The sequence below is a fragment of the Amycolatopsis sp. CA-211722 genome, from assembly GCF_056828465.1.
In genome coordinates this window covers 1680553-1903213 of the sequence record NZ_CP184752.1, presented here as the reverse complement: position 1 = coordinate 1903213, position 222661 = coordinate 1680553, and the positions used below count along the sequence as shown (strand labels likewise).

The 222661-nt window shown below is 69.2% G+C and carries 219 protein-coding genes, 4 tRNA genes, 1 other RNA gene and 2 pseudogenes (2 of these 226 running past the window's edge); 127 read left to right on the top strand and 99 right to left on the bottom strand.

Going from position 1 to position 222661, the window contains the following annotated elements; translation table 11 throughout:
• The 3 genes from ACOCEP_RS09390 to ygfZ all read right to left on the bottom strand — a co-directional run.
• Window positions 1–80: the start of an asparaginase gene (locus tag ACOCEP_RS09390; protein ID WP_482336897.1), read on the bottom strand. The gene continues 868 nt to the left of window position 1, outside the view; 80 of the gene's 948 nt are visible here — the first part of the coding sequence; it begins with the start codon at window positions 78–80; its stop codon lies beyond the left edge, outside the window.
• Window positions 77–640 carry an RsiG family protein gene (locus tag ACOCEP_RS09385; RefSeq protein WP_482336896.1) on the bottom strand — a complete coding sequence of 188 codons (564 nt, stop codon included), beginning with the start codon at window positions 638–640 and terminating at the stop codon, window positions 77–79. The genes ACOCEP_RS09390 and ACOCEP_RS09385 overlap by 4 nt, the downstream gene beginning before the upstream one ends.
• 570 nt (window positions 641–1210) lie before the next feature.
• Window positions 1211–2338 carry a CAF17-like 4Fe-4S cluster assembly/insertion protein YgfZ gene (ygfZ, locus tag ACOCEP_RS09380; protein ID WP_482336895.1) on the bottom strand — a complete coding sequence of 376 codons (1128 nt, stop codon included), beginning with the start codon at window positions 2336–2338 and terminating at the stop codon, window positions 1211–1213.
• A 30-nt stretch (window positions 2339–2368) separates the two neighbouring features.
• Here ygfZ and ACOCEP_RS09375 point away from each other — a divergent pair, with 30 nt between their 5' ends.
• Window positions 2369–3223 (top strand): aminodeoxychorismate lyase, encoded by an 855-nt coding sequence (locus tag ACOCEP_RS09375; RefSeq protein ID WP_482336894.1) that lies wholly within the window; start codon window positions 2369–2371, stop codon window positions 3221–3223.
• On the opposite strand, the gene ACOCEP_RS09370 is transcribed toward ACOCEP_RS09375, so the two are convergent.
• The 10 genes from ACOCEP_RS09370 to ACOCEP_RS09325 form a co-directional block, all read right to left on the bottom strand.
• On the bottom strand, window positions 3216–3647 hold the full coding sequence (locus tag ACOCEP_RS09370) for a TFIIB-type zinc ribbon-containing protein (protein WP_482336893.1): 432 nt from the start codon (window positions 3645–3647) through the stop codon (window positions 3216–3218). The genes ACOCEP_RS09375 and ACOCEP_RS09370 overlap by 8 nt on opposite strands.
• Window positions 3647–4060 carry a hypothetical protein gene (locus tag ACOCEP_RS09365; RefSeq protein ID WP_482336892.1) on the bottom strand — a complete coding sequence of 138 codons (414 nt, stop codon included), beginning with the start codon at window positions 4058–4060 and terminating at the stop codon, window positions 3647–3649. Before ACOCEP_RS09365 ends, ACOCEP_RS09370 begins: the two co-directional genes overlap by 1 nt.
• Entirely contained in the window at window positions 4048–4920 is an 873-nt protein-coding gene (locus tag ACOCEP_RS09360; protein ID WP_482336891.1) for a 5-oxoprolinase subunit C family protein, read from the bottom strand. The genes ACOCEP_RS09365 and ACOCEP_RS09360 overlap by 13 nt, the downstream gene beginning before the upstream one ends.
• Window positions 4917–5528: a 5-oxoprolinase subunit PxpB gene (gene pxpB, locus ACOCEP_RS09355; protein ID WP_482336890.1), complete on the bottom strand. Its 612-nt coding sequence runs from the start codon at window positions 5526–5528 to the stop codon at window positions 4917–4919. The genes ACOCEP_RS09360 and pxpB overlap by 4 nt, the downstream gene beginning before the upstream one ends.
• Before the next feature lie 10 nt (window positions 5529–5538).
• Window positions 5539–6171 carry a heme-binding beta-barrel domain-containing protein gene (locus tag ACOCEP_RS09350; protein WP_482336889.1) on the bottom strand — a complete coding sequence of 211 codons (633 nt, stop codon included), beginning with the start codon at window positions 6169–6171 and terminating at the stop codon, window positions 5539–5541.
• A gap of 229 nt (window positions 6172–6400) precedes the next feature.
• Entirely contained in the window at window positions 6401–6718 is a 318-nt protein-coding gene (locus ACOCEP_RS09345; RefSeq protein WP_482336888.1) for a DUF1416 domain-containing protein, read from the bottom strand.
• On the bottom strand, window positions 6718–7554 hold the full coding sequence (locus tag ACOCEP_RS09340; RefSeq protein WP_482336887.1) for a sulfurtransferase: 837 nt from the start codon (window positions 7552–7554) through the stop codon (window positions 6718–6720). Before ACOCEP_RS09340 ends, ACOCEP_RS09345 begins: the two co-directional genes overlap by 1 nt.
• Window positions 7555–7575: 21 nt before the next feature.
• A complete protein-coding gene (locus ACOCEP_RS09335) occupies window positions 7576–8010 on the bottom strand; it encodes a DUF4395 domain-containing protein (RefSeq protein WP_016338008.1) in 435 nt (144 codons plus the stop codon).
• Between the two features lie 194 nt (window positions 8011–8204).
• Window positions 8205–8645, bottom strand: a complete 441-nt coding sequence (locus tag ACOCEP_RS09330; RefSeq protein ID WP_482336886.1) for a TlpA family protein disulfide reductase — start codon at window positions 8643–8645, stop codon at window positions 8205–8207.
• A 7-nt stretch (window positions 8646–8652) separates the two neighbouring features.
• Entirely contained in the window at window positions 8653–9546 is an 894-nt protein-coding gene (locus ACOCEP_RS09325) for an LmeA family phospholipid-binding protein (RefSeq protein WP_482336885.1), read from the bottom strand.
• 144 nt (window positions 9547–9690) lie between these two features.
• Here ACOCEP_RS09325 and ACOCEP_RS09320 point away from each other — a divergent pair, with 144 nt between their 5' ends.
• From ACOCEP_RS09320 to pstB, 6 genes are all read left to right on the top strand, one after another.
• A complete protein-coding gene (locus tag ACOCEP_RS09320; RefSeq protein WP_482336884.1) occupies window positions 9691–10437 on the top strand; it encodes a winged helix-turn-helix transcriptional regulator in 747 nt (248 codons plus the stop codon).
• 63 nt (window positions 10438–10500) lie between these two features.
• Window positions 10501–11376 carry a mycothiol synthase gene (gene mshD, locus ACOCEP_RS09315; protein WP_482336883.1) on the top strand — a complete coding sequence of 292 codons (876 nt, stop codon included), beginning with the start codon at window positions 10501–10503 and terminating at the stop codon, window positions 11374–11376.
• A 229-nt stretch (window positions 11377–11605) separates the two neighbouring features.
• The gene (gene pstS / locus ACOCEP_RS09310; RefSeq protein ID WP_482336882.1) at window positions 11606–12730 is read left to right on the top strand and encodes a phosphate ABC transporter substrate-binding protein PstS; all 1125 of its coding nucleotides are present in this window, start codon (window positions 11606–11608) and stop codon (window positions 12728–12730) included.
• Window positions 12731–12931: 201 nt separating this feature from the next.
• Complete coding sequence (pstC, locus tag ACOCEP_RS09305; protein WP_063272599.1) at window positions 12932–13849, top strand: phosphate ABC transporter permease subunit PstC; 918 nt, start codon at window positions 12932–12934, stop codon at window positions 13847–13849.
• A 2-nt stretch (window positions 13850–13851) separates the two neighbouring features.
• Window positions 13852–14769, top strand: coding sequence for a phosphate ABC transporter permease PstA (gene pstA, locus ACOCEP_RS09300; protein ID WP_192742570.1), 918 nt, complete (start codon window positions 13852–13854; stop codon window positions 14767–14769).
• 10 nt (window positions 14770–14779) lie between these two features.
• A complete protein-coding gene (gene pstB, locus ACOCEP_RS09295; protein WP_005152681.1) occupies window positions 14780–15556 on the top strand; it encodes a phosphate ABC transporter ATP-binding protein PstB in 777 nt (258 codons plus the stop codon).
• Window positions 15557–15857: 301 nt separating this feature from the next.
• Here pstB and phoU read toward each other — a convergent pair whose 3' ends face one another.
• The 5 genes from phoU to ACOCEP_RS09270 form a co-directional block, all read right to left on the bottom strand.
• Window positions 15858–16520 (bottom strand): phosphate signaling complex protein PhoU, encoded by a 663-nt coding sequence (gene phoU / locus ACOCEP_RS09290; RefSeq protein ID WP_016337999.1) that lies wholly within the window; start codon window positions 16518–16520, stop codon window positions 15858–15860.
• Window positions 16521–16600: 80 nt separating this feature from the next.
• Entirely contained in the window at window positions 16601–18004 is a 1404-nt protein-coding gene (locus ACOCEP_RS09285; protein ID WP_482339660.1) for an LCP family protein, read from the bottom strand.
• Window positions 18005–18814: 810 nt separating this feature from the next.
• Complete coding sequence (locus tag ACOCEP_RS09280; protein ID WP_482336881.1) at window positions 18815–19543, bottom strand: GGDEF domain-containing protein; 729 nt, start codon at window positions 19541–19543, stop codon at window positions 18815–18817.
• 65 nt (window positions 19544–19608) lie between these two features.
• A complete protein-coding gene (gene idi / locus ACOCEP_RS09275; RefSeq protein WP_482336880.1) occupies window positions 19609–20220 on the bottom strand; it encodes an isopentenyl-diphosphate Delta-isomerase in 612 nt (203 codons plus the stop codon).
• Window positions 20221–20278: 58 nt separating this feature from the next.
• Window positions 20279–21112 carry an alpha/beta fold hydrolase gene (locus ACOCEP_RS09270; RefSeq protein ID WP_482336879.1) on the bottom strand — a complete coding sequence of 278 codons (834 nt, stop codon included), beginning with the start codon at window positions 21110–21112 and terminating at the stop codon, window positions 20279–20281.
• 122 nt (window positions 21113–21234) lie between these two features.
• Between ACOCEP_RS09270 and ACOCEP_RS09265 the strand changes: the two genes are divergently transcribed.
• A complete protein-coding gene (locus tag ACOCEP_RS09265) occupies window positions 21235–21519 on the top strand; it encodes a hypothetical protein (protein WP_482336878.1) in 285 nt (94 codons plus the stop codon).
• A gap of 45 nt (window positions 21520–21564) precedes the next feature.
• On the opposite strand, the gene dusB is transcribed toward ACOCEP_RS09265, so the two are convergent.
• Window positions 21565–22710, bottom strand: a complete 1146-nt coding sequence (gene dusB / locus ACOCEP_RS09260; protein WP_482336877.1) for a tRNA dihydrouridine synthase DusB — start codon at window positions 22708–22710, stop codon at window positions 21565–21567.
• Window positions 22711–23044: 334 nt separating this feature from the next.
• Between dusB and ACOCEP_RS09255 the strand changes: the two genes are divergently transcribed.
• The 4 genes from ACOCEP_RS09255 to ACOCEP_RS09240 all read left to right on the top strand — a co-directional run bounded on the left by ACOCEP_RS09255 (window position 23045) and on the right by ACOCEP_RS09240 (window position 27596).
• Window positions 23045–24292 carry an ATP-binding protein gene (locus ACOCEP_RS09255; protein ID WP_482336876.1) on the top strand — a complete coding sequence of 416 codons (1248 nt, stop codon included), beginning with the start codon at window positions 23045–23047 and terminating at the stop codon, window positions 24290–24292.
• Window positions 24293–24322: 30 nt separating this feature from the next.
• Window positions 24323–25081: a polyprenyl diphosphate synthase gene (gene uppS / locus ACOCEP_RS09250; RefSeq protein ID WP_482336875.1), complete on the top strand. Its 759-nt coding sequence runs from the start codon at window positions 24323–24325 to the stop codon at window positions 25079–25081.
• 72 nt (window positions 25082–25153) lie between these two features.
• Window positions 25154–27151, top strand: coding sequence for a DUF2339 domain-containing protein (locus ACOCEP_RS09245; protein ID WP_482339659.1), 1998 nt, complete (start codon window positions 25154–25156; stop codon window positions 27149–27151).
• Between the two features lie 43 nt (window positions 27152–27194).
• Entirely contained in the window at window positions 27195–27596 is a 402-nt protein-coding gene (locus ACOCEP_RS09240; RefSeq protein ID WP_482336874.1) for a TIGR03667 family PPOX class F420-dependent oxidoreductase, read from the top strand.
• Here ACOCEP_RS09240 and ACOCEP_RS09235 read toward each other — a convergent pair.
• Complete coding sequence (locus ACOCEP_RS09235; protein ID WP_482336873.1) at window positions 27593–28144, bottom strand: superoxide dismutase; 552 nt, start codon at window positions 28142–28144, stop codon at window positions 27593–27595. The genes ACOCEP_RS09240 and ACOCEP_RS09235 overlap by 4 nt on opposite strands.
• An 83-nt stretch (window positions 28145–28227) precedes the next feature.
• Here ACOCEP_RS09235 and ACOCEP_RS09230 point away from each other — a divergent pair, with 83 nt between their 5' ends.
• Both ACOCEP_RS09230 and ACOCEP_RS09225 read left to right on the top strand, forming a co-directional pair.
• Window positions 28228–29190: a DMT family transporter gene (locus tag ACOCEP_RS09230; RefSeq protein ID WP_482336872.1), complete on the top strand. Its 963-nt coding sequence runs from the start codon at window positions 28228–28230 to the stop codon at window positions 29188–29190.
• Window positions 29135–29599, top strand: a complete 465-nt coding sequence (locus tag ACOCEP_RS09225; protein WP_482336871.1) for a DUF6328 family protein — start codon at window positions 29135–29137, stop codon at window positions 29597–29599. Before ACOCEP_RS09230 ends, ACOCEP_RS09225 begins: the two co-directional genes overlap by 56 nt.
• Here the strand turns inward: ACOCEP_RS09225 and ACOCEP_RS09220 are convergent, their stop codons facing one another.
• The gene (locus tag ACOCEP_RS09220) at window positions 29600–30127 is read right to left on the bottom strand and encodes a hypothetical protein (RefSeq protein ID WP_482336870.1); all 528 of its coding nucleotides are present in this window, start codon (window positions 30125–30127) and stop codon (window positions 29600–29602) included.
• A gap of 78 nt (window positions 30128–30205) precedes the next feature.
• Between ACOCEP_RS09220 and ACOCEP_RS09215 the strand changes: the two genes are divergently transcribed.
• Complete coding sequence (locus ACOCEP_RS09215; protein ID WP_482336869.1) at window positions 30206–32020, top strand: LamG-like jellyroll fold domain-containing protein; 1815 nt, start codon at window positions 30206–30208, stop codon at window positions 32018–32020.
• Window positions 32021–32194: 174 nt separating this feature from the next.
• Entirely contained in the window at window positions 32195–34399 is a 2205-nt protein-coding gene (helR, locus tag ACOCEP_RS09210; protein WP_482336868.1) for an RNA polymerase recycling motor ATPase HelR, read from the top strand.
• Between the two features lie 79 nt (window positions 34400–34478).
• On the opposite strand, the gene ACOCEP_RS09205 is transcribed toward helR, so the two are convergent.
• The 5 genes from ACOCEP_RS09205 to ACOCEP_RS09185 all read right to left on the bottom strand — a co-directional run bounded on the left by ACOCEP_RS09205 (window position 34479) and on the right by ACOCEP_RS09185 (window position 39346).
• Window positions 34479–34973 (bottom strand): Lrp/AsnC family transcriptional regulator, encoded by a 495-nt coding sequence (locus ACOCEP_RS09205; RefSeq protein WP_005167158.1) that lies wholly within the window; start codon window positions 34971–34973, stop codon window positions 34479–34481.
• 168 nt (window positions 34974–35141) lie between these two features.
• Window positions 35142–36485 carry a diaminopimelate decarboxylase gene (gene lysA, locus ACOCEP_RS09200; RefSeq protein WP_482336867.1) on the bottom strand — a complete coding sequence of 448 codons (1344 nt, stop codon included), beginning with the start codon at window positions 36483–36485 and terminating at the stop codon, window positions 35142–35144.
• Between the two features lie 285 nt (window positions 36486–36770).
• Window positions 36771–36893 (bottom strand): DUF6307 family protein, encoded by a 123-nt coding sequence (locus tag ACOCEP_RS09195; RefSeq protein WP_482339658.1) that lies wholly within the window; start codon window positions 36891–36893, stop codon window positions 36771–36773.
• An 84-nt stretch (window positions 36894–36977) separates the two neighbouring features.
• A complete protein-coding gene (locus tag ACOCEP_RS09190) occupies window positions 36978–38003 on the bottom strand; it encodes a fatty acid desaturase family protein (RefSeq protein ID WP_482336866.1) in 1026 nt (341 codons plus the stop codon).
• A gap of 434 nt (window positions 38004–38437) precedes the next feature.
• Window positions 38438–39346 (bottom strand): dihydrodipicolinate synthase family protein, encoded by a 909-nt coding sequence (locus ACOCEP_RS09185; protein WP_482336865.1) that lies wholly within the window; start codon window positions 39344–39346, stop codon window positions 38438–38440.
• Window positions 39347–39714: 368 nt separating this feature from the next.
• Here ACOCEP_RS09185 and ACOCEP_RS09180 point away from each other — a divergent pair, with 368 nt between their 5' ends.
• Window positions 39715–40056 (top strand): hypothetical protein, encoded by a 342-nt coding sequence (locus tag ACOCEP_RS09180; protein ID WP_482336864.1) that lies wholly within the window; start codon window positions 39715–39717, stop codon window positions 40054–40056.
• A 5-nt stretch (window positions 40057–40061) separates the two neighbouring features.
• Here the strand turns inward: ACOCEP_RS09180 and ACOCEP_RS09175 are convergent, their stop codons facing one another.
• Together ACOCEP_RS09175 and ACOCEP_RS09170 are read right to left on the bottom strand one after the other, a co-directional pair.
• The gene (locus tag ACOCEP_RS09175; protein WP_482336863.1) at window positions 40062–40532 is read right to left on the bottom strand and encodes a heme-degrading domain-containing protein; all 471 of its coding nucleotides are present in this window, start codon (window positions 40530–40532) and stop codon (window positions 40062–40064) included.
• Between the two features lie 33 nt (window positions 40533–40565).
• Window positions 40566–41795 carry a M20 metallopeptidase family protein gene (locus tag ACOCEP_RS09170; protein WP_482336862.1) on the bottom strand — a complete coding sequence of 410 codons (1230 nt, stop codon included), beginning with the start codon at window positions 41793–41795 and terminating at the stop codon, window positions 40566–40568.
• 76 nt (window positions 41796–41871) lie between these two features.
• Here ACOCEP_RS09170 and ACOCEP_RS09165 point away from each other — a divergent pair, with 76 nt between their 5' ends.
• The 3 genes from ACOCEP_RS09165 to ACOCEP_RS09155 all read left to right on the top strand — a co-directional run bounded on the left by ACOCEP_RS09165 (window position 41872) and on the right by ACOCEP_RS09155 (window position 43121).
• A complete protein-coding gene (locus ACOCEP_RS09165) occupies window positions 41872–42354 on the top strand; it encodes a tRNA adenosine deaminase-associated protein (protein ID WP_482336861.1) in 483 nt (160 codons plus the stop codon).
• Window positions 42355–42377: 23 nt separating this feature from the next.
• Window positions 42378–42830: a nucleoside deaminase gene (locus tag ACOCEP_RS09160; protein ID WP_482339657.1), complete on the top strand. Its 453-nt coding sequence runs from the start codon at window positions 42378–42380 to the stop codon at window positions 42828–42830.
• A gap of 84 nt (window positions 42831–42914) precedes the next feature.
• Window positions 42915–43121, top strand: a complete 207-nt coding sequence (locus tag ACOCEP_RS09155; protein ID WP_482336860.1) for a CsbD family protein — start codon at window positions 42915–42917, stop codon at window positions 43119–43121.
• 47 nt (window positions 43122–43168) lie between these two features.
• Here ACOCEP_RS09155 and ACOCEP_RS09150 read toward each other — a convergent pair.
• From ACOCEP_RS09150 to ACOCEP_RS09135, 4 genes are all read right to left on the bottom strand, one after another.
• A tRNA-Ser gene (locus tag ACOCEP_RS09150) sits at window positions 43169–43256 on the bottom strand.
• Between the two features lie 42 nt (window positions 43257–43298).
• On the bottom strand, window positions 43299–43844 hold the full coding sequence (locus tag ACOCEP_RS09145; protein ID WP_482336859.1) for a DUF305 domain-containing protein: 546 nt from the start codon (window positions 43842–43844) through the stop codon (window positions 43299–43301).
• Window positions 43845–44050: 206 nt separating this feature from the next.
• Window positions 44051–44233, bottom strand: coding sequence for a hypothetical protein (locus ACOCEP_RS09140; protein WP_482336858.1), 183 nt, complete (start codon window positions 44231–44233; stop codon window positions 44051–44053).
• Window positions 44234–44359: 126 nt separating this feature from the next.
• Window positions 44360–45688, bottom strand: coding sequence for a BNR-4 repeat-containing protein (locus ACOCEP_RS09135; RefSeq protein ID WP_482336857.1), 1329 nt, complete (start codon window positions 45686–45688; stop codon window positions 44360–44362).
• Window positions 45689–45846: 158 nt separating this feature from the next.
• Between ACOCEP_RS09135 and ACOCEP_RS09130 the strand changes: the two genes are divergently transcribed.
• Window positions 45847–48324 carry an endonuclease/exonuclease/phosphatase family protein gene (locus tag ACOCEP_RS09130; RefSeq protein ID WP_482336856.1) on the top strand — a complete coding sequence of 826 codons (2478 nt, stop codon included), beginning with the start codon at window positions 45847–45849 and terminating at the stop codon, window positions 48322–48324.
• 585 nt (window positions 48325–48909) lie between these two features.
• Here ACOCEP_RS09130 and ACOCEP_RS09125 read toward each other — a convergent pair.
• The 6 genes from ACOCEP_RS09125 to ACOCEP_RS09100 all read right to left on the bottom strand — a co-directional run bounded on the left by ACOCEP_RS09125 (window position 48910) and on the right by ACOCEP_RS09100 (window position 53582).
• A complete protein-coding gene (locus ACOCEP_RS09125) occupies window positions 48910–49281 on the bottom strand; it encodes a hypothetical protein (protein ID WP_482336855.1) in 372 nt (123 codons plus the stop codon).
• Window positions 49274–52015, bottom strand: coding sequence for an FtsK/SpoIIIE domain-containing protein (locus tag ACOCEP_RS09120; protein ID WP_482336854.1), 2742 nt, complete (start codon window positions 52013–52015; stop codon window positions 49274–49276). Before ACOCEP_RS09120 ends, ACOCEP_RS09125 begins: the two co-directional genes overlap by 8 nt.
• 15 nt (window positions 52016–52030) lie before the next feature.
• A complete protein-coding gene (locus tag ACOCEP_RS09115; RefSeq protein WP_016337967.1) occupies window positions 52031–52276 on the bottom strand; it encodes a hypothetical protein in 246 nt (81 codons plus the stop codon).
• A gap of 1 nt (window position 52277) precedes the next feature.
• Window positions 52278–52538, bottom strand: a complete 261-nt coding sequence (locus tag ACOCEP_RS09110; RefSeq protein WP_005167132.1) for a hypothetical protein — start codon at window positions 52536–52538, stop codon at window positions 52278–52280.
• A 140-nt stretch (window positions 52539–52678) separates the two neighbouring features.
• A tRNA-Ser gene (locus ACOCEP_RS09105) sits at window positions 52679–52763 on the bottom strand.
• Window positions 52764–52835: 72 nt separating this feature from the next.
• A complete protein-coding gene (locus ACOCEP_RS09100) occupies window positions 52836–53582 on the bottom strand; it encodes a PP2C family protein-serine/threonine phosphatase (protein WP_482336853.1) in 747 nt (248 codons plus the stop codon).
• 77 nt (window positions 53583–53659) lie between these two features.
• On the opposite strand from ACOCEP_RS09100, the gene ACOCEP_RS09095 reads away from it, so the two are divergent.
• The 5 genes from ACOCEP_RS09095 (at window position 53660) to ACOCEP_RS09075 (ending at window position 62785) form a co-directional block, all read left to right on the top strand.
• The gene (locus tag ACOCEP_RS09095; RefSeq protein ID WP_482336852.1) at window positions 53660–55300 is read left to right on the top strand and encodes an N-6 DNA methylase; all 1641 of its coding nucleotides are present in this window, start codon (window positions 53660–53662) and stop codon (window positions 55298–55300) included.
• A 1-nt stretch (window position 55301) separates the two neighbouring features.
• Window positions 55302–56198: a serine/threonine-protein kinase gene (locus ACOCEP_RS09090; RefSeq protein ID WP_482336851.1), complete on the top strand. Its 897-nt coding sequence runs from the start codon at window positions 55302–55304 to the stop codon at window positions 56196–56198.
• Window positions 56199–56279: 81 nt separating this feature from the next.
• On the top strand, window positions 56280–56927 hold the full coding sequence (locus ACOCEP_RS09085) for a L,D-transpeptidase (protein WP_482336850.1): 648 nt from the start codon (window positions 56280–56282) through the stop codon (window positions 56925–56927).
• 122 nt (window positions 56928–57049) lie between these two features.
• Window positions 57050–59872, top strand: a complete 2823-nt coding sequence (locus ACOCEP_RS09080) for a PQQ-dependent sugar dehydrogenase (protein WP_482336849.1) — start codon at window positions 57050–57052, stop codon at window positions 59870–59872.
• Between the two features lie 87 nt (window positions 59873–59959).
• Complete coding sequence (locus tag ACOCEP_RS09075) at window positions 59960–62785, top strand: PQQ-dependent sugar dehydrogenase (protein ID WP_482336848.1); 2826 nt, start codon at window positions 59960–59962, stop codon at window positions 62783–62785.
• Window positions 62786–62851: 66 nt separating this feature from the next.
• Here ACOCEP_RS09075 and ACOCEP_RS09070 read toward each other — a convergent pair whose 3' ends face one another.
• Entirely contained in the window at window positions 62852–64375 is a 1524-nt protein-coding gene (locus ACOCEP_RS09070; RefSeq protein WP_482336847.1) for a 3-hydroxyacyl-CoA dehydrogenase, read from the bottom strand.
• A gap of 169 nt (window positions 64376–64544) precedes the next feature.
• On the opposite strand from ACOCEP_RS09070, the gene ACOCEP_RS09065 reads away from it, so the two are divergent.
• Together ACOCEP_RS09065 and ACOCEP_RS09060 are read left to right on the top strand one after the other, a co-directional pair.
• The gene (locus ACOCEP_RS09065; protein ID WP_482336846.1) at window positions 64545–64739 is read left to right on the top strand and encodes a hypothetical protein; all 195 of its coding nucleotides are present in this window, start codon (window positions 64545–64547) and stop codon (window positions 64737–64739) included.
• 9 nt (window positions 64740–64748) lie between these two features.
• Window positions 64749–65372, top strand: a complete 624-nt coding sequence (locus ACOCEP_RS09060) for a TetR/AcrR family transcriptional regulator (protein WP_482336845.1) — start codon at window positions 64749–64751, stop codon at window positions 65370–65372.
• On the opposite strand, the gene ACOCEP_RS09055 is transcribed toward ACOCEP_RS09060, so the two are convergent.
• Entirely contained in the window at window positions 65356–66045 is a 690-nt protein-coding gene (locus tag ACOCEP_RS09055) for a TetR/AcrR family transcriptional regulator (RefSeq protein WP_482336844.1), read from the bottom strand. The two genes, ACOCEP_RS09060 and ACOCEP_RS09055, sit on opposite strands and share 17 nt — an antisense overlap.
• A gap of 118 nt (window positions 66046–66163) precedes the next feature.
• On the opposite strand from ACOCEP_RS09055, the gene ACOCEP_RS09050 reads away from it, so the two are divergent.
• Complete coding sequence (locus ACOCEP_RS09050) at window positions 66164–66622, top strand: nitroreductase/quinone reductase family protein (protein WP_482336843.1); 459 nt, start codon at window positions 66164–66166, stop codon at window positions 66620–66622.
• A gap of 533 nt (window positions 66623–67155) precedes the next feature.
• On the opposite strand, the gene ACOCEP_RS09045 is transcribed toward ACOCEP_RS09050, so the two are convergent.
• From ACOCEP_RS09045 to ACOCEP_RS09035, 3 genes are all read right to left on the bottom strand, one after another.
• Entirely contained in the window at window positions 67156–67359 is a 204-nt protein-coding gene (locus ACOCEP_RS09045) for a hypothetical protein (RefSeq protein WP_482336842.1), read from the bottom strand.
• Window positions 67360–67425: 66 nt separating this feature from the next.
• A complete protein-coding gene (locus ACOCEP_RS09040) occupies window positions 67426–68082 on the bottom strand; it encodes a response regulator (protein WP_126737249.1) in 657 nt (218 codons plus the stop codon).
• Entirely contained in the window at window positions 68079–69248 is a 1170-nt protein-coding gene (locus ACOCEP_RS09035; protein ID WP_482336841.1) for a sensor histidine kinase, read from the bottom strand. Before ACOCEP_RS09035 ends, ACOCEP_RS09040 begins: the two co-directional genes overlap by 4 nt.
• 52 nt (window positions 69249–69300) lie before the next feature.
• Between ACOCEP_RS09035 and ACOCEP_RS09030 the strand changes: the two genes are divergently transcribed.
• On the top strand, window positions 69301–70359 hold the full coding sequence (locus tag ACOCEP_RS09030; protein ID WP_482336840.1) for a hypothetical protein: 1059 nt from the start codon (window positions 69301–69303) through the stop codon (window positions 70357–70359).
• On the opposite strand, the gene ACOCEP_RS09025 is transcribed toward ACOCEP_RS09030, so the two are convergent.
• On the bottom strand, window positions 70353–70889 hold the full coding sequence (locus ACOCEP_RS09025; RefSeq protein ID WP_482336839.1) for a hypothetical protein: 537 nt from the start codon (window positions 70887–70889) through the stop codon (window positions 70353–70355). The genes ACOCEP_RS09030 and ACOCEP_RS09025 overlap by 7 nt on opposite strands.
• A gap of 169 nt (window positions 70890–71058) precedes the next feature.
• Here ACOCEP_RS09025 and ACOCEP_RS09020 point away from each other — a divergent pair, with 169 nt between their 5' ends.
• Window positions 71059–71808: a response regulator transcription factor gene (locus ACOCEP_RS09020; protein ID WP_482336838.1), complete on the top strand. Its 750-nt coding sequence runs from the start codon at window positions 71059–71061 to the stop codon at window positions 71806–71808.
• Complete coding sequence (locus ACOCEP_RS09015; protein WP_482336837.1) at window positions 71786–73267, top strand: sensor histidine kinase; 1482 nt, start codon at window positions 71786–71788, stop codon at window positions 73265–73267. Before ACOCEP_RS09020 ends, ACOCEP_RS09015 begins: the two co-directional genes overlap by 23 nt.
• Here ACOCEP_RS09015 and ACOCEP_RS09010 read toward each other — a convergent pair.
• Window positions 73245–74135 carry a serine/threonine dehydratase gene (locus ACOCEP_RS09010; protein ID WP_482336836.1) on the bottom strand — a complete coding sequence of 297 codons (891 nt, stop codon included), beginning with the start codon at window positions 74133–74135 and terminating at the stop codon, window positions 73245–73247. The genes ACOCEP_RS09015 and ACOCEP_RS09010 overlap by 23 nt on opposite strands.
• Window positions 74136–74181: 46 nt before the next feature.
• Between ACOCEP_RS09010 and ffs the strand changes: the two genes are divergently transcribed.
• An RNA gene (gene ffs / locus ACOCEP_RS09005) (signal recognition particle sRNA small type) lies at window positions 74182–74276 on the top strand.
• 9 nt (window positions 74277–74285) lie between these two features.
• On the opposite strand, the gene ACOCEP_RS09000 is transcribed toward ffs, so the two are convergent.
• The gene (locus ACOCEP_RS09000; protein ID WP_482336835.1) at window positions 74286–75119 is read right to left on the bottom strand and encodes a spermidine synthase; all 834 of its coding nucleotides are present in this window, start codon (window positions 75117–75119) and stop codon (window positions 74286–74288) included.
• A gap of 30 nt (window positions 75120–75149) precedes the next feature.
• Here ACOCEP_RS09000 and ACOCEP_RS08995 point away from each other — a divergent pair, with 30 nt between their 5' ends.
• A complete protein-coding gene (locus ACOCEP_RS08995) occupies window positions 75150–77192 on the top strand; it encodes a DNA polymerase III subunit gamma and tau (protein ID WP_482336834.1) in 2043 nt (680 codons plus the stop codon).
• A 58-nt stretch (window positions 77193–77250) separates the two neighbouring features.
• Here ACOCEP_RS08995 and ACOCEP_RS08990 read toward each other — a convergent pair whose 3' ends face one another.
• Together ACOCEP_RS08990 and ACOCEP_RS08985 are read right to left on the bottom strand one after the other, a co-directional pair.
• Entirely contained in the window at window positions 77251–78219 is a 969-nt protein-coding gene (locus ACOCEP_RS08990; RefSeq protein WP_482336833.1) for an ArsR/SmtB family transcription factor, read from the bottom strand.
• Window positions 78220–78503: 284 nt separating this feature from the next.
• Window positions 78504–79367 (bottom strand): N-acetylmuramoyl-L-alanine amidase, encoded by an 864-nt coding sequence (locus tag ACOCEP_RS08985; protein ID WP_482336832.1) that lies wholly within the window; start codon window positions 79365–79367, stop codon window positions 78504–78506.
• A gap of 68 nt (window positions 79368–79435) precedes the next feature.
• Here ACOCEP_RS08985 and ACOCEP_RS08980 point away from each other — a divergent pair, with 68 nt between their 5' ends.
• Entirely contained in the window at window positions 79436–79792 is a 357-nt protein-coding gene (locus ACOCEP_RS08980; protein ID WP_007035126.1) for a YbaB/EbfC family nucleoid-associated protein, read from the top strand.
• Between the two features lies 1 nt (window position 79793).
• Window positions 79794–80390: a recombination mediator RecR gene (gene recR, locus ACOCEP_RS08975; protein ID WP_005166260.1), complete on the top strand. Its 597-nt coding sequence runs from the start codon at window positions 79794–79796 to the stop codon at window positions 80388–80390.
• Between the two features lie 212 nt (window positions 80391–80602).
• Here recR and ACOCEP_RS08970 read toward each other — a convergent pair whose 3' ends face one another.
• The gene (locus ACOCEP_RS08970) at window positions 80603–81715 is read right to left on the bottom strand and encodes a UDP-N-acetylglucosamine 2-epimerase (RefSeq protein WP_257483280.1); all 1113 of its coding nucleotides are present in this window, start codon (window positions 81713–81715) and stop codon (window positions 80603–80605) included.
• Window positions 81716–81776: 61 nt separating this feature from the next.
• Here ACOCEP_RS08970 and ACOCEP_RS08965 point away from each other — a divergent pair, with 61 nt between their 5' ends.
• Together ACOCEP_RS08965 and ACOCEP_RS08960 are read left to right on the top strand one after the other, a co-directional pair.
• Complete coding sequence (locus ACOCEP_RS08965; protein ID WP_482336831.1) at window positions 81777–82793, top strand: glycosyltransferase family 2 protein; 1017 nt, start codon at window positions 81777–81779, stop codon at window positions 82791–82793.
• The gene (locus ACOCEP_RS08960) at window positions 82790–84073 is read left to right on the top strand and encodes a polysaccharide biosynthesis protein (RefSeq protein ID WP_482336830.1); all 1284 of its coding nucleotides are present in this window, start codon (window positions 82790–82792) and stop codon (window positions 84071–84073) included. The genes ACOCEP_RS08965 and ACOCEP_RS08960 overlap by 4 nt, the downstream gene beginning before the upstream one ends.
• On the opposite strand, the gene ACOCEP_RS08955 is transcribed toward ACOCEP_RS08960, so the two are convergent.
• On the bottom strand, window positions 84070–86121 hold the full coding sequence (locus ACOCEP_RS08955; protein ID WP_482336829.1) for a DUF6541 family protein: 2052 nt from the start codon (window positions 86119–86121) through the stop codon (window positions 84070–84072). The two genes, ACOCEP_RS08960 and ACOCEP_RS08955, sit on opposite strands and share 4 nt — an antisense overlap.
• A gap of 255 nt (window positions 86122–86376) precedes the next feature.
• On the opposite strand from ACOCEP_RS08955, the gene ACOCEP_RS08950 reads away from it, so the two are divergent.
• From ACOCEP_RS08950 to ACOCEP_RS08910, 9 genes are all read left to right on the top strand, one after another.
• Window positions 86377–87078 carry a glycosyltransferase family 2 protein gene (locus ACOCEP_RS08950; protein WP_482339656.1) on the top strand — a complete coding sequence of 234 codons (702 nt, stop codon included), beginning with the start codon at window positions 86377–86379 and terminating at the stop codon, window positions 87076–87078.
• 12 nt (window positions 87079–87090) lie between these two features.
• On the top strand, window positions 87091–87528 hold the full coding sequence (locus ACOCEP_RS08945) for a DUF2304 domain-containing protein (protein ID WP_482336828.1): 438 nt from the start codon (window positions 87091–87093) through the stop codon (window positions 87526–87528).
• A 29-nt stretch (window positions 87529–87557) separates the two neighbouring features.
• On the top strand, window positions 87558–88073 hold the full coding sequence (locus ACOCEP_RS08940) for a uridine kinase family protein (protein WP_482339654.1): 516 nt from the start codon (window positions 87558–87560) through the stop codon (window positions 88071–88073).
• A gap of 339 nt (window positions 88074–88412) precedes the next feature.
• Window positions 88413–90086 (top strand): ABC transporter substrate-binding protein, encoded by a 1674-nt coding sequence (locus ACOCEP_RS08935; protein WP_482336827.1) that lies wholly within the window; start codon window positions 88413–88415, stop codon window positions 90084–90086.
• Window positions 90087–90172: 86 nt separating this feature from the next.
• A complete protein-coding gene (locus tag ACOCEP_RS08930; RefSeq protein ID WP_063275656.1) occupies window positions 90173–91174 on the top strand; it encodes an ABC transporter permease in 1002 nt (333 codons plus the stop codon).
• Window positions 91171–92106, top strand: coding sequence for an ABC transporter permease (locus ACOCEP_RS08925; protein WP_126737230.1), 936 nt, complete (start codon window positions 91171–91173; stop codon window positions 92104–92106). The genes ACOCEP_RS08930 and ACOCEP_RS08925 overlap by 4 nt, the downstream gene beginning before the upstream one ends.
• A gap of 6 nt (window positions 92107–92112) precedes the next feature.
• Window positions 92113–93108, top strand: coding sequence for an ABC transporter ATP-binding protein (locus ACOCEP_RS08920; RefSeq protein ID WP_125733134.1), 996 nt, complete (start codon window positions 92113–92115; stop codon window positions 93106–93108).
• Complete coding sequence (locus ACOCEP_RS08915; protein ID WP_482336826.1) at window positions 93105–94223, top strand: ABC transporter ATP-binding protein; 1119 nt, start codon at window positions 93105–93107, stop codon at window positions 94221–94223. Before ACOCEP_RS08920 ends, ACOCEP_RS08915 begins: the two co-directional genes overlap by 4 nt.
• 300 nt (window positions 94224–94523) lie before the next feature.
• On the top strand, window positions 94524–95165 hold the full coding sequence (locus ACOCEP_RS08910; RefSeq protein WP_482336825.1) for an SDR family oxidoreductase: 642 nt from the start codon (window positions 94524–94526) through the stop codon (window positions 95163–95165).
• Here the strand turns inward: ACOCEP_RS08910 and ACOCEP_RS08905 are convergent.
• The gene (locus tag ACOCEP_RS08905) at window positions 95158–95721 is read right to left on the bottom strand and encodes a CGNR zinc finger domain-containing protein (protein WP_482336824.1); all 564 of its coding nucleotides are present in this window, start codon (window positions 95719–95721) and stop codon (window positions 95158–95160) included. The genes ACOCEP_RS08910 and ACOCEP_RS08905 overlap by 8 nt on opposite strands.
• 86 nt (window positions 95722–95807) lie before the next feature.
• Here ACOCEP_RS08905 and ACOCEP_RS08900 point away from each other — a divergent pair, with 86 nt between their 5' ends.
• Together ACOCEP_RS08900 and erm are read left to right on the top strand one after the other, a co-directional pair.
• A complete protein-coding gene (locus ACOCEP_RS08900) occupies window positions 95808–96506 on the top strand; it encodes an SDR family oxidoreductase (protein WP_482336823.1) in 699 nt (232 codons plus the stop codon).
• A 183-nt stretch (window positions 96507–96689) separates the two neighbouring features.
• A complete protein-coding gene (gene erm, locus ACOCEP_RS08895; RefSeq protein ID WP_482336822.1) occupies window positions 96690–97424 on the top strand; it encodes a 23S ribosomal RNA methyltransferase Erm in 735 nt (244 codons plus the stop codon).
• Here the strand turns inward: erm and ACOCEP_RS08890 are convergent.
• The gene (locus ACOCEP_RS08890; RefSeq protein ID WP_482336821.1) at window positions 97327–98250 is read right to left on the bottom strand and encodes an EamA family transporter; all 924 of its coding nucleotides are present in this window, start codon (window positions 98248–98250) and stop codon (window positions 97327–97329) included. The genes erm and ACOCEP_RS08890 overlap by 98 nt on opposite strands.
• 87 nt (window positions 98251–98337) lie before the next feature.
• On the opposite strand from ACOCEP_RS08890, the gene ACOCEP_RS08885 reads away from it, so the two are divergent.
• The gene (locus ACOCEP_RS08885) at window positions 98338–99276 is read left to right on the top strand and encodes a LysR family transcriptional regulator (protein WP_482336819.1); all 939 of its coding nucleotides are present in this window, start codon (window positions 98338–98340) and stop codon (window positions 99274–99276) included.
• Here the strand turns inward: ACOCEP_RS08885 and ACOCEP_RS08880 are convergent.
• A complete protein-coding gene (locus ACOCEP_RS08880) occupies window positions 99233–99838 on the bottom strand; it encodes a TetR/AcrR family transcriptional regulator (protein WP_482336818.1) in 606 nt (201 codons plus the stop codon). The genes ACOCEP_RS08885 and ACOCEP_RS08880 overlap by 44 nt on opposite strands.
• A 57-nt stretch (window positions 99839–99895) precedes the next feature.
• Here ACOCEP_RS08880 and ACOCEP_RS08875 point away from each other — a divergent pair, with 57 nt between their 5' ends.
• Window positions 99896–100522: a peroxiredoxin-like family protein gene (locus ACOCEP_RS08875; RefSeq protein ID WP_482336816.1), complete on the top strand. Its 627-nt coding sequence runs from the start codon at window positions 99896–99898 to the stop codon at window positions 100520–100522.
• 66 nt (window positions 100523–100588) lie between these two features.
• Here ACOCEP_RS08875 and leuA read toward each other — a convergent pair whose 3' ends face one another.
• Complete coding sequence (gene leuA / locus ACOCEP_RS08870; RefSeq protein WP_482336814.1) at window positions 100589–102346, bottom strand: 2-isopropylmalate synthase; 1758 nt, start codon at window positions 102344–102346, stop codon at window positions 100589–100591.
• A 244-nt stretch (window positions 102347–102590) separates the two neighbouring features.
• Between leuA and ACOCEP_RS08865 the strand changes: the two genes are divergently transcribed.
• Window positions 102591–102956 carry a hypothetical protein gene (locus ACOCEP_RS08865; protein ID WP_482336813.1) on the top strand — a complete coding sequence of 122 codons (366 nt, stop codon included), beginning with the start codon at window positions 102591–102593 and terminating at the stop codon, window positions 102954–102956.
• Between the two features lie 56 nt (window positions 102957–103012).
• Here the strand turns inward: ACOCEP_RS08865 and ACOCEP_RS08860 are convergent, their stop codons facing one another.
• The gene (locus tag ACOCEP_RS08860; RefSeq protein ID WP_482336811.1) at window positions 103013–103612 is read right to left on the bottom strand and encodes a hypothetical protein; all 600 of its coding nucleotides are present in this window, start codon (window positions 103610–103612) and stop codon (window positions 103013–103015) included.
• Window positions 103613–103709: 97 nt separating this feature from the next.
• The gene (locus tag ACOCEP_RS08855; RefSeq protein WP_482336810.1) at window positions 103710–104540 is read right to left on the bottom strand and encodes a helix-turn-helix transcriptional regulator; all 831 of its coding nucleotides are present in this window, start codon (window positions 104538–104540) and stop codon (window positions 103710–103712) included.
• 103 nt (window positions 104541–104643) lie between these two features.
• On the opposite strand from ACOCEP_RS08855, the gene ACOCEP_RS08850 reads away from it, so the two are divergent.
• Window positions 104644–106104, top strand: coding sequence for an MFS transporter (locus ACOCEP_RS08850; RefSeq protein WP_482336808.1), 1461 nt, complete (start codon window positions 104644–104646; stop codon window positions 106102–106104).
• Here the strand turns inward: ACOCEP_RS08850 and ACOCEP_RS08845 are convergent.
• Window positions 106065–106661: a nitroreductase family protein gene (locus ACOCEP_RS08845; protein WP_482336806.1), complete on the bottom strand. Its 597-nt coding sequence runs from the start codon at window positions 106659–106661 to the stop codon at window positions 106065–106067. The genes ACOCEP_RS08850 and ACOCEP_RS08845 overlap by 40 nt on opposite strands.
• 228 nt (window positions 106662–106889) lie before the next feature.
• Here ACOCEP_RS08845 and ACOCEP_RS08840 point away from each other — a divergent pair, with 228 nt between their 5' ends.
• The 4 genes from ACOCEP_RS08840 to ACOCEP_RS08825 all read left to right on the top strand — a co-directional run bounded on the left by ACOCEP_RS08840 (window position 106890) and on the right by ACOCEP_RS08825 (window position 110966).
• Complete coding sequence (locus tag ACOCEP_RS08840) at window positions 106890–108155, top strand: aspartate kinase (protein ID WP_034314653.1); 1266 nt, start codon at window positions 106890–106892, stop codon at window positions 108153–108155.
• Window positions 108155–109195, top strand: a complete 1041-nt coding sequence (locus tag ACOCEP_RS08835) for an aspartate-semialdehyde dehydrogenase (RefSeq protein WP_482336804.1) — start codon at window positions 108155–108157, stop codon at window positions 109193–109195. Before ACOCEP_RS08840 ends, ACOCEP_RS08835 begins: the two co-directional genes overlap by 1 nt.
• A gap of 136 nt (window positions 109196–109331) precedes the next feature.
• Entirely contained in the window at window positions 109332–110522 is a 1191-nt protein-coding gene (locus ACOCEP_RS08830) for an RtcB family protein (RefSeq protein ID WP_482336802.1), read from the top strand.
• A 72-nt stretch (window positions 110523–110594) separates the two neighbouring features.
• The gene (locus ACOCEP_RS08825; RefSeq protein WP_482336801.1) at window positions 110595–110966 is read left to right on the top strand and encodes a hypothetical protein; all 372 of its coding nucleotides are present in this window, start codon (window positions 110595–110597) and stop codon (window positions 110964–110966) included.
• Between the two features lie 72 nt (window positions 110967–111038).
• Here ACOCEP_RS08825 and ACOCEP_RS08820 read toward each other — a convergent pair whose 3' ends face one another.
• The gene (locus ACOCEP_RS08820; protein ID WP_482339652.1) at window positions 111039–112181 is read right to left on the bottom strand and encodes an MFS transporter; all 1143 of its coding nucleotides are present in this window, start codon (window positions 112179–112181) and stop codon (window positions 111039–111041) included.
• Window positions 112182–112389: 208 nt separating this feature from the next.
• On the opposite strand from ACOCEP_RS08820, the gene ACOCEP_RS08815 reads away from it, so the two are divergent.
• Both ACOCEP_RS08815 and ACOCEP_RS08810 read left to right on the top strand, forming a co-directional pair.
• Complete coding sequence (locus ACOCEP_RS08815) at window positions 112390–113832, top strand: catalase (RefSeq protein ID WP_482336800.1); 1443 nt, start codon at window positions 112390–112392, stop codon at window positions 113830–113832.
• Between the two features lie 432 nt (window positions 113833–114264).
• Window positions 114265–114795 carry a hypothetical protein gene (locus ACOCEP_RS08810; RefSeq protein WP_219147444.1) on the top strand — a complete coding sequence of 177 codons (531 nt, stop codon included), beginning with the start codon at window positions 114265–114267 and terminating at the stop codon, window positions 114793–114795.
• A 265-nt stretch (window positions 114796–115060) separates the two neighbouring features.
• Here ACOCEP_RS08810 and ACOCEP_RS08805 read toward each other — a convergent pair whose 3' ends face one another.
• A complete protein-coding gene (locus ACOCEP_RS08805; RefSeq protein WP_482336798.1) occupies window positions 115061–116107 on the bottom strand; it encodes an alpha/beta hydrolase in 1047 nt (348 codons plus the stop codon).
• Between the two features lie 147 nt (window positions 116108–116254).
• Between ACOCEP_RS08805 and ACOCEP_RS08800 the strand changes: the two genes are divergently transcribed.
• The 6 genes from ACOCEP_RS08800 to ACOCEP_RS08775 all read left to right on the top strand — a co-directional run bounded on the left by ACOCEP_RS08800 (window position 116255) and on the right by ACOCEP_RS08775 (window position 120310).
• Window positions 116255–116830 carry an NADPH-dependent FMN reductase gene (locus tag ACOCEP_RS08800; protein ID WP_482336797.1) on the top strand — a complete coding sequence of 192 codons (576 nt, stop codon included), beginning with the start codon at window positions 116255–116257 and terminating at the stop codon, window positions 116828–116830.
• A 139-nt stretch (window positions 116831–116969) separates the two neighbouring features.
• The gene (locus tag ACOCEP_RS08795) at window positions 116970–117392 is read left to right on the top strand and encodes an organic hydroperoxide resistance protein (RefSeq protein ID WP_482336795.1); all 423 of its coding nucleotides are present in this window, start codon (window positions 116970–116972) and stop codon (window positions 117390–117392) included.
• 58 nt (window positions 117393–117450) lie between these two features.
• Complete coding sequence (locus tag ACOCEP_RS08790; RefSeq protein WP_465366428.1) at window positions 117451–117927, top strand: Dps family protein; 477 nt, start codon at window positions 117451–117453, stop codon at window positions 117925–117927.
• Between the two features lie 124 nt (window positions 117928–118051).
• Window positions 118052–119425: a glutamate decarboxylase gene (gad, locus tag ACOCEP_RS08785; RefSeq protein WP_482336793.1), complete on the top strand. Its 1374-nt coding sequence runs from the start codon at window positions 118052–118054 to the stop codon at window positions 119423–119425.
• 62 nt (window positions 119426–119487) lie between these two features.
• Window positions 119488–120114 (top strand): TIGR03085 family metal-binding protein, encoded by a 627-nt coding sequence (locus ACOCEP_RS08780; protein WP_482336791.1) that lies wholly within the window; start codon window positions 119488–119490, stop codon window positions 120112–120114.
• 10 nt (window positions 120115–120124) lie between these two features.
• The gene (locus ACOCEP_RS08775) at window positions 120125–120310 is read left to right on the top strand and encodes a 2-hydroxymuconate tautomerase (protein WP_016337898.1); all 186 of its coding nucleotides are present in this window, start codon (window positions 120125–120127) and stop codon (window positions 120308–120310) included.
• 13 nt (window positions 120311–120323) lie between these two features.
• Here the strand turns inward: ACOCEP_RS08775 and ACOCEP_RS08770 are convergent, their stop codons facing one another.
• Window positions 120324–122168 (bottom strand): S9 family peptidase, encoded by a 1845-nt coding sequence (locus ACOCEP_RS08770; RefSeq protein ID WP_482336788.1) that lies wholly within the window; start codon window positions 122166–122168, stop codon window positions 120324–120326.
• A gap of 39 nt (window positions 122169–122207) precedes the next feature.
• Here ACOCEP_RS08770 and ACOCEP_RS08765 point away from each other — a divergent pair, with 39 nt between their 5' ends.
• Window positions 122208–122900, top strand: a complete 693-nt coding sequence (locus ACOCEP_RS08765; RefSeq protein ID WP_482336787.1) for a methyltransferase domain-containing protein — start codon at window positions 122208–122210, stop codon at window positions 122898–122900.
• 367 nt (window positions 122901–123267) lie between these two features.
• Here the strand turns inward: ACOCEP_RS08765 and ACOCEP_RS08760 are convergent.
• From ACOCEP_RS08760 to ACOCEP_RS08750, 3 genes are all read right to left on the bottom strand, one after another.
• Window positions 123268–123341: transfer RNA gene (locus ACOCEP_RS08760), tRNA-Pro, on the bottom strand.
• A gap of 28 nt (window positions 123342–123369) precedes the next feature.
• Window positions 123370–124296: a metallophosphoesterase gene (locus tag ACOCEP_RS08755; protein WP_482339650.1), complete on the bottom strand. Its 927-nt coding sequence runs from the start codon at window positions 124294–124296 to the stop codon at window positions 123370–123372.
• Window positions 124297–124722: 426 nt separating this feature from the next.
• Window positions 124723–126894: a transglycosylase domain-containing protein gene (locus ACOCEP_RS08750; protein WP_482336786.1), complete on the bottom strand. Its 2172-nt coding sequence runs from the start codon at window positions 126892–126894 to the stop codon at window positions 124723–124725.
• Between the two features lie 350 nt (window positions 126895–127244).
• Here ACOCEP_RS08750 and ACOCEP_RS08745 point away from each other — a divergent pair, with 350 nt between their 5' ends.
• On the top strand, window positions 127245–127562 hold the full coding sequence (locus tag ACOCEP_RS08745) for a WhiB family transcriptional regulator (protein WP_005166974.1): 318 nt from the start codon (window positions 127245–127247) through the stop codon (window positions 127560–127562).
• 64 nt (window positions 127563–127626) lie between these two features.
• Here the strand turns inward: ACOCEP_RS08745 and bagB are convergent, their stop codons facing one another.
• The 4 genes from bagB to ACOCEP_RS08725 form a co-directional block, all read right to left on the bottom strand.
• Window positions 127627–128757: an ATPase BagB gene (bagB, locus tag ACOCEP_RS08740; protein WP_482336784.1), complete on the bottom strand. Its 1131-nt coding sequence runs from the start codon at window positions 128755–128757 to the stop codon at window positions 127627–127629.
• Window positions 128757–129761: an ATPase BagA gene (gene bagA / locus ACOCEP_RS08735; RefSeq protein WP_125679752.1), complete on the bottom strand. Its 1005-nt coding sequence runs from the start codon at window positions 129759–129761 to the stop codon at window positions 128757–128759. Before bagA ends, bagB begins: the two co-directional genes overlap by 1 nt.
• A 22-nt stretch (window positions 129762–129783) precedes the next feature.
• Window positions 129784–130032: a hypothetical protein gene (locus tag ACOCEP_RS08730; protein WP_482336783.1), complete on the bottom strand. Its 249-nt coding sequence runs from the start codon at window positions 130030–130032 to the stop codon at window positions 129784–129786.
• Window positions 130033–130178: 146 nt separating this feature from the next.
• Window positions 130179–131123, bottom strand: coding sequence for an esterase/lipase family protein (locus tag ACOCEP_RS08725; RefSeq protein WP_482336781.1), 945 nt, complete (start codon window positions 131121–131123; stop codon window positions 130179–130181).
• Window positions 131124–131252: 129 nt separating this feature from the next.
• Here ACOCEP_RS08725 and sp36 point away from each other — a divergent pair, with 129 nt between their 5' ends.
• The 7 genes from sp36 to ACOCEP_RS08690 all read left to right on the top strand — a co-directional run bounded on the left by sp36 (window position 131253) and on the right by ACOCEP_RS08690 (window position 135613).
• Entirely contained in the window at window positions 131253–131414 is a 162-nt protein-coding gene (gene sp36, locus ACOCEP_RS08720) for a Sp36 family protein (RefSeq protein WP_005166970.1), read from the top strand.
• A 12-nt stretch (window positions 131415–131426) separates the two neighbouring features.
• Window positions 131427–131882: a RidA family protein gene (locus tag ACOCEP_RS08715; RefSeq protein ID WP_482336780.1), complete on the top strand. Its 456-nt coding sequence runs from the start codon at window positions 131427–131429 to the stop codon at window positions 131880–131882.
• Window positions 131882–132511 (top strand): hypothetical protein, encoded by a 630-nt coding sequence (locus ACOCEP_RS08710; protein ID WP_016337887.1) that lies wholly within the window; start codon window positions 131882–131884, stop codon window positions 132509–132511. Before ACOCEP_RS08715 ends, ACOCEP_RS08710 begins: the two co-directional genes overlap by 1 nt.
• 38 nt (window positions 132512–132549) lie before the next feature.
• Complete coding sequence (locus tag ACOCEP_RS08705) at window positions 132550–133695, top strand: hypothetical protein (protein WP_482336779.1); 1146 nt, start codon at window positions 132550–132552, stop codon at window positions 133693–133695.
• A gap of 90 nt (window positions 133696–133785) precedes the next feature.
• Window positions 133786–134598: an NUDIX hydrolase gene (locus ACOCEP_RS08700; RefSeq protein ID WP_482336778.1), complete on the top strand. Its 813-nt coding sequence runs from the start codon at window positions 133786–133788 to the stop codon at window positions 134596–134598.
• Window positions 134595–135365 (top strand): MBL fold metallo-hydrolase, encoded by a 771-nt coding sequence (locus ACOCEP_RS08695; protein ID WP_482336776.1) that lies wholly within the window; start codon window positions 134595–134597, stop codon window positions 135363–135365. The genes ACOCEP_RS08700 and ACOCEP_RS08695 overlap by 4 nt, the downstream gene beginning before the upstream one ends.
• The gene (locus tag ACOCEP_RS08690) at window positions 135362–135613 is read left to right on the top strand and encodes a glutaredoxin family protein (RefSeq protein ID WP_034314716.1); all 252 of its coding nucleotides are present in this window, start codon (window positions 135362–135364) and stop codon (window positions 135611–135613) included. The genes ACOCEP_RS08695 and ACOCEP_RS08690 overlap by 4 nt, the downstream gene beginning before the upstream one ends.
• Before the next feature lie 290 nt (window positions 135614–135903).
• On the opposite strand, the gene dnaN is transcribed toward ACOCEP_RS08690, so the two are convergent.
• The 4 genes from dnaN to ACOCEP_RS08670 all read right to left on the bottom strand — a co-directional run bounded on the left by dnaN (window position 135904) and on the right by ACOCEP_RS08670 (window position 139788).
• Window positions 135904–136968 carry a DNA polymerase III subunit beta gene (dnaN, locus tag ACOCEP_RS08685; protein WP_482336775.1) on the bottom strand — a complete coding sequence of 355 codons (1065 nt, stop codon included), beginning with the start codon at window positions 136966–136968 and terminating at the stop codon, window positions 135904–135906.
• A 9-nt stretch (window positions 136969–136977) separates the two neighbouring features.
• Window positions 136978–138240 carry an MFS transporter gene (locus tag ACOCEP_RS08680; protein ID WP_482339648.1) on the bottom strand — a complete coding sequence of 421 codons (1263 nt, stop codon included), beginning with the start codon at window positions 138238–138240 and terminating at the stop codon, window positions 136978–136980.
• Between the two features lie 462 nt (window positions 138241–138702).
• Entirely contained in the window at window positions 138703–139377 is a 675-nt protein-coding gene (locus ACOCEP_RS08675; RefSeq protein WP_003081747.1) for a Crp/Fnr family transcriptional regulator, read from the bottom strand.
• A 159-nt stretch (window positions 139378–139536) separates the two neighbouring features.
• The gene (locus tag ACOCEP_RS08670) at window positions 139537–139788 is read right to left on the bottom strand and encodes a hypothetical protein (RefSeq protein WP_005166943.1); all 252 of its coding nucleotides are present in this window, start codon (window positions 139786–139788) and stop codon (window positions 139537–139539) included.
• A 238-nt stretch (window positions 139789–140026) separates the two neighbouring features.
• Here ACOCEP_RS08670 and nth point away from each other — a divergent pair, with 238 nt between their 5' ends.
• Genes nth through ACOCEP_RS08650 form a run of 4 tightly spaced genes read left to right on the top strand, consistent with a single transcriptional unit; the run spans window position 140027 to window position 143198 of the window.
• Window positions 140027–140710 carry an endonuclease III gene (gene nth, locus ACOCEP_RS08665; RefSeq protein WP_482336773.1) on the top strand — a complete coding sequence of 228 codons (684 nt, stop codon included), beginning with the start codon at window positions 140027–140029 and terminating at the stop codon, window positions 140708–140710.
• Window positions 140707–141303 (top strand): TlpA family protein disulfide reductase, encoded by a 597-nt coding sequence (locus ACOCEP_RS08660; protein WP_482336772.1) that lies wholly within the window; start codon window positions 140707–140709, stop codon window positions 141301–141303. Before nth ends, ACOCEP_RS08660 begins: the two co-directional genes overlap by 4 nt.
• Complete coding sequence (locus tag ACOCEP_RS08655; RefSeq protein ID WP_482336770.1) at window positions 141300–142007, top strand: NUDIX hydrolase; 708 nt, start codon at window positions 141300–141302, stop codon at window positions 142005–142007. Before ACOCEP_RS08660 ends, ACOCEP_RS08655 begins: the two co-directional genes overlap by 4 nt.
• Window positions 142008–142013: 6 nt before the next feature.
• Window positions 142014–143198, top strand: a complete 1185-nt coding sequence (locus ACOCEP_RS08650) for a MarP family serine protease (RefSeq protein WP_482336768.1) — start codon at window positions 142014–142016, stop codon at window positions 143196–143198.
• Between the two features lie 90 nt (window positions 143199–143288).
• Here the strand turns inward: ACOCEP_RS08650 and ACOCEP_RS08645 are convergent, their stop codons facing one another.
• From ACOCEP_RS08645 to nhaA, 4 genes are read right to left on the bottom strand one after another with little or no spacing between them, the layout of a single operon-like run.
• Entirely contained in the window at window positions 143289–143705 is a 417-nt protein-coding gene (locus ACOCEP_RS08645; protein ID WP_482336766.1) for a DnaJ family domain-containing protein, read from the bottom strand.
• Window positions 143702–144625 carry an alpha/beta fold hydrolase gene (locus ACOCEP_RS08640; protein WP_482336764.1) on the bottom strand — a complete coding sequence of 308 codons (924 nt, stop codon included), beginning with the start codon at window positions 144623–144625 and terminating at the stop codon, window positions 143702–143704. The genes ACOCEP_RS08645 and ACOCEP_RS08640 overlap by 4 nt, the downstream gene beginning before the upstream one ends.
• Before the next feature lie 15 nt (window positions 144626–144640).
• A complete protein-coding gene (locus ACOCEP_RS08635; protein WP_016337874.1) occupies window positions 144641–145135 on the bottom strand; it encodes a phage holin family protein in 495 nt (164 codons plus the stop codon).
• Window positions 145136–145186: 51 nt separating this feature from the next.
• On the bottom strand, window positions 145187–146383 hold the full coding sequence (nhaA, locus tag ACOCEP_RS08630) for a Na+/H+ antiporter NhaA (protein WP_482336761.1): 1197 nt from the start codon (window positions 146381–146383) through the stop codon (window positions 145187–145189).
• A gap of 207 nt (window positions 146384–146590) precedes the next feature.
• On the opposite strand from nhaA, the gene ACOCEP_RS08625 reads away from it, so the two are divergent.
• A complete protein-coding gene (locus ACOCEP_RS08625) occupies window positions 146591–148051 on the top strand; it encodes a peptide MFS transporter (protein WP_482336760.1) in 1461 nt (486 codons plus the stop codon).
• Between the two features lie 193 nt (window positions 148052–148244).
• Here ACOCEP_RS08625 and ACOCEP_RS08620 read toward each other — a convergent pair whose 3' ends face one another.
• Window positions 148245–148964, bottom strand: a complete 720-nt coding sequence (locus ACOCEP_RS08620) for a VIT1/CCC1 transporter family protein (protein WP_482336759.1) — start codon at window positions 148962–148964, stop codon at window positions 148245–148247.
• A 111-nt stretch (window positions 148965–149075) separates the two neighbouring features.
• Between ACOCEP_RS08620 and ACOCEP_RS08615 the strand changes: the two genes are divergently transcribed.
• Both ACOCEP_RS08615 and ACOCEP_RS08610 read left to right on the top strand, forming a co-directional pair.
• On the top strand, window positions 149076–149528 hold the full coding sequence (locus tag ACOCEP_RS08615; protein ID WP_482336758.1) for an AAA family ATPase: 453 nt from the start codon (window positions 149076–149078) through the stop codon (window positions 149526–149528).
• A gap of 3 nt (window positions 149529–149531) precedes the next feature.
• Window positions 149532–150308 carry a tRNA(His) guanylyltransferase Thg1 family protein gene (locus ACOCEP_RS08610; protein ID WP_482336757.1) on the top strand — a complete coding sequence of 259 codons (777 nt, stop codon included), beginning with the start codon at window positions 149532–149534 and terminating at the stop codon, window positions 150306–150308.
• On the opposite strand, the gene ACOCEP_RS08605 is transcribed toward ACOCEP_RS08610, so the two are convergent.
• A complete protein-coding gene (locus ACOCEP_RS08605) occupies window positions 150272–150952 on the bottom strand; it encodes a DUF2848 domain-containing protein (RefSeq protein ID WP_482336756.1) in 681 nt (226 codons plus the stop codon). The genes ACOCEP_RS08610 and ACOCEP_RS08605 overlap by 37 nt on opposite strands.
• Before the next feature lie 107 nt (window positions 150953–151059).
• Here ACOCEP_RS08605 and ACOCEP_RS08600 point away from each other — a divergent pair, with 107 nt between their 5' ends.
• Both ACOCEP_RS08600 and ACOCEP_RS08595 read left to right on the top strand, forming a co-directional pair.
• Window positions 151060–152364: an MFS transporter gene (locus tag ACOCEP_RS08600; protein WP_482336755.1), complete on the top strand. Its 1305-nt coding sequence runs from the start codon at window positions 151060–151062 to the stop codon at window positions 152362–152364.
• Window positions 152361–152696: a cupin domain-containing protein gene (locus tag ACOCEP_RS08595; protein ID WP_482336754.1), complete on the top strand. Its 336-nt coding sequence runs from the start codon at window positions 152361–152363 to the stop codon at window positions 152694–152696. The genes ACOCEP_RS08600 and ACOCEP_RS08595 overlap by 4 nt, the downstream gene beginning before the upstream one ends.
• Window positions 152697–152750: 54 nt before the next feature.
• On the opposite strand, the gene ACOCEP_RS08590 is transcribed toward ACOCEP_RS08595, so the two are convergent.
• The 3 genes from ACOCEP_RS08590 to ACOCEP_RS08580 all read right to left on the bottom strand — a co-directional run bounded on the left by ACOCEP_RS08590 (window position 152751) and on the right by ACOCEP_RS08580 (window position 156052).
• Window positions 152751–153236 (bottom strand): DUF6319 family protein, encoded by a 486-nt coding sequence (locus tag ACOCEP_RS08590; RefSeq protein WP_192744012.1) that lies wholly within the window; start codon window positions 153234–153236, stop codon window positions 152751–152753.
• Between the two features lie 166 nt (window positions 153237–153402).
• Window positions 153403–155373, bottom strand: a complete 1971-nt coding sequence (acs, locus tag ACOCEP_RS08585) for an acetate--CoA ligase (RefSeq protein WP_482336752.1) — start codon at window positions 155371–155373, stop codon at window positions 153403–153405.
• Window positions 155374–155473: 100 nt separating this feature from the next.
• Complete coding sequence (locus ACOCEP_RS08580; RefSeq protein WP_482336751.1) at window positions 155474–156052, bottom strand: GNAT family N-acetyltransferase; 579 nt, start codon at window positions 156050–156052, stop codon at window positions 155474–155476.
• A 115-nt stretch (window positions 156053–156167) separates the two neighbouring features.
• Between ACOCEP_RS08580 and ACOCEP_RS08575 the strand changes: the two genes are divergently transcribed.
• From ACOCEP_RS08575 to ACOCEP_RS08555, 5 genes are all read left to right on the top strand, one after another.
• Window positions 156168–156665 carry a phosphoribosyltransferase gene (locus ACOCEP_RS08575; RefSeq protein WP_007028464.1) on the top strand — a complete coding sequence of 166 codons (498 nt, stop codon included), beginning with the start codon at window positions 156168–156170 and terminating at the stop codon, window positions 156663–156665.
• Window positions 156662–157393 carry a Fic family protein gene (locus ACOCEP_RS08570; RefSeq protein ID WP_482336749.1) on the top strand — a complete coding sequence of 244 codons (732 nt, stop codon included), beginning with the start codon at window positions 156662–156664 and terminating at the stop codon, window positions 157391–157393. The genes ACOCEP_RS08575 and ACOCEP_RS08570 overlap by 4 nt, the downstream gene beginning before the upstream one ends.
• A gap of 163 nt (window positions 157394–157556) precedes the next feature.
• On the top strand, window positions 157557–158315 hold the full coding sequence (locus ACOCEP_RS08565; RefSeq protein ID WP_482336748.1) for a 3-hydroxybutyrate dehydrogenase: 759 nt from the start codon (window positions 157557–157559) through the stop codon (window positions 158313–158315).
• A gap of 26 nt (window positions 158316–158341) precedes the next feature.
• Window positions 158342–159658, top strand: coding sequence for an MFS transporter (locus ACOCEP_RS08560; protein WP_482336747.1), 1317 nt, complete (start codon window positions 158342–158344; stop codon window positions 159656–159658).
• On the top strand, window positions 159655–161490 hold the full coding sequence (locus ACOCEP_RS08555; protein WP_482336745.1) for a helix-turn-helix domain-containing protein: 1836 nt from the start codon (window positions 159655–159657) through the stop codon (window positions 161488–161490). Before ACOCEP_RS08560 ends, ACOCEP_RS08555 begins: the two co-directional genes overlap by 4 nt.
• Here ACOCEP_RS08555 and ACOCEP_RS08550 read toward each other — a convergent pair.
• Window positions 161468–162052, bottom strand: a complete 585-nt coding sequence (locus tag ACOCEP_RS08550; RefSeq protein ID WP_482336744.1) for a nitroreductase family protein — start codon at window positions 162050–162052, stop codon at window positions 161468–161470. The two genes, ACOCEP_RS08555 and ACOCEP_RS08550, sit on opposite strands and share 23 nt — an antisense overlap.
• 4 nt (window positions 162053–162056) lie before the next feature.
• Window positions 162057–163328, bottom strand: coding sequence for a tannase/feruloyl esterase family alpha/beta hydrolase (locus tag ACOCEP_RS08545; RefSeq protein ID WP_482336743.1), 1272 nt, complete (start codon window positions 163326–163328; stop codon window positions 162057–162059).
• Between the two features lie 118 nt (window positions 163329–163446).
• Here ACOCEP_RS08545 and ACOCEP_RS08540 point away from each other — a divergent pair, with 118 nt between their 5' ends.
• On the top strand, window positions 163447–164301 hold the full coding sequence (locus ACOCEP_RS08540; RefSeq protein WP_482336742.1) for an extracellular catalytic domain type 1 short-chain-length polyhydroxyalkanoate depolymerase: 855 nt from the start codon (window positions 163447–163449) through the stop codon (window positions 164299–164301).
• Here the strand turns inward: ACOCEP_RS08540 and ACOCEP_RS08535 are convergent.
• Window positions 164278–164583 (bottom strand): ArsR/SmtB family transcription factor, encoded by a 306-nt coding sequence (locus ACOCEP_RS08535; protein ID WP_378371306.1) that lies wholly within the window; start codon window positions 164581–164583, stop codon window positions 164278–164280. The two genes, ACOCEP_RS08540 and ACOCEP_RS08535, sit on opposite strands and share 24 nt — an antisense overlap.
• A 52-nt stretch (window positions 164584–164635) precedes the next feature.
• Here ACOCEP_RS08535 and ACOCEP_RS08530 point away from each other — a divergent pair, with 52 nt between their 5' ends.
• A complete protein-coding gene (locus ACOCEP_RS08530; RefSeq protein ID WP_482336741.1) occupies window positions 164636–165805 on the top strand; it encodes an MFS transporter in 1170 nt (389 codons plus the stop codon).
• A gap of 161 nt (window positions 165806–165966) precedes the next feature.
• On the opposite strand, the pseudogene ACOCEP_RS08525 reads toward ACOCEP_RS08530, so the two are convergent.
• The 7 genes and pseudogenes from ACOCEP_RS08525 to ACOCEP_RS08495 all read right to left on the bottom strand — a co-directional run.
• Window positions 165967–166094: pseudogene (locus ACOCEP_RS08525) on the bottom strand (HoxN/HupN/NixA family nickel/cobalt transporter); the annotation flags it as partial.
• A 56-nt stretch (window positions 166095–166150) separates the two neighbouring features.
• A complete protein-coding gene (locus ACOCEP_RS08520; protein ID WP_482336740.1) occupies window positions 166151–167080 on the bottom strand; it encodes an N-acetylmuramic acid 6-phosphate etherase in 930 nt (309 codons plus the stop codon).
• Window positions 167081–167097: 17 nt separating this feature from the next.
• A complete protein-coding gene (locus tag ACOCEP_RS08515) occupies window positions 167098–168096 on the bottom strand; it encodes a MurR/RpiR family transcriptional regulator (RefSeq protein ID WP_370323676.1) in 999 nt (332 codons plus the stop codon).
• Window positions 168097–168306: 210 nt separating this feature from the next.
• Window positions 168307–170082 carry a serine hydrolase domain-containing protein gene (locus ACOCEP_RS08510; RefSeq protein ID WP_482336737.1) on the bottom strand — a complete coding sequence of 592 codons (1776 nt, stop codon included), beginning with the start codon at window positions 170080–170082 and terminating at the stop codon, window positions 168307–168309.
• An 11-nt stretch (window positions 170083–170093) separates the two neighbouring features.
• The gene (locus ACOCEP_RS08505; protein ID WP_482336735.1) at window positions 170094–171356 is read right to left on the bottom strand and encodes an exo-beta-N-acetylmuramidase NamZ family protein; all 1263 of its coding nucleotides are present in this window, start codon (window positions 171354–171356) and stop codon (window positions 170094–170096) included.
• A complete protein-coding gene (locus ACOCEP_RS08500) occupies window positions 171353–173158 on the bottom strand; it encodes a glycoside hydrolase family 3 protein (RefSeq protein ID WP_482336733.1) in 1806 nt (601 codons plus the stop codon). Before ACOCEP_RS08500 ends, ACOCEP_RS08505 begins: the two co-directional genes overlap by 4 nt.
• Before the next feature lie 576 nt (window positions 173159–173734).
• The gene (locus ACOCEP_RS08495; protein ID WP_482336731.1) at window positions 173735–174532 is read right to left on the bottom strand and encodes an HAD family hydrolase; all 798 of its coding nucleotides are present in this window, start codon (window positions 174530–174532) and stop codon (window positions 173735–173737) included.
• 574 nt (window positions 174533–175106) lie between these two features.
• Here ACOCEP_RS08495 and ssd point away from each other — a divergent pair.
• The 8 genes from ssd to ACOCEP_RS08455 all read left to right on the top strand — a co-directional run bounded on the left by ssd (window position 175107) and on the right by ACOCEP_RS08455 (window position 180560).
• Window positions 175107–176180: a septum site-determining protein Ssd gene (ssd, locus tag ACOCEP_RS08490; RefSeq protein WP_482336729.1), complete on the top strand. Its 1074-nt coding sequence runs from the start codon at window positions 175107–175109 to the stop codon at window positions 176178–176180.
• The gene (locus ACOCEP_RS08485) at window positions 176177–177319 is read left to right on the top strand and encodes a TadA family conjugal transfer-associated ATPase (protein WP_482336727.1); all 1143 of its coding nucleotides are present in this window, start codon (window positions 176177–176179) and stop codon (window positions 177317–177319) included. Before ssd ends, ACOCEP_RS08485 begins: the two co-directional genes overlap by 4 nt.
• On the top strand, window positions 177316–178059 hold the full coding sequence (locus tag ACOCEP_RS08480; RefSeq protein ID WP_482336725.1) for a type II secretion system F family protein: 744 nt from the start codon (window positions 177316–177318) through the stop codon (window positions 178057–178059). Before ACOCEP_RS08485 ends, ACOCEP_RS08480 begins: the two co-directional genes overlap by 4 nt.
• Window positions 178053–178628 (top strand): type II secretion system F family protein, encoded by a 576-nt coding sequence (locus tag ACOCEP_RS08475; RefSeq protein ID WP_482336724.1) that lies wholly within the window; start codon window positions 178053–178055, stop codon window positions 178626–178628. Before ACOCEP_RS08480 ends, ACOCEP_RS08475 begins: the two co-directional genes overlap by 7 nt.
• A 19-nt stretch (window positions 178629–178647) precedes the next feature.
• Complete coding sequence (locus ACOCEP_RS08470; RefSeq protein ID WP_482336722.1) at window positions 178648–178821, top strand: DUF4244 domain-containing protein; 174 nt, start codon at window positions 178648–178650, stop codon at window positions 178819–178821.
• Complete coding sequence (locus tag ACOCEP_RS08465; protein WP_482336721.1) at window positions 178821–179165, top strand: TadE family type IV pilus minor pilin; 345 nt, start codon at window positions 178821–178823, stop codon at window positions 179163–179165. Before ACOCEP_RS08470 ends, ACOCEP_RS08465 begins: the two co-directional genes overlap by 1 nt.
• Window positions 179162–179518, top strand: coding sequence for an Rv3654c family TadE-like protein (locus tag ACOCEP_RS08460; protein WP_482336720.1), 357 nt, complete (start codon window positions 179162–179164; stop codon window positions 179516–179518). The genes ACOCEP_RS08465 and ACOCEP_RS08460 overlap by 4 nt, the downstream gene beginning before the upstream one ends.
• A 415-nt stretch (window positions 179519–179933) precedes the next feature.
• Complete coding sequence (locus ACOCEP_RS08455; protein WP_482336718.1) at window positions 179934–180560, top strand: bifunctional DNA primase/polymerase; 627 nt, start codon at window positions 179934–179936, stop codon at window positions 180558–180560.
• Window positions 180561–180588: 28 nt separating this feature from the next.
• On the opposite strand, the gene ACOCEP_RS08450 is transcribed toward ACOCEP_RS08455, so the two are convergent.
• On the bottom strand, window positions 180589–183054 hold the full coding sequence (locus ACOCEP_RS08450; RefSeq protein ID WP_482336717.1) for a DEAD/DEAH box helicase: 2466 nt from the start codon (window positions 183052–183054) through the stop codon (window positions 180589–180591).
• Window positions 183055–183373: 319 nt separating this feature from the next.
• Between ACOCEP_RS08450 and ACOCEP_RS08445 the strand changes: the two genes are divergently transcribed.
• The 4 genes from ACOCEP_RS08445 to ACOCEP_RS08430 all read left to right on the top strand — a co-directional run bounded on the left by ACOCEP_RS08445 (window position 183374) and on the right by ACOCEP_RS08430 (window position 187644).
• On the top strand, window positions 183374–185668 hold the full coding sequence (locus tag ACOCEP_RS08445; RefSeq protein WP_482336715.1) for a sodium-translocating pyrophosphatase: 2295 nt from the start codon (window positions 183374–183376) through the stop codon (window positions 185666–185668).
• Window positions 185669–185778: 110 nt separating this feature from the next.
• Window positions 185779–186321, top strand: coding sequence for a hypothetical protein (locus ACOCEP_RS08440; protein WP_482336714.1), 543 nt, complete (start codon window positions 185779–185781; stop codon window positions 186319–186321).
• 92 nt (window positions 186322–186413) lie between these two features.
• Window positions 186414–186998 (top strand): hypothetical protein, encoded by a 585-nt coding sequence (locus ACOCEP_RS08435; protein WP_482336712.1) that lies wholly within the window; start codon window positions 186414–186416, stop codon window positions 186996–186998.
• Between the two features lie 34 nt (window positions 186999–187032).
• Window positions 187033–187644 (top strand): hypothetical protein, encoded by a 612-nt coding sequence (locus tag ACOCEP_RS08430; protein ID WP_482336711.1) that lies wholly within the window; start codon window positions 187033–187035, stop codon window positions 187642–187644.
• Between the two features lie 58 nt (window positions 187645–187702).
• Here the strand turns inward: ACOCEP_RS08430 and ACOCEP_RS08425 are convergent, their stop codons facing one another.
• Entirely contained in the window at window positions 187703–188515 is an 813-nt protein-coding gene (locus tag ACOCEP_RS08425; protein ID WP_482336710.1) for a S1 family peptidase, read from the bottom strand.
• Window positions 188516–188784: 269 nt separating this feature from the next.
• Between ACOCEP_RS08425 and topA the strand changes: the two genes are divergently transcribed.
• A complete protein-coding gene (topA, locus tag ACOCEP_RS08420; RefSeq protein WP_482336709.1) occupies window positions 188785–191697 on the top strand; it encodes a type I DNA topoisomerase in 2913 nt (970 codons plus the stop codon).
• An 82-nt stretch (window positions 191698–191779) separates the two neighbouring features.
• On the opposite strand, the gene ACOCEP_RS08415 is transcribed toward topA, so the two are convergent.
• The 3 genes from ACOCEP_RS08415 to ACOCEP_RS08405 are packed head-to-tail and all read right to left on the bottom strand — an operon-like array spanning window position 191780 to window position 194530.
• Window positions 191780–193297 (bottom strand): carboxylesterase/lipase family protein, encoded by a 1518-nt coding sequence (locus tag ACOCEP_RS08415; protein ID WP_482336708.1) that lies wholly within the window; start codon window positions 193295–193297, stop codon window positions 191780–191782.
• Between the two features lie 11 nt (window positions 193298–193308).
• Window positions 193309–193914, bottom strand: a complete 606-nt coding sequence (locus tag ACOCEP_RS08410) for a VC0807 family protein (protein WP_482336707.1) — start codon at window positions 193912–193914, stop codon at window positions 193309–193311.
• 25 nt (window positions 193915–193939) lie between these two features.
• The gene (locus ACOCEP_RS08405) at window positions 193940–194530 is read right to left on the bottom strand and encodes a TetR/AcrR family transcriptional regulator (protein WP_482336705.1); all 591 of its coding nucleotides are present in this window, start codon (window positions 194528–194530) and stop codon (window positions 193940–193942) included.
• Window positions 194531–194653: 123 nt separating this feature from the next.
• Between ACOCEP_RS08405 and ACOCEP_RS08400 the strand changes: the two genes are divergently transcribed.
• From ACOCEP_RS08400 to ACOCEP_RS08375, 6 genes are all read left to right on the top strand, one after another.
• Window positions 194654–195460: an ESX secretion-associated protein EspG gene (locus ACOCEP_RS08400; RefSeq protein WP_482336704.1), complete on the top strand. Its 807-nt coding sequence runs from the start codon at window positions 194654–194656 to the stop codon at window positions 195458–195460.
• The gene (locus ACOCEP_RS08395; protein WP_482336702.1) at window positions 195453–196226 is read left to right on the top strand and encodes an ESX secretion-associated protein EspG; all 774 of its coding nucleotides are present in this window, start codon (window positions 195453–195455) and stop codon (window positions 196224–196226) included. The genes ACOCEP_RS08400 and ACOCEP_RS08395 overlap by 8 nt, the downstream gene beginning before the upstream one ends.
• Window positions 196227–196250: 24 nt before the next feature.
• Window positions 196251–197471 (top strand): hypothetical protein, encoded by a 1221-nt coding sequence (locus ACOCEP_RS08390; protein ID WP_482336701.1) that lies wholly within the window; start codon window positions 196251–196253, stop codon window positions 197469–197471.
• Window positions 197472–197484: 13 nt separating this feature from the next.
• A complete protein-coding gene (locus tag ACOCEP_RS08385; protein ID WP_482336700.1) occupies window positions 197485–198099 on the top strand; it encodes a hypothetical protein in 615 nt (204 codons plus the stop codon).
• A gap of 147 nt (window positions 198100–198246) precedes the next feature.
• Window positions 198247–200301, top strand: coding sequence for a bifunctional MFS transporter/dTMP kinase (locus ACOCEP_RS08380; RefSeq protein ID WP_482336699.1), 2055 nt, complete (start codon window positions 198247–198249; stop codon window positions 200299–200301).
• Window positions 200298–201494 (top strand): DNA polymerase III subunit delta', encoded by a 1197-nt coding sequence (locus ACOCEP_RS08375; protein WP_482336697.1) that lies wholly within the window; start codon window positions 200298–200300, stop codon window positions 201492–201494. The genes ACOCEP_RS08380 and ACOCEP_RS08375 overlap by 4 nt, the downstream gene beginning before the upstream one ends.
• A gap of 424 nt (window positions 201495–201918) precedes the next feature.
• Here the strand turns inward: ACOCEP_RS08375 and ACOCEP_RS08370 are convergent, their stop codons facing one another.
• A complete protein-coding gene (locus tag ACOCEP_RS08370; protein WP_482336696.1) occupies window positions 201919–203607 on the bottom strand; it encodes a hypothetical protein in 1689 nt (562 codons plus the stop codon).
• A 140-nt stretch (window positions 203608–203747) separates the two neighbouring features.
• On the opposite strand from ACOCEP_RS08370, the gene ACOCEP_RS08365 reads away from it, so the two are divergent.
• A tRNA-Thr gene (locus tag ACOCEP_RS08365) sits at window positions 203748–203821 on the top strand.
• A 94-nt stretch (window positions 203822–203915) separates the two neighbouring features.
• Here ACOCEP_RS08365 and ACOCEP_RS08360 read toward each other — a convergent pair.
• Complete coding sequence (locus ACOCEP_RS08360; RefSeq protein WP_482336694.1) at window positions 203916–204542, bottom strand: TetR/AcrR family transcriptional regulator; 627 nt, start codon at window positions 204540–204542, stop codon at window positions 203916–203918.
• A 44-nt stretch (window positions 204543–204586) separates the two neighbouring features.
• On the opposite strand from ACOCEP_RS08360, the gene ACOCEP_RS08355 reads away from it, so the two are divergent.
• From ACOCEP_RS08355 to ACOCEP_RS08330, 6 genes are all read left to right on the top strand, one after another.
• Entirely contained in the window at window positions 204587–205513 is a 927-nt protein-coding gene (locus ACOCEP_RS08355) for an alpha/beta hydrolase (RefSeq protein ID WP_482336693.1), read from the top strand.
• Window positions 205510–206325: an SDR family NAD(P)-dependent oxidoreductase gene (locus ACOCEP_RS08350; RefSeq protein WP_482336692.1), complete on the top strand. Its 816-nt coding sequence runs from the start codon at window positions 205510–205512 to the stop codon at window positions 206323–206325. Before ACOCEP_RS08355 ends, ACOCEP_RS08350 begins: the two co-directional genes overlap by 4 nt.
• Window positions 206325–207254, top strand: a complete 930-nt coding sequence (locus ACOCEP_RS08345) for a ferritin-like domain-containing protein (RefSeq protein WP_482336690.1) — start codon at window positions 206325–206327, stop codon at window positions 207252–207254. Before ACOCEP_RS08350 ends, ACOCEP_RS08345 begins: the two co-directional genes overlap by 1 nt.
• The gene (locus ACOCEP_RS08340; RefSeq protein WP_482336689.1) at window positions 207251–207736 is read left to right on the top strand and encodes an NAD(P)/FAD-dependent oxidoreductase; all 486 of its coding nucleotides are present in this window, start codon (window positions 207251–207253) and stop codon (window positions 207734–207736) included. The genes ACOCEP_RS08345 and ACOCEP_RS08340 overlap by 4 nt, the downstream gene beginning before the upstream one ends.
• Window positions 207733–209220: a flavin-containing monooxygenase gene (locus ACOCEP_RS08335; RefSeq protein ID WP_482336687.1), complete on the top strand. Its 1488-nt coding sequence runs from the start codon at window positions 207733–207735 to the stop codon at window positions 209218–209220. The genes ACOCEP_RS08340 and ACOCEP_RS08335 overlap by 4 nt, the downstream gene beginning before the upstream one ends.
• A gap of 72 nt (window positions 209221–209292) precedes the next feature.
• Entirely contained in the window at window positions 209293–210825 is a 1533-nt protein-coding gene (locus ACOCEP_RS08330; RefSeq protein ID WP_482336686.1) for a PstS family phosphate ABC transporter substrate-binding protein, read from the top strand.
• Window positions 210826–210917: 92 nt separating this feature from the next.
• Here ACOCEP_RS08330 and ACOCEP_RS08325 read toward each other — a convergent pair whose 3' ends face one another.
• Complete coding sequence (locus ACOCEP_RS08325; RefSeq protein ID WP_034310019.1) at window positions 210918–211382, bottom strand: GreA/GreB family elongation factor; 465 nt, start codon at window positions 211380–211382, stop codon at window positions 210918–210920.
• Between the two features lie 123 nt (window positions 211383–211505).
• Between ACOCEP_RS08325 and ACOCEP_RS08320 the strand changes: the two genes are divergently transcribed.
• The 5 genes and pseudogenes from ACOCEP_RS08320 (at window position 211506) to ACOCEP_RS08300 (ending at window position 215989) form a co-directional block, all read left to right on the top strand.
• A complete protein-coding gene (locus ACOCEP_RS08320; protein ID WP_482336684.1) occupies window positions 211506–212093 on the top strand; it encodes a TetR/AcrR family transcriptional regulator in 588 nt (195 codons plus the stop codon).
• A gap of 115 nt (window positions 212094–212208) precedes the next feature.
• On the top strand, window positions 212209–213435 hold the full coding sequence (locus ACOCEP_RS08315) for a M14 family metallopeptidase (RefSeq protein WP_482339646.1): 1227 nt from the start codon (window positions 212209–212211) through the stop codon (window positions 213433–213435).
• An 85-nt stretch (window positions 213436–213520) separates the two neighbouring features.
• A complete protein-coding gene (locus ACOCEP_RS08310; protein WP_482336682.1) occupies window positions 213521–214042 on the top strand; it encodes a gamma carbonic anhydrase family protein in 522 nt (173 codons plus the stop codon).
• 7 nt (window positions 214043–214049) lie between these two features.
• Window positions 214050–214438 (top strand): annotated as a pseudogene (locus ACOCEP_RS08305) (uL11 family ribosomal protein).
• Window positions 214439–214720: 282 nt separating this feature from the next.
• Window positions 214721–215989, top strand: a complete 1269-nt coding sequence (locus tag ACOCEP_RS08300; protein WP_482336681.1) for a serine hydroxymethyltransferase — start codon at window positions 214721–214723, stop codon at window positions 215987–215989.
• Between the two features lie 192 nt (window positions 215990–216181).
• On the opposite strand, the gene ACOCEP_RS08295 is transcribed toward ACOCEP_RS08300, so the two are convergent.
• The gene (locus ACOCEP_RS08295; RefSeq protein ID WP_016337787.1) at window positions 216182–216700 is read right to left on the bottom strand and encodes an inorganic diphosphatase; all 519 of its coding nucleotides are present in this window, start codon (window positions 216698–216700) and stop codon (window positions 216182–216184) included.
• A 166-nt stretch (window positions 216701–216866) separates the two neighbouring features.
• Here ACOCEP_RS08295 and dacB point away from each other — a divergent pair, with 166 nt between their 5' ends.
• From dacB to ACOCEP_RS08265, 6 genes are all read left to right on the top strand, one after another.
• Complete coding sequence (dacB, locus tag ACOCEP_RS08290; RefSeq protein ID WP_482336680.1) at window positions 216867–218864, top strand: D-alanyl-D-alanine carboxypeptidase/D-alanyl-D-alanine endopeptidase; 1998 nt, start codon at window positions 216867–216869, stop codon at window positions 218862–218864.
• Window positions 218865–218964: 100 nt separating this feature from the next.
• A complete protein-coding gene (locus ACOCEP_RS08285; RefSeq protein ID WP_482339644.1) occupies window positions 218965–219993 on the top strand; it encodes a zinc-dependent metalloprotease in 1029 nt (342 codons plus the stop codon).
• Complete coding sequence (gene tilS, locus ACOCEP_RS08280; protein WP_482336679.1) at window positions 219990–220964, top strand: tRNA lysidine(34) synthetase TilS; 975 nt, start codon at window positions 219990–219992, stop codon at window positions 220962–220964. Before ACOCEP_RS08285 ends, tilS begins: the two co-directional genes overlap by 4 nt.
• A gap of 13 nt (window positions 220965–220977) precedes the next feature.
• Window positions 220978–221541, top strand: coding sequence for a hypoxanthine phosphoribosyltransferase (gene hpt / locus ACOCEP_RS08275; RefSeq protein WP_093933323.1), 564 nt, complete (start codon window positions 220978–220980; stop codon window positions 221539–221541).
• A 144-nt stretch (window positions 221542–221685) separates the two neighbouring features.
• Window positions 221686–222048: a hypothetical protein gene (locus ACOCEP_RS08270; protein ID WP_125683481.1), complete on the top strand. Its 363-nt coding sequence runs from the start codon at window positions 221686–221688 to the stop codon at window positions 222046–222048.
• Window positions 222049–222065: 17 nt separating this feature from the next.
• Window positions 222066–222661: the beginning of a WXG100 family type VII secretion target gene (locus ACOCEP_RS08265; RefSeq protein ID WP_482336678.1), read on the top strand. It continues 772 nt past the right edge of the window; 596 of the gene's 1368 nt are visible here — the first part of the coding sequence; the start codon lies at window positions 222066–222068; its stop codon lies beyond the right edge, outside the window.

Sequence of the window (222661 nt, the reverse complement as noted above, 5' to 3'; positions counted from 1 at the left end):
GCGGTGATCACGAGCGCGCCGCGGTGCACGCTCTCCACGAAACCGGATCGGACGACCTCGACCAGGACCGGATTCGTCACTCGGAGCCGCCGCGTTCGGTGTCGAGCAGGTCGTCGACCGACGCCGTGCCCTTGCGGTAGCGGGTCGCGATCTCGGCGTTGATCGTGTCCATCACGCCCTGGACCTCGCGCCGGTACGAGGAGACCGAAACCTCCTCGTCGGCATACCGGTTGAGGGCGTTGACCAGGTTCTCGTCCGAGAGCGTGCTGACGTCGGAAAGGTCCGTGTCGCCGATGAGGGCCTCGGCGAACCGGCGGTGCTCACCCGCGCGCGACGGCTCCAGCCGCTGGTGCCTGCCCGAACCCGTGGCCGGGCCGATCGCGTTGTCCGCCAGGATCGAGGCCAGCCGCTCGACGACGCTGCTCTCGCCGCCCGAACTCCGGCGCTCCTGCTCGGCCCGCACGATGTCGATCCGCGCGTGGAGCAGGCGCCGCAGGTACGACAGGTCGGTCTCCTCCTGCGCGGCCTCGTCACGGCGCTCGCGCAGCACGGAAAGGGTCAGCTCGCCGAGGTCGCTGAGATACCCAGGGCCGAGCACGCGGTCGATACGACGGCGACCACCGGGCCGGACTTCGATCACCCGGGTAGCTTATCGCGCTCCAGCGGAAATGTTCCGGAGGGAGCGATACCACAAGGATCTCCGCCCCTTCCGAGACCCTCCGCCGGGCGGCTGGTCTTTCGGTTCCTTCCCGAGCCCGCCCCCCACCCGTCCCGGGGGCGGCCCCTGGTCCAGTCTACCGGGGGTGGGGCGGGAAAAGTGCTGGTCGGCGGAGTTGTCCACAGGTGGGCAACGTTGTGGACAACTTGTGGATGGCTGGGGGGCAAGTACGTGAAGGACTCCTTCATCGCGCTAGGCGCAATGAAGGAGTCCTTCACGTACTTCGGTCGGGAGTGAGGGCCGAGTTTCCAACGCTCAGCCGAGGGTTGGGGCCCTTCGCGCGCGGCCGCCGGCGGAAAGCCGCGGACGCAGTGTCCCCAATGTGGCATTGGGGACACTGAGCGTCTCCGATGCCACATTGGGCGCACCGGCTGAGGCGCCGGGATGGAGCCGAGACTCTGAGCAGGCTGGTGGCAGGTAAGTCCGTGAAGGCCTCCTTGAAGGACCCAGAGTCCCTCAAGGAGGCCTTCACGGACTGTCGGAAACCCGGGCTCAACCCCGCAGCCGCTGAGCCGCTTCCCGGCCAGGAGCGGCAGCCTCACCCGGCACCGAGTCCGGATCGATGGCCGCCTGAACCACCCGGTCCTCGGCGCCCACCAGCAGCTCCGCGCCCGGGCGCGTCGAGCGTTTGACCAGCGCCAACGCGATCGGCCCCAGTTCGTGGTGCTGCACCACGCTGCCGACGCGGCCCACCGTCCGCTCGCCCAGCACCACCGGATCGCCGGTTTCCGGCGTGATCTCCGGCGAACCGTCCAGGTGCAGCAGCGCCATGTACCGCGGCGGCCGCCCGACGTTGTGCACCTTCGCGACGGTCTCCTGCCCGCGGTAGCAGCCCTTCGCGACGTGCGCGGCGGAGTCGACCCAGTTCACCTCGTGCGGGATCGTGCGCTCGTCGGTGTCGAGGCCCAGCCGCGGTCGCAGCGACTCGACCCGCAGCGCGTCGAACGTCCAGCTGCCCGCCGGACGCGCGCCCGCGTCGGTCAGGCGCCGCCACCAGCCGGCCAGTTCGGCGCGGGGCACGGCGAGGTCGACGCTGTGGCGTCCCGGCCACGGCATCCGTCGCGCGAAACCGCCGGGGATCGCCACGACCGAGTACGGATCCGGGCCCAGCGACACGTCCACGGCGGACAGCACACGGTCCGCGTCGGGACCGAGGACGGTCAGCAGCGCCAGCTCGGCCGAGACATCGCGGATGTCCACTTTGGACCAGAACTTCATCGCTTCGAGGTACTCGCGCAAAGTCTGCTTGCCGCCGGACGGCAGCGCGCTGGTGGCCACCGCGCCCCGGTCGCTGTCCAGCCACACCGTGCCGTCCGCGTGCGCGACGACCATGTGCGTGTCGACGCGGCCTTGGCTGTCCAGCACGAGCGCCTCGGTGCCGGTGCCCTCGGCGAGCCCGGTGACGTGCTGCGAGATCACCAAATGCAGCCAGGACAACCGTTCTTCGCCGGTCACGGCCAGGATCTCGCGGTGCGAACGGTCGATCACGACGGCGCCGCGCGCGGCCGTCCGTTGCTCGGCGAACGGGTCGCCCCAATGCCACGGGACACCCTCTTCCGGATGCCCGTCGGGTGCCGCGATCGGTCCGGGAAGGTCGAGCAGAGGGGAGCGGTAGGGCATGAAACCCATGCTAGTGAGTACCGTGTCCCCATGCGCGTGCTTGCCTTCCTCGACGGGACCCTGGCCGACCCCGAAGCCGCCCACCTGCGGGTGGACGATCTGGGACTGCTTCGCGGCGACGGCGTGTTCGAGACGATCCTCGTCGTCGACGGACGGCCCCGCGAGCTCCGCCCGCACCTCGAGCGGCTGGCCCGTTCCGCGGCCATGCTCGACCTGCCCGAGCCGGACCTCGCGGTCTGGGAGCGCGCCGCGCAGGTCGTCATCGACAACTGGTCCGGCCCCGCCGAGATCGCGCTGAAACTGGTGTACACCAGGGGAATCGACGGCGATCCGGAGGCGAAGCCGTTCGGGTTCGCGCTCGGCGTGGAGATCGACGAGAAGGTCCAGCGCGCCCGCGTCGAAGGCGTCGCGGCGATCACCCTCGAGCGCGGTATCGAGGCGGACCTCGCCGAGCGCGCGCCGTGGCTGCTGCTGGGCGCGAAGTCCATTTCGTACGGCGTCAACATGGCGGCGTTGCGGGAGGCCGGCCGCCGTGGCGCGAGCGATGTGATTTTCACCGCCGCCGACGGCTCGGTCTTCGAAGGGCCGACTTCCACGGTCGTCCTCGCGAAGGGCAAGACGCTCTACACGCCGCCGGCGACCATCGGCATCCTGCCGGGGACGACGCAGGCGGCGCTGTTCCGCGGCGCCGAGCGCGCGGGCTGGTCGGTCAAGGTCGAGCCGCTCAAGGTCTCGGACCTCACCGAGGGCGACGGGCTCTTCCTCGCCTCGTCGGTCCGCAAGCTGACCAGGGTGCACACGCTCGACGGCGTCGCGCTCACCGACTCCGGCGCGATCCACGCCGAGCTGGCCGCCGCGTACGAGAGCGAGTACGCGATCAGCTGAGCGTCGCGCGCAGCTTGGCGATGGTGCGAAGGATCTCGTCCCGGTGCTTGGCCGTCGTGATCCAGGCGGGCAGCCGGGCGACCAAGGTCATGCCGGGACGGTTCCCGAGCCCGCGTTCGCGCAGCTTCGCCGCGACGAATCGTTCGAGCAGGTCGAGGTGACGTTCGTGGAACGCCCAGAGGGTGTTCCCGCCGCAGCAGTCGGCGCGCAGCCACAGCGGTTCGTGGAAGAACGGATCGATGGGCCGGTTCCACACGTGGTAGTGGGGTTCGGAGGGAACGCGCACCAGGGCACAGCCGGCGCAGGTCAGCCGTTCGTGGGTGACCGAGGCGCGGCCCGAGCAGCGCGGACAGACGATCAGGATCGGCTCGGCGGCAAGGTTCCCGAGCCGAATCTGGGGATCGCGGAACCGCGGGACGTCCATCAGCCGAGGGCGCTGATGATCAGCAGGTGCGGCAGGATCGCTTCTTCGCGGTAAGCCGCGATCTTGTGGTGCCCGTCGAGGATCACCGCGGCGTCGGTGGTCTCCAGCACGACCGCGACCGGCCGGTGCCCGCTCTTGATCGCCGTCCGGTAGTAGCCGACGCGGGACACGTCGGCGGGCGGCCAGTCGGCGCTCGGGGTCAGGTAGCGGTCCTCGGCCAGCCGTTCGGGTCCGGCGACCTGGTATTCGCCGTCGGCGAAGAGATCGAGAAGCGGGCGGAGCGTATCGCCGAGGGGGCGCCGCATCTGGCCGGTGGCCAGCGCGATCCGCAGAGACTGCGGAAGCTCTGGTTGGGTGGGGACCGAATTCGTGTCGATGACACCCGTGCCACCGTCGACCTTTACCTGTTCCACACCCTCGTGGACGAGTGAAAGCGGAGAAGGGTTCCGGGTCGGGCCTGCGCGAGGGCCGGGAGTGACGCCTGTCTCACCACGGCCGCCACCGGATAACCACCGGTAGTCGGATGATCCGCCAAGAACACCACCGGCAACCCGTTCGGCGGAACCTGCACGGCGCCGGTCAGCAAGCCCTCGCTCGGCAGCTCCCGCTCCGCGTATTCGGCCGCGCGAGGCAACGCGGGGCCGTCGAGCCGGAGGCCGACGCGGTTGGATTCCGCGGTCACCGTCCAGGTCTTCGCGAGCCCGGCCGCCGGGTTCTCGAACCAGTGCGCGCGGGGGCCCGGATCGATCGGCACGACGAGCTCGGCCGGTGCCACCGTGGGCAGCACGACGTCGGCGCCGCCGGAGACGGACGGCGTGCCGAGCGGCAGGGCGTCGCCCGCTTTCAGCGGCGCGGGGCCGATCTCCGAAAGGACGTCCCGCGACCGGCTGCCGAGTTCCACTTCGACCATGATCCCGCCGGAAACCGCCAGGTAGCACCGCAATCCGGAGGCAGGAGCGCCGATCGCCACGACCTGCCCCGCCGCCAGCCACACCGGCGCGTGCGAGCCGACGGGACGCCCGTCCACCTCGACGGCGACGGAAGGACCGGTCACCGCGACCGTGCAGGACGTCGAGGCGCGCAGCCGTAGCCCGCCGAGCAGGCACTCCACGCCGGCCGCGTCCTCGGTGTTGCCGACGAGCCGGTTGGCCAGCTTCAGCGCCGGGACGTCCAGCGCGCCGGACGGCGGCACCCCGAGATGCGCGAAACCGGGCCTGCCGAGGTCCTGTACCAGTGCGAGCGGACCGGTCGCGACCACTTCGAGAGCCCTCATCCGGCACTCCGGAAGCGCACGCGGTCGCCGGGTGCCAGCAGCGCGGGAGGATCGGCGCGCGGATCGAACAGGACGGTCCGGGTGTGGCCGATCAGCCGCCAGCCACCGGGCGAGACGCGGGGGTACACGCCGGTGAACTCACCCGCGATGCCCACCGAACCCGGCGGCACGCGAGTGCGCGGAGCCGGCAGTCGCGGCTGCCGAAGCGGCTCGGGAAGCCCTGTCAGGTAACCGAATCCGGGCGCGAACCCGGTGAACGCCACGGTGTAGGCGGCGCCGGTGTGCAGCCGGACGACGTCCTCTGTGGACACTCCGGCGTCCCGCGCGACGAGTTCGAGATCCTCGCCGTCGTAGGTCACATCGAGGGTGATCTCGCGGGATTCGTCTTCCGGCGGATGTTCGAGGTCGGCGTCGGTGAGCAACTCGCGGACGGCCGTGAGAGCGCCCGAGCCGGGAGTCTCCACCACGAGCAGGCTGCGGGCGCCGGGAACGAGTTCGGTGATGCCGTCCGGGCGCGCGGCCGAGACCATCGCGTGCGCCGCTATCGACTCGGTCAGGGAAGCGCAGTCGAGCAGGGCGGCGTGCTCGCCGTAGGCACGCCACCGCATCGGAAGTACGTCAGCCCACCACGCGACGCAGCAGCGCCGACGTGTGCGGCTGCAGTTCCTGGCCCATCATCGCGCGCTCCTCGACGTAGCCGAGTTCACCGTTGACGATGCCGTAGAGCCGCTGCGAAGCCGTGACGTCCTTGGCCGTCGACGTGCGGACGACCGCGTCCGTGCCCAGCTCCCAGGCCGGGACCGAGGCCTTGCCGCGCGGCTTGCCGTAGAAGAGCTCCACGATGCCGGTGTTGTGCGTCAGCAGCAGCTCGATCGTGTCGTCGGCCTGCGGACGCCAGAACCCGGATTCGCGCGCGGCGGGCCGGATGACCTTGCCGTCGTCGTCGAGCAGCCAGGCTCGTGCCTCGTGCGTGAGGAACGGGCGGCCGTCGTGCGCGATGGTCAGCTGCATGCCGAACCGGTACGGGCCCTCGATGGTCGGGTAGTCGACCTCGCCCTCGCCGCGCCACACGCCGACGAGCGGCAGCAGCGCCAGGCAGGCGTCGTTGAGGTTCGGTCCCTCGCGCAGGTTCGCCGTGTCGCCCGGAATGGGCATGTCAGGGAAGGTGCCGTACGGAGGCAGGTTCCGGTCGCGCGTGCTCTCCGCGCGCTTCTCCGCGGCCTGGATGGCCTCGTCGCCACTAGCCGTCATGGGTCAGCGCTGGTCCGCGTAAAGCCGGTAGACGACGTACACGGCGAACCAGGTGATCGCGACGCCGGCGAGCACCAGCAGGGTCGTAAACAGGATCTCCACGCCACGCACTTTAGTCGCTACCTGCCCCGACAGGCCTGCCGAGGTCGCGTGGCAGTGCCCACAAGTACATGAAGGCCCCCTTCACGGCGCTAGGCGCAATGAAGGGGGCCTTCATGTACTTACGTCGTCAGGCGACCGAGATCGCCAGCTGGTGGACGCCGGGTCCCTGCGCGGTGACGGAGGCCTCGCCGTTGCCGGAGCGGTGCAGCGCGCGCACCGTCCAGTCACCGGGGGCCGCGTAGAAGCGGAAGTCGCCGTCGGCCGACGAGACCACCTCGCCGGTGAAGTCGCCGCCGCCGTCCAGCAACCGCACGAAGGCGCCGCCGACGGGGCCCTCCGAACCGGTCACCTTGCCGGCCAGCACGACCTGGCCGCGGGTGTCGTAATCGGCGGGCGTGGCCTCCTGGGCCGGTGCGCCGCAGCTGTCAGTGTCGATGCCTGCCATCACTTGGCTCCCAACTCGACCGGCACGCCGACGAGCGAGCCGTATTCCGTCCATGAACCGTCGTAGTTCTTCACCTGGTCGTAGCCGAGGAGCTCGTGCAGCGCGAACCACGCGATGGAGGAACGCTCACCGATCCGGCAGTACGCGATGGTGGCCTTCGACTCGTCGAGGCCCTCGTCGGAGTACAGCTCCTTGATCTCGTCCTCGGTCTTGAAGGTGCCGTCCTCGTTGGCGACCTTCGCCCACGGGACGTTCAGCGCGCCGGGGATGTGGCCCGGGACCTGCGACTGCTCCTGCGGCAGGTGCGCCGGGGCGAGCAGCTTGCCGGAGAACTCGTCGGGCGAGCGCACGTCGACGTAGTTGCTCTTGCCGATCTCGGCGACGACCTCGTCGCGGAACGCGCGGATCGAGAGGTCCTGCTCCTTGGCCTGGTACTCGGTGGCCTCGCGCTTGACCTCGTCGGAGTTCAGCTCGCGGCCGTCGAGCTCCCACTTCTTGCGGCCGCCGTCGAGCAGCTGCACCTTGTCGTGGCCGTAGAGCTTGAAGTACCAGTACGCGTACGCGGCGAACCAGTTGTTGTTGCCGCCGTAGAGGATCACGCGGTCGTCGTTCGAGATGCCCTTCTCGGACAGCAGCTTCTCGAAGCCCTCCTTGTTGACGAAGTCGCGGCGGACCCCGTCCTGCAGGTCCTTGCGCCAGTCGAACTTCACCGCCCCGCGGATGTGTCCGTTGTCGTACGCGGTCGTGTCCTCGTCGACCTCGACGAACACGACACCCGGGGTGTCCAGGTTCTCCTCGGCCCACTGGGTGGTGACCAGGACGTCTTCACGGCTCATGGAGCTGACTCTCTTTCTGGGTTAGGACGCGCGAGGGCTGGGGCTGAAACGCTTGATGAGCAGGTACATCTCGCAACCGAGACAGAAGTTGAACGCCGCGTTGAGGAAGGCCGCGAACAGCGCGAACGCCGTCGCGACGAACCCGAGCGCGGTCAGGCCGGTGGCGAAACCGACGGTGCCGACGACGGCGAACACGAACCCGACGGCCTGCGCGAACCGCAGCGGGGCGGCGTCTTCGCGTTCGGTCGTCGGGCCGAGCCGCGGCGCGACCAGGTAGCGATAGATCAGGGAGTACGGCGCCGGCTTCAGCCCGATGAAGGCACCGATCGCGAACACCACCGCCTGCGCCGCGAGCAGTGGCCACCACTGGGTGATGAGCACGACCGCGAGCACGATCGTCGTCAGGATGGCGGCGAAACGCGGACCACGGGGGTCGACGGCCGGTCCTGCGGACATGGTTCCTCCTGCGAACGAGAGGGAAAGAGGTGCGTGCCGGACGGGCACGCGCAGGCGTGGCTCAGCGAACGCCGGGACACAGGCTGCTGCGAACGCGGCACAGGTCCACTGCGCGGCGCTGGGTCAGCAAGGTTCGGGGCAGCCGGTTCACGGGCACGAGGGTACGCAGAGCTCCCTCAGGTTGGGAACCGTGTTCACACCTTGGGACGCTTCCCGGAATCCGGGACGAGATGCGGCCGCAGCGCTTCGAGAAGGTCCTGACCTCGGGGAACGCCGCCGACACGGAAGACCTCACGCCCGTCCGCGGTCAAGGCCAGGGTCGTCGGGGTTCGCAACACCGACAGCGCCTGGGCGACTTCGGGGGTTTCGGTGACGTCCAGATCGACGTGCGTGAGGCCGTCGGTCTTCTCCGCGAGCGCCGACAGGATCGCGCGGGTGTGGCGGCACGGCGCGCAGAACGTCGTGGAGATCTGGACCAGGGTGACGCCTTCGGGCGCGAGGGCCGCCGAGACGCGGCCGGGCAGCGTGGGCGCGCTGGACTTGGCCGCGCGGATGCGACCGTTGCGCGCCTGCAACAGCGCGCCCGCCACTCCGCCGAGCACCAGTACGCCCAGCAGCACCCACACCCCGGTCATCCGCAAATCACCCCTGAGGCTTCGCTCCGCTGAAGGCGACGTTCTTGCCCTCGCCCTTGATGGTCACCGAGCCGCTGTTCACCCGCACCGACGTCGGCGTCACCGAGAACGGCATCGCGCCGGTGTCGATGGTCGCGTTGAAGTTCGGCAGCAGCGCGTCCTGTACCGCCTGGGGAACGACGGTGGTCTCCTTGTCATTCCCGAACTGGAGCCGCTTCGGTTCGAGACGGATCTTCTGCCCGTCCAGTTCGATCATCGCGAAGCAGAAGATCTCCACCTTCTGCCCGGCGATCTGGACGTTGCCCGAAACCCGGATCCCGGCGCTGGCGGTGTCGACCGGCTCGCCGTTCTCGTTCGTCGCGGTCGGTTTCGTCTCGCCCTGCCCGCTGTCGCCGTTGCGGACGTAGTCCTCGGTGACGGGCTCGATCTTCAGGTTCTCGATCTTGTCCAGCGGCGCCTGCCGCGCGATGTCCGCGGCCTTGATCGTCACCTCGCCCTTGAGCGTGCCGATGACGATCGACTTCGTGTTGCCGGACGTCAGGTCGGACAGCGGGGCCGTGACGTCGCTCATGTCGGCGTTGAAGTCCACGTCCTGCAGGCGGGGCGGGACGGCGACGCCCTGGGCGTTGATCGTGATGTGACTGTAGTCACCGGAAAGGGCCTGGGTCAGGAACGGGAAACCGTGCACCGTGACCGCCGGATCGTTGGCCAGCTCCAGTTGCTGGCGGGCCTTCTGCGAGATCGTGTGCTCGGCGTAGGCGGCCGCGCCGAAATCGGCACCGACCAGCAGCACCACGAGTACCGCGAGGGCGATGAGCCAGCCCCGGCCACGGCGCTTTCCTCGCTTGGCGGACCGGCCGGAAGACGGTCGGTCGTCACGCGCCACGGGCCTGCTCACCATTGTGTCGAATCTCCTTCGTCAACCTCTTTGGCCAGGTGTGATCGATCCAGCACGCGGTAGGTCTTCGGCTGTTCACCCGCTATTCTCACTAAGCACCGGCGGTCGCCACGTTCGAGGCGGCCACGATCTGAAGGCGGTGCGGCGATGAGCCTGGACCTTCTGGTACTGACCGCGGAAGCGGATGCCACCACGGTGTTGCCCGCCCTGGATCTGCTGCCCCACACCGTACGCGTCCGTGCTCCGGAAGTGACCGCGCTGCTCGACGCCGGCCACCGCGACGTCATCGTCCTCGACGCCCGTAGCGATCTGGCCTCCGCGAAGAGCCTTTGCCGCCTGCTCAAGGGCGCCGGTGAGGACGAGACCTCCACGCCGGTCATCGCCGTCGTCGGCGAAGGCGGACTGGTCGCGGTCAGCGCGGAATGGCGCACCGACGACATCCTCCTCCCGACGGCCGGTCCCGCCGAGGTCGACGCCCGGCTGCGGCTCGTCACCACCCGCGACGGCGGCGCCTCGCAGGTCGACGCCGAGCTCCGGGTCGGAGAGCTGGTGATCGACGAGGCGACCTACACCGCGAAGCTCCGCAAGCGCACCCTCGAACTGACCTACAAGGAGTTCGAGCTCCTCAAGTACCTCGCCCAGCACGCCGGCCGGGTGTTCACCCGCGCCCAGCTGCTGCAGGAGGTCTGGGGTTACGACTTCTTCGGCGGCACCCGCACGGTCGACGTCCATGTCCGGCGTCTGCGCGCGAAGCTGGGGCCGGAGCACGAGCAGATGATCGGGACCGTGCGCAACGTCGGCTACAAGTTCGAGCGGCCGTCCAAGGGAGCCCCGAAGCAGGCCGCCGCTCCGGACTCGAGCGTCTACGAGCCGAGTGAGTTCTCCGCGCACTGAGTCTCCTTTCCTGTCCGACAAGACGTCCGGGCGTGGACTGGGTTCCCGGGTAGGGTCGGTTTCATGCTCGATCTGTCTTGGACCGGTGAACCGGAAACGGAAGAGATCCACGACTTCCTCCTCGCCGTGCGCGAGGCCGACGGCGACCCGCTGGACACCGGTTTCGCCGGTGGCGAGCACCTGCTGGGGCACGTCGACGGCGAGCTGGTCGTGTACGCGCACCTGGACACCGAAGGCGATTCGCACGGCAACCAGGTCGCCGAACTGTTCGTCCATCCCGCGCACCGCCGGTCCGGTCACGGCCGGGCGGCGACCAAGGCGCTCGTCGAACACGTCGACGGGAAGCCGCTGCGCGTCTGGGCGCACGGCGATCACCCAGCCGCCGTCCACATCGCCGGGACCGAGGGCTTCGAGCGCGCCCGCGAGCTGCTGATCCTGCACGCGGACGCCGAGGCCGCGGACTGGCCGGAGCCCGTGACTCGTGAGGGCGTCACGTTGCGGACGTTCGTCCCCGGTCAGGACGAGGAAGCGATGGTCCGCGTCAACGCGCGTGCCTTCGACTGGCATCCCGAGCAGGGCGCACTGACCGCCGACGAGGTCCGGGCGACCGAAAAGGAAGCCTGGTTCGACCCCGAGGGCTTCTTCCTCGCGGAAGAGGACGGGAAGGTCATCGGCTTCCACTGGACGAAGGTCCACGAGGCCGTCCCCGGCCGGTTCGGCGGCGAGCCCGCCGGCGAGGTCTACGTCGTCGGCATCGATCCGGACGCCCAGGGCGGCGGTCTCGGCAAGGCGCTCACACTCGCCGGGCTGCGATACCTCCGTGATCGCGGGCTGGGGCAAGTGATCTTGTACGTCGAAGGGGACAACGCGCCCGCACTCGCCGTGTACTCGAAGCTCGGCTTCACCCGATACGAGGTCGACGTTCAATACGCTCGGTAACGGCGTTCACACGTGCGGCACTTGACCGGTCACGGAGAGCAGACGCGCAGGTCACGGCTGGGACACGGGCCACTTTCGGAGTAGTCGCGCTGCTCACATCGGCCGCCTTGTTCACCTGTCGTTCACCCTTAGACGGCCGCCTGTCCACTGTCGGTGCTTAGTGTCCGGGTCCGGAAGGAACGCTCCCGTTCCACCGATCCGGCGAAAGTCTCCCAGTGGAGGAAATGCAGTGAAGATCATGCGGCCCGCGGGCGCGATCGGCATCGTGGCCACCGCCGCCCTCGTGCTCGGCGCCTGTGGATCCGACCCGGCGGCGACCAAGCCCGGCAGCACGGGTGCCGCCGCCGCTCCGAGTGGCGCGGCCAACGTCGAATGCGGCGGCAAGAGCCCGCTTTCGGCCGAGGGCTCGTCCGCGCAGAAGAACGCGATCGACATCTTCGTGCAGGCTTACGCCGCCAAGTGCTCCGGCCAGAAGGTGAACTACAACCCGAGCGGTTCGGGCGCCGGCATCAAGCAGTTCAACGCGAACCAGGTCGACTTCGCCGGTTCGGACTCGCCGCTCAAGGACGAAGAGGCCGAGAAGGCCAAGGCCCGGTGCGCCTCCGACGCGTGGAACCTCCCGCTCGTCGTCGGCCCGGTCGCCGTCGCCTACAAGCTTTCCGGGGTCGACAAGCTGACCCTGACCCCCGAGGTCACCGCCAAGATCTTCAACGGTGGCATCACCAAGTGGAACGACCCGGCCATCAAGGCGGTCAAGGGCAACGAGAGCCTCAACCTGCCGGACAAGGCCATCCAGGTCATCTCGCGCACCGACGAGTCGGGCACCACCGACAACTTCCAGAAGTACCTGAAGGTCGCGTCCAAGGGCGCCTGGACCCAGGGTGACGGCAAGAAGTTCAACGGCGGTGTCGGCAACGGCGCGGAGAAGTCCAACGGTGTCGCCAACGCCGTGAAGTCCGCCGACGGCGCCATCACCTACGTCGAGTCCGCGTTCGCCAAGGACGGCATCAGCACCGCCCTGATCGACAGCGGCTCCGGCGGTGTGGAGCTCAACGCGGCGAACGTCGCCAAGTCCCTCGACGCGGCGAAGTTCAAGAAGGAGGGCACGAACGACCTGGCCCTCGACCTGGACGCGATCTACTCCAGCAACGTGCCCGGCGCCTACCCGGTCATCCTGGCCACCTACGAGATCGTGTGCTCCAAGTACGCGGACGCCGAGGTCGGCAAGGCCGTCAAGGCCTTCCTGAACGTCGCCGCCACCGACGGTCAGAAGCCGCTCTCGGAGAAGGGCTACGTGCCGATCCCGCAGAGCCTGCAGGACAAGGTCCTGACCGCCGTCAAGGCCATCGCCTGATCCTTCCGGTCGACCGGTAAAAGACAGGCTGGACAGAAGTAGTCGATGAGCGATTCATCTTCGCCCAGAACGCCCACCGGCGACCCCGGTGGGCGTTCTGGCGTCCGCGAGACCTTCACGGAGGACCCGATTTCGGAGCAATCTGCCGCGTCACCGCCCGAGCAGTCCTCGGTGCGCCTCGCGAGCCCCAATGCCAGGACGGTGCGACCCGGTGACCGCATCTTCCAGATCCTGACCACCGGAGCCGGCGTCTTCGTCGTCTCGCTGATCGGCCTGATCGGGTTGTTCCTGCTGGTGCAGGCCATCCCGGCGCTCCAGGCCGACAACGTGAACTTCCTGACCAGCCAGGTCTGGCAGACCACCCCGGACGACATGCGCTTCGGGATCATGGGCCTGCTGCTGGTCACGGTGTACTCGTCCCTGCTGGCGCTGATCATCGCGATGCCGATCTCGCTCGGGATCGCCCTCTTCCTCACCCAGTACGCGCCGAAGCGGCTGGCGCGGCCGTTCGCGTACGTCATCGACCTGCTCGCCGCCGTCCCGTCGATCATCTACGGCCTGTGGGGCCTGATGGTGTTCGCGCCGGCGATCGAGCCGTTCTCGCAGTGGGTCAACGACACCTTCTCGTGGATCCCGCTCTTCGCGGCGGGCAACGTCTCGCCGGACCTGCGCGGCACCATCTTCACCGCGGGCATCGTGCTCGCCGTGATGATCCTGCCGATCATCACCTCGCTTTCCCGCGAGATCTTCGAGCGGACCCCGACCCCGCACATCGAAGGCGCGCTGGCGCTGGGCGCCACCCGCTGGGAGGTCATCCGCACCACGGTGCTGCCGTTCGGCAAGGCCGGTTACATCGGCGCCTCGATGCTCGGCCTCGGCCGCGCGCTCGGCGAGACGATCGCGCTCGCGATCATCCTGACCGGCGCGGTCGGCCGCGAGTTCACCTGGAGCCTCTTCGACGGCGGCGCCACGTTCGCCTCGAAGATCGCGGCGGACTACGCGGAACTCAACAACGAGATCTCGGCGGGCGCGTACATCGCGGCGGGTCTCGTGCTGTTCCTGCTGACGCTCGTCGTCAACTTCATCGCGCGATCCGTCATCGCCAAGAAGGGGGACTGAGCATGTCCACCACGCTCGAGAAGACCCCCGCCACCACCCCCGCCTTCCAGCAGGTCAGCATGGCCAGGAAGGTCAAGAACGGCTTCGCCACGGCGCTGATCTGGCTGTCGTTCCTGATCGCCGTCGTGCCGCTGGTGTGGCTGCTCGCCACGGTGGTCATCAACGGTGTCAAGCGGATCCCCTACAGCAACTGGTGGACCGAGGACTTCGGCTCGGTGCTGTCGGACGAGGTCGGCGGCGGCGTGGCCCACGCCGTCATCGGTTCGGTGCTGCAGGGCCTGGTCTGCGCGATCATCGCGGTCCCGATCGGCATGCTGGTCGCGATCTACCTGGTCGAATACGGCCGCGGCAAGCTCGCGAAGATCACCACGTTCATGGTGGACATCCTCTCCGGTGTCCCCTCGATCGTCGCGGCGCTGTTCATCTACGCCCTGTGGATCACCACGTTCGGCCTCCCGCGCAGCGGTTTCGCCGTGTCGCTGGCCCTGGTGCTGCTGATGATCCCGGTGGTCGTGCGCTCCTCGGAGGAAATGCTGCGGATCGTCCCGGACGACCTGCGCGAAGCCTCGTACGCGCTCGGCGTGCCGAAGTGGAAGACGATCATGAAGATCGTCCTGCCGACCGCCCTGTCCGGCATCATCGGCGGCATCATGATGGCGCTCGCCCGGGTCATGGGCGAGACCGCGCCGCTGCTGGTCCTCGTGGGCTACTCGGCCTACGTGAACTGGGACATCTTCGGTGGCGAACAGGCCGCGCTGCCGCTTCTGATGAACAACGAACGGGTCAGCAACCCGTTCGACGAGGGTACCGTCGCGTTCGACAGGATCTGGGGAGCGGCGCTCACCCTGGTGCTGATCATCGCGATCGTGAACCTCCTCGCCATGCTCTTTGCCCGTCTTGTCGCCCCGAAGAAGAAGTGAGCTGTTTGAGATGGCCAAACGAATCGACGTCAAAGACGTGGACATCTACTACGGCAAATTCCACGCCGTGGACGGCGTCACCCTCTCGGTGCCGCCGCGGAACGTCACCGCGTTCATCGGCCCGTCGGGCTGCGGCAAGTCGACGGTGCTGCGCACGCTGAACCGCATGCACGAGGTCATCCCCGGCGCGCGCGTCGAGGGCGAGGTGCTGCTCGACGGCGAGGACATCTACGGCGCCGGAGTCGACCCGGTGCAGGTCCGCCGCACGATCGGCATGGTGTTCCAGCGGCCCAACCCGTTCCCGACGATGTCCATCCGCGACAACGTCGTGGCGGGCCTGCGCCTCGGCGGCACCAAGGGCAAGAAGGAACTCGACGAGGTCGCCGAGCGCGCCCTGCGCGGCGCGAACCTGTGGAACGAGGTCAAGGACCGGCTGAACAAGCCGGGCGGCGGCCTCTCCGGTGGTCAGCAGCAGCGGCTCTGCATCGCGCGGGCGATCGCCGTGCGGCCCGACGTGCTGCTGATGGACGAGCCGTGCTCCGCGCTCGACCCGATCTCGACGCTGGCCATCGAGGATCTGATCGGTGAGCTCAAGAAGGAGTACACGATCGTCATCGTGACTCACAACATGCAGCAGGCGGCGCGGGTTTCGGACCAGACCGCGTTCTTCAACCTGGCGGGCGTCGGCCAGCCGGGTCGTCTGGTGGAGCTGAACGACACGGAGAAGATCTTCTCGAACCCGGACGAGAAGGCGACCGAGGACTACATCTCGGGCCGCTTCGGCTGAGTCTCTGGTGCGCGTGAAGGCCCCCTTCCCTCGGCTCAGCCGAGGGAAGGGGGCCTTCACGCGCTCGGGGTCTGGGGTGGGCGCGCGGTCGGCCGGGCGGACGTTGCGAAAGCCACTTTCGCAACGTTGAAGGTTGCGAAAGTGGCTTTCGCAACGCGTTCCCGCGGTGTGGTGCTCAGGTGACGGACGCGTGCGGGCGGCCATCTCGGTCGTGAGCTCGCCGTAAGACGACGAAGGGGCCCTTCACCGCGTGAGATGCGGTGAAGGGCCCTTTCGCTACGTCCTCTGCGGGGAAGTCCCCTTACAGCTCGTCGGGGCCGTAGCCGGGCATCTTGCCGGTCACCACGAAGATCATCCGGCGCGCGACCGAGACGGCGTGGTCGGCGAAGCGCTCGTAGAAGCGGCCCAGCAGGGTGACGTCCACGGCCGCGGCGACGCCGTGGTCCCAGTTCCGGTCCATGATGACCGTGAACAGGTGCTTGTGGATCTCGTCGACCTCGTCGTCGTCCGACTCGATCGTGCGGGCGGCCTCGACGTCCTTGGACTTGATGACCTGCTCGACCTGGCGGGCCAGGCTGACGCCGACCTCGCCCATCTTGGCGAAGTCCGCCTTCACCTCTTCGGGCAGCACGGGGTCCGGGTGACGGCGGCGCGCGGCCTTGGCCACGTGCAGCGCCAGGTCGCCCATCCGCTCCAGGCTTTCCGCCGCGTGGATCGCGGCGAGGACGGTCCGCAGATCGGTCGCGACGGGTGCCTGCAGGGCCAGCAGCGCGTACGCCTGCTCCTCGCATTCGGCGCGCGCGTCGTCGACCTTCGCGTCGTCGCTGATCACCTGCTCGGCGAGTCCGAGATCGACCTCGAGCAACGCCCGGGTCGCCCGCTCCATCGCGTCGGCGACCTGGAGCGACATGCTCGCTAGGTTCTCGGCGAGCTGTTCGAGTTCGACATGGTAAGCCTCACGCATGGCCCAACCCTACGGGCAACAGGGTCCAAAAGCCGCATCCCAGAGTGAACCTGACGTGAACCCGGACTAACGAATGATCCTCAGCCTGAGCTGCTGCTCTTCTTGGCGCCGCCGGACTTGGCGGAGCTGGTCGGAGCGGGGGCCTTCTCGCCCGCGGGGGGCGCCGGCGCCTTCTCTTCCAGCGGGGTGTTGTTGATCAGCGCGTCGAAGACGGCCTTCGCCCTGCTCTGCACGAGCACCTCGTTGCCGCGCTTGTTCGCCTCTTCGGTGGTGGGCACGGTGAGGAACTTGACCTTGTCCGAACCCATCCCGCGCATCGACTTCGCCAGCGTCATCATCTGGTTGATGCCGATGTTCTCGCCGAAGGTGGCCTTGGCGAACGCGTCGATGAACCCGCTGAGCTTGCCGGTGTCCAGGATGACTTCCTTGGACATCACCGTCTTCAGCAGCGCGCCCAGGAAGGCCTGCTGCCGTTTGATCCGGCCGTAGTCCGACGTCGGGTCGCCCTTGACGTGCCGCGCCCGGACGTAGTTCAGCGCCTGGTCGCCGGAGATCCGGACCTCGCCCGCCTGCGGGATGATCATGCCGAGCGTCGTGTCGTCGACCGGCTTCTCGTTGAACACGGTCACACCCTGCACGGCGTCGACCATGGATTTGAAGCCGTTGAAGTCGATCCCGACGAAGTGGTTCATCTTCATGCCGGTGATCTGCTGGATGACCTTCGTGACGCACTGCGGGCCGCCGACCGCGTAGGCCGTGTTCAGCTTCGCGATCTTCTGCGCGGGCGCGGACTCTTCGGAGTACGACGACGTCGCCGGATCCCACCGCTTGCATTCGGGGCGGTTGATCTCGAGATCGCGCGGGAACGACACCATGACGACGCGCTGCCGGTCGGCGGGGACGTGCGCGATCATGACCGTGTCCGAACGGGCGCCCGGGGTGCCGTCGGCGTCACCGACCCCGTCTTCGGCGGCCGCGCCGTCACGGGTGTCGGAGCCGACCATCAGGAAGTTCTCGTCGCCGGTCTGGCCCGCGGCGTCCTGGATGTCGGCCGAGTCTTCGTCGAGCGAAGCGACGGTGTTGAACTTCGCGTCGAACCAGGTCTGGGCGCCCCAAGCCGAACCGATGGACAGGAACACGAGCGCGGCGACCACGGCGGCGGCGATCCGGCCGGCCTTGGCGGCCTGCCTGGTCTTGCGTTCCTTCTTCTCCTGCAGCCGGGTCTGCGGGGCAGACTCCTCGGCGGCCTCCGCCGGCGCGGAATCGGTGGTCGTGACCACCCGCTGCAACGCCGTGCGGGTCTGCTCCAGGAGCGCGGCGGGCCGAGCGGCGAACCGTTCGCGACGCTCGCGCTTCTTGGCCTCTTCGGCTTCGAGCTCGTCGTGCGCGGCGGAGAACCGTGCCAGCGTGTGGTCGATCTTGCGCTTGACGATCGTCGCGTCGTCGATCGCCTCGAGCTCGTCGGTCATCGTGAGCCGGTCCATCTCGGACCTCGGCGGGACCGGCGCCTGCTGGACCGGCCGCTGCGCCGGGCGGCGGGGACGACGCGGGGGCGGCGGGGCCGCGGGCTGCTGCTGCGCGCCCGGGTTCACCAACGGCGGACGGCGCTGCGTCGGGGCTTCAGGGCTGGGCGCGGCCTGCGAAGGGCGGCGCGGCTGGCGTGCTCGAGGCGGACGCGGGGCCTCGGTGGGCCGCGGGTTCAGCGGCGGCGTCTGCGGCGGTGTCTGTGCCTGCGGCGTGGCGGGGGTGGCCGCGCGAGGAGCGGGCGCCGGGTTTTCGGCGGGGGTGGCCGGACGGGGACGACGCGGTGCGGGCGGCTCCGTCCGAGCGGCGCGCACGCCGGGTCTCGGAGGCTCGGGCGCCGGTTCGCTCTGCCGGAGGCGGCGCGGGGCCGGCGCGTCCGCGGTGGGATCGAAGACCGGGCGTTCACCGGTGTGACGTGCGACGACGTCCGAAACGCTGATACCGCCGTGGGTGTCCATCGAGCGGCGTCGAGCCCTGCGGCCGCGCTCACCGGCGCTCCTGTCGGTGTGACTGTGGCGACCGGTCCCCGGGTTGTGGTGCTCGTCGGGCACTCGGTCTCCTTTCACGACTCGTCGAAGCTCTTTCGTTATCGTACGGACACCTCGGGTTCGTGACGACAACCATCCCGGAATTTTCTTCACTCAAGGTACCGAGAAGCGCCGAACGGTCCATGCGATCGGGTGAGCGGTCGTGGTTAAAGCTGCGTTAAAAGGGGCGAAACCACTACGCAGAGTGCGACGGCTGCCTGTGTGAGTGGCGGCGGAGAGAGTCTAGGCGCCCGCGGACCCGGCCGCGTTCATCGGGTGCGGAATCGTCCGCGACGATTCCGCGTCCTGATAGGCCACTTTGTTTCGGCCGGCCCGTTTCGCCATATACAACAAAGCGTCGGCGCTGCGCAACTGCCGTTCCGGTTCCGCCCCGATATCCGGCTCCGCGCGGCTTTCGTGCGCGAGTCCCACGCTGATCGTCACCGAGAGGCCGGGGCGGATCCGGCGCCACGGATGGCGGGCGACGCGGATACGGGCGGTGTCGGCGATGCGCACGGCGCGGGCGGCGTCGACGTCGGGGATGACGAGCGCGAACTCCTCGCCGCCGTAGCGGGCGCAGAACGCTTCGGGTGGGAGCCCTTGCTGCAGGAGGTCGGCCACTTCGCGGAGCACCCGGTCGCCGACCAGATGCCCGAAAGTGTCGTTGACGTCCTTGAACAGGTCCAAGTCCACCAAAGCGATGGCGACCCCGGGCGGGCCGCGGTGGTCGACGGCGGGGCCGTGCAGCCACTGATCGAGGTAACGGCGGTTGTAACTGGACGTCAGCGTGTCCCGCAGGCTGCCCGCCCTGGCGAGGTCCAAAGCGGACTTGAGGTGGTGGTACGCGCGGCGCCAATCACCCTGCGTGGCGAGAACTCGCGCGATCGACTCATGCAAGGTGAGCAGATCGGTGGTCGGCGCGCCCGATGGGAGCGCGGCCTCGTCGTCGGCTGCCACGCTCACCTCCGCCACGAATTGGTTTTCGTCGTATAGGAGGGATCTCTTGAGGTATGAGTACGGGCGAAAGCGAATATCGCTCAAGAGGACGACGGTTCGGCGCCATTGTCACGCACCGGAGTGCCGTTCCGTAAGGACGAAAACGGCTCGGCGTCTTTGAGCTGCGAAAACTGATCTTTCGCCCAGTAACTCACGTCAGTCACATCGTCATTCAGCAACAGTGCGTAATCATTCCAGCTCAACCAGCGCCAGTCGCCGACCTCGTCCGGATGCGGTTCCGGATCTTCGTCGACCCAGGCGACGAAGACCGGGCAGAACTCGTTCTCGACCACCCCTTCGAACGGTGGTGTCGAGTAGCGATAGGACGGGAGGACGCACCTGAGCCCGTCCAGCCGGGGCAAGCCGAGCTCGAACGCGGCCCGGCGCCGGACGGCCTCCTCGATCGGTTCACCCGGTGCGGGATGCCCGCAGACACTGTTGGTCCACACCCGTGGCCACACCTTCTTGGTGGCGGCGCGGCTGGTGATCAGGAGGGCCTGGTCGCTGCCGCGCAGCAGATAGCAGGAGAACGCCAGGTGCAGCCGGGTGTGCTCGTGGTGGGCGGCCAGTTTGGGCGCGGTCTCACCGGTCGGCTCGCCGTCCTCGGTGACGTAGACGATGCGTTCGGTGTCCACTTCGGTCATGTTGTTCATCCGCCCCACTGAACCAGCAGGCTCGCTGTAACCGGTACCGCGACCAGAGTTACCCCTGTTAGTGGGACGAGAGGTGCTCCACGAGCAAAGAAGTGACGGCCTCGGGCGCCTCCTCCACCACCCAGTGGGAGACGTCCTCGATCATCTCGAAGCGGTACGGGCCGGTGACCCGGTTCGCGGTGTCGAGCGCGGCCGTCGAGCCGAAGGCGGCGTCCTCGGTGCTCCAGATGTAGAGCGTCGGCACCTCGATCGGGCCAATCTTCCCGCCGGGACGGCCGGCGCGGTACCAGTTGAGCGCGGCGGTCAGCGCGCCCGGCTCGGACAGGCGCTGGACGTACTCGTCGATCTTGCTCGGCGGCACTTTCCAGTCGAACATGCGGCGCAGCGCGTCGGCGTCGTTCTCGAGCATCCGCCGTTCGGTGACGCGGGTCTGCCGCCATTCGGTCATGTACGCCGAACGGAGATGCTGGTCCTCGTCGGTCTTCATGGCCTCCGCCAGCGCCGCCGGATGCGGCGTCGAAATCACGGCGAGACTGCGGAGCCTGCCGGGATGCGCGTCGGCCGCCCACCACGCGACAGCGCCGCCCCAGTCGTGTCCGACGAGATCGAATTCGTTCCACCCCAAGCGATCCGCGATCGCGATGACGTCACCGACGAGGTCGTCGATCCCGTACTCGGAGGCTTGTTCCGGCCGGACGTCCGGGGAGTAGCCGCGCTGATCCGGGGCCACCGCGCGATAGCCGAGCACGCCGAGCGTCGCGACCTGGTGCTCCCATTCCACCGCGGCCTCGGGAAAGCCGTGCAGCAGCAGGACAGGCCGGCCGTCTTCGGGGCCTGCCGCGATGGCGTCGAAGGAACCGGCCGCGGTGGGGATGCTCAGCTGCTCGATCACGACGCCGACTTTACGGGTCTCCGGTTTCCGGCAGGCGGCAAGGGATTGACGACGAGTGTTCCTTGATCGTCTAATGAACGCGCTGCCGATCTTCGGTCGCACTGGGGAAACTGGGGTAACACATGTCGAACAGTTGGAGGCGCCGGCTCGTCGTCGGCGCCGCTTCCGTCGCGCTCGCGGGCGGAATCGGTGTCACCGCGGCGAATGTCGCGGTCGCGCAGGAGGCGCCGGTTTCGGTGCTCGGGGTCTGCGACGGCAACCCGGGGTGCCATCTCGGGCCGTACCCGACCTACGAGGCGTGTCTTATCGAGCAGAGCAACATGGCCCGGTACTACACGATCACCATGCGGTGCTTCGAGGTCGACCACGACCAGTGGAAGTTCGCCTACAAGACCAGGGGAACCTGAGTCGTGAACGAAACGCTCCCGCCGCCCGGCGGGAGCGTTTTCGTTTCAGCCGCCCGAGTGCATGTCCTCGGCCTCGGGGACGCAGTCGTCGTCCGGGTCGTCGAGCCAGCCGTGCGGCAGCGTCACCTTGCCGGGTGAACCCTGCCGCCCGCGCGGCCCGGTGGCCGCGCTGGGGAACGGGGCGTCGTGGTCGAGCTTGGCGATCAGATCGTCGAGCTGGTCCATGCTGGACAGCATCGCGAAGCCGCGTCGCAGCTCCGAACCGACCGGGAAACCCATGAAGTACCAAGCCATGTGCTTGCGGATGTCGCGCATGGCCTTGTCGTGGCCGTCGTGCTCGACGAGCAGTTCGGTGTGGCGGCGCAGCACCTTCGCGACCTCGCCGAGGTTCGGCGGCGTCGGCTGCGGGCGCCCGGCGAAGGCCGCTTCGAGTTCGCCGAACAACCACGGCCTGCCCAGGCAGCCGCGGCCGACCACGACGCCGTCGCAACCGGTCTCGTCGACCATCCGCAACGCGTCCTCGGCGGAGAAGATGTCGCCGTTGCCGAGCACCGGGATGCTGGTGACGGCTTCCTTGAGGGCCGCGATCTTCGTCCAGTCGGCCTGGCCGGAGTAGCGCTGCGCGGCCGTGCGCGCGTGCAGGCTGACCGCCGCCGCGCCCTCCGCCTCGGCGATGCGCCCGGCGTCGAGGTACGTGAGGTGGTCGTCGTCGATGCCCACCCGGAACTTGACCGTGAACGGCACCCCCGCCTCGGCCGCCGCCTTCGCCGACTCGCGCACGATGTCGGCGAACAGCTTGCGCTTGAACGGCAACGCCGCGCCGCCGCCCTTGCGCGTCACCTTCGCCACCGGGCAGCCGAAGTTGCTGTCGATGTGGTCGGCGAGCCCCTCGCCGGTGATGATGCGGACGGCCTCGGCCATGGTCTTGGGGTCGACCCCGTAAAGCTGCATGGACCTGGGCTTTTCGTTCTCGCCGAAGGTCATCATGTGCATGGTGCCGGGGTGGCGCTCGACCACCGCGCGGGCGGTGATCATCTCGCAGACGTAGATGCCGGCGCCGTACTCCTGGCACAGCCGCCGGAACGCGACGTTGGTGATGCCCGCCATGGGAGCGAGCACGACCGGCGGATCGACCTCGTAGGGGCCGATCTTCAGGCTGGGCTTGCTCAGGGTGGCGGTCACGTCCTCCATTGTCGCCTGTGGCGTCTGTCACTTGCAGGTGGGCCGGTCACTTGCCATCGATCCTGTCCGTGGCGTCGACGTTCTGGATTGCGACTTATGGGACTGAGTCGGCCCGCGCAGCTTTGCGACAACGCATCTTAGGATCGCCTGGCCGGGATCGCGGTCACTCCAGACTCAAGATCCGGTGCCGGACGGTCGATAAGACCAGGTGGGCGCGCTGCGATACGAGCGGTCGTGAGTCGGCAGATCCACGGGACATCTATCGGCAGATCAGCGACAAGAGCTTCGGCAGATCAGCGGCAGGTTCGTCGGCAGATCCACGGAAGCTGGTAGAGTTCGAGCCGTGCACAGAGCTGACGGCTACCTTCCGCGCAGAGCCGCTGACATGGTCGCGGAAGCGCTCGGCGACACGCGTGTCGTCATCCTCAACGGAGCACGTCAAACCGGCAAAAGCACCCTCGCGGAGCTGTGTTTACGCGACCATCCCACTGGCGTACGGCGATACCTTGACGACCCGAGGACCAGGGCTTCTGCCGTCGCGGATCCGGTGGCGTTTCTGGACGCGCCGGGAGCCATGCTCATCGATGAGGTCCAGCGTGTTCCGGAACTGTGGCTGACCATCAAGCACATAGTGGACCGAGACCCGCGTCCAGGCCGGTTTCTGTTGACCGGCTCGGCACGGCTTCTCGGATTGAGTCAACTTCCCGATTCCCTGCCGGGACGCTCGGAGACGATCGAACTGTTCCCGCTGTCGCAGGGGGAAATCACTGGTGAACCCGATGGTTTCGTCGATGCCGTGTTCGAGCACGGCAGCCGCTTGCGCGCAACGTCCTCGACCTTGCGTCGCCGTGACTACCTGACGCTCGTCGCACGCGGCGGATATCCCGAAGCCGTACGTCGCGAAACTCCACGGCGGCGTGCTCAGTTCTTCAGGTCGTATCTCGACGACATCATGAGTCGGGACGTGCACCAAGTCGCGGACATCCAACGCGTCTCCGCTATGCGGCGATTGATCGGAACGCTCGCGGCACAGTCCGGCGGCTTGCTCAACTACAGTCGGCTTTCATCGGATCTGGCTCTCCCCGGGTCGACGGTCCGTGATTACGTCGGACTCCTCGAGCTGATCTACCTCATCCGATTGATTCCGGCATGGTCGGCGAACGCGACGACAAGAGCGGTCGCCACGCCGAAGCTGGTGTTCAACGATGTGGGGCTGGCGGGGCACCTCGTCTCCGGCGTCACCAACGACGCCACGACCGGTGGGCTGGTCGAAACCTTCGTCATCGGCGAACTTGCCCGCCAGATCACGTGGAGCCAGACGATGCCTCGTCTGCATCACTATCGGGACCGCGACGGCTACGAGGTCGACGCGGTACTGGAGGACAATGCCGGTCTGGTGGTCGCTATCGAAGTGAAGGCCGCGGAAACCGTCCGGACCGACGACTTTCGCTCGATCCGGGTTCTTCAGCGCCGGCTGGGCGACCGGTTTCGTGCCGGCTTCGTTCTCTATTGCGGCGACCAGCAGCTTCCCTTCGGAGACAACCTGGCTTGTCTCCCGATCAGTGCTCTGTGGACTACTCGAGCGGAGTGAAGAACGCTCTCTTTCGGTAGCTTCGCCTTCATGAGCGTCCGGACCAGACTCGACGACCTCTACGCGAGACGGCTCCGCGCCCGCCTCCGCCGGGGCCCGTTGCCACGGCACGTCGGTGTGATCATCGACGGCAATCGCCGCTGGGCTCGCGCGATGGGTTTCCAGGACGTCCGCGAGGGGCATCGTCACGGCGCACAGCACATCGCCCGGTTGATGTCGTGGTGCGAAGGCCTCGGCATCGGGCACGTGACGGTGTACCTCGCTTCGGTCGACAACCTCACGAAGCGCGCGTCGCCGGAGATGGCCTTCTTGATGCAGGTGATCGAGGACGTCGTCCGTGACCGGCTCACCGCGCCGGGCGCGAACTGGCGTGTCGCGCCTGTGGGGCGCCTCGACATGTTGCCGTCGTCTACGGCCGAAGTGCTGAAGCAGGCCGAAGAGGACACTCGCGGTGCGACGGGGGTCGAGCTGACCCTCGCCATCGGCTACGGAAGCCGCGAGGAGATCGTCGACGCCGTCCGCGATCTCGTGCTCGAAGGGGCCGCGGACGGCAAGTCCCTTGTGGAGATCGCGGACTCCGTTTCCGTGGACGCCCTTTCCGCGCATCTGTACACGGTGGGCAGTCCCGATCCGGACCTGATCATCCGGACCAGTGGCGAGGTCCGGCTGTCCGGATTCCTGCTTTGGCAGGCGAAGGATTCCCGGCTGTACTTCTGCGACGTCAACTGGCCGGGCTTCCGGTACATCGACCTTTTACGAGCACTTCGGGTGTGGGCCCGATCGCGATGATCTTGTAGGTCGCGACCACATCGTCATCACGATTGAGTAGTGCTACGGATCCCTCCGGGCGCTTCAGGCCGCATGCTGATCGTCATGACCACCGATGGGGATGTGCTCCTCAGGCTCGCCGGGGAGATCGACGACCTTGGGGCCCGCCTCGCGCGGGTCGGCACGGAGCTGCGGACCGTCCAGTCCGTGGCGGAGCCGAAGCACGAAGAGGCGCCTGAGCAGGCCGAACAGCAGGCAGCGCAGGCCGGAGAGGCCCAGGCCGGACCGCAGGTGCCCGAGCAGCCCCAGGCGCCGCAGCCGCAGGCCGAACAGCCGCAGGCCGAGCAGGCCCAGCAGCCCCAGGCCCAGCAGCCCCAGCAGGTCCCGCAGCAGCCGTACCCCCACCCCCACCCCCACCCTCAGTATCAGCACCCGCAGCACGCCCACTACCAGCAGCAATACCAGCAAGCCCAGTACCAGCAGGCCCAGTACGCGCAGTGGCAGCAACAGCAGTACCGCCAGCAGTATCAGCAGCCCTACCGTCCGTACCAGCCCGCCCCGAAGGTGTCCCTCGCCGAGAAGCTGGGCAAGGAAGGCGCCGGCAGCAGGCTCCTGGCCTGGATCGGCGGCGCGGTCACGTTGCTCGGCATCGTGCTGTTCCTCGTGCTCGCGATCCAGCGTGGCTGGTTCGGCCCCTTGCCGCGGGTGATCGGCGGCGCCGTGCTCGGCGCGGCGCTGGTCGGCATCGGCCTGAGGCTGCACCGCACGCCGGCGGGCCGCACGGGCGCGTTCGCGCTCGCCGCCACGGGTATCGGCGCGCTGTACCTCGACGCCATCGCCGCGACGACGATGTACGAGTACCTCCCGGCCTACGCCGGTCTCGCGCTCGGGCTGCTGATCGCGGTCGGCGGGTTGCTGCTGGCCGTGCGGTGGAAGTCTTCGCTGCTCGCGACGGCCGTCGTGCTCGGGTGTGTGGTCTGCTCGCCGATCATCACGCAGGGTTTCACCGCGCAACTGGTCGCGTTCCTGATCGTCGTCCAGGTCGCTTCGACGCCGGTGCAGCTGCGCCAGTCGTGGCCGTCGGTCGCGGTCGCGGCGGGGATCCCGCCGCTGGTCGCGTCGGTCTTCAGCACGGCGTTCACCGGGTTCGGCGGCAGCACGGCCAACACCGCCGCCGCCCTGGCCGTGGGTGGCGTGGGACTCGCGCTGGCCCTGATCGTCACTGCCAAGCGGCCGGGGGACGCCGCCGCGCTCGTCCTGCTCGCCTTCGCCCCCGCGCCTTCGCTGCTCGCCGCCTTGTTCCTGCCGAAGACCCCGGCCGTGCTGGTCACGGCGTCGGTCGCGCTGGTGCTGCTCGCGGTGTGGGCCGTCGGGAAGTGGCTCGACGGCTGGACGGGGGAGCTCGCCGGCGCCGCCGGGCTGGTCGCGGCCCTGCAGACGACGATGACGCTGTTCGACGGCAGTGCCCGGTCGGCGATCCTGATCGGCCAAGGTGTCCTGCTGGCGCTGGTCGCACTGTGGACGAAGAAGCACGTCGCCCTCTTCGGCGGGCTGGGCTTCACCGTCATCGGCGGCATGATCGCGCTGGTCTTCGACGTCCCGCCGACGCTGTTCTTCCTGATCCGCAACCGTCCGGACGCCGACCTCGCCGCCGCGTTCCTGGTGGCGCTGGCGATCCTGGCCGTCTCGGTCACGCTTCCGTGGGTCGCGCACCGGCTCGGGATGTTCAAGGCCGCGGCGGAGAACGTGGTGCCGTGGCTCTTCGCCGGGGTCTGCGGGCTCTACGGCGCGGGTGCGATGGTGCTGTGCGGCGCGATGCTGGTGGTCCCCGGCCGCTCGGGGTTCCTGGTCGGCCACGTGGTGATCACGGTGTCCTGGACGGTAGCCGCGCTGGTGCTGCTCGTCCGCGGCATCTCCGCGGTCAACCTGCGGGTGATCGGCTTCGTGCTGGTCGGCGCGGCGGTGCTGAAGCTGGTGCTGTTCGACCTCGCCGCGCTGGACGGCCTGGCCAGGGTCGCCGCCTTCCTCATCGCCGGCCTGGTGCTGCTCGGCGCCGGGACGCGGTACGCGAAACTCGTCGCGTCCCGCTGAGCGGACGCGGAAGAAATGCCGCCGGGTCGTGGTTGGTCGGTTCATGACCTACCAACCCGACTCACGGCTCGCCGAGCGGGCGAAGGAGAACGTCGCCTGGCTGACCACGATCAGCCCGAAGGGACGCCCTTCGCCCCGCCCGGTCTGGTTCGTCCTCGACGGTGACGACTTCATCGTCTTCAGCCAGCCGGACACCGCGAAGACCCGCCACATCGAAGGCAACCCGGAGGTCAGCCTTCACTTCAACAGCGACGAGCACGGGGGCTCGATCCTGGTGATCGGCGGCAAGGCCGAGATCCTGCCGGACGGTCTCGCGTCGGAGCAGCCTGGCTTCCTCGGCAAGTACGAGAAGCACTACCCGGCGATCGACTACGACGTCCCGAAATTCGACCGGGAGTACAACGTCCGGATCAGGATCCGGCCCGAACGCACCTGGGGCTTCTAGAAACCGACGGTCACGCAGGCCAGCCTCGCGCCCGCGGTCCCGGCGTGGCCCGGGTGGGTGTGGGTGTGCGTTTCGTGGATCACGATGGAGTTCGCGCGCCGATCGGTGAACGTCCAGTCCACTTTGGACACGGCGGCGCCGCGGCCGGTGGCGTCGGTGGTGAGGTCGAGCCAGATCTCGTTGCGAGGGTTGGCGTAGGCCGGATCCACCGACGGCTTCACCGGGTCTTCGACGTTCTGGTAGTGCGGCCCGGCGAGGTCGCCGGTGGCGCCGCACGGCTTCGTGTGGGCGTGGGCGCCGTATTCACGGTTGGGCAGCAGGCCGGTCACGAGGACCGCGGTCGAGGTGCCGAGGTGCTTGGACGTCAACCCGAAGACGTGCGCGCGGGCGCCGGGCGGCACCAGTTCGGGTTTGTAGCTCGTGAGACCGCTCTTGGCGGTGATCACGTGGACCCGGGAGCCGGGGACGGCGGTGGCCGGCCCGGCGCCGGCGGTCAGGGCCAGTACGGCCGCGGACAGGACAAGCGAGAGTGCGGGGACGGGGCGCATGTCCCTTGCCTAGTCCGCACGAATCGGACACGCCAGGGTGGTCACTCGGTCGGGCGATCATTCTCAAACTATGGGCAGGACTTGTGAGCAGTAACCCTCCGGATCGCACCTGGCTGGTCGCGGTCGCCGCCGCTCTTTGGGGCACCGACGGCCTTTTGCGCCTCCCGCTCGCCGAGGCGCTCCCGGCGGCCACGGTCGTCTTCTGGGAGCACCTGCTGGTCGTGCTCGTGCTGAGCCCCCTCATCCCCGGCGCCATCCGGGCGCTGCGCCGGACCGGACCGCGGGAATGGCTGGCCGTGCTCGCCATCGGCGGCGGCTCTTCCGCGCTCGCGACGGCGATGTTCACCGCGGCCTTCAAACTGGGCGACCCCGTGACGCCGTTGGTACTGCAGAAGCTCCAGCCGGTGTTCGCCGTGCTGGCGGCGTATTTCGTGCTCCGTGAGCGGGTCCGTCCTGGGTACGCCTTGTTCGCGATCCCGGCGCTGCTCGGCGCCTGGCTGCTGGCCTTCAAGGATCCGCTGAACATCCAGGTCGCCGCCGCGAAGGCGGCCCTGCTGGCGATCGGCGCGGCCGCGTTGTGGGCGGCAGGCACGGTGCTCGGGCGGCTGCTCTCCACCGAGCTGGCGCCGAAGGAGGTCACCACGCTGCGCTTCACGGTCGGGCTGCCGGTCTCGGCGGGGATCGTGGCGTATCAGGGCGGCCAGTTCGCCGTCGGCTGGGACAACGCGCTCGGGCTCGGCCTCCTGGCGCTGGTCCCGGGCCTGCTCGCGCTGAGCCTGTACTACCTGGGCCTGCGGTCGACCCCCGCCGCCAGGGCGACGCTCGCGGAGCTGGCGTTCCCGGTCACGGCCGCCGTTATCGGCGTATTGTGCTTGAACGCCGATTTGTCGGGTACTCAGTGGTTGGGCCTCGCCGTCGTGGTCGTGTCAGTGACTTCGCTCGGCTGGCATGAAAAGGTCAGGCGTCAACCGATGGTCTTGGAGCCGCTGAATGGTCGAGCACACCGGCGAGACGAAAAACGAACGCCTGACCCGCAACGTCAGTGAGCTCCTCCAGGAGCTGCGGGTCGCGCAGGCCGGTGTCCAGATCCTCTTCGGTTTCCTGCTCACGGTGGTGTTCACCGACGAGTTCCACCAGGCGAGCGGGTTCGAGAAATCCGTCCATCTGACGGCGGTCCTGCTCACCGTCTGCTCGACGGTGCTGCTGACGGCGCCCGCCGCGTGGCACCGGCTGCTCTTCCGCACCGGCAACCGCGAGCGGATCCTCACCGTCGGCAACCGGTCCGTGCTGGTCGGGCTCGGCTGTCTCGCGGCCGCCATCACCACGACCGTCGCGCTCATCGCCAAGGTCGTCTTCGGCCCGATCGCGATGACGATTCTCGGCGTGGTGACGGCCGTGCTGTTCGTCGTCATGTGGTTCGTGGTGCCGAAGAAGATCGACCGCGACGGCGACTGATCACCGGCCGGTGCGCACCGGGGTGCTTCCCGGCAGGCCGAACGCGGCGGCCGACACGTTCCGAGGGTCGTCCGGGCTCGCGCCGCCGAGCACCCGGCGGGCGCCGACCCACGAGAACATCTCCTTGACCGAAGGCGAGTATCCCGCCCCGTCCACCGCGACCTTCCGATCGAGCACCCGGTACCCGCCGGGAGTGCGTTCGACGCGGTAGACCATCGGCTGACGGCGGAATCCGCCGCGCGTGACGAGCCCGTCGGCGTTCCGCTCCACCTCGTCGCAGCTCGCGACCAGACCGATCTTGACCCGGCCACCTTCCGGCCGGGTCTCGATCACCTTCTGCGTGCACACCCAGCGGACTCCCGCGTGCCGGGCACCGGCGAGCGAGCGCAGATGCTCGTCGATCGGCGGCAGCGCCGCACGGGCGACGGCGTCGTCCACCGACGGCATCTCGTCCACGATCCACCAGCCCGCCGCGGCCACCACCACACCGACCCCGGCGAGCACGGGCCAGCGTTTGACGTTCCCCATGGGACGAAGCTACCGAGCGGGGCAAGTGTTCATCCGCGGTTGGAGGACGCGTTGCCTCCGCGACCGTAGGTTGCGGCCGTGAACGACTCATCCAGACGGACCTTCCTGCGCGGCGCGGGCCTGCTCGGCGCCGGTGCGGCGGTCTCCGCGTTACCCGCGCTAGGTGCTCCCGCCGCTTCGGCGACCTTCGGCCACCACGGCCCGGACCTCGAAGACGGCTGCTTCACCCTCGCGGTGCTGCCCGACACCCAGTACCTCTTCGACGCCGACCGCGGCGACCCCGCGCCGTTGGACGCCACCCTGCGGTACGTCACCGGCGGCGACGAGAACATCGTCTTCCTGGCGCATCTCGGCGATCTCACCGAGAACGGCCAGCCTGGCGAGTTCGACCAGATCAGCCGCTCGTTCCAGCACCTGGACCGGCGCCGGTTCCCGTACAGCACGCTGGCGGGCAACCACGACGTCAAGTCCTCGACCGACGACCAGCGCGGCCGCACGCCGTACCTGGACGCGTTCGGGCCGCACCGGCAGCGTGGTTCGCGGACCTTCCGCGGCGCGAGCCCGGACGGCTACAACAGCCACCACGTGTTCCGCGCGGGTGGACGCGAGTGGCTGCTGCTCGCGCTCGACTGGCGGCCGTCGGCGGGCGGGCTGGAGTGGGCGCGGTCGGTCCTGGCGCGGAACCCGCGGCTTCCGGCGATCCTGACCATCCATGAATTGGTATGGGCCGACGAGGCAGGACAGGCCCGGTTCTCGGAGTTCGGGCAGAAGGTGTGGGACGAACTGGTCGCCGGGAACGACCAGATCTTCCTCACGCTCAACGGGCACTACTGGCCGCCCGGGCGCATGGTGAAGCGGAACAACGCCGGCCACGACGTCCATCTGCACATCACGAACTACCAGGACCGGTACTACGGCGGCAGCGCGATGATCCGGCTCTACCGGTTCGACCTCGCGCGCAACGTGATCGACGTCCGCACCGTCTCGCCGTGGCTCGCGGATCAGGCGCCGCGGCTGAACGAGCTGCAGCGGCAGGAGATCGAACGCACCGGCCCGGCGGACTACTTCAGCCTGGAGATCGACTTCGAGTCGAGGTTCGCCGGGTTCGCGCCGGTCCCGGTGCCGCCCGCGCGGCCCGCCGAACGGCAGCTGATCCGCGGGACCGTGGCGTACTGGCGATTCGAAGGCCGTGACGGGACGCCGGTGAACGGCGTCCGTGACCTTTCGGGGCGGGGCAACGACCTGATCCGGGTGACCCTGCCCGGCAGCGCGCCCGAGGCGCTGCGGTTCTCCGGCGAGTTCTCCGGGCGGCAGCCGTCGAGGTCGAGTCTCCGGTTCGACGGCGGCAAGAAACCGGCTCGCGGCGGATATCTGCGCACGGCGGACTCCGCGCCGATGAACGCGGAGTCCTTCACGCGCGGCTACACCGTCGAGGCGTTCGTCAAACTGCCCGCGGATTTCAAGGACGGGAAGCACGCCTGGGCCGCGATCTTCGGCAGGCAGGGTTCCGGTGGCAAGGCGGGCAAGACCGGCGACGATCCCGGCGAGCCCTCGGCCACACTGTCCCTTTCGGACGGTGCGGCGTTCCAGTGGGCGGTGTTCCCGGTGAACCAGAACGGGATCTCGACCTGCTGGGGGCACGAGCTGAAACTGGAGGAGTGGATCCATGTCGCCGCCGTCAACGACGGCAGGCGGACGACGCTCTACGTCGACGGCTGCCCGGTGCTGCGGAACCCGAAGACGCCCGCCGCGGGGATCGCGAACCCCGGCGGCTCTTGGCTGATCGGCGCGTACGCCTACGACTCGATCGTCGAGCAGGCGTTCCACGGCTGGCTCGGCGACGTCCGGGTGGTGGGGCGCGCGCTCGACCCCCGCGAGTTCATGCTCGGCTGAGTGGATCGTGCGCGATAATGGCGGATCTTCGTCCCCATTATCGCGCACGATCGTCCGCCCGGGAATGCCGGGGGTCTCTTGACAAGCGGTGGACAATAAAAAATCGGCGCCCGAATCATAATGCTTGATTCGATGCACCGAATGTGTTGTCAGTCTAACCGCTGTGAGGGGAACTTGTCAAATCAGGGGTACGACGAGGAATTGCGATCCGAACGGCAGTACGTGGCGTCGCTCTACCGGCGGCTGGACGCCGAACGCGCGCGGGTCAAGGAGGCGTACGCCGGTGCGCTGCGGGGAGAAGGTTTCGCGCTTTCCGACCGTGAGGTCTCGGTCGGTGCCAAGGCGCGCGAGATGGCGAGACTGAAGATCGCCGACGAGGGTCTTTGTTTCGGCCGGTTGGACGCCCTTTCGGGAGAACGGTCGTACGTCGGCCGGATCGGTCTTTTCGACGAAGAGAACGACTACGAGCCGTTGGTGCTCGATTGGCGGGCGCCGGCGTCGCGCGCGTTCTACTGCGCGACGGGCGCGTCCCCGGAAGGAATGGCACGACGCCGTCAATTCCGCACCCTCGGCCGCGACGTCCGCGATTTCGCCGACGAGGTGTTCGGGCGTCCGGAATCGGCGGGGGAACGCGGCGACGCCGCGCTCCTGGCCGCGGTCAACGCGCCTCGTGGCGAGGGAATGCGGGACATCGTCGCGACGATCCAGGCGGAACAGGACGAGATCATCCGGCTGGAGCACCCGGGTGTCGTCGTCGTGGAGGGCGGTCCGGGCACCGGGAAGACGGCGGTGGCGCTGCATCGGGTGGCGTACCTGCTGTACACGAAACGAGAGCGCATGGAGCGTCGCGGCGTGCTCGTGGTCGGGCCCAGCAGCGGTTTCCTCGACCACATCGGCCGGGTCCTGCCGTCGCTCGGCGAGACCAGCGCCGTCTTCGCGACGCCGGGCGACCTCGCCGCCGGTCTGCGCGCCGAACGCGAGGATCCGCCGCCGGTCCAGCGGCTCAAGGGTTCGCTGGCGATCCTGGACGTGCTCGCGGCGGCGGTGGCGGACCGGCAGGAGCTGCCCGTCGAACCGGAGCCGATCGAGCTCGACGACGTCACCGTGCCGCTGGACGCCGGGGTCGCGGCCGCCGCGCGCGAGGTCGCCAGGGAAAGCGGCCTGCTGCACAACGAGGCGAAGGCCGTCTTCGAACAGGAGGTGATCGCCGCGCTCGCCACCCGCGCGGTCGACCGGCTCGGCGCGGGCTGGCTGCCGTCGGACGACGAGCACACGCGCCCGGAGATGCTGAAGAACGCCCGGCGTGATCTGGACGCCAGCGAGCAGCTTCGCGCGACGCTCGATCGGCTCTGGCCGTCGCTGACGCCACAACGGCTGCTCGCCGAGCTCTACGCGTCGCCGGAGCGGTTGCGGTCGGCCGGCGCCGATCCGGCGCTGTTCCGTGAGGACGCGGACGCGTGGACGGTCTCCGACGTGCCGTTGCTGGACGAGGCCGTCGAACTGCTCGGCGTCGACCGCGCCGCCGAGCGCCGGGCGGAGGAACGCCGGCGGAAGGCGCGCAAGGAGTACGCCGAGCGGGTGCTGGAAATCGTCGAGCTCGAGGAGGATCACGACGACTACGAGTTCGCGCTGCGGCCGACGGACGTCCTGATGGCGGAGGAACTCGCGGACCGGTTCGCCGAACGTGACGAGCGGGACCTGGCCGAACGCGCCGCCGCCGACCGGGAATGGACCTACGGCCACGTCGTGGTCGACGAAGCACAGGAACTGTCCGAAATGGACTGGCGGGTGCTGATGCGGCGCTGTCCCAGCCGGTCGTTCACCGTCGTCGGGGATCTCGCGCAACGGCGGTCGCCGTCGGGCGCCCGGTCGTGGGACTCGATGCTCTCCCGGTACGTCGCCGATCGCTGGGTGTACCGGAAACTGACCGTCAACTACCGCACGCCGTCGGAGATCATGGCGGTGGCGGCTTCGCTGCTGGCGAGTTTCGCGCCGGAGGTGGTACCGCCGGAATCGGTGCGCTCGTGCGGGGTCCGGCCGTGGGCGCGCCGACTGTCCGAAGTGGACATCGAAGCCGCCGTCGCCGAGTTCACCCGCGAAGAGTCGGGCCGCGAGGGGACGTCGGTCGTCATCGGGCCGCCGGGAGTGCCCGGCGCGGTCGCGCCGTCGGCGACCAAGGGACTGGAGTACGACGCCGTCCTCGTGGTGGAGCCGGAGCGGATCCTCGCGGACGGCCCGAGCGGCGAGGCGGAACTGTACGTCGCGCTGACGCGGGCGACGCAGCGGCTCGGCGTCCTGTACAGCGGGACGTTGCCGAAAGTCCTGCGCGGTCTCGATTCCGGGCGGCGGACTCCCGACGCGTTCCTGCGCTGCGTCTGACCCTCCCGCGAGCGCCATGAACGGGACGTTCCTTGCGAAATTCGCAAGGAACGTCCCGTTCATGGCACGAGGCGTGCCGTCATCGGGTCAGGTTGCCCCAGGCGTACGTCTGTTTCGCGAGTTTCAGGTAGACCAAGGTCTCCGTGCTGACGACCCCCGGGATGGGCCGGATGTCGTCGTTCAGCACACTCAAGAGGTGTTCGTCGTCCCGGCAGGCGACCTCGGCGAGCAGGTCGTAGCCTCCCGCGGTCAGCACGACGTAGTGGACGTCCGGCAGTCCGGAGAGCTGGTCGGAGACCGCCCGCGGATCGCCCTGGACCCTGATCCCGACCATCGCCTGACGGCCGAGCCCGACGTTCGCCGGATCCGTGACCGCGACGATCTGCATCGTCTCGTCTCGCAGCAGCCGCTGGACGCGCTGCCGCACGGCACCCTCCGACAGTCCGACGGCCTTGGCCAAGGCCGTGAACGAGGCCCGCCCGTCTACTTGCAGTAGAGCGATCAGAGTGCGATCGGTATTGTCCAAACCTCTAGGTGTGCGCTGCTCCATCTGCGCGCGTGGTTCGTCACCCATGCCGTCCCTCCCTTTGTTTCGGCATGCGATTCTTGTCGCGCAGCGTATCGATCAATGTCCAGAATGCTACCGCCGTTAAGTTGTTTGTCGCGATTCTCTTTCCTTGCCCCTTCGGGCAAAGGATTCTGTCGCGCGACAGGCCGGGTGCCGAGGAATCCGGACGGCGCCTCAGCCGAGGTCGCGTTCGAGCAGGTCCTCCTCGGTTTCGCGGCGGACGAGCAGGGTCGCCGTACCTCGGGAAACGCCGACCACCGGCGGCCTGCCGACGAGGTTGTAATTCGACGCGAGCGAGTGGTGGTATGCCCCGGTGCATGGGACGGCGAGCAGGTCGCCGGGGTGGAGGTCGTCGGGGAGCGAGAGCCCGTCGGCGAGGACGTCACCCGATTCGCAGTGCCGTCCGACCACCGTCATCGGCCGCCTGGCCGCACGGCTGCGCCTGCCGATCAGGCGAGCGGTGTACGCCGCGCCATAGAGCGCCGGCCGCGCGTTGTCGCTCATCCCGCCGTCGACGGCGACGAAAGTGCGCGAACCGCGTTTCACCGCGCAGACCCGGTAGACGGTGATCCCCGCGGGTCCGACGATGGCGCGGCCCGGTTCGATCGTCAGCTTCGGCAGGGGGAAGCCGTGCGAGGAGCATTCGTAGGCGAGCGCGACCCGCAGGCGGCGCACATAGCCGTCGATGTCGAACCCCGGGTCGCCGGGGAGGTAGCGCACGGCGTGGCCGCCGCCGAGATCGAGTTCGCGCAGGGTGACACCGTGGGTCCGGCGGAGCGAGACGAGCACGCCGATCATCTTGCGGGCGGCCTGTTCGTAGAAATCGACCCGCGACACCTGCGAGCCGATGTGGCAGTGCAGCCCGGCCAGCCGGAGCCCGGGCTGCGCGAGCACCGCGGAGACGGCCCGGCCGAGGTTGTCGCGAACCTCCTCGCGTAACGAGAAGCCGAACTTCTGTCCTTCGGTGCCGGTGGTGATCGCCGCGTGCGTGCCCGCCGCGACGTCGGGGGTCACGCGGATCAGCACCTCCTGCGCGCCGGTGGCCAGCGCGCCGAGCTGCTCGATCTCGTCGAGCGAGTCCACCACGATCCGGCGGACGCCGTAGGACAACGCCGCCTTGAGGTCTTCGGGGGTTTTCGCGTTGCCGTGCAGCAGGATCCGCTCGGCGGGGAAGCCGACCGACCGCGCCACCGCGATCTCGCCCGCCGAGCAGGTGTCGAGGGAAAGCCCCTCCTCGGCGACCCAGCGCAGCACCGCGCGGGTGCACAGCGCCTTGCTCGCGTACGCGACCTCGGCGTCGGGCAGTGCCTTCCGGTACGCGCGGGCGTTCTGACGGACTTCGTCCTCGTCGAGCAGGTACGCGGGTGTCCCGAACCTCGCGGCGAGGTGGGACACCGGCACGCCGGCGAACAGCAGTTCCCCGCCGGGCCCGAGCCGGGTGCTCCGTGGCCAGATCCCGGGTTCGAGGTGGTCGGCGGCCTCGCAGCCGAGGCTGGGCAGGAGCTCGCTGAGCGTCACGGTTACCTCCGCGTCGATCGGTCAGTGCCTCCTCAGCACAACTCCGATCGACCCGGCCCGGCCGTTCCGGCAACGTCTCCCTGACGCTTCGCGAGGTCTCGCTGACGCCTTGTTAACGCGTGAGTAACCCCGGCCACACCTCGTGGGCGCTGACCTCGGGGGCGTGCCGGCGGTCTCCGCACCCAGGGTGTCGCGAAAGCCACTTTCGGGACATCAGAGGTCGCGAAAGTGGCTTTCGCGACACGCTCCGGCCCCCGCCCACCCAGGCGGCAAGAAGGACACCGCCTAGCGGACAGGCTCCGGCACGGTGTCGAGCGCCCGCACCATGTGTACGGCCAGCGCGAACGCCTTCTCGTTGTCGAGGTCGGTGTGTTCGTTGACGATCTTCTTCACGGTGTCCACCCGGATCTCGTAGCGGGAGACGGGGACGGTGTCGGCGTTCAGAAGCGGCGGGCTCGGTCACGACGTCGCCGAGAGAGCGGACGGAGGAGGTCATCGGACACCCACCGGTTGAGCACGCAGCGGCGCCCCGACCTCGTGCAGATGCCGGAGCACGTAGCCGTACGACGCCGCCCAGCCGCACTGCGCGTAGTCGATGCCGTGCTTCCCGCAGAACTCCCGCACGATCACCTGCGCGTGCTTGAGGTTCGGCCGCGCCATGCTGGGGAAGAGGTGGTGCTCGATCTGGTAGTTGAGCCCGCCGAGCGCGAAGTCGACCACCGGGCCGCCGCGCACGTTTCGCGAGGTGAGCACCTGCTTGCGCAGGAAGTCGAGCTTGTGCCCGGCCGACAGCGTCGGCATGCCCTTGTGGTTCGGGGCGAACGAGCAGCCCATGTACACGCCCCACAGGCACTGGTGCACGGCGATGAAGACGAAACCGACACCGGGCGAGAGGACGACGAACACCGCGGTCAGGTACGCGGCGACGTGGGCCAGCATCAGCGCCGCTTCGAGCCTCCGCCGCTTGAACCCGCGCTGGAACATCGCCGTCACGCTCGAAACGTGCAGGTTCAGGCCTTCCAGCAACAGCAGCGGGAAGAACAGGAACGCCTGGTATTTCGCCATCCAGCGCAGGAAACCCCGCCGTTCGGTGCCCTGAGCCTTGGTGAAGATGAGGGCGGCGAGGTTGACGTCCGGATCCTCGTCCTCGTGGTTGGGGTTGGCGTGGTGACGGGTGTGCGTGCCGATCCACCAGCCGTAGCTCAGCCCGGTCAGTCCACCGTGGACGAATCCGGTGACGTCGTTCGCCTTGCGGCCGCGGAAGATCTGCTTGTGTCCGGCGTCGTGCCCGATGAAGGACAGCTGCGTGAACATCATCGCGAAGAACGCGGCGAGGAACAGCTGCCACCAAGAGTCGCCGAGGTGCGCGAAGGCGACCCAGCCGCCCGCGAAAGCGAGCAGGTTCAAGGAGATCTTCACCGCGTAGAACTTTCGGCGCCGGTCGAGGAGGCCGGCGTCTTTGACCAATTTGGACAGTTCGGCGAAATCGCTGCCCTGCCGCGTCTGGGTGGAGGTCATGGTGGATCACACCGTTCCGGTTCTCGTGAAAGTGGGCAATCCAGCAACGGGTTCACAACACCGAAGGGGGCTGGTGCGGCCGAGAAGAGGCACTGGTACCACAACACGCCACGGACGCTCCGTGGTCTTCCTCCAGCGTCGCACGACGGCGGTGCGGAAGCAATTCACCAAAGCAGCACGATCTGGCGTACAGTCGAAGACATCGAGGGAAATTTCCCCCGGTTCCGTCCGGTCGCGAGAATCGATCGGAGACAGGAGCACCGGCCAGACATCGTTCTTCGCGCTCATGGTCCCACCGGCCTCGCCGGTGAGCAGCCGCCCGCCGCGCACCAGCGCGCCCCGAGGCGCCCATCCGGGCCACGCCGCGATCGTCGATGGCCACGACCTCTGACCTGTCACCGTGTCCGCACCCGCCCCAGTGGGTGCGGACACGGTCAGAGAAACGTCAGCGCCGCGCGGACCCGCTCCCGTTCCGCGCCGGTCAGCGGGCGGCTCGGCGGACGCACGTCGGCGCGGCACAAACCCAGCTGTGCCAACCCTTCCTTCACCACGCTGACGTTGTTGGCGTTGCCGTCCGCGGCACGTAACTCCTCGAAGGGCCGGACGCGTTCCCAGCAGGCCATCGCGCCGCGGAAGTCGCCGTCGCGCAGCGAGCGGAACATCTCCAGCGAGAGCGAGGGCGCGACGTTCACCAAGCCCGACGTGAAGCCGGTCGCGCCGACGGCGAAGTAGCCCGGCGCCGACAGCTCCGCCAGCCCGGCGATCCACGTGAAGCGATCGATCCCGGCGTCCCGCGCCACCGACGCGAACCGCACCGGATCCGCCACCGCGTACTTCACCCCGATGACGTTCTCCGCGGCGTCGGCGAGCCTGGCCAGCCGCTCGCCGTCGATCCGCGCGTCGCGCACGTACGGCACGACACCCAGCTCCGGGACCGCCGCCGCGATGGCGCGGTGGTACTCGACCCAGCCCTCCGCCGAGACGTACGGATGCACGGGTTGGTGGATCATGATCAGCTCCGCGCCGGCCTCGGCGGCGTGCCGCGCGGCGCCGATCGCCGTCCGGACGTCGTGCCCCACTCCGGCGACCACGCTCGCCCGGCCGGCCGCCGCCTTGACCGTCAGTTCGAGGCAGAGCCGGGCCTCGGCTTCGTCCAGCGCGTAGAACTCGCCGGTGTTCCCGTTCGGGGTCACGACGCCGGCGCCGCCTTCGATCACCCGGTCCACCAGGTTCGCGTAAGCGCCAGGATCCACGGCGCCGTCGGCGTCGAACGGGGTCACCGGGATGGCCACGACCCCGGCCAGCCGCCGTTTCCGCTCGTCGAAGCGCGAAGAGGACGCCACTGGTATGTCCTATCTGATATATGATGTGACGCCCAATGGTAGCACGAGAGCGTCGATCGGACGGTTGTCCCGGAAACCGGGACGATCGTCCGAGGCAGCCGGGAGGCCTGCCCGCGCGTACTTCCGCCATGCGAAGACGGTGGCTCTGGGAGACCCCGGCAGGGTCCCGGCAAAGTCGTGCTCACGCTGTTCAGCGGCGCCAGGCGCGCGTTCGTTCGGTGTCCCCAATGTGGCATTGGAGACGCTCAGCGTCTCCAATGCCACATTGGGGACACCACGACCGAGCCCGGACCACACTCCTCAAGCAAGTACCGCGAGCTGCACCAATCGACTTTGCCGGGGCCCTGGGGACCCCGGCGAGACTGGCGTTGTTCGGTTTCGCGCTCGTGTTCCTGAACGCCACGTGCGGCCCGCCGGAGGTGGGCGACGCGTTCACGTTCCGCCTCGGCGGCTGGACGGTGCTTCCGGACGAAGACCTGCGCCTCGACTATCTGGCGGTGCTGGACGAGCGATGCCCGCACGGGGAGACCTGCGCTTCGGCGGGGCGCGCGATCGTGACGATGTCCTACGCCCGGCCGCCGGACGGCCGGGCGGTGTCGTTCACGATGGACGTGGTCAAGGCCGAGGGAGCCGCTTTCGGCGGCTACCGGGTCGACCACGCGGATCTCTCGCCCGGCGCGGGCTTCCTCACCTTGCGTCTCGGCCGGTAGTCCGATCAGGACGGTCCGGCGAGGAAGATCTCCAGTTGCTCGACGACGAACGCGTGGTCCTCGGCCTGCGGCAGGCCCGAGACACCGACCGTGCCGACCGGGCCCACGCCCTCGACGATCACCGGGAACACGCCGCCGTGCGCGGCGTAGAGATCCAGGTCGAGCCGGGAAGCGGCTTCGAACGTCGTGCCCTTCGCGCGGAAGTGTTCGCCGACGAGGAACGAGCTGTGGCCGTAACGGTCGACGACGCGGCTCTTGCGGTCGATCCACGCGTCGTTGTCGGCCGAGGTGCCCGGCAACGCCGCGTGGAACAGCCGCTGCCCGCCGCGGCGCACGGAGACCGTCACCGGGAGGGCGCGGTCCCGTGCCGCCGCGAGGAGGTGAGCGCCCAGTTCCAGCGCGGTCTCGTTGTCGAACCGGCGGAAGACCAGGCGCTCCTCCTGCGCGGCCAGGACGGCCAGGGTGTCATCGCTCATGGCACCCATTAAATCGACACTGTTGTGTAACGGCTAGCGAAGGGCGTCCAGCGCGAAGGCGGCGTACAGTGCGACACCGTTGGCCATCGCGTCCTCGTCGAAGACCACGCGGTTCGAGTGGTTCGCCTCGACCGTGGCCAGATCGGCGTCGGGCGGGCAGGCGCCGAGGAACGCGAAGGCGCCCGGCACACGCTGCAGGACGTAGGAGAAGTCTTCCGCGCCCATCACCGGGTTCTCCATGACCTCGGAGTTGCGGGCGCCGAGGACCTCGGCCGCCAGGTCCAGCACCCGCGCCGCGACCCGGGGGTCGTTCACCGTGACCGGGTAGCCGGGGAGGACTTCCGCGCTCACCTTGACGCCGTGCGCCGCGCCGACCGCCTCGCACACCTTCGGCAGTTCCTCGCGGACGAAGGCCTGGGTCCGCTCGGACAGCGTGCGGATCGTGCCCTCCAGGAACGCCGTCTCGGGGATGATGTTCGTCGTCGTGCCCGCCTCGATCCGGGTGACCGAGACCACCGCGGGCTCGAACACGCTGACCTTGCGGGTCACCATCGTCTGCAGCGCGCTCACCATCGCGGCCGCCGCCGGCACCGGATCGATGGCCTGGTGCGGCGCCGAACCGTGCCCGCCCCGGCCGGTGACGGTGACGTGGAAGCTGTTCGCCGACGCCATGATCGGCCCCGGCCGCGTCTGCACGATGCCCGACGCGACCTGGGTGAAGATGTGCAGGCCGAACGCCTTCTCGACACGTTCGCCCGAGGCGTCGAGCACCCCCTCGTGGATCATGTGGCGCGCGCCGTGCTCGCCCTCCTCGCCGGGCTGGAACATGAACACCACCGAACCGGCCAGCTCGTCGACGTGCTCGCTGAGCAGCCGCGCGGCCGACGCCAGCATCGCGACGTGGGTGTCGTGCCCGCAGGCGTGCATCGCGCCGTCGTCCTCGGAGGCGAAGTCGAGGCCGGTGTCCTCGTGCAGCGGCAGCGCGTCCATGTCGCCGCGAAGCAGGATCGCCGGGCCCGGCTTCCCGCCGCGCAGCACGGCGGTCAGCGAGGTGGTCGATTTGCCCTCGATGATCTCGAGCGGCAGGCCGTCGAGGGCCGCTTTGATCGAGGCCTGGGTCTTCGGCAGGTGGAGCCCGATCTCCGGATTCCGGTGGATCTCCCGGCGGAGCTCTACGGTTTTCGTCTGGAGCGCGCGGGCCTCCTCCAGCAATCCGGCGAAGCGGGCGTCGGGGAGGGTGGGCAGGTCGGTGGGTCCGGTCATGTCTCGATAGTGGCGCATGCGGCGCTTCGGGCGCACCGTGCGTGCGTTCCGAATGCGGGCCGAATACGGTGTGCGCATGGCGGTGCAAGAGCCGATCACGGGGTTCGCGGTGGCCGTGGTGCGGGAGGACGGTCGGTGGCGGTGCAGCTCTCTTGATCCGGGGGCGCTCGCCGAGCTCGACGCTGCGATCACCGAGCTCGGGAAACTGCGTTCGACGGGTGCCGCGTTCGGGCTGCTGGCGGTCGACGACGAGTTCTTCGTGATCGTCCGGCCGAGCCCGAGAGGTCCTTCGCTGTTGCTGTCCGACGCCGCCGCGGCGCTCGACTACGACATCGCGGCCGACGTCCTCGACGTGCTGAGAGTCGACCCCCCGGACGAGGACGACGACGCGGTCTGGCCGGAAGGCGACCTGGAGATCCTGTCCGATCTCGGACTGCCGGGGGCCGAGCTGCAGGTGATCGTCGGAGAGGTCGACCTCTATCCGGACGAACAACTCCAGATGGTCGCGCAGCGGTGCGGATTCGCCGCCGAGTTCGCCAAGATCCTGGACGAGATCTGAGCCCCGCCGCCTCCGCCGCCGACATCGCCGCCGTCCGGGCGGCGATCGCGGCGGCGCGAGGTGAGGGCGACGACGTGCCGATCGGCGCCGTCGTCCTGTCGCCGGACGGGACCCCCCTCGCTTCCGCGCGCAACGCCCGCGAAGAACTCGGCGACCCGACGGCGCACGCGGAGATCCTCGCGCTGCGGGCCGCGTCCGAAAGCTACGGCGACGGCTGGCGGCTGGAGGGCTGCACGCTCGCGGTGACGCTGGAGCCGTGCACGATGTGCGCCGGCGCGCTCGTGATGGCCCGGGTAGCGAAGGTCGTCTTCGGTGCCTGGGAGCCCAAGACCGGGGCCGTGGGGTCGCTGTGGGACGTCGTCCGCGACCGGCGGCTCAGCCACCGCGCGGAGGTCGTCGGCGGCGTGCTGGAGGCCGAATGCGCGGCCCTGCTCGAAGAGTTCTTCCACGGGCGACGGGGTAACCGCACCGGGTGACAGATGTGTCGGATCCCGTGGCCCGGGTAACCCGGAGACAGGCGGCCGCAGACGGTGGCCGCAGTCGAAGGAGGAACATCCGCCATGAGCGTTTTCGACAAGGCGAAGGACAAGGCCGAACAGGCCATCGGCGCCGCCAAGGAGAAGCTCGGCGAGAAGACCGACAACTCCGACCTCGCGAACTCCGGCCGGGCCGACCAGACCAAGGGCGAGGTCAAGGAGGCCGGGCACGACCTTCGTGACCGCGCGGAAGGCGGCGTGCAGGACCTCAAGGACAAGTTCAACAAGTAGCCGCGAACGCAGAAGAGCCGGTCTCCGTGGAGACCGGCTCTTCGCTGCGGTGGCGGTGGGATTTGAACCCACGGACGGGTATTAACCGTCACACGATTTCGAGTCGTGCTCCTTCGGCCGCTCGGACACGCCACCGCCGAGAACAATACCGGAGGGCGTTGGAGGGTCTTCAGGGGGTCAAGGAAGCTGCGCGGTGATCTCGTCGATCGCCGCCGTCTGGTTCTCGACGATCTCCTGTGCCAGCGCTTTCGTCTCGGCGTGCTCGCCCGAAGACAGCACGGTCTTGGCCATCGCGACGCCGTTGCGCAGATGCTCGGCCATCAGCGGTAGCCACACCTTGTCGAACTCGGCGCCGGACAGGTTCTGCAGCGAGGCGACCTGCCCCTCGGTGATCATCCCCGGCATCGCGTGGCCGGCGTGCCCCGCCGCGGGCAGGACGGCCGCGTTCCAGGATTGCAGCCAGCCGGTCATGGTCTGGACCTCCGCCGACTCGGCCTTGACGATCTTGGCGGCGGTGGCCTTCACGAACTCCGAGGCCGACCGTTCCGAGGCCAGATTCGCGACCTGGATCGACTGCTGGTGGTGCGGGACCATCTGCTGGGAGAACGTGATGTCGGCCTGGTTGGCACCCGGTGTCGCCGGGGCGGCGCCCGTGGCCGTCGAGCAGCCCGCGAGCACCCAGACGACCAGCGCGAACAGTGCCATCGGCAGTCGCCGTCGCATCGATACCTCCGTAGTCAGGGGGAAACCGGCCCCTCCGCCCTGTGATACGGCTGTGACCTTCCTGCGGTTCAAAAGTCTCGTGAGTGGCAAGGACGGTTAGAACCGTCCTTGCCACTCACGAGGAGAAATGACACACCGCCGGTGTACGGGCTCCGTCCTCCCCCGACGGGTCCCGTGCACCGGCGGTGCGCCCCCAGTCCCCCTGCTCACCCTCCCCGGTGAGCGTCGAGAAGCCGTTCGCTCAGGTCGGCCTCGCGCAGTACGGCGTCGAGCCGCGCTCCACCGAAAGGGGTCACCGGACGTCCGCCGCGTTCCCGGTCGCGCAGGTCGACGGCCAGCGCGATGCTCAGCAGCAGAACCAGTGCCGTACCGACGACGAGCCAGTTCATCGGACACCTCCTCCGGCGACGTGAGCCGAGGATTTGTGTCCTCGCTCACGTCGCCAAAGGTAGCTCCGGAAATGCTCGGTTGTACCCGGACTTGAGGTTCATTTAAGGCAGTGGAACACCAATGGGCTATTTGCTCGGGGCTCCCGCGACATAAATGTCACCGTCGGCCACGGAGACGTCACGGGCACTGGACGCACCGGTCGCCAGAATGCGCGCCGGGTCCCGGAAACCGGTGATCACTTCGACGCGCTGGACCGGTTTCGGTGTGGTGATCAAGGTTTCCGGGCGCCACTCGCGACCGTTGCCGAGCAGGAACGTTTCGATGCCCGGTCGACCGTCTCGCGTTCCGTAAACGCGCCATGTGCCGCCATTGAGCTGTTCGATCTCGCGCAATCGGAGACCGTTCGCGACTTCGCGCACTTCCCAGTTCCGGCCGTTCCACGCGCCCACGAAATCGCGCGGCGAGCCCGCGGCGTCGAACTGGAACCAGGTGACGAACGGTTTGCCGTCGCGCTGGGTGCCGACCTGAAGGATGTAGTCCGGCGACTTGAGCCCGCCGGGGAGTTCGAGCGGCGTTTCGACGACCTTGAGATACCGCTCCTGCTCGGCGTCGTCGACCTGGGTGCCGAGGTCGCGGCCGGCCGCGGAGAAGAAACGCAGGGTGCGGACGTCGAACGACAGGTGGTAGACGTTCCGGTGGTAGACGTCGTGCTTGTGCTGCGCGGGACCGCCGCCCGCGAGCGTGTAGACGAACTGGATCCGCCCGGCCGACGGCAGGTACCGCAGCTGCCCGACGTAGATCTCGTCCATGTGGTCGGCCCGGCCCAGTGAGCCGAACGCCCAAGGCTTCCCGGTCAGCCGCACGGAGTTCTGCCACGTCTTCCCGTGGTCGCGGGAAACGAGGTACTTCATCGGGCGGAAGTCGGAGTTCGCCGCCGGATCCAGTTCCTTCGTGGTCTCCCGGTAGAACAGGAACAGCGTGCCGTCGACGGTCTTCACCGGCATCGGGTAGCTCGCCGCGGCGCCCTCGGGGACCTCCATCGCGGTCCAGGTGCCGTCCAGGGAATGCGCGAGCGGCGCGCGGCTGATCACGGTCCGCTTGTTGTGCATACCGCGGAAGATCAGCAGATGTCCGTCGCCCGCCAGCAGCATCGTCGGGTAGTTGTGCGGATCGGACTCGCCGTCGGCGATCTTCTTCGGCGCCGTCCAGACACCGGTGCGGTGGTCGTAGGCCTGGACGTAGGTGTCGGCGGCCTGGCCGGACCACGAGACGAAGGTCTTGCGCGCGACCGGATCGAAGATCCCGCCCGCGTTCGGCCGCCGGTCAGTGCGCGACGCGACCGTGCTCGCCGGGGTCATCACCTCGAACGCGACCTTGTCCGGTGGTTTGGCGGCCGCCGGAGGAACCGGGATCACGAGACCGGCCGCGACGATCGCGCAAAGCAGTCCGCGCATGAAAAACGCCTCCTGGTAGGTAGCAGGCGGCGGAGCCCGATCTTCTCACGCGAGGGTCCGAACGGGCTAGCGGTGACGAATCGTTGTCTTCCCGTCTTCCTCATTTCACTTGTTCGGGGGAGTATGCCTCGACCGATCTTGCGAAAAGGGGACTCAGCGTGACCATTTCCCGACGTGCCGCCCGGAGACGGGCCCTGACCGTGGCCGTCGCCTCCGGCCTGGTCGTGAGCGGCATCACCGCTCCGGCCGCGCTCGCCGCGCCCAGTGCCGACGCCGTGATCGCCGAGGTCTACGGCGGTGGCGGCAATTCGGGTGCCACGCTGACCAACGACTTCATCGAACTCGCCAACCGCGGCACGGCCGCCGTGAGCCTCGACGGCTTCAGCGTCCAGTACGCGCCCGCGTCGGGGAACAGCTGGCAGGTCACGCCGCTGGCCGGCGGTGTCGCGCCGGGCGCGCGGTACCTCGTCGCGCAGGCGAAGGGTTCGGGTGGCACGGTCGCGCTGCCGACGCCGGACGCCACCGGCTCCCTGGCGTTGTCCGCGACCGCGGGCACCGTCGCGCTCGTCCAGGGCACCACGGCGCTGACCTGCAAGACCGCCGCCGACTGCGCGGCCGACAGCCGGATCAAGGACCTGGTCGGCTTCGGTGCGGCCGCCGTCATCCGCGAGGGTGCCACGGCGCCGGCGCCGTCCAACACCGCCTCCGTCGCCAGGGGGACGACGCTCGCGGACACCGACGACAACGCCGCCGACTTCACCTCCGGCGCGCCCACCCCGACCAACGCCAAGGGGGAGACGCCGGGCGAGACCGGGCCGCCGCCGGTCGACGCCAAGATCCACGACATCCAGGGCACCACCCGGATCTCGCCGTTCAAGGACCGGAAGGTCGCCGGGGTCACCGGCGTCGTGACCGCGATCCGGAGCTTCGGCTCGGCGCGCGGGTTCTGGCTCACCGACACCGCTCCCGACGCCGACCCGCGCACCAGCGAGGGCCTGTTCGTCTTCACCGGCTCGACCACGCCCGCCGTGGCCGTCGGCGACGCGGTGACCGCCGGCGGCACCGTCCGCGAGTTCTACCCGGACGCTCCCGCGACCTCGCCGTACCAGTCGCTCACCGAGCTGACGAGTGCACAGTGGACGGTCCAGTCGAGCGGGAACGCTTTGCCCGCACCGACCGTCGTCTCGCCAGAGACGGTCCCGGACACCGTGGCCCCCGCGCCGGGCGGCAGCATCGAGCCGTTGCCGCTGGAGCCCGCGAAGTACTCGCTGGACTTCTGGGAGACGCACGAGAGCGAGATCGTCAGTGTCTCCGACGCGCGCGTCGTCGGCCCGACGTCGTCGTTCAACGAGCTTTACGTGACCACCAAACCGAAGCAGAACCCGAGCGTCCGCGGTGGCGCGGTGTACCTGGACTACGACCGGCTCAACACCGGCGTGCTCAAGGTCGCGTCGCTGATCCCGTTCGCCCAGCAGCCGTTCCCGAAGGTCAACACCGGGGACGTCCTCACCGGCGAGACCTCCGGTCCGGTCGAGTACAGCAACTTCGGCGGCTACACGCTGTTCGCCACGAAGCTGGGTGCCGCCAAGGACAACGGGCTGCAGCGCGAGAGCACCCGCGCGCAGCGCAGCGGTGAGCTCGCCGTGGCGACCTACAACGTCGAAAACCTGTCCGCTGTGGACAGTGCGGAGAAGTTCGGCGAGCTGGCCAAGGCCGTCGTCGGCAACCTGGCGAAGCCGGACATCCTGAACCTGGAAGAGATCCAGGACAACAACGGGCCGACGAACGACGGCACCGTCGCCGCCGACCAGACGTTGCGGAAGTTCGTCGACGCGATCGTCGCCGCCGGTGGCCCGCGCTACGAGTGGCGTCAGATCGATCCGGAGAACGGCAAGGACGGCGGCCAGCCGGGCGGCAACATCCGCGTCGGCTTCCTGTTCAACCCGGCTCGTGTGTCCTTTGTGGACCGCGAGGGCGGCGACGCGACCACGCCGGTCGGTGTGGTGAAGGAGGGCGGCAAGACCCACCTGACCGTCTCGCCCGGACGGGTCGAGCCGGGGAACGAGGCGTGGGAAGCCAGCCGCAAACCGCTGGTCGGCGAGTTCGTCTTCAAGGGCCGCACCGTGTTCGTCATCGCGAACCACTTCAACTCCAAGGGCGGCGACCAGCCGACCCACGGCCGCAACCAGCCGCCGGTCCGGAGTTCCGAGGTGCAGCGGGCCAAGCAGGCGACCGTGCTCCGTGGCTTCGTCGACAAGCTGCTCGCGTCGGACAAGAACGCGAACGTCGTCGTGGCGGGTGACCTGAACGACTACCCGTTCTCGCCCGCCGTCGAGACGCTGACCGCCGGTGGCGCGCTGAAGGACCTCATCGCGTCGCTGCCCGAGAACGAGCGGTACAGCTACGTTTTCGAGGGCCAGTCGCAGGTGCTGGACCACATCCTGGCGTCGAAGGCGCCGCGCGGGCTCGACTACGACGTCGTCCACCTGAACGCCGAGTTCGCGAAGCAGGCGAGCGACCACGACCCGCAGGTGCTGCGCTTCCGGCCGAGCGCGGGCAACCCCGTCCAGGACGCGTTCCACGACCTGGCGGACTACCTGGAGAAGGTGTTCGGTCCCTACCTGCCGAAGCCGTAGCGACTCGCGTGAAGGCCCCCTTCCCTCGGCTGAGCCGAGGGAAGGGGGCCTTCACGCGAGTTACGCCCCCAAACACGCGAGTTCGCCTTCCAATCACGCGAGTTACGCCCCCAGTCACGCGAGTTCGCCTTCCAATCACGCGAGTTACGCCCCCAGTCACGCGAGTTACGCCCCCAGTCACGCGAGTTACGCCCCCAGTCACGCGAGTTACGCCCCCAGTCACGCGAGTTGCGCCCCCAGTCACGCGAGTTGCGCCCCCAGTCACGCGAGTTGCGCCCCCAGTCACGCGAGTTGCGCCCCCAGTCACGCGAGTTGCGCCCCCAGTCACGCGAGTTGCGCCCCCAGTCACGCGAGTTGCGCCCCCAGTCACGCGAGTTACGCCCCCAAACACGCGTGTCGTCCCTCCAGTCACACGTGTCGTCCGTCCAGTCACGTGTTCCCCCAGCGAGTACCTGTGATCGGAGGTGTAACTCGCGTGATTGGGGGCGTAACTCGCGTGGTTGGCGGCGTAACTCGCGTGATCAGGCGGCGCACACGCGTGATTGGAAGGCGAACACGCGTGATTGGACGGACGACACGTGTCGGTCAGGAGCGTTTGGCGCGCCACCCCAGGGAAAGCACCGCCTGCACGAGTTCCTGGTAGCTCGGCTTGACCTCTTCCAGGTACTTCTCCAGGTACCCGGGCCGCGCGGTCGGGACGGGCTTCGGGTCCTCGTCGTCGGGCAGCCACGCGAGGCCTTCGACGTTGTGCTGCGCCATCTTCCACCAGCGTGTGCACCGGTCGACGGCGCGCTGCTCGCGTTCGGCGGCGTCCGCGACGGCCTGGTGCGCCTCGGCGAGCCGCGCCTCCAGCTCGTCCGCGCGGCCGATCTCCCAGTCGCGCAGGTTCTCCGCCGAAGCGCGCGCGAGGCCGACGATCTCCTTGTACCGCATGGCCGCGGTGATGCCGTCATCCATCGAGAAGCCCTTCCGGACGCTGGAACGGGATGATCACCTCGGGGGCACCGTGGGTCGTGCGGTCGAAGAACAGCGCCCGGCCCGGTCGCGGCGACCAGTGCACGACCTGCCCCGCGGCGAACGGTGACAGCTCGTTGCCCTGGACGTCCAACGCCGCCCAGGTCCCGATGTCGTCCGTGCCCGCGAAACCGAGCGTGTCCTTCAGCCGCGCGATGCTGCGCCACCAGCCGATGGTGTGGACGCCGTGCGTCGGTCCCTGCTTCAGCAACACCCGCAGCTGGTCCAGGCCGCTCTTGAGCTGCCCGGGCGCCTTCGCTTCCAGCGCGGGGATCGACGCGTCGACGCCGTACAGCAGCAGCACTCGCGCTTTGTCCAAAGAGGACAGATTTTCCGCGATATCGATTACCCGGGCGGGCAGATCGTCGACCAGGGTGGCGTCGTGTCCTTCCGCGCGAAGGCGTTCGGCCAGCTCCGCCACGGCGGGGACGGACGCCTCGATGGGGCACGAGAGCACGAACTCCACCGACTCGCGGTGATACTGGCGGGCCAGCGATCGAGCGGCCGAGTCCATGATGGACAGTGCTTCCGCGGTGGCCGCGCCGAGGACGGCGACGTTGCGTCCCGGTGCCTTCGGCAGCTCGACCCCGCAGGCGGCCTCGTCGACGTCGATGGACTGGCCGAGCAAGGCCCGCGGCTTGTCCGTCGGCTTCAGCTCCGAGAACGCCGGGAACTGTTCCAGCACAGGGGAATGCGCCCCGTCGAACAGCCGGGGCCGCTTGAACGACTCCGAGTATCGCTCCCAGAGCCGGTGCTGCAGTTTGTTGAAGACGTCCTTGGTGCTCGCGTCCGGCACATGGGCGAGCTGGTTCCCGTGCGCCACCCCGGAATCGTGGTTGATCACCGCGTGCCACTTCGGCGCCGAGACCGCCGCGTTGTTGGTCTCGGACAGCACTCGCCGCGCCTTCGGCATCGCGATCCGCAGCGTGCACTGCTCGAACACCGCCGGTTTGCCCCAGAAGGCCTCGATCCCGGCGACGTCCTGGCTCGCCAGCACCAGGTGGATGCCCTGTGACCGGCCTCGCCGCGCGATGTCCTCCAGCAGCTGGGTCGCGGTCGCCGTCACGCCGTCGCGCCCGGCGAACAGGTACTGGAACTCGTCGATCACCGCGACGATCCGTGGCCAGTGCCCGCCCGGATCCTGCTCGCGCAGGTCCGACAGGTTGGTGACCTCGTGCAGTTTCGCCGCGGCGGACCGGCGGCGCAGCTCGTCGGCGAGGAACCGCAGCAGCGCCAGGCCGAATTCGCGGTCGGTGTTGACGTTGACCCCGATGAGCTTGGCGTGCGGCAGCCAGCTGGCGTCCCGCCGTCCCGGCGCGAGACCGGCGAACGACACGCCCTCCTTGAAGTCCAGCAGGTACAGCGCGAGCTCGTCGGGCGAGTACCGCGCCGCGAGGCTGCCGAGCAGCGAGTACAGGAAGTTCGTCTTCCCCGAACCGCTCGGTCCGCCGATGAGCGCGTGCGGGCTGGCGTCGCCGATGACGACCTCCACCGGCTCGCCCTCGAAGAAGCCGACGGGTGCCCGCAGCTCACGCGCCGAACTCTCCTTGCCCAGCTCGGTCGGCAGGAGGTCGGCGAACGCGCGGGGCCCGCCCTGTTTGGCGATCAGCGCTTCGGCGATCCGGCCGGCGGCGCGGATGACCTGGCCGGACGGCATCGGCGGATCGAGGTCGACGACCAGGTCGGGGCCGGTCATGCTGCTCTTCGCGCGCCGCTCGTCGTGCAGGCTCAGCGATTCGACCGACGTCGACAGCATGGTCGGCACGTCGATCAGGATCAGGCAGATCCCCGCAGCGAGCGCTCCGGTGGCGACGCGCTTCAGTTCGCGGGCTCGTTCCGGTTCGAGCGTTTCGCCGTTGCCGTAGAGCACCGCGACGCGGAACGGTTCGGTGCGCTGGCCGCTCGCCCGCCGGATCTCCCGCAGCGACGTGTGCCCCGCCTGCATCCCGGTCGCGTGGATGCGGCGGATGTGGCCCGCCAGTTCGTCGAGGAGGTCTTCGAGCCGTCCCGGGTCGTACAGCGTGAGCGCGCTCGTGCGGCTCAGCGGGTACAGGTCGGGCAGGATCGCGGTCAGCTGCCCGACGTCCCACAGGTGGACGCGCACCGCGCCGGGCTCGAACGTGCTCAGGATCCGCATCAGCAGGTTCTGCACGATGCCGTCCACCGCGGCCCTGGTCTTGGGTGCCGAGGTGATGGACAGATGCGACTCGTCGAGCAGGGGCACGGCGACGTCGAACGTGCGCGGGACGTCCTTGCCCGAAACGGTCGCCGAGCCGACGCGCCACAGTCCCGGCGCGGTGATGCCGGGATTCCCGCCGACGCGGCCGAGCCAGTTGCCCGGTGGCTGGCTCGCGGGCCCCGGCGCGTTGTGCGCGACGAGTTCGCGCAACGCGTTCGGGCCCGCTTCCCAGTCCGCGTAGAACTGGCCGCGCACGCTGCCGAGCAGGCCGAACACCTCGTTCGCGGCGGGATGCCGCGACCATTCGGTGTACTGCTCCGAGGTGGAGTTGTTCATCCCCACCCGGACTATGTGCTGTTCCAGTTCGAGTTTGGCCAGCTCCGCCTCGGCGGACTGACGGGCGCCGGCGGCGGCGCCGAGGACGAGGCCGATCTGGTGCCGGACCCGCTCGAGCGCCGTAACGACGCGATTGCGCTGTTCACTCGCTTTGCTGCCCATACCGGCTCGCCGATCTCAGAGGCGGGATTGGTAGCCGCTGACCAGGTCGTCAGCGGCGGAAAGGCGCGTCAGGAGGTTTTCCATTCCCTCGTCGGCCTGCGCCAGCTGCGGCGGCACCCATGGCACGGCTTGGGCCTGGGGTTCCACGATGGCGCGCCGGGACTCTTCGAGCAGGCTCCTGGCCCGCTCGGCATGGGCGCGCCCGTCGGCGAGGCCGGTTTGCACGGCCGTCAGCAGCTGGTGCAGCTCCTCGAGGTACATGTCAGAGACGGGTCGAGTACGACTCGGCCGACGAAATGCCCGCCTGGATGGTGCTCTGCATGCCGGTGATGCCCTGCAGGGCCTCGGCGAGAAGCCCGTGCGCCTGGCTCACCTCGTGCTGGGTGCTGCCCTGGGTGGCCTGGGAAAGCGAAAGCTGGGCTTCTTCGAGAGACTGCGCTGCCTGCTGAAGTGCGGCGATGCTCGCGGATGCCTTCTCGTTCGCGAGCGCGATACCAGCGCGGATCTCTTCGACTCCGGCCATTTTGGCGGACTCCTTGGGACGTCGGGGGCTGGAACGACCACTGTTAAACTTAGCGTGATCAACTGACTCTGTTAAGTGAAGGTCCTGCTAAGTAATCAACAAGGCCCCGGACGTCGGAACGTCCGGGGCCTTGCTGACGGCGGAGGATACAGGATTCGAACCTGCGAGGGCGTGAACCCAACACGCTTTCCAAGCGTGCGCCTTAGGCCGCTCGGCCAATCCTCCGTGGGGAACGATACCGGATGCCGTTTCGCCCCCTCGAAGGCGGGTCTGACCTGCGGTCGCGGCTTCGAGGGCTCAGGCGGGAGCAGGTGCGAGAACGTCGGCCACGACGCAGGTGATGTTGTCCGGTCCGCCGCCTTCGTTGGCCAGGTCGATCAGTCTCGGGACGGTCTCCGCGGGATCTTGGAACGCCCCCAGGACGTCCTTGATAACGGTTTCGACAACCGTTGCCGTTAACCCGTCCGAGCACAGCAGGAGACGGTCTCCGGGCGCGGCGTCGAAGGTCCAGATGTCCGCTTCGCCGCTGCCGGTGCTCAGCAGCGCCTTCATTAACAGGGATCCGCGAGGGTGCCCCTCGACTTCCGAAGGGTCGATGCGCCCGTCGTCCGCGAGGGCCTGCGCGAGCGTGTGGTCGCGGGTGAAGCGCTGAAGCGTGCCGCCGCGCAGGAGGTAGCCCTTCGAGTCCCCGATGTGGGCGGCCGTGAAGTGGGAGCCGTCGAACAGCAGCATGGTCAGCGTGGTGCCCATGCCTCGCGTCTCGGGCTCCTGCTCGGCCGTCGCGGCGAGCCGGTCGTCGATGGCGCGAAGGCCGCCGGAGAGCACCGCGGCCAGGTCGACGTCCGCGAGATCGAAGCCGTGGAGGTCCTTGTCGAGCCGGGAGAGGACGCCCACGGCCTGGGCGCTGGCCACCTCGCCGTGCGGCTGGCCGCCGATACCGTCGGCGACGGCCAGCATCCTGGCGCTGGCGTAGACCGAGTCCTGGTTGACCTGGCGGCGCCGCCCGACGTCCGAGCCGGCGGCGTACCGAAGGGTGTACCTCATGAGACCCAGTAAAGCAGTTGTGTACTGAGTTCACAAACAAAGGGTTGGAATAGTCCGCTGTCGGTTACGATGCGGCGATGGAGGAGCAAGCCACCGTCACCGCGGCGGACATCGCGCGCATCGCCGGCGTCGGCCGCGCCGCCGTCAGCAACTGGCGCCGACGTTACGGCGATTTTCCGCCACCCGTCGGCGGGACGGCGTCGAGCCCCTTCTTTTCCCTGGTCGCCGTCGAAAAGTGGCTGCTGGAGCGGGGGAAACCCGTCGAGATCTCGCTCGGCGACCGGATCTGGCAGCGGCTGCGGAACCTCGGCGACGACCTGGCGCTCGGCGACCGGGTCGGCCGGGTCGGGTCGTATCTCTCGCGGCGCCACGCGTGGACTTTCTCGCCGCGCTACGACGACGCCGAGCTGCTCGAGCTGCTGGACCGCTTCGCCGCCGAGCGAGGTGCGCGCGAGGCCTTCGAGTTCCTGTGTGAGCGCTACGTCGAGGCGCACTCCCGGCAGCTGTCCGTCACTCCGGGGCCGGTGGCGGCATTGGTGTCCCGGCTCGCCGGCCCCGAACCCGGTGTCGTGCTCGATCCCGCGTGCGGGCTCGGGACACTGCTGCTCGCCTCCGGCGGGTCGCGTCTGCTCGGCCAGACCGGCGATCCGGCGACCTCGTGCATCGCGGCGCACCGGCTGCTGCTCGCCGGCGCGGACATGGAGATGTACGGAGCGGATGCCCTGTCGATGGACTCCTACGAAGGGGTTCTCGCGGACACCGTCGTCTGCGATCCGCCGTTCAACGAACGGGAATGGGGCTACGACGAACTCGTCGGCGACCCGCGCTGGGTGTACGGCCAGCCGCCGCGCGGCGAACCGGAACTGGCTTGGGTGCAGCACTGTCTCGCGCACGTGAAACCCGGTGGGCTGGTCGCGATCCGCATGCCGCCCGCCGCCGCCGGACGCCGCACCGGGCGGCGGATCCGCGGGAACCTGCTGCGCGCCGGGGCCTTGCGTGCCGTGGTGACGGTCGGCGCGGCGGATCTCTGGCTGCTGCGGCGACCGGAACCCGGGCAGCGGCCGCCGTCCCGGCTGCTGCTGGCGACTGATCCGTCCACTGTGGAGGAACACCTCCGTGGTGCCGACGTGCCGGGCACGGTCCGGATCATCGACCTGCTCGACGAGGAGATCGACCTTTCCCCCGCGCGGTACCAGGATCGGGACGAACACGCGGGGGAGGCCTTCCTTGAAGTCCGCCGGTATTTCGAGGGCATCCGGCCGGAACTGCCGTCGCTGGCGGTATCCGACGAGAAGCCCTCGTTCGTCACGATCGGCGAGCTGCTGAAGTCCGGCGTGCTCACCGTGCCGGAAGCGGTGGAAGAAGGCGACGTCGTCGCGTCGCAGTCCATCCCCGCGTACGTCCACAGTGGAGAGACGATCGACGCGGAGCCGACGATGTCGAAGTACCGCACCGATCCTGACCGGCTGGACGCCGCGTTCCTCGCCGGATGCCTGCGCGCGGCGGGGCAGATCGCGCCGACCTCGTCGACCAGGATCGACCTCAAACGCACCAAGGTCCCGCGTCTGCCGATCGAGACGCAGCGCGCCTTCGGGGAGGCGTTCACCCGGCTCGCCGCCTTCGAGGCCGCGCTCCGTGAGGCGGCGGAATCGGGCCTGGAGCTGGTGAGGCTAGGCTTGACGGGACTGACTGAGGGCCAGCTCAAGCCGGAGAAATAGGTTGTTGATCGCGGACCGTTACGAACTCGACGAGCTCCCGCTCGGGCGAGGTGGGATGGGTGCGGTCTACGCCGGCCACGACCGGCATCTCGGCCGCCGCGTGGCGGTGAAGTTCCTCGGGCTCCCCGGCGGTCCGGACGCCGAGCTCGAACAACGCTTCATCCGTGAGGCGCGCATCCTCGCGACCCTGGAACACGCGGGCGCACCGACGCTCTACGACTTCGGCACCTACGACGAGCGGTTGTACCAGGTCATGCAGTTCATCGAAGGCGTGACCGTCGCCGACCTCGCCGCCGAACACGGTCCGCTGCCGGTGCCGTGGGCGGCCGCGATCGCCGCGCAGGCGTGCGCCGTGCTGTCCGCCGCGCACGCGCTGTCCATCTGCCACCGCGACCTCAAGCCCACCAACCTGATGCTGTGCCCCGACGGCAGCGTGAAGGTGCTCGACTTCGGGCTCGCGATGCTGCGCGAGACCGACGTCGCCCAGTTCACCCGCGCGGGTCAGATCCTGGGCACCCCCGCGTACATGGCGCCCGAGCAGATCCAGCGCGGAATCGCCGGCCCGCGCAGCGATCTGTACGCCCTGGGTTGCGTGCTGCACGAAATGCTGACCGGCAGGCAGCTGTTCACCGGGCCGACGGCGTACGCGGTGTTCGAGAAACAGGTCAAGGAGAGCCCGGCCGAAGTGGACGGTGTCCCGCGTGGACTCGACGTCCTGCTCGCGGAGCTGCTGGAGAAGGACCCGGAACGGCGCCCCGCCGACGCGAACGAACTGTTCGGCAGGCTGGCCGCGTTCGCGCGGGACCTGCCGCCGCTGCCCGGATACCTGGACGAGGGGGCCAATCCCGGCCGCATGTACGCGCGGGTCGTCGGCCGCGTGCCTGAGACGCGATCGTGACCTTCCGATCAACAACCCCGGCCGGGTTAGCTCCGTCTTTACCCATGTCGGACGGACTACGGACAAACGGGGGTACGGGTCGTGAAGAGTTTCCTGGTGGGGGTGACCGCACTGGCCACCGCGCTGGTGCTGACCGCGTGCTCCGGCAACGGGGGCGGCAGCGCGCCCGGCGGCGGGGCCGTCGCTCAGGGCGGGACCACGACCACGTCGGCGCCGTCTTCCACGCCGGCCACCTCATCCTCGTCGCCGACACCGTCGCCCTCGCCGAGCAGCAGCAGTTCCACGCCGAAGCCGACGTCCTCGAAGCCCAAGCCCACCCCGAAACCCACGCCGAAGCCGGCGCCCAAGCCGGCCCCGAACGCCGCCGACGTTCCCTGCAAGGCCGCGCTGGCCTCGCCGGGCGTGAGCGCCTGCGTGGACCTATCGGCGCTGAAGACGTGGCTGCTGCAGGACGGCAAGGTCATCTACGGCCCGGTCAAGCAGCTGCCCGGCAAGAAGGGGTACGCCACGCCGACGGGTGTCTTCCACGTTTCGGCCAAGGTCAAGAACTATCACTCGAAGCAGTTCGACGCGCCGATGCCGAACTCCGTGTTCTTCCTGCCGGGTATCGCGTTCCACACCGGCAGCCTCTCGGTGTACTCGCACGGCTGCATCCACCTGTCCGCGGCGGCTTCGCAGAAGTACTTCACGCTGCTGCAGAAGGGCGGCGTCGTACAGGTCGTGCCCTGATCACTCCACCGCGTGACGATCATTGCGGTTCGATTGCTTTGAAATAAAGGAAAGCTTCCGGAGGCAATGACTTCCCCGCTTCCGGCGACGTGCCTTGACACGCCGGAAGCGGGGAAGCGCAGATGATCAGAAGCCGGGCACTCGTTCGCCTGTTCGCCGTATTGTCGGTTTCAATCCTGCTTCTCCCGGGATGGGTGGGCGCGCCCGAAGCGGCCGCGGCGCCGACCTTGCCGTCGGGCTTCGTCCTGCGTGACCAGCCGAGCGGCCAAGCCGCCTTCGATCTGACCGATTTCGCTTATCTGCCGGACGGTTCGGTGCTCAGCATCGGCAAGAGCGGCAAGGTCGCCTGGGTCCCCGCCGGCGGTCCGGCGCGGACGATCGCGCGTCTTCCCGTCCACGACGACGGGGACCTCGGCCTCGTCGGGCTGGCCGTCGCGCCGGATTTCGCCACCTCACGCCAGATCTACCTCACGTGGTCGTTCGACACCTCCGGTGGCGCCTTCACCATGCGGGTGGCGCGCTGGACGGTGACCGGCACGGACGTCCCCACGGGTCTCTCGAACGAACGAGTGCTCGTCGACCTTCCCGGGTTCTACGACGTCCATGGCATCAGCGGACTAGTCGCGGCGCCCGACGGAACCTTGTGGATCTCCATCGGCGACGCCGCCGACTTCACCAGGATGGATCCCGGCGCGCTGCGTTCGCTCGACCTCGATCAGCTCTACGGCAAGATCCTGCACATCACCCCGGACGGCGCCGGCGTCCCCGGCAACCCGTACTACTCGGCCACCGCGCCGGACGCCGCTCGTTCCAAGGTCTTCGCCGGCGGTTTCCGCAGCCCGTTCCGGTTCTCGCTCGATCCGCGGCTCGGCCTCCCGGTCGTCGGGGACGTCGGCTGGAACACCTGGGAGGAGGTGGACGTAGTGCGGCCCGGGGCGAACCACGCCTGGCCCTGCTGGGAAGGAAACGCGCCCACGCCGGGGTATTCCGGCCTCGCCGGTTGCGCGGGCGTGGTCAACACACCGCCGGTCACCGCGTACCACCACGGTTCCCGTGCCGACGAAGGGAACAGCGTCACCGCGGGGATCGTCTACAGTGGATCGTCCTATCCGGACGAATACCGGGGCGCGTTCTTCTTCGGGGACTACGTCACGCAGAAGATCTGGACGATGACGTACGACAGCCAGGGCAGGCTCGTCCGCGCGCCCGAGCGGCCGCCGAAGTTCACCGGTGTCGGCGGCCCGGTCAAGTTCGCGGCCGCGGCCAACGGGGACATCGTCTTCGCCGACATCCACACCGGGAACCTGCGGCGGCTCAGCTATCCGGGGACGAACGCCGAGCCGGTGGCGGTGGCGGTGTCGAGCACCGAGCCGTCGACGAGGACGGTGACCTTCGACGGCGCCGGTTCCTATGATTTCGACGGCGATCCGCTGACCTACCACTGGGATTTCGGCGACGGTACGAGCCAGACCGGTGCCCGCGTGACCCATGCCTACGGCGCCGGGGTCGAACGGGCGACAGCGCGTCTCACCGTCACCGATCGGCTCGGCGCGTCCGCGAGCGCCGACGTCGTCGTGGTACCCGGCAACCATTCGCCGGAATTCGCGATGACGGATCCCGGTGCGCGGACTTTCGCCGTCGGGGAACCGGTCGTCGTCGAAGCGACGGCCACCGACGCCGAGGACGGGGTGCTGCCGGTCGCGTGGAGCACGCTGATCCGCCATTGCCCGGAGGAATCGACCTGCCACGCGCATCCCGGTTCGCCGGGCGGTGGACCGGTTTTCACCGTGCCCTTCACCGATCACCAGGACTCCCGCGTCGAGATCACCGCGACGGTGACCGACAGCGCCGGGGTGACGGCGAGCCGGACCTACGTCGCCATGCCGCGTGAGCACCGGTTGTCCCTGGCCGCCAACGTCCCGGCTTTGGTGAGCATCCCGGCGGAGGGCGGGGTCAACACCGCGATGGTCACCGAGGGCGCGACGTTCGAGGTCGTGGCGGACGAGATCGCCGCGGACGGCGTTTCGAAGTTCGCGAACTGGTCCGACGGGCGGACCACGCGCACGGTGACCGTCACCGTCCCGGCGGGCGACCTGACCCTGACCGCGAACTACCTCACCCCGATCGACCAGCGTTACCAGGCGGAACCCGCGCTGCGGCAACGGCTCGGCGGGCCGGCCGGGCCGGAGGTCGCCGACGGGACCGTGCGCTACCGGCCGTACGCGAACGGCCGGCTCTACTGGAGCGCCGAGACCGGGGTGAAGCAGATCGAGGGCGACATCCTGGCGCGGTATCTCGCGCTGGGCGGGCACCGGACGTTCGGCCCGCCCGCGACCGACGAGACCGCCACGCCGGACGGCGTCGGCCGGTACAACCACTTCCCGTACCGGCCGGGCCCGGGGCTGTCGTCGCTCTACTGGACCCCGTCGACCGGCGCGCACGCGGTGTACGGGCGGATCCGGGTCAAGTGGGCGGCGCTCGGCTGGGAGCGCGGGCCGATGGGATACCCGACGACCGACGAGATGGGCACCCCGGACGGCGTCGGCCGCTACAACCACTTCAGCAAGAAGGCGTCGATCTACTACACGGCGCAGACCGACGCCAAGGGGATCTGGGGTCGTAACCGGGCCAAGTGGGAGCAGCTCGACTGGGAGAAGGGGCCCCTCGGGTACCCGTCGACCGACGAGACCGCGACCCCCGACGGCGTCGGCCGCTACAACCACTTCACCAAGGGTGCCTCGGTCTACTGGACGGCGCAGACCGACTCGCACGCGATCTACGGGGCGATCCGGCAGCGCTGGGCCGCGCTCGGTTGGGAGCGGTCTTACCTGCGCTACCCGACGACGGACGAATTCGGCATTCCCATCGGACGGCAGAGCAGCTTCCAGGGCGGCTATGTCACCTGGAACCGGAGCACGGGCCAGGTGATCGACCGACGGTGGTGATTACGGTTCAATCAAGCCGCTCGAAAGAGTGAAATGTCCAGGTGGGCCCCGTCGATGGGATGTTCGACTGGGGAAAGGGGCCCGTGCATGCCTTCGAGATTCCGTGCGCTCTGTCACGCCGTCGTGGCGGTGCTGATCGCGACCTTGCTGGTGCCGTTGACGTCCACTTCGGCGTCCGCGGCGGCCACGTTGCCGCCCGGCTTCGTCCTGCGTGACCAGCCGAGCGGGCAGGCTCCGTACGACCTGACGGACTTCGCCTACCTGCCCGACGGTTCGATGCTGACCGCCGGTAAGGCGGGCAAGATCGCCTGGATCTCCACCGCCGGGCAGATCCGGGAGATCGCGAACCTGACCGACGTCACGACCTCCACCGATCTGGGGCTGACCGGTCTCGCGGTCGCGCCCGACTTCGCCACTTCGCGCAAGATCTACACTGCGCGCGCGGTGCGCAAGGCCGGTGGCGGGTTCGTCCTGCGGGCGTCGAGCTGGACAGTGTCCGGCACCACGGAACCGACCGGTTTGACCGGGGAGAAGATCCTGATCGAGGGCCCCGGCAACACCGACGTCCACGGCATCACCGGTGTCGTCGCCGCCCCCGACGGCACGGTGTGGGTCTCGGTCGGCGACAGCGCCCGCTTCCAGGGCTCGGCGGACCCGTTCGCGCTCAACGTGTACGACCTCGACAAGATCTACGGCAAGATCTTCCACGTCACCGCGGACGGCGCCGGTGTGCCGGACAACCCGTATTACACCGCCGCGAACCCGAACTCGGTGCGCTCCAAGGTGTTCGCGACCGGTTTCCGCAGCCCGTTCCGGTTCAGCATCGACGCCAGCACCGGTCTGCCGGTGGTCGGGGACGTCGGCTGGGGCACCTGGGAGGAGATCAACTTCGTCCAAAAGGGTTCGAACCACGGTTGGCCGTGCTTCGAGGCCGACCGGCCGTCCGACGGTTTCTCCACGATGCCGCAGTGCGCTTCGGTCGTGTACACCCCGCCGATGCTGGCGATCCTGCACGGCCAGGGCCCCGACAACGGCAACAGCGTCACCGGCGGCATTGTCTACAATGGAGAGTCGTACCCGGAGGAATACCGTGGTGCGTACTTCTTCGGCGACTACGCCACGCAGAAGCTGTGGACGGCCAAGTACGACACGCAGGGCCGGATCGTCCGTCCGCAGGAGAAGCCGCCGAAGTTCACCGGTATCGGCGGTCCGGTCAAATTCGCCGCCGCGGCCAACGGCGACATCGTCTACGCGGACATCTACACCGGCCTGGTGCGGCGGCTCAGCTACACCACCGGGAACAAGGCGCCGGTCGCGGTCGCCACTTCCGAGACGAACCCGGAAACCCGCACGGTGTCCTTCGACGGCAGCGGTTCGTACGACTTCGACGGTGACCAGCTGACCTACGCGTGGGATTTCGGCGACGGCACCACCGGCACCGGGGCGAAGGTCAGCCACACCTATCCGGCCGGGACCGAGAAGTTCACCGCCAGACTGACGGTGAAGGACGGCCTGCAGGCGTCCGGGAGCACGGACATCGCCGTGGCACCCGGGAACCACTCACCGAAGCTGACCATGACCGACCCCGGCGGCAGCCTGTTCGCCGTCGGTGAGGAGGTCAAGGTCGGCGCGACCATCACCGACGCCGAGGACGGCGCCCTCCCGGTCACCTGGACCACCCTGGTCCGGCATTGCCCGGAGAACGCGGTCTGCCACGCGCATCCGGCCGAAAGCGGCACCGGCCCCGAGTTCGCCATGCCGTTCACCGATCACACGGACTCCAACCTGGAGTTCACCGCGTCGGCGACCGACAGTGCCGGGGTCACGGTCTCGAAGACCTATGTCGCGAAGCCTCGCGAACACCGCCTGACCCTGACCGGCAACGTCGCCGCGGCACTCGGCATCACGCCGGAAGGCGGAGCGGCTTCGGCGATGGTGGTCGAAGGCGCGACCGTGGAGATCCAGGCGGCCGAGGTCGCTTCCGATGGCTCGTCGACCTTCACCGGCTGGTCCACCGGGGCCACCGAGCGGTTGACCAGCATCACCATGGGCGCCGCCGACCAGACGATCACGGCGAACTACATCACCCCGATCGACAAGCGCTACCGCGACGAACCCGCGCTGGCGCAACGACTCGGCGCGCCGACCGCGCCCGAGGCCGTCGACGGCACGGTCCGCTTCCGCGTCTACGAGCGCGGACGGCTGTACTGGTCGAAGGACACGGGCGTGACGCGGATCGAGGGCGAGATCCTCAAGAAGTACCTCGCCGCCGGCGGGCACGTGAAGTTCGGTCCGCCCGCGACCGACGAACAGTCCACTCCGGACGGTGTCGGCCGGTACAACCACTTCCCGCCGTGGCCCGGTGTCCTGCAGGCGTCGATCTACTACACCGTCGAAACCGGGGCGCACCCGGTCTACGGCAGGATCCGGCAGAAGTGGGCCGCGCTGGACTGGGAGAAGGGGCCCCTCGGGTACCCGTCGACCGACGAGACCGCGACCCCGGACGGCACGGGCTGGTTCAACCACTTCAGTAAGAAGGGGTCGATCTATTGGACGCCACAGACCGACGCCAAGGCGATCTGGGGCCGTAACCGCGCGAAGTGGGAGCAGCTCGACTGGGAGAAGGGTCCCCTCGGGTACCCGTCGACCGACGAGACCGCGACCCCCGACGGCGTCGGCCGCTACAACCACTTCACCAAGGGTGCTTCGGTCTACTGGACGGCGCAGACCGACTCGCACGCGATCTACGGGGCGATCCGGCAGCGCTGGGAAGCGCTCGGCTGGGAGCGGTCCTACCTGAGGTACCCGACGACGGACGAGTTCTCCGTGTCCGGTGGACGGCAGAACAACTTCCAGGGCGGGTACGTGTTCTGGAACGGCACGACCGGCGCGGTGACCGACCGCCGCTGGTGATCCCGCGTGAAGGCCCCCTTCCCTCGGCTCAGCCGAGGGAAGGGGGCCTTCACGCGCGTAGGGGTCTCAGCGGAGCAGGTCGGCCGGTGAGGTGCCGGTCGAGGTCAGCGGCAGGCCGAGCGTGACGCGTTCGGTGAGCCAGGCGCTCGGCCGGTAGCGCTGGTCGCCGGTGCTCGCGACGAGTCCGCGCAGGACCCGCAGCACGAGATCCGCGCCCGCTTCGTCGCCCCAGGTCAGCGGCCCGCGCGGGTAGCCGAGGCCGAGCCGGACGGCGGTGTCGATGTCCTCCGGCGTCGCGAGCCGCTGCCCGGCGATGAAGCACGCGGTGTTGACGATCGACGCCAGCAGCCGCTGCGCGATCGGCGCGGGACCGTCGCGGACCACGGTCACCGGCAGGCCGGTCGCGGCGAGCGCGCCCCAGGCGGTGCGGCCGGCGGCCGGGTCGAGCGCGGGATGTACCGAAAGCGTCAGGCGTTTCCCGTAGCCGCCGAGGGGATCGACGCCGACGACCCGTTCCGCCGGAAGGCCCGCCGCGCGCGCCGCGTCCACAGTGGACGAACCGATCGGGCTGACGATCAGGACCGTGTCCGGGTAGGCGGAGTGCACGACCTGGATGCCCGCCGACGAGAGCAGCGTGCCGAGCCGTTCGTCGTCGACCCACACCGGCGTGGCCGGGGCTTCCGGCGCGGCAGGCTCCGGCTCGACCTGCTGCTGTCCGTCGACATAGGGGTAGAAGCCTTCGCCGTTCTTGCGGCCGAACAGCCCGGCGGCCACGCGGGGGCGCGTCAGCCACGACGGCCGCAACCGCGGTTCGCCGTGGAAACCGCTCCAGATGCTTTCGAGCACGGCGTGCGAGACGTCGAGCCCGGTGAGGTCGAGCAGTTCGAACGGGCCGAGTTTCAGGCCGAGCACGTCACGGGCGACGCGGTCCACCTCGGCCGGGCTCGCGATCCCTTCGGCGAGGATCTGCAGCGCCTCGGTGCCCAGCCCGCGACCGGCGTGGTTGACCAGGAAGCCCGGCGCGTCACGGGCGAGGACGGGTTCGTGGCCCCAGCCGCGGACGAGTTCGGTCACGGCGGGTGGCAGCCAGGCGGCGGTCCGCGCGCCGGGTACGACCTCCACCAGGCGCATCAGCGGGACCGGGTTGAAGAAGTGGAGGCCGAGCAACCGGCCGGGATCGGTCAGCGCGGCCCCGATCTCGGTCACCGAGAGCGAGCTGGTGTTGGTGGCGAACACCGTGTCCGGCCCGCATACGCGTTCCAGTTCGGCGAACAGCGTGCGTTTGATCTCCAGATCCTCGCGCACAGCCTCGACCACCAGGTCGACACCGTCGGCGGGGGCCAGCGGGCCCTCGGCCGCGATCAGCCTGCCCCTCGCCGACTCGGCGGCTTCCTCGCTGATCTTGCCTTTCGCGGCGAGCTTGCCGAGCATCGCGCCGACGTGCTCGATGGCCTCGCCGACCGCGTCGGGCCGGGCGTCGGCGAGCTCGACCTCGAGCCCCGCCGTCACGGCGAGCTGGACGATGCCCCGGCCCATCACCCCGGTTCCGATGACCCGGATCCTGCCGACCTGCTCCGCCCACTTCTCCACCGCGAGCCGCCTTTCCCTCGATGCCGTTCCCCGCGTGACGCTAGCCGCCACGCCGATATCTCGCCCGGAAGGGTGATCCGTGCCCCGCTCGGCGTAAGGCCACCCGCCCGGCGCGGTCTCCTCCGCGAAAACCGAGTGTTCCGCGCCCCACCCCGAAGGGAAAGCTCCCATGGCCACCGTCCCCGCCTCCGCAGCCGTCCGGACCACGCCGTTGCTCCTCGTCGCCGTTCTCTTCGGCGCCGTCGCCGCTTTCCTGGCGAGCCAGGCGTTGTGGTCGCTCACCGCGCTGGCCGTCGTGGTCGCCGCCGCCGTCCTCGCGGGCGGGGTGTGGCTGACCGGCCGGAAGGCGAACACCGAACTCTAAGATCGCCGTGTGACGGCGAAACGCTTGACGCGGGAGGAAAGCCGCGAGCAGACCAGGCAGCGCCTGCTGGCGGCGGCCGCCGAGCTGTTCTCCGAACGCGGGGTCAACGGCACGTCCGTCGAGCAGATCGCCGAGCGGGCCGGATTCACCCGCGGCGCCTTCTACGGCAACTTCGACGGCAAACACGAGCTGGTCGTCGAGCTGCTGCGCCGCCGGACCCAGCGCGAGGCCGAGGAGGTCGTGGCGCTGCGGGAGGGCGTCGGGTCCCTCGCCGAGATGATGGACCGGCTACGCGCGTGGAACGTCGAGCGCGCCGAACACCTCGCCGGCTGGCTGACGTTGCGCACCGAGCTGGCGCTCTACGCGCTGCGGAATCCCGACGCGCGCCCGCTGGTCGGCGAAGGCGAGAAATCGACGAGGGCGCTGTTGGAGACCTCGGTCCGGACCGAACTCGCCGCGCGCGGCGTCGAACCGCCCGCCGACCCGGCCTTTCTCGCGCTGATCCTGCATGCGCTCGAGGACGGTCTCCTGCTGCAGCGCTTCCTCAGCCCGGAGGGGACCGGGGACGAGGACGTGGTGGACGCCGTCCAGCTGCTGATGCGGTCGTGGACCGCGCTCAGCCGGTCATCTTGATCCCGGTGAATTCGGCCATCTGCCGGACGCCGTGCGCGAAGAAGTCGTCCGCCGGGTCCACCGAGCCGACGTACTGACCGAACAGCTCGAAGTTGATCATCCCGAACAGCTGGGTCCAGGCCATGATGAGCCGGGAGGCGGTCTCCGGGGCCAGGTTGATCTTGAGGATCCCGGTGAGGGATTCGAGCTGGCGCAGGAGCGCGACGGGCATCTCGCCGACCTCCGTCTCGATGCGGAGGTTCGCGTCCCGCAGGACGGCGACCAGCGCGAACGCCACGCGGCCGGCGGGGGCGACGGTGTCCTGCGGGGCCTGGTAGCCGGGGATGGGCGAGCCGTAGATGAGCGCGTACTCGTGCGGGTGCGCCTTCGCCCAGGCGCGGACCGCGTGCCAGATCGACTCCCACCGCGCCAGTGAGGTCTTCTTCGGGTCGTCGGCCGCCTCCGCGGCTTCGCCGACGGCGTTGTAGGCGTCGACGATCAGGGCGGTCAGCAGCTCTTCGCGGCTGGAGAAGTAGCGGTAGAGCGCGGACGAGACCATGCCCAGCTCCCGCGCCACCGCGCGGAGGGAGAGGCCGAGCGCGCCGACCTCGGCGAGCTGGCGGCGGGCTTCGTCCTTGATCTCGCGGGTGAGCTCGGCGCGGGCGCGTTCGCGCGCGGTCTGGGTGGCGGCCATGCTCTCACCATAGAGCATCGCACCTAAACGAGAGCACTGCTCTTGACATGATGCACCGCTCTGGTGTTCACTGCTCTTAACAGAGAGCACTGCTCTCGAAGACTTTCGAGGAGACGAGATGACCACCACCGCTTCCAGTGCCGCCACCCGCTACCTCAAGCCCGCGAAGGCGACCAGCGCGTTCAACGAATTCGTGCTCAAGCTGACGAGGCTCGGCGTCAGCGTCCTGGGCAGCCGGGTGCTCTCGGTCCGCGGCCGTAAGAGCGGGGAACTGCGGTCGGTCCCGGTCAACTTGCTGAAGCTGGACGGCGAGCGCTACCTGGTCGCTCCGCGCGGTGTCACTCAGTGGGTGCGCAACCTGCGCGTCGCCGGGGAAGGGCAGCTCAGCGTAGGGCGCCGCACCGAGACGTTCACCTACACCGAACTCGCCGACGCCGAGAAGCCCGAGATCCTGCGTGCGTACCTCAAGCGCTGGAAGTTCGAGGTCGGTGTGTTCTTCGACGGTGTCGACGCGAAGGCGTCCGACGAGAAGCTGCTGGAGATCGCGCCAGGCTACCCGATCTTCAAACTCGCCTGATTCCCGCGAGTCACGCCCCTGATCACGCGAGTTACGCCTCTGATCACGCGAGTTACGTCCCCGCTCACGCGAGTCACGGCTTGGGGCACATGTGGCGCGTCTTCGGTTACGCACCGTCCGCCCGCCGCCGACGCGTGCCCAGCCGGACGACACTCGTGATCAGACGGACGACACGCCTGACTGGATGGCGAACTCGTGTGATCGGGGACGTAACTCGCGTGATTGGGGACGTAACTCGCGTGATTGAAGGTGCGACTCGCGTGTTTGGAGGCGTAACTCGTGTGTTCAGAGGGGCGTCACAGCCGTGATCGGCCGAGCACGAGTGTCGTCCCGCCAATCACGCGTGTCGGCCATCCAGGCACGGCGGTGGCGGCGGGGCGTGGGGGTGACGGCGGCGGCGGGTGGCCGCAGAAAGCCGGAGAGCCGGAGGGTCGAAAGCGGAGAGCCGGAGGCGGAGAGCCGGAGATGCGAAAGCGGAGGGCCGGAGGCGAAGGGCCGGAGGCGAAGGGCCGGAGATGCGAAAGTGGCGCGGGCTAGTCGTCGGTCGGTGCCCGGCGGCGGCGGGCGGTGGCGGCCACCAGCACCACCCCGACCAGGAACGCGACCAGCCCGATCAGGAACCACAGTTTCTGCCCGGTCATGAAGCTGCCGGTCAGCACGCCGGCGCCCTGGAGCACCCAGACGCCACCGACCAGCAGCAAGACCAGCCCGACCGTGAGCGTGACCCAGCGTTTCATCCACAGCTCCCCGACTCGACGTGCTTGCGGCGATTCTGGCACCGGGCGCCCCGTCCGGCGAACCGATCACCGTCCGCCGACGAGACCGTTCCGGTAGGCGTAGACGACGGCGTGCACCCTGTCCCGCAGCCCGAGCTTCGCCAGGATCCGGGAGACGTGGGTCTTCACCGTCTCTTCGCCCACGTGCAGATGCGCGGCGATCTCCGCGTTGCTGGACGCGTCGGCGACGAGCAGGAGGACTTCGCGTTCGCGGGAGGTGAGCCGTTCGAGTTCCGCCGGTTCGGCGGCCGCGGGTTCGATGCTGGTCGCGAACGTCGACACCAGCCGCCGGGTCACCGTCGGGTCGATCAGCGCGTCGCCCCGCGCGGCCACCCGCATGGCGGAGACGAGCTCCTCGGGGGCGAGGCTCTTCAGCAGGAACCCGCTCGCGCCTGCCCGAAGCGCCCGGTAGACGTACTCGTCCGAGTCGTACGTCGTCAGCACGAGGACGCGGGTGTCGTTGCCGGGCGCGGACATGATCGCCTCGGTCGCGGCCAGACCGTCCAATTTGGGCATCCGGACGTCGAGCACGGCGACGTCCGGGCGCAGCGAGGCCGCCTGCGCGACGGCGTCGCGTCCGTCCGCCGCCTCGCCGACGCATTCGAAGTCCGCCTGGGTGTCCAGTACCGCGCGCATCCCGGACCGGAACATCGCGTGGTCGTCGGCGAGCAGGACCCGGATCACTGTGCCTCCAAGGGAAAACCGACGCGGACCCGCCAGCTCCGGCCGTCGTCGAGCGGTCCGCATTCCGCGTGCCCGCCGAACAACGCGACCCGTTGCCGGATCCCGGCGAGTCCGCGTTTCGTCGACTCGGCCACCGTGTTCGCGCGGCCGATCTCGTTCGTGATCGTGAGGATCACCTCCGTCTGCCGGTAGGCGAGGTCGATCTCGACGATCCCGCCGGAGCCGTGCCGGAGCGCGTTCGTCAGCGCCTCCTGCGCGATGCGGTACAACGCGATGTCCACCGAACCGGGGAGTTCCCGCGGCCCGCCGTGGCTCGTCAGCCGCGCGGGCAGCCCGGCGGTGCGGAGGTTGTCGAGCAGTTCGTCGAGGTTGTCCAGCCCCGGTTGCCGCTGTGCGTCGCCGTTCTCCTTGCCGTGCAACAGATCCAGCAGCCGTCGCAGATCGGCCATCGCGGCCCGGCTCGACGATTCGACCGCCGAGAGCGAACGCCGGACGGCCGGTTCGCCCTCCGGCAGCCCGAGCCGCGCGGCGCCCGCGTGCACGCCGATCGCGCTGACGTGATGGGAGATCACGTCGTGCAGGTCGCGGGCGATCGTCGTGCGCTCTTCGGCGACGGCACGGCGGACCGCTTCGGCTTCGTGCTGCTCCCGTTGTTCCTCCGCTCGCTGGAGGTCGGCGATGTACGCGCGCCGTGCGGTCGTGTAGCGGCCGACCATCCACGGGAGCAGCCCGCTCACCCCGACGTCGATGAGCAGGAGCCGCCAGTCCCGGTCGGCGCGGTCGACGGGGATGATGTTGCAGGCGAAGAGCCCGGCGACCATCGCCGCCAGCGCCGCCAGCGCGGGTTTGGCCGAAAGCCAGGCACCCGCGCGGTAACCCGCGATCAGCACGCCCGCGTTGGTGGCCTGCAGGTAATGGTCGTACGGGTACAGCAGGAGCGGCGCGGCGGTGAGCAGCGCGCCGTGCGCGGCCGAGACCCAGCCGGAATACCGCGAAGGCCCGGCGAGCGCGACGTTCGCGAGGATTCCGCCCAGCAGCACCGCCCAGGCCGTCCAGCCGAGCGAGAGCGGCGGGCCCGCGATGAGGAACAGCCCGGCGTCGGCGACCAGGCAGACGGCCGCGACCGCCCAGGCCTGTCTCGCCAGCGAACCACTGATGTCCCGCACGCGGTCAACTCTGCCCTATTTCGCTGGACAGGGGTTCCTAAGATCGAAAGCCATGGGGACCGCGAAGACACCCGTGCTCTGGACGACCGGAGCGCCAGGTGCCGGGAAATCCACCACGGCCTGGGGGTTGTACCGCCGCATCGTGGAAGCGGGCGGCAACGTCGCGTACGTCGACATCGACCAGCTCGGGCTGATCGGGCCGCCGCCCGGCGGCGGGGACGCCGCGCACGCGATCAAGGCGGCCAACCTGCTGCGGGTACTGGAAGTCCTGCGAGGCACCGCGCAGCTCGTCGTGTCCGGGGTGGTGGACCCGTCGAAGCCGTACCTCGAGGGCCCCGGCTTCGACCTCACGCTCGTCCGCCTGACGTGTGATCGCGACGAACTCCGGAGCCGGTTTCTCGGCCGTGGCTCACCCGCCGCGGCCTTGCCCGCCCTCTTCGAGGTGGCGGACGCCTACGACCGCGCCGGTTTCGGCGAGGAGATGGACACGACCGGCCAGCGGCCCGAGCAGACCGTCGAAGCGCTGTTTCGCCGCTGTGCCGTCGACGCCGGAACCGTTCGGCCGCCGGATGCCGGCCTGCCGCTGCCCGGTCCGGTGACCGTGGTGACCGGCCCGACGGCGGTCGGCAAGTCGACGGCCGCGTTCGGCGCGCTGCGGGACCTGTGGGAGCGCGATCTGCCCGTGGCGTACGTCGATCTCGCGCAGCTCGGGTTCGCGCACCCCGGCCCGGACCCGGCGCTGGAGGCGGCGTTGCTGTCGGCCGTCTGGCGCGGCTATCGCGAAGCTGGGGCGAAACACCTGATCGTCGTGGCCCGCGAATTCCGCCCGGAGCACCGGCGGGTCTTCGACGACGTCACCGTCGTCCACCTCGACGCGGACGAACCGACGCTCACCGCACGAATCCGGAGCCGGGCCGAGGGCGAGTCCGCGTTGCTGGCCGGCGACGAGCTGCGCGGCGCGCCACCCGGCGTACGGGACCGGGTGGCCGCTCGCGCGATCGCCGAGGCGGCCCGGACGCGTGGCGGCACCGGTGACCGCGTCGTCCTCGACACCTCCGGACAGGAACCCGCCGAAACGGCCGCCGCGTTGCTCGCCGTCTTGGCTCAGTAGGGCCGCTGGCCCTGCCCGGGCGGCCCTCCGCGCTGGTTCTGCCCTGGCTTGCCGATGGTCGTCGCCGTCGCGGTGCTCCCGGTGACCTTGGCGTTCACCGTCACCGTCTCGCCGGTCTTGGGCTCACCGGTCTTCTTGGTCGACGCGTCGATCGTGTACACCTGCTGGTAGCCGTCCTTGCTGGTCAGGCTGACGGACGTCGCGCTGATCTCGGTGATCTCCCCGGTCTGCGTCCGCTCGGTGCGGTAGCCGCCGTTGCCGTCGGACACGACGAAGTCGCCGTGCAGCGTGTCGCGCGGCATCCCGCCGTCGGGGCCGATGAGCATCCGGCCGCCACCGGGGCCACCCATCATCCCGCCCTGTTCGGCGCCGTTCGCGGCGGTCCCGGCCCAGATCGCGGCCCCGCCGCCGGCGGCGATCACCACCGCCGCCCCGGCCGCGATCGCGGTCTTGCGGCCCGACCAGGTTTTCTTGGGCTCGCCTTCCGGGGCGGGCGCGCCCCATTCGGCGGGTTGGGTCGGTTCGGTCATCAGGTCGCCTCCGTGTACTCGGTTGCGGCCATGCTCGGCGCCGTCGCTGTGCGGGAGCTGTGCCACCGGTGGGCGGGCGCTGTGATTCCTCCCCGGCAGGGTGATCGTTCACAGGAAACGCACAGCCGGCACACAGAGAAGCCTCATCGGCGCCGCCCACGATGGCACCATGACCAGTGTGAACGTCCCTTCGTCCGGTTCCGCGAAGGCCGGCCTGCGCCGTGCCGACGGCAGCCCCGTGCGGGTGCTGGTCGTCGACGACGAGGCGACCTTGTCCGAACTCGTGTCGATGGCGCTGCGCATGGAGGGCTGGGACATCCGCACCGCCGCCGACGGCACCGAGGCCGCCCGCGTCGCGCGGGAGTTCCGGCCGGACGCGGTGGTGCTGGACGTCATGCTGCCGGATATGAGCGGTCTGGAGGTCTTGCGGCGCCTGCGTTCCGAGGTGCCGAACCTGCCGGTGCTGTTCCTGACCGCCAAGGACGCGGTGGAGGACCGGATCGCCGGGCTCACCGCGGGCGGCGACGATTACGTCACCAAACCGTTCAGCCTGGAGGAGGTCGCGTTGCGGCTGCGCGCGCTGCTGCGGCGCGCGGGCGGCGTCGCCGGGCCGAGCGGATCGATGCTGGTCGTCGGCGATCTGACCCTGGACGAGGACAGCCGCGAGGTACACCGCGGCGGCGATCTGGTGCCGTTGACCGCGACCGAGTTCGAACTGCTGCGTTATCTCATGCGCAATCCCAAGCGCGTGCTGTCCAAGGCGCAGATCCTCGACCGCGTGTGGAGCTACGACTTCGGCGGCCAGGCCAACATCGTCGAGCTGTACATTTCCTACCTTCGCAAGAAGATCGACGCCGACAGGGAACCGATGATCCACACGATGCGCGGCGCCGGGTATGTCCTCAAACCCGCGGGGTAGGCGGCCGTGGTCCCTGCGGCGGCGGCTGATCGCGCAGGTCGCGGGGCTGCTCGCGCTCGTCTGCCTGGTGGTGGGCGTGGTGACCGAACTGGCGTTGCGGGACTTCCTGATCGACCAGCTCGACGCGCGGGTCGCCGAGACCAGCGAGCGCGCCAGCCGTCCGCCGCCACCGGGCCGTCCCGGCGGGGACCGGGTGCCCGAAGGCCTGCGCGCGTACGGGCAGAGCACCGGTTCCTTGTTCGTGAACATCCTCCCGGACGGCCGGGTGGTCGCGGCGGTGCTGCGATCCAGCTACGACGCGAAGGTCGCCGACCCGTTCCCCCACGACCCGCTCGGCCCGGCGCAGCTCGCCGCCCTGCTGCGGTCGACGCCGAGCGACAAGCCCGCCGACGTGGACCTCGGGTCGCTCGGGGAGTACCGCGTGATCGCCAAACAGACCGGCAACGGCGGTCTCGCGATCACCGGGCTGCCCACCAAGGACGTCACGGACACGTTGTGGAACCTCGGTTTCATCTTCGGCGGGGTCGCCGTCGGCGGCATCCTGCTGGCGGGCGCGCTCGGCGCGGTGACCGTGCGGCGCACCATGAAACCCCTCGACCGGCTGGCCGCCACCGCGACCAGGGTCGCCGAACTCCCGCTGGATCGCGGCGAGGTCGCGTTGTCCGAGCGAGTGTCCGAAGTGGACACGGACCCGCGGACCGAGGTCGGGAAGGTCGGGTTCGCGCTCAATCGCATGCTCGGCCACATCTCGAACGCGCTTTCCGCCCGCCAGGCCAGCGAAAGCCGGGTGCGCCGGTTCGTCGCGGACGCCAGCCACGAACTCCGGACGCCGCTCGCGGCCATCCGCGGCTACGCGGAACTCACCCGGCGCTCCGGCTCCGAAGTGCCGCCGGACATCGCGTTCGCGATGGGCCGCGTCGAATCGGAATCGACCAGGATGACCGGCCTGGTCGAGGATCTGCTGCTCCTCGCCAGGCTCGACTCCGGACGTCCGGTGGTGCACCAGCCGGTCGATCTCTCGCGGCTGGTCGCGGACGCCGTCGCCGACGCGCACGTCGCCGGGCCGGAGCACAAATGGCTCCTGGAGGTCCCGCCGGAGCCGATCACCGTCCTCGGCGACGCGGATCAGCTGCACCAGGTGGTGATCAACCTGCTGGGCAACGCGCGGACGCACACTCCCGCCGGCACCGAGGTCACCACTTCGTTGTCCATAGTGGACTCAACGGTGACACTGTCCATTGTCGACGGTGGGCCGGGGATCCCGCCGGAGATCCTCCCGGAGGTCTTCGAACGTTTCGCCCGCGGTGACGACTCACGGTCGCGGGCGGCGGGCAGCACCGGGCTCGGCCTGGCCATCGTCGCGGCCGTCGTCGCCGCGCACGGCGGGCAGGTCGGGGTCACCAGCCGTCCCGGGCGGACGGAATTCCGGGTCGTGCTCAGGGCGTCCAGTCACTGTTAGCGCCGCAGAGGATGACGCAGGGCAGATCGCCCTCGGTCCGCCCGGCCAGCCACGCGGCGAACGGGACCGCGGCCGCCGGTTCGACGGCGAGGCGGAACTCGTCCCAGAGCCGGTCCCGCGCGGCGAGCAGTTCCGGATCGCTGACCAGCACGGACGTCACGCGATCGCGGAGCACGGCGAACGGGACGCTCCCGATCCTGGTCGCGCCCAGCGCGGACGCGGCCACCGAGTCGATCTCGACGTCCACCGGCTCGCCCGCCTCCAGCGCCGCGCCGAGCGCGCGGCACCGCTCCGGCTCGACGGCGAACGTCGGCAACCCGGCCAGCGACGTCCCCGCGACCAGTCCACCGCCGCCGACCGCGACCAGGAAGGCGTCGACGTCCGGCGCGTCCTGGACCACTTCGGCCGCGACGGTGCCCTGACCGGCGACAACGGAGGGATCGTCGTACGCGTGCAGATACCGGGTACCCGGCTCGGACGCGGCTTCGAGCGCCTTCGCGGCCGCCTCCGCGTACGTCGCTCCGTGGCGGATGAGCTTCGCGCCCGTGGCCTCGATCCGGACCGTCTTCGCCTGCGGAGCCGACTCCGGCACGTACACCGTCGCAGGCAGACCCAGCAGCGAAGCCGCCGTCGCCACGCCCAGCCCGTGATTGCCGCCGGACGCCGTCAGCACCCGCTCCGGCAGCGGACCGCTCACCAGCGCGTTCACCGCGCCCCTCAGTTTGAACGATCCGCTCCGCTGCAGATGCTCCAGCTTGAGGACCAGCGGCCGCCCGTCGACCTCGGCACGCAGCAGGGGCGTGTGTCGCACGAACGGGTGGACGGCCTTAGCGGCCTTGCGGACATCTGCCCAGGTCGGAGTGCTCATACCCCCCACTGTCCTCCATGCCGGGACGGGAGTGACTACACTGGTCCCCGGATCCCGCGCGGCGTCCATCTTGTGAACCTCCCCAGGGCCGGAAGGCAGCAAGGATAAGCAAGCTCTGACGGGTGCGCGGGATCCCCTTTTTTTTTGGGGCTAGAAGATCCCGAAGACGTCCTTCGGCGGCACGGGCGACGGCAGGGCTTCCGCGTCCGTGATGGGCTTCGCCTTGCCTTGCAGGTCACGCAGGTCTTCGCCCGCGACGCAGCGCGCCGGGTACGCCGAGGAAGCCGCCCGGCGGGTCATCTCGGTCACCGGGAGCTCGACGCGGGAAGCGGCGACCACGATGTTCCCGAAGCGGCGGCCGCGGAGGACGCCCGGCTCGGCCAAGATCGCCAGGTGGGGGAACGAAGTCGCCAGTGTCGCCAGGAACCGGCGGAGGAACGGCAGGTTCGGCCCGTCGGAGACGTTGGCGACGTAGGTCCCGGCCGGGCGGAGGACCCGCGCGATCTCGCTCGTGAACTCGACGGTCGCGAGCCCGCCGGCCAGCACGCCACGTTCGAAAGCGTCCACGATGACCAGGTCGGCCGAAGCGTCGTACCTGCCGGAGACGCCTTCGCGGCCGTCGCCGACGCGGACCTTCAACCCCTTCAGGCCCAGCTGCTCCCGGACGAGCGCCACGAGTTCGCCGTCGGCGTCGAAGACCAGCTGCCGTGAGCGCGGCCGGGCCGCGGTGATGTAGCGAGGGAGCGTGCAGGCCGCCCCGCCGACGTGAAGCACGTCCAGCGGGCCTTCGCCGAGACAGTCGACGACGTCGGCGATGCGGCGGATGTAGTCGAATTCGAGATCGGTGGGATCGTCGAGGTTGACGTGCGATTGGGCGACGCCGTCGACCGAGATCATCCAGGCGTTGGGGCGGTCGGCGTCCTGGAGCAGTTCGGCGGTGCCGAAGCCCACCGGATACCTGCCGGGGGTCGGTGCCGGTCTCACCTGTCGGGCCCTCCCGGTAGTCTCGCGGCCGTGGCATTAGCGCTGTACCGAAAGTACCGTCCGGCTACCTTCGCCGAGGTCGTCGGGCAGGAGCATGTGACCGATCCGCTGCGCACCGCGCTGGCCGCCGGTCGCATCAACCACGCCTACCTCTTCTCCGGCCCGCGCGGCTGCGGCAAGACGTCCAGCGCCCGCATCATGGCGCGGTCGCTGAACTGCGCGAAGGGCCCGACGCCGGATCCGTGCGGCGAGTGCAACTCGTGCCGCAATCTCGCGCCAGAAGGCCCCGGCAGCGTCGACGTCACCGAGCTCGACGCCGCCAGCCACGGTGGCGTCGACGACGCCCGTGAGCTGCGGGACAGGGCCTTCTACGCCCCGGCCGACTCACGCTATCGCGTCTTCATCATCGACGAGGCGCATATGGTCACCACGCAGGGCTTCAACGCCCTGCTGAAGATCGTGGAAGAGCCGCCGGAGCACCTGATCTTCATCTTCGCGACCACCGAACCGGACAAGGTGCTCCCCACCATCCGGTCCCGGACGCACCACTACCCCTTCCGGCTGATCCCGCCGAGCTCCATGCGTGACCTGCTGGAGCGCAACGTCGCCGCCGAGGGCGCGAAGGTCGAGCCCGCGGTGTATCCGCTGGTCATCCGCGCGGGCGGGGGTTCCGCGCGGGACACGCAGTCGGTGCTGGACCAGCTGCTGGCCGGCGCCGGGCCGGACGGCGTCGACTACTCGCGCGCCGTGTCGCTGCTGGGTGTCACCGACGTCGCGCTCATCGACGGCATGGTCGACGCGCTGGCCGCGGACGACGCCGCCGCGGTGTTCGGCACCGTCGAGCGGCTCGCCGAGGCCGGGCACGATCCGCGCCGGTTCGCCACCGACCTGCTCGACCGCCTGCGCGACCTGGTGATGCTGCGTTCGGTGCCGGACGCGGGCGAACGCGGCCTGGTCTCCGCGCCGGACGACGAGCTCAAGAAGATGAAGGAGCAGGCGGGCAAACTGGAGCCCGCCACGCTCTCGCGCTACGCCGACATCGTCCACAATGGACTTTTGGAGATGCGGGGCGCGACCTCGCCGAGGCTGGTGCTGGAACTGCTCACGGCCCGGATGCTGCTGCCGTCGGTCGCCGAGGGCACCGACGCGCTGCTCGCCCGCCTCGAACGGCTCGAACGCCGTGCCGCCGCGGGTCCCGCGCCCGTCGCCGCCGCACCGGCACCGTCCGCTCAGGCCGCTCCGGTGGCGCAGTCCGCCCCGGTCGCTCCTCCCTCGGGCGAGCCCGTGCGTGAGTTCCAGCGGCCGTCGCAACGAGCCGCCGCGCCCGCTCAACAGCCCGTACAGCAGCAGGCCGCACCGGCTCCCCAGCCCGCCGCGCGACCCGAGCCCGTCGCCGAGCGGCCCGCCCCGCAACGGCCTTCCGCGCCGACCCCGCCGCCCGCCGCGCCGCCCGCGCCCGCCGCGGCGTCCGGGGGAGCGGCGCCCGTATCGGACGTGGACGGGATCCGTGGCCGCTGGCCGCAGGTGCTCGCCGCGATCCGCAAGGTCCCGGGCGGCCGCAGCACCGAAGCGATGCTCACGCAGGCGAGCGTGGTGACCGTCGAGGGCAACGCCGTCACGCTCACGCACAGCGCCGAGCCGCTGGCTCGACGGCTCTCCGAGCCGCACAACGCGGAACGTGTCGCGACGGCGTTCAAGGAGGTCTTCGGCGGGGACTGGCAGGTGCGGTGCGTCCACGGCGCCGCGCAGGCCCGGCAGGCGGCCGCTCCGAAGGCCGCGCCGCCGCCACCCGCGCCCGAGCGATCCTTCACCCGCCGGTCCGCCGAAGCGCCCAGCGCTCCTCCGGCGGCTCCCGCGCCGAAGCCGGAACCCCAGCGGCCGAAGGTGACGACCGCCGAGCCGGACATCCCGCTCCCGCCCGAACCGGTCGAGGACGACGAGGACCTCTACAACGAGGACGCGAGCCCCGCGCCGCCTCCTCCGCCGCTCCCGCCCGAGGAAGATCCGGAAGAGATCGCCCGGAAGCTGCTCGCGGACCATCTCAACGCGCGTCCCCTCGACGAACGCAAGTAGTCCTCTGGTTGCGGTCCTTGCACGCGCAAGGACCGCAACCAGAGGACGAAACGCGGGGTCAGGGAACGGAGTCCCCGGTGAGCAGCGCCGTACCGAGCCGGGTGAGGTGGTGCAGGATGGCGCTGCCCTGCCGGACGCTGGCGACGAGGCCTGCCTCGCGCAGCACGGCGGCCTGCTTGCTCGCCGTGCCGATCGACGTGCCGAGACAGGAAGCCAGCTTGCTGGTCGTGCGCGGGACACGCAGCGCGCCGAGGCTTTCGGCGCGGGTCCTGCCGAGGAGCGCCACCAGTTCGGGTGACACGGCCGCCGGGTGGGCGCCGGCCGCCTTTGCCGGATAGAGCAGCACCGGTGGCAGCGCCGGATCGATGAACGTGACCGGCGTGTTCGCGCAGAACCGGCTCGGGATCAAGGTCAGCCCCCGGCCGTCGAGATGGACGGTCCGCTCCCGTGGGTACGCGATCTCCAGCATCTCGCCGTCCCAGCCGCGGACGCCGGGGATACCGCGCATCATCGCCCCCGCCCCCTCGGTGGCCAGCGTGCGGACCCGGGAGGCCCGGTCGGCGGCGACGGTCTCGCGCATGCTGTGCCAGAACGGCTCGATCATCAGCCCGTACGCGTCCCGCAGCGCGCCGACGACCCCGCCGACCTCCTCGCGATCACCGTCGGCGAGCCGTTTCACCCAGGGCGGCGCGGCGCCGGTGAACACGGTCCGGAGATCGGCGCGGAACCGGCCACGAGGCGTGCACGCCACCGCCTCGAGCCCGCTTTCGAAGGAGCCCGCCGACGTGGGCGGGGTCAGGAAGTCGGGAAAGTTCCCCTTCGGTGGAACCAGGGTGAACAACGTCTTCAGCGATCGTGCCGCTTGTTCGTTCTCGCGCAGGTTCAGCCGGACCTGCTGCCGCCAGGCCGACGGATGGTCCTCCCTCAGCTGATGCGAACCGAGGACCAGCTCCCACAGCGGGTCGGGTGCTTCGGCTATCCGGATCCCCTGGAGGTCCTTTCGATCGAAGATCATGCGCAGAGTCATGCCTTGTCCCCCTCAAGACGGCATTTCCTTCTCCGCCGGTAACTCAAACGTGCCGGACGGGCCGGGGCAAGCCATTCGGCCCAATCCGGGAGGCTGGGACGGAGACCCGGCTCCGACCTGCGGAGACAGCGGCCCGTGGGACGCCGTGGGAGGTCTCGCGCCGGTGATGTTTTCGCTGGGGCGAAAAGGGGTGGCCCGGCGCGGGTCCATCGGTGACGCTGGGTAGGCGGTACGTGAGGAGGGGATCGCGGACGCGGCAAGGGGAGATGTCGCGTCCGCGCCTCTCACGGCCGCGCGAGATAGTCCTCGATGGCCTTCGCGATGACGGCGGCGTACTGCTGACGACCTTCTTCGCTCGCCATCGCCGCGGCTTCGGCGGCGTTGCGCATGTTCCCGCATTCCACGAGCGCCGCGGGCCGCGTCGAGAGGTTGAGCCCGCCGAGGTCGTTGCGTGGGGCGAGCCCGTCCGACCCGAGGTACGTCGACGTCGGGAAGCCGCCCGCGCGGAGACCGTCCCGCAACGCCGTCGCGAGTTTCAGCGAGGGTTCGCCTTGCTGCGCGTTCAGCGGCGGGGCCGAGTAGGCGATGTGGAAACCGTGTGCCCCGGCGGAATTCGAGCCGTCCGCGTGGATCGACACGACCGCGTCCGCCTGCGCCTCGTTCCCGATCGCCGCTCGTTCGTCGACACACGGCCCGACCCCGGTGTCGCTTTGGCGGGTGAGGACGACACGGATTCCCTTGGCCGCCAACGCCTGCGAGATCCGCTGTGAGACGTCCCAGGTGAACGCGTGCTCGGCATAGCCGGAATTCGTCGACGTTCCGGTGGTGTTGCACGGTTTCGTCTTGCCGCGCCCCGCCGGGACCTGCCGGTTGATCTCGCCGGGCTTGCCCGAGTTCCCGCCGTTGTGACCGGGATCGAGCACGACGACCTTGCCCGTCTTCGGCTGCCGCGTACTCGGAGGCGGCGGCGCGCTCGACGGTGGCGCGCTCGTCGTGGCGCTCGGCCGCGGAAGAGTGGTGAAGACCGTCGTGGTGCCGGGCGGAGCCGGGCTCGACGGTGAGGACGCCGGGGTGTCCACCCCGCACGCCGTGAACAGCGTCAATCCGATCGCCACCACCAGGCCCAGCCGTCGTCGCACGGCGCCCACGGTGCCACACACGTGACGGCTAGGCTGGTAGGCGGCACGGGATTTTCCAGGAGAGGACCGATCGGATCATGGTGCAACCCGGTGGCGGCTTCGACCTGTCGCAGATCATGCAGCAGGCCCAGCAGATGCAGCAGAAGCTGGTCGAAGCCCAGGAGGAGCTGGCCAACACGGAGGTGACCGGTACTTCCGGCGGCGGCCTGGTCACCGCGACCGTGTCCGGCGACAGCCAGCTCAAGTCGCTGTCCATCGACCCCAAGGTGGTCGACCCGGACGACGTCGAGACCCTGTCCGACCTGGTCGTGGCGGCCGTGCGGGACGCTTCGGCCAACGCGCAGAAGCTGACCGAGCAGAAGCTCGGCCCGCTGGCCGGCGGCCTCGGCGGCGGGATGCCGGACCTCGGCGGCTTCCCCGGGCTCGGCGGCTAGCTTGTACGAGGGTGTCGTCCAGGATCTGATCGACGAGCTCGGGCGCTTGCCCGGCGTCGGTCCCAAGAGCGCGCAGCGGATCGCCTTCCACCTGCTGGCAGCGGATCCCGCGGATATCGCGCGCCTGCAGGAAGTGCTCGGCAAGGTCAAGGAAGGCGTGCAGTTCTGCGAGGTCTGCGGCAACGTCTCGGAGCAGGAGACCTGCCGGATCTGCCGCGACACCCGCCGCGACCTCACGGTCATCTGCGTGGTCGAGGAGCCGAAGGACGTGCTCGCCGTCGAGCGGACGCGCGAGTTCAAAGGCCGCTACCACGTGCTCGGCGGCGCGCTGGACCCGTTGTCCGGCATCGGACCGGAGCAGCTGCGCATGCGGGAGCTGCTCGCCCGGATCGGCGGCGCGGAGATCAGCGAGATCATCATCGCGACCGACCCGAACACCGAAGGCGAGGCGACCGCCACGTACCTCGTGCGGATGCTTCGCGACTTCCCGGGCCTGACCGTGACGCGGCTCGCGTCGGGGCTGCCGATGGGCGGTGACCTGGAGTTCGCGGACGAGCTGACGCTGGGTCGCGCTCTCTCGGGGCGGCGGGCCCTCTAGACGTACATGAAGGGGGCCTTCATGTACTTGGGCCGCGGGGATGGCATGTCGCGAAAGCCACTTTCGCGACGTCTAGCGTCCCGAAAGTGGCTTGCGCGACACGGTCGTCAGGCTCGCCGGCGCCAGAAGGTCCCGATGCTATGAACGGTCCGTTCCTTGCAAAATTCGCAAGGAACGGACCGTTCATAGCGTTCGTAAGCGAGCGCGAAGCCTCAGCAGTAGCCCAGGCGGGCCAGCGTGTCGACGATGATCTCCGACGGGTGGAACTTGTCGACCCACGACTCGCCGCGGCGGTTCTGGTAGGTGTCGAGGAAGTTCTGCAGCTTGTCCCCGCGCATCTCGGTCAGCACGACGGTCTCGCCGAGGTGCTGCGGCGTTTCGGTGCGCTCGCGGTGCACGGCGCACGGCAGGCCGAGGTAGTAGCACTCGGCCGAAAGGCCGCCCGAGTCGGTGACGACGTACTCGGCGCGCGCGACCAGCGGCAGGAACTTCAGGTACCGCATCTTCGGCTGGATGATGAAGTTCTTCTCGTCGAACAGGTTCGCCAGGCCGAGCGAGCGGATCTTCTCGCGCTCGGGCGCGCCCGCCATGTAGAGGATCGGCATCTGCTTGCTCTGCTCGCGCAGGATCTCCAGCGCCTCGCGGTACTTCTCCGCGCGCGAGACCAGCTCGAAGCGGTGCAGGGTGGCGAGGCCGAACTTCTCCGGCAGGCCCTCGACGTCGAGCGGGCCGTTGATGGCCATCCGCATCGCGTCGATCGCGGTGTTCGCCTCGGTGTCGACGACGACGCCGCGCGCGTTGCGGAGGTTGTTCACCTCACGCGCGCTCGGCGCGAAGTGCATGTCGACGATCTTCGCGGCGATCTTCCGGTTCAGCTCCTCCGGCAGCGGCGACATGATGCTGCCCGACCGCGCGCCCGCCTCGACGTGCCCGACCCGCGACTTGAGGATCCGCTTCCCGATGAGCGAGCCGTACGGCGTGGTGAAGGTGTCGCCGTGCACCAGGACCAGCGGCGGACGCCCGTCCTCGACCAGCGCGGCCTTCAGCTCGGCGCGGCGGCTCCACGCGGTGCGCAGCACCTGCGTGGCCCAGCCCGGCACCTGCGCGGGCGACTCCAGGTTGTGCGCCTTCTCCTTCGGCACGAGCCAGACGTCGGGCTCCGGGAGGTTCAGGTCGGCGAGCACGTCCGAGACCTCGTCGACGTGCTGCGCGGTGAACCAGATCTTCGGCCGGACCCCGCGTTCGAGGATGCCGTGGTAGACCGGCGCGATTTTGATCAGTTCCGCCGTGGTGCCGAGAATGAAGGAAATCACCGGAAGAGCCATTCTGTCGGGGTCTGCGGTGCCCGAAGGATACTGGTGGGCCGCGCAAGGTAGCCTCGCCGGGGTGAGTGCGAATTCGCTCCTTCCGGCCCTGTCCGTCGTGATCCCGGTCTACAACGAGCAGGACTGGATCGATCGCAGTGTCGGGGCGCTGCTCGCGTCGGCACAGGCGGCGAACTGGCCGGTCGAGGTGGTCGTGGTCGACGACGGCAGCACCGACGGCACCGGCGACAAGCTCGCCAAGCTGCAGGAGCTGTACGGCATCACCGTCCTCACCCAGCCGAACAGCGGCCGGTTCGAGGCGCGCCGCGCCGGGATCGCCAAGGCTTCCGGGCGGCAGATCCTGCTGCTCGACAGCCGCGTGATCGTGGACTCCGGCTCGCTCACCTTCCTCCGCGACCAGCTCGTCGACCATCCCGAGCGCACGGTGTGGAACGGCCACATCAACGTCGCGTCCGAACACAATCCGTACGCGGGATTCATGGCGGGACTGGTCAAGATCCCGTGGCGCCGTTATTGCGCGAACCCGCGGTTGATGTCGTTCGGTATCGAAGAGTTCGACGTCTTCCCCAAAGGCACCGGATTCTTTTCCGCGCCGAAGGATGTTCTCGAGGATTCGTCCAACGCGTTCGAGTCGCTCTTCGAAGACGTCCGTTTCGCCAGTGACGACACGGGTGTGCTGCGCTGGATCGCCGAACGCCACCGCATCTTCCTCGCGCCGGAGTTCTCCGCGACCTATCACGGCCGCGATTCGTTCAAGAAGTTCGTCGGGCAGTCGTACTTCCGTGGCACCACGTTCGTCGATTCGTATCTCGCGTCGCCCGGCCCCGCGCGCAACGGCCTGTTCGCCGCGATGGCCATCGGCGTGCTCGGCCTCGGTGTCGCCGCGAAGCGCCCGAAGACCGCCGTCGCGCTGGCCGCCGCCGGGTCGACGGCCGCCGGGTTCGCGGTGACGAAGTTCGGCGCGACCAAGGCCGAGGCCAAGGCGGTCGCCCAGCTCACCCCGGTGTTCGCCGCCGGCTTCGGCGCCGGAGCGCTCCGGGGCCTCCTCATGGCGCTGCGGGCCCGGCTGCGTAAATGAGCAACGCGGTGAGCAGCGAAGAGCTGGCCAAGGACACCGGGAAATCCGCCGGCCGCATCGGCGTCTACCTGCTGATCGCCATCGCGCTCGGCTACGTCCTGACCGTCGTGTGGGGACGGACGCTGTCGCCTGCCGACAACGCGGTCCTGCTCTCCTTCTGGGGCATGCTGATGGGGCTGGGCGCGGCTCTGTCCCCGCTCGAACAAGAGATTTCGCGCCAGTCCGCGCATGCCGCGCTCGAAGGCCGCAAGGCGGGCCGCCCGGCGGTGATCGCCTTCGTCACCAGCCTGGTCGCGGTCGGCGTCGCGGCCCTGTTCACGCTCATCCCGGCGGTGACCGGCAAGGTCTACGGCGGCCAGTTCGCGCTCGCGGTGATCGTGCTCGCGGGCGGGCTGTCGTTCGCCTTCCAGTTCGCCGCGCGCGGCCTGCTGATCGGACAGGACCACGTCCGGTCCTACTCGTGGCTGATCCTGGTCGAGGCCGCCGTGCGGATCCTCGTGGTCGCCGCGCTGGTGGTCGCCGGGCTCACCCAGCTGTACTGGTTCGCCATCGCCGCCGCGACCGGCTCGTTCGCCTGGCTGCTGTTCGCCCGCGGCGCCGCCAAGCTGGTCGACCCGAAGCTGGACGCCGACGAGCCCGCGAAGCCGGTCGTCATGAACATGCTGATGCTGCTCGCGGGCGCCGGGCTGACCGCGAGCGTCATCACCGGCTACCCGGCGCTGGTCAGCCTGCTCGCGCCCGGCGGCGACAAGGACGCGCTCGGCGTGCTCTTCCTGGCCCTGTTCGTGGCCAGGACGCCGCTCACGCTGATGGCCCCGGTCCAGGCGCTGGCGGTCCCGACCGTGGTGCGCCTCTCCAGCACCGAGGAGGGCAAGCACCGGCTGCGGAAGCTGCTCGCCCTCGGCTCGGCCGGCGCGCTGGCACTCGCGGCCCTCGGCGCGCTGATCGGCTGGCTGATCGGCCCGTGGGTGGTGCGCCTGGTCTACGACGCCAAGAACAATCCCGAGGCCTGGTGGATGGCCGGACTGGTCTGGTCCTCGGTGCTGCTGGCCGCGATGCAGCTGCTCGCTGCCGTCCTCGTCGCGCAGGCCAAGGCCACGAAGGTGCTGATCACGTGGGCCGCGGTCGTCGTCGCGACCGCGCTGGTGCTGCTGTTCTTCCCCGGCGACACGGTCATGCGCGCCGTCGTCGGCCTCGCCGCCGGGCCGACCGTCGGCCTGCTGGTCGTCATGGCTTTCGTGGTCCGCGGCGGACCCGGGACCACGAAAGCCGACGCCTAGCCCTGTGGCGGCAGGTCGAGCCGGTAAACGCTGACGCTGCCCGACGTGAAGGTCTTCGTCAGTCCCGGCAGCCCGGAGAGGTTGCTCAACCCCGGCGCCAGCGCGTAGGACCGGTCGCCGCTCCAGTGCCGACCGTCGGTCCCGACCGTCGGGGCGACGGTGTCGACGTAGATCCAGCGGATGTTCTTACGGCGCAGGATGTCCTGCACCTGCGAGTCGGCAGGGTAGGTGTTGAACCGCGCGAGCAGCAGTTCGTTCTCCTTGATCGGGCTGTGCCCGTCCGGGACGATGTTGACGATCGGCAGGTCGTAGTCGACGTAGAGCAGTGTCGAGCCGTCGTTCGCGTTGTTGAGGATCGCTTCGCCGGGTGCCGCGTGCTCCTTCAGCCACTTCGCGGCGGCGTCGTCCTGGTCGGAGTACCGCGAGAACTGCGGGGCGGAGTAGCGCTGGCTCAGCGACAAGGCGGCGGTGTTCATGTAGCCGCGGAAAGTGGTCACGGTGAGCGCGCCGAGCAGCACCACGGTCAGCCCGAAGGCGATCGCGGGCCGCGCCTTCACCGGGATCGGGTTGCGCGCCTTGCCCGAGACCAGCACCAGCCCGATCACCACGAAGACGATGCCGACCAGCGTCGGGATCAGCAGGTAGATGTGACTGTCGATCCTGCTGGCCACCCGGTAGTAGTACCGGCCGACCATCGCGCCGAAGCCCGTGTTGGGCGAATTGTGGTAGGTCACGATGACGGCGGCCCAGAAGACCCAAGTGGTCACCAGCGTCCACGCGCGCCGCGAGAGCACCGCGAAGACCAGGCCGACCAGGCCGAGGACACCGAGCGTCAGCTGGCTCAACGTGTTGCCGGGGTCGAAGTAGCCGCCGTAGGGCAGCTTGACGAGCACGCCGAAGGCATCGCCGAGGGGGACCCCGCGGATGTTCGCGGGAGCGTCCGAAACGGTGCCGCCACCGAGCCGCAGCAACGCCAGCACACTCGGGATCAGCAGTACCACGGTGACGACGGCGGCCAGCACCAGCGGCAGCAGCGAGCGGACGAACGCCAGCCTGCCCGACCGCGTGACCAGCAGGCCGAGCATGGCCGCGACCGTGGTGAACGCGATCGAGGTCAGCGCGCTCGGGTGCAGGTTGAACGCGCCGGCCATGGCGACACCGATCAGCACGGCGCGTCCCCAGTGGCGCTTGCCGATCACCAGCATGACGGCGACGAGACCCGGGGTGATCGCCAGCGCGGCCGCGTTCGGCAGGACCCCGCCGTCGTGCGCGAAGGCGATGGCCGGGCGGTAGAGCTGCACGGAGACGAGCGCGGCGACACCGGCGGCGAGTTCGACCCAGCCGCGGCCGACGCGGCCGTGCCGGAGGACCGCGGCGGTCAGCGCGGCCACCGAAAGCGGCATCACGATCACCGTGAACACGACGGTCACCAGGTTGATGGACAGCATCGTGTCGCCGAAGATGTCCGTCAGCAGCGCGCTGACGTCGGTGAAGCCCGGCGGGTAGAACTGGATGTTCGTGTCGTTGACGACGTCGATCGGCAGCACCTGCCACGGCGCCGCGCGCCCGGTGAAGTGCGTGTACGCGGTCAGCACGGCGTGTGTGACGGTGTCGTGCTCCTGGGTGGGGGTCGCCCAGGAGCCGAGGCCCTTGTGCCACATGCGGACGCCGAGCACGACCCCGCCCAGCGCGATCACGGCGCCGAGGAGCTGCGCGATCCGGGCGGGCCTGCCCGCCAGCGCGCGCAGCCGGTCGTCCTCGGCCGGCTCGACGGCCTCGGCGGGCGGGCGGCGGCGGACGATCAGCATCCTGCCCCCGCCGATCAGCAGCAGCACCACGACCAGCGCGATCACGACGGCGGGCAATCCGAACCGGATCCCGGTGACCCCGGTGAAGAGCGACACCAGCAGGACGAAGCCCATGGTGAGCGGCGCCGAGAGCCCGGCGAGCCACAACCGCTCGCGAAGGCCGGCCGTGAGGAGGATCGCGAGCCCAGGCAGCAGCACCACGAGGGCGCCGACCGCGAGCTGGGCGGCTTCGGACAGCATGTCTTCTCCGATCGAAAAATGCCGCTGACCCGGCGAGTCTATGAGGGGTATCGCGACGTCCCGGACGTGGGTGAAGTGGCCGCTGACTCGGCCGGTTGGCGTCTTCGGGACCACTACCGGCGGGCACACCGCGGTTTCCGCTCCCGGGGGTCAGCAGCGAGTGATGGAGCGGGTAGCGGCCGCTCACGGCCAGTGAGAAGATAGAGTGATCCAGTGTCCAGTACGTCCGTGACCACCCGCCGCGTACTCATCGTGATGCCCGCTCTGAACGAGCAGGCCAGCGTCGGCGCCGTCATTTCCCAGGTCAAGCAGTCCTTGCCCGGCATGGACGTGCTGGTGGTCGACGACGGCTCGTCCGACGACACGGCCAAGCTCGCCCGCGCGGCGGGCGCGGAGGTGGCCCGCCTCGCGGTGAACCTCGGGGTCGGCGGGGCGATGCGCACCGGTTTCCGGTACGCGGCCGCCCGCGGTTACGACGTCGTCGTCCAGGTGGACGCGGACGGTCAGCACGACCCCGACGAGGTCGCCGCCCTGCTGGACGCGCTCGACGAAGCCGACATCGCGATCGGCTCGCGGTTCGCGGGCAAGGGTTCGTACAAGGCGAGCGGCCCGCGGAAATACGCGATGGTCGCGCTCTCGGTCGTTTTCTCCCGGCTCGGGAAGACCAAGCTCACCGACGTGACCTCCGGGTTCAAGGCGATGGGCCCGCGCGCGATCAAACTGTTCGCCGCGTACTACCCGGCCGAATACCTCGGCGACACGGTCGAATCGCTGGTGATGGCGATCCGCGCCGAACTGAAGATCAAGGAAATCCCGGTGATCATGCGCGAACGGGCGGCTGGAACGCCGAGCCATTCGCCGGTGAAATCGGCCGTCTACCTCGGCCGCGCCGGACTCGCCCTGCTGCTGGCGCTGGTGCGCCGCCGCCCCGCCGTCGACTCGTCGGATTCGGCGTAAAAGGAGCTGATTATGGCTGGCTGGCGCATTCTCAGCATCGTCGTCGCCTGTCTCGTGCTGTTCGTCGTCCTCGAGATGATGCGACGCCGGAAACTGCGGGAAAAGTACGCCGGTGTCTGGCTCGTCCTCGCCGTCGGCGTGGTCGTGCTCGCCCTCGTTCCGCAGGCCGCCGACTTCCTGGCGCGGATAACCGGCGTGCAGACGCCGTCGAACTTCGTATTCCTCATGGCCGGTGTGGTGCTGGCGCTGGTCGCGTTGCATCTGTCGACCGAGGTCGGGCATCTCGAAGAAGAGGTCCGGACCTCCGTCGAGGAGATCGCGCTGCTCCGCTGCGAACTCGCCGACGCCCAGCGTGACCTGGAAGAACGGGTCGCCGCGCTCGAAGCGAGGACGGCCACGCCCGACAACGTCAAAGGGCTCCCCGAAGTGAGCCCCGCACGCGCACGCTGATCGACGCGCTTCTCGCGGCCCCGCCGAGGCTGGGCGCCGTCCGGGTGCTCGCCATCGACGGGCCGTCCGGGTCCGGGAAGTCCACGCTGGCCGGGAAGATCGTGGCCGGGCTGGCCGGTCGAGGCGTCCGGGTCGCGCTGGTGAGCACCGACGAGTTCGCCACCTGGGACGAACCCGTTTCGTGGTGGCCGCGGCTGGAAACCGGGGTCCTGGAACCGCTGCGTGCCGGCCGGGCCGGGCGCTATCGGCGAGTGGACTGGTCCAGTGGTGACCCGCTGCCGGGCGAAGAGGTCGAGATCCCGGTCCCCGAGGTCCTGGTACTGGAGGGCGTTTCCAGTGGCCGCGCGCGGATGCGGCCTTCGTTGTCCCTGCTGACCTGGCTGGACGGCGGCACCGAGGCCGAACGTCTCGACCGCGCCGCCGAGCGGGATGGTGAGGGTTCCAGGGTGGAACTTCGGCGCTGGCAGCTGTTCGAGCGCGGGTGGTTCGCCGTCGACGGGACCAGGGCCGCGGCCGACCGCGTGCTCACCTCTCGTGAGTGGTAAGGACGGTTAGAACCGTCCTTACCACTCACGAGACGGGACCCAATGTCCTGCCGATGTCCTGTTTCCTCCGGCACCCATTGGTTGTAGTGGTGGACACCCATTTGAGTCAGTGACCCGGCACTCTGCGCGTTAGTGGTCCGGAATTGATTACACTCCGTCCGGAATTGCGGACACTTTGCGGTCGTATTGGCCGTCGTGTAGCGCGATCGTAACCTCGCGTGCTTAAGTGCGGGCTGAGTTCCCGCTAGTGTCGGCGGGCACACCGATCGTCCGTGGAGTTCGACTTTCCGACCGACCGGACGGTGCCTAAACACCGAAAATCTCCTCAAGGGGTGCCAGATGCAGCAACTGCGGGTGACCCGAGCACGCCGTGTGGCCCTGATCGGGCTTGCCGGCGCACTCGCGGTCTCCATTTCCGCCTGTGCCGAATCGAAGCGTGAAGAAGGCGCAGGGGGTGGCTCGGGAGGCACCATGGTCTTCGGCGCCGCCGGTAACCCGAAGACGTTCGACCCGCTCTTCAACGACGACGGTGAGACCTTCCGCATCATCCGCCAGATGATGGACACGCTGATCATGAACAAGCCGGGGACCGCGGACCTCGAGCCTGGTCTGGCGGAGAAGTGGGAAGGCAGCAACGACGGCAAGACCTGGACCTTCAGCCTGAAGAAGGGCGTGAAGTTCCACGACGGCACCCCGTTCAACGCCGAAGCGGTCTGCTTCAACTTCAACCGCATGTTCAACATGAAGGGCGCCGCCGCCCAGAGCCAGATGATCTACTACGGCGACGTCTTCGAGGGCTTCGCCAAGAACGAGGGTGACGCCTCCGGCGACCCGGTGTTCAAGGACTGCCAGGTCAAGGACGAGTCGACCGCCGTCCTGAACCTGAACAAGGCCAAGGGTGCCTTCCCGGCCGCCTTCACGCTGCCGTCGTTCTCGATCCAGAGCCCGGACGCGCTGAAGAAGTACAACGCCGACGCCGTCACCCAGAGCGGTGACTCGTTCTCCTACCCGGAGTACGCGCTGAAGCACCCGACCGGCACCGGCCCGTTCAAGTTCGAGAGCTGGGACCAGGCCAAGGGTGAGATCACGCTGGTCAAGGCCACCGACTCGCCGACCCAGACGGCCAAGCTCGACAAGCTGGTCTTCAAGGTCATCCCGGACGAGAACGCCCGCAAGCAGGCGCTCAAGGCCGGCGACATCCAGGGCTACGACTACCCGTCGCCCGCGGACTACGGCCTCCTGCGCAACGACGGCGAGCAGGTGCTCATCCGCCCGTCGTTCAACATCCTGTACCTGGGCATCAACCAGAAGAACAACCCGAAGCTGAAGGACCTCAAGGTCCGCCAGGCGCTGGCCTACGGTCTCAACCGCGACCAGTTCGTGAAGTCGAAGCTCCCCGAGGGCGCCGAGACCGCGTCGCAGTTCGTGCCGAAGGCGATCGACGGCTACAACGAGAACGTCACCAAGTACGACTACAACCTTCAGAAGGCCAAGGACCTGCTGAAGGAAGCCGGCGCCGAGGGTATGACGCTGAAGTTCTACTACCCGACCGAGGTCACCCGGCCGTACATGCCGAACCCGGCCGACATCTTCACCTCGCTGTCCGAGGACATGAAGGCCATGGGCATCAAGGTCGAGCCGATCGCCAAGCCGTGGAACGGTGGCTACAAGGACGACGTCCAGAAGGCGGGCAAGCACGACGTGCACCTGCTCGGCTGGACCGGTGACTACAACGACGCCGGTAACTTCGTCGGCACCTTCTTCGGTCGCGAGAAGCCGGAGTTCGGCTTCGAAAACGCGGAGCTGTTCTCGGCCATCTCCGCCGCGGACGCCGCGCCCGCCGGTGAGGCGCACACCAAGGCGTACCAGGACGTGAACCAGAAGATCATGGAATACCTGCCCGCCATCCCGATCTCCTACGGCCCCCCGGCGATCGTCGTCGGCCCGAAGGTGAAGGGCCTGGTGGCCAGCCCGCTGACCGACGAGCGCTTCTACACCGTCACGGTCAACTGATCCACCACCACTGAGCCACCAGGGGGTGGGCGCTACCGCGCCCGCCCCCTGTGGCCCATTCCCGGGCTGGCAACAAAGGAACGCACGTGCTCCGTTTTCTCGTGCGTCGGCTGCTACAAGCGATACCGACGCTCTTGATCCTGTCCATTTTGATCTTCGCCTGGCTCCGGTCCCTGCCCGGCGGCCCCGCCGGCGCCCTCCTCGGCGACAAGGCGACCCCGGAGAAGATCGCCGACCTGAACAAGCTTCTCGGCCTCGACGATCCGATCTTCGTCCAGTACTTCAAGTTCCTCGGCCGGGCGATCACCGGCGACTTCGGCAACTCGCTGGTCTCCGCCCAGCCGGTCATGTCGGAGATCGGGAACTTCCTGCCCGCCACGATCGAGCTCGGCTTCTGCGCGATGCTCATCGCGGTGGGTCTCGGCATCCCGTTCGGTTACCTGTCCGCGCGGTTCCGCGGCGGGGCCGTCGACAACGTCATCATCGTGCTCAGCCTGGTCGGCGTCGCCGTGCCGGTCTTCTTCCTCGGCTACATGATGCAGGACCTGCTGGCCGCCCCGCTGGGACTTCCCTCGCAGGGCCGTCAGATGGCGGGTCTCGACGCCACCACCGTCACCGGCTTCGCGGTCTTCGACGGCATCATCACCCAGGAATGGGACGCCGCCTGGGACGCGCTCACCCACCTGATCCTCCCGGCGTTCGCGCTGGCCACGATCCCGCTCGCGGTCATCGTCCGGATCACCCGGGCTTCGGTGCTGGACGTGCTGAACGAGGACTTCATCCGCACGGCCAACTCGAAGGGCCTCACCCAGCCGATCGTGCGACGCCGTCACGTGCTCCGCAACGGGCTGCTGCCGGTGGTCACCGTCATCGGCCTCCAGACCGGCGCGCTGCTCGGTGGCGCCGTGCTGACCGAGCGGGTGTTCAACTTCCGCGGTCTCGGCTTCCTGCTCGCCGAGGGCATCGAACGGCGTGACTACCCACGTCTGCAGGCGCTGCTGCTGTTCGGCGCGCTGGTCTACGTGCTGGTGAACATGCTGGTCGACATCTCGTACGGGCTCATCGACCCGAGGGTGCGTGTGCGATGAACACCTTGCTGAACAAGAAGAAAGAGCCGATCGACCGGCTCGCCGCTTCGTCGGCGAAGGGGCACAGCCTCGGCGGCGAGGCGCTGCGCCGGATGATGCGGAGCCCGGTGGCGATCACCGGTGCCGTGATCACCGGCCTGTTCCTGCTGGTGGCGATCTTCGCGCCGCTCCTGGCGCCGAAGGATCCCTACGAGCGTTATCTGCAAAGCCAGGTCATCCTCGGCCAGGGCATCATCCCGGGCGCTCAGCCCGGATTCCCGCTGGGTGTCGACGACTTCGGCCGCGACTACCTGTCGCGGTTGCTGGTCGGCGCGCAGAACACGCTGCTGGTCGGTGTGCTCGCGACGATCATCGGCGTCGTGGTCGGCATGATCATCGGCGGCCTCGCCGGTGCCTTCGGCGGCTGGGTCGACACCGTGCTGATGCGCCTCGTCGACGTCATGCTGTCCGTGCCGTCGCTGCTGCTGGCGATCTCGGTCGCCGCGCTGTTCCAGAAGCCGAGCCAGTGGACGGTGATCGTCGCGGTGTCGATGGTCAGCGTGCCGATCTTCGCGCGGTTGCTGCGCGGTTCGATGCTCGCGCAGAGAAACAGCGATCACGTGCTCGCGGCGACGTCGCTCGGTGTCAAACGCGGCGCGATCGTGTTGCGGCACATGCTGCCGAACTCGCTCGGCCCGGTCATCGTGCAGGCCACGCTGACCCTGGCGACCGCGATCCTCGAGGCGGCGGCGCTGTCGTTCCTCGGTCTCGGCGACCCGGACCCGAACCGGGCGGAATGGGGGATCATGCTGAGCCGCAGCGCTCGGCAGTTCCTCGACATCCGCCCCGAGCTGGCGTACTACCCGGCCATCGCGATCATCATCGTCGCGCTCGGGTTCACGCTGCTCGGCGAGTCCCTGCGGGAAGCCCTCGATCCGAAGAACAGGCGGTGATTTCTGATGGCACTCCTCGAAGTTCGTGACCTCAAGGTCGTTTTCCAGCGACGCGGCGAAAAGCCGTTCACCGCGGTGGACGAGGTCAGTTTCGACGTCGAACCCGGCCAGACGGTCGGTCTCGTCGGCGAGTCCGGTTGCGGCAAGTCCGTGACCTCGCTGGCGATCATGCGGCTGCTCGCGAAGCGCGGCAACCAGGTCAGCGGTTCGGTGTCGTTCGAAGGCACGGATCTGCTTCGCCTGTCGGACAAGGAAATGCGGGACCGCCGGGGTCGCGACCTCGGCATGGTCTTCCAGGACCCGCTGTCCTCGCTGAACCCGGTCATCCCGATCGGCTTGCAGATCACCGAGGTGCTGGAGCGGCACCGCGGGATGGCGCGCAAGGCGGCGTCGGTGGAGGCGGCGGAACTGCTGGACAAGGTCGGCATCCCCGACCCGACGCGGCGGCTTTCCGAGTACCCGCACCAGCTTTCCGGCGGGATGCGGCAGCGCGCGCTGATCGCGATCGCGCTGGCGTGCCGTCCCCGGCTGCTCATCGCCGACGAGCCGACCACCGCGCTCGACGTGACGATCCAGGCGCAGATCCTCGCGCTGCTGCGGGAACTGGTGCAGGACACCGGGACCGCGCTGATCATGATCACGCACGACCTCGGTGTCGTCGCCGGTCTCTGCGACCAGGTGAACGTGCTCTACGGCGGCAAGATCGTCGAGCGGGCGGAGCGGCACGCGCTGTTCGCCGAGCCGCGGCATCCGTACACGCACGGCCTGCTCGCCTCGATCCCGCGGCTCGACGCGGGCCGCGGCGAGAAACTGATCCCCATCAAGGGATCCGTCGCCGACAACATCCCGTGGGACGGCGGCTGCGCCTTCGCGCCCCGCTGCCCGAACGCTCTCGGCGTGTGCCGGGAGGTTTCACCGCAGCTGACCCCGGATCGCAACGGGCTGCTGCGCTGCCACAACCCGGTGATCCCGGCCGTGGCCGCACGAGGAGGGGCCCGATGACCCACACGGTACCGCCGCAGGACGTGCTCCTGGAGGTCGACGATCTCAAGGTGCACTTCCCGATCAAACGCGGCATCGTGGTCGACCGCACGGTCGGGCACGTGTTCGCCGTCGACGGCGTCGATCTGGCCATCCGCAAGGGTGAGACCTACGGCCTGGTCGGGGAATCCGGCTGCGGGAAGTCCACCTTGGGCCGGGCGATCCTCCGGCTGACCGAGGTGACCGCGGGCAAGGTCGTCTTCGACGGCACCGACGTCGCGGGGCTCAAGGGCGAGGAACTGCGCAAGGCCCGCCGCCGGATGCAGATGGTCTTCCAGGACCCGATGTCCTCTTTGGACCCTCGGCAGTCGGTGGAATCCATTCTGACCGAAGGAATGAAGGCGCACGGCCTCGCCAAGGACAAGGAGGCGACGGCCGAGCGGCTGCGCGAACTCCTTGCCGCCGTCGGTCTTCCGGAGTCCGCGCTGCGGAAGTACCCGCACGAGTTCTCGGGCGGTCAGCGTCAGCGCATCGGCATCGCGCGGGCGCTCGCGGTCGAGCCGGATCTGATCGTCGCCGACGAACCGGTGTCCGCGCTGGACGTCTCGGTGCAGGCGCAGGTGGTCAACCTCCTGGAGGATCTGCAGGAGAAGCTCGGGCTCACCTATCTGGTGATCGCGCACGACCTCGCGGTGGTGCGGCACATCTCCGACCGTATCGGCGTGATGTACCTCGGCTCGCTGGTCGAAGAGGCCGACGCCGACACGCTGTACGAGAACCCGCTGCACCCGTACACGCGGGCGCTGCTTTCGGCGATCCCGGTGCCGGACCCGACGGTGGAGGACAACCGGGAGCAGATCCTGCTCGCCGGTGACCTGCCCTCGCCGGCGCGGCCGCCGTCCGGCTGCCGGTTCCACACGCGATGCCCGTGGAAGCAGCAGAGCCTGTGCGACACCGACCGCCCGCAGCTGCGGGAGATCGGTACGGGGCACCGGGTCGCGTGCCACTACGCGGAGGACATCCGTGACGGGCGGATCAAACCGCACGAGGTCAAGGCGGAACTCGTCGGTGCCGGGGAGCTGAACCCGGACGTCGGCGGACTGCCGGACGTCGGCTCGGCGGCGGAGATCCTCTAGTCCCAGCTTTGGTGAAGTACGTGAAGGCCCCCTTCATTGCGTCTAGCGCAGTGAAGGGGGCCTTCACGTACTTCCGCAGTTAGTCGACTGACTGCGGCGGCGGGGTGCGACCGGACGTGTTGCGAAAGCCACTTTCGCAACGTTGAAGGTTGCGAAAGTGGCTTTCGCAACACGCGGCCCGGCAGCGAGGGCGCCGATCCTGCCGCATTTAGAGGACTAAATGCGGGGGCGAGGGCGCCAAGCTCCCCGCATTTAGAGGACTGAATGCGGGGAGTGCGGCCTTCGGGCAGACTCACTGTCATGCGGGTCACAGTGCTGGGTGCGTCGGGGCGGACGGGGATCCACGTGGTCCGGCTTCTGCGGGGGCGGGGACATCAGGTGCGGGCCGGGCTGCGCAGCCGTCGCCGCGCCGACGAGGTCGCCGGTCTCGGCGCCGAAACCGTGGTCGCGGACGTCACCGCAGACGCGGAAGACCTCGTCGAGGCCCTCGCCGGTTCCGAGGTGGTGATCAACGCCATCGGCGCGCCCGATCCCGATCAGGCCTCGGTCGACCTCGTCGACCGCGACGGCGTGATCACCGCGATCCGCGCCGCCGAGAAGGCGGGTGTCTCGCGGTTCGTGCAGCTTTCCGCGCAGTTCGCGGACTCGCCGGACCAGGGCGATCGCCTGGTGCGGTCGATCCTGATGGCGAAGCAGATCTCCGACAGTGTCCTGCGCCGCTCCAGCCTGAACTGGACGATCGTCCGGCCCGGCACGCTCACCGACGATCAGCCCACCGGCCACGTCAAGATCGCCGGTCACCTCGAACCGGGCCGCGTCTCCCGCGCCGACGTCGCCGCCGTCCTGGTCGCCACGCTGGAGGAGCCGCTCGCCGAGAACCAGGGTTTCGACGTCATCGGCGGCGAGATCCCGATCCCCGCGGCGCTGGCTTCGTTCAGCTGAGCGCCTTCTTCCGCTCCCGGGCCGCTCGCAGGTTCGCGACGTTCCCGCAGGTGCGCACGTCGTGCCAGACGCCGCTGTTGTTGCGCGAGACGTCGTAGAAGGCCGAACGGCAGCCGTCGAGACGGCACAGTTTCAGCCGCGGCCAGATCCCGGCCTGCTGCGCGAGCAGCGTCTCCGTCCACAACGCCGAAGCGAGCCACTGCCGTCCGGTGCCGGACGGGAACAGCCGGACGACGCCGTCCCGCAGCGTCAGATCCGCCTTCACCGCTTTCCCGAAGTCCGCGTCTCCGCCGTCCAGGAGCGAAACGAACGTCTCCCGTAGGTCGCGAAGCGCGCGAAGGTCGCCCGGGCCCAGCGTGATCTCGGGTACGTCGGAGTCCCTGGCGCGCGACCATTCCGTCAGCGCCTCGGCCGCCCAAGGCCGCGTCAGGTCGGCGTCGCTCAGCAGGTCGAGGCCGTACGTCTTGATCGCCTTCGTGTTGAGGAAGTCCTGAACGAGCGCCAGCCCCGAGGGGGCGGTGCGCAACCGGTACCGGTCCGTCGCGGTCCATGACATAGGTCAAGCGTACTTGACTCTGTCGAGCCGCGTCGCCATCCTGACGACAGAAGCAAAAGTCGAACACTTCTGTCAAGGAGCAAGTCATGACCTCCATCGAAGGCGCCGTCGTCCTGGTCACCGGCGGGCAGCGCGGGCTCGGCAAGGCGTTCGTCACCGAACTGCTCGATCGCGGCGCCACCAAGGTCTATGCGACGGCCAGGTCGCCGCGCGCGGAGACGGATCCGCGGATCGTCCCGCTCCCGCTCGACGTCACCGATCCGGAATCCGTCCGCGCGCTGGCGGAGACGGCGGGCGACGCCACGATCGTCTTCAACAACGCCGGCGTCCTCGGCCTCGGCTCGCTGCTGGCCGAGGGCGTCGACGCGCACCGCCCGGTCTTCGAGACGAACGTCTTCGGCGCGCTGCGTGTCGCGCAAGCGTTTGCGCCACAGCTCAAGGACGGTGGCGCGCTGGTCAACGTGCACTCGGTCCTGTCGTGGGCGGCGGGCTCGGGTTCCTACGGCGCGTCGAAAGCGGCCTTCTGGTCACTCACGAATTCGCTCCGCATCGAGTTCGCCGAACAGGGCACGCAGGTCGTCGGCGTCCACCTCGGCTACACCGACACCGACATGACCCAGGGCCTCGACATCCCCAAGAACGACCCTCGCGACGTCGCCCGCCAGGTCGTCGACGGCCTCGAGAAGGGCGAGACCGAGGTACTCACCGACGACCTCACCCGCCGGGTCAAGGCCGCGCTGTCCGGTCCGGTCGAGCACCTCGGCACGAGCCGGATCGGCGCGTAGAAAACCGTTGGCGGGAGGACTCCGGTGCGAGGTAGTTTCGCCGCCATGTGTGCTCCCGCGTTCATCCGGATCCGCCGCGCCTAGCGGCGGATTCCCGGCTTCCGGCAAGGAACCGCCGCCCGAGCGAGTCATCGCCGGGCGAGCCTCGTGCTGCCCGGCTCACCTCGAAGCCGCGGAGATCCCTTGCGCACACAGCGTCCTGGCCGTCATGAACTCGGCCAGAACTTCCTCATCGACCGGAACGTCATCGAAACCGTCGTGGAGCTCGTCGACGGCACGGACGGGCCGATCATCGAATTCGGCACCGGCGACGGCGCCCTGACCCTGCCGCTGGAACGGCTCGGCAGGCCGCTGACCGGCGTCGAGATCGACGACCGCCGCGCCGCCCGGCTGGCGGGCCGTGTCCGGCCGTCCACCGAGATCGTCACCGCGGACTACCTGCGGTTTCCCCTGCCGAAGACGCCGTACGTCCTCGTCGGCAATCTGCCGTTCCACCTCACCACCGCGACGCTGCGCCACATCCTGGCCGCTCCCGGCTGGACGGACGCAGTCCTGCTCATGCAGTGGGAGGTGGCGCGCCGCCGCGCCGGGGTCGGTGGCGCGACCATGATGACCGCGCAGTGGTGGCCGTGGTTCGGCTTCCGGCTGGCGGGCCGGGTGCCCGCGGAGGCGTTCCGCCCGAGGCCGGGCGTCGACGGCGGGCTGCTCGCCATGACCAGGCGCGAGCGGCCGCTCGTCGACGACGTGGACCGTCAGCGCTACCAGGACTTCGTGCGGCAGGTGTTCACCAGGCCCGGCCGGGACGTCGTGCCCAAGCGGCTCACCGCACGCCAGTGGGCTGAGGCGTTTCGGCTTCGGCGAGAAAGTCCGGCTCGCGCACGCGGCGCTTCGTCGAACCGAACAGGACGCCGCCGATGACGACGGCCGCCGCGAGGATCTCCACCAGTGACGGGCGTTCGTCGAGGACCAGGAACGCCATCGACAGTCCGACCACCGGCACCAGCAGGGAGAACGGCGCGACCACGCCCGCCGGGTTGCGGCGCATCAGCGAGGTCCAGATGCCGGAGCCGACGATCGTGCCGAACACCACGACGTAGGCGAGCCCGCCGAGGCCGATCAGCCCGGTCGTCGTGCCGAGCGTGCTCAGCGAGTGGCCGATCTCGGCGGGCCCCTCCATGACCAGCGACAGCGCGAACATCGGCAGCGGCGGCACCACGGACATCCAGAGGACGAAATTCAGCGGGTTGTCCGGTGCCGCCTGCCGGGTGCTCAGGTTGCCGAACGCCCAGCTCAGTGCGCCGAGCAGGGTCAGGATCACCGGCAGCAGGGCGGCGTTCCCGGCCTGCTGCCAGGCGATCGTCGCCATCCCGGCGACGGCGAGCAGGATCCCGGCGAGCTGCCGTCCGGACACGCGTTCGCGCAGGAAGACGGCGCCGAGCAGCACGGTGAACGGTGCCGACGCCTGCAGCACCAGCGACGCGAGCCCGGTCGGCATGCCGGTGTCCATCGCGATGAAGAGGAACACGAACTGCCCGGTGCCGAAGCCCAGCCCGTAGCCCAGCAGGTGACGGATCTTCACCTTCGGCCACGGCACGAACAGGATCGTCGGGATGGCGATGACCGCGAAGCGCAACCCGCCGGCGAAGACGGGCGGGAACTGGCCGAGGGTGGCGTGGATGGCGAGGAAGTTGCAGCCCCAGAGGACGGCGACGAACAGGGCGAGCAGGCGATCGCGGGCGGGCATGTCTTCACTCTTACGTGGTGCGACCCTTTAGGACCAGCGAGAATATCTGCAGCGATCGTTCAGTTCGGCTTCACATATGCTGGCGGTATGGACATCGGCCGGTTGCGGACCCTGCGGGAGTTCGCCGATCGAGGCAGCGTGACGGCGGCCGCGAAGGCGTTGCACTGCACGCCGTCCGCGGTTTCCCAGCAGCTGCGTGCCCTCCAGAGCGACGTCGGTCTCGCGTTGACCGAACCGGCCGGGCGAGGCCTGCGGCTGACCGACGCGGGCCGGGCGCTGGTCGCCCGCGCCGACGACGTCCTCGCCGCGCTCGACCGCGCGGAGTCCGAATTGGACACTTATCGCAGCGCCCCGCGCGGCCGGGTCCGGGTGGCGATCTTCCAGTCGGCCGGGCTGATGCTGCTGCCGGGGCTGCTGCACCGGACGGCGGAATTCGACGGGCTGGACGTCATCGTGCGCGACGTCGACATGACCCCGCCGGAGGTCCCCGGGCTCGTCGCGGATTACGACATCGTGGTGGCGCACCGGGACGAGCACGCGCCGTCGCTCGGCTCGGACCGGCTGGAAACCCGGCATCTGCTGCGGGAACCACTCGATGTCGCGCTCCCCGCCGGGCATCGGCTCGCGAAGCGGCGCCGCATCGAGCTGGCCGAACTGGCCGACGAACGCTGGATCAGCGTCAACGCGGGCTTCCCGGTGGACGACATCCTCCAGTCGCTGATCATCCGCACCGGGGTGCGCCCGCAGGTCGTCCAGCGCATCAACGACTTCCGCATCACCGAACGGCTCGTCGCCGCCGGGCACGGGATCGCGTTGCTGCCCCGGTACACAATGGACACCCGGCGCGGCAGCGGTCTCGTCTGCCGTCCGCTCGCCGGGATCAAGGCGGCACGGCATGTGGAGGCGGTCTACCGGCTCGGCGCGTCTTCACGGCCCGCGGTGGCGAAGGTGCTCGACGCGCTCGCCGACGAGGTCGGCGCGCTCACCGGCGAGCGTGACTCTTCAGGTGGTCCAAGGCGATCTTGAGCGCGTCGGCGATCGGCGTGACGTCGTGGCGCAGGTGGGCCATCAACAGGCCGCCCTGCACACAGGTCAGCGCGGCCTGCGCGAGCCTCGCCGGGTCGGCGCCCTCGGCCAGTTTTCCCTGTTCCCGCAACGATTCCAGGCCTCGCTGAAGATGTGATTCCCACTCGCGGTAGGCCTTGTCCAGCAGCGGCGCCATCTTGGGGTCGTCCCCGAGTTCGCCGGTGAGGTTGCCCAGCGGGCAGGCGATCGGCCCCTTGGGCGTGGCCTGGATGGCCAGGATCTCGCTCGCCCACTGGTCGAAATCGGCCCAGTCGTGCAGCTCGAAGATGGTCGGCTGGTTGCCGAGGATGTTTTCGAGGAAGCGGGTGATGACCGCTTCGACGAGCTGATCCTTGTTCTTGAAGTAGTGGTACATCTGCGATTTCCCGGCGCCGCTCGCCGCGAGCACCTTGTCGACGCTCGTCCCGGCGACGCCGTGGACGTACATCAGCTCGGCCGCCGCGTCGACGATCGCGTCCCTCGTCATCCGCCCCTGGGGGGTCTTCGCCGGTTGACCGCTCATGTACCGAATAGTACAGTCGACCCACTGTACCGATCAGTACAACCAAGGGAGCTGACGATGGGGGATCTCAACACCGACCTCGCCGAGCTGCGCGAATCCGTCGCGAACCATGTCCCGGCCGAGGTCGTCGAGGTGCTCAAGGCCGATCGTGCGGCCTTCGTCGGAGTGGTCGCCGACGCGGCCGCGAAGCCGGGGACGCCGATGCCGGACCTCGCGTTGCCGGACGCCGGCGGCGAGCGGGTCCGGGTCGCGGACGGACCCGCGGTCGTGGTGTTCTATCGCGGCGCGTGGTGCCCGTACTGCAACCTGGCGCTGCGCACGTATCAGCAGGAGCTGGTGCCGGAGCTGGAGAAGCTGGGCGTCAAGCTGGTCGCGGTCAGCCCGCAGCTTCCGGACGGCTCACTGTCCACAAAGGATCTTGAGTTCCCTGTCCTGTCCGATGTGGACAACGAGCTCGGCCGCGCGCTCGGCATCACGTTCCGGCTGGCCCCGGAGACGAAGCCGGCTTTCGACACGCTCATCGGCGACGTCGAGAAGATCAACGGCGCGGCGGAATGGGAGCTGCCCTATCCGACCGTCCTGGTCGTGGACGGCGAAGGCGTCATCCGGTACATCGACGTCCACCCGGACTACACGACGCGCACCGACCCGGCCGACGTCCTGGCCGCGGTGAAAGGCCTGTAGAAGCGCGTGAAGGCCTCCTTCCCTCGGCTCAGCCGAGGGAAGGAGGCCTTCACGCGCAAAGCGGATTTACCGGTTGGCGCGGTTCACGGCCGACACGACGGCCCGCAGCGAAGCGGTCACGATCGACGGGTCGATCCCGATGCCCCAATACACGCGGTCGGAGATCGCGCACTCGATGTACGACGCGGCCCGCGCGTCGTCGCCCGGCGAGAGCGTGTGCTCGCTGTAGTCCAGCAGCCGCAGGTCGTACCCGACGGTCGACAGCGCGTCGAAGAACGCCGCGATCGGGCCGTTCCCGCGCCCGGTGACCTCGTGCTCGTCACCCTCGACCCGCACGGTGGCGGTGATGTCGTACTCGCCGTCCCCGTTGTCCCGGACGTGCTGGCGCACCAGCTCCAGCGGCGTCTTCAGCTCCAGGTATTCGGCCGAGAACGCGTTCCACATCGTGGCCGGGTCGACCTCGCCGCCCTCGGTGTCGGTGTGGCGCTGGACGACCTTCGAGAACTCGATCTGCAGGCGCCGCGGCAGGTCGAGCTGGTGCTCGGCCTTCATGATGTAGGCGACGCCGCCCTTGCCGGACTGCGAGTTCACCCGGATCACGGCCTCGTAGTTGCGGCCGATGTCCTTCGGGTCGATCGGCAGGTACGGGACCTCCCACGGGTGCTCGTCGACCGGCGTCCCGACCTTGTCGGCGGCGGCCTTCAGCGCGTCGAGGCCCTTGTTGATCGCGTCCTGGTGGCTGCCGGAGAACGCGGTGAACACCAGGTCGCCCGCCCACGGGCTGCGTTCGTGCACCGGCAGCTGGTTGCAGTATTCGACGGTCCGCTTGATCTCGTCCATGTCGGAGAAGTCGATCTGCGGGTCGACGCCCTGGCTGTACAGGTTCATGCCCAGCGCGACCAGGTCGACGTTGCCGGTGCGCTCGCCGTTGCCGAACAGGCAGCCTTCGATCCGGTCCGCGCCGGCCTGGAAGCCCAGTTCGGCGGCGGCGATACCGGTGCCGCGGTCGTTGTGCGGGTGCAGCGACAGGATCACCGAATCGCGGCGCTCCAGGTTGCGGTGCATCCACTCGATCGAGTCGGCGTAGACGTTCGGCGACGCCATCTCGACGGTCGCGGGCAGGTTCAGGATCACCGGTTTCGCCGGCGTCGGCTGCCAGATCTCGGTGATCGTGTTGCAGACCTCGAGCGCGTACGACAGCTCGGTGCCGGTGTAGGACTCCGGCGAGTACTGGAAGCGGAAGTCGGTGTCCGGCTGCTTCGCCGCGTAGTCGACGACCAGCTCGGCGGCCTGCGAAGCGATCTTCGTGATGCCGATGCGCTCCTCGCGGAACACGACGCGACGCTGCAGGATCGAGGTCGAGTTGTAGATGTGGACGATCGCGCGCGGCGCGCCTTCGAGCGCCTTGAAGGTGCGCTCGATCAGCTCCGGACGGCACTGGGTCAGCACCTGGATGCTGACGTCGTCCGGGATGGCGCCCTCGTCGATGATCTCGCGGACGAAGTCGAAGTCCGTCTGCGAGGCCGCCGGGAAACCGACCTCGATCTCCTTGTAGCCCATGCGGACCAGCAGGTCGAAGAACTTGCGCTTGCGCGCGGGCGACATCGGGTCGATCAGGGCCTGGTTGCCGTCACGCAGGTCGACCGCGCACCACAGCGGCGCGCGCTCGATGCGCTTGTCCGGCCAGGTGCGGTCGGGCAGCGAGATGTCCTCGACCAGGTCGTACCAGGGGCGATAGCGGTGTACCGGCATCGAAGTGCCGCGCTGGGTGTTCCACGAAGCCTGCTCGGAAGGGGCAGGACGGGTGGGCTTGCGGATGCTCATGAGGGGACGGTTCTCCTGAAGAATCGGGTGCGACGACCGGCACCACGAAGCCCCGCGACGGGGAGCCGGTCCGATCAGGCCCCGTCGCGGCAGCGAAGCAGGAGAGCTCGAGCCACGACGCCACCTTAACCGCGCGATCTCCCGAAAGGAAACCCGGGCCGCGATCGAACCGTGACTCAAGTGGCGCCCATTCGGGTTACTCGCGGGTAGCAATCGGACCAGGCGGCGTGCCACACTGCCCGGCATGGGCGAGCACGCTGAAGAGAAGGAAACCGCTGATCAGCCGACCAGACGCAAGGTCGACTGGCGAGCGGGCGGCGGCCGCGCGGCCGGGATCCTGGCGAGCGTGGTCCGCTGGGTCGGATTGATCTTCGCGGCCATCCTCGTGCTGCACGTCGTCTTCGTGATCGGCGAGGCGAACCCCGACAACGGCATCGTGTCGTTCGTCCGCGGCTGGGCCGACGGGCTCCTGCTCGGCTTCAAGGACCTCTTCATGCCCGAAGACGCCAAGCTGCGCGTGCTGGTCAACTACGGCATCGCCGCCGTCTTCTGGATGGTCGTCACCGGGATCCTCGCCAAGATCATCCGGCGGGTGGGCGGCGCCGCCTAGCCGCGTTTAGTCCTCTAGATGCGGTCCTTGCGCGTGCAACTACCGCATTTAGAGGACTAAATGCGGTCGGGGGAGAGCCGTTCGTAGGCCTCGACAGCGGCCTTCGGGTCGTCCGCCTGGAACTTCACGACGCGGACGGTCTCGGTCGCGCCGAGCGGCCGGGTCACCGTGACCGGCTCGCGCAGTTCGGCGATCAGGTTCGTCTCGTAGAAGCTGTCGTGACTGAGCCAGGTTCCGTCGCGGAACTTCCGTGCCTTGAGCGGGTCGTGGCTCTCCTTCACATGCCGCAGCGCGACGACGTTCTCCCGAGGGATCCGCACGTCGTAAAACGAGCTGTAGCGCACCCGCACCTCACGCGACGAGATCACGTGCGGCCGGACGACGGTGCCGGCGTAGACCCCGAACACCAGCAGCGCCGAGTACACGCCGAGGGCGAGCAGCAGGAGATCGACGACGAGGCCGAAGTCGATCAGCCAGAAGAGACCCGCTTCGACTGCGCTCACCACCGCGAGCACGACGAAGATCGACTTCCCGTTCGCGCCGTACGGCACCGCGACGGCGTCCCCGTCGACACCGTCCTTCCGGCGCCTCAGATACAGCCAGAGGCCGGCCATCGTGCGGGATTCGTTGCGGAGAACGCTGCGAAAGGCCCCCATGACCCCAGGTTAGCCAGAGTGTGAGCGGTACCGGGCCCCAGCGCCGTACCGGCACTTCCCCTGCCGAAGTCTGTGAAGGCCACCTTCGCCCCACCGCTCAATAGCGAAGGATCTTCAGCGCGTCGGCCGATCCGGGGTCCTTCGGCGTGTAGATCTCCAGCCGGTGGTCGGGACTGTCGGGCTGGAGCCACACCTGGTAGTCGACGCTGACCGCGCCGACCGTCGGATGCCGCAGGTGCATGGCGCCGACGGTGCAGTCGGCGACGTCGCCGGTCGCCCAGAGGGTCGCGAATTCGTCGCTGCGCATCGAAAGTTCGCCGATGAGCCCGGCGAGGCGCGCGTCGGTGGGATAGCGGCCCGCGGTCAGCCGCAGATAGGCGACGTGGATCGGCGCGAGTTCGGCCCGGTTCCGGTGAAGATCGCGGGTCAGCGGGTCGAGGAAGAACATGCGCGGCAGCGAAGGCCGTCGTTCGGGATCCTTCGGCGCGTCGAAATCGAGGTGCTCGGCCATGAGCGTGTGCCCGGCGTGGTTCCACGCGAGCACGTCGCCGCGGCGGCCGAAGACGAGGGCGGGCACGGCTTCGCCGAGGTTCTCCAGCAGCGCGAGGACCCGTGGGTGCGGATCTTCCGGACCGGGGTCGGACAGCTTCGGGAGCGCGGTCTGCCGGGCGAGGTTGTGCAGATGGCCGGTCTCGACGTCGTCGAGCCGGAGCGCGCGGGCGAGCGCGTCGAGCACCTGCCGTGAAGCGGTCTCGGCGAGTCCTTGCTCCAGCCGCGTGTAGTACCCGGCGCTCACCCCGGCGAGCTGGGCGAGTTCCTCGCGGCGCAGACCGGGCACGCGGCGCGAAGTGCCGTACGTCCGCAGGCCGATCTCGGCGGGGGTCACCCGGTCACGACGGCTCTTGAGGTAAACGCCGAGGCTCTCCATGCCTCCGAGCCTAAGGAGTTCGCACGTCCTGTGGGTGTACCTGCCGGGTGTACCCATGGCACGGGGATGGCTGCTCTCCCGAAGCCGGTACAGCGTCGAAGCCATGACACGACAGCATTCCCGGGCCTGGTTCGGCCTGCTGGTGATCCTCTGCCCGGTGTTCCTGGTCTCCATGGACGGGTCGATCCTGTTCCTCGCGATGCCCAGGATCAGCCAGGCGCTGACCCCCACGGCCGATCAGGCGTTGTGGATCCTCGACGTCTACGGCTTCGCGGTCGGCTCGCTGCTGATCGCGTTCGGCAACATCGGCGACCGGTACGGACGGCTGAAACTGCTGATGATCGGCGCCGCCGTGTTCGGCGCCGGTTCGGCGGGCGCGGCGTTCGCCCCGAACCCCGAACTGCTCATCGCGTTCCGTGCCCTGATGGGGCTGGCCGGAGCGACCCTCCTGCCGTCCGCGCTCGCGGTGCTGAGCGAGCTCTTCCCCGACGCACGACTCCGGGCGCGGGCCATCGGGATCTTCGCGGCCGCGTTCGCCGCCGGGTTCGCGATCGGCCCGGTCGTCGGCGGTGTCCTGCTGGAACGGTTCCCGTGGGGCTCGGTCTTCCTGGTCAACCTGCCGGTGATCGCGGTGTTCCTGGCGCTCGCGCCGATCCTGCTGCGGGAGGTGCGGGCCACCGGGAAGGGGCGCGTCGACATGCTGAGCGTCGTGCTCTCCGCGGCCGGCCTGCTGCTCGCGATCTACGGGATCAAGCACGCGGCCGCCGACGGCCTGTCCGTCACCGCGGTCTCCGCGGCGATCGCCGGCGCCGGGCTGCTGGTGTGGTTCGCCCGGCGTCAGCGGGGCCTGGAGTACCCGCTGATCGACTTCGCCCTGTTCCGCGACCGCGTTTTCACGATCGCGATCGTCACCGGGCTGGTGCCCTTGGCGGCGTGGTCGGCCTCGGCGTACCTCTCGGGAATCTTGCTGCAGTCCGTGCTCGGCCTGCCGGTCCTGCACGCGGCGTTGCTGGCGCTGCCGGGCGCGGCCGTGCTCACGCTCACGTGCGTCGTCACGCCGGCGCTGGTCGACCGGATCGGCGCACGCGCGGCACTGATCGCCTGCCATTTCTCCATCGCCGCCGGGCTGGCGCTGCTGCTGATGACCGGTGTCACGGGCGGGGTGGGCTGGTACGTCGCTTCGACGGTGGTCGCCGGTGTCGGTTACGGCATCTCGTTCAGCGTGGTGGCGGACACGGCCGTCGCCGCGGTGCCCGCCGAGCGCGCGGGAGCGGCGGGCGCGATCGCGGAAACGAGCAACGAGATCGGCAACGCCCTGGGGATCGCGCTCATGGGCTCGCTCGCCGCGCTGGTGTTCCGCCTGGCCGGACCGGGCCTCGCGCCGACACTCGGCGAAACCCTCGATATCGCGCCCGCGAACGCTCTTGACGCGAAGGAGGCCTTCGTTTCGGGTCTGCACACCGCCGTCGCGGTGCTCAGCCTGCTGCACGTCGGGCTAGGGGCCCTCGCTCTGCGATGGCTCCCTCAGTCGGAGAAGGCGCTCGTGCCCCAGGCGTCGGCGTAGGCGAATTCGGCCAGCGGGATTCGCTCGCGTGGTGCTTTCTCGCGCTCGACGCGCCAGTCCTCTTCGAGCACGGAGGGGTCCGCGGGCGAGCCGACGGCGATCGCGACCTTGGGGACGACGTCCTCGGGGAGGCCGAAGAAGTCCTTCGCCGCTTCGGCGGAGAAGCCCGCCATCTGGTGCGCGATCAGGCCGAGCTCGACGGCCTGGAGCACGAGATTCTCGCTCGCCAGCCCCAGCCCGTACTCGGCGTACGGGACGTCGCCCTTCTCGTTCGTGGTCACCATCACGCCGATCAGCAGCAGCCCGGCGCGATGGGCCCACGCGCGGTTGCCCGAGTTGAGCGTCGAGAGGATGCGGTCGAACGATGGCGTGCCCCGCAGGCCGACCAGGTAACGGGCGGGCTGGGTGTTGCCGAACGACGGCGCCCAACGAGCCGCTTCGAGCAGGGCGCGGAGCTGGTCATCGGTGACGATCGCTGACTCGTCGTAAGCGCGTGGGCTCCAGCGATGGGCCAGGATCGACGCGATCGGGGTACTTGTCTCGGCGGGTTTGTGCACCGACGGACGATAACAAGGGGGTGCTCTCCGTCACTAAAGTGAAAGCCCTCCGACTATTTCGTTGGTGTTAAGGAAGATTTACTTCCAAGAGTCCTCGAAGTGGTGGTCAGGACCACTTACGAGGGTGGCGAGCGTGCGTCACCCCGGTAGGCTTTCGCCCAAATAAGGGACGCGGGGGCTCCTCGGTGCCCACCAGGAGCACGCCCGGCCCGTCGAGGAGGTTCGGGCGTGGCCCTCGTGGTCCAGAAGTACGGCGGTTCGTCGCTGGAAAGTGCCGACCGGATCAAACGCGTCGCGGAACGCATCGTCGCCACCAAGAAGGCGGGCAACGACGTGGTCGTCGTCTGCTCCGCCATGGGCGACACGACCGACGAGCTGCTCGACCTGGCTCAGCAGGTCAACCCGGCGCCGCCGGAACGCGAGATGGACATGCTGCTCACCGCAGGTGAGCGCATCTCCAACTCCCTGGTGGCGATGGCGATTTCGGCGCAGGGCGCGGAGGCCTGGTCGTTCACCGGCTCGCAGGCCGGTGTGGTGACGACGTCGGTGCACGGCAACGCGCGGATCATCGACGTCAGCCCCAGCCGCGTGACGGAAGCCCTCGACCAGGGCTACATCGCGCTGGTGGCCGGTTTCCAGGGCGTGTCGCAGGACACCAAGGACATCACCACCCTCGGCCGCGGGGGTTCGGACACCACCGCCGTCGCGCTGGCCGCCGCGCTGAACGCCGACGTCTGCGAGATCTATTCCGATGTGGACGGTGTGTACACCGCCGATCCCCGGGTCGTGTCCGACGCGCGCAAGCTCGACACCATCGCCTACGAGGAGATGCTGGAGCTGGCGGCGAGCGGGTCGAAGATCCTGCACCTGCGCTCGGTGGAGTACGCGCGCCGCTACGGCGTCCCGATCCGAGTCCGTTCTTCCTACAGTGACAAGCCGGGCACCACGGTGACCGGTTCAATCGAGGAGATCCCCGTGGAACAAGCGTTGATCACCGGTGTGGCGCACGACCGCTCCGAAGCCAAGATCACGGTGACCGGCGTGCCCGACACCACCGGCGCCGCCGCCCGGATCTTCCGCGTGATCGCCGACAACGAGATCGACATCGACATGGTGCTGCAGAACGTGTCCAGCACCTCGTCCGGCCGCACCGACATCACCTTCACGCTGTCGAAGGCCAACGGGGCCAAGGCCGTGCAGTCGCTGGAGAAGATCAAGGACGAGATCGGCTTCGAGTCGGTCCTCTACGACGACCACGTCGGCAAGGTGTCGCTCGTCGGCGCGGGGATGCGCTCGCACCCCGGTGTCACGGCGACGTTCTGCGAAGCGCTCGCGCAGGCGGGCGTCAACATCGAAATCATCAACACCTCGGAGATCCGGATCTCGGTGCTCATCCGGGACGCGCAGCTCGACGACGCGGTGCGCGCGATCCACGAGGCGTTCGAACTCGGCGGCGACGAAGAAGCCGTCGTCTACGCGGGGAGTGGTCGCTGATGTCCGAAGGTTTGCGGGTAGGCGTGGTCGGGGCGACCGGCCAGGTCGGCGGTGTCATGCGCCGTCTGCTGGCGGAACGGGGTTTCCCGGTCGCCGAAATGCGGTACTTCGCTTCGGCGCGGTCCGCCGGTTCGAAGCTTCCTTGGCGTGACGGGGAAATCGTCATCGAGGACGCGACGACCGCGGATCCGTCCGGTTTGGACATCGCGCTGTTCTCCGCCGGTGGCTCGACCTCCAAGGCGCAGGCGGAACGGTTCGCCGCCGCCGGTGCCACGGTGATCGACAACTCGTCGGCGTGGCGGATGGACCCGGACGTCCCGCTGATCGTCAGCGAGGTCAACCCGGAGGCGGTCAAGGAAGCGCGCAAGGGGATCATCGCGAACCCCAACTGCACCACCATGGCCGCGATGCCGGTGCTCAAGCCGCTGCACGCCGAAGCGGGCCTGGTGCGCCTGGTCGCCAGCACCTACCAGGCCGTGTCCGGCAGCGGGCTCGCCGGCGTGGAGGAGCTGGAAGGCCAGCTCGCCGCGGCGGCGGCGAACGCGGGCGCGCTGACCCACGACGGTTCGGCGGTGGACTTCCCCGAGCCGAAGAAGTACGCGCGGCCGATCGCGCACAACGTCCTCCCGCTGGCCGGGTCCATTGTGGACGATGGCGAGTTCGAGACGGACGAGGAGAAGAAGTTCCGCAACGAGAGCCGCAAGATCCTCAGCATCCCGGAGCTGCTGGTCTCGTGCACGTGTGTGCGGGTGCCGGTGTTCTCGGGGCACTCGATCTCGATCAACGCCGAGTTCTCGCAGCCGCTTTCGGTCGCCCGCGCGACCGAACTGCTGACCGGCGCCCCCGGCGTGGAGCTGTCGGACATCCCGACGCCGCTGCAGGCCGCGGGCCAGGACCCGTCGTACGTCGGGCGCCTGCGGACGGACCCGGGCGTCGACGGCGGCCGCGGTCTGGTGTTGTTCCTGTCGAACGACAACCTGCGGAAGGGCGCGGCGCTCAACGCCGTGCAGATCGCGGAACTGGTCGCCGCGAACTCCTGACATCCGCTCGCGCGTGAAGGCCCCCTTCCCTCGGCTCAGCCGAGGGAAGGGGGCCTTCACGCGCTAATTGTGTTTGTCGGAGGCCGTCGGTCAGTGCATGCTCTGTGGCGACAAACGTTTCCACGAAGGGAAAATCATGTACACGGCGGTCGAAGGCTCGCGGGTTCCGATCCGGATGTGGGCGGATCCCACATCGGTCGAGGACCAAGCCATGCGACAGCTGCACAACGTCGCCAACCTGCCGTGGGTGCACGGCGTCGCGGTCATGCCCGACGTCCACTACGGCAAGGGCGCGACCGTCGGCAGCGTGATCGCGATGCGCGACGCGGTGTCCCCGGCCGCCGTCGGCGTGGACATCGGCTGCGGGATGAGCGCGGTGCGGACCTCGCTCACCGCCGCCGACCTGCCCGACGACCTGCTGAAGCTCCGCCGCCGGATCGAATCGGCCGTCCCGGTCGGGTTCGGCCTGCACAAGACCCCGGTGAACCCGGCGAAGGTGCACGGTGTCGGTGGCTGGGACGCGTTCTGGAAGTCCTTCGGCGAGCTGCATCCCGGCGTCCAGGACCTGCACGACCGCGCGTCGCGCCAGATCGGCAGCCTCGGTGGCGGCAACCACTTCATCGAGGTCTGCCTGGATCAGGGCGGCGAAGACGAAGGCAGGGTGTGGCTGATGCTGCACTCGGGTTCGCGCAACATCGGCAAGGAACTCGCGGAACGGCACATGGCCGTCGCGCGGAAGCTGCCGCACAACGCGGACCTGCCGGATCCGGATCTCGCGGTCTTCGTCGCGGGCACGCCGGAGATGCGGGCGTACCGGCGCGACCTGTTCTGGGCGCAGGACTACGCGGCGCGCAACCGCGCCACCATGGTCGCGCTCGTGAAGCAGGCGCTGAAGGACGTCGTGCCGCAGACGACGTTCGACGACGCGATCAGCTGCCACCACAACTACGTCGCCGAAGAGACCTACGACGGCGTCGACCTTTTGGTGACCCGCAAGGGCGCGATCCGCGCGGGTTCGGGTGATCTCGGGATCATCCCGGGCAGCATGGGCACCGGTTCGTACATCGTGCGCGGTCTCGGGAACGAGTCGTCCTTCCAGTCCGCGTCGCACGGCGCGGGCCGCCGGATGTCGCGGAACAAGGCGAAGAAGCTGTACACCGCCGAGGATCTCGCGGCGCAGACCGCGGGGGTGGAATGCCGCAAGGACTCCGGTGTGGTGGACGAGATTCCGGCCGCGTACAAGGACATCGAGACGGTGATCAAGGCGCAGACGGATCTCGTCGAGGTGGTCGCGCACCTCAAGCAGGTCGTCTGCGTGAAGGGCTGAATTACCGGGCGGTTCGTGGGTGGTGGCCGGGGAACCCGACATACCACCCACGAAATCGCTAGGCTTGGTCTCATGAAGAGGTTGGGAATCGCGGCGCCCCTGGTGGCCGCCGGGCTCGCGCTGGCGGGCTGCAGCGAGGTCACGAACGCGGTCGATCAGACGAACAAGGCGGCGACGAAGGTCAGCGCCTGCGCCGAGGCCCTCAGCCTCGCCGACCTCAATCCGGACCCGGCGACGCTCAAGGAGCGCGCCGCCGACAAGGAGAAGCGCCTGCGTGAGCTGGCCGGCAGCGTCGGCGAGCAGGACGTCGCGGGTGCGCTCACCGGTATGGCCGACTCGTATCTGCAGGCGCAGAAGGAGAACATCCAGGACGCGGGCAAGGTCGCGGACTGGACCAAGCGCAACCTCGAGCAGCTGGAAGCCCTCCGGAAGGTCTGCGCCTAGCCCCATCTCGCGTTTCGTCCTCTAGTTGCGGTAGTTGCGTGTGCAACGACCGCAACTAGAGGACGAAACGCATCAGGGGGAAGTGAGCGCGGGCACCTGGGCGGGGGTCCGGGAGCGCCGCCAGAACAGGCCGACCGAAGCGATCACCAGCGCGCCCAGCGCCGAGGCCGCGAAACCCCAGCCGGGGCTGGAGTGGTCGATCACGAACCCGATGATCGGGCTCCCGATCGCCAGCCCGATCCGGCTGGCCGCGTCCAGCAGGCCCATCGCCTCCCCGCGCACACGGGCGGGCGCGGCGGCGCTGACCGTCTCCGTGCTCGCCGCGAGCGTCGGCGCGCACAGCACGTTGCTCGGGAAGAGCACGATCGCCAGCAGCCACCATGGCTCCGAGATCAACCCGACCGGCAGGGTCAGCACCGCGAGCAGCAGCATCAGCGTGCCTTGCGAAAGCGACCGCCGGACCGCGCCGTGGATCGCCCCGCCGAGGACGGACGCGACGCACATGACCGTGATCAGCAGCCCGGACCAGGCGATGTCCCCGCTCGCGCGCAGCGTCGCCAGCGCGGCGAGCTCCATGCCGACCAGGCAGAACAGCGCGCCCGCGGCGATGAACATCGCCATCACGAGCCGTCCGGTGAGCCAGCTCCGCACGGGCGGCCGCTCGCCGGTGAACACCTCGGCGTCGGCCTCGGCGCGGATCGGCGGGTTCTGCCGGTAGATCAGCGTCGCCGAAAGCGCGAAGCAGACCCCGATCCCGGTGAGCGCGTAGACCGCGGGCAGTTGCGTGATCGCCATGATCCCGGCCGACGGCCCGATCATGAACGAGGCCTCCACCAGGATCGTGTCCAGCGAGTAGGCGGCCCGCCGTTGTTCGAGCGGCACGAGCGCGGTGAGCACCAGCCGCGCGAGCGTCCCGGCGGGCACCGAGAGCACACCGGCGGGGAGCGCGACCGCGAGCAGTACCGGGTACGGCAGATGCGGCGCGCTGATCCAGAACGTCGACGAAGCCAGCCCGCAGATGGCGACCACCGGCCGGAGCCCGTAGCGGTCGACGTACCGGCCGACGAGCGGTGCCCCGAGCGCGCTGCCGAGTGTGGTGGCGGCGCCGATCAACCCGGCCGCGCCATAGCCGCGGCCGAGGTCGTTGACCACGTACAGCGTCATCGTCACGCCCATGGCCGTCATCGGGAGCCGGGCCAGGAACATCAGCAGCATCGAGCTGGGAACTCCGGGCACGGCTAACACGCGACGATACGGAGCGAGGGCCATACGTCCGATGAGAACGTAACTTGGTACGCGCGTGCAAGTTTTTTTTCGGGAGGCGCGGGTCACCCGGTCCGGGGGGTTTTCTTGACTGATTCCAGTTTAGGCGAGAGGGTGGGGAGGACTGACCGCTCACCACCACGAACCAGGAGGCACCGGCGTGACTCTGCCGACCACGAACAACGTGGGCATCCCCGTCGCGAGCGACAACGACTCCCTGACGGTAGGCGCCAACGGCCCGATCCTGCTCCAGGACCACTACCTGATCGAGAAGAACGCCCAGTTCAACCGTGAGCGGGTGCCCGAGCGCGTCGTCCACGCCAAGGGCGGCGGCGCGCACGGCTTCCTCGAAGTCACCGAGGACGTCAGTCAGTTCACGAAGGCCGCGCTGTTCCAGCCGGGCGTGCGCACCGAGAGCCTGGTCCGCTTCTCCTCGGTCGCCGGCGAGAACGGCTCGCCCGACACGTGGCGCGACCCGCGCGGCTTCGCGGTGAAGTTCTACACCTCCGAGGGCAACTACGACCTCGTCGGCAACAACACCCCGGTGTTCTTCATCCGCGACCCGATCAAGTTCCCCGACTTCATCCACTCGCAGAAGCGCCGCGCCGACAACCACCTGCGCGACCACGACATCCAGTGGGACTTCTGGACGCTGCGGCCCGAGTCCGCGCACCAGGTCACCTGGCTGATGGGCGACCGCGGCATCCCGTCGAACTGGCGGGAGATGGACGGCTTCGGCTCGCACACCTACCTGTGGGAGAACGCGGGCGGCGAGAAGTTCTGGGTCAAGTACCACTTCAAGACCGACCAGGGCATCGGCTACCTCCCGCAGGCCGACGCGGACCGCATCGCCGGCGAGGACTCCGACTACTACATCCGCGACCTGTTCAAGAACATCAAGCAGGGCAACCACCCCAGCTGGACGCTGTACGTCCAGGTGATGCCCTACGCCGAGGCCGCGGACTACCGCTTCAACCCGTTCGACCTGACCAAGGTGTGGCCGAAGGGCGACTACCCGCTGATCAAGGTCGGCCGCTGGGTGCTCGACCGCAATCCGGCGAACTACTTCGCGGAGATCGAGCAGGCCGCGTTCGAGCCGTCCAACCTGGTGCCGGGTATCGGCCCGTCGCCGGACAAGATGCTGCAGGGCCGCCTGTTCGCGTACCCGGACGCCCACCGCTACCGGATCGGCGCGAACTACACCCAGCTGCCGGTCAACGCGCCGAAGTCCCCGGTGAACAGCTACTCGCGTGACGGCGCGATGCGCTACAACAACCCGGGAGACCCGGTGTACGCGCCGAACTCCTACGGCGGCCCGCACGCGAGCGCGGAGATCGCCTCCGAGACCGCTTCGGGCTACGGCGTCGAGGACGAGGTCATCCGGTCGGCGTACAAGCTCCACGCCGAGGACGACGACTTCGGCCAGCCGGGCACGCTCGTCCGCGACGTGATGGACGACGCGCAGCGCGAGCGGCTCGCAAGCAACATCATCGGCCACGCCTCGAACGACGTCTCGCGCCCGGTGCTCGAGCGGGTCTTCGAGTACTGGCGCAACGTCGACAAGGACCTCGGCGACAAGGTCGCGGACGCTTTCCGCGAGTAAAGGACCTCTTTCAGAGGCTGTTCCCACCACAGAACGCCCCCGGTGCGCGCACCGGGGGCGTTCGCATGTCCCCACTCGCATGTGAAACCAGAAGAGGGCGTGGCGTACGTGGGGGACACCCCGAGTGGAGCAGCGCGACACGCCTGTCCGACGGAGTGATGAAGCCAAACGATCACCGTTTACACCGCTGTGGGTGAACGAGCCGCTCCACGGTGGAGATCGGTCACGGGTGGTCATAAAACGGCGGGAAAAGGATGATCTTCAGGGGGAGGCGCAAGATTTCGCCGTTAATCAATTGCGGGGGTCTTCCGCTGGATTGAATCCGGCACGTAAGGGTTAGAAAAGTGTTCCAACCGGTGATCGGGTGGTGTTCGGCCGATACGGCGGGTATCGATTTACCTCGTCAGGTCCCAGAGGCCAGGAGGTAAGGGAATGAAAGGCAACATTGCCCGGACGATTGCCGCGGTCGCCGCAGGCAGTCTGTTGGCGGTGGCCTCGGCCGGCGCCGCGACCGCCAGTACCGATGGTGGAAAAGGCTCGTCGAACACGCAGGCGCTCGCCGCGCAGGTGCTGCAGATGCGGGACGGCCTCACCAAGGTGGCCTACGCCGGCGACGTCGCCAAGACGCGGGCGGACTTAGACAAGCTCAGCCCCGTCCTCGGTGACATCGCCGCGGGCAAGCGCTACCAGATCCAGACCGAAACGCAGAAGCTCGGCGACCTGGCCCAGGGCCGCTCCGTCGAGTCCAGCAGGCTGCTGGCCGACCCGACGGCGAAGGCGCGTCAGCTGCCGCCGTTGCCGGTGCCGATCCCCTCGCTCCCGGACCTTCCCGGACCGCTGAAGATCGTCAGCGACCTGGTGAAAGCCCTGCTCACGGCCGTGACCGGCATTCTCGCGGGCCTGCTCGGCGGACTCCCTGTCCCGCCGCTGCCGGTCCCGCCCGTACCGCTTCCCACGCCCTGATATCGCCGCGCGCTGACGGAAACCTTTCGCAGGGCGCGGGAGCGAGGCCCGCTCACGCAGGCAGGTAGGGGCGCCCTACAAAAGGTTTCCGTGGCCTCCGGCCAAAAGAGGCGCGCGGGTGAAGTCTCTCTTCGCGCTGACGCGCTTCCGAGAGACAGGCATGGGTCGCTAGAGAGCCGTCAGGTTCCGCCGTGCAGGGCGGCGGGCCACGATATGGGGGCCGGAGCCCGGGTGGGGACATTCCTCCTCACCCGGGCTCTGGCTTTCACTTCGGCGCGAGCCCCAGCCGCAGGGCTCCCGCGGCTTCGGCCGTCGCCTCGCGGAACCGTCGTCCGACGCCGAGGAAGTTGATGTACCCGTGGATCAGGTCCGGCTGGCGGCTGAGCGCCACCGGGACCCCGGCCTTCCGCAATTTCTCCGCGTAAGCCTCGCCCTCGTCGCGCAGCGGATCGAAACCGGCCGTCGCGATATACGCGGGCGGCAATCCGGAAACGTCACCGTGCAGCGGTGACAGTTTCGGGTTGTACAGATCGGTGCCCTTCGGCACGTAATGTCCTTCGAACCAGGTCATATCCGAATCGGTGAGGAACAGGTCCTCCGCGAACAATTCCCGGGAGCGGCGGCGCACGGTGAAATCGGTCGCCGGGTAGAACAGCAGCTGGAACGCCGGTACCCCGCCGCCGCGTTTCACCGCCTGCTGCGCCGTCACCGCGGCGAGGTTCCCGCCCGCGCTGTCACCGCCGACGGCGATACGCGCCGGGTCGGCGCCCAGGTCCCGCGCTTTCGCGAAGGCGTACTCGAACGCCGCGAGCGCGTCTTCGGTGGCGCCAGGGAAGCGCGTCTCCGGGGCGAGCCGGTATTCCACCGAAAGAACCCGCACGCCCGCCTGTTTCGCGAGGTAGCGGACGGTGTTGTCGTGGGAGACGCGGCTGCCGACCACCCAGCCGCCGCCGTGGAAGAACACCAGCAGCCCGGACGGATCCGGCAGCCCGGCCGGGGTGTAGAGCGTGGCCGGCACGTCGCCGTCACCCGTGGGGATGAGCAGTTCCCTGGTGGCGACCGGTTCGATCGTCGGCCCGCTGACCAGATGCCTGCTCGCCAGGAGCATGCTGCGCGACTCTTCGACGGTTCCCCGCACCAGCGACGCCTTCGCCAGCTTCTGGAGGCGGAGCAGGAGCTGGGCGTCCAGCGCGAGTTCCTGCCCGTCCAGGCGGAGGGGCGGTCCCGCGATGGCCCGTCTGACCGGCTTCGGGAGCCAGAACGCCAGCTGCGAGAACGCGGCCTCGGCACGGATCTGGAGCGGTATCGCCATGCTTCCTCCTGAGGGCTTCCCGTCAGGTTACTTTCGAGTAGGTAAGCCGTCCAGCGGGGAACGCGGGCTTGCGGCGAACGGGTGTGACGCAGCCCTCCGTTCCAGATCCTGGTCCTCCACTTAAGTAGAGGGGTTAGCCTCGAAAGCGTGACTTCGACGAACGCGGTGCATGTCCTCGGTATCGGCGGCTCCCTCCGGGAGGGCTCGCAATCCGAGCGCGCGCTGCGCATCGCGCTCGGCGCCGCGGCCGAAGCCGGAGTCACCACGGAGCTGATCTCCGGGCCCGAACTGGTGCTGCCGTTCTACGACACCGCGCCGGCGGAGCGGCACGAGCGGGCCATCCGGCTCGTCGAAGCGATCCGCCGCGCCGACGGGATCGTCGTGGTCTCGCCCGGCTACCACGGCGCGTTGTCCGGCCTGGTCAAGAACGCCCTGGACTACGTCGAGGAGCTGCGCGACGACACCCGCCCGTATCTCGACGGCCGAGCGGTCGGTCTCGCCGCCGTCGCTTACGGCTGGCAGGCCGCGGTCACCACGCTGGAGCAGTTGCGCACGATCACGCACGCTCTGCGCGGCTGGGCCACCCCTTTGGGTGGTTCGATCAACACCGCGGAGACCAAGTTCGACGAAGCGGGCGGCGCCTCGGACGAGAAGAGCGTCCGCACGCTCCGCCTGATCGGCACCCAGGTCGCCGAGTTCGCGCTGAGTCGCGCCGGTCACTAAGCGGTTTGTTCCGGTCGTCGTCCGGGTAATTCCCGGACGTGATGCCTGCCATGGGGTGGCAAGGTTTCGCGGTTGCGGGACGTTGACACCGACGAGACGCTCAACGGGGCGTGTCTTGAGACCAGGAGGTAGGCGAAGAATGGCTGAGGCTCTGTACACCGCGGTGGCCACCGCTCGCGGCGACGGCCGCAACGGCGAGGTCACGTCCTCGGACGGCGTCATCGACGAGTCGCTGGCGATCCCGAAGGAGATGGGCGGGCCCGGCGGGGACAAGACGAACCCCGAGCAGCTCTTCGCCGCCGGCTATTCCGCCTGTTTCCACTCCGCGCTGCAGCTCGTCGCGCGCCAGGCGAAGGTGACGCTGGACGGTTCCACCGTGACCGCCGAGGTCAGCGTGCTCAAGCAGGGCGCGGGCTTCGGTCTCGCCGTGGCACTCAAGGTTTCGCTGCCCGGCCTGGAGCAGGCGCAGGCCGATCAGCTCGTCGAGCAGGCGCACCAGGTGTGCCTCTACTCGAACGCGACCCGCGGCAACATCGAGGTCGCCCTGTCCGCGACGGTCTGATCCCGGCCGCGGCAGGTCCCTTCCCGAACCGACTGATTTCTGAAAGGAAGACCCGAAAATGGGCAAGTCTCCGATCCAGAGTCCGTTGAGCGAAGCCGACAAGGAGATCACCGGTAACGCCTTGCAGGCCACGCTGGTCGATCTGGTGGACCTGTCGCTGATCGCGAAGCAGGCCCACTGGAACGTCGTCGGCGCGAACTTCCGCAGCGTGCACCTCCAGCTCGACGAGCTGGTCGACACCGCGCGCCAGTACGTCGACGAGGTCGCCGAGCGCGCCAACGCCATCGGTGTCTCGCCGAACGGCCAGGCGAAGGCCGTCGTGGAGAGCTCCGGCCTGCCGGACTACCCCGACAACTGGCAGTCCGTCGAGTCCACGGTCGGCGCGATCGTCGGCATCCTCGCGGCGCTGATCGAGCGGCTGCGCAAGCGCATCGACGAGACCGACAAGAGCGACCTGGTCACCCAGGACCTGCTCATCGCGATCACCCAGGAGCTCGAAAAGGCGCACTGGATGTGGCAGGCGCAGCAGGCCTGACCCCCTCCGGTCCCGAATGCCATGAACGGGCCGTTCCTTGCAAATTTCGCAAGGAACGGCCCGTTCATTGCACGCCCCGGGCGATCGAGGTGCCACCGGCAGCGCGCCGGGCTACGTTCGGTCCATGGTGCTGCACAAGGGAACCGCTCCCGATCCGGAGCGCAAGACCGGAGCCAACCCGCTGTACGCCGGCGCGTATCCCGCGCTCGCCGCGAACATCCGCCTCCCGCACGACAGCCTCGCCGAAGACCCGCTCCCACCCGGCACCGCGCTCCAGCTGGTGCGCGACGAGCTGATGCTCGACGGGAACGCCCGGCTCAATCTCGCCACGTTCGTCACCACGTGGATGGAGCCCGAGGCCCGCGAGCTGATGGCCGAATGCGTCGACAAGAACATGATCGACAAGGACGAGTACCCGCAGACCGCGGAACTCGAGCGGCGGTGCGTGAACATCCTCGCCGATCTGTGGCACGCGCCCGATCCCACCGCGATCATGGGCTGCTCCACCACCGGTTCGTCGGAAGCCTGCATGCTCGCCGGGATGGCGCTGAAACGCCGCTGGTCGAAACTGGGCCGCACCGGGAAGCCGAATCTGGTGATGGGCGCGAACGTCCAGGTCTGCTGGGAGAAGTTCTGCGAGTACTGGGAGGTCGAGCCACGGCTGGTGCCGATGGACGGCGACCGGTTCCATCTCACCGCGGCCGAGGCGGTCGCCCGCTGCGACGAGAACACGATCGGCGTCGTCGCGATCCTCGGCTCCACCTTCGACGGCAGCTACGAGCCGGTCGCCGAGATCGCGGAGGCGCTCGACGGCTTGCAGGAACGCTCCGGCTGGGACATCCCCGTGCACGTCGACGGCGCTTCGGGCGCGATGATCGCGCCGTTCCTCGACCCGGAGCTGAGCTGGGACTTCCGCCTGCCGCGGGTGGCGTCGATCAACACCTCCGGGCACAAGTACGGGCTCGTCTACCCCGGCGTCGGCTGGGTGCTGTGGCGCGACAAGGAGGCGCTGCCGGAGGAGCTCGTCTTCACCGTCAACTACCTCGGTGGCGACATGCCGACTTTCGCGCTGAACTTCTCCCGCCCCGGCGCCGAGGTGGCCGCGCAGTACTACACGTTCGTCCGGCTCGGCCGCGAAGGTTTCCGTGCGGTGCAACAGGCTTCGCGGGACGTCGCGACCCAGCTGGCGGACGGGATCGCCGAACTCGGCCCGTTCGAACTGCTGACCCGCGGTGATCAGCTGCCCGTGTTCGCCTTCACGACGAAGGCGGACGTCGAGAGCTTCGACGTCTTCGACGTGTCACGGCGGCTTCGGGAACGCGGCTGGCTCGTCCCGGCGTACACGTTCCCCGAGAACCGGACCGATCTCGCGGTGCTGAGGATCGTGGTGCGCAACGGTTTCACGCACGACCTCGCCGATCTGCTGCTCGCCGATCTCCGCCGCCTGCTGCCCGAGCTCGATCACGGCCCGCGACCGCGGACCGCGTTCCATCACTGAGCCGGGTGCCCTGCGTCACGCCGGATTTCCCCGCGCCCTACCGGCGCGTAACGTCGTGGGGTATGGGAGTCGCCGGAGACGAACGTCGTGCGTTGAGCGAGCTTTTCGAAGAGGTCGGCCCGGACGCGCCGACCCTGTGCGCGGGCTGGAAGACGCGGGATCTCGCGGCCCATCTGCTGGTCCGCGAGCGGCGGCCCGACGCGGCGCCCGGCATCCTGGTCCCGGCGCTGGCGTCGTACACGCAGCGCGTGCAGGACTCCTATGCCGCGAGGCCGTGGTCCGAGGTCGTCGGCAAGGTCCGGTCCGGCCCCGCGTGGTTCTGGCCGACGTCGATCGGCGCGGTCGACGAGCTGGCGAACAGCGCGGAGTTCCTGATCCACCACGAGGACGTCCGCCGGGGACAGCTCGGCTGGGAGCCGCGCCCGGCGGACTCGGCGCGGGACGCGGCGGCGTGGAAGTCTGCCAAGCAGGCCTCGAAGCTGAACCTGCGGAAATCACCGGTCGGCGTGATCCTGAAGACCCCCGAAGGCCGCGAGGCGCGGGTGAAGGAAGGCCCGGACACGGTCACCGTGATCGGCGCGCCGATCGAGCTGCTGCTGTTCGTTTTCGGCCGCGACGCCGCCCGTCTCACCTTCGAGGGTGACGCGTACGCGGTGGACAGGCTCCGGAAGCACGACCGCGGCCTTTAGAGTTCCGGCCATGCCGATGATCAGTGTTTCGATGTTCCCCGGCCGCACGGCCGAACAGAAGCAGGCCCTCGTCCGCGAGGTGACCGACGCCTTCGTCCGCACCTGCGGCGGCAACCCCGAGGGCGTCTGGGTGACCATCAACGAGATTCCCGCCGAACACTGGGCGTCCGGCGGGACTCTCTTCTCCGAGCGCTGACCCCTCGCCGGGGTCAGCGAAGCCCGACCGCCCGCTGCGCGAAGAACACCTCGATCGCGGTCTGCTTGATCGTCTCGGCGATCACCAGCGAGCCGTGGCCCGCGTCGAACCGGTAGAACTCGAACGGGAGCTCCCGCTTCGCGAGCCTGTCGAGATAGTTCTCGACCTGCCGGATCGGGCAGCGCGGGTCGTTGTCCCCGGCGAGCACCAGCACCGGCGCCGTCACGGCTTCGACGTAGGTGATCGGCGAGCATTCCCGGTACACCGCCGGCACCGTCTCCGGCGAACCGCCGAACAGTGCCCTGTCGAACGAGCGGAGCTGCTCCATCTCGTCCTCGTACGCGGCGACGTAGTCCGCGACAGGCACTCCGGCGATCCCCGCCGCCCAACGCGCAGGCTGGGTGCCCAGTGCCAGCAGGCTCAGGTACCCGCCCCACGAAGCGCCGTTCACCACGCACTTCTCCGGGTCCGACAGTCCACTTTGGACGGCCCAGTCGTGGACGGCGGCGACGTCTTCGAGCTCGGTGAGGCCGGGGCGGCCTTCGATGGCGTCACGCCACGCCGAGCCGTACCCGGTCGAACCGCGGTAGTTGACCTCGACGACGGCGAATCCCGCGTCGAGCCAGACGGCACGGTACGCGGAGAAGCGGTCCTCGTCGGCCGCGTGCGGCCCGCCGTGCAAGGAGAAGACCGTGGGGAGCGGGCCTTCCGGCGCGCCGGGCGGGCGGGAGACGAGCGCGTGGATCCGCCCGCCGATGCCGTCGACGAACGCGTCGGTGACCGGTGCCGATCCCGGGGCGCGCTCGCCCGGCGGTTCGAGGAGTACCGAGTCGTCGCCGTCCGCCGTCCGCGCGCGTACGGCCGTCGGTTGCGCGGCGCTGGACCACGAGTACTCGACGGTACCGTCGGGCCGCACTCCCGCGCCCCCGATCCGGCCGGGCGGAGTGTCCAAAGAGGACAATTCGCCGCTGGCGAGGTCGTAGCGGTGCAGCGAACTGCGGCCTTGGTGGAAGTGGACGACCAGCAGCGCCCGCGCGTCCTGGTACCAGCCGGCGACCACCTCGCCGGGCAGATCCAGCTCGATCTCCAGCTCGGTGTCCGCGGCGGTGTCCCAGATCAGCAGTTCTTCGCGTCCGCGCCGTTCGTGCAGCACCAGCAACCGCTGGTCACCCTCGACCGGGGAGAACTCCAGCGCGCCGAGGCCCTTGCCCTCGCCGTCCCACTTGTCGGCGACCGTCGTGAAGCCGCCGGTCGACAGGACGCGCAGCGCGGGGTGTCGTGAATCACCGTGCTCGGAGTGGGAGATCACGAGCAGCGACTCGTCGCGGGACAGCGAGGCGATCCCGGCGTCGTCCTCGTGCTGGTAGAAGGATGTCGTTTCTCCGTCGATATGGGCGAAAAGTTCGGTTCCATCGTCGGTCGAGACGCCGACGGCGACCACCTTCGTCCCGATCTCGAGCCCGGCGGGGTAGCCGTCGTGGACGTCCGGCACCGCGCGCTCCGCGGCGGCTCCCGGCGCGAACGGTTCGCGGACCCAGGAGCCGAATTCGTCGCCGTCGGTGTCGTTGAACCACCAGATCCAGCGGCCGTCGGGGGACGGGGTCGCGTGCAGGGTGCCGTTCGGCCGGTCGGTGACGCGGCGGTGCTCGCCGGTCGACCGGTCCCAGGAGTAGACCTCCCAGACGCCGCTGGCGTTGGAGACGTAGACGTTGGCGTCGGGGGCGTCGATGGCCCATTCGGGCACCGAGATGCGCGGCGCGTGGAAGCGGGCCCGCCACCTGCTCTCGGCTTCGGCGTCGTCGAACAGGCGGTCCGGGACCGCCGCGGACGGATATTCAGTGCCTGGCTGCGTGCTCACCCCTCGATCCTGCCACTGGAGAGCCGTACTGTGTGCGGGGTGCTGGAGGGAAACGCGCCGCGCGCCGCGGTGTCCGCGCGGTTCGCGCGTCAGGCGGTCGAGCGGGCCGTGTTCGCGCAACCGCTGTTCGGGCCGGGGATGGGGTGCGTCGACGTCGGCTGCGGGCCGGGTTCGATCACCCTCGGTATCGGCGACGGGCACAGAAAGTCCACAGTGGACTTCTTGGTGGCGGAGGCGTGCGCGCTGCCGTTCGGCGAGGCGTCGGTGGACGTGGTCTTCGCGCATGCCGTCTTCGAACACCTGAGGGAACCCGGCGCCGCGCTCGCGGAACTCCGCCGCGTCCTCAGACCGGGCGGCACGCTGGCACTGTCCACATCGGACTGGAGCCGGGCTCGGCTGCGGCCGAAGACGGCGAACGTCGACGCGGCCCTGCGCGGTCACTATCTGCTGTGCCGCCGCGCGGGCGGTGACCCGTTCGCCGGACGCTCGCTGCCCGCCGCGGTCACGGCCGCCGGTTTCACCGACGTGCGAACGAAAATCCGCTACCGGACGGATATGACGTACCGGGCGCTGGCGACCTCCGTCGAGGCGCGTCTGGTGACGGCGCTGGAAACCGCGACGACCCCGGACCGCGACCAGCTCGCTTCGGCGGCCCGCTCGGCGTGGTCGTGGGCGCGCTCGGGGGATGGGGATTTCGCGCAGTGCTGGACCGAGCTGCTCGCCACTCGCTGAGCGCTCCTTTCGGCGTCCCCAATGTGGCATTGGGGACACTCAACGCTCGTTGTCCACAGGCGTTCATCGTTGTGGATAACCACTGCCGCCGGCGGCCCTTTCGCCCAGTCCCGACGCCCCTCGGCGATACGCTGGAGCCGGGGTCGCCCCCCTGGGAGTGGCGGGGGCTGCGCGGGGGTCCTGTGTTGGGGAGCGCGTCGGCGGGGGCCTGTCCTGAAGGGGGCCTTTGGGACGTTGAGTGTCCTGAAGGTGGCCTTCACGACACGTTTCCCATGTCACACGGGGACATCCGGCGTCAGTCGTGCGGAAGCCCGCAACGCGAAAGAGCCTTGCTCGCGAAAGCGAGCAAGGCTCTTTCGATCCAACGTCGGGGTGGCGGGATTCGAACCCACGACCTCCTCGACCCGAACGAGGCACGCTACCAAGCTGCGCCACACCCCGGATACTTCTTAGCGGGTCGAGGAGAAGTTTAGCGGACGGTGTTTCGGGCTTTGCGGGGGGCTGCTTTCCGGTGGTTCTCGCTGGTCGTGCCCCGTGGGACGAGGGTCAGCAGGCTCGCCTCGGGCGGGCACGCGAAGCGGGCCGGGGCGTACGGAGAGGTGCCCAGACCGGCGGAGACGTGCAGCCACATCTGGGCGCCCCAGCGGGACGCGCCGCGGGCCCGGGTGCGGTCCAGTTCGCAGTTCGTGACGAGCGCGCCGTATCCGGGAACCCGGAGCTGCCCGCCGTGCGTGTGGCCCGCGAGGACGAGGTCGTAGCCGTCGCCGGCGAACTCGTCGAGCACGCGGGGCTCCGGCGAGTGCGTGACGCCGATGCGGACGGCGGCCGCGGTGTCCACCGGGCCGGCGATGTCGGCGTAGCGGTCGCGGCGGAGGTGCGCGTCGTCGACGCCGGCGGTGAACACGTACTGGTCGGCGACCTCGATGGTGCGGCGGACGTGGGTGAGGTCGTGCCAGCCGTGCTCGACGAAGGCCGCGCGGAGGTCGCGCCACGGCAGGTGCTCGCCATGGATGCGCTTCTTCTTGCCCTTCGGCATGAGATAGCGCGCGGGGTTCTTCGGTTTCGGCGCGTAGTAGTCGTTGCTGCCGAAGATGAACACGCCGGGCCGTTCGAGCAGGGGGCCGAGCGCGCGAAGCACGGACGGGACGGCCTGATGATGTGACAGGTTGTCACCGGTGTTGACGACGAGGTCCGGTTCGAGCTCGTCGAGCGCCGCTACCCAGCGTTGTTTGCTCACGTGCCCGGGCAGCATGTGCAGATCGGAGATGTGGAGGATCGTGAAGGGCTTCGCCCCTGCCGCGAGGACCGGGAGCTCCGCGGTGCGAAGCGTCCACCGGCGCCTTTCGATTCCGACCGCGTAACCGAGGGTCGCGGCTCCCAGGGCGGCGGTTCCCACGGCCAAGCGCCGTACCGTCGCCCCCGAAGTGGCTTTGTTACTGAGCGTGCTCACAATGTCCAGTTTACGTGCTCTCCGGTGGTGATCGTTCGCCCCCATTCCGGCGATGCCGGGAAATCGCTGGAATGGCCTCTTTTCTTCACTTTCCGTGGTCGGCGCGGAGTGTCGCGATCAACCGACATGGTCCCGTCGACCGCTGTTCCCCGTTAGGCCGCCAGTCGCTCACTTAAAGTTAGATGCTCGTGACGCATCGTGATTTGCGCTGGTGAATGCGGCTTTCAGCGCTGATCGTATTTCGGTGGCGAGCCCGTGGCTCCGGCAAGCCGGTGCCACAGTATGCCGAGGAGGCGGCAAAGCGCGATGGCGGCGCCGGGACCGAAGATCACCGACCCTTCGCTTCGACTGTCAGCGCAGGTCAGGCGGATATCAGCGTCCGCCGCCCAGGTACTTCGGGTCCGGAGCAGGCAACGGCAGCGGTTCCTGGCCTTCGAGGATCTTCGACATCGCCCCGAACCAGGTCTGCGCCGGCGTCTTCCCGCCGAACATGTTCGGGTTGCAGCCTCCGGTGCGTACGTTGCCGGGCCCGAAGTAGCAGAGGCCGCCGTTTCCGCCCTTCGGACGGAACACCATCGCCGCGCCCGCGAGCTGCGGGGTGGCTCCCAGGTAGGTTCCCGAGCCGTTGTTCTGCGTGGTCCCGGTCTTGCCCATCACCGGCCGGTTCCAGCCGGCTCCGCCCGCGGCGACGGCCGACGTGCCACCGGGCGCGCTGTCCCGGCTCAAGCCGACCGCGAGAGTGTTGGCGAGACCTTCGGGCACCACCTGCTCGCAAGCGGCTTCCTTGACGGGCACCGGTTTTCCGTCCCGGTCGGTGACGCCGGCCAGCGGGGTCGGCGGGCACCAGACGCCGCCGCTCATGATCGTGGCGCCGACGTTCGCCAGCTCCAGACCGCTCAGCGGGGCCGGGCCGAGCGTGAACGACGCGTTTCCGGCCCAGCCGGGCCGCGGCCCGAAAGCCTGCTGCTGGCTGGTGTTGGCGCCGGGGTTGTCGGACTTCGGATCCACGGCGCCGCCGCCGAGGTTGCTGGCCATGGTGTCGCGCATGCCGAGCTTGCGCGCCATCTCCACGATCGGCCCCGTGCTCCCGACCTTCTCTTCGAGGGCCACGAACGCGGTGTTCGGCGAGGTCGCCAGCGCCTGCTGCAACGACATCGTGCCGCCCGCCGGGTTGTAGTCGCCCGCGTTCCCGAGGCAGTACCAGCGAGAGCGCAACGGTGGCCCGGTCGGGGCGCACTTGGGGCCACCACCGGCGAACACACGAGACGTGTAGAAGTCGGTCACCGGCAAGGGAGAGTTGATCCCCGCCACACCGGCTTCCAAGGCCGCGGCGGCGGTGAAGACCTTGTACGCCGACCCGGCGCCACCGGTGTTGTAGACGCCGGAAGGCAACGCGAACGTCGTCTGTCCCTGGTCCTCATGGAGCCCGTAGTCACGGTTCGCCGCCAGCGCGACGACCTCGTGCCGCTGTTTGCCCGGCTTCACCAGGGAAAGCGTGTTCGCGACGTTGTCCTGCGTCTTCTTGACCTGGGCCTCGGCCGACATCTTGGCCTCGTGGTTCGCCCGTTCGTCCAAAGTGGTCTTGATCCGGTAGCCGCCGGTGTAGAGGTCGTCCTTCGTCATCCCGGACTTGAGGAGATAGTCCTCGACGTACTGGCAGAAGAAACCGTTCTCCGTACCGGCGCCGACGCAGTTCGAGGCGGGCTTCTGCGGGCCGCCTTCGACGACGCCGAGCGGCTCGGCCTTGAACCGTTCCGCGTCCACCTTCGCGAGCTTCTGGTTGTCGACCATGCGGTCCAGCACCAGGTTTCGCCGTTCGGTCGCCTTCGCCGGGCTCTTCCAGGGGTCGTTGACGGCCGGGTTGTTCACCAGGCCGGCCAGCAAGGCCGCCTGCGGCACCGTGAGCTTCTCGACGGGCGTGTTGAAGTACGCGTTCGCGGCCGCGCCGACGCCGTAGATCTCACGCGAGAACTCGACGACGTTCAGGTAGCCGGTCAGGATCTGCATCTTGTTCAGCTTGGTTTCCAGCTGGATCGCGATCCGGGCTTCCTTCAGTTTCCGGGCGACCGACTGCTCCTGTGCGCGCTTCTGGCCCGGCTTGTCGTCCCGGTAGACGACGTTGATCAAGTAGTTCTTGACGTACTGCTGGGTCAGCGTCGACGCGCCCTGCGTGTCCCCGCCGGTGCTGTTGCTGACCGCCGCGCGCAGCGTGCCCTTCCAGTCCACCCCGTTGTGCTCGTAGAAGCGCTTGTCCTCGACCGAGATCAGCGCCCACTTCATGGCGTCGTTGATCTGCGTCTCGGTGGTCGGGATGCGGTACTGCTTGTACAGCGTCGCGATCTGCTTGCCGGTGTTGTCCGTGATCGTCGTCACCAACGGCGGCGGGATGTCCGCCAGATCCGAAGATGTCTTGTCGACGGTCTCGCTCGCCTGGTTCGACAGCACCCCCGCGGCACCCGCCACCGGGAACAACATCCCCGCGACCAGCACCCCCGCGAGCACACAAAGGCCAATGAGCTTCAGCAGACCGTCCGTTTTGCGCACGCGGACCAGGGTACGCGGATGCCGTTAGCCCACCGTGACGTCACCTAGCTGAAAGTGTGGATTCGGTTACGAAATCGACCCCATGAGGTGACGGTCGGTAGTCGGAGGCATTCTAGGGCTTGGCGGAGGGAACCGAGGGCCCTTACAGTCCGTCAACGTCTCACGTATGAAAAAGCCGACAGACGGGTGAGTGCGAGCGGCAGTCGCATTCGGCCGAACGGAGGCACCGGCACCGGGGAGGTGTCGGCTCAACCGACGTGAGCACACAGGGAGACACGCTCATGGGGGCAGGAGCGCAGGCTTTTCGTCCCCCCGTGGTGTGTCGAACACCAGGGTAGGGAGCTGGGGGTATGGAAACCAACCAGTCGAGCTGGCGAGTCAATGCGTCGTGCCGCGACACCGATCCGGACGGTTTGTTCGTCCGGGGGGCGGAACAGAACCGGGCCAAGGCGGTCTGCCTCGGTTGCCCGGTCAGGACGGAGTGCCTCGCCGAAGCGCTCGATGGCCGGATCAACTTCGGCATCTGGGGAGGTATGACCGAACGGGAACGGCGGGCGCTGCTGCGGCGGCGGCCGGACGTTTCCAGCTGGGCGGACCTGCTTGAAGCGGCGAAGCGCAGTTTCACCGGGATCGACGAAGAGGAAGACGTACGCGTCCGAGTCTCGTGATCATGGTTTCGTGAAAAGGCCCCTTCCCTGAGTCCAAGGTAGGGAAGGGGTCCTTCACGGAAACTCAGGACTGGGTGGCCAGCCTGGTCCCGATGTCGCGCAGGCCTTCGAGATCGTGCACGTCACTGGGGAGCGCGGGCACCCGCACCAGCGGGACCTCGGGATGCGCCCGCGTGAACCTGGCGAGCAGCCGCGTCTCTCGATCGGCCAGCGCGACCCGGTCCGCGTGCAGGCGAAGGACGGCTTCGGCCAGCGGAGCGGCGGCTTCGCCCTTCGCGAGCTGCTCCGCGGCCGCGATGGCCTCGACGCTGGACAACGGGGCCAGCACCGGATGCGTCCGGTTCGCGACCAGCCCGGCCAGCGGCATGCTCTCCTCCGAGAGCCGCTCCACGAAGTAGGACGCCTCGCGCAGCGCGTCCGGCTCCGGCGCGGCCACCACGAGGAACGAAGTGCCTCCGGACCGCAGGAGCTCTGAGGTCTTGCGCGCGCGTTCGCGGAACCCGCCGAACATGCTGTCGAAGGCCTGCATGAACGCCGAAGCGTCGGTCAGCAGCTGGCCGCCGATGATCGTCGAGACCGCCTTCGCGAACATCGAGAACCCGGCGTTGACGACCTTCCGCAGGCCCCAGCCGCCCGCCTTGGCCGGACCGGTGAGCAGCCGGATCATCCGCCCGTCGAGCGCGCTGGAAAGCCGCGTCGGCGCGTCGAGGAAGTCCAGCGCGGACCGGCTCGGCGGCGTGTCGACGATGATCAGATCCCACTCGTCGGTGGCCGCGAGCTGCCCCAGCTTCTCCATCGCCATGTACTCCTGCGTTCCGGAGAACGAGGTGGAAATGGTCTGGTAGAAGGAGTTCTGGAGCAGCTGCTCGGCGCGTTCCGGGCCGGCGTGCACGCGCACCATGTCGTCGAAGGTGCGGCGCATGTCGAGCATCATCGCCCAGAGTTCGCCCTTGGGTTCGAAGCCTTCGACCTGCACCTGCTTCGGGTGGTTGCCCAGTTCGCGCAGGCCGAGCGCCTGCGCCAGCCGCCGGGCCGGGTCGATGGTGAGCACCACCGTCTGCCGCCCGCGTTCGGCCGCGCGCAACGCCAGCGCCGCCGCGGTGGTCGTCTTGCCGACCCCGCCGGACCCGCAGCACACGATGACCCGGCTTTCCGGATCGTCGATCAGCTTGTCGACCTCCAGGATGTCCGACATCAGCGCACCCCCTGCTCGGTCAGCGCTTCGGCGAGGTCGTAGAGGGCCGCGACGTCGACGCCGTCGGTCAGGTCCGGCAGTTCGAGGCCCGGCAAGTCCGCTTCGGACAGTTGCTCGCGGGCACGCTGCTCGGCGGCGACCCGCACGGCGTGCTCGACGGTCTCCTCGACCAGCGCGTCGAGGGTGCTGTCCGGCAGGTTCAGCCCGGCCGACGCGAGGCCGGCGCGGACGCGCGAGGCGTCGACACGGCCGTCGGCGGCGGCGGTCACCGAGCGGGCGGGCAGCCGCGGCGGGCGCACCCGGTTGACCAGCACGGCGCCGGGACGCAGGTCGGCGCCGTCGAGTTCGGCGACCGCTTCGACGGTCTCCCGCACCGGCATCTCTTCCAGCAGCGTCACCAGGTGCACCGCGGTCTCCCCGGAGTGCAGCAGCCGCACGACGCCGTCGGCCTGGCCGCGGATCGGGCCGGTCTTGGCGAGGTCGGTCAGGGCCTTGGTGACGTCGAGGAACTTCACGACCCGGCCGGTGGGCGGCGAGTCGACGACGACGGCGTCGTAGGTGTGGCGGCCGTCCGATTCGGTGCGGCCGACGCATTCCTTGATCTTCCCGGTGAGCAGGACGTCGCGAAGGCCGGGCGCGAGCGTGGTCGCGAACTCGATCGCGCCCATCCGCCGCAGCGTCCGCCCCGCGAAGCCGAGGTTGTAGAACATCTCGAAGTATTCGAGCAGCGCGGCCTCGACGTCGATGTGCAGGGCTCGCAGTTCGCCGCCGCCGGGGACGGCCGCGATGCGCTGCTCGGCGTACGGGAGCGGCTCGGTGTCGAAGAGCTGGGCGATGCCCTGGCGGCCTTCGACCTCGATCAGCAGCACCCGGCGCCCGCCTTTGGCGAGCGCGAGGCCGAGGGAGGCGGCGAGCGTGGTCTTGCCCGTCCCGCCCTTACCGGTGACGAAATGCAGCCTGGCTCTCGCGAGTTCGTCGGTCCAGCCGGCAAGGGATGTGCTCACCGGTCCCACCCTAATTGAGCGATCAGCCCGCCAGCATCATGACGCCGAGCGCGGCCACGACCAGTCCCAGAAGACTCCAGGTCAGGACGCCGGGCAGCACCGTGAGCATCACCACACCGAGCAGCAGGAGGACGACGAGGGCCACCGCGCCGGTCACCGCGACCGTTCCGGAGCGGCCCGTGCGGTCCCGCGCCTTGGCCATCAGGACCAGCACCAGCGGCAGCCCGGCCGCGGCGAGCAGGACGGTCGCGACCACACGCCAGGTCTCCACGGGCCCAGCCTAGTGGGGGCTGAAGGACGCCATACCCGCTCCATCCATGCCCCCGCCGCCACCCTCAACGGAGACGCTGCGCGCCCAGCCCTGAATTCCAGCGGTGAAAGCTCCCTTCACCGCGTCGCATGCGGGGAAAGTCCCCTTCAGCTCCCGATGGGGGTCGCGGGCACGCAGGGGACCGGCTTCGCGTGCGCCGGGTCCAGCGCGTTGAGGACGTGCCCGGCCGCGTTCTTGTCGGCGGCGACGCCGGCGTGCTCGGCCAGGTCCAGCACACAGCCGTCCTGAAGCACGATGTTCTTCACGTTCGGCCCGGAGCCCATCCCGCTCGTGTAGGGGACGACGGCTTCGTCGTAGCGGGTCATGATGTTCGTGTAGGTCACGCCCGGCTGGAAGACGCCGTTGCCCGAGCGCAGCTTCGTGAGGAACTCCGAACCGCGCAGGAACTGGCGGCACGAACCGCAGAGCGGGTCGAGGATGCCGTTGAACCCGGGCGCGAGCCCCAGCGCGCCGGCGAGCGCGTACAGATGCGAGGCGCCGAACAACGTCGTGCCGTTCCAGAGCGGGGTCAGGCTGACGTACTTGTCCACTTTGGACGCTCCGCCGAGGAACTTCACATAGTAGGAAGGCATCAGCGTGCCTTCGGAATGCCCGAGGAGGTCCACCTTGGCCGCGCCGGTCGCGCCGCGCACCTTGTCGATGAACGCCGAAAGCTCCTTCGCGCTCTGCTCCATCGGCAGCAGCCCGCCGGGCTGGTAGACCGGCAGCGGCTCGCCGGGAACGCCGTAGGTCAAGGAAAAGACGCAGTAGCCCTGGTTCTTGAGCAGCGGGGCGAACGTCTGCCAGTTCACCGTCTGGTTGGCGCCGAGGCCGTGGGTGAGCACCACCGGATTCGGATGGGCGGCGCTCGGACGGCAGCCGAAGTCGTTCGAGCCGGGCGGCGGGCCGCCGGGGTTCGCCGCTTGCGCGGGCAGCGCGGCGGCGAGTGTCCACGGGACGGGTAGTTTCTCGTCGGCGTTCGCCGGTGAAGCGCAGATCAGGGCAAGGGCCGCGGCCAGGAGGGTGGCGGCGAGGGACTTCGTCGTCCGCATGTCGGCGTCCTATCTACTCCCGAGTAGGTGTGAAGTGAACCACATCGGCGGGAAATCGGCGAACCGGTCGCGAGAGGGTTTTCCGCATGTGTGTCGGGCGCGCTTGCCGGTTTGGCTACGCTCCCGGGCATGAGCGCCACCAAGTGGGAGTACGCGACCGTCCCCCTGTTGATCCACGCCACCAAGCAGATCCTCGACCAGTGGGGCGAGGACGGCTGGGAGCTCGTCACCGTGCTCCCGAACCCGACCGGCGAGCAGCACGTCGCCTACCTCAAACGAGCGAAGAACTGAGGGATTGAAGCCATGACCTGGAGCGATCGACTCGCCGAGCTCGGGATCGAGCTGCCTGCCGTCGCCGCCCCGCTGGCGGCCTACGTGCCGGCCGTCCGCACCGGCTCGCACGTCTACACGGCCGGGCAGCTGCCCTTCGTCGCCGGTGAGCTCGAAGCGACCGGCAAGGTCGGCGCCGAGGTCAGCCCCGAAGAGGCGAAGCAGTACGCGCGGACGTCGATCCTCAACGCCCTCGCCGCGGTCGACTCGGTCGCCGGCATCGACAACGTCGTCCGCGTGGTCAAGGTCGTCGGGTTCGTGGCGTCCGCGGAGGGCTTCACCGGTCAGCCCGCGGTGATCAACGGCGCGTCCGAGCTGCTCGGCGAGATCTTCGGCGAGGCGGGCATCCACGCCCGCTCGGCCGTCGGGGTCGCCGAGCTGCCGATCGGGGCGCCGGTCGAGATCGAACTGATCGTGGAGGTGAAGTGATGGACCCGGACATCGAACGGTCCTCGCACGAGCTCCTGCTCCGGCTGGCCGGACGGCTGCCGGACCAGCTCTTGTGGCGGTTCCGTGACTGGCTGGGCGAGGGTGCGATGGGCACGCTCGCACGGACCCTGCCCAGGTCTTTGCTTAAGCACAGGATCGACCTGGATCAAACGGAGTATCGCCTGCTAGTCGCCGGGCTCATCCCTCACGGAGCCGACTGGCATCAGGTGAGTTCCACCCTGGGGGTAGACGACGTCACCGAGACCAGGTACACATTCACGCAGAGTGCGCCCGAATGGGTGAACTCCGTCGACTCTGTGTCCGTATTGATCCACGCGACGTTGCGGGGACGGCCGGATGTGGGTGAAGTGCGGCAAAGCTGGCGACACCTCGGTGTGGTCGGCGAGGGTGGGGCGAAACGAGTCCTCCTGGTCACGGCGACGAACGGGCTGCCGAGGCTGACCGGCGAACTGCAGCGCGTCCTGCGCGTGCTGGGTGACGAGGAGCCCGGCGTCGAGGTTCTCCCGCCGAGCATCGACCTCACCGGCTATCACCGCACCGCGCTCGCCAATTCCGAGCTGGTCTGTGTGGGCGCGGTGGACACCGGAAGTCGGCTGGTCGCCGCTTAACGCTCGCTCCACCAGGCGAGCCGGGAGGGAGCAGAGCAATGGTGGAGGTCCACGACGGCCCGCCCATGGACGGGTTCTCGGTGCCCCTGCGCCTGCACAACCTGTTACTGGCCCTGGCGGGTCGTATCGACGACAGTGCTTTGACCGAAGCGCGTGAGCTGATCGCGCGTGCGCACATCGACGAAGCGGTGGAGCTCACCACCGGCACCCTGATCGCGGGGAAGATCCCGGTGAGCTCCGCCGAACAGCGTGAACTCGCGCTCGTCCTCGAGATGAGCAGGTCCGACGCCACCCTGGCGAACGACCTGCTGGTCGTCGAACAGGACGAGCCGGTGCTGACCCACCGGTTCACCGGGGAGAACCAGCCCGAATTCGGCCTCGCCGAGGCGCTCGACCGCACCCTGCAGGTACTGCCGGACGTCCGGTCGGTGCACGCGGTGTGGCGGAACACGCCGGCCGGCAGCGTGCCCGGCGCGCTGCCGCAGCGGGTGGTCCTGGTCGAGATCGGGCCCGAGGGCAACCCGCCCGCGGTCGCGTTCCGCGTGGACACCGCGCTTCGCCGCGCGGGCATCCGCTCGGTCGTCGAGGTCGCGGGCCCCGGCGTCGCGCGGTCCGCGTACCACCAGGCCGCGTCTTCGGCCGCGAGCCCCGTCTGGGTCACCGGGAGTACCCATTCCAGTGACTTTCGGTCCGAGCCGGTGACCCCGCCGCCCGCTCCCGCCCCGGCTCCCGAGCCGGTCAAGGAGCAGCCGAGCAGGCACGGGCTGCGGCCGGTCGGCGGCGGCACGCACGAACCGGTCGAGCCGATCGCGCCGGTGGTGCCGATCGTGCAGCAGGCGCCCGCGGCGACGCCGCCCTCGTCTTCGTCCGAGCCGGCACCGCCGCGCAAGTCGCGGGCGGAGACCCGCGCCGAGCGCACGGCCGACCTGACGCCCGCCGAAGTGGCGCAACTGCGCCAGGCGCTCAAGGAGGACCCCGAAAAGGGCCGCGAGATCGCCACGGGCAAGCCGAGCATGCACGAGGTCGTCGAACTGCCCGCTCTCGATCTCGACGATCCCAGCCTGAGCGAGCGCGACCGCGCGCTCCTGCGCGAGCTGCACGCCGAGCTCGCCGAACGGGAGCGTGCCGAAGCGGCGAAGATCCGTCTGAACGGCGCTTCGCGCAGCAGCGGCTGGTCTTCCTGACCGAACACCACGCGTTTCGTCCTCTGGTTGCGGTAGTTGCACGCGCAACGATCGCAACCAGAGGACGAAACGCGGTGTTAGGTTGCGAGGGTGGCTGAAGAACTGACATTCGACATCCCGGTGGGGGCCGGGGTGGGCACCCGCGCCAACGCCGACGGTGAGCCGGTGACGCCCAAGGACGCGGCGACCGTGATCCTCCTCCGCGACGGCGCCGACGGCGTCGAAGTCTTCCTGCAGCACCGGGTGAAGGGCATGCCGTTCGCGGGCGGGATGACCGTCTTCCCCGGTGGCGGTGTGGATTCCCGCGATGTCGACACCACTGTGAGCTGGGCGGGCCCGGAGCCCGCCTGGTGGGCGGAGCGCTTCGGATGCGACGAGTCTTTGGCCCGCGCCCTGGTGTGCGCGGCCGTGCGAGAGACGTTCGAGGAGTCGGGCGTACTGCTCGCGAGCACCGGCGACACGGTCGTCACGGACACGACGCCGTATCACGACGCCCGCGAGAAGCTGGTCTCCCGCGAGCTCTCCCTCGCCGCGTTCCTCGAAGCGAACGGCCTGACGCTGCGCGCGGATCTCTTGCGCCCGTGGGCGAACTGGGTGACCCCGCCGCAGGAGCCGCGCCGCTACGACACCTGTTTCTTCGTCGCCGTGCTGCCCGAGGGGCAGGAGGCGGACGGTGCCACCTCCGAGGCCGTCAGCTCCGGCTGGCAGCGGCCCGAGGAGGCCATCGCCGACGCCAAGGAAGGGCGCCGCATGCTCATGCCACCGACCTGGATGACGCTGTCGGAACTGGGCGAGTTCGACTCCGCGGCCGCGGCCCAGGCCGTCGAACGCGAGATTTCGAAGATCATGCCGACGCTGGTGCGCGAAGGCGACAAGGTCCGCGTCGTCCTGGACCCGGCGTGAGCGCCCCCGCGTACGGCGTGCTGCGCCAGGTCACGCCGACGGCTTCCGTGCTGCTGGAGAACAATCCTTCGTCGATGACGTTGGAGGGCACCAATTCCTGGGTGCTGCGCGGCCCCGGCGCGGCCGGCTCCGTGGTCGTCGACCCCGGTCACGAGGACGTCGAGCATCTGACGCTGCTGGCGGAGACCGGCGCCGTCGAACTGATCGTGCTCACCCACCATCACCCCGACCACGCCGAGGGCGCGCCCTGGTTCGCCGAGCGCGTCGGTGCCCCCGTGCGGGCCTTCGACGAGAAGCTCTGCGTCGTCGGGGAGTCCCTTGTGGACGGTGAGGTGATCGAGGCGGGCGGCGTCCGGCTGTCGGTGCTGCACACGCCCGGCCACACCGGCGACTCGATCTGCCTGGTGTCCGACGGGCAGATCCTGACCGGCGACACCATCCTCGGCCGCGGCACCACCGTGCTGCACGACCTCGGCGACTACCTGCGCTCGCTGCGGAAGCTCATCGGCCTGCCCGGCGGCACCGTCGGCCTGCCGGGGCACGGCCCCGAACTGCCCGATCTGGCCGCGACCGCGCGCGAATACCTGGCGCACCGGGAAGAACGGCTCGACCAGGTGCGTTCGGCACTGGAGAAGCTCGGCGCGGACGCCACCCCGCGCCAGGTGGTCGAGGTCGTCTACGCCGATGTCGACAAGGCTTTGTGGGCGCCCGCCGAGTGGAGTGTGCAGGCGCAATTGGACTATCTGAGGTCGGAGGACGGCGAATGAGTGACGTCGAGGTCGAGTTCTACTGGCGCCCCGGATGCGGGTTCTGCGCGGCGCTGGAACGGCCGCTGTCGAAGAGCGGCTTCAAGGTCAAGCGGGTCAACATCTGGGAGGACCCGGACGCCGCCGCGCGGGTGCGTTCCGTGGCGAACGGGAACGAGGTCGTGCCGACGGTCTTCGTGGGGTCCAAGGCGATGGTGAACCCTTCGTTCGGGGAGATCGAGGCCGCCGTGAAGGCCGCCTCCGCCTGACGTGCGCTATGAACGGTCCGTTCCTCGCAAAATTTGCCAGGAACGGACCGTTCATGGCGTTCAGTGCCGGACGCCGTGTCGAGCGTCGGTGTCGCGAAAGCCACTTTGGGGACATCAGACGTCGCGAAAGTGGCTTTCGCGACACCTCTTCCGCACGGTGGCGCCATCCGGGCCGAACGCTTACCCGCCTCCACTGTGTTGGGAAAGCCACTTTCGCAACCCTCAACGTTGCGAAAGTGGCTTTCGCAACACGCCGCCCCAGCCGCCCCGGCCACGTACGAAGGCGGGAGTCAGCGCGCCAGCATCGGCATCACGTAGTACGTCAGCTCCACATCGCCCGGCTCCGCCGCCCGGATGACGCACGCTCGCATCCCGGGCTGGATCTCGAGCCGCACCCGCTCCCCGGCGAAACCCTGCAGCGCGTCCACCAGGTAGCGCGCCTGGAACGAGGGCGACGTCCGGCCGCCGGACACTTCCGCTTTCAGCGTTTCCTCCGCCTCACCGGTGTTCTGCTTGGCGCTGGCCAGCCGAAGGTGTGAGTCGCCGACCTCCAGCGTCAGCACCCGGCGATCGTCCGCGTAGACGCCGACGCGGCGCACGGCGGCGGCCAGCGCGTCGGCGGCGACCTCGACCGTCGTGTCCACAGTGGACGATTCGATCAGCTTCTCCGACAGGAATCCCGCGTCGAGTACGGCGGTGGTGACGGTGACTCCGGCCCAGCTCAGCCCGAAGCGGGTGCCGTCGCCGTGCAGGCCGACGGCGCCGTGTGCCTGCTTCGCCGTCTCCGCGAGCAGGCCCGCCGGAACCAGTGCGTCGATCGGCTCGCCTTCGGACCGCAGGGGCAGGGTGGCCACGGCCATCCGGTACCGGTCGGACGCCGTCAGCCGCAGTTCCCGGCTGAAGCTCTGCACGCGGACACCGGTGAACATCGGCAGCGCGTCGTCCTTCGCCGCCGTGCCCGCGACCGTGCGCAACGCGGTCGCCAGCGCGTGACCGTCCACTTCGGACACCTTCGGCGGCATGTCCGGGAGGTGCAGCTCGCGGCTCAGCAGCGGAAGCGCGTACCGCCCGCCTTCCACCCGCACGGCCAGCCGCGAACCCTCGACGACCAGGCGCACCAGGTCGTCGTCGAGCATGCGCAGTGTTTCCGCGAGCGGCCCGGCTGGGACGAGGACCTCACCGTCGGTGTGGACCATGGCGTCACTGGTCAGGCGGACCGCTCGTTCACTGTCGCTGCCGCCGACGGTCAGCCCGCCCTTCCCGGCGCGCAGCAGCAGGCCGGAGCGGGCCGACAGCAGCCGGGCGGCGGCGGTGACGGCGGACGAGAGGGAGCGGGTGTCGGCAGTCAGGTCCATGCCCGCAAGCTAGCGGGCGGCACCGACAAGTTCGGGCGCTTCGGCGACGGCCGCGGCGGGCTGCGGGCGGAAGGTGCCGCGCAGCAGCCACACCACCGCGGCGAGCGCGAACCCGACCACGCCGGCGGCGAGGAACGCCGCTTCGTGCCCGGCGTGCTCGACGAGGTAACCGCTGATCGACTGCCCGAACGCGAGGCCGAGGGTCACCGCGGTGAGCACCCAGCCGAACGCCTCGGCCGCCGTGCCCTTCGGCGCAGCGATCTCGATGGCCGCCGAGTGGGTCGTGGACTGCGGGGTGATGAGCGCGCCCGCGGCGAGCATGGCGAGCGCGAGGCCCCAGAGCGAACCCGGCAGCGCGAGCAGCGCCACCAGCGCGCCGAATCCGGCCAGCAGCACCGGCAACCGCAGGCCCATCTGACGTGGCCACGGGCGCAGGCTGTACGCCACCCCGAACGCGACCGAGCTGACCGACCAGGCCGAGAGCAGCAGACCGCCGATGGAGGTGTTCCCCGCCTCGGTGGCGGCCGCCGGGACGGCGACCTCGACGAATCCGATCACCGCGCCGAAGCCCAGCGCGGCGATCGCGAGCGTGCGCATCCCGGGGCTGGCCAGCGCGCCGAGCAGTTTGCCGCCCGTCGACGGCGACGGCCCCCACGCGCGCACGGTCGGGCTCAGCGCGAACAGGACCGCGCCCGCGATCATGGTCAGCGAGCCGGTCACGATGCCGGTGCCCGCCCACGGCGCGGCGATCAGCAGCCCCGCGAACCCGGGTCCGAGGATGAAGAAGACCTCCATGCTGATCGCCTCGTAGGAGAACGCGGCGTTCCGCGTCGGCCCGGCGGGCAGCAGCCGTGTCCACAACGCCCGCGAGGCCGAACCGACCATCGGTTCCGTGATCCCGGTGCCGAAGGCCAGCGGGACCAGCACGAGCGTCGGGGCGTGCGCCTCGATCGCGAACACCAGCCCGGTCATCGCCAGCGCGAAGAGCACCGTGGTGGTCAGCAGCGGCCGGGTCGGCCCGAACCGGTCGATGAGCCTTCCCTGCACGACCGCGCCCACGGAGACGCCCACCAGCGACCCGGCCGACACCAGTCCGGCCGCGGCGAAGGAGCCCGTCTCACGCTGGACGTAGAGCAGCGCGGAGATACCGATCATCGCGATCGGCAGGCGGGCGAACAGCGACGCGATCACCGCCCCGCGGGATCCGGGCGCGGTCAGCGCGGCCCGGTAGTCGGCGAGGGAGGTGCGGTGGCTCTCGGCGGAAGCGGACACAGACTGGGACACGCGTACCAGTATGAACACTTTGGTACGCGAGTACCAGTTCCCTGGCGGTAAGTTTGGTCACCACCGGATTCGGGTACTACGGCCGGTGAAGCGGCCCAGTTCGTCACGATCAGGTAACAGTCGGTCGATTCTGGGTCATTCGGGGCAACAAATCGACGCGTTCGGCGTCCTTGAGAGTGAAAGAGCTTGAGTTCACGGCCGATGGCCGTGGATGGTTGTACGACAAACACACAGTCTCCAGCTCCCTCCGGCGTACGGGTCGGGGCCTTGTTCCGGAGGGCGGGGAGCGCGGATCGTCGGGGGATGGTCCGCGCACAGCGAAGAGCCGGTGCGCCACGTCGGGGGTGGCGCCCGGCTCTTCGTTGTGTCAAGCACTGTGTCCAGCACTAGTACGTGAAGGCCCCCTTCACTGCGCTAGGCGCAATGAAGGGGGCCTTCACGTACTTGAAATCAACGCGCGCGGCGGGCCAGGCGTTCCGGGTCCAGGATCAGGACGCTCTTGCCTTCGAGCCGCAGCCAGCCGCGGTGCGCGAAGTCGGCGAGAGCCTTGTTGACGGTCTCGCGCGAAGCGCCGACGTACTGGGCGATCTCTTCCTGCGTCAGGTCGTGCGTGACCCGCAGCAGGCCGGCCTCCTGGCTGCCGAAACGCTGCGCCAGCTGCAGCAGCGCACGCGCCACGCGACCGGGGACGTCGGTGAAGATCAGCTCGGCGACCATGTTGTTCGTCCGGCGCAGCCTGCGGGCGACCACCCGCAGTAACTGCTCGGCGATCTCCGGGCGGGTGGAGATCCACTGCCGCAGCGCCGGGCGGTCCATCGTCACCGCGCGGACCTCGGTCACCGTCGTCGCGCTGGACGTCCGCGGGCCGGGGTCGAAAATGGACAGCTCGCCGAACATGTCGGACGGGCCGAAGATGCCCAGCAGGTTCTCGCGGCCGTCGGGTGACTTGCGGCCGATCTTCACCTTGCCGGACTGGATGATGTAAAGCTTGTCGCCGGGTTCACCCTCGTTGAAGATGACATGCCCGCGAGGGAACTCCACGGATTCCAAGGTCTGTGCCAGCGCCTCGGCGGCTGCCGGCTCAACACCCTGGAAAATGCCCGCTCGGGCCAGGGTTTCGTCCACCTCGGGTGCCTCCTCATCGAGATACGACGTCGATCCTCATTCTGCCGAGGACCGTGTCGTCGATCACTTTTCGCGTCAGTCTAGGTCGTGCGCGCGAGATCGCTCGTCGGCACGCCGAACGCGCGGGCGGCCGGGAACGATCTCGCTCGAACGTGGAGCCTAACTCCGCACGCGTCGCGCGCGAAGCCTGGCCGCCTTCCCGCCCAGCCTGCGCAGCCGGAAAAGCTCGAGCGCGCGCCCGATGCCGTGCCCGTAAAGGGCCCTGACCTCGTTGGGCTGAGCCTGCTCGAGGAACTCCTCGACCTCGTTCTCCTGCACCGCGACGTGCTTGAGCCTGGTCTCCACGCGTTCCATGAACAGCGCGAAGAACATGATCACCAGGGGTACCAGGATGACGAACCAGACGGTCATGAGCCCTGCCCAGGGAATTCCGAAAAGTTGTGCATTACTCCAGATCCTCGCTCATGGCGTCCTCGATCGAAGCGCCGAGGTGGTGCTCTGGCGTGTCGGCCGTCGACCGGCGGGATGCTCCCACTGGCTCGTCCGATGGCGCCCGTAGGCTATCGGGGTGCCTCCTGCCCCTGCCAATGCCCCCCGCGCGGGGGGCAAGGGTGAAAGCCGGCTCGCATTGGTGAGACGCGCCAGGCGGATGAAGCGTTGCCTCGACGACGAGTTCCCGGACGCGCACTGTGAGCTTGACTTCACCACTCCACTCGAATTGCTGGTCGCGGTCGTGCTGTCGGCGCAGACCACCGACGTCCGCGTGAATCAGGTCACGCCCGCGCTCTTCGCCCGTTTTCGGACGGCCGCCGATTACGCCGGCGCCGACCGCGCCGAACTCGAGGAGTACCTCCGGCCGACGGGGTTCTTCCGCGCCAAGGCGAACTCGGTGATGGGCCTGGGCGCCGCGCTGGTGGAGCGCTACGACGGCGAAGTGCCCGGCAAGCTGAAGGACCTCGTCACCCTGCCGGGGGTCGGCCGCAAGACGGCCAACGTCGTGCTCGGCGACGCCTTCGGGGTCCCCGGGATCACCGTCGACACCCATTTCGGCCGTCTGGTCCGCCGCTGGGGCTGGACCGAGGAGGAGGACCCGGTCAAGGTCGAGCACGCCGTCGGCGAGCTGATCCCGCGCAAGGAGTGGACGCTCCTCTCGCACCGGACGATCTTCCACGGCCGTCGCGTGTGCCATGCCCGTAAACCAGCCTGTGGTGCCTGCCCGCTGGCCAAGATGTGCCCCTCGTACGGAATCGGCCCGACGGGGTTCGAGGAGGCCGCCAAGCTGGTCAAGGGCGAGGAGCGCGAGCACATCCTGGAACTGGCGGCCCGCCGGTGACCAGGGTCACCAAGCTGGCCCTCGGTGCCGCGGTGCTCGTGGTGGCCCTGATCGTCGCGCTGCTCACGACGCGGGACGGCCAGGCGCCCGCCAAGACGTCGGGGGATCTCGCGGCCGCGCGTGCGAAGGCCGCGCTGGCGCCGTGCCCGCCGCCTGGGCTCGGTGAGGTGGCGAAGCTGCGCGGAGTCGACGTCGAATGCCTCGGCGACGGCTCCCGGGTCGACCTCGCCAAGGTGGTCTCGGGCGGGCCCGTGCTGGTCAACCTGTGGGCGTCGTGGTGCGAGCCGTGCCGTGCCGAGCTGCCGTTGCTCCAGGAGTACGCCGCGTCGCCCGGTGCCGCGCGCGTGCTCCTCGTTCAGGTCGCGAGCTCCGGGGCCGACGGGTTGGCCCTGCTGGCCGAACTCGGTGTCCGGCTGCCGTCCGTGTTCGACGGTGACGGACAGTCGGGTCCGGTGCGGACGGCACTGAAGGTCCCTTCCTCCCTCCCGGCGACGTACCTGGTCACGGCGGGTGGCGACGTCCGGCTCATCGAGAACCCACGCGTCTTCCTGAACACTGACCAGGTGCGCGCCGCTGTGGAAGGGACACCATGACCGGCCCCCTCGTGGATCCCGACGCCGTGCCCTCCTGGTTGCAGCCGCTGGTCAAGATCAGCGGCGAGATCGGCGCGGACGCGTTCAGCCGGTTCAGCGTGCCGCGGGACGCCACCTACCGGTCCGCTTCCGTCCTGATGCTCTTCGGCGAGGGCCCGCAGGGGCCCGACGTCCTGCTTCAGCGCCGCGCCGACACGCTCGGCTCGCACGCGGGCCAGGTCAGTTTCCCCGGCGGTGGCGCCGAACCCGACGACGGCGGGCCGGTCGGCACCGCGTTGCGCGAAGCGGAGGAGGAGACCGGCGTCGAACCCGCGGGTGTGCTGCCGGTGGCGATCTTCCCGGAACTTTTCGTGCCTGTGTCGAGCTTCGCCGTGACGCCGGTGCTCGCCTACTGGCGGACGCCGTCGCCGGTGCACGCCGTGGACCCCGGCGAGACGGCGGCGGTGGCCAGGGTGCCGATCGCCGAGCTCACCGACCCGGCCAACCGGTTCCAGGTCCAACGCGCGGGCTACGACTGGAGGGGCCCCGCGTTCGACGTCGGCGGGATGTTCGTCTGGGGGTTCACCGGCGGCCTGCTGGCGATGACGTTGTCGCTCGGCGGCTGGGAACGGGACTGGGACCACGGCGACGTCCGGGAGCTTGACGTAGCGTTGGCCGAACATCAGGCGCGGGTCGACGGGCGGCAAGTGCCGGAGAAGGAGTAGGCGCCGGTGAACTGGGTCGACGTACTGGTGATCCTCCTCGCGCTGCTGGCGGGCGTGTCCGGCGCGTTCCAAGGGGTGATCATCGCCCTTCCCTCGCTGGTCGGGGTGGTGCTCGGCGCGCTCGCCGGGATCAAGATCGCGCCGCTGGTCGTCGAGCTCTTCGAGCATCCGGCGGCGAAGGTCGCCTTCGCGGTGGCCACCGTGGTGTTCCTCGTCGCGCTCGGGGAGACCCTCGGGGTCTGGGCCGGCCGGAAACTGCGGCAGAAGATCAACCCGGACAAGCTTTCCGGCGTCGACAAGACGCTCGGCGCGGTGGTGCAGGCCGCCGTCGTGTTCGTGGTCGCGTGGCTGATCGCGACGCCGCTGACGGCCGTTTCGGGTGTGCCGGGGCTGGCGAAGGCGATCAACAGCTCGGTCGTGCTCGGCGAAGTGAACGACGTCATGCCCGAAGCGGCGCAGGGCTTCCCGAGCGAACTGCGCAAACTGCTGGACGCGTCCGGCTTCCCGTCCATTGTGGACCCGTTCCAGAAGCCGAACGTCGAGGACACCAGCCCGCCGGACACCGCGCTGCAGGCGAGCGCGATCGTCAAACAGGTGCACCGCAGTGTGGTGAAGATCCGCGGCAACGCGACTTCGTGCTCGCGGGCGCTGGAGGGCAGCGGATTCGTCGTCGCGCCGCAGCGCGTGATGACGAACGCGCACGTCGTCGCGGGCACCGACGAGGTCGCCATCGAGTCGACCTCGGGCAAGTTCCCGGCCAGGGTCGTCTACTTCGACCCCGAGGCCGACGTGGCCGTGCTCGCGGTGCCGCGGCTGCAAGCGCCGGTGCTCCCGTTCACGCCGCGGGTCGCGCGGGCGGGCGACAACGCGATCGTGCTCGGCTACCCGCTCGACGGCCCGTACACCGCGACGCCCGCCAGAGTGCGCGGCCGGATCAACCTGCGCGGACCGGACATCTACGAGGCCAACACCGTGCAGCGGGACGTGTTCACCGTGCGCGGGCAGGTGCGGAGCGGGAACTCGGGCGGGCCGATGATCAACCCCGAGGGCGAGGTCATCGGGGTCGTGTTCGGCGCGGCCGTCGAGGATCCGGAGACGGGTTTCACGCTGACTTCGGAGCAGGTGCGGCCGGTGGTGGAGACGGCTCCGGCGCTGAGCGCGAACACGTCGACCGGGCCTTGCGCCAACTAGCCCACTCACTCACCAGCCGGTGCTATGAACGGTCCGTTCCTTGCAAATTTTGCAAGGAACGGACCGTTCATAGCACGCGCGGGAGGTGGGTCAGGCGGACGGAGAGAGGCCTTCGCGCCACGAAGCGACCGTCTCTTCCACATCGAGCGGCCGTGCCCGCAGCACCGGACCGCCGGCCGGACGCCGGTGCTCGGCGCGGATCCGTTCGTTCAGGTCCTCCACGATCTCCCGCACCCGCGCCTCACGACGTACACGAGCCAAGGTGTCCGGCAGATCGTCGAGCTCCTTCGCGATCGCCAGCGAAGGCGGCAGCAGCGCCGAAACGTCGTGCCCCTCGGCGCGGACCTTGTTCACCACCCAGGCCAGCGCGGTGTCCTTGCCGTCGGTCTTCGGCAGCGGCTTCCCCGCGCCGGGGAGGTCTTCGAACTCGCCCCTCGCCTCCGCGGCGCTGACCTGCCTGTCCACCCAGGACTCGAACGTCACGCCCGTCGGTTTGCGTTCGGTCATGCTTCCAAGATACGGAAGAAGTCCAGCAGCGCGGCCGACGTGCGCTCCGGGGCCTCCAGATGCGGGAAGTGCCCGATGCCCGGCCAGCGTTCGAGACGGGCGTCCGGGGCCCAGCGCCGCGACGCCGCCGCGGTGTCGGGCAGGACGCACCGGTCCTCCTCGCCGTGCAGTTGCAGCACTCGGGGAGCGAAGCGGCCTCGCAGCGCTTCGCTGAACCGGCGGCCTTCACCGCGGAACTGCGCGCGGAACGCCCATCGGTAGTACTCGAGCGCGCTGTGCGGCACTCCCGGCACCAGCATCGCCTGCCGGAACGTCCGCACCGACTCGGCGAAGTCGGAGGTCTCCGTCCACTGTGGACCGGACCAGGCGCGGAACAGCTCTTCGACGGCGAGCGCGTCGTCCTTGACCAGCCATTTTTCCGGCGCCATCGGTACCTGGAAGCGAAGCAGGTGTCCCGAAGCCCGCAGCTGGCCCGGCCGCCGGACGGCGCGGCGCAACGCCAGCGGATGCGCGCCGCCCAGCACGCTGACCGACGCCACCAGCCGCGGGTGCAGCGCGCCGACCGTCCACGCGAGCATGCCGCCCCAGGCATGCCCGACGAGATGGCCCTTGCGCGCGCCGAGCGACTTGATCAGCCCGCCGACGTCGCCCGCGAGGGTCCAGGCGTCGTAGCCGCGCGGGGGTTTGTCGGAGTCGCCGTAGCCGCGCAGATCCACCGCGACCGCGCGGAAACCGGCGTCGGCGAGCGCGGTCAGCTGGTGCCGCCAGGCCCACCAGAACTCGGCGAACCCGTGCAGCAGCACGACCAGCGGCCCGTCGCCGAGCTCGGCGACGTGCAGCCGGATGCCGTTCGCCGAGACGTCACGATGGGTCCACGGACCGTCGATCCGGACGATCGACGGATCCGGTGTCGCCTGCACCGACTCGAAGATTTCTCAGTCGCGGTCCGCGGGCGCGTCGTCATGACGCGGCTTGAACGCGGCGGCGGTGTCCTTGAAGCTGTTGATCGTGCGCTCGGGCGCCTTGATCTTCTTCACCTTGCGGTAGCCGAGGAAGCCCGCGACCGCCGTCGTGGCGAGCATCAGCCCGAACACGATCGCGAACGCCGCCCAGCGCATCAGCCACTCCGACAGCAGCTCGCCGAGGAAGAAAAAGAAGAAGAACGAGCTGTACAGCCCGACGACCAGCGCGACCAGGAAGAAGATGGCGCCCTTCAGGCCCTTCTTCGCCTCCGCGACGACCTCGGATTTGGCCAGCTCGACCTCGGCGCGGATCAGCGTCGAGACGTGCTGTGTGGCATCGCCGACGAGTTTCCCGAGGGACTGCTCGCTCGCTACCACGTCGTCATCGCTCGACAGGGGGAGGTAGGGCACGGCCCCCACGCCGTCGGGGCCGGTACGTTCGTGCTTGGGGCTGCTCACACCGGTCATCGTGCCACGTGCCCCGATCACGGGCGCGGCGGACCGGCGAGTGTCGCATTCTCAATCTTCGCGCGCGTGCACGCGGCTGCGGTGCAGCAGCATCGCGGCGGCCGAAAGCGAGGCGATGGCCGAGGCGATCAGCACCGCCGCCTTCGCCAGCTCGACGGCCTCCCCGTCGAGCGCGAGATCGGCGATCAGCAGGCTCACCGTGAACCCGACGCCGCCGAGCATCGACAGCGCCCCGATGTCCCGCCAGCCCATACCCCTGGGTTTCTCCGCGAGCTTGAACTTCACGGCGAGCAGGCTGGCGCCGAAGATCCCGATGAGCTTCCCGCCGACGAGCCCGACGAGCACGGCCAGCGGCAACGCGGTGGTGAACACCGCGCTGAGCGATTCGCCGTCCACGGTGATCCCGGCCGCGAACAGCGCGAACAACGGCACCGCGACCGCGGCCGACCACGGCTGCAACCGGTGTTCGAGCCGGATGGCGGGCGCGTGCTCCTCGCCTTCGTCGGCGCGGACACGGGTCAGCAGGCCGAGGGCGACACCGGCGATCGTGGCGTGGATGCCCGCCGAGTGCACCGCGATCCAGGTGATCAAGGCCAGCGGCACGTAGATCCAGGCGCTGCGGACGCGGCGGTGCTGGAGGTAGGCGTACAGCGCGAGAGCGACGACGGCGACACCCGCGGCGACGAGGTCGAACTTCGCGGTGAACAGGATCGCGATGAGGAGGATCGCGCCGAGGTCGTCGACCACCGCGAGCGACAGCAGGAAGACCCTCGCGCTGCTCGGCAGGTTCGACGCGGTCAGGGCGAGCACGCCCAAGGCGAACGCGATGTCCGTGGCGACCGGGATGGCCCACGCGCGTTCGATGCCCGGGGTGCCCCAGCCGACGGACAGCGCGACCAGCGCCGGCACGATCATGCCGCCGACCGCGGCGACCACCGGCAGGATCGCCTGTTTGAACCGGGAGAGTTCACCGACCACGAGTTCGCGTTTGAGTTCGAGCCCCGCGACGAAGAAGAACAACGCGAGCAGGCCGTCTTTCGCCCAGTCGCCGATCGTCAGATTCAGATGCAGGAATTCGGGACCGAGCCGGAAATCGCGGATGGCGCGGTAACTGTCGTCGATGGGCGAATTCGCCCACAACAGGGCGATCGCGGTGGCGCCGAGCAGGATCATTCCGCCGGTGGTCTCCGTGCGGAGATAGCGGGCGAACTCGGCGACGGCTTTCGCGGGACGGTTCGGTCCGGACAAGGTGACCTCCGGTTTCGGCGACGACGAATACTGTTGCCGACCAGACTTCCCGGCGCACCTTGACGTCATTTTAACGCCTGGAGCTGCGGAAATCTCGCGTTCATGACAGCGACCACAAGATCCATGCGGACGTCGGTGTCCCGTCCACATGGTGGGCTTCTAGCATGTCAACTGAAAACCGACAACGATGTCTTCGATAAGGACGGCATGGTGAGTACCTCTACCGAGGTCCAGCAAGACACGAGGTTCTTCGGGCACCCACGAGGGCTGGCGAACCTCTTCGGCGTCGAGATGTGGGAGCGTTTCTCGTACTACGGGATGCTCGGCATCCTCCCCATCTACCTCTACTACGAAGTCAGTCAGGGCGGCCTCGCGCTGCCGAAGGCCTCCGCGCTCGGCATCGTCGGCGCGTACGGCGGCATGGTCTACCTGTCGGCGGTGATCGGCGCCTGGGTCGCGGACCGCGTGCTCGGCTCCGAACGGACGCTGTTCTACAGCGCGATCCTGATCATGATCGGGCACATCAGCCTCGCCGTGCTGCCGGGGCTGGCGGGCATCGGCGTCGGCCTCGTGTGCGTGGCCGTCGGCAGTGGCGGGCTGAAATCCAACGCCACGGCCATCGTCGGCACGCTGTACGCCGACGGCGACGAGCGCCGCGACGGCGGTTTCACCATCTTCTACATGGGCGTGAACATCGGCGGTTTCGTCGGGCCGCTGCTGACCGGCCTCGCGCAGAGCGAGATCGGCTTCCACGTCGGCTTCGGGCTCGCCGCGTTCGGGATGGCGCTCGGCCTGACCCAGTACACGATCGGCCGCAAGAACCTCGGCGAGAAGGCGAGCGAGATCCCCAACCCGCTGCCCGCGTCGCAGCGGCCGCTGGTCTTCGGCGGCACCGCGGTGGGTGTCGCGGCGATCGTGCTGCTCGTGGTGTTCGGCGTGATCAACCCCGGCAACCTGGTCGACGTCGTCGTCTGGGCCGTCGCGGTCATCTCGGTGATCTACTTCGTGGTGATCATCAGCAGCAAGAAGATCACCTCCGACGAACGCAGCCGGGTGTACTCGTTCATCCCGATGTTCATCGCGAGCGCCGCGTTCTTCTCGCTGTACCAGCAGCAGTTCACCGTGGTCGCGGCCTACACCGACGAGCGGCTGAACCGGACGATCTTCGGCTGGGAGATGCCGGTCGCGTGGGTCAACTCGATCAACCCCGTGTTCATCATCCTGTTCGCACCGGTGATCGCGGCGATCTGGACGAAACTCGGCTCGCGGCAGCCGTCCTCGCCGATCAAGTTCGTGCTCGGCACGGTCACCATGGGCGTGGCGTTCCTGCTGTTCCTCCCGATGGTCGGCAGCGGCAAGAACGCGAGCCCGCTGCTCGCGCTGGCCGGCATCCTGTTCGTGTTCACCATGGCGGAACTGATGCTTTCGCCGGTCGGCCTCTCGCTGTCGACCAAACTCGCGCCGGAGGCGTTCCGGACGCAGATGGTGGCACTGAACTTCCTGTCGATCTCGCTCGGCACGGCGATGTCCGGGAAGCTCGCCGAGTACTACACGGTGGACGACGAAGCGCCGTACTTCAGCATCGTCGGCGGCGTGGCCATCGTGGTCGGCGTGGCGCTCCTGCTGGCGACGCCGATGATCCGCAAGCTGATGAAGGGCGTTCACTGACGCACTTCTTCCCGCGCTGACGAGCGACCCTCGGAGGTGCTGAAAGGGCCCTTCACCGCGTAGGAAGCGGTGAGGGGCCCTTTCGCTATCCGTAACTCGCGTGATCGAAGGCGTAACTCACGTGTTTGGAGGCGTAACTCACGAGTTACGCCTCCAAACACGCGAGTTACGCCTCTGATCACGCGAGTTACGCCTATGCCACGGTGGTCCCGAACAGCACGCCGACGTAGTACGTCACCAGCATCGTCAGCGCGCCCACGCCGACGTTCCGCGCGATCGCGCGGCCGGCCCGGGCGTCGCCGAGTTTCGCGCTGATGAACCCGGTCAGCGCCAGCCCGACCACGACGGCCGCCGCGCACGCCCAGACCCGTGCCGAGGTCGACGTCCACACGATCGCCAGCAACGGCAGCAGCGCGCCGACGGTGAACGCGACCAGCGAGGCCCACGCCGCCTGCCACGGGCTGGTCAGATTGTCCGGATCGATGCCGAGTTCGGCCTCGGCGTGCGCCTGCAGCGCGTCCTTTTCGGTCAGTTCCCGGGCGACCTCGGCGGCCAGTTCCGGGGAAAGGCCCTTGCCTTCGTAGATTTCCGCGAGTTCTCGTTCTTCGGCTTCCGGCATCTCTTTAAGTTCACGCTTTTCCAGCCGCAACTGTGCGCGTTCGGTGTCGCGCTGAGTGCTCACGGAGACGTATTCGCCGCCCGCCATCGAAAGCGCGCCCGCGACGAGCCCCGCGATTCCCGCGGTGGCGATCGTGGTGGAGTCGGTGGTCGCGCCCGCGACGCCGACGACGATGCCCGCCACCGACACGATCCCGTCGTTCGCGCCGAGTACCCCGGCGCGCAACCAGTTCAGTTTGCCGCCCAGATCCGCGTGCGGTTCGTGGGGATGTTCGGTCGATACCGTCTCGGTCACCGTTTCAGTGAAACACGGAAAACGGCGCGAGGCGAGTGGAAACCGATTCGGTCAATTGAGGCGATCCTTATTCAATATTGCCTTACCTAAGTCGTGGGATACATTGCGGACATGGCAGAGGTGGTGATCCTGATCGGGTTGCAGGCGTCCGGGAAGTCGACGTTCTTCCGGCGGGTGTTCGCGGACACGCACGTCCACCTCAGCAAGGACCACTTCCCGAACGCCGCACGACGCCAGTCGCGCCAGCTGCGGATGCTGGCCGAGGCGCTCGAAGAAGGCCGTTCGGTGGTCGTGGACAACACCAACCCGTCGCCGGAGGAGTGGGCGCCGCTGATCGAGGTCGCGAGACGGCACGGCGCGCGCGTCTCGGGGTACTGGTTCCCGCCGGATCTCGAAGGTTCCCAAGAGCGCAACGCGCGGCGGAGCGGCAAAACCCGGGTGCCCGACGTCGGTCTGTATGCGACTCTCAAGCGGCTGCGGCGCCCGAGCGCCGAAGACGGTTTCGACGAGCTGTACACCGTCGGCTTCGACGGTGAGGGCGGTTTCGTCATGGAGCGGGGGTGAACCATGGACGCCGGTGATTTCGAGGCACGGCAACGGGAACGCGAGTGGTTCCACGGGCTGACCGTGCCGCCGGGAGCGTGGACGGTGCTCCGCGTCGACGGCCGGGGTTTCTCCAAGTTCACCGAAGCGCGGTTCGAGAAACCGTTCGATCCCCGGTTCGCCGACTGCATGACCGAGGCGGCGAGCGCGTTGATGGCGGAGTTCGCTTCGCCTTACGTGTACACGGAAAGCGACGAGATCTCCCTCGTGCTGCCTCCCGCCGCCGGCCTGTTCGGCCGGGGCGTGGAGAAGCTCGTGTCGATCTCCGCCGGGGTCGCGTCGGCCGCGTTCACCCACGCGGCCGGGGTGCCCGCGCACTTCGACGGCAGGGTCTGGCTCGGCACGACGGCGGACGACGTCGTCGACTACTTCTCCTGGCGGCAGGCGGACGCGGCCCGCTGCGCGCTCAACGGCTGGTGCTACTGGATCCTGCGCAAGGCGGGGAAGTCGGCGAGTGAGGCCGGAGCGGCTCTCGAAGGCACCGGCGTCTCCGAGAAAAACGAACTGCTCTTCGCGCACGGCGTCAATTTCGCCGAAGTCCCCGCCTGGCAGCGCCGCGGCGTCGGGCTGTACTGGGAGTCCTACGAGCGCATCGGGTTCGATCCGGTGCGGGAGGTCGAGGTCTCCGCGACCCGCCGCCGCGTCCGCGTCGACCGAGAGTTGCCGATGAAGGGCGAATACCGCGCCTTCCTGGGCGAGCTGCTTCAGCCGATCGGTTCGGGCAGCCGCCGCACCGAGTAGGCGAGCTCGATCGTCTCGCCGGTCGCGGGGTCGCCCAGTTCGACGCGCCAGGAGCCGGCGAACTGGTCGACGCCGTGCACCATCGGGATGGTTCCGGAGATCAGCACGGTGCCCGGGGCGTAGAGGTCACGTTCGCGCAGCACGTCCAGCCAGTACGACGGCGGCAGCAGTTCCGCGAGTTTCCCTTGCTGGATCAGGGTTTCCCCGGCCCAGGCGGACAGCGTGAGCTCGTCCAGCCGGTCCTCGACGTCCACGAGCCGCCACGCCTTGGCGGCGAGGACGTCGGGGCCCGCGTTCTTGCTCCACGCGACGCCGTGCGCTTCGAGCGCGCGGTCGGTGTGGTCGCAGGCGGCGGTCAGGAGGACGTCCTCGGGCTCGGGGCCGGTGATGACGAGGGCCCATTCGGCCTCGCCGGAGGTCCGCTCGTGCTGCACCGGGACCTCGTCGGTCTGGCTCGCCAGGTACGGCGCGACCGGGTAGAGCGCCGGGATCACCGAGGGCGCGGGGACGCCGAGTTCGGCCAGCTCGGCCACGTGGGCGGCGACGTCCTCCTGGCTGCGACCGGCGTATCCGGCGTTCAGCAGCGTGTGGACCTCGGTCCGCCGCTCCTGGCCGTCGGGAAGGGTGAAACGCAGCTCAGGCATCTGTCCTCCGAGATTGGGGGTTGCGCATACAGCTTGTATACAAGGAGTATATCCGCAATTCAACCCCTCCCGGCGGGGTTGCGGACCTCCTACGGACGGATGTGGACATGACCTCACCAGCCGGTGACCGGCGTTCGTTGCACAAGGCCTTCGCGGCCAGCCTCTCGGGGACAGCGCTCGAGTGGTACGACTTCGCGGCCTACTCGGTGGCGGCCGCGACGATCTTCGGGAATCTCTTCTTCCCCTCGGAAGACCAGCTCGCGAGCACGATGGCGGCGTTCTCGACCTACGCCGTCGGCTACCTCGCCCGGCCGCTCGGCGGGTTCCTCTTCGGCCGACTCGGCGACGTGCTCGGCCGCAAGCGCATCCTGGTCATGACGCTCGTGCTCACCGGGGTGGCGACGTTCCTCATCGGTGTCCTGCCCACGTACGAGACCATCGGCGGCTTCGCGGCGGTGCTGCTCGTGGCGTTGCGGTTCGCGCAGGGTGTCGGCATCGGCGGCGAATGGGGTGGCGCCGTCCTGCTGTCGAGTGAGTTCGGCGATCCGAACAAACGCGGTTTCTGGGCCTCGGCGGCGCAGATCGGCCCGCCCGCGGGCAACCTGCTCGCCAACGGTGTCCTCGCCGTGCTGGCCGGGTTGCTCACCGAGGACCAGTTCAACAGCTGGGGCTGGCGGATCGCGTTCCTGCTGTCCGGCGCGCTCGTCGGGTTCGGGCTGTGGATCCGGCTCAAACTGGAGGAGACGCCGGTCTTCAAGCAGATCCAGGAGCGGGGCGAACGCTCGTCGGCGCCGATCTCCGAGGTCTTCCGCACCGAACGCCGCGCGCTCGTCGCGGCCGTCCTGATCCGCGTCTGCCCGGACGTGCTCTACGCGCTGTTCACCGTCTTCGTCCTCACCTACGTCACCACGCACACCGACCTCTCGCGCGGTGCCGGGCTGGCCGCGGTGATGATCGGTTCCGCGTTCCAGCTGATCCTGATGCCGCTGTTCGGCGCGCTTTCGGACCGCGTCTCCCGGCGCAAGATGTACCTGTTCGCGACCATCGCCGCCGGGATCTGGCCGTTCGTGTTCTTCCCGATGGTCAGCGGCGGATCCTTCGCGATGCTGGCGATCGGGATCGTGCTCGCGCTGGTCATCCACGCCGCGCTCTACGGCCCGCAGGCCGCGCTCGTCACCGAGCAGTTCTCGCCGCGCCTGCGCTACACCGGCAGCTCGCTGGCGTACACGCTGGCCGGCGTGATCGGCGGGGCGCCCGCGCCGCTGCTGTTCACCGCGCTGCTGGCCGGTTTCGACACCTGGCTCGCGATCGGGGGCTACTTGCTCGTGACCGCGGTGGTGACCATCATCGGTGTCGTGCTCGCCCGTGACCCGGACCGCGAGGAGGCGGCTGCCATGGAGCCCGTGCGATGACCTGGACCCCGATGTCCACAGTGGAGGGTCTGCCGCTGCTCGGCGGACAGGGCCGGTTCCGGACGCTCGCGACCGCGGAAGGCGGGCTGGCGTACGAGATCTGCTATCCGGCGGGCGTCGCTTCGCCCGTGCACAGCCACGATCACGACAGCATCGTGTACCTGATTTCGGGTTCGCTGCGAGGCACGCTCGACGGCCGGGAAGTGACCCTCGAAGCGGGCGGGACGATCGTCCACCCGCGCGGTGTCCCGCACAGCGTCGAGGCCATTGTGGACAGTCAGTGGGTCGAGTTCAAGACGCCACTGCCGTCGCGGCCACCGATCGCGGAATGAAGAAACCGGGGCGGACACTGATATCCAGCGTCCGCCCCGGTCGGGAGGAAAGTCTCAGGCGTCCAGCTCGGCCAGCGCCAGCTTCGCCTTCTCCAGCTCGGCTTCGAGCTGAGCCACCTTCGCGGCCTGCAGCTCGCGGGCGGCGTTGATGACCTCGTCGATCGGGCCCGACAGGTCCGCGTGCAGCTCCTTGGCGGCGCGGGACACGGCGGCGGCCGGGATCTCCAGGCCCTTCGCGACCCACTTGCTGCCGTTCTTGAGCTCGGCCTGCCACTCGCCGTCGGCGGTGCCGGTGACCGTGAGGGTCAGCTCGACGGTGCGGGTCTTCTTCGCCGTCGTGGCGACCTTCGGGCGGCCACGCTTGGGCTTGGGGGACTCCGCCACTGCCTCTTCGGCGGCGGGCTCCGGGTTCTCCGGAGTCTCGGTCTTCGCCTCGGCCGGGGCTTCGGCCGTCTCCGCCTGCGGCGTCGAGTCGACGGGCGCTTCGGTAGCCGCTTCTTCGGACACGGCGTCAGTGCGTGTCAAGGCATCCACGGTCATCGTCGGTGTCGTCTCCTTGCCCGGGTATGGGGTGGTACCCGGCACATCCTAGAACAGGCGTTCGAGTGAGGCGAACCGGGGTGTGGTAGGCGTGTCGGATGCTATGAACGGTCCGTTCCTTGCGAAATTTGCAAGGAACGGACCGTTCATAGCGCTTGAGGTGGGGTTACTCCTCGGACTTGCCGGACTTCAGGCCCGAAGAGATCAGGTCCATCACCGACGAGTCGGCCAGCGTCGTCACGTCGCCGACCTGGCGGTTCTCCGCGACGTCGCGCAGCAGGCGGCGCATGATCTTGCCGGACCGCGTCTTCGGCAGCTCCTGCACGACCAGGATCTGCCGCGGCTTCGCGATCGGGCCGATCTCCTTGGCGACGTGGTTGCGCAGCTCCTGGACGGCCGCGTCGCCACCGTCCACGGCGTTGCCGCGCAGGATGACGAACGCGACGATGCCCTGCCCGGTGGTCGGGTCGGTCGCGCCGACGACGGCGGCCTCGGCGACCGTCGGGTGCGAGACCAGCGCCGACTCGACCTCGGTGGTCGAGATGCGGTGCCCGGACACGTTCATCACGTCGTCGACCCGGCCCAGCAGCCAGACGTCGCCGTCGGCGTCGTACTTCGCGCCGTCTCCGGCGAAGTAGAAGCCCTGGTCGGCGAAGCGGGACCAGTAGGTCTCACGGAAACGCTGCTCGTCGCCCCAGATGCCGCGCAGCATGCCCGGCCACGGCTTGTCGAGCACCAGGTATCCGCCGCCGCCCTTGCCGACCTCGACGCCCTGGTCGTCGACGACCTTCGCCGAGATGCCCGGCAGCGCCTTCTGCGCGGAGCCCGGTTTCGTGGCGGTGACGCCCGGCAGCGGCGAGATCATGATCCCGCCGGTCTCGGTCTGCCACCAGGTGTCCACGATCGGCGCCGAGTTCGCGCCGATGTTCTCGCGGTACCAGATCCACGCCTCGGGGTTGATCGGCTCGCCGACGCTGCCCAGCACGCGCAGCGACGAGAGGTCGTACTTCTGCGGGATCTCGTTGCCCCACTTCATGAACGTACGGATCAGCGTGGGCGCGGTGTAGTAGATGGAGACCTTGTGCTGCTGCACGATCTCCCAGTGCCTGCCCTCGTGCGGCGTGTTCGGGGTGCCTTCGTAGACGACCTGCGTCGTCCGGTTCGCCAGCGGCCCGTACACGATGTACGTGTGCCCGGTGATCCAGCCGATGTCGGCGGTGCACCAGTAGACGTCTTCGCCGGCCTTGTGGTCGAAGACGTTGTGGTGCGTGTACGCGGCCTGGGTCAGGTAGCCGCCGGAGGTGTGCAGGATGCCCTTCGGCTTCCCGGTGGTGCCGGAGGTGTAGAGGATGAAGAGCGGGTGCTCGGAGTCGAACGCCTGCGGCGCGTGCTCCGCGGACTGGCCGTCGACCAGTTCGTGCCACCAGATGTCGCGGCCTTCGGTGATCGGCACCTCTTCGCCGGTGCGGCGGACGACGATGACCTTCTCGACCGATTCGGCGCCTTCGAGCGCTTCGTCGACATTGGCCTTCATCGGGGCGGCCTTGCCGCGGCGGTACTGGCCGTCGGTGGTGATGACGATCCGCGCCGCCTGGTCGTCCACGCGCGAACGCAGCGCTGTCGGGGAAAAACCACCGAAGACGACACTGTGCAGGACGCCGATGCGGGCACACGCGAGCATGGCGACGATCGCTTCGGGCACCATCGGCATCTGGATGGCGACCCGGTCGCCCGCCTTCAGGCCGAGGGATTCGAGGGCGTTCGCCGCGCGGGAAACGTCGTCCTTCAACTGAGCGTAGGTGATGTCACGGCTGTCGCCGGGCTCGCCGACCCAGTGGATGGCGACCTGGTCGCCGTGCCCGGAATCGACGTGGCGGTCGACGCAGTTGTACGCGACGTTCAGCTTCCCGCCCACGAACCACTTCGCGACCGGCGCATTGGTCCAGTCCAGTACCTGCGACCACTTCGTTTCCCAGTGCAGGCGCTCGGCCTGCTTGGCCCAGAACGCTTCCCGGTCGGCGTCGGCTTCGGCGTAGAAGTCGGCGGTGGCATTCGCTTGCGCGCTGAAAGCCTCACTCGGGGGGAAGGTCCTGCTCTCCGTGAGCAAATTGTCCAGCGCCGGCGACTGCTCGGTCATGGTGCGATGCCTCCTGTGTTTCGCGTGTCTTCACGCCCGTTGGCACGCTATCGACGTTACGACGCGAAGTAAAAGGTTGCATCGTGGTTGCGCGCGGCATTCACACGCTTGAGGACAAAGCGGTACGGACCGCCGGCCATTCTGGTCCGGTCAGGGAGTAGACGACGGTGTCGCGGACCGTCCCGTCCGGCCGGACGCGATGCGCGCGCAGCACCCCTTCCCGTTGTGCGCCGAGACGCTCGATCGCCTTCTGCGACTTGAGGTTGCGGATGTCGGTCTCCCACGAGACGCGGTTCGCGCCGAGGTCGTCGAAAGCGTGGCGCAGCAACAGGAGTTTCGACTCGCGGTTGAGCCCGGTCCGCTGCCATTCGGAACCGATCCAGGTGTAGCCGAGGGAAACGATCTTGTGGCGCGCGTTCATCGCGTAGAACGACGTCGTGCCCGCGACCTCGCCGGTGCGCGCGTCGATCTGCGCCCAGGCGCGGCGGTCGGTGTCGGCGAGGATGCCTTCGACCATCGCTTCGGCGGCGGCGAGATCCGTCGGCTGCCGGAGGCTGAGCCAGGTCCAGATCGCCGGGTCGGAGCCCGCCGCGAAGAGGCCCTTGGCGTGGTCGCGGGTGAGGGGTTCGAGGCGGACGCGTTCGCCGGTCAAGGTCGCATGGGAGGTCCAGTCGGTCACGATCTTGACGGTACGACCGGCAATGGCCTTGCTGGATAGCCAGTTTCGAAGCATTCGAGAAGGCCACTACGGCGTTGCCTATGCTCGCGGGAACGATCGACGAAGGCGAGGCACCATGGCCGAAGAGCGGGAAGAGCTCACCTGGGAGTTGTTCGGGACGGCCAGCAGGGATCTGGCACAGGCCGTCGCCGACGACGGCTTCGAGCCGGACCTGATCCTGTCGATCGCGCGCGGCGGGCTGTTCGTCGCGGGTGCGCTCGGCTACGCGCTGGACGTCAAGAACCTGCACGTGATGAACGTCGAGTTCTACACCGGCGTCGACCAGCGCCTCGACCTGCCGGTGATGCTGCCGCCGGTGCCGAACGTCGTCGACCTGACGAAGAAGAAGGTGCTCGTCGCCGACGACGTCGCGGACACCGGCGCGACGCTGAAGCTGGTCCGCGACTTCTGCGCCGACCACGTCGCCGAGGTGCGCTGCGCGGTGGTCTACGAGAAGCCGCGCTCCGAGGTCAAATGCGAGTACGTCTGGAAGCACACGGACCGCTGGATCAACTTCCCGTGGTCGGTGCAGGCGCCCGTGGTGCGGCGCGCGGGTCAGGTGCTGGACGCGTGACGGATCCGCTGAAGCCGCTGCTGGACCTCGAAGGGGTCGCGGCGGCCGCGAAATCGGCTCAGGACGCGGTGTTCGCCGTCCACCGGCTGCCCGCCAACCTGCGCGGCGGTGCCGCGACGGCCGCCGAAGCCTCCGTGCGGTCGGCGCGGGCGTCGGCCGGGATCGAGGGCGCCGCGCCCGAACTGCCGGAATCCGGTGAGGTGACCGATCCGGTGCTGGCGGGCGCGCTGCGGGTCGCGGAAGCGCTGGAAGGCCTGCTCCCGACGTGGCGGCGCGCGCCGTTGCAGGCATTGGCGCGCCTGCACGTTCTCGCCGCGTCGGATCTGGTGACGGATCTCGACGCGCTGGGGCGGCCGCGGTCGTCCGGTGACGTCGGGCCGCGGCTGGAGCTGCTGGCGCAGCTGGTCACCGGCGCGACGTCGGTGCCCGGGCCGGTGCTGACCGCCGTCGTACACGGGGAACTGTTGGCGCTCAAGCCTTTCGGGTCGGCGGACGGCGTCGTCGCGCGGGCGGCGGCGCGGCTTTCGGCGGTGGCGACCGGGCTGGACCCGAAGGCGCTGACGGTGCCGGAGGTCGCGTACTTCCGGCGTGTGCCGAAGTACCTCGAAGCCGCTTCGGGCTTCTCCAGCGGGACTCCCGACGGCGTCCGCGCTTGGCTGCTCTTCTCGTGCGAAGCGTTCGAGGCGGGCGCTCGCGAGGCGAAGTCCATCTCCGACGCCGCCGGCTGACCCTCCTCCCGCGTTTCGTCCTCTAGTTGCGGTAGTTGGCAACGCGAACTACCGCAACTAGAGGACGAAACGCGGGGGTGGGGTGAGGCCACACGGGATCTTGCCCAGGTGTAGTGCGTGACCACATGGCTTAAGCGCGCCGGGAGACCTAACGTCGTCCGGCATGAGTGGTGCGTATCACAGCGATCTGGCGGGTAAGTCCGCGCTGGTCACGGGCGCGGCGGGCGGGATCGGCCTGGCCTGCGCCGAAGCGCTGTCACAGGCCGGGGCCAAGGTCCACCTCGCCGACATCGACGACGCCGTCGAGAAGGCGGCGGCCGACGTCGACGGCATCGCGCACGTCGTCGACCTCACCGACGCGCAGGCCGTCGAGACCCTGCCCGCCGAGATCGACATCCTCGTCAACAACGCCGGTTTCCAGCACATCGCGCCGATCCACGAGTTCCCGCCGGAGACGTTCACCCGCATCCAGGCGCTGATGGTCACCGCGCCGTTCCTGCTCATCCGCCGCGTGCTGCCGCATATGTACGACCGCGGCTGGGGGCGCGTGGTCAACATGTCCAGCGTCCACGGCCTCCGCGCGAGCCCGTTCAAATCCGCGTACGTCTCCGCGAAACACGCGCTCGAAGGCCTCTCCAAGGTCACCGCGCTCGAAGGCGCGGAACACGGCGTGACCAGCAACTGCGTCAACCCGGGCTACGTCCGGACGCCGCTGGTCACCGGCCAGCTCCAGGCGCAGGCCGACGAGCACGGGCTCGAACGCGACGCCGTCATCGAGCAGGTCCTGCTGCGCCGGTCGGCGATCAAGCGGCTCATCGAACCGGCGGACGTCGCCGCGTGCGTGCTCTGGCTGTCCGGCGACCACGCCGCCCATGTCACCGGTACCTCGATCCCCCTCGACGGCGGCTGGACCGCCGCGTGAACCCCTCTCCCGAAAGGACCTCCCCGGTGACCACCCAGAACCGCGGCTCGATCGCGAAGGTCGTCAGCGCCAGCCTGATCGGCACGACGATCGAGTGGTACGACTTCTTCCTCTACACCTCCGCCGCGGCGCTGGTGTTCGGCAAATTGTTCTTCCCCACCAACGATCCGCTCACCGGCACGCTGCTGGCGTTCCTCACCTACGCCGTCGGCTTCCTCGCGCGGCCGATCGGCGGGCTGGTGTTCGGGCATTTCGGTGACCGCGTCGGCCGCAAGAAGCTGCTGGTGCTGAGCCTGCTGCTGATGGGCGGGTCGACCTGCGCGATGGGCATCCTGCCGACCTACGCGACCGTCGGCGTGGTGGCGCCGATCCTGCTGACGCTGCTGCGGCTCGTGCAGGGTTTCGCGCTCGGCGGCGAATGGGGCGGCGCGGTGCTGATCGTCTCCGAACACGGCGACGACAAGCGCCGCGGATTCTGGGCGTCGTGGCCGCAATGCGGTGCTCCCGGCGGGAACCTGCTCGCGACGGCCGTCTTGGCGATCCTCGCCGCGACGCAGTCCGACGAAGCGTTCCTCAGCTGGGGCTGGCGGATCCCGTTCCTGCTTTCCGGTGTCCTCGTGGTGATCGGGCTGTGGATCCGGCTGGCGGTCAGTGAGTCGCCGGTGTTCCTCGCGGCGCAGCGGAACAACGCGACCACGCACGCCCCGGTCGTCGAGGTGTTCCGCAAGAGCTGGCGCGCGGTGCTGATCACGATCGGTTCCCGGATGGCCGAGAACGTCTCGTACTACGTGATCACCGCGTTCATCCTCGTCTACGTCACCACCGGTTTGAGCCTGCCGAAATCGGTGGGGCTCAACGCGGTGCTCATCGGTTCGGCCGTGCACTTCCTGACCATTCCCTTGTGGGGCATGCTTTCCGACCGGATCGGCCGCCGCCCGGTCTATCTGTTCGGTGCGATCGGCATGGCGCTGTGGAGTTTCGCGTTCTTCGCGATGCTCGACACGAAGAACTCCGGCGTCATCATCCTCGCGGCGACCATCGGCCTGGTGCTGCACGGCGCGATGTACGGCCCGCAGGCCGCGTTCTTCTCCGAGCAGTTCCCGACGCGGGTGCGTTACACCGGCCTTTCCGTCGGCGGTCAATTGTCGTCGATCGCGGCCGGGGCGGTGGCGCCGCTCATCGCGGTCGCGTTGTTCAAGGAGTTCGGCAGCACGATCCCGGTCTCGCTCTACGTGGTCGCGATGTGCGTGCTGACCGTGATCGCCCTCCTCGCCGCGCGCGAGACCAAGGGCGAGTCCTTGCGCTCCGAAGTTCTCACGGAGCGCGGTCACGTGTCAGCATGACCCTTGTGGACGGTTCCGCGCAGTTGCGCCGGCTGCTCGAACTGCTCGCCTCCGGGGCAGGCAGCGAGCAGCTGGCGCACGTCCCCGTCGACCCGAGGGCCACCGAGCTGGCGCTGCGGATCCGGGACACCGTCGCGGAGCACCGGCGGCGCGAGGCGGAGCTGGCCGCGCTGTTCGACACGGCCAGCGACCTCGCGCGGCTGGACGATCCGGACGCCGTCCTGCGGTCGATCGTGCGGCGGGCGCGGGCGCTGCTCGGCGTGGACGTCTCGTATCTCAGCCTCAACGACGAAACCGAAGGCAAGACCTACGTCCGGGTCACCGACGGGTCGGTTTCCGCGCTGTTCCAGGACATCGTGCTCGGCATGGGCGAGGGACTCGGCGGGCTGGTCGCGCAGACCGCGCGACCGTACGCGACGGCGGACTACTTCAACGACAAGCGGTTCCGCCACACGTCGTCGATCGACACCGGGGTGCTCGACGAGGGGCTGACCGCGATCCTCGGGGTGCCGCTGGCGATCGGCAGCAAGGTCATCGGGGTGCTGTTCGCCTCGGACCGGACCACCCGCGAGTTCTCGCCCGACGAGGTCGCGCTGCTGTCTTCGCTGGCCGACCACGCGGCGATCGCACTGGACAACGCGCATCTGCTCGACGAGACGCGCCGCGCGGTCGCCGAGCTGAACGCCGCGAACGCGACGATCAGCGCGCACAACGACGCGATGCGCCGCGCCGAGGACGCGCACGACCGGTTGATGGATCTCGTGCTGCGCGGCGGTGACCTGGCCGAGGTCGCCGCCGCGGTCGCGGACGTGCTCGGTGGCGCGATCGCCGTCTACGACGCCGACGGTGTCGTCCTCGCCCGGACCGGCGGCGAGCTGGAGCTTTCGCGTTCGGCGGTTTCGGCCTCCAGGACGAGTGGGCGCGCGGTGTCCACTGAGGACGGTTGGCTGTGCGCGGTCCAGGCGGGACAGGAATTCCTCGGCAGCCTGGTGCTCGGCGGCGGGCGGTCGCTCGGCGAGGCCGACCGGCGGCTGTTCGAGCGGGCGGGCGTGGTCACCGCGGTGCTGCTGATGCAGCGGCGTTCCGTCGCACGCGCCGAGGACGAGGTGCGCGGGGAGCTGCTGTCGGACCTGCTCACCGCGCCGGGCCGCAATCCCGCCGCGCTGCTGGCTCGCGGCCGCCGCCTAGGGGTCGATTTGTCGACACCGCACGCGGTGCTGGTCGCTCACGCCGGCGACGTCTCCCGGCGACGGCTGGCCGCGGCGGCTTCGCGGCACGCGGACCTGGTCGGGGTGCACGCCGACCAGGTGGTGCTTCTGGTTCGTGGCGCGGATCCCGGCGCGCTGGCGCGCTCCGTCGCCGCGGAGCTCGCGTCCACAATGGACTGCCCAGTGACGGTGGGCGCGGCCGGCCCGGCGGCCTCTCCCCGGGGGCTGGCCGTGGCACACGCCGAAGCCGCGCGCTGTGTCGCTTCGTTGCTGGCGCTGGGCCGGGCGGGCGAAGGCGCGAGCATGGCCGACCTCGGGTTCGTCGGGCTGCTCCTCGGTGAGCACGCCGACCTCGGCGCGTACGTGACCGCCACGATCGGCCCGGTGCTCGACTACGACGAACGCCGCGGCACGGATCTGATCGGGACGCTTCGCGCGTATTTCGCCTGTGGCGGCAACTTGACGCGCGCGAAGGACCTTCTCCACGTGCACGTCAACACGGTCGTGCAGCGGCTGGACCGCATCGCGTCACTGCTGGGCGAGCAGTGGCAGGCGCCCGAGCGCGCACTGGAACTCCAGCTCGCGCTCAGGCTGCACCGCCTCACCAATGACCGAAACGGATGACGTCGTCGAAGTCGCGCCGGGCGATCGTGGTCGCCGAGGAACCGGGCGACGGCCCGGATTCCGCGCCGTGCCCGAGCGCCACTACACCGATCGGATCGTGGTCCTCCGGCACGCCGAACTCGCTGTGCAGCCGTTCCACGCCTTCTGGTGAGAGCCCGAAGAACACGGCGCCGAGATCCTCGTCGACGGCCGTCTGGAGGATCAGCAACGTCGCCATCCCGGTGTCGACGTCCCAGTACGGCACGCGCCACCACGACTCGTCTCGATCGGCGACACCCTTGTCCGGTTTGGCATAGCGGTCGAGGTACGCGTTCTTGACCGAGAGCGGGACGATGGCGACCGGGGCCGTGGTCACGGTTTCCGGCGCCCAGCTCGCCCCGAACTCCCAGAACTTCGTGAGTTCTTCGCCGGTGAGGACGAGAAAACCTTGCCCCTGTGAGAATCCGGCCGAGGGACCCTTCAGCGCGTTGCGCAGGATTCGCTGAAGGCTCGCCTCGGCGACGGGCTCGTCGGTGAACTTCCGGACCATGCGACGGCGTCGTACGACGTCCTGGAATTCCATACGATCAGCTTAGTGCGCAAGAGGTCGCCAGGTCACCGCTCGCGCGCGGGATCGTCGCCGAAGCGGGCGGGCGGACGCCGTCGAGCCAGCCTTCGAGAGCGCCGAAAGCCGTGCGGAAACAAGGGCCGATCGGACGCAGCTTGGCCGGGTACGCGTCGTACAGGCCGTCGACGTGGTTGCCGTCGGCGATCCGGTAGTAGCGCTGCAGTCCGGCGCGGCCCTGCTCGGCGATCATCCGCTGGTAGACGTCGGAATCGCGGGTGATCGGCAGGAGGGTGTCGAGGGTGCCGTGCAGGGTGATCAGCGGTTTGCCGATCCGGCCGGTCAGCGAGATCCGTTCCACCGCGCGGTGCACCGACCGCGGGCGAGCGGCGTAGTCGTAGTCGGTCCCGGTGAACGTCGGATCGAATTCGGCCTGATAGATGCGCTGGGTCAGGCCCCAATAGACGTCGTTGTGGTACTGCCAGAGGAATTCCGAGCCCGGCGCGAAACCGGCGGCGAGAATCTCTTGATGGGCTTTCGCGGAACCGGCGGCATACGCGGGATAGGCCTTGATCGCGGGCGGGAGGAAGGTGAACAGGTTCGGGCCGTCTTCGTGCCAAAGCGTGCCCTCCCAGTCGATTCCGCCGTCGTAGAGCCACGGCCGGTTCTCGAGCTGCCAGCGGACGAGGTACCCGCCGTTCGACATCCCGGCCGCGAGGGTGCGGCTCGGCAGACGTCCGTAACGATGCGCGACGGCGGCCTTCGCGGCGATCGTCAGCTGCGTGACCCGTGAGTTCCACTCGGCGATCGCGTCACCGGGGCGGCGTCCGTCGGTGTGGAAGTCCGCGCCGGTGTTGCCCTTGTCGGTGGCGGCGAACGCGTAGCCGGCGGCGAGGACCTGGTCGCCGATCGCACGATCGTTCGCGTACTGCCGCCGAACCCCGGGCGACCCCGAGACCACGAGGCCGCCGTTCCAGCGATCCGGCAGCCGCAGCACGAACTGTGCGTCGTGGTTCCAGCCGTGCGTCGTGTTGGACGTCGACGAATCCGGGAAGTAGCCATCGATCTGGACACCGGGAACGCCCTTGGGCGCAGGGAAGCCCGCCGAGGTGAGCCCGGCCCAGTCGGACTGCACGGTATGGCCGGTGGTCAGGGTGCCGGTGGTGGTCAGATCGTCCAAACAGGACAGTCGTTGGTTCGCGGCCCCGGGAACGCGTACGTTCGCGCAACCGTCCGCCGCCTGGGCGGGCACAGCCAGGGCCAGCATCATCGCGAGGACCAGAAAGAGCCGCATCGGCCGACGGTAAACGGGCGTTTCACGGATCGGTACCCGGCGCGACCACACAAAACGGTCCTTCACTGTGGTGGTCTTCCACGTGGGAAGCCGATGGCGGCGGATTTAGCCTGAGGTGATGCGAAAACTCCTCATCGGCGCGGTGGTTTCGGCATTGGTCCTTCTTTCGGCGGCTCCGGCACAGGCGGCGACGATCCGTCCGGTGACCGGGTTCGGGAGCAATCCCGGTGCTTTGCGGATGTTCGAATACGTCCCCGACGGGTTGCCGTCCGGACGTCCGGCGGTGGTCGTGCTGCACGGCTGCACCCAGGACGCCGCCGGGTACGCGCGTGGCTCCGGCTGGGTCGGCCTCGCGGACCGGCTGCGGTTCAAACTCGTTCTGCCGCAACAGGTTTCGGCGAACAATTTCAGCAAATGCTTCAACTGGTTCCAGGCGGCGGACATCAAGCGCGGCTCCGGGGAAGCCGAATCGATCGCGCAGATGGCACGGTATTCGGCCGGGAGCCGGACGTACGTGACGGGCTTGTCGGCCGGTGGTGCGATGACTTCGGTGCTGCTGGCGGCGTATCCGGAACTGTTCTCGGGCGGCGGTGTCGTCGCGGGGCTGCCCTATGGTTGCGCGACCTCGATGATCGACGCGTACTCCTGCATGAACCCCGGCAAGGATCTGACCCCGAAGCAGTGGGGCGACAAGGTGCGCGCCGCGAGCACCGGGGCGCGTTCGCCGGTCAGCGTCTGGCACGGGACCGCGGACTACACGGTCGCCCCGATGAACATGCGCGAGCTTTCCGAGCAGTGGACCGACGTCGGCGCGGCCGTCGACACGCACGCGGTCACCGGGATGGGGCATGGTCAGCCGATCGCGCCGGGTTCCGGATGCGGGCAGGCGGGGCCGTATCTGCTGGACGTCGGTGTATGCGCCGCGGCGGAACTCGCGGCGAAGTGGCGGCTAGGCGAGAACGGCGTCCAGTAGTCCGGGGAAGCGCGCGTGGACGTCCTCGGTGCGGAGCTCGACCCAGCGGGTCCGGCCCTCGACGAACGTCGTCGTGAGGCCGGCCTCGCGCAACACCTTCCAGTGATGGGAGAGCGTCGGCGCGCTGATCTCGACGTCGTACTCGGTGATGGCGCAGCTTCGCGGTGAAGGGTTGCTTCGCAGGGCGCGGATCAGCTCCAGGCGCACGGGATCCGCGAGCGCCTGGAGCACCGGCACGATCTCGATCTCGTCGATCGACGGCTGCGGCAGCGTGCTGCTCACGGTACTCCAAACTATTTGACAGTCATCGAACAGTCCCGCCACTATACCTCCCATGACGATTCGACGATCATCAAATGATCGGCTCGCTCTGGGGGTTCTGCTGGTACTCGCCGTCGGGACGTTCACCGTCGGCACCGACGGATTCGTCCTGAACGGGCTGCTGCCTGCCATCGCCGCCGACCTGCGCGTTTCCGAAGCGGTCGCGGGGCAGCTGACCACGGTCTTCGCGGTGACCTACGCGATTTCTTCGCCGCTCATCGCGGCTTTCACCGGACGGCTCGACCGGCGCTGGGTGCTCGGCGCGGGAATGGTGCTGTTCACGATCGGCATGGCCGGTCAGGCGCTCGGCGAGTCCTTCGCCGTGGTCGCCGTCGCGCGTGTGCTGGCCGCCCTCGGCGCCGCCGCGTTCCAGTCCAACGCCTATGTCCTCGCCGGCGCCCTGGCGTCGGACGAGCGTCGTGGCCGCGCGCTGGCCACGGTCTCCGCCGGGATGAGCGTGTCGATGGTGCTCGGCGTGCCGATCGGGGTGCTGGCCGGGAACTGGTTCGGCTGGCGCACGGTGATGTGGGGGATCGGCGCGGTGGCGGTGGTCGTGACGCTGCTCGTGCCGTTGCTGCCCGGCGTCCGGATGCCGGCGGTGTCGTTGCGTGACAGGCTCGCCGTCGTCGTGCGGCCGCCTATCGCGCGGGTGCTCGGCGTGAGCGTCCTCGGCACCGCTGCGGGCTTCGCGGCCTTCGTGTACTTGCCGGTGCTGGTGGCTCCGGTGGCGGCGGGCGCGATGATCTCGTGGCTGCTGGTCGGTTTCGGGATCGGGCAGATCGCGGGCAACGCCTTCGCGGGCCGGGCTACGGACTCGCTGGGGCCTTCGCGCGTCCGGTCGATCTCGCTCGTCGGGACGGTCGTGACGCTGGCACTGCTGGACGTCGCCGTGCTGAGCCTGCCCGGTTCGCTGGTCCTCGCGCTGGCGTCGGGCGTGTTCGGCGGGATGCTGATGGTGCCGCAGCAGCACCGGCTGTTCTCGCTGGCGCCCGACGCGCCGACGGTCGCCCTGGGGCTGAACGGTTCCGCGATCTACGGCGGCGGGGCCCTCGGTGCCGCACTGGGTGGCGTGGTCCTGTCCTCGGCGGGGGTTTGGTGGGTCGGTCCCGTGGCCGCTTTCGTCGCTCTGCTGGGCTTCGCGCTTTCGGTGTCTTCGCGGGCGAAGGTGGCCCAGCCCGCGTGACCGTTGGGGGAGCAAGGGACCTTTGCTCTCGATTACGTAGGCAAGCTAACTATCGCGTGGATGGCGGCGGTAGCAAAGGTCCCTTGCTCCCTTTTCGCAGGTCAGGGCCCTACTTGACCGACCAGCGATACGCGCGAAGAGCTACGTAAGCACGTCGAATGGCCGAGGCCGACCCCGAACACGCCCGTGGCGCCGAGCTCGTACTGGCGCGGCGCCACGAAAAGCGTCAGGCCCCCCAGCCGATGACGTCGAACAGCAGGATGAATCCGGCCATCCCGGCGGCGGACACCCGTTCGCGTCGCGTGAGCGCGATGCGTCGGGATGAACGGGTCTGTCCGCCGGTGTTCAGCTCGCGCGCACCCGGAGGGAGTCGAGAGCCTTGCGTACGTGGCCATCGCTCGCCGCCAGCGCCTTCGCCGCGCTCGCGACGTCCTCGCCGGACAACAGATGGACCAGCGCGACCTTGAGGTCGCCGTCGGCCTCGGTGAGCGCGTCGGAGCAGTCCGCCATGCTCATTCCGGTGGCCTCGCGCAGGATCCGGATGGTCCGCCCGCGCAGCTTCGCGTTGGTCGCCCGCATGCTCACCATCAGGTTCGAATACGTGCGGCCGAGCTTGATCATCGTCGCGGTGGAGAACGCGGTGAGGATGATCTTCTGCGCCGTGCCCGCCTTCATCCGCGTCGATCCGGCGATCGCCTCGGGGCCGGTGTCCACCGCGATGAGGACGTCGACGCCCGGCGGCGTCACCGCTGCCGGATTGCCCGAGACCAGCGCGGTCCGGGCACCGAGACGGCTGGCCGCGGCCAGCGCGCCGAGGACGTAGGGCGTCCGGCCCGAAGCCGTCAGCCCGAGCACGAAGTCACCGGGCGCGACGGACTCGGCCACCTCGGCGGCTCCGGCCTTCGCGTTGTCCTCGGCGTCTTCGACGGCTTGGCGCAGCGCGCGTGCGCCGCCCGCGTGATGCGCGATGAACCAATCGGCGGGCACGTTGAACGTCGGCACGAGCTCCGCCGCGTCCAACGTCGCCAGCCTGCCGGAGGTCCCGGCCCCGAAGTAGTGCACGCGGTGTCCCGACCGCAGCGCTTCCACGGCGAAGTCGACCGCCCGCGCCACCTGCGGCAGCACCGCGGCGACGGCTTCGGGGACCCGGCGGTCCTCGGCGTTGATCGCGCCGAGGATGCCCATGGTCGACATCAGGTCGATGTCGGTCGTCCGTGGATTGCGCTGTTCGGTTGGCGAATCGACGTGCACCACCTGGCGTGGGACGGTCATCATGCGCCTCACTTTTTCGCTCATTTGCCGGTTTCCCGCGGCCGCCGCCTGCCGTCGGGCCGGACGCCCAGACGGTGCGAACCAACCGCGTCCCTGGTCGCGTCGAGAGCGTTGACCGACGCGTCCATGTGCCGCTGCGCGACACCGATGAACAGGCAGTCGATGACGGTCAGCTGCGCGATGCGACTGGCGGTCGCACCCGAGCGGAACGTCGTCTCCCGCGCGGCCGTGGTCAGCACGTGGTCGGCGACCTCGGTGATCGGCGAACGCGGGAAGTTCGTCACGGCGACGGTGATCGCGCCGTGCTCACGGGCCACCCTCAGCGCCTCGACGGTGTCCGTGGTCGCGCCCGTGTGGGAGATGCCGATGGCGACGTCGCCGGGGCTCAGCACGGCGGCCGAGGTGAGCATGATGTGCGTGTCCGACCAGGCGAAGCTGACCCGTCCGATGCGGTGCAGCTTCTGCTGCAGGTCCGCGGCGACGAACGCGCTCGCGCCCACGCCGTAGACGTCCACGCGGCCCGCGCCGGCCACGATGTCGATCACGCGCTGTAGCGACGGGACGTCGAGCTGGTCGGCGGTCTCCTCCACGGCACGGGCGTCCGCGAAGCTGACCTTGCCGATGACCGCGGCCAGGTCGTCCTCCGGCCCGATCTCGCCGCCGAGGTTGCGGGTCGACCGCGCCTCGGATCGGGCGGTGTCGGCCGCCAAGGCGATCCTGAGCTGCGGATACCCGCCGACGCCGACCGCCTTGCAGAACCGCGTGACGGTGGTTTCGCTGGTGTTCGCCGCGAGCGCGACCTCGGTGATGCTGCGCCGCGCGACCTGCGCGGGGTCGTCGAGGACGACCTTCGCGACGCGCTGCTCGGCCCGGGCGAGCCCGGGCAGGAGGGAGCGAATCCGGACGAGCGGGCTCGCGTCGGCGTCCCGTGTCGGCTGCGCCGGCACGGCCTCGGACGGTGCGGCCGCGATTACGGATTCGGTATCGCCCACCGTGGGAAAGTTACTAACCGTTGGCATCTGCGACAAGGCTACCCACACCCTTCGGGAAGATCGCAACCTATCCGTGTCTGCGGATTCGATTTGCGATTAATCGTTGACCAGAAAGTCGCTAACCAGGTCGAGGCCGTTAACGAGGTCGAGCTAACGACTTGGCAACTTAGTGTCGCGACGCAAGGGGCTGTGTCCCGGTCAACGGGGCGGTCCGGTCAGCGGATCGGAGCTGGCCGGTTACCTAGTGCTCAACTTCCATCCGGTAGCGACGAAAGTAGGGGGATTATGCTCACTGTCCAGCAGTGTGCGGCCGCGTTCAGTGACTTTCACACCGTCCAAGGAAATTCCGCGTCCGGTGTAACGGGCATCGGTCGTGTAACGCCAGCGGAGGGTGATTTGTGAGCTTTGTGACACCTCGGCCGCTGCTCGCCACCAAGCCCGATGACCGTGCCCGCCGAGGCCGGTTTGGTCGCCGACGGGAGCGCCTGGTCCGTTTGCACGCAGAGTAATCGTTTTCCAGGTGGCTCCACCGTCGGTACTTATTTCCAAGAACAGCGAGTCCGACGGGCCTTCGGTGTCCACGAAGGTGTCGAAGGAGACCTTCAGCGGCCCGCCGCGCGTCTGTAGCGCCGGAGTCGTGAGCGTGGCCGTGGAGACGTCACCGGCGCCGCTGAACCACGCTTCGCGGCCGTGCGAGGGGCGGACGGCCATCGCCTTCGCGAGCGAACTCGACCACGTCTCCCTGGCGATGTTGATCGAGCCCCAGTTCCGTGTCGGGTGCACGCGGTTGGTGAGCAGGACCGCGAACGACCGCGACAGCGGGTCGATCACCAGGGAGGTCCCGGTGAACCCGGTGTGCCCGGCCGTCGAGGGCGCCGACAGCGCGCCCATGTACCAAGGCTGGTCGAGTTCGAAGCCGAGGCCGTGCGCGTTGTCGGGGAACTTGTGGTTGTAGTTCGTCAGCATCGCCCGCACGGTCTCCTCACGCAGGATCCGGTGACCGCGGTACGCGCCGCCGTTGAGGATCGTCTGCGCCAGCACCGCCATGTCGGTGGCGGTGGAGAACACGCCCGCGTGCCCGGCGACACCGCCCAAGGACCAAGCGTTCTCGTCGTGCACTTCGCCGCGTACGAGCCCCCGAGGCGGCTTCGCGGCGTACTCGGTCGCCGCGACCCTGGCGAGTTTCGCCGCGGGCGGGTTGTAGCCGGTGTCCACCAGGCCCAGCGGGGCGGAGATGCGGTCCTGGACCACCTTGTCCAGCGGAGCCCCGGCCACCTTCTCGACCAGGAAGCCGAGCGTCAGCAGGTTGATGTCGGAGTAGAGGTACGTGCTGCCCGGCGCGTTCTTCAGCGGGCTGTCGAGGACGGCCTTCCGGCGCGAAGGGATGTCCGGGTAGCCCTCCCACAGCGACGGGAGCGGTGTCGCGGCGAAGCCGGAGACGTGGGTGAGCAGCTGCTGGACGGTGACGGCCTCCTTGCCGTTCACCCCGAACTCCGGTAGATACCGCACCACCGGCGCCGAGATGTCCAGCTTGCCCGTCTCGGCCAGCTGCATCACCGCGATGGAGGTGAACAGCTTCGAGATCGAGGCCATGTCGAAGATCGTGTCCGCGCGCATCGGCACCTGCTGCTCGGGCGGCAGCTCGGTGCCCTTCGCGTCGGCGTAGCGGACAGCGCCGCCGACGGCTTGGCGTTCTACGACCACGCCGTCATGGGCGAGCAGGCCGACCGCTCCGGAGAAATGCGGATGCCCGGTGGCGTCCGGTTTGGTCCAGCTCTCGATGAACCGCTCGGCCGCTTTGATCGGCGCCGGATCGAGGCCGACGTCGGACGGCGCGCCGTCACGCAGGACGGTGGACGCGGGCGCGAAGCCCTCGCGCGGCTTGTCGAACCGGCCCGCCGCGCGGTCTCGCTGGGCTTCGCTTCCCGGAATCGCCTGTGCTCCCGCCGTCGACAGCGTGGTCGCCGCGACCAGTACGGAGACGGCCGCGATCAGGATCTTCCTAACACGCAAGGTCGTTCCCCTCAGCGATAGATGAGATGGCGACGGCGTTTCCGGTCGAACTCGGCCAGTTCGGCCTGCCAGGACCCGACGATCTCGTCCGCTCCCGCGCCCTTGTCGATCATCGTGCGCAACCTGTCGGAGCCGGAGAGCTTGTCGAGGAAGTTGTCGGGCCGCCACTTGAACTTGTCCGGGTGCACCTGCTTCGCGGTGACGAACATGGTGACCGCGGTGCGGATGGCGTCGAACGCCCGCGGGTCCGTGACGGTCACCTGCACACCGCCGCAGGGCTCGTTGACGAACTTGCCGAACGTCGGCACGAAGTACGCTTCGCGGAACTTCACGCCGGGCAGCTCGCCGAGCTTCTCGCGCCAGCGCCAGTCGAGGCCCGGCGCGCCGATGATCTCGAACGGCCTGGTGGTGCCCCGGCCTTCGGAGAACACGGTGCCCTCGAACATCCCGGTGCCGGGGTAGACGAGCGCGGTGTCCGGCGTCGGCATGTTCGGGCTCGGCGGGACCCAGGTCAGCCCGGTGCGGGCGAAGAGCTGATCACGGCGCCAATCACGCACTTCGACGATTTCGAGCTTGCCAGGCGTGACCCCTTCGGCCGGCAGGAACTCGGCCGCGAAGAACCGTGCGAGTTCGCCGACGGTCATGCCGTGCTGCTGCACGATCGGCTTCCGGCCGACACCCGAGGCGAACGCCGGGTTCAGCATCGGCCCGGCGGCCTTGCCGCCCAGCGGATTCGGCCGATCCAGCACGACGACCGCCGCGCCGACCTTCGCCGCCGCGACCATCGCCGTGTACAGCGACCAGATGTAGGTGTAGAACCGCGCGCCGACGTCGGCGATGTCGAAGACGACGGTGTCGACGCCGGCCTTCGTGAACATCCCGGCGAGCTTCGTCGCGTCGGCGCCGTACGCGTCGTAGACGGGCACACCGGTGCGTGGATCGGTGTAGTCGCCCTCGGAACCGCCCGCCTGCGCGCTGCCGCGGAAACCGTGCTCCGGCCCGAACGCGGCGAGCGGCCGGACGCCGGCGGCGACCATCGAGTCGACGATGTGGTCGCCGCTCGCCAGCACACCCGTCGGATTCGACAGCACGCCGAGCTTGCGGCCGGACAACGGCGCCCAGCCTCGTGCGGCGAGCACGTCCGCTCCGGTGCGGGTGAGCGGGGGACCTTTGCTCTCGCTTTCCGGCTGGGCCCCCGCGACCGAGGACCCGGCCGTCAGCGCCGGGACCGCGAGCGCGCCGGTGGCGAGGAAGTGGCGGCGGTTGAGGTTCACCAGGTCAGCCCGTGGCCGAAGGGGTACTTCACGGTGCCGACGTCCTTGCCCGCGGGAACGTCCACGGGCAGCTTGCCCTGCGGCTTCACCTTCCCGAGGATCACCTTCGCCAGCGCTTCGAGCGAAGGCGTGATGTAGCCGTACGTGGCCAGCCACGTCTTTATCGGGTTCTCGTAGCCGGCGTCGTAGGGGATCTGGGCGGCGACCGCGACGACCGGTTTCCCGGTGTCGGCCAGCGCCTGCAACAGCTTGCCCTGCAACGGATACGTGCCGACGTTGTTGGTCAGCACGACGACGAGGTCGACGTTCTTCGCCGCCGCGACGGCCTGGGAGATCTGCGCGTCCGTCGGTGCCTGGCCGGTCTGGAGCGCGGTCGCCTGCGTGCCATGCGCGGTGAGCTTCGCGGCCAGCGACGTCGTCGTGGTCGCGCCCCAGCCGGTCACGAGGGTCTTCGCGGGCTGCTGCTCGAGCGGCAGGACACCACCGTCGTTGCGGATCGCGGTGACCGACCGGTCGGCGATGCCCTGCGCGGTCGCGAGGTTGGCCGGGGTGCCGACCTTCGTCATCACCTTGGCCGGGTCGACGAACGGCGAGGTCAGGATGCCCCGGTTCAGCTTGAGCTTCAGCACCCGCAGGACGCTCTCGTCGATCCGCCGCTCGGTCAGCTCGCCCTTGCGGACGGCGTCGAGCACCGAGTTGATCGCGAGATCGAGGTTCACCGGCATGAGGAGCTGGTCGATACCCGCCTTCAGCGCGAGCACCGGGATCTCCGCGTCGGTGTGCATCTCGCGCACGGCGTCCATCGAGAGCGAGTCGGTGACGACGACGCCGCGGTAACCGAGCTCTTCGCGCAGCTTGCCGGTGAGGATCGGCTTCGACAGCGTGGCCGGCTCGCCCGACGGGTCGAGGCTGGGGAACTGGATGTGCGCGCTCATGATCGAGTCGATACCGGCCTTGATGGCGGCCTCGAACGGCGGCACGTCGGTCGCGCGCCAGCTGTCCTCGCTGCGGTCGATCCTGGGCAGCTCGTGGTGGCTGTCGGTGGCCGCGTCGCCGTGGCCGGGGAAGTGCTTCGCGGCGGCGGACACCGTCTCGGAGCGCCGTCCGGAGTTCTGGAAGCCCCTGACCTGGGCTTCGACGAACTGGCTCGCCAGCTCCGGGCGGCCGGAGAAGGACCGGACGCCGATCACCGGGTTGGCCGGGTTGGAGTTCACGTCGGCGTCGGGGGCGAAGTCCTGGTTGATGCCGACGGCGCGCAGTTCGTGCCCGAGGATGCGGGCGGCCTCCTGCGCGGCCTTGGTGTCACGGCCCGCCGAGATCGCCATCGCGTTCGGCAGCTCGGTGGCGGGGGCACCCATCCGGGTGACCGTGCCGCCTTCCTGGTCGGTCGCGATCTGCAACGGGATGCGGGCGCCGCTGCGGAGCGCGGCCCGCTGGAGCCCGTTGGACAGCTTGGCGACCTGCACCGGGTCGTCGAAGTTGTCGCGGCTGTCGTTGTTGAAGTAGATGACGCCGCCCAGGTGGTACTTCTCGATCACCTGCGCCGGGGTGTCGACACCGAAGTCGGCCTTGTTCTTGGCGTTGACCTCGTCGGCGGACTTCCCGTTCACCCATGTGACGAACAGCTGCCCGACCTTCTGCTCCAGGGTCAGCCCACGCAGCGTCCGCTGCGCCTCCACGTCCGCCGTCACCGGCTGCGCGGTCGCCGGTACGCCCGCGACACCCAGGGCGAGCAGGCCCGCGAGGGGCAGGGCGAGCGCATGGATCCTCCGATGACGGGCGTGCGCGGTTCGGGTCGTCACCTCAAGCCTCCCAGATTCGTGCCTGACTCTCAGATGGAAAGAAGTCCACCTGGAAGCACTGATATCCGGAAGCTACCCACGAGCACTTTGCTTGTCCATCGGCCACCCGCACGAATGGTCCGTTCATACACAAAGGGACGCGAAGGGGCCTGTCACGCTTGAAAACGTGGGCAAAACACTGGCGGCGCCCGTCGGCTAGAAGCCGGCGGGCGCCGCCAGTCAGTGCGGACCACTCGGGCGACCAAGCGTGCAACTCTGGTCGTACCTTCATGGACTCGGCGTCCGGCGTCCCGGTACGCAGTCCCTAGACGACGAGCCTCCCGCGGCGCGCTGCGCGTGGGTACCCGGTGTCCGCACACGGAGATTCGCCGGGGTGGAACAGGCTTCTCTTCTACCTGTTCCCTGGCCGACCGAACGTCCGCACCTACTTTCTACGCCGTGAGCCGGGTCACTTCAAGTGCGCAGACGGGTGCACCGGTACAGAGGCTCGATCTAGTGACACGGGCACCCTCCGCGACGGACAATTCGCCGCCCTGGCTGCGAAAACCGGTCCGGTACCGCCGTGTGGGTGCGCGCTCAGCGGGTGCGTTTGCGCCGGTTGTAGCCGTACCAGGTGGCCCCCGCGGCGACGGCGCCGAGAGCGACCAGCCCGGCCGAGCGCGCCGGGATCCGGGTCCGCAGCGACATCGGGTGCTCGAAGGCGAGGATCTCCCAGCCCTGCTCCGTCGCGTGCTTGCGCAGGACGCGGTCGGGGTTGACCGCGTGCGGCCGGCCGACGACCTCGAGGAGCGGGATGTCGGTGCTCGAGTCGGTGTACGCGTGGCACTGGGTGAGGTCGTAGCCGTACGTCGCCGCGAGCTGCTTCGCGGCGACGGCCTTGTTCTCGCCGTAGCAGTAGAAATCGACTTCGCCGGAATACCGACCGTCCACGATCTGCATCCGTGTGGCCACGCTGCGCGTCGCGCCGAGCATTTCGGCCACCGGCGCGACGACCTCCTCGCCGGTCGCCGACAGCACCACGACGTCGTGCCCTTCGGCGCGATGCGAGGAGATCAGCTCCGCCGCCTCCGCGTAGACGAGCGGGTCGACGACGTCGTGCAGCGTTTCGCGGACGATCGCGGACACCTGCGCGACGTCCCATCCGGTGCACAGCGCGGAAACCTCGGCCCGCATCCGCTCGGTCTTCACCGCGTCCGCGCCCGCGAGGGAGAAGACGAGCTGGGCGTACGCGCTGCGAAGCGCGGCTCGGCGGTTGATGAGACCTTCGCGCAAAAGCGGCTTGCTGAAGGCCAACGCGCTCGATGACGCGATGATCGTCTTGTCGAGATCGAAGAACGCCGCGACCTGGCTGGGCGTCGTGCTGGGTCGGTCCACTCGCCAAGGATAGGAGAGTCGGACGGGCGCGCGCCCGTTGGTCGACCACGATCGGTCCGGCGCGGTGGAAAATTCACGACCGCCCACTCGATCCGGCGCGTCGTGCCGTTATCGAATTGTGGGTGCGAAGGGCGCCCGCAACGGGCCGGTATCGGAGTTACAGTGAGATTGTCCGGTCTCGCACCGGGCCCAGGTTCAGTCCGACCCCCCGGGGCTGAACCCCAGGCGGCCCTCGTCCCTCCCCCCTGGCGAGGGCCGCCTCCTAATTCCTTGCGGTGTCAGTGGTTCAGACCTAGCCCGCCGAGAAAACCTCGACCGGACAAGGATGGAACCGGTCGAAGTTCGTTAACTTTCTTTTCTCTCAGGCATTTTCGCGCTCGTTTCCGGCTGCGATCAGAGCCTGGGGAAAGGGGTGGGACGGGACCGACAAAACCTCGGGAAACCGGTTTCCCGAGGCGGAGTTGTCCACAACACCCCGGTTGTCCACAGGACGGGCGGAATGGCGTTGTGCGTGGCGGGAACCGGCGCGACCGTGGAGTCATCACCCGAGTCCGACCGAATCACTGGGGGAGTCATGACCGTGGAACATCCGCTCGTCGTCGCCGGCGACGACATCCTGCTCGACGAGATCCTGCGCGTGGCCGCCGCCGCGGGCTGCGAGGTCGAACGCGCACCCGATCTGGACGCGGCACGCGGGAGGTGGGCCCGCGCGCCGCTCGTGGTGCTCGACGAGGAAGCCGCGAGCGCGCCGAACCGCCTGCTCCGGCGGAACAAGGTCCTGCTGATCTGCAAGGGTGCGCCGACACCGGTGACGTGGGAGCGCGCCTTCAACACCGGTTCGGAGAAGGTCCTTTCGCTCCCGGACGAGGAAGCCGACCTGATCGGCGAATTCGCCGACGTCGCCGACGGGCCGGCGCGTGACGACGGCGTCGTCATCGGGATCATCGGCGGGCGTGGCGGTGCCGGGGCTTCCGTGCTGGCGGCCGCCGTCGCGTACCAAGCGGAGAAGTCCGGCACCGGCGGGCTGCTGGTCGACTGCGACCCGCTCGGCGGCGGGGTCGACGTCCTCCTCGCCGCCGAACGTGATCGCGGGCCCCGGTGGCCGGAGCTCGATCTCGGCGGCAGGGTGTCCATGGCCGCGTTGAGCGAAGCATTGCCGCGAAAGAAATACGCGACCGGATCACTGTCCTTTGTGTCCTATGGAAGGGAAGGAAGCGGCCCGGGGCCCGAGGCGATCGAGGGCGTGCTGAACGCCGGACGGCGGGCCGGGCGGACCGTCGTCTGCGATCTGCCGAGGTATTTCGGCGCCGAGACGTCCGCCGTGATCGGGCTGGCCGATCTCGTCGTGGTCGTCGTCCCGGCGGAACTCCGTGCCTGCGCCGCGGCGAAACAGGTCCTCGCCAGGCTCGAACCCCACGCGACGAGGATCGGGGTCGCGGTCCGCGGGCCCTCGCCCGCCGGGCTGATCCCCCAGGAGATCGCCGACGCCGTCGGTGTCCCGCTCATCACGTCGATGGGCCGCGAGCGGGCACTCTCGGTGGCCCTCGACCGCGGCGAATTCGTCCCGAGACATCGCGGGCATCTGGCGACGGCCGCCACCGAAGTCCTCGCGGCGGCGCGCGGAAACCTGGCCGGTGCTTCGAGATGACCGAAGATCTGGTCGAGCGGGTCCGGCGGCGGCTGGCCGGATCGGCCGTCCCGGCGGATCCGGTGAGCGTCGCGCGGGCGGTCCGCGCCGAAGCGGGCGGCGCGCTCGGTCAGGACGCCGTCCTCGGCGCGGTCAGGCTGGCCCGTGACGAGTTCGTCGGCGCCGGCCCGCTCGCGCCGCTTCTCGAAAAGCCCGGCGTCACCGACATTCTCGTGTCCGCTCCCGACGAGGTCTGGGTGGACACCGGTGAAGGCCCCAAGGCGACGGACATCCGTTTCGCCGACGAGGAAGCGGTCCGCCGGCTGGCCCAGCGGCTCGCCCTCGCCGGTGGGCGGAGGCTGGACGACGCGCAACCGTTCGCCGACTGCTGGTTGCCGGGAGTGGGGCCGCAAGGCCGGGTCCGGATGCACGCGGTACTCCCGCCGCTCGCGCCCGCCGGGACCTCCCTCTCGCTCCGCGTCCTCCGGCCCGCCACCCATGATCTCGCCGAACTCCGGTCGCGCGGGGCGTTCGGCACCAGCGGCGCGGATCTGCTCGGCTCGGTCATCCGGCGACGGCTCGCGTTCGTGGTCTCCGGCGGGACCGGGACGGGCAAGACGACCTTGCTCGCCGCGTTGCTCGGCGCCGTCCCGCCGTCCGAACGCATCGTCTGCGTCGAGGACGCCGGAGAACTGCAACCGGACCATCCGCAGTTCGTCAGCCTGCTCACCCGCCCGGCCAACGTCGAGGGCGCGGGCGAGATCGGGCTGAGCGAACTGGTGCGTCAGGCGCTGCGAATGCGTCCGGACCGCCTGGTCGTCGGAGAAGTACGCGGCGGGGAGGTGATCGCGTTGCTGAACGCGATGAACACCGGGCACGAAGGTGGCGGCTGCACCGTGCACGCCAATTCCTCGGAGGAGGTCCCCGCGCGGATGGAGGCGCTGGCCGCACTCGGCGGGCTGAAACGGGACGCGTTGCACAGTCAGCTGACGGCCGCGGTGCGGGTGGTCCTGCACATGGTCCGGCTGCCGAGCGGAATCCGGCGGCTGGACGAGGTCGGGGTCCTCCGGTCCTATCGAGGTGAGGCCAAAGTCGTTCCGGTCTGGAGCAAAGGCACCTGGATCGGCGACGAGACTCCGTTCGAGGAGTTGGCGGCATGAACCCGTGGTTCCTGCTCTCCTGCGGCGCGAGCCTGGCTTGCTGGCCGAAGCCGAGGGTGCGCGTGCCGATCGCCTGGCGTCCCCCACGGGCGGTTCGGACGGGTTGGTGGCCTCTCCCGGCGCTGATCGTCCTGCCGTTGCTCGGAATCGGCTGGGCGGTGGCGGTACTCGTGTTCACGGTGACCGTCCGCCAGGAGGCGCGGTCGCGGTCGCGGGCGAACGCGGCGCTGGCCGAAGCCGAGCTCACCGCGTCCGTGCTGCGGACGATGATCGGTGAACTCCGCGCGGGCGCCCACCCGGTGACGGCGGCCGAAGCCACCGCGGAGGCGATACCGGCCGCGTCCGGACGGCTGCGCGGGCTTGTCGCGGCCGCCCGGCTCGGTGGCGAGCTCGCCGCCGATCCGGACGCGCCACCGGCACTGGTGAACGCCTGGACGCTCGCGAACCGGTTCGGGCTGCCGATGGCCGACGTGCTCGACGCCGCCAGACGGGACGCGGAGGCGGGGATCGGCTTCCGCCGACGGCTCAAAGCCAAGATGGCCGGTCCCCGGGCGAGTGCCGCCGTACTCGCGGCCCTCCCGCTGCTCTGCCTGCCCCTCGGCGAGGCGATGGGGGCGGGCCCGGTCCCAGTCCTCACCGGGACGGGCGCCGGCCAGGCGCTGCTCGTCGTGGGCAGCGGGCTGATCTGGGCGGGCACGGCCTGGTGCCGGGCCCTCACCGGCCGGGTGGCGCCATGCTGACCGGCGCGGCGTTGATCCTGCTGGGCGCCGCCGTCTTCTGCTGGCCACGCGTCGCGGCCGGAGGCGTGGCGCGGCCAGGCCGGCTTCTGACGCGGCTCCGGGCGCGGTCGCCCCGGGACGACGGCGCCTTCGAACTCGTCCGGTCCGCGGCCACCCTCGACCTGCTGGCCGCCTGCCTGGCAGGTGGGCTGCCGGTGCCCGTCGCGCTCGAAGCCGTCGTGCCGGCCGCCCCACCGAAGACAGCGGCGGCTCTGCGTTCGGTGGCGTCGCATCTCGCTTTGGGCATCGGGCCGGCGGAAGCCTGGGCGCCGGTCCGCGACCGGCCCGGCCTGACCGAGCTGGCCGTCGCGGCCGTCCGGACGGCGCGAGCGGGCACCGCGCTCGCCACACACGCGAAAGACCTCGCGCGAAGACTGCGCGAGTCGCTTTCCGCCGAAGCCGAGGAACGCGCGGAACGAGCGGGAGTGCTGCTGGCGGCACCGATCGGCCTGTGTTTCCTCCCCGCGTTCCTCTGCCTCGGTGTCCTCCCGGTCGTGCTCGGCCTGGCCGGTCGTCTCGACTTCCTCTGATCGAAAGAAAGGCGCTCCCATGGACAAGCTCCCCACCTTCCGCGAAGACGACGGCATGGCGACGATCGAATACGCCATCGCCACCCTGGCCGCCGCCGCGCTCGCGGCCCTCCTCTATGTGGTCATCGACAGCGAAGCCGTCCGCGCCGGGCTCACCTCGCTCATCGAGCGGGCCCTGTCGGTGAAGTTCTGATGCGCGGCGACGACCGTGGCTCCGTCACGGTGGAGGCCGCCCTCGGCATCGGCGCGTTGACCTTGGTTTCGGCCCTGTTGCTCGCCGGGATCGGCCTCGCCTCCGACCAGCTCCGTTGCACCGACGCGGCCCGCGAGGCCGCCAGGCTCCTCGCCCGCGGCCAGCCCGCCCGTGCCGAACAGGCGGTCCGGGAGATCGCGCCGTCCGGTGCCCGGCTGGACGTCGTCCGCGAAGGCGACACGATCACGGCCGGCGTCGAGGCGGAGCCGGTCGCCGGGCTCCTGCCGGGTATCCGGCTGCGCTCCAGCGCCTTCGCCGTCGCCGAGCCGGGAAGCGGCCCGTGACCGCGGACGATCGCGGAGTCGCGACCGTGTGGACCGCCACGATGGTCGCGGTCCTGGTCTGCGCGGCCGCCTTCGTCTTCTGGATCGGCGCCGCCGTCACGACCCGGCACCGGGCCGAGGCCGCCGCGGACCTGGCGGCGCTCGCGGCGGCCTCACACGCGTCGGACGGTCCAGCCGCGGCCTGTGAACGGGCCCGTCAGGTCGCCGTCCGGATGTCGGTCACGCTGCTGACCTGCCGGTGGGAACGAGGCGACGCCCTGGTCGAGGTCCGCTCGGAGCCCTCGGGACGGCCGGCGGTCACCGGGCGAGCCGAGGCACGGGCTAGGGCGGGTCCGGTCGACCGGTCACCGTGACCGGGGTCGCACGGTGAACGGTCGCCAGACGAGGGGTACGCGCGAGTAACCGCTGGGCGCGAGCAGCGGTCGTTGACGCGCGGCGAGCGGTCGAAGCCATGATCAGCGCGCCGCCGAACGGCCGCCCGTCGCTCACCGGGAGCGTCGTCGCGCAGGCGAGAAGCCCAGGTCGGCTGCGACGAACGGCTCCATACCGGTCGTGCGGGCCCGATAACCGGACGTCCGGCGTTCGGTCCGTCCGGTCGCACTACCGCGCGTTCATCGCTAAGTAACCGCCGGTTGTCGCGTGAGGTCTTCTCCCGATGTGCAACTTGCCGTTTATTGAGATGTGCGCCACTTCGAAAGGTTCACCGAGGCCGGTGCGACAGAGACAGAGACAGACACAGGACAGAGTTGACCTGAGGCAGGGACAGTAATGTTGGACGCGAATTGGCCGGACAGCTGGCGGGGCGCCTTCCGCATCGAAATGCGTGCGGAGGCGATCGGTCTCGCCTGGCGTGGCTGGCCGGTGCTCCCGGGGGCCGAGCCCGCGGCGCTCACCGCCGAGGGTGACGACCTCACCTGGCGGCGTCCGGTCCCGGCCCAGGACAACTGGCGTGAACTGACCGAGACCCACCCGCACGAGGTCGCCACCTGGTTCGGCGACGACACGCACAGCCTGCTCGTCGCCACCGGCACCGTCCTCGACGCCATCGAGGTCGACGACGAGCTCGGCAAGGCCGCCGCCCGCCTGCTGCGCGCCACCGGGCACCCCGCCCCGATCGTCGCGATGCCGAACGGCCGCTGGCTGTTCCTCACCACCGTCGCCACGAGCATCCCGCGGGAGCTGGCCGACCAGGCCTCGATCCAGTGGCACGGCGCCAACGGCTACATCCCGCTGCCCCCGTCGCCGTTCCAGCACGGTGTCGTGCACTGGCGGGTCAAGCCCGAGGTCTGGGGCTGGCAGCTGCCCGAGGCCACCGACGTGCACGACGTGCTCGTCCGTGCGCTGGCCGGTGACCAGGCCGTCGCCCCGGTGGCGAGCCTCAGCACCGCCGCCTGATCAACCCACAATTTCAAGCCACAGCCCTTCAAACCACCCCGTGGCCGGACACGGACCCGTGCTGACGCAAAGCCCCGAGCACGGTGTCCAGAACGGCCACCGCCCCCGCCTTGTCCAGCGGATCGTTGCCGTTCCCGCACTTCGGCGACTGGACGCAGGACGGGCAGCCGGCCGGGCACTCGCAGGAAACGATCGCCTCCCGCGTTGCGGCCAGCCAAGGGACAATCGCGGCAAATCCGCGGTCGGCGAATCCCGCACCCCCGGGATGGCCATCGTGCACGAACACCGTCGCCTCCCCGGTGTCTTCGTGCCACGCGGTCGACACCCCGCCAATGTCCCAGCGGTCGCAAGTAGCGAACAGCGGTAGCAGGCCGATCGCCGCGTGCTCGGCGGCATGCAGGGCACCGGGGACGCGCGCCGGATCCAATCCGGCGCCCGTCCCCGGTGCTCCGCCAAGCTCCCCGGTCCCCACCATGGAGCCTCCGGTCCCCACCGGCTCCAGAACTTCGGTCCCCGTCCGATGGCCCCCGGTCCCCGCCACGCCATCGGACGCGCCGAGCAACTCGGCCGAGAGGGTGTACCAGACGGCACGGGTGTGCAGGCTCTGCTCGGGCAGATCCAGCGGAGTCTGGTCCAGCACCTCGCCGGACGGACGCCTCCGCAAGTAGCCGACTACTTGCGAGCTCACCGAAACTTCGCCGAGGTTCACCGTGACCCCGCCGTGCACTCGCTTCTCTTCGGTGCGCAGCACGCTGATGTCGACGATCTCCCGCGGTGACGTGGTCCAGTCCGGATCCTCCGCGTGCACCAGGGCGAGCCCGGTGTCCAGATCCAGTTCGTCGACCACATAGGACGAACCCTGGTGCAGGTACACCGCGCCGGGATGGACCGCGTAGCAGGCCGACCCCGGGTCGACCGTGCCGAGCATCCGGCCGGAATCGGCTTCCACCACCGCGATCTGCTCGCCACCGGAACCCCGGATGCCGACCTCGGCGTGCGGCCGGTCGCGCGACGTCCAGTACCAGCCGCTCGTGCGGCGGCGGACGATCTTCTCCTTGACCAGATCGGCGAGCACGGCGCGGGCCGGGTCTCCGCCGAAGGCCGCGACCTCCGGCTCGGTCAGCGGGAGTTCGGCGATGGCGCAGGCCAGTTGCGGCCCGAGCACGTACGGATTCGACGGGTCGAGGACGGCGGCTTCCACCGGCCGATCCAGGATCGCGGCCGGATGGTGCACGAGATAGGTGTCCAGCGGGTCGTCGCGGGCCACGAAGACGACCAGCGCCGCGTCGCCCGCGCGCCCGGCGCGGCCCGCCTGCTGCCAGAACGACGCGAGCGTTCCCGGGTAGCCGGCCAGCACCACCGCGTCCAGCCCCGCGATGTCGACGCCGAGTTCGAGCGCGTTCGTCGTCGCGACGCCGAGCAACCGCCCGGATAGCAACGCCGCTTCGAGGGCACGCCGCTCCTCCGGCAGATACCCGGATCGGTAAGCGGCGACGGACTCCGCCAGCGCACCGTCCACTTCGGACAGAATGCGCCGGGCGCCGAGCGCGGTCAGCTCCGCGCCCCGCCGCGACCTGACGAACGCCAGCGAGCGGGTGCCTTCGATGACGAGTTCGGCGAGGATCCGGGAAGCCTCGGCGCCCGCCGAGCGCCGCACCGGAGCTCCGTTCTCACCCGAAAGCTCCGACAGGAGCGGGGGTTCCCACAACGCGACCGTCCGGGCGCCGCGCGGCGAGCCGTCCTCGGTGACCGGGACACAGTCCTGCCCGGTGAGCTTCGACGCGAACGCCGCCGGGTCCGCCGTCGTCGCGGACGCGAGGACGAAGACCGGCGAAGCGCCGTAGTACGCCGCGACCCTCCGCAGCCTTCGCAGCAGCAGCGCCACATGGGAACCGAAGACGCCGCGATAGCTGTGGCACTCGTCGACGACGACGAACGACAGCCGCCGGAAGAACCGGGACCAGCGCGCGTGCGAAGAGAGGATCCCGCGGTGCAGCATGTCCGGGTTCGTGAACACCCAGTTCGCGTGTGCGCGGACCCAGTCCCGCTCCTCCATCGGGGTGTCGCCGTCGAACGACGCCGCCCTGGCCTTCTTGATGTCCAAAGAGGACACCGATCGCAACTGGTCGGCGCCGAGCGCCTTGGTCGGCGACAGGTACAGCGCCGTGGCTCGCTCGTCCTCGACCAGTGCCGAGAGCACCGGAAGCTGGTACGCGAGCGACTTGCCCGACGCGGTGCCGGTCGAGATCACGACGTGCTCGCCCTCGCGAACCAAGGACGCGGCCTCCGCCTGATGCCGCCATGGCGCCTCGACCCCGTTCGCCTTCAGCGCCTCGACGACCGGACCCGCCGCCCAATCCGGCCAGTCCACGGAATCCGCCGGACGAGCCGGCAGCTCGGCCACATGGGTGACCGGGTACAGCGAAGCCGGGATCCCCGCCGTCGCGCGGTCGAGAAGCCGCCGGCCCTTGCCGGATCGCACCGTGCCGTCCACCTTCGGAAGCTTCGCACAACGCACCGACAGAAACGGTCCGCCGCCGGACGGAACAGGCACTGGAAGCGGCCTCCGATGATCGATACAGTGACCAGCCTCACAAGATTACGGAACGTGCGGTGGCGGGGACGCCTTGCCGTCCGCCATCCCACTACCAATACACTCCCGCAATCCACACCGACTGTGGCGAGCGTCATGTGAGACGTGCCTTGCAGTACGACTAGCGTGATGCCCGGTTCAGTTCCCCCATGCCAGCGTCGGCACGCCGGTTCCATCGGCGGATCGTCGTTGGCCAACGGCGACGTCTCCAGGAGGACGAATGTCCCGGCAGTTCCTCGCGGAGGGCGAACTCACGCTCTCCGGAGGTGGTTACACCATCGTCGGTGTAATCGCCGTGGTCGCCCTTGCCGCACTGGTCATCGGCTACGTTCTGCTCAAGGAGGTGCTGGCCGCCGGCCAGGGCACCACCAAGATGCAGGACATCGCGAAGGCAGTGCAGGAAGGCGCGGCTGCCTATCTCAAACGGCAGCGCAACACCCTCGTGATCTTCGGGGGAATCGTGTTCGTGCTGCTCTTCGCTTTGCCGGCCGATGACTGGAACGAAAAGATCGGCAGGTCGATCTTCTTCCTGGTCGGCGCGGCGTTCTCCTTCGCGATCGGTTATCTCGGCATGTGGCTGGCGACGCAGGCGAACCTGCGCGTCGCGGCGGCGTCGCGGGAGGAAGGCGGTCGCGAGAAGGCGATGCGCGTGGCCTTCCGCACCGGTGGCGTCGTCGGCATGATCACCGTCGGTCTCGGCCTCTTCGGCGCCGCGGTGGTCGTCCTCGTCTACACCGGACAGGCTCCGAAGGTGTTGGAGGGCTTCGGTTTCGGTGCCGCGCTGATCGCGATGTTCATGCGTGTCGGCGGCGGTATCTTCACGAAGGCCGCCGACGTCGGCGCCGACCTGGTCGGCAAGGTCGAGCAGGGCATCCCCGAGGACGACCCGCGCAACGCGGCCACCATCGCCGACAACGTCGGTGACAACGTGGGCGACTGCGCCGGGATGGCGGCGGACCTCTTCGAGTCGTACGCGGTCATGCTCGTGGCGGCACTGATCCTCGGCAGCACCGCCTTCGGCGTGCACGGCCTGATCTTCCCGCTCATCGTTCCCGCCATCGGCGTGATCACCGCGGTCATCGGTGTCTACATCACCAAGGCCAAGGCGGGCGAAGGCGGTCTGGTCACGATCAACCGCTCCTTCTACATCTCCGCGGGGATTTCCGCGGTGCTCTCGACGATCGCGGCGTTCGTCTACCTGCCCGGTTCGTTCTCCGAGCTGACCGGCGGCGCCACGAGCGAGTCCGGCAGCCCGGCGCTCATCGCGACCGTCTCGGTGATCATCGGCATCGTGCTCGCGGCGGTCATCCTCAAGATCACCGGCTACTACACCGGCACCGAGCACAAGCCGGTGAAGGAGGTCGGCAAGTCTTCGGAAACCGGTGCGGCGACGGTGATCCTGGCCGGTATCTCGGTCGGTTTCGAGTCCGCCGTGTACACCGCGCTCGTCATCAGCGCGGCCGTGTTCGGCGCGTACCTGCTCGGTGGCGGTGTCGCGCTGTTCGCCGTGGCGCTGGCCGGTACCGGTCTGCTCACCACGGTCGGCGTCATCGTCGCGATGGACACCTTCGGCCCGGTTTCGGACAACGCGCAGGGCATCGCGGAGATGTCGGGTGACGTCGACGAGGACGCGGCGCAGATCCTGACCGAGCTCGACGCGGTCGGCAACACCACCAAGGCCATCACCAAGGGCATCGCGATCGCGACGGCGGTCCTCGCGGCGACGGCGCTGTTCGGGTCCTATCAGGACGCGATCAGCAAGGCGCTCAAGTCGATCCCGGAGGCGGCGCAGGCCAGCGCGTCCGCGCTGAACTTCTTCGTCAACGAAGTGGTCAGCCCGAACACCCTGGTCGGTGTCATCATCGGTGCGGCGGTCGTGTTCCTGTTCTCCGGTCTCGCGGTCAACGCGGTCTCCCGTGCCGCCGGAGCGGTCGTCTACGAAGTGCGCCGCCAGTTCCGCGACATCCCGGGGATCATGGAGGGCACCACCCGTCCCGAGTACGGCCGGGTCGTCGACATCGTCACGCGGGACTCGCTGCGTGAACTGACCACGCCCGGTCTGCTCGCGGTCTTCGCCCCCATCGCGGTCGGCTTCGGTCTCGGCACCGGCGCGCTCGCCGGCTACCTGGCCGGCGCGATCGCGACCGGCACCCTGATGGCGATCTTCCTCGCCAACTCCGGTGGTGCCTGGGACAACGCGAAGAAGCTCGTGGAGGACGGCAACCACGGCGGCAAGGGTTCGGACTCGCACGAGGCCACCATCATCGGTGACACCGTGGGTGACCCGTTCAAGGACACCGCCGGTCCCGCGATCAACCCGTTGATCAAGGTGATGAACCTGGTGTCGGTGCTGATCGCCCCGGCGGTCGTGCAGTTCTCGATCGGCGCGGACGCCAACGTCGGCATCCGCATCGCGATCTCGCTGGTCGCCGTCGCGATCATCGTCGCGGCGATCGTGGTCTCCAAGCGCCGCGAGTCGGTTCTCTCCGAGAGCCCCGCGCAAACGAAGGCGTAACGGTTCTCCACCGCCGGGCCCGTCACGATCTTTCGTGGCGGGCCCGGCGTCTGTCCGATGCGGGCCAAGGTCTGCCCGTCACGCCGATCCGATCCGGGAGAGTCCCTGCCATGAGGCGTTCGATCATCCTGTTCGCCACCGTTTTCCTGCTGGCCGGCTGTGGCGGCGCCGAACGGCCGGCCGGCCCTTCTCCCGCCTCCGTGGCCGGTGGTTCCTGGATGGACGGTTTCTGCGGTTCGCTGATCGACTTCGCCAAGATCGGCGATTTCCGGCTGCCCGGCTTCGAGCAGGACGACGTCGCCAGCGCGCGGAAGGCGATGGACGAGGCCTTCGGGGTGTTCGCGCCCGGATTCGACAACGCGGTCACCGGATTGGGGAAGCTCGGCCAGGCCCCGAGCGCGGAAGCCGACGCGGCGCGCAAGACCATCGTCGACACGCTGACGCCGATCCGGGACAAGGTGCTCGCCGCGAAGGCCGCGCTCGACGCCGCGCCGAAGGACGACAAGGCCGCCGTGGCGGCCGCCGCGGCATCCTTCCGGCAGATCGGATCCGACATCAACGACATGCCCGACCCGTTCCAGCAGCTGGAAACGAACGTTTCGTTGAAAACGCTGGCCGCGCACGCCCCGAACTGCGAGAAGCTGCCTTCCTGACCTGTGTCCGGCGTCGCGTTGATTTGCATTGCCCCCCGGTATCGGTACCGTCGGGGGCCAGCCGGGAAGTCGTCAGGTCGGGAGGTGTTTTCGTGCGGCCGCGGTTCACCGTCCTTGCCGCGCTAGCAACAGGTATCGGACTCGGCCTCGCCGGGTGCGGGCAGCAGCCCGCGGTGACTTCCCACGCCAGACAAGAAGGTCTCGCGACGGTCAGCGCGTCGGAGGCCGACCCCGCCTCCGCTTGGACGGAGGGATACTGCGGCGCGGCAGGCGGCCTCGTCGGGACGCTGGCGACGCTGCCCAGCGTCGATCCGAGCACGCCGCAACAGGCTTCCCGTACCTCGACCGAGCTGATGGCCTCGGTGGTCGAAGGGCTGGATCGGACCTCCACCGCCTTGAAGAACCTCGGCCCGGCGCCGGTCGCCGGGGGTGACGCCGCGCGTACGGCCGCCGTCTCCCAGCTTGAAGGGATCCGGGTCCGCGCCGACGACGTCCGCCACCGGCTCGACTCCTCAAGCGACCCCGAAGCGACGAAAACGGCGCTTCGCGACGCGAGGACGTCCCTCGACGAACTAGACCGCCTCGACCTTCTCAGGGGCCTTAACGACGTCCCTCAGCTCGCCGCGGCGAGCAGCCGGATCCCGATTTGCCAGGATTTGGTCAAACAACCTCGCTGAGTCACCACGTCATCACTGGCCATGAGTCGAACTTGTGTTCTATTCTGTCCGGGTGGACGGGACGATCTCGCTCTTCTCGGCGGAGGCGAGCGGGCCGGGGCTCGCCGACCTCGCCGGTGTGCTGTGCGGGCCCGGGTGGGTGACGGGTTTCGGGCGGACGGCCGCGCGGCTGTCCGCCGTGGTCGACGAGCCATGGCGGGCGGGTGCCCTCGCCAGGGAATGTCGTCGTCGCGGCGTCCAGGCACAGGTCTCGGCCGCCGAATGCGGGCGGCCGCTCGTGAGAACGCCGTTCCGGGTCGACCTGCTGCCCCTGGAGCAGCGCTGGAACCGTGGTGAGGAGAAGGTCCTGCCGGAAGGCTTCCGGCTCGACGGGGCCATGTTGAGGATGTGGGCGCTGGCGGCGGGTAGTCCCCAGGGCAATGGCTACCTGCTCGCCCTCGATCCGGGCGCGCCCGAGACGCACGAGCGGCTGATCACGGCGCTGGCCCAGCTGGGCGTGCCGGCGAAGGCGCAGAAGGGCGAAGATGCGCTGCTGCGCGTCACCGGGCGGAGGCGGCTCGCGCACGTGCTGGAGCTGATCGGAGACGCGCCGGCGGGTGCCGAGCCCGCCTGGCCGAGCTTGGTGCCGGTGGTGCGTGCCGTCTGATCCTCGTGAGTGGCTAGGACGGTTAGAACCGTCCTAGCCACTCACGAGGAGGGTGAGGTCAGGGTTTCGGAGCCCGGCAGTTCGGGTTCGACAGGTCCAGTTCACTGTGCGAGAGACAGGAGGTCAGCTGGTAGGTCTGCTGCCCGTAGTTGATGCCCTTCCGCACGGTCACCTTCCCGGCGGCGTCGACCTCGCACGGGTTGTTCATCGTGCACCGCTGGCCGCTTTCGTTGCCGGTGTTGTTGACGCCGACGACCTTCCCCGTGGCCGTCTCGACGATCGGCGACCCCGAGGTCCCGCCGATCGTCTTGCACGCCGAGGTGTACCTGATCGAGTCCTTCCAGACCCAGTTCGCCTCGCGCAGCTCGTGGACGAAGCCGTCGACGTTGCAGGAGTAGATCTTCTTCCAGTAACCCGACACCACGTCCATCGCGATACCCGCCGACGGACGGGTCGGCGAGAGGGTCAGCGGGGCGATACCGTAGGCCGACTTGATCTTGGCGTAGCTGGTGTCGAGCTGGTAGAGCGAGACGTCGGTGTCGGTCATCGTCGCGTAGAGCAGCTTCTTCGCCTTGAGCGTGCCGAGCGAAGAGCGGCCGTCCTTGGACAGCAGGCTGAAGGTCCGCGTGGACGGCTTGTCGACGATTACTTCCCCAGGGTCCGGGAAACCTTCTTGCAGGCAATGCCCGTTGGAAAGGACGAGGGCCGGGTCGTCGAGGCTCGCCTCGGGCGGTTTGACCACCGACCCGGAGCAGTTCGACAACGCCACGGTTCCGGCGAAAGTGGTCGTGGCCGCGTGCGCCGGCGCGATGCCGACCAGGGCGGACGCGGTCAGCATGGCGAACAGTGTGCCGAGAAGTCGTCGGGTCACGTGGAGTCCTTTCGGGTCGGCGTGGACATCAAGTGAAGCGTTGGCGGGAGGGGAGCCACCACCGTCGAACGGAGGGTGTTCGCCCCGTCACGCGGGACCCCAGGCGGACGTGTCCGACATCACGTGCTAGGTGTTGAAAGGAAACATCGACGAGGTCAGCGGCGATGCGCTGGACACACGATCGGCGGCGTGTTGCGCCACCTAGCCGTGGTCCGGGCGGTGCGAGCGTGCACACTGACGGGTCGAGAGGCGGCGCGAAGGCGCCGAAGATGAGCGGAGAGCAGGACAGCGTGGCAGGAGCACGGACGAAGAAGACCGCGGCGTCGGACGACGGCGCGGGCCGTCGTCGGCTGGTGATCGTCGAGTCGCCGACCAAGGCCCGCAAGATCGCCCCGTACCTCGGCGGTAACTACGTCGTGGAGTCCTCCGTCGGACACATCCGGGACCTTCCCCGCGGCGCGGCCGACGTCCCCGCCCAGTACAAGGGCGAGTCGTGGGCGCGGCTGGGTGTCGACGTCGACAACGACTTCAAGGCGCTCTACGTCGTCACGCCGGACAAGAAGTCCAAGGTCACGGAGCTGAAGGGGCTGCTGAAGGACGTCGACGAGCTCTACCTCGCCACGGACCCCGACCGCGAGGGCGAAGCCATCGCCTGGCATCTGCTGGAGACCCTCAAGCCGAAGGTCCCGGTGCGCCGGATGGTCTTCCACGAGGTCACCGAGCAGGCGATCCGCGCCGCGGCCGACAGCACCCGTGAGCTCGACGGCGACCTGGTCGACGCGCAGGAGACCCGCCGCATCCTGGACCGGCTCTACGGCTACGAGGTCTCGCCCGTGCTGTGGAAGAAGGTCATGCCGAAGCTTTCGGCGGGCCGCGTGCAGTCCGTCGCGACCAGGATCGTGGTCGAGCGGGAGCGCGAGCGCATGCGCTTCACCTCGGCGTCGTACTGGGACATCTCCGCGACGATGGACGCCGGCGCCGAGGCTTCGCCGCGGAACTTCCCCGCCAGGATGATCGCCGTCGACGGCGCGCGCCTGGCCACCGGCCGTGACTTCGGCTCGGATGGGCAGCTCAAGGCCTCGAACAACGAGATCCGCGTGCTGGCCGAGGCCGACGCCGTCCGGCTGGCCGAGGCGCTGAAGAACCGCGACTTCAAGGTCGCGAGCGTCGAGGAGAAGCCGTACACGCGCAAGCCGTACGCGCCCTTCATGACCTCGACCCTGCAGCAGGAGGCGGGCCGCAAGCTGCGGTTCACCTCCGAGCGCACCATGCGGATCGCGCAGAAGCTGTACGAGAACGGGTACATCACTTATATGCGTACCGACTCCACGACACTGTCGGAGTCGGCGATCTCGGCGGCGCGCAGCCAGGCCACGCAGTTGTACGGCAAGGAGTACGTCTCGCCGTCGCCGCGTCAGTACACCCGCAAGGTGAAGAACGCGCAGGAAGCCCACGAGGCGATCCGCCCTTCGGGTGAGGTCTTCCGCACGCCGGGCCAGGTCGCGAAGGATCTGGACACCGACGAGTACCGCCTTTACGAGATGATCTGGCAGCGCACGATCGCGTCGCAGATGGCGGACGCGAAGGGCACCACGATGTCGGTGCGCATCGTCGGCACCGCCACCAGCGGCGAGGAGTGCACGTTCGCCTCGTCGGGCCGCACGATCACCTTCGCCGGGTTCCTCAAGGCGTACGTCGAGGCCGTCGACACCGAGAGCGGTGGCGAGGCGGACGACAAGCAGAGCCGTCTTCCGCAGCTGGTCAAGGACCAGGCGCTGACCGCGACCGAGCTGAGCCCGGACGGGCACACCACGTCGCCGCCTGCGCGCTACTCGGAGCCGAGCCTGGTCAGCAAGCTCGAAGAGCTGGGCATCGGCCGCCCGTCGACGTACGCGTCGATCATCAAGACCATCCAGGACCGCGGCTACGTGTGGAAGAAGGGTTCCGCGCTGGTGCCCTCCTGGGTCGCGTTCGCCGTGATCGGCCTGATGGAGCGGCACTTCGAGCGGCTGGTCGACTACGACTTCACCGCCGGTATGGAGGACGAGCTCGACCGCATCGCCGCCGGTGACGAGCACCGCACGCAGTGGTTGTCGAAGTTCTACTTCGGTGGCGACATGGGCGTCGACGGTTCGGTCGGCCGTCTCGGCGGGCTGAAGAAGCTGGTCGGCTCGGGAGTCGAGGACATCGACGCCCGCGAGATCAACTCGATCCCGCTGTTCACCGACGCCGACGGCCACACCGTCGTCGTGCGTGTCGGCCGCTACGGTCCGTACCTCGAGCGCGAGGTGGACGGGACGTCGCAGCGGGCGAACCTGCCCGAGGACCTGCCGCCGGACGAGCTGACCAAGGAGATCGCGGAGAAGCTGTTCGCGACGCCGCAGGAAGGCCGCGTACTCGGCAAGGACCCGGTCAGCGGACACGAGATCGTGGCGAAGGAAGGCCGCTTCGGCCCGTACGTCACCGAGCTCCTGCCCGAGCCGGAGCCGCTGCCCGAAGGCGCGACGGCCGCGCAGAAGAAGGCCGCCAAGGCGAAGCAGCCGAAGCCGCGGACGGGCTCGCTGTTCAAGTCGATGTCGATCGAGACGATGACTCTCGAAGACGCTCTGAAGCTGCTTTCGCTGCCGCGCGTGGTCGGCAAGGACCCGGAATCCGGCGACGAGATCACCGCGCAGAACGGGCGCTACGGGCCGTACCTGAAGAAGGGCACGGACTCGCGTTCGCTCACGACCGAGGATCAGCTGTTCTCGATCACGCTCGAAGAGGCCCTGAAGATCTACTCGGAGCCGAAGCAGCGTGGCCGGTCCGCGACCGCGAAGCCGCCGCTGAAAGAACTGGGCGACGACCCCGTGTCCGGTAAGCCGATGGTGGTCAAGGACGGCCGCTTCGGTCCGTACGTGACCGATGGCGAGTACAACGCGACGCTGCGGAAGTCGGACAGCATCGAGGAGCTGACCGCCGAGCGTGCCGCCGAACTGCTGGCGGAGAAGCGCGCGAAGGGCCCGGCGCCCAAGCGCAAGGCTCCGGCGCGGAAGACGGCGGCGTCGAAGACGACGGCCACCAAGACGACCGCGGCCAAGAAGACCGCCGCGTCCAAGACGGCGGCGACCAAGACGGCGGCGACCAAGACGGCGGCGGCGAAGAAGCCTTCGACGCGCTCGACGGCCACGAAGACGAAGTAGCGCCCCTGACGCGCGCTATGAACGGTCCGTTACTTGCGAATTTCGCAAGTAACGGACCGTTCATAGCATTGGGGGACGTCTGTCAGGAGCCAAGGCCCGCCCAGAAGCCGCATCGATGGTCGACGTCGTGCGCGACAGGCCGGATCACGTCCGGGGCGAGCGACAGCACGGCATCCGAATCCCATCGGGGCGATCCGGGCGCGTTCGGATCACCCGTGCGCATGAAGGTGGTCCAGTACGCGATCATCTGCCGCGAAAGCCGTTGCTGCGCCGCGTCCAGTGACTCCTCCACCCCGCTGAGCTCGAAGAGGTAGACCAGGTCCAGCGCGTGCGCCGCGCCGTGCGGGAGGCCGGGCGCCTCGATCCGGTTCACGTTCGGCGCGTTCTTGTCGTCGAATTCGTAGGCGTGCACGGAAGTCCGTCGCGACAGCAGCCGGTTCCCTTCGGCCGTCGGGCAGGCCCACGACCGGTCGGTGGTCACGGTCGCCCAGGCCATCGCGGGCGACAGGTAGTCCCGTGACGGATACTCGGCCGCGACCTCGTCCGCGCGTTCGCCGAAAGCGTTGCGCAGGAACTCCTGATAGCGCTCCTCGGTGATCGGCTTGTGCTGGGCGACGCCCGCGACGAACGCCCGCATCTCGTCGTGCGTGCCGCCCGAAATCACCGGCACGCGGTGAAAAGCACCCCACCGCACGGCTTTCGCGGGGTCGAGCGGGAGCAGCGGCGTCCCATAGGTCAGGTGATTGGCGAAGGACTGGTGGTCCTTCAACAGATCCGCGGCCGAAAGACGACGCAGGCAGCCGAGCGCGTCCGGGCCTTCGCAGCCGTGGCTCGCGGCCATCGCCGCGCCGTCGGCTTCGGTCTTGGCGAGCGGAGAGTACGGGGTCTGGGCGGGCTGATTCGGGATGAGACCGCCGGGAGGCCAGTTCAGCAGGCAGGAGCCGGACATGATCGCGGCCTTGTGGAACAGACCGGCCGCCGCGGGCGACGTGAGCAGTGCGCAGGTGCTCATCCCGCCCGCGGACTGCCCCGCCAGTGTCACGTTCCGCGGGTCGCCGCCGAACGCGGCGATGTTGCGCTGCGTCCAGCGCAGCGCGGAAAGCTGGTCCATGAGCCCGAAATCGCCGGAACCCGCGAGGCCGGGGAGGCCGAAGTAGCCGAAGACGCCGAGCCGGTAGTTCGTCGTCACCACGACGACGTCGCCCTGGTCCGCCAGCCGTTGCGCGCCGTAGAGGCTGCCCGCGTCGATCGTGTAGCCGCCGCCGTGCAGCCAGACGAGCACCGGCAGGCGGCGGCTCCCCGCGTCGCGCGGCACGGTGACGTTCAGGAAGAGACAGTCCTCGGCGCTGCCCGGCATGAACTGGGTGCAGGCGGGGCCGGGTTTCGTCGCGTCGGCGACGTCCTTCCACGGTTCGGGCGGGCGCGGCGGCTTCCAGCGGTCCTCGCCGACGGGCGGGGCGGCGAACCTGATCCCGTTGAAGGTCCGTGTCGGCCCCGAGTCCATGCCGCGGACCGGGCCGGCGTCGGTGCGGACGACGAGCGGGTCCGCCGGGGCGACGATCGCGAGAAGGCCGGTGACGATGGCCAGCAGAAGATGCATGAGAGGTCCTTTCAGGAGTCCGCGAGCCGGCGCCACAGCCCGACGCGGCGGAAATAGAGGTGTTGCAGGACCTGCACGGCGACGAACGTGACGCCGTACAGCGCGGTGCCGAGCGCGGGCACCGAATCGACCGGCAGTGTGTACGCCAGCAGGACCCGCCCGGCGGCGTCGGCGAGCAGGGCGACACCCCACAGGACGGTCGCGACCCGCCACGCCCGCCGGAACCACGCGTGCCGCGGCCACAGTTCGTCCCATTCGGCGGCGCGCAGCGAGTCCGCGAAACGGCTCTTCGCGATCATCGAACGGGCCATGCCGAACGCGAGCGGCCTGGAGAACAGCAGCGAAGCCAGAAAACCGGCGCCGATCACTGCGGTGACCCAGCCCGCCTTCGCCAGCAAGAACCGGGGGCTGCCGGTGACGAACGAGACGCCGACGCTGATCGCGAAGATCGTCAGCACGAAGATCGCGAGAGTGTCGATCTTCCGCCAACGGATCGCCCGATAGAGGACGAAGAGCACGGTCGGCAGGGCGCAGAGGGCGAGCGCGAAGAGCGCTTCGACGCCGAAGCCGCGAAGCACGTAGTACCCGGCGACGGGCACGGCGACTTCAAGCAGCACAACACCCCACTGACGGATCACGGGATCACTGCCTTCGGGTCGCCAGATCGAACAGGGTCACGAGTTCGGCCGCGTAGGTGGTGAGGTCCGGTCGCGGCGTTCCGGCGAGCAGGAACACCGGGCCTTCCACCGAACGCCGGATCGTCGTCGCCATCACGTGGACGTCGAACTCGCGGAACTCGCCCGACTCCTGGCCCCAGCGCAGGATGCGTTCGACCGGTTCCAGCGCCGCCCGCTCGCTCGCCGGGTCGTAGTCGAGAGCGCCGCCGAGGAAGATGTTCAGCAACGCGCGCATCCTCGTCGGCTGCGCCGCGGCGAACTCCAGATTCGCCTCCAGGTACGTCCGCAGCGCGTCGCTCGCGGACGCGGGCTCGCTCATCCGCTCGGCCATGAACGCGCCGATCTCGCGGAAGACGTCTTCGAGGACCGTGCGAACGAGTTCCTCCTTGTTCGCGAAGTGGTACGAGATGAGCCCGGTGCTCGACAGACCCGCTTGTTTTGCGATCCGGGCGAACGACGCGCGGGGGTAACCGAGTTCGGCGATCGTCTCGATGGCCGCGGCCACGATCTGTGCGCGTCTCGCACTCTCGGTGAACGTCTTCGCCTTTGCTTGCATGAGCAAAAAGTAGCTCAGATGAGCAAGAATGTCGACCGCGAACCGCTCGCCGACCGCTCGCCGACCGCTCGCCGAACGACCTCACCCGTTCGAACAAAAGTTCTAAAAATTGTCGGTACCAGGGTGTTCAATGGTCAGGTGAGCACTTCAACGACCGGTTCTTCCACGACCGCCGTCTTCGACGTCATCGACGAGGTCATCGCCCCGCTGTCCGCCGAGGTCCCGGAGCGTCCCTCGGTGATGGAGTTCTACGACCCGGAGCTCGCCGTGCCGCCGGTGCTGGCCGACGAGGAGCCGACCCCAGGGCTCACCCTGGTCGAGGAGGTGGAGCAGTACACCCGGTTCGTGAGCGGGATGGCGACCATCGGGCTGGCCCCCGGCGGTGAGGTCACGCCCGAGGCCGTCGGGCTGTATCGCGCGCTGCGCGGCGGATTCATCCGCGGCGTGGTGACCGGCGTGTTCCCGTCGCACGCGGAGCCGTGGGAGGTGCGGTTCTTCGGCGACGAGGACTACACGACGGTGCTGAACAAGCTCGGAAAGCGGGCGCGGCTGCGGTCCGGTTTCCTCAGCGCGTTGCCGGGCTGGGTGTTCGACGGGCTGCCCGACCATCCGCCCGGTACCGGCGAGACCGTGCGCATCGAGACGGACGCGGGCGGGCTCATCCCGGTGCGGGCGCGAGAGGCCGTCGAGGTGATCCGCGAGGGTGCTTCGCGGCCGCGGCACGGCACGGTCCTCGTCGATCTCGCGGTGCGGAACGCCATCCTCGCCGAGTACCCGCACGGCGCGTTCGGCCTGGTGGACAACGACCTCGGCCGGTACCAGTTCAGCGCGGCGATGGACGCCGACGGCCGCTGGACGCTCACCTGGGGCCCGGCCAGCCGGTCGACGGCCGAGCAATGGATCGTGAAGGCGGTGCAGAACCATGCGTGAACCGGCGACCGTGAAGGAACTGATGAGGCGCGCCGCCGAGCCGGTGCTGCGCGCGGTGCCCGAGCGGCGGAGCGTGTACCTGGGCTACGACCCGGAGATCACCGACGACGAGATCCGCCGTCTGTGCCCGTCCTACGACGAGCCGGCGGATCTCGTCACCCAGGCCGAGCGGTACGCGGCCAAGGCGGCGATGCTCGAAGAGGCCGGGCTGATGGAGAACGGCGAGATCCATCCGGCCGCGGTGCGGATGCACGGCGTGATGCTGCGCGGTTCGGTGCGAGGTGTCCTCACCGGTGTCTTCGCCTCGGCGCCGCGTTCGGTGCGCGTCGATTGCTACGGAGACGGGCATCAAGCGGTCGTCTGGCGGATGCGGTCGGGGCGGCGGACCACGTTCAGCCTCAGCGATTTCGGCGAACTCGGCGCCCGGGTCTTCGGCGGGCTCCCGCACGTGCCCGCCGGGGAGACCGAGCCGATGCGCATCAGGATCGACGAGCACGGCGTGCCGCTGCCCGGCCAGGACGAGGAGGTCGGCCTGGTCGCCGACACGCTTAGCCGTCCGCGCACCGGCACGGCGATCCTCGATCTGGTCGCCTTCGGCGGGCTGAACGCCGAGTACCCGGACTACGGCTTCGTGATCGTCGACAACGATTCAGGGAGGTTCGTGTTGTACGCCGCCCCTTCCGAAGGATGGCTGATGTTCGGTGGAATGGACCGCCGGGCACTGGCGGGCTGGCTGCACGAGGCGGTGGACTTGAGCCGGACGTAGCCGTGGACGAGGGGGAGGGCGGGCATGGACCTGGACCGGCGCGCGGCCGACGCGTGGTTCCGGCGGCGAGGGCTGCCGATGGTCATCCACCGGCGGAGGCGTGGGGCGGCCATGGTGCGCCGGTCCACGCCGGGGCTGGTGTTCCTGAGCCTGCTCGACCTGCTGCTGGCCGCGTTGCTGAAGCTGCTCGACGTCCCCGAGGACGTGCTCGCGGCCAGGATGCGCAGCAGTGGCGTCGGCTACGTGCTCGGCGTGCTGGCGTTGACGTTCGCCGTGGTCGTGGTGCCGGTGATCGCCGGACGGCTGATGGCGAAGCTGCTTCGCGTGCTGAGCCGCACCAGAGTCCGCTTGGCCGTGATGGCGGCGACGATCGGCTTCTGGCTGCTCGTGCTGCCGCTCGGCGAGCGGCTCACCGGCCTGGTGTCGTGGGACAACCCGTTGTGGGTCGCCGTACTCGCCAACCTGGTCGCGCTGGCCGTGCTGATGTTCCTGGTACGGATCGGTGTCGGCTCGATCCTCACCTGGGCGGCGCGGAGCGCGGTCGCCCAGGTCAGAGCCATCGGGACGCTCGCGTCACGGGCGTTGCCGCTGCTTCTGCTGGTGGTGATGTTCAGCTTCTTCACCGCCGAGCTGTGGCAAGCGGTGGAACGGCTGACTCCCGGCCGGTTGTGGCTGGTGGTCGGGTTCCTCGTGCTGATCGGCGCCGTGTTCCTGGCGTCGATGCTGTCCGACGAGATCAAGGAGCTGAAGTCCTGGACCGTGGAGCCCGGCGCGACCGTCCTGCGCGGCACGCCGTTCGACGACGACACCGCGCCACCTGGCAGGCGCGCGCTGACGAAGACCGAGCGCCTGAACATCGCCCTGGTGCTGTTCTTCGCCCAAGCGGTGCAGATCGTGGCGTTCGGGGTGCTGGTGTTCGCGTTCTTCGTCGTGTTCGGGGTGCTGATCCTGAGCCCGGAGGTCGTGACGGAGTTCGCCGGCCGTGAATCGGCGCCGGGGACACTGCTGGGTGTCCCCCTTCCGGTGAGTTCCGCGCTCGTCAACGTCTCCGTTTTCCTCGCCGTCTTCTCCGGTTTGTACTTCGCCGCATCGACCGCGACGGATGCCCGGTACCGGCGTTCTTTCTTCGAACCTTTGCTGGAGGATGTGAAGATCAGCCTCGCGGCGCGTGACATTTATCTGGCCCATTGGGCGGATGTGCGGCGGGCCGAGGTGGTTACCCTGGAAGCAGAGGACATTCCGTAGTGAGGTGGTCACCATGAGCGGGAAGGGCGAAACTCCCTTCTTCGATGCCCCCGACTTCGTGAAAGGCGATGGCACTCAGGCAGATCCTCCGGGCGACAGGTTCGCCGACCCGCTGTCCGGGCTGGTCACGACCGGCACGACGGCCCAAGCCAACCCGTCGGCGGGCGCCGACGAAGTCCACGTGCAGGTGCCGGGACCGGTCCAGCACGACCCCGAAGTGGTGAGCAGGATGGTCAGCGCGGCCATGCTCGCGGACGAGCGGCCCGCCGAAAGCCCGGGCCCGGAGCAGACCGCGGCCCCGTCGCCCGCCAAGGTCGTCAGCACGGTGGGTGAGCAAGGCGCTGCGCCGATCGGGATCCTGCCCCAGCAGCGAACCTGGCCGTCGAGGCCGTCCCAGCTGATCCGCCAGCCCCGCCGGCCGAAGCCGGAAGAGCCGGTCGAGGTCGACGAGGAGGCCGAGGTCGAAGTACGGCGCGCCAAGCGTTCCATGCAGATGCCGAGGCTCGGCAAACCGTCGGCGAACACCGCCGGCGTGATGATCGCGATCGCCCTCATGATCGTCTTCGCGGTCCTCGCCATCCAGCTGCTCGCGAGCCTGTTCAGCAGCATCGCGGGGATCTTCGGGTAACCCGTCCGGCGGATAGCGCCGGACGGGGCCGTCCGTCCAGACGTCACCCATCGGGATACCCTGGCCCTACGGTCGGGGTACCCGGTGTTGACCCGGGTCGCAACCCCGGCGCCGCGTGACTAGTGGGGTGGGCGTATCAGCGAGGGCGTGCAGTCGGTGCCCGAGACGGGCACGAGTGGTCCGTCGGGACGTGACGCTTCCACCATGCACCGGGTGCGGCGGGTGCTGGCGATCAAGCCGTTCCGCCGGATCTGGGGTGTCTCCTATCTGTGCAGCGTCGCGGACTGGCTGAACCTCCTCACGCTGACCGGTCTGGTCACCAAGCTGACCGACAACTACGCCGCGCAGAACTTCGCGTTCGTCGGGGTCGTGCTGACGTCGCTGCTGCCGGGGCTGCTGTTCGCCCCGCTCGGCGGGCTGCTCGCCGACCGCTTCGACCGGCGCAAGGTGATGGTGCTCTGCGACCTCGGCCGGTGCGGGTTCCTGCTGTCGATCGCGTTCGTCGGCACCCCGTGGTGGGTGTTCGTCGGCAACTTCCTGGTCGGCTGCTGCTCGATGATGTGGATCCCGTCGAAGGACGCGGCGGTGCCGAACCTGCTGCGCCGTCCGGACCAGGTCGAGACGGCCAACCAGCTCGGCATGGTGATGACCTACGGCCTCGCGGTGATCACCGCGGCCGGCGCGAACGCCGTGCTCACCGGGAGCAACACGACGTTCCACTTCTTCCAGGGCGACGCCCAGCTCGGCATCGCCAAGGTCGCCGTCGTCATCACCGGCCTGCTGTACCTGACCAGCGCGATCGTGATCGCGACCCGGATCCCCGAGCTGTCGCTGCGCAACGTCCACGCGGTCGAGAAGCCCAAGGTCAAGGCCGCCGACGAGGAGAAGTTCGGCTTCCGGCAGATGATCGCCGACGGCGCCCGGTTCGTGCGGACGACGCCGCTGGTGCGCGGGCTGATGATCGGTGCTTTCGGCGCCTTCGCCGCCGGTGGCGCGGTGATCGGTTCGGCCAAGCCGTATTCGTCCAGCCTGCTCGCCGGTGACGCGGCGTTCAACCTGCTCGTCCTGGCCGTCTTCCTCGGGCTCGCCACCGGTATGGCGGTGGCCCCGAAACTCGCGCGGCGGCTCGCGCACGACCGGCTGTTCGGGATCTCGATCGTCGCCGCGGGGCTGTGTCTCGTCGTGGTGGCATTGTCGCCGCATCTCGCCGTTTCGCTGGTCGCGGTCGCCGCCGTCGGTGTCTGGGCGGGGACGGCGTTCCTGACCGGTGTCACGATCATCGGTTCGCGGATCGAGGACTCGATCCGCGGCCGGATCAACGCGATCTACCAGTCGCTGATGAAGATCGTGCTGTTCGGCTCGACGGTGCTGGTGCCGGTGCTGATCAGTGCGGTCCGGACGACCGAGGTCGAGCTGTGGGGCGGCACGATCACCATCGACGGCACGCGTCCGGTGATGGTCGGCGGCGGCATTCTCGCGCTGCTCGCCGGCATCTTCGCGTACCGGCAGATGGACGACCGGCGGGCCGAACCGATCCTCGCCGACCTCCGCAACGCTTTGCGCCGCAGCCCGCGTCGCGTGAACGGCCTGCTGATCGCGCTCGAAGGCACGCGGGCGATCAACACCGAAACGCAGGCCGCGCGGCTGGCCGAATGGCTGCGCGCGGGTACGCGTCCGGTCGTGCTGGCCGCCGACCCGGCGCTGGACGATCAGCGGCTCGCGAAGCTCGTCTCCGGCGCTTCGCTGTCCGGTGCGCGGGCGCAGGCGCTGGCCGCCGCCGCGGTGCGGGCGGACATCGTCGAACGGGACATCCAGCCCGCGCTCGACGCGGGTTCCGTCGTGGTGATGGAGCGGTTCGTGGATTCTCCGCTGGCGCATCTGTCCGCGGTGGCCGGTCTGGACAGCCAGGAGCTCGAAGGGCTCGCGGACTGGGCGACCGGCAGGCTGCGGCCCGACATCACCATCCTGCTCGACGCCGATCCCGGCACGGTGATGCGGAAGTCGGAGTCGCTGGACGCGCAGTGGCGGGTGCAGCATCTGCTCACGGAGATGGCCGCCGCCGACCCGGACCGGTATGTCGTGGTCGACGCGGAAGGTACCGAGGACGAAGTGGGCGACCGGGTGCGGACCGCGATCCGCGCGGTGCTCGTCGGCAGGCTCGCCGGGCTCGCTCCGGCGGAGGAAAAGGTCGAGGCGACATGACGCTGATCGGTGTCTGGAAGCAGCTCGTCGGCCAGGAGCCCGCGGCGCGCACGCTTTCTTCGGCGTCGACGGCGGCCGCCCGGATCATCGAGAATCAGCCTGTCGCGCCCGGCGCGATGACCCATGCCTGGCTGATCACCGGCCCGCCGGGTTCGGGGCGCTCGACGGCCGCGCGGGTTTTCGCAGCGGCGTTGCAGTGCAGCACCGGCACCGGTTGCGGCGAGTGCCCCGGCTGCCGCACCGTGCTGGCCGGGACGCACGCGGACGTCAAACTCGTCGTGCCGGAAGGTCTTTCGATCTCCGTCGCCGAAATGCGTTCGCTGGTGCAGGCCGCCGCCCGCCGCCCGACCACCGGGAAGTGGCAGGTGGTGATCATCGAGGACTCGGACAGGCTGACCGAAGGCGCGTCGAACGCGTTGCTGAAGGCCGTCGAGGAGCCGCCGGACCGCACGGTGTTCCTGCTGTGCGCGCCGTCGGATCACCCGGACGACGTGTCGGTGACGATCCGCTCGCGGTGCCGCCTGGTCACGTTGCGGACGCCGCCGCCGGAGGCGATCGCGCAGGTGCTGATGGAGCGGGACGGCATCGATCCCGAGCGTGCGCGGTGGGCCGCGTCCGTCTCCAGTGGACATGTCGGCCGCGCGCGGCGGCTCGCCACCGACGAGGCGGCGCGGCAGCGGCGGGCGACGGTGCTGCGGATCCCGCTCGGCCTGCGGCGACCGTCCGATGTGTTCACTTGCGCCGATCAGCTGATCAGCGCGGCGGAGGCCGACGCGGGCGAGGAAAGCAAGGTGCGCGACGAGGCCGAGCGTTCCGAACTCCGCACCGCGATGGGCGGCGACGGCACCGGAAAGGGCGTCGCCGGGGCGAAACGTGCCGCCGAGGCCGCCGTGAAGCAGCTCGAAAAGCGCCAGAAATCCCGCGCGACCCGGACGCAGCGCGACACTCTCGACCTGGCGCTGGTGGACCTGGCCGCGTTCTACCGGGACGTGCTCGTGACCGCGAGCGGCGCGGGCGCGACGCTGAACCACCCCGACCACGCCTCGGAAATCTCGCAGGCCGCCTCCGCCTGGGCGCCGGACTCGATCCTGCGGCGGCTCGAAGCCGTCCTGGAATGCCGCGAAGCCATCGACCTGAACGTGAAGCCGCGGATCGCCGTCGAAGCCATGGTCACCACCCTGCGCCAGGGCTGATTCGCGCTGCACTCACCACCCCGGCCCCCCGCCCGTCCCAGGGGGGCGACCCCGAGTCCAGTCTACCGGGGGGTGGCGGGGGAAAAGGGCTGGTCGCGGGAGTTGTCCACAGGTGGGGACGGTTGTGGACAAGTGCTGTGGGTAAGTGAAGCCGCTTCGGGTTCGGGGGGCCGCCAATGTCGCATTGGGGGCGCTCAGCGACTCAAACGCGACATCAGGAACCCGAGGCGAGGCCGGTTCCGGCACGCGGTGAGGGGGTGTGGAAACAGAGACCTCCCTATTTCCACACAGTGGGGGGACCGTGTGGATTTCAGGTCATCCAACGCACCGAAATCCACACGGGTCAGCGGCAAAGGCCCTGAAGACGAACGGTCCTCTCACGCGCCAGGCGTGAAAGGACCGTTCATCACCCTCCTCGCCCCGTCTAGTCCTCCGAGTCCAAGGAGCGCGGACGCGGCGAAGGTTTGAACCCAGGCGACTTCTTCGCGACCGGAACCACCGCGAGCCGGCGCCGTCCCGGCATGGCCGCCACGAGCACGACACCGATCAGCAGCATCGCCGTACCCGACCAGAACATCGGCACCGTGTCGTAGGCCGCGTTGGTGTAGGCCAGGTTCTTGACCGGGCCCTTCGGCGCCGCGCCACCGTTGTTGCCCGCGGGCGGCGGAGTGGCCGTGCCGCATTCGACACCGCCTGCCGGAGCGTGCGCCCTGGCGATCTGCTCACCGAGCGAGATCTGGGCCAGCGACGAGGGCAGGTTCTTCGCGGCGTCCGGCGGCAGAGCCTTCTGGAGCGCAGTCGTCGGCAAGATCTGGAGGTCCAGCAGCCGCGCCGAGGCACCCAGCTGGAAACCCTTGAACGGTGACGTCGTGTCGCTCGACTTCTGGTTCAACCCGGCGATCGACAGCTTCAGCACCCCGAGATCGAGGGTCAGCCCGTTCCCGGCCTCGCCACCAGGAAGGTGCTTGGTGGCACCGTCCATCATCTCGGCGAGCCCGCCGACGACCGGCACGTTCTTCAGCTGTTCGAAGCCGGGGGCCTGCTTGAGCGACGGCAGCGGGATGCCGATCGGGATGTCCTTGGTCGGGTTGTTCGCGTCGAGGGTGAACAGCACCTTGTCGCCACGGACGATCTGCAGCACCGGCGCGGTGTACTCGACCTTCGACGTCTTCTTGTCACCGGTCGAGGTGACCCGCAGCGTCGGCTGGCTGGCGACCTTGATCGTCAGGCCGAGCGGCGTGCCCTTCAGCAGCTCGATGTTGGCAGCCTGCAGCGTCGACGTCGATTCGACGGCCTTGTTCTTCGAGCCGGGGATGTCGACCAGCCGAACGACCGAACGCGACGACAGCGTGTTCGGCAGGCTCAGCACGGCGCCCTTGCCGTCGGCGTTCGTGCTGGTTCCCGAAAGCAGCCCGCCCAGATTCGCCAACGGACCCAAAGCCGAGAGACCGGCCTTGAGCTGGTCCGAAGCCTGAGTCAGCTGGTCGGCGCCCGGGATGTTCGGGATGGTCGGCAGCAGCGCGAGGTTCGCGATCGACGTGCTCGAGTCGGCGATCGTGCCGACACACGGTCCGAGCGTCGGGCTCCAGCGCGCGTGCGCCTCGCCGTTGAGCAGGCCGAGGTTGAACAGCGGATTCGTCGGCGCGTTGAGGCCGCCGCTGATCGGCTTCGGGTTGTCCGGCAGGGCCGTCTGCACGAGGCTGCCCGGCGTCTGCGGCGCGTTGCCCGCGGCGGACAGGCCGAACGGCGACGACTGCGCGATCGCCTTCTCGTAGCTCAGGTAGGCCTCGGAGTTGGCCTGCGCGCTGGAAAGACCCATCCCGGCCTCGAGCGCGGACTGCTTCGGCAGCAGCTTGTCCGCCCCGGGCAGGATCGCGCTCGTCGGCACCGCGTTCGGCAGCAGCCGCAGCACGCCCAGCGCCGCTCCCGCGTCACCGACCGCCTTCCCGAGCGGCTGGGGGCCGATCGGCGCCGACATCGGCGGCTGTCCCGGATTGGCCGGATCGGGGATCGGCGTGGTCGGGATGTCCTGGGCGATCGCCGGGGCCGCGGTCAGCAGGAGCAGGGCCGCGGCGGCCGGAAGTGCCAGCACACGGGGCAGTCGTTGCCGCATGAACAGGTCCTCCAGTGGGGATGGGCCGATCTTGGGGGACTGAGACCGGCGTCATAGGACCTTAACGACGGTGGCCCTCGAAGGTGACGTTCAAGCCTCCGCTACACTTGGCTCCGTCATCGGGTGCGAGCCCGATGTCCGCCGCCTTAGCTCAGTCGGCCAGAGCGATTCACTCGTAATGAATAGGTCAGGGGTTCGATTCCCCTAGGCGGCTCCGCAGGTCAGGGCCTCATTCGGAACACTCCGGATGAGGCCCTGCTTGTTTCCGGCCCGGCGAAGAACCCGCGCCGGAAGTTCACCCGTTGGTGTCACCCCTTGAGGAACATCCGCGACAGCGAAGTGCCCACTCCGGTGAGGTGCTCGACGAGGGTGTCCGCGTCCGCGTCGAGCAGGCCGGAGCGCCACGCGAGCATGATCTCGACGAAGCCGCCGATGCCCAGCAGGACGTTGACCCGGAACTCCAGCCCGTCCACGTCCGGCTTCAGATGTGGCCGCGCGAGGTCGATCAGCAGGCCGGTGGTCTCCTGGACGGTCTGCCGCCGCAGCTGCTCCAGCACCGCGCTGCCCGCGTGGTCGCCGAACAGGATCTGCGCGCGCGACGGCTCTTCCTGCACGTGGTGCACGACGACGTCGACGGCGGCGCGGAGCTGCTCCAGGGCGGGTCGCTCGATGCGGGCGGCGACGGCGTCGAGGACCATCCGCAGGGTTTCGTCGCGGACCTGTTCCCAAGCGGTGGCGAGCAACGCGTCGCGGTTGGCGAAGCTCTCGTAGAAGTACCGGTCGGTCAGGTTCGCCCGCGCGCAGACGCCGCGCATGGTGACCGCCGCCCAGCCCTGTTCCTGCCAGATCTCCAGCGCGGCGCCGAGGAGCGCCAGCCGCCGTTCGGCGCGGCGTTCGTCGGCGGTTTTGCCGCTGTAGCGGCGGGACGCGGGCACCCCTCCATCTTGACAGCAGGTGCCCTCGGATTCATTCTGAGGGCATGCGACCGCAGAATAGCCTGCGCGCCGGGTTGGCCTCCGCGCTGACGTCCGCTTTCGTGCGGCCGATCGCCAACGCGATCCCGGCCAACCGCGCGGGCGTCGCGTTCTCCCGGGCCTTCATCGCGAGCAGTTTGTGGCTGGCGTCGCCGCCGTTGAAGGGGAGCCGCGTCGAGCCCGGCACCCGCGGCGAGTGGGTCCGCGCGCCCGGGACGAGCGAGGGCAACGCCGTGGTCCTCTACATCCACGGCAGCGGTTACGCCCTTTGCTCGGCGCGCACGCACCGCGGGCTGACCACGCGGGTTTCGGCCGGCACCGGCCTGCCGGTCTTCGCCTGCGAGTACCGGCTCGCGCCGCGGCACCGTTTCCCGAGCGCGGCCGACGACGTCCGCGCGGCCTACGACCGGCTGCTCGACCAGGGATATCGGCGAATCCTCGTCGCGGGCGACTCCGCGGGCGGGCACCTCGCGGTCGACCTCGCCGCGCAGCTGATCCGCGAGCACCGGGAACCGCCCGCGGCACTGGCACTCTTCTCGCCGTTGTTCGACGTGACCTTCGGGCTCGCGGCCGAACGAGAACGCATGAGCCCGGATCCGATGATCTCCGCCGCCGCGGCCGCGCGGCTGGTCGGTCTGTACACAGTGGACGCCGATCTCGCTTCGGAACGGCTGCGGTTCGCCTTCGACGACATCAAGGGCCTCCCGCCGACGATCATCCAGGCGGGCGGGCTGGAAATGCTCGCCGCGGACGCCATCGAACTGGCCAGGGCCCTGCGCCGCGCGGGAGCCGACTGCGAACTCGACGTGGTGCCCGGCCAGATGCACGTCTTCCAGGCACTGACCCGCTTCATCCCCGAAGCGGCACCGGCGATGGAGCGGGCTTGCCGCTTCCTCATCGGCAATCTTCCGGCGATCGTGAGGGCGGCATGACCAAGCGGACCCAGGGAGCGCACGCCGTCGTCACGGGCGCGGGCAGCGGGATCGGGAGGGCGATCGCCGCCGAACTCGTCCGGCGCGGGAGCCGCGTCGTTTGCGCCGACATCGACCTCGAAGCGGCCGAGGAAACCGCGAAGACGCTGGGCAACGCGGTCGCCATCGCCTGCGATGTGTCCGATGTGGACGAAGTCGCGGACCTGGCGAACCAGGCGCGGTCCTGGTTCGGCCGCGATCCGGATCTCGTCGTCAACAACGCCGGGATCGGCGCGGGCGGCAAACTCGTCGGGGAGAGCCCGCTGTCCGATTGGCAGCGCACGCTCGGCGTGAATCTCTGGGGCGTGATCCACGGCTGCCACACCTTCGTCCCCGCCATGCGCGCGGCGAAGGCGGGCGGTGTCATCAACGTCGCTTCGGCGGCGGGCTTCACCGCCGCGCCGAGGATGGCGGCGTACAACGTGAGCAAGGCGGGCGTCGTCAGCCTGTCCGAAACGCTGGCCGCCGAACTGTCCGGCACCGGCGTCGCGGTCACCGTGCTGTGCCCGACCTTCGTGCGCACCAACATCTTCGGCGGCGAACTCATCGAAGACGGGGCCCGTGGGCTGGCCCAGCGGGTGTCCGATGTGGTCGGGTTCTCGCCGGAGCGTGTCGCGCGGATGACGCTCGACGCCCACGATCACGGCCGCCTGTACGTGGTGCCGCAGCCTGACGCCCAGCTTCTGTGGCACGCCAAGCGTTTCGTGCCCGTCCCGTACACGCGGATCGCCGGTCTGCTCGGCCGGTTCCTGCCCGCCGAAAAGGAGAAGTGATGGCCTACGACTTCGCGGCGATGCTCCAGACCATCAAGGACAAGCAGTGGTCGCTCGCCGACATCGACTGGGACGCGCCCGGCGCCGAGACGATGACCGACGAGCTCCGTGCCAAGATGCGGCCGTTCATGGCCGACCTCGTGTGGATCGAGCACGTCGGCGCGCGCGGGTTCGCCTCGCTGGCCAAGAAGGCGCCGACCCCGGTGATCCAGGAGATCTACCGCTACTTCCACGCCGAGGAACAGAAGCACGCCAACGCCGAACTCGCGCTGATGAAGCGCTGGGGCATGCTCGACGAGCACGGTTCGATGCCCGAGCCGAACATCAACGTCAAGCTCGCCATCAAGGTCCTCGACGACTACGGCGACACGCTCCCGCTGACGGCGCTGGCCACGCTCATCCCGCTGCTGGAATGCGCGCTGGACGGCGCACTGGTGAAGTTCCTGCTGGACGAGGTCTCCGATCCGGTGTGCCATCAGGTGTTCCGGCATATCAACTCCGACGAGGCCCGGCACATCACGGCCGATTTCGAGGTGCTGGAGCTGATCGGCGCCGGCTCGGCGACCAAGCTGCTCACCGAATCCGTCGGCTCGCTCAAACCCCAGATCGTGCTCGGCCTGATCGTGGTGTTCGTCCCGCTCATCAACAGGATGCGGGACAACATCGTCGCGATGGGCCTGCCGGAGAAGAAGCTGTACAACGCCGTGAAACGGTTCTCCACCATCGGCGGCCGCGGCGAGTTCACGAAACGCATCCCGGCGTACCACGTGCTCAAGGCGCAGGCGGCGATGATCGTCGACCGTTCGCACGTCTACCACCGGCTGCTCGCCGACCCGATGGTCAAGGTGACCCGCCTGATCCCCGCGCGGCTGCTGGGAAAGCCGCAGTCGTGGACCGAGGAGATCACGCACGAGCCGGTCGCGTCATGAGCCTCGGCGAATTCCGGGGCGAGGTGCTGCGCGGCACCGAATGGTTCGGGCACGACTTCTCCGGGCAGCGGGTGGCCGTGGTCGCGCCCGGCCGCGAGGCGGCGCAGATCGTGCCCGAGGTGGCGGCCACCGCGCGTGCGGTGAAGGTGTTCCAGGAAGAACCCGACTGGGTGGTGCCGGCGCCGGTGCCCGGGCCGGACCTCCTCGGCATCGCCGTCGCCCGGGTCTTCCTGCGCTGGCAGGTGAAAGACCCGTGGATCCGCAGGCTGCTGACGCCGGACAGGCGCTTCGGCTCGCGGCGGACCGCGCCCGGTCTCGGCTACTACGGCGCGCTTCGGCGGCCTGGCTGCAAGCTCATCACCTGGCCGATCTACGCCTTCGCGCCCGGCGGAATCCGCACCGCCGAAGGTATCGAGCACCAGACCGACGTCGTCGTGCTCGGGGCCAGTTCGCGGTTCGCCGAGGAAGGACTTCCCGCATGAAGCCGGACCACGAGATCGCGATCATCGGCGGGGGGTTCTCCGGTATCGGCGCGGCGATCCTGCTCGGCAAGGCGGGTTTCGAGGACTTCCTGATGCTGGAGGAGGGCGACGGCGTCGGCGGCGCCTGGCACTGGAACACCTATCCCGGTGTCGCCGTCGACATCCCGTCGTTCAGCTACCAGTTCTCGTTCGAGCAGATCTCCGGCTGGTCGCGCGTCTACGCGCCCGGCCGCGAGCTGAAGGCGTACGCCGACTACTGCGTCGACAAGTACGACATCCGCCGCCGCACGCGTCTCGGAAGCAAGGTCGTCTCCGCGGCCTTCGACGACGAAACGCACTTGTGGCGGCTGGAAACCGCCGACGGCTGGTCGATGACGGCGCGGTTCGTCGTCGGCGCCACCGGCGTGCTCACCCAGCCCAAGCCGCCCGACATCGCCGGCATCGACGGCTTCCGCGGCACGGTCATGCACACCGCGCGCTGGGACCACGGCGTCGACCTGCGGGGCCAGCGGGTCGCCGTCGTCGGCACCGGGGCCTCGGCCGTCCAGGTGATCCCGTCCATCGCGCCGGAGACGGGCCACCTGACGGTGTTCCAGCGCACGCCGATCTGGTGCCTGCCCAAACCCGACGCCGTCCTGCCCCGGCCGGCCAGGCTCGCGCTGCGGCGGCTGCCGGGCGCGAAACTGGTGTCCCGGCTGGCCAGCCAGGCGCTCGTCGAGGTGACCTTCCCGCTGGCCGCGCATTTCCACGATCTCCTGCCGACCGCGGGCGCGGGGGAGCGGATCGGGCGCGCGCATCTGCGCCGCGCGGTGAAAGACCCTGTGACCCGCGAGAAGCTCACGCCGCGCTATGCCTTGGGCTGCAAGCGGCCGAGCTTCTCGAACGAGTACCTGCAGACGTTCAACCGGGACAACGTCACGCTGGAGACCACGGGCATCGACACGATCACCGAATCCGGCGTGCGCACCGCCGACGGCACCGAGCATCCGGCCGACGTCCTGGTGCTGGCGACCGGGTTCAAGGTGTTCGAGAAGGGCAACATGCCGGCCTTCACCGTGCGCGGCGCGGGCGGCGCCGATCTGGAGAAGTTCTGGGCGGAGAACCGGTTCCAGGCCTATCAGGGCGTCAGCGTGCCGGGTTTCCCGAACTTCTTCACCATTCTCGGACCTTACGGCTACAACGGTTCCTCGTACTTCAACCTGATCGAGACGCAGACCGCGCACATCGTCCGCTGCCTGCGCAACGCCCGGAAGACCGGCGCGACCCGCGTGGAGGTCACGAGCGAGGCCAACGACCGCTACTTCCGGAGCATGCTGGACCGGCGGAAGCACCAGGTCTTCTTCCAGGACAGCTGCTCACTGGCCAACAGCTACTACTTCGACGCGAACGGGGACGTGCCCTTCCGCGCTTCGCCCACCCTGGAAACCATGGTGACGAGCCGGTTCTTCGACCTCGACGACTACGCCTTCGCGGACGGCCGGTGAACACTGGCTGAAGTCCGCCGTCCCCCGCCGGGATGAGCCATAGGTTCGATACCCCGAACCTGGAGGCTGGTCTTGGAAGGCTTTCCCTGGGACGTCCTGCTCGCGGTGGTCGGGATCGCCGTCCCGGCCGTCGCGTTCCTGTGGGAGTTCGTGCTCGTCGGCCGTAAACGGCTCGGCTACCGCGTGCAGATGGACACCCCGACGGCGTCCGGTCGCGGGTTCGCGCCGACGGCCGACGCGCTCGCGCAGCTTCAGCACGAGAACGGCGAGCGGCTCGTCGACCCGTCGTTCGTGCTGCTGCGCATCGAGAACAGCGGCACCACCGACATCGACACCGACGACTACGCGGTCAACGCGGACGACCCCGTCGGCATCCGCGTGAAGTTCCCCGGCCGCACCGTGGCCGGGATGGTGGTGACCGAACTCAGCTCGCCGCATCTGCACGAATGTTTCGGCGACGACTCCGGTTTCGGCGCGCGCGACGAGAATCCCGAACGGCCGTCCGGGGTGATCGATCTGCCGAGGGTGCCGCTGAACCGCGGCGCGCACTACAAGATCCTCGCCGTGCTCGACCGCGTTCCCAACGACTCGCCCGACGCTTTCGAGGATCCTCAGGTCATCGGCGAGATCAAGGGCGGCAGCCTCCGCGAGACCAAGAGCCGCACCGGGCCGACGGGTTCGGTGATGGCGCTGATCCTCTTCCTCGTCGTGGTCAGCATCTTCCAGCTGACCCGCTCCCTGTTCTTCGACGAGAAGCCGCCGCCGCTGGACTGCGCGTCCGGGAAACTGACGATCACCGGATCGACGGCGTTCGCGCCGGTGCTGAAGGAAGCGACGGCTTCGTACGCGAAGACGTGCCCGGGCGCGTCGTTCGTCTTCGACACCAGGGGGAGCGCGGAAGGGCTCGGCAGCCTGAACCAGGCCGGGAACGAAGGCGTGCTCGCGTTCTCCGACGGCGCCAAGGGCGAGGGCTTCCCGCAACTGCTGCCGCGTCCGGTCGCGTTCTCGCTCTTCACGCTCGTGATCAACAAGGAGGCCGGGGTCCAGGACCTCACGCTCGCGCAGATCCGCGACGTCTACGACGGCAAGATCGCGAACTGGCGGGAGATCGGCGGCAAGGACCAGCCGGTCCGGCTCGTCGACCGGCATTCGGACTCCGGCACGCGGCGGACGTTCGAGGCGCAGATCCTGGCGGGCAAGCGGGAACCCGGCGACAACTCCGACGACTGCCTCAAACCGGCGCCGGGCGCCCAGCCGGGAGTGGCGCGGTGCGCGAAGCCGTCCACGAACGACGTCCTCGACGCGGTGTCGCGGGTGCCGGGCGCGCTCGGCTACAGCGAACTGGGCGCCGCCACGAAACGCGAGGACGTGCTGCCGGTGCGGATCGACGGCCACCAGGCGACGCTGGAGGGCGCGATCCACGCGGCGTACCCGTTCTGGGAGACCGAGTACGCGTACACGTTCGGCGAGCCGAAGGCCGACTCGCTCGTCGCGAGCTTCTTGCGGTACCTGACGAATCAGGTCGGCAAGGACATCGTGCGGTCGCACGGGCACCGGCCGTGCGCGGAGCTGGCGAATCCGGTGCTGTGCCGTCCGGGCGCGTGAAGGCCTGACCGGCGTTCAAGTGTCATGAAAGGGTCGTTCAGGACGAAAAGTGTCCTGAACGACCCTTTCATGACATCCGGGGCGGTGCGAGGTCAGGCAGGCGGCTTCAGCGTGACGACGGTGGCGCTGGTCTCGCCACGCGGCGTCCGGTAGGTGATCTCGTCGCCCTCCTTCGCGCCGACGAGCGCGAGACCCAGCGGGCTGTCCGAGGTGACCGTGGAGGCGTCCGCGTCCTCCCCGGGGATCGTGACGATGTGGAGCTCGTCCTCGTCGCCGTCGGCGAACCTGAGGGTGACGGTGGTGCCGTCGGGGAGCAGACCCTTGCTGTTCCGGCCGCCGTGCTCGAGTTTCGCCGCGACGTCGGCGATGCGCCGGTCGAGGTAGGCGGCGGCCTCCGCGCGGTCGAGCACCTCCGCCTGGTCGGCGGCGTCGCCGGTTCGTTCCTGCTCGCCGACGAGCGGCGCCATCGCGTCGCGCTGCGCACGCAGATCGGCGAGTTCCTTCTCCAGCTGCCGCCGCGCGGCCGGGCTGAACCCGTTGTCCCCTGAGGTCACCATGTCGCGCATTGTCCGCTACGGATCGACGGCTAGCCACCTAGATTTTTCACCCGCTGTGATCGGCCAGGACGGTTGCCCTAAGCTTCAGGGCTCCCGTCCTGACTACTTGGTGTAAGGAACTTCGTGACCGCCGTTCCCGGCCGCAGCGCGCGGCTCTCCCCCAACCAGCTGCAGAAACAGGAACAGATCGTCGAAGCGGCGCGTGTCGTGCTCGCCAGGGACGGGCTCGCGGGGTGCACCGTGCGCGCGATCGCGGACGCCGGACCGCTCACGAAGAGTGCGATTCATTACTACTTCGCGGATATCGACGTCTTGATCGACCGCGCGATGGCGGCGCACATCACAACCTTCACCGCCGATTTGCGCAAAATTTCGGCGAAGCACGATCACCCGTCCGAGCGGCTCTTCGCCGCGCTCGAAGCCTTCCTCGGCGAGTTCTCCGGCCGCCCGAACGCGGCGTTCCTGTGGTTCGAATACTGGATCGCCGCGGGCCGCGCGCAGCATCCCCAGGCCATCGACGTGATGCTGACGTCGATCACCGAGCTGCTCGCGGAGCTGCTCGCGCCGCTCGACGTCGAAGACCCGCGCGCCCGGGCGCGGGCACTGCTGTCCTACCTGCTCGGCGCGATCGTCCAGCAGCGTGTCCGGCGGCGGCCGTTCGCCGCACTGCGTGGCGACATCGAAGCTCTCTGTTTCGCGAACTACGGGTAGAAATACGCATTAGATCCGTACCGTTACGGATTGTTCGCTCTTCCCGCTCCGGCCATGGTGAGGTTCCCCTTCCCTGCCTGAGAGCTAGGAGACGACGATGCGCATAAGACGGTGCATGGCCGTGGCGATCGCGGCCGTCGCGGCGTTCACCATCCCGGTCGCCGCGAGCCCGGCGACCGCGGACCAGCAGGCCGAGGACGCGCAGGTGCAGATCTACGAGGTCTTCGGGACCGGGACTTCGCAGCAGCGCACGCAGATCTCCCGGCTCGGTGTCGACGTCCTCGGCTCGGCCGGCGGGACGACCACGTTCATCGGCGAGGCGCGCGACGCGGCGAAGATCCGTTCCCTCGGCTACCGCGTCGAGCAGCGCGGCGTCGTCGACCGGTCGGAGAAGGTCGGCACGAACGCGATCAACGACTTCCCGCCGTCCGACTCCGGCTACCACAACTACGCCGAGGTCACGACCGAACTGCGCAACGCCCAGTCGAACTTCGGCTCGATCGCGCGGCTGAGCAGCGTCGGCAACTCGTACCAGGGCCGCGCGCTGAACCTGCTCAAGATCAGCGACAACGTCGCCACGGACGAGAACGAGCCCGAAGTCCTCTTCACCTGCAACCAGCACGCCCGCGAGCACCTCACCACCGAGATGTGCCTGCGGATCGTGAACCGGTTCACCCAGGGCTACGCCTCGGATCCGGCGATCAAACGGTTCGTCGACAGCGTCGAGATCTACGTGATCCCGAACGTCAACCCGGACGGCTCGGAGTACGACATCTCCGGCGGCAGCTACAAGTACTGGCGCAAGAACCGGCAGGGCAACGGGACCGACCCCAACCGCAACTGGGCCTACAACTGGGGCTGCTGCGGCGGTTCGTCGGGCTCGACGACCAGCGAGACCTACCGCGGACCCTCGGCGTTCTCCGCGCCCGAGACCCGCGCGGTGTCCAACTTCGTCAACTCGCGCAAGATCGGCGGCGTCCAGCAGATCAAGGCGAGCATCGACTTCCACACCTATTCGGAGCTCGTGCTGTGGCCGTTCGGCTTCACCTACAACGACACCGCCCCCGGCATGACCGCCGCGGAAGCGCAGCGGTTCCAGACGCTGGGCCGTCAGCTGGCGGCGACCAACGGCTACACGCCGCAGCAGTCGAGCGACCTGTACATCACGGACGGGACGATCGACGACTGGATGTGGGGCACCCACAAGATCCTGAGCTTCACCTTCGAGATGTACCCGCGGGGTTCGAACCCCGGCTTCTACCCTCCCGACGAGGTGATCGTCCGCGAAACCACCCGTAACGACAAGGCCGTGGACCTCCTGCTGAACACCGCCATCGGCTGACCTCTGTAGCGCGTGAAGGCCCCCTTCCCTCGGCTCAGCCGCGTGAAGGGGGCCTTCACGCGCTCGGGCGCATAGGGTGCGGGGCATGCCGATGTTCGAATTCGAGGGGCACCGTCCCCAGGTGGATCCCGAAGCGTGGATCGCCCCCACCGCCACCCTGATCGGCGACGTCGTCGTCGAAAAGGGCGCCTCCGTCTGGTACGGCGCCGTGCTGCGCGCCGACTTCGGGAAGATCATCGTCCGCGAGGGCGCCAACATCCAGGACAACTCGGTCATCCATGTCAACGGCGGCGTGACCGAGGTCGGCAAGAACGCCACCGTCGGGCACCAGTGCCTCGTGCACGACTGCACGGTCGGCGAACAGGCGCTGATCGGGAACGGCTCGACCGTGCTCGACAAGGCGCAGATCGGCGCGAAAGCGCTGGTCGCGGCCGGCGCCACGGTGACGCCCGGCATGGTCATCCCGCCGGAGACGGTCGCCATGGGCAGCCCGGCGAAGAAGCACGTCCCGCTCGACGGCACCGCCCGCGGCTGGGTCGAACACAACGCGGCGATCTACCAGGAGCTGGCGCGCCGTCACGCGGAAAGTGTCAAGCCGATCGACTGACTCTCCACTGACCCATCAGGCGACGCTCGAGTTGACCGCCGGCAACGCGCCGGTGGTCGACCTCGGGAAGACCGGCGTGAACCTCGTCGAGGTCAAGAAGGCCTACGACGCCGCGACCGCCGTGACATCGTGTCGGTGTTCGAGGACCGGTCCTTCGCGCTACGGCTGAAGACCCCGCCCGCGGCGTTCCTCATCAAGAAAGCCTTGGGCGGCAAGGGATCCAGCCGTCCAGGACAGGAAGCTGAGCCGAGAGCGGAAACTGCCGGACTCAACACCGGCGACGTCGAAGCGGCCATGCGCACGATCGTGAGCACCGCTCGCTCGATGGGCGGTCACGGAAAGGCTGCCGGCGCAAGGAAATCCGTGGCTCAAGGGAGTCGTCTCGGCGCTGCCTGACGAACACGCGGCCGCCGATCGGCTCGACCGGATCCTCGCCGGGACCGGTGCCGAGCCCCGCTTGGTCGCGGGCGCCTCCGGGCCGGCGGAACTCGTCGTGTCCGGCGGCCGGCGACGAGTCGAACGCTGTGCCGTCCGCACGCCGAGCCGTCCCCGAGCGGAGTGCTCTAGTCTGGTCCGCACCAGCGACTGGCGCCATTTGAGGTGGAGCACCACCGGGAAGCGACGACGAGGCCGGTACCGCGCGCCTGGGTCCGGCCGTCTCTGGCAGGAGTACGTCCGATGACACACCAGCCCGAACTTTCCGCGCTCGCCGCCGCCGACCCGCAGATCGCGGGGCTCGTGGAGGACGAGGCGAAACGCCAGCACGACAAGATCCGCCTGATCGCGTCCGAGAACTACGTCTCCCAGGCCGTACTGGAGGCGACGGGCACCGTCCTCACCAACAAGTACTCCGAGGGCTACGCCGGCAAGCGGTACTACGAGGGCCAGCAGCTCATCGATCAGGTCGAGAATCTCGCCATCGAGCGCGCGAAGGCCGTCTTCGGCGTCGACCACGCGAACGTCCAGCCGTACTCCGGCTCCCCGGCGAACCTGGCGGTGTACCTCGCGTTCGCGCAGCCGGGCGACACCGTGCTCGGCATGGCGTTGCCGGACGGCGGCCACCTCACGCACGGCTGGAGCGTGTCCGCGACCGGCAAGTGGTTCACCCCGGTCCGCTACGGCGTCCGCAAGGAGACCGGCCGCGTCGACCTCGACCAGGTGCGCGAGCTCGCGCTGAAGCACCGGCCGAAGCTGATCTTCGCGGGCGGCACCGCGATCCCGCGCACCATCGACTTCCCGGCCTTCGCGGAGATCGCCCGCGAGGTCGACGCCGTCCTGGTCGCCGACATCGCGCATATCGCCGGGCTCGTCGCCGGTGGCGCGCATCCGTCGCCGGTCGGGCACGCCCAGGTCATCACCACGACCACGCACAAGACCCTGCGCGGGCCCCGTGGCGCGATGATCCTTTCCGACGCCGACCACGCGAAAGCCGTCGACAAGGCGGTGTTCCCCGGGCTGCAGGGCGGCCCGCACAACCACACCACCGCCGCGATCGCCGTCGCGCTGGGTGAGGCGCGGAAGCCGGAGTTCTCCGAGTACGCGCACACGATCGTCGCGAACGCGCGTGCGCTGGCGGAGGCGCTGGTGGAGCGCGGCTACGACCTCGTGTCCGGCGGCACCGACAACCACCTGCTGCTGATCGACCTGACGAACAAGAACGTGCCGGGCAAGCCCGCGGCGCAGGCGCTGGACCGGGCCGGTATCGAACTGAACTACAACACCGTGCCGTTCGACCCGCGCAAGCCGTTCGACCCGTCCGGCATCCGGCTCGGCACCTCCGCGATCACCACCCGCGGGCTCCGGCCGGAGCACCAGGTCAAAGTGGCGGAGTGGATCGACCGCACGATCACCGCGGCGGCGGGCGACGAACAGTCCGCTTTGGACACCATCGCCGCCGAGATCCGCGAGTTCCTGGCGCCGTTCCCGATCCCGGGCTACTCGGCGTAGGCAGGTCGGTCTCGTGAGTGGTGAGGACGGTTCTAACCGTCCTCACCACTCACGAGGTCCAGCACCGGCGATGTCACGTGACCGCGACCGGGTCCCGCCGGGAGTCGTCCGTCTGATCACGCCCGCCACGAGACGCGAAGGGGCCCTTCACCGCACGAGATGCGGTGAAGGGCCCCTTCGGCACTTGAGCGACTAGTGCGCCGCCGGACCGTCGATGGCCTCCTTGGCCAGCCGGTCGGTCTCGCGGTCGAGCGAACGCTTGATCTCGGCCTCGGCCTCGGAGCGGCCGACCCAGGTCGAACCCTCGACGCTCTTGCCCGGCTCCAGGTCCTTGTACACCTCGAAGAAGTGCTGGATCTCGAGCTTGTGGAACTCGTTCAGGTGGTGGATGTCGCGCAGGTGCTCCAGCCGCGGGTCGTTCGTCGGCACCGCGAGGACCTTGTCGTCCGGGCCCTTCTCGTCGGTCATCCGGAACATGCCGATCGCGCGGCAGCGGATCAGGCAACCCGGGAACGTCGGCTCCTGGACGAGCACCAGCACGTCGAGCGGGTCGCCGTCCTGGCCGAGGGTGTCGTCGATGAACCCGTAGTCGGCGGGGTACTGGGTGGCGGTGAACAGCGTCCGGTCGAGTTTGATCCGACCGGTCTTGTGGTCCACCTCGTACTTGTTGCGCTCCCCCTTGGGGATTTCGATAGTGACGTCGAATTCCACGCCGGCCTCGCTGCTCTCGTCTTTGGTACGCCCCGCCTCGCGGACGGCTCACCGAAATCATCGTCTTGTCTTCACTAGTGTGGACCACGGGGTCCCGGGCGGTCGCATCGATGTGGTCGTATGTGAGCTTGGCCCCTTCCCCGGACGGTGGATGAAGGAGCGTTGAGTGCCGGAAAACGATGCCCCGAGGTGGCCGTCGGACGACAAGGACACCTCATCCGCCGAGCCCAAGGCCTCGAAAGGGGAGGGCGAAGCCACCATGTGGCTGCCCATGTCGGGGATGGCGAACGGCAAGACCGAAGAGCTGTCAGTGCCGAAGGTCACACCCGAAAGTGGCTCCTGGTTCGAGCCGGTCGTCGAGGTGGACGAGGAGCCGGACGTTCCTGAGACCCCGACGCCGAAGTGGTCCGCCTTCGAGCCGGCGACGCCCGTGGAGCCGAAAGAACCCGAAGCGCCGAAGACGGTCTTCGTCCAGCCTGTCCAGGCACGGCGAACGGACGAACCGGACTGGGACCAGTTCGACCAGGTCGCCGAGCCCCCTGAACCCGAGCCGGAACCCGAGCCCCCGCGCCGTCCCGAGCAGACGCGGGTCGAGCCGCCGCCTCCCGCGCCGGTCCCGTCCGCGACCATGCACGCGCGCCCGGTCCGCATCGAGCCCGCCGAAGAGCGCTTCGACGCCGGAGCGACCGTCGGGATCCAGCGGCCCGAGCCGCCGTCCCAGGAACCTCCGTCCGCCGAAACCGAGGCCGCTCCCGCCCCGAAGCCGAAGCGCAAACGCAAGGCCCTGCTGATCACGACCCTGGTCGTCGTCCTGCTGCTCGCCGGGATGGGCGGCGCCGCCGCGATGCCGAAGGTGTCGAACCGCCTCGGCCTGCCCTGGGCGCCGAACGCGCCGAAGGGCGAGATCCCCAAGCCCGCCGGGGTCACCCGGGTCCTGCACGGGCCGGACATCAACGGAGCCGGGCCGACGAAGGAAGGTCTCGCGGCCGCGCTGGCCGGCCCCGCCGGTTCCCCGGACCTGGGCACGCTCACCGGCACGGTCGTCGACGCGGCGTCCGGCGAAGTCCTGTGGGACAAGGGTTCCGGCACCCCGCTGACCCCGGCGTCGACCACGAAGATCCTCGTCGTCGCGGCCGCGCTGCTGTCGATGGACCACGGGACGCAGTTCTCGACGAAGATCGTCCAGGGCGCGGAGCCGGGCACGGTCGTCCTCGTCGCGGGTGGCGACCCCTCGTTGACCGCGTTGCCGCTGGGCACCGATTCGCCGCTGTACCCGGGCGCGGCGCATGTCGACGACCTCGTCGCCCAGGTCAAGAAGGCCGCGGGTGGCAAGATCTCCAAGGTCCAGCTGGACATCAGTCTGTTCAAGGGGCCGACGTCCGCGAAGGGCTGGGACCCGGAGGACACCGCCGCCGGGAACACCTACATGGCGCCGGTCCTCCCCGTGATGGCCGACGGCGGCCGCACCGATCCGAAGAACGACCACTCGCCTCGCGTCGCGAACCCGGCGGCCGCGCTGACCCAGAAGATCGCGGGCAAGCTCGAAGCCCAAGCCGGCGGTACGACGACGGCGCCGAAGGACGCGAAGGTGCTCGGCGAGGTCAAGTCGCAGCCGCTCGCGGAGTTCGCCAACTCGCTGATGCAGCTTTCGGACAACCTGATGGCCGACGTCCTCGCCCGCCAGCTCGCGCTCGCGAAGGGGGCCGAGGCGTCGTTCACCGGCGGAGCGACCGCGACGATGGACGTGCTCAAGCAGGCCGGATTCGACCTCACCGGCGTCCAGATCAACGACGGCAGCGGGCTGTCCGACCAGAACAAGATCCCGGCCAAGGTGCTCAGCGAGATCCTCGCGGTCGCGGCGGCGCCGGACGGCAAGGACCCGAGGACGCCCAAACTGCGGCCCCTGCTCGCGGGTCTCCCCGTCGCGGGCGGCAGCGGGACACTGGAGAAGCGCTACGGCGATCCGGCGTCGGCCGCGGGCCGCGGCTGGGTGCGCGGCAAGACCGGGACGCTGTCCGGCGTGAACACCCTGGCCGGCGTGGTGCTGGACACCGACGGCCGGATGCTGGTGTTCGCGCTGATGTCGTCCGGTTCGGATCAGAACAAGGGCAGGGCCGCGCTCGACGTCGTCGCGGCGACCCTGCACAAGTGCGGCTGCCGGTGAGCGACCGGAATCGGAGCGTGAGGAAGTCGGGACGGAATCCGGTCTTCCAGCGGGTAGCGTCATAAGAGTGACTGAGGAAACGCCGACCAAGACACGTTCGATGGTCGACTGGTCCCTGGCCGCCTCGACGGGCGCCCTGCTGGTGCGCGGCGGTCCGGTGGTCGACCGCGAAGAGGCCGAAGAAGCCGTCGCCGATCTCCGTGACCTGACGAGCGAAGCCGAGGGGCACGTCCGCGAGCTGACCGGGCTCGGCCTCGATCTGCCGCTGTTGCCCGCCGAGGTCGTCGACAGACCCGGCTGGGTCCGTTCGGCCGCCGCGGGGCTCGACGCGCTCACCGGCCGCGCGCTGCCGGAAGCCCAGGGTGGCCCGCTGGCTCCCGTGCTGGCCGGGGGCGCCGGCGTCCAGACCGGGCTGGTGCTCGCCTTCCTCGCTTCCCGCGTGCTCGGCCAATACGACCCGTTCGGCGGACCGGATCGCGCCGGGCGGCTGGTGCTCGTCGCGCCGAACGTGGTCGCCGCGCAGCGCGCGATGGACGTGCCGGGGCACGATTTCCGGCTGTGGGTCTGCCTGCACGAATGCACCCACCGGTTGCAGTTCACCGCGGTCACCTGGCTGCGCGACTACTTCGCCGACGAGGTCGAGCGCCTGATCGGCGGGCTCGCCGGCCGGGACGCGGACGGCCTGAGCGATCTGGTCGGCCGCCTGCCGGACACCATCAAACAGATCGGCAAGGGCAAAGCGGGCGGCGCCGGCCTCGCCGAGCTCCTGCAATCGCCGGGCGAACGCGCCGTGTTCGACCGGCTGCTGGCCCTTTCCACCCTGCTGGAGGGGCACGCCGACTTCGTGATGGACGCCGTCGGGCCGCAGGTCGTGCCGAGCGTCGAGCTGATTCGTTCGCGGTTCACCGCCCGCCGCAAGGGCGGCGGGTTGATCGACCGGGTGCTGCGCAGCCTCCTCGGCGTCGACGCGAAGCTGCGCCAGTACGAACAGGGCGCGAAGTTCACCAAGCACGTCGTCGAGGCCGTCGGCATGGACGGCTTCAACGCGGTGTGGACGTCGCCGAACACGTTGCCGACCAGGGCCGAGATCACCGATCCGGCGGCCTGGGTGCGGCGCCTGCACGGGTGAGCGGACCGGATCCGGCGGTCGCGGCCGTGCGGACGGCCGTGCGGGAGTTCCTCGCGTCGGCGAGCCCGCGCGACGAGGTGTACGTCGCGGTCTCCGGCGGCGCGGACTCCTTGGCGCTGGCCGAAGCGGCGGCGTTCGCCGGGTCGCGCGCCGGGCTGAAGGTGCGGGCGCTCGTCGTCGACCACGGCCTCCAGGAGGGTTCCGCCGAAACCGCCGCCCGAGCCGCGAACACGGCGCGGGAACTGGGCGCCGACACGGCCGAAGTCCTGAAGGTGCGGGTCGAAGGCGCGGGCGGACCGGAGGCGGCGGCCCGCCGGGCCCGCTACGGCGCCTTGCGTTCGGCGCTCCCCGGCGGGCACGGCCTCGTCCTGCTCGGCCACACCCTCGACGACCAGGCCGAAACCGTCCTGCTCGGCCTCGGCCGGGGCTCCGGGCCGCGCTCGCTCGCCGGGATGCGGCCGCACGATCCGCCCTGGGGACGGCCGCTGCTCGGCGTCACCCGCGCCATCACCCGGCAGGCGTGCCGGGCGCTCGGCGCCGACCCGTGGCAGGACCCGCACAACGAAGACCCGCGCTTCACCCGTGTCCGGTTACGGACCGAAGTACTGCCCCTTCTGGAGGATGTGCTGTCCGGCGGGGTCGCGGCGTCACTCGCCCGCACGGCCGCGCAACTGCGCGAGGACACCGAGGCGTTGGACACACTCGCGGGCGAGGTCCACCTGCGCGCCTTCACCGGCGAAGGGCTCGACGTCGCGGTGCTCGCCACCGAGCCGCCCGCGCTGCGGCGACGCGTCCTCCGCAGGTGGCTGCTGGACTCCGGGGTCCGCGAACTCACCGACGCCCACCTGCGTTCGGTCGACGCGCTGGTGGGGAACTGGCGGGGTCAGGGCGGGGTCTGGCTACCCGGCGACTTGGTGGCGAAGCGGGCGCATGGCAGGCTCTTGCTCGAAGCACCCCAGTCCACCACCTAGAGGGGATCGTCCCGTGTACGAAGGCGAGATCGCCTCCGTGCTCGTCACCGAGCAGCAGATCAACGACAAGATCGCCGAGCTGGCGGCCAAGGTCGCAGCGGACTACCCGGCCGACGGCCCCGGCTCCGGGCAGGGAGACCTCCTGCTCGTCGGCGTGCTCAAGGGCGCGGTGATGTTCATGACCGACTTCGCCAGGGCGCTCCCCCTTCCCTCCCAGCTCGAGTTCATGGCGGTGTCCTCCTACGGCTCGGCGACGTCGTCGTCCGGCGTGGTGCGGATCCTCAAGGACCTCGACCGCGACATCGCCGGCCGCGACGTGCTCATCGTCGAGGACATCGTCGACTCCGGGCTGACCCTGTCCTGGCTGCTGAAGAACCTCGCGAGCCGGAACCCGGCGTCGCTGGAGGTCGTCTCGCTCCTGCGCAAGCCGGAGGCGGTCAAGGTCGACGTACCGGTCAAGTACATCGGGTTCGACATTCCCAACGAATTCGTAGTCGGATACGGCCTGGACTACGCGGAGCGTTACCGGGACCTGCCCTACATCGGCACGCTGGATCCGCACGTCTACACCTCCTGAGAACCGCTTGCCCGGGTGAGCGGGAATACGGAACCCTGAGCACCGAGAACGCGTCATAGGCTGCGATCGAGTGCGTTAACCTATGCGAAGACCTTTGCCACGCAGCCGTCGTGGCCTGGCCCGGGGGAAACGGAGAGAGCTCAGATGGGGAACAGCTTGGCGGACGCGAACGCGTTCAAGAACGCCGCGGCCCAGGGTCAGGTCGGGATCGACCCTGACGCGGCCCAGACCGTCCTGAACAAGATCCGCACCGGCAAGGACGCCATCGAGGCCCTCCTGCAGCGGGCCGGCGATCTGGGGCAGGCACCGAAGCTGGGCAACAACCCGGTCGGCAACGCGATCGCCGCGAAGGTGGCGAACCGCGCCGACGGCGGAGGCGACTCGTACGCGGCTGCGCTCCAGAACCTGTTCCAGCAGTACGAGGCCGCCGAGTCCGGCATCGTGACCGCGATGGCCCGCTACCACGAGATCGACCAGGCCGCGGCCGAGCCGTTCCGTAACGTCTGAGGGGGAGTCAGAAAGCCATGCCACCGAAGCACAGCGCCGACTCTTACGGCGAGAGCAACACCAGCAGCACCCCGGTTCAGCTCGGCGACAACTCGGAAGCCGCGAACATCGTGTCCTCCGCGCGAGGCCGCTCCGACGGCTTCGACATCGGCGCCGACCGCGCCATCACGAACCCGCCGAACTGGGAGAGCGCGCCGAGCAGCCAGGACCTGTGGAACCAGGCCAACATCGGCAACGACCCCAGCACCGCGACCACCATCAGCCAGTCGTGGGGCTCGCACGGCAGCAAGCTGAGCCAGGCGTCGAACGACCTCTACAACGCGATCTCCGAACTGGGCGCCGCCTGGATCGGGCAGGGCGCCGCGGCCGCGCAGGGTTCGCTGGTCGCCATCGCGAACTCGGGTTCGCAGGCCTCCGAGGCCGCGCACACGATGTCGGACAGGCTGCAGAAGCAGGCCGACGCCGCCACCAAGGTCAAGCTCATGCCGAAGCCGACCGACTACAGCCCCGAGAAGGCCATGGGCCAGGCGCTGGCGGCGGGCCCGATCGGCATGATCACCGACCAGAAGCCCCTCGCCGACCAGGACAAGGAAGTGCGGGCGGAGCAGGCCAG

Excerpts from the sequence above, each read along its gene's own strand:
- ACOCEP_RS09235 (WP_482336873.1), bottom strand. The coding sequence starts at position 28,144 with ATGCGCCCCGTCCCCGCACTCTCGCTTGTCCTGTCCGCGGCCGTACTG.
- ACOCEP_RS08810 (WP_219147444.1), top strand. The coding sequence starts at position 114,265 with ATGAAAGGCAACATTGCCCGGACGATTGCCGCGGTCGCCGCAGGCAGT.
- ACOCEP_RS09245 (WP_482339659.1), top strand. The coding sequence starts at position 25,154 with ATGCTGATCGTCATGACCACCGATGGGGATGTGCTCCTCAGGCTCGCC.
- ACOCEP_RS08875 (WP_482336816.1), top strand. The coding sequence starts at position 99,896 with ATGGGGGATCTCAACACCGACCTCGCCGAGCTGCGCGAATCCGTCGCG.
- ACOCEP_RS08790 (WP_465366428.1), top strand. The coding sequence starts at position 117,451 with ATGGGCAAGTCTCCGATCCAGAGTCCGTTGAGCGAAGCCGACAAGGAG.
- phoU (WP_016337999.1), bottom strand. The coding sequence starts at position 16,520 with ATGCGTGAGGCTTACCATGTCGAACTCGAACAGCTCGCCGAGAACCTA.
- ACOCEP_RS08900 (WP_482336823.1), top strand. The coding sequence starts at position 95,808 with ATGACCTCCATCGAAGGCGCCGTCGTCCTGGTCACCGGCGGGCAGCGC.
- sp36 (WP_005166970.1), top strand. The coding sequence starts at position 131,253 with ATGAGCGCCACCAAGTGGGAGTACGCGACCGTCCCCCTGTTGATCCAC.
- ACOCEP_RS08945 (WP_482336828.1), top strand. The coding sequence starts at position 87,091 with ATGGCTGGCTGGCGCATTCTCAGCATCGTCGTCGCCTGTCTCGTGCTG.
- ACOCEP_RS09220 (WP_482336870.1), bottom strand. The coding sequence starts at position 30,127 with ATGGGGAACGTCAAACGCTGGCCCGTGCTCGCCGGGGTCGGTGTGGTG.
- ACOCEP_RS08300 (WP_482336681.1), top strand. The coding sequence starts at position 214,721 with ATGACACACCAGCCCGAACTTTCCGCGCTCGCCGCCGCCGACCCGCAG.
- ACOCEP_RS09335 (WP_016338008.1), bottom strand. The coding sequence starts at position 8,010 with ATGTCCGCAGGACCGGCCGTCGACCCCCGTGGTCCGCGTTTCGCCGCC.
- ACOCEP_RS08980 (WP_007035126.1), top strand. The coding sequence starts at position 79,436 with ATGGTGCAACCCGGTGGCGGCTTCGACCTGTCGCAGATCATGCAGCAG.
- ACOCEP_RS08880 (WP_482336818.1), bottom strand. The coding sequence starts at position 99,838 with ATGAGCGGTCAACCGGCGAAGACCCCCCAGGGGCGGATGACGAGGGAC.
- ACOCEP_RS09345 (WP_482336888.1), bottom strand. The coding sequence starts at position 6,718 with ATGGCAGGCATCGACACTGACAGCTGCGGCGCACCGGCCCAGGAGGCC.
- ACOCEP_RS08780 (WP_482336791.1), top strand. The coding sequence starts at position 119,488 with ATGGGAGTCGCCGGAGACGAACGTCGTGCGTTGAGCGAGCTTTTCGAA.
- ACOCEP_RS09100 (WP_482336853.1), bottom strand. The coding sequence starts at position 53,582 with ATGAGGTACACCCTTCGGTACGCCGCCGGCTCGGACGTCGGGCGGCGC.
- bagB (WP_482336784.1), bottom strand. The coding sequence starts at position 128,757 with ATGTCGGACATCCTGGAGGTCGACAAGCTGATCGACGATCCGGAAAGC.
- ACOCEP_RS08440 (WP_482336714.1), top strand. The coding sequence starts at position 185,779 with ATGAGGCGTTCGATCATCCTGTTCGCCACCGTTTTCCTGCTGGCCGGC.
- ACOCEP_RS08315 (WP_482339646.1), top strand. The coding sequence starts at position 212,209 with ATGGCCGTGGCGATCGCGGCCGTCGCGGCGTTCACCATCCCGGTCGCC.
- ACOCEP_RS09010 (WP_482336836.1), bottom strand. The coding sequence starts at position 74,135 with ATGAGCACTCCGACCTGGGCAGATGTCCGCAAGGCCGCTAAGGCCGTC.
- ACOCEP_RS08670 (WP_005166943.1), bottom strand. The coding sequence starts at position 139,788 with ATGACCGTCTGGTTCGTCATCCTGGTACCCCTGGTGATCATGTTCTTC.
- ACOCEP_RS08615 (WP_482336758.1), top strand. The coding sequence starts at position 149,076 with ATGGCAGAGGTGGTGATCCTGATCGGGTTGCAGGCGTCCGGGAAGTCG.
- ACOCEP_RS09115 (WP_016337967.1), bottom strand. The coding sequence starts at position 52,276 with ATGTACCTCGAGGAGCTGCACCAGCTGCTGACGGCCGTGCAAACCGGC.
- ACOCEP_RS08795 (WP_482336795.1), top strand. The coding sequence starts at position 116,970 with ATGGCTGAGGCTCTGTACACCGCGGTGGCCACCGCTCGCGGCGACGGC.
- ACOCEP_RS08920 (WP_125733134.1), top strand. The coding sequence starts at position 92,113 with ATGGCACTCCTCGAAGTTCGTGACCTCAAGGTCGTTTTCCAGCGACGC.
- ACOCEP_RS09175 (WP_482336863.1), bottom strand. The coding sequence starts at position 40,532 with ATGAGCGATGACACCCTGGCCGTCCTGGCCGCGCAGGAGGAGCGCCTG.
- ACOCEP_RS09045 (WP_482336842.1), bottom strand. The coding sequence starts at position 67,359 with ATGAAACGCTGGGTCACGCTCACGGTCGGGCTGGTCTTGCTGCTGGTC.
- ACOCEP_RS08885 (WP_482336819.1), top strand. The coding sequence starts at position 98,338 with ATGGACATCGGCCGGTTGCGGACCCTGCGGGAGTTCGCCGATCGAGGC.
- ACOCEP_RS08355 (WP_482336693.1), top strand. The coding sequence starts at position 204,587 with ATGCGACCGCAGAATAGCCTGCGCGCCGGGTTGGCCTCCGCGCTGACG.
- ygfZ (WP_482336895.1), bottom strand. The coding sequence starts at position 2,338 with ATGCCCTACCGCTCCCCTCTGCTCGACCTTCCCGGACCGATCGCGGCA.
- ACOCEP_RS08465 (WP_482336721.1), top strand. The coding sequence starts at position 178,821 with ATGCGCGGCGACGACCGTGGCTCCGTCACGGTGGAGGCCGCCCTCGGC.
- ACOCEP_RS08855 (WP_482336810.1), bottom strand. The coding sequence starts at position 104,540 with ATGGAGAGCCTCGGCGTTTACCTCAAGAGCCGTCGTGACCGGGTGACC.
- ACOCEP_RS08405 (WP_482336705.1), bottom strand. The coding sequence starts at position 194,530 with ATGCAAGCAAAGGCGAAGACGTTCACCGAGAGTGCGAGACGCGCACAG.
- ACOCEP_RS09055 (WP_482336844.1), bottom strand. The coding sequence starts at position 66,045 with ATGGCCGCCACCCAGACCGCGCGCGAACGCGCCCGCGCCGAGCTCACC.
- ACOCEP_RS08595 (WP_482336754.1), top strand. The coding sequence starts at position 152,361 with ATGACCTGGACCCCGATGTCCACAGTGGAGGGTCTGCCGCTGCTCGGC.
- ACOCEP_RS08390 (WP_482336701.1), top strand. The coding sequence starts at position 196,251 with ATGGACCTGGACCGGCGCGCGGCCGACGCGTGGTTCCGGCGGCGAGGG.
- ACOCEP_RS09265 (WP_482336878.1), top strand. The coding sequence starts at position 21,235 with ATGTCGAACAGTTGGAGGCGCCGGCTCGTCGTCGGCGCCGCTTCCGTC.
- ACOCEP_RS08655 (WP_482336770.1), top strand. The coding sequence starts at position 141,300 with ATGACCGGCCCCCTCGTGGATCCCGACGCCGTGCCCTCCTGGTTGCAG.
- ACOCEP_RS09350 (WP_482336889.1), bottom strand. The coding sequence starts at position 6,171 with ATGACGGCTAGTGGCGACGAGGCCATCCAGGCCGCGGAGAAGCGCGCG.
- ACOCEP_RS08715 (WP_482336780.1), top strand. The coding sequence starts at position 131,427 with ATGACCTGGAGCGATCGACTCGCCGAGCTCGGGATCGAGCTGCCTGCC.
- ACOCEP_RS08475 (WP_482336724.1), top strand. The coding sequence starts at position 178,053 with ATGCTGACCGGCGCGGCGTTGATCCTGCTGGGCGCCGCCGTCTTCTGC.
- ACOCEP_RS08395 (WP_482336702.1), top strand. The coding sequence starts at position 195,453 with ATGCGTGAACCGGCGACCGTGAAGGAACTGATGAGGCGCGCCGCCGAG.
- ACOCEP_RS08835 (WP_482336804.1), top strand. The coding sequence starts at position 108,155 with ATGTCCGAAGGTTTGCGGGTAGGCGTGGTCGGGGCGACCGGCCAGGTC.
- ACOCEP_RS08335 (WP_482336687.1), top strand. The coding sequence starts at position 207,733 with ATGAAGCCGGACCACGAGATCGCGATCATCGGCGGGGGGTTCTCCGGT.
- uppS (WP_482336875.1), top strand. The coding sequence starts at position 24,323 with ATGAGCGTCCGGACCAGACTCGACGACCTCTACGCGAGACGGCTCCGC.
- ACOCEP_RS08270 (WP_125683481.1), top strand. The coding sequence starts at position 221,686 with ATGGGGAACAGCTTGGCGGACGCGAACGCGTTCAAGAACGCCGCGGCC.
- ACOCEP_RS08820 (WP_482339652.1), bottom strand. The coding sequence starts at position 112,181 with ATGCTGCTGATGTTCCTGGCCCGGCTCCCGATGACGGCCATGGGCGTG.
- ACOCEP_RS09135 (WP_482336857.1), bottom strand. The coding sequence starts at position 45,688 with ATGCGCGGACTGCTTTGCGCGATCGTCGCGGCCGGTCTCGTGATCCCG.
- ACOCEP_RS08970 (WP_257483280.1), bottom strand. The coding sequence starts at position 81,715 with ATGGCTCTTCCGGTGATTTCCTTCATTCTCGGCACCACGGCGGAACTG.
- ACOCEP_RS08480 (WP_482336725.1), top strand. The coding sequence starts at position 177,316 with ATGAACCCGTGGTTCCTGCTCTCCTGCGGCGCGAGCCTGGCTTGCTGG.
- ACOCEP_RS09030 (WP_482336840.1), top strand. The coding sequence starts at position 69,301 with ATGGGGACCGCGAAGACACCCGTGCTCTGGACGACCGGAGCGCCAGGT.
- leuA (WP_482336814.1), bottom strand. The coding sequence starts at position 102,346 with ATGAGCATCCGCAAGCCCACCCGTCCTGCCCCTTCCGAGCAGGCTTCG.
- ACOCEP_RS08725 (WP_482336781.1), bottom strand. The coding sequence starts at position 131,123 with ATGCGGACGACGAAGTCCCTCGCCGCCACCCTCCTGGCCGCGGCCCTT.
- ACOCEP_RS08385 (WP_482336700.1), top strand. The coding sequence starts at position 197,485 with ATGAGCGGGAAGGGCGAAACTCCCTTCTTCGATGCCCCCGACTTCGTG.
- ACOCEP_RS09325 (WP_482336885.1), bottom strand. The coding sequence starts at position 9,546 with ATGGTGAGCAGGCCCGTGGCGCGTGACGACCGACCGTCTTCCGGCCGG.
- ACOCEP_RS09340 (WP_482336887.1), bottom strand. The coding sequence starts at position 7,554 with ATGAGCCGTGAAGACGTCCTGGTCACCACCCAGTGGGCCGAGGAGAAC.
- ssd (WP_482336729.1), top strand. The coding sequence starts at position 175,107 with ATGACCGTGGAACATCCGCTCGTCGTCGCCGGCGACGACATCCTGCTC.
- ACOCEP_RS08520 (WP_482336740.1), bottom strand. The coding sequence starts at position 167,080 with ATGATGACCGTCCCACGCCAGGTGGTGCACGTCGATTCGCCAACCGAA.
- ACOCEP_RS08955 (WP_482336829.1), bottom strand. The coding sequence starts at position 86,121 with ATGCTGTCCGAAGCCGCCCAGCTCGCGGTCGGCGCCCTCGTGGTGCTG.
- ACOCEP_RS09205 (WP_005167158.1), bottom strand. The coding sequence starts at position 34,973 with ATGGGTGACGAACCACGCGCGCAGATGGAGCAGCGCACACCTAGAGGT.
- ACOCEP_RS08950 (WP_482339656.1), top strand. The coding sequence starts at position 86,377 with ATGCCCGCTCTGAACGAGCAGGCCAGCGTCGGCGCCGTCATTTCCCAG.
- ACOCEP_RS08310 (WP_482336682.1), top strand. The coding sequence starts at position 213,521 with ATGCCGATGTTCGAATTCGAGGGGCACCGTCCCCAGGTGGATCCCGAA.
- ACOCEP_RS09360 (WP_482336891.1), bottom strand. The coding sequence starts at position 4,920 with ATGAGGGCTCTCGAAGTGGTCGCGACCGGTCCGCTCGCACTGGTACAG.
- ACOCEP_RS08910 (WP_482336825.1), top strand. The coding sequence starts at position 94,524 with ATGCGGGTCACAGTGCTGGGTGCGTCGGGGCGGACGGGGATCCACGTG.
- ACOCEP_RS08415 (WP_482336708.1), bottom strand. The coding sequence starts at position 193,297 with ATGCATCTTCTGCTGGCCATCGTCACCGGCCTTCTCGCGATCGTCGCC.
- ACOCEP_RS09285 (WP_482339660.1), bottom strand. The coding sequence starts at position 18,004 with ATGGACCGGCTCACGATGACCGACGAGCTCGAGGCGATCGACGACGCG.
- ACOCEP_RS08325 (WP_034310019.1), bottom strand. The coding sequence starts at position 211,382 with ATGGTGACCTCAGGGGACAACGGGTTCAGCCCGGCCGCGCGGCGGCAG.
- ACOCEP_RS09120 (WP_482336854.1), bottom strand. The coding sequence starts at position 52,015 with ATGGGCAGCAAAGCGAGTGAACAGCGCAATCGCGTCGTTACGGCGCTC.
- ACOCEP_RS08645 (WP_482336766.1), bottom strand. The coding sequence starts at position 143,705 with ATGACCGAACGCAAACCGACGGGCGTGACGTTCGAGTCCTGGGTGGAC.
- ACOCEP_RS08350 (WP_482336692.1), top strand. The coding sequence starts at position 205,510 with ATGACCAAGCGGACCCAGGGAGCGCACGCCGTCGTCACGGGCGCGGGC.
- ACOCEP_RS09145 (WP_482336859.1), bottom strand. The coding sequence starts at position 43,844 with ATGCGACGGCGACTGCCGATGGCACTGTTCGCGCTGGTCGTCTGGGTG.
- ACOCEP_RS08455 (WP_482336718.1), top strand. The coding sequence starts at position 179,934 with ATGTTGGACGCGAATTGGCCGGACAGCTGGCGGGGCGCCTTCCGCATC.
- ACOCEP_RS08925 (WP_126737230.1), top strand. The coding sequence starts at position 91,171 with ATGAACACCTTGCTGAACAAGAAGAAAGAGCCGATCGACCGGCTCGCC.
- ACOCEP_RS09320 (WP_482336884.1), top strand. The coding sequence starts at position 9,691 with ATGAGCCTGGACCTTCTGGTACTGACCGCGGAAGCGGATGCCACCACG.
- topA (WP_482336709.1), top strand. The coding sequence starts at position 188,785 with ATGAGCGGAGAGCAGGACAGCGTGGCAGGAGCACGGACGAAGAAGACC.
- ACOCEP_RS09110 (WP_005167132.1), bottom strand. The coding sequence starts at position 52,538 with ATGGCCGGAGTCGAAGAGATCCGCGCTGGTATCGCGCTCGCGAACGAG.
- ACOCEP_RS08345 (WP_482336690.1), top strand. The coding sequence starts at position 206,325 with ATGGCCTACGACTTCGCGGCGATGCTCCAGACCATCAAGGACAAGCAG.
- ACOCEP_RS08445 (WP_482336715.1), top strand. The coding sequence starts at position 183,374 with ATGTCCCGGCAGTTCCTCGCGGAGGGCGAACTCACGCTCTCCGGAGGT.
- ACOCEP_RS09080 (WP_482336849.1), top strand. The coding sequence starts at position 57,050 with ATGATCAGAAGCCGGGCACTCGTTCGCCTGTTCGCCGTATTGTCGGTT.
- ACOCEP_RS08590 (WP_192744012.1), bottom strand. The coding sequence starts at position 153,236 with ATGACCGTGGATGCCTTGACACGCACTGACGCCGTGTCCGAAGAAGCG.
- pstA (WP_192742570.1), top strand. The coding sequence starts at position 13,852 with ATGTCCACCACGCTCGAGAAGACCCCCGCCACCACCCCCGCCTTCCAG.
- ACOCEP_RS08860 (WP_482336811.1), bottom strand. The coding sequence starts at position 103,612 with ATGGGGGCCTTTCGCAGCGTTCTCCGCAACGAATCCCGCACGATGGCC.
- ACOCEP_RS09190 (WP_482336866.1), bottom strand. The coding sequence starts at position 38,003 with ATGACCTCCACCCAGACGCGGCAGGGCAGCGATTTCGCCGAACTGTCC.
- ACOCEP_RS09095 (WP_482336852.1), top strand. The coding sequence starts at position 53,660 with ATGGAGGAGCAAGCCACCGTCACCGCGGCGGACATCGCGCGCATCGCC.
- pstB (WP_005152681.1), top strand. The coding sequence starts at position 14,780 with ATGGCCAAACGAATCGACGTCAAAGACGTGGACATCTACTACGGCAAA.
- ACOCEP_RS08550 (WP_482336744.1), bottom strand. The coding sequence starts at position 162,052 with ATGGAATTCCAGGACGTCGTACGACGCCGTCGCATGGTCCGGAAGTTC.
- ACOCEP_RS08605 (WP_482336756.1), bottom strand. The coding sequence starts at position 150,952 with ATGCCTGAGCTGCGTTTCACCCTTCCCGACGGCCAGGAGCGGCGGACC.
- ACOCEP_RS09375 (WP_482336894.1), top strand. The coding sequence starts at position 2,369 with ATGCGCGTGCTTGCCTTCCTCGACGGGACCCTGGCCGACCCCGAAGCC.
- ACOCEP_RS08565 (WP_482336748.1), top strand. The coding sequence starts at position 157,557 with ATGAGTGGTGCGTATCACAGCGATCTGGCGGGTAAGTCCGCGCTGGTC.
- ACOCEP_RS09165 (WP_482336861.1), top strand. The coding sequence starts at position 41,872 with ATGGCGGTGCAAGAGCCGATCACGGGGTTCGCGGTGGCCGTGGTGCGG.
- acs (WP_482336752.1), bottom strand. The coding sequence starts at position 155,373 with ATGACCGAGCAGTCGCCGGCGCTGGACAATTTGCTCACGGAGAGCAGG.
- mshD (WP_482336883.1), top strand. The coding sequence starts at position 10,501 with ATGCTCGATCTGTCTTGGACCGGTGAACCGGAAACGGAAGAGATCCAC.
- ACOCEP_RS09050 (WP_482336843.1), top strand. The coding sequence starts at position 66,164 with ATGACCACCACCGCTTCCAGTGCCGCCACCCGCTACCTCAAGCCCGCG.
- ACOCEP_RS09240 (WP_482336874.1), top strand. The coding sequence starts at position 27,195 with ATGACCTACCAACCCGACTCACGGCTCGCCGAGCGGGCGAAGGAGAAC.
- ACOCEP_RS09330 (WP_482336886.1), bottom strand. The coding sequence starts at position 8,645 with ATGACCGGGGTGTGGGTGCTGCTGGGCGTACTGGTGCTCGGCGGAGTG.
- ACOCEP_RS09225 (WP_482336871.1), top strand. The coding sequence starts at position 29,135 with ATGGTCGAGCACACCGGCGAGACGAAAAACGAACGCCTGACCCGCAAC.
- nth (WP_482336773.1), top strand. The coding sequence starts at position 140,027 with ATGAAGCGTTGCCTCGACGACGAGTTCCCGGACGCGCACTGTGAGCTT.
- ACOCEP_RS09370 (WP_482336893.1), bottom strand. The coding sequence starts at position 3,647 with ATGGACGTCCCGCGGTTCCGCGATCCCCAGATTCGGCTCGGGAACCTT.
- idi (WP_482336880.1), bottom strand. The coding sequence starts at position 20,220 with ATGAACAACATGACCGAAGTGGACACCGAACGCATCGTCTACGTCACC.
- ACOCEP_RS08555 (WP_482336745.1), top strand. The coding sequence starts at position 159,655 with ATGACCCTTGTGGACGGTTCCGCGCAGTTGCGCCGGCTGCTCGAACTG.
- ACOCEP_RS08575 (WP_007028464.1), top strand. The coding sequence starts at position 156,168 with ATGGCCGAAGAGCGGGAAGAGCTCACCTGGGAGTTGTTCGGGACGGCC.
- ACOCEP_RS08470 (WP_482336722.1), top strand. The coding sequence starts at position 178,648 with ATGGACAAGCTCCCCACCTTCCGCGAAGACGACGGCATGGCGACGATC.
- ACOCEP_RS08375 (WP_482336697.1), top strand. The coding sequence starts at position 200,298 with ATGACGCTGATCGGTGTCTGGAAGCAGCTCGTCGGCCAGGAGCCCGCG.
- ACOCEP_RS08530 (WP_482336741.1), top strand. The coding sequence starts at position 164,636 with ATGACGATTCGACGATCATCAAATGATCGGCTCGCTCTGGGGGTTCTG.
- ACOCEP_RS08990 (WP_482336833.1), bottom strand. The coding sequence starts at position 78,219 with ATGACTCTGCGCATGATCTTCGATCGAAAGGACCTCCAGGGGATCCGG.
- ACOCEP_RS08890 (WP_482336821.1), bottom strand. The coding sequence starts at position 98,250 with ATGCCCGCCCGCGATCGCCTGCTCGCCCTGTTCGTCGCCGTCCTCTGG.
- ACOCEP_RS09025 (WP_482336839.1), bottom strand. The coding sequence starts at position 70,889 with ATGACCGAACCGACCCAACCCGCCGAATGGGGCGCGCCCGCCCCGGAA.
- ACOCEP_RS08285 (WP_482339644.1), top strand. The coding sequence starts at position 218,965 with ATGGTCGACTGGTCCCTGGCCGCCTCGACGGGCGCCCTGCTGGTGCGC.
- ACOCEP_RS08960 (WP_482336830.1), top strand. The coding sequence starts at position 82,790 with ATGAGCAACGCGGTGAGCAGCGAAGAGCTGGCCAAGGACACCGGGAAA.
- ACOCEP_RS08710 (WP_016337887.1), top strand. The coding sequence starts at position 131,882 with ATGGACCCGGACATCGAACGGTCCTCGCACGAGCTCCTGCTCCGGCTG.
- ACOCEP_RS08935 (WP_482336827.1), top strand. The coding sequence starts at position 88,413 with ATGCAGCAACTGCGGGTGACCCGAGCACGCCGTGTGGCCCTGATCGGG.
- ACOCEP_RS08540 (WP_482336742.1), top strand. The coding sequence starts at position 163,447 with ATGCGAAAACTCCTCATCGGCGCGGTGGTTTCGGCATTGGTCCTTCTT.
- dusB (WP_482336877.1), bottom strand. The coding sequence starts at position 22,710 with ATGGAGGACGTGACCGCCACCCTGAGCAAGCCCAGCCTGAAGATCGGC.
- gad (WP_482336793.1), top strand. The coding sequence starts at position 118,052 with ATGGTGCTGCACAAGGGAACCGCTCCCGATCCGGAGCGCAAGACCGGA.
- ACOCEP_RS08850 (WP_482336808.1), top strand. The coding sequence starts at position 104,644 with ATGACACGACAGCATTCCCGGGCCTGGTTCGGCCTGCTGGTGATCCTC.
- ACOCEP_RS09125 (WP_482336855.1), bottom strand. The coding sequence starts at position 49,281 with ATGGATGACGGCATCACCGCGGCCATGCGGTACAAGGAGATCGTCGGC.
- ACOCEP_RS08775 (WP_016337898.1), top strand. The coding sequence starts at position 120,125 with ATGCCGATGATCAGTGTTTCGATGTTCCCCGGCCGCACGGCCGAACAG.
- ACOCEP_RS08340 (WP_482336689.1), top strand. The coding sequence starts at position 207,251 with ATGAGCCTCGGCGAATTCCGGGGCGAGGTGCTGCGCGGCACCGAATGG.
- ACOCEP_RS08370 (WP_482336696.1), bottom strand. The coding sequence starts at position 203,607 with ATGCGGCAACGACTGCCCCGTGTGCTGGCACTTCCGGCCGCCGCGGCC.
- ACOCEP_RS09155 (WP_482336860.1), top strand. The coding sequence starts at position 42,915 with ATGAGCGTTTTCGACAAGGCGAAGGACAAGGCCGAACAGGCCATCGGC.
- ACOCEP_RS08705 (WP_482336779.1), top strand. The coding sequence starts at position 132,550 with ATGGTGGAGGTCCACGACGGCCCGCCCATGGACGGGTTCTCGGTGCCC.
- ACOCEP_RS08690 (WP_034314716.1), top strand. The coding sequence starts at position 135,362 with ATGAGTGACGTCGAGGTCGAGTTCTACTGGCGCCCCGGATGCGGGTTC.
- dnaN (WP_482336775.1), bottom strand. The coding sequence starts at position 136,968 with ATGGACCTGACTGCCGACACCCGCTCCCTCTCGTCCGCCGTCACCGCC.
- ACOCEP_RS08635 (WP_016337874.1), bottom strand. The coding sequence starts at position 145,135 with ATGACCGGTGTGAGCAGCCCCAAGCACGAACGTACCGGCCCCGACGGC.
- ACOCEP_RS09065 (WP_482336846.1), top strand. The coding sequence starts at position 64,545 with ATGGCCACCGTCCCCGCCTCCGCAGCCGTCCGGACCACGCCGTTGCTC.
- ACOCEP_RS08545 (WP_482336743.1), bottom strand. The coding sequence starts at position 163,328 with ATGCGGCTCTTTCTGGTCCTCGCGATGATGCTGGCCCTGGCTGTGCCC.
- ACOCEP_RS08905 (WP_482336824.1), bottom strand. The coding sequence starts at position 95,721 with ATGTCATGGACCGCGACGGACCGGTACCGGTTGCGCACCGCCCCCTCG.
- ACOCEP_RS09015 (WP_482336837.1), top strand. The coding sequence starts at position 71,786 with ATGTCCTCAAACCCGCGGGGTAGGCGGCCGTGGTCCCTGCGGCGGCGG.
- pxpB (WP_482336890.1), bottom strand. The coding sequence starts at position 5,528 with ATGCGGTGGCGTGCCTACGGCGAGCACGCCGCCCTGCTCGACTGCGCT.
- ACOCEP_RS09020 (WP_482336838.1), top strand. The coding sequence starts at position 71,059 with ATGACCAGTGTGAACGTCCCTTCGTCCGGTTCCGCGAAGGCCGGCCTG.
- ACOCEP_RS08745 (WP_005166974.1), top strand. The coding sequence starts at position 127,245 with ATGGAAACCAACCAGTCGAGCTGGCGAGTCAATGCGTCGTGCCGCGAC.
- ACOCEP_RS09170 (WP_482336862.1), bottom strand. The coding sequence starts at position 41,795 with ATGACCGGACCCACCGACCTGCCCACCCTCCCCGACGCCCGCTTCGCC.
- ACOCEP_RS08625 (WP_482336760.1), top strand. The coding sequence starts at position 146,591 with ATGGTGAGTACCTCTACCGAGGTCCAGCAAGACACGAGGTTCTTCGGG.
- ACOCEP_RS08915 (WP_482336826.1), top strand. The coding sequence starts at position 93,105 with ATGACCCACACGGTACCGCCGCAGGACGTGCTCCTGGAGGTCGACGAT.
- ACOCEP_RS08805 (WP_482336798.1), bottom strand. The coding sequence starts at position 116,107 with ATGGCGATACCGCTCCAGATCCGTGCCGAGGCCGCGTTCTCGCAGCTG.
- ACOCEP_RS08485 (WP_482336727.1), top strand. The coding sequence starts at position 176,177 with ATGACCGAAGATCTGGTCGAGCGGGTCCGGCGGCGGCTGGCCGGATCG.
- ACOCEP_RS08515 (WP_370323676.1), bottom strand. The coding sequence starts at position 168,096 with ATGCCAACGGTTAGTAACTTTCCCACGGTGGGCGATACCGAATCCGTA.
- ACOCEP_RS08830 (WP_482336802.1), top strand. The coding sequence starts at position 109,332 with ATGTACACGGCGGTCGAAGGCTCGCGGGTTCCGATCCGGATGTGGGCG.
- ACOCEP_RS09140 (WP_482336858.1), bottom strand. The coding sequence starts at position 44,233 with ATGAACTGGCTCGTCGTCGGTACGGCACTGGTTCTGCTGCTGAGCATC.
- ACOCEP_RS08865 (WP_482336813.1), top strand. The coding sequence starts at position 102,591 with ATGGGCGAGCACGCTGAAGAGAAGGAAACCGCTGATCAGCCGACCAGA.
- ACOCEP_RS08610 (WP_482336757.1), top strand. The coding sequence starts at position 149,532 with ATGGACGCCGGTGATTTCGAGGCACGGCAACGGGAACGCGAGTGGTTC.
- ACOCEP_RS08600 (WP_482336755.1), top strand. The coding sequence starts at position 151,060 with ATGACCTCACCAGCCGGTGACCGGCGTTCGTTGCACAAGGCCTTCGCG.
- ACOCEP_RS08825 (WP_482336801.1), top strand. The coding sequence starts at position 110,595 with ATGAAGAGGTTGGGAATCGCGGCGCCCCTGGTGGCCGCCGGGCTCGCG.
- ACOCEP_RS09075 (WP_482336848.1), top strand. The coding sequence starts at position 59,960 with ATGCCTTCGAGATTCCGTGCGCTCTGTCACGCCGTCGTGGCGGTGCTG.